General features: G+C 58.0%; 130 protein-coding genes and 3 pseudogenes. 78 read left to right on the forward strand and 55 right to left on the reverse strand.

Going from position 1 to position 166,036, the window contains the following annotated elements; genetic code table 11:
- The 8 genes and pseudogenes from KBY08_RS17105 to KBY08_RS17140 form a co-directional block, all read left to right on the forward strand.
- The coding region (locus tag KBY08_RS17105) for an RHS repeat domain-containing protein (RefSeq protein ID WP_225651221.1) at nucleotides 1-1,150 on the forward strand (1,150 nt) is incomplete at its 5' end.
- On the forward strand, nucleotides 1,135-1,680 hold the full coding sequence (locus KBY08_RS17110) for a hypothetical protein (RefSeq protein ID WP_024642120.1): 546 nt from the start codon (nucleotides 1,135-1,137) through the stop codon (nucleotides 1,678-1,680). The genes KBY08_RS17105 and KBY08_RS17110, both read left to right, overlap by 16 nt.
- Before the next feature lie 261 nt (nucleotides 1,681-1,941).
- Nucleotides 1,942-2,262: a hypothetical protein gene (locus tag KBY08_RS17115; RefSeq protein ID WP_058822149.1), complete on the forward strand. Its 321-nt coding sequence runs from the start codon at nucleotides 1,942-1,944 to the stop codon at nucleotides 2,260-2,262.
- 440 nt (nucleotides 2,263-2,702) lie between these two features.
- Complete coding sequence (locus KBY08_RS17120) at nucleotides 2,703-4,052, forward strand: RHS repeat domain-containing protein (protein ID WP_111522619.1); 1,350 nt, start codon at nucleotides 2,703-2,705, stop codon at nucleotides 4,050-4,052.
- 8 nt (nucleotides 4,053-4,060) lie between these two features.
- The gene (locus KBY08_RS17125) at nucleotides 4,061-4,864 is read left to right on the forward strand and encodes a hypothetical protein (protein ID WP_225651222.1); all 804 of its coding nucleotides are present in this window, start codon (nucleotides 4,061-4,063) and stop codon (nucleotides 4,862-4,864) included.
- 389 nt (nucleotides 4,865-5,253) lie between these two features.
- Nucleotides 5,254-5,814: pseudogene (locus tag KBY08_RS17130) on the forward strand (RHS repeat domain-containing protein); the annotation flags it as partial.
- A gap of 383 nt (nucleotides 5,815-6,197) precedes the next feature.
- A complete protein-coding gene (locus KBY08_RS17135) occupies nucleotides 6,198-6,659 on the forward strand; it encodes an Imm26 family immunity protein (RefSeq protein ID WP_111522621.1) in 462 nt (153 codons plus the stop codon).
- Between the two features lie 405 nt (nucleotides 6,660-7,064).
- Nucleotides 7,065-7,637, forward strand: a complete 573-nt coding sequence (locus KBY08_RS17140) for a DUF1349 domain-containing protein (RefSeq protein ID WP_111522622.1) — start codon at nucleotides 7,065-7,067, stop codon at nucleotides 7,635-7,637.
- 57 nt (nucleotides 7,638-7,694) lie between these two features.
- On the opposite strand, the gene KBY08_RS17145 is transcribed toward KBY08_RS17140, so the two are convergent.
- Nucleotides 7,695-8,132 carry a DUF3757 domain-containing protein gene (locus KBY08_RS17145; protein WP_024638904.1) on the reverse strand — a complete coding sequence of 146 codons (438 nt, stop codon included), beginning with the start codon at nucleotides 8,130-8,132 and terminating at the stop codon, nucleotides 7,695-7,697.
- A 1,097-nt stretch (nucleotides 8,133-9,229) separates the two neighbouring features.
- On the opposite strand from KBY08_RS17145, the gene KBY08_RS17150 reads away from it, so the two are divergent.
- From KBY08_RS17150 to KBY08_RS26520, 5 genes are all read left to right on the forward strand, one after another.
- Nucleotides 9,230-10,387 carry an ABC-three component system protein gene (locus KBY08_RS17150; protein WP_201279535.1) on the forward strand — a complete coding sequence of 386 codons (1,158 nt, stop codon included), beginning with the start codon at nucleotides 9,230-9,232 and terminating at the stop codon, nucleotides 10,385-10,387.
- Entirely contained in the window at nucleotides 10,380-10,865 is a 486-nt protein-coding gene (locus KBY08_RS26850; RefSeq protein ID WP_080289352.1) for an ABC-three component system middle component 2, read from the forward strand. Before KBY08_RS17150 ends, KBY08_RS26850 begins: the two co-directional genes overlap by 8 nt.
- Entirely contained in the window at nucleotides 10,865-12,679 is a 1,815-nt protein-coding gene (locus tag KBY08_RS17155) for a hypothetical protein (RefSeq protein WP_024638906.1), read from the forward strand. The genes KBY08_RS26850 and KBY08_RS17155 overlap by 1 nt, the downstream gene beginning before the upstream one ends.
- Before the next feature lie 274 nt (nucleotides 12,680-12,953).
- Complete coding sequence (locus KBY08_RS17160) at nucleotides 12,954-13,259, forward strand: hypothetical protein (protein ID WP_024638907.1); 306 nt, start codon at nucleotides 12,954-12,956, stop codon at nucleotides 13,257-13,259.
- A gap of 238 nt (nucleotides 13,260-13,497) precedes the next feature.
- On the forward strand, nucleotides 13,498-14,859 hold the full coding sequence (locus KBY08_RS26520; RefSeq protein WP_024638908.1) for a HEPN domain-containing protein: 1,362 nt from the start codon (nucleotides 13,498-13,500) through the stop codon (nucleotides 14,857-14,859).
- Between the two features lie 56 nt (nucleotides 14,860-14,915).
- Here KBY08_RS26520 and KBY08_RS17170 read toward each other — a convergent pair whose 3' ends face one another.
- The 5 genes from KBY08_RS17170 to KBY08_RS17185 form a co-directional block, all read right to left on the reverse strand.
- Nucleotides 14,916-15,974, reverse strand: coding sequence for a hypothetical protein (locus KBY08_RS17170; protein ID WP_111522624.1), 1,059 nt, complete (start codon nucleotides 15,972-15,974; stop codon nucleotides 14,916-14,918).
- A gap of 265 nt (nucleotides 15,975-16,239) precedes the next feature.
- The gene (locus tag KBY08_RS26525) at nucleotides 16,240-16,491 is read right to left on the reverse strand and encodes a hypothetical protein (RefSeq protein ID WP_024638910.1); all 252 of its coding nucleotides are present in this window, start codon (nucleotides 16,489-16,491) and stop codon (nucleotides 16,240-16,242) included.
- 38 nt (nucleotides 16,492-16,529) lie between these two features.
- Nucleotides 16,530-17,639, reverse strand: coding sequence for an alpha/beta hydrolase domain-containing protein (locus tag KBY08_RS26855; RefSeq protein ID WP_240875707.1), 1,110 nt, complete (start codon nucleotides 17,637-17,639; stop codon nucleotides 16,530-16,532).
- Nucleotides 17,636-18,649, reverse strand: a complete 1,014-nt coding sequence (locus tag KBY08_RS26860; RefSeq protein ID WP_225651223.1) for a hypothetical protein — start codon at nucleotides 18,647-18,649, stop codon at nucleotides 17,636-17,638. The genes KBY08_RS26855 and KBY08_RS26860 overlap by 4 nt, the downstream gene beginning before the upstream one ends.
- A gap of 276 nt (nucleotides 18,650-18,925) precedes the next feature.
- Nucleotides 18,926-19,177 carry a type II toxin-antitoxin system RelE/ParE family toxin gene (locus tag KBY08_RS17185; protein WP_225651226.1) on the reverse strand — a complete coding sequence of 84 codons (252 nt, stop codon included), beginning with the start codon at nucleotides 19,175-19,177 and terminating at the stop codon, nucleotides 18,926-18,928.
- Between the two features lie 159 nt (nucleotides 19,178-19,336).
- Between KBY08_RS17185 and KBY08_RS17190 the strand changes: the two genes are divergently transcribed.
- Nucleotides 19,337-19,720, forward strand: coding sequence for a hypothetical protein (locus KBY08_RS17190; protein ID WP_096126656.1), 384 nt, complete (start codon nucleotides 19,337-19,339; stop codon nucleotides 19,718-19,720).
- A gap of 73 nt (nucleotides 19,721-19,793) precedes the next feature.
- Here KBY08_RS17190 and KBY08_RS17195 read toward each other — a convergent pair whose 3' ends face one another.
- The 5 genes from KBY08_RS17195 to KBY08_RS17215 form a co-directional block, all read right to left on the reverse strand.
- Entirely contained in the window at nucleotides 19,794-20,825 is a 1,032-nt protein-coding gene (locus KBY08_RS17195; RefSeq protein ID WP_096126655.1) for an AAA family ATPase, read from the reverse strand.
- Entirely contained in the window at nucleotides 20,810-22,375 is a 1,566-nt protein-coding gene (locus KBY08_RS17200) for an ATP-dependent nuclease (RefSeq protein ID WP_096126654.1), read from the reverse strand. Before KBY08_RS17200 ends, KBY08_RS17195 begins: the two co-directional genes overlap by 16 nt.
- Before the next feature lie 58 nt (nucleotides 22,376-22,433).
- Nucleotides 22,434-23,834 carry a hypothetical protein gene (locus KBY08_RS17205; RefSeq protein ID WP_141251108.1) on the reverse strand — a complete coding sequence of 467 codons (1,401 nt, stop codon included), beginning with the start codon at nucleotides 23,832-23,834 and terminating at the stop codon, nucleotides 22,434-22,436.
- Between the two features lie 160 nt (nucleotides 23,835-23,994).
- Complete coding sequence (locus KBY08_RS17210) at nucleotides 23,995-25,524, reverse strand: SIR2 family protein (RefSeq protein ID WP_059404005.1); 1,530 nt, start codon at nucleotides 25,522-25,524, stop codon at nucleotides 23,995-23,997.
- Nucleotides 25,525-26,182: 658 nt separating this feature from the next.
- On the reverse strand, nucleotides 26,183-27,493 hold the full coding sequence (locus KBY08_RS17215) for a mechanosensitive ion channel family protein (RefSeq protein ID WP_111522625.1): 1,311 nt from the start codon (nucleotides 27,491-27,493) through the stop codon (nucleotides 26,183-26,185).
- Between the two features lie 159 nt (nucleotides 27,494-27,652).
- Between KBY08_RS17215 and KBY08_RS17220 the strand changes: the two genes are divergently transcribed.
- The gene (locus KBY08_RS17220; RefSeq protein WP_111522626.1) at nucleotides 27,653-28,765 is read left to right on the forward strand and encodes an XAC2610-related protein; all 1,113 of its coding nucleotides are present in this window, start codon (nucleotides 27,653-27,655) and stop codon (nucleotides 28,763-28,765) included.
- Nucleotides 28,766-28,780: 15 nt separating this feature from the next.
- Here the strand turns inward: KBY08_RS17220 and KBY08_RS17225 are convergent, their stop codons facing one another.
- On the reverse strand, nucleotides 28,781-29,674 hold the full coding sequence (locus tag KBY08_RS17225; RefSeq protein WP_003425485.1) for a LysR family transcriptional regulator: 894 nt from the start codon (nucleotides 29,672-29,674) through the stop codon (nucleotides 28,781-28,783).
- A 106-nt stretch (nucleotides 29,675-29,780) separates the two neighbouring features.
- Here KBY08_RS17225 and KBY08_RS17230 point away from each other — a divergent pair, with 106 nt between their 5' ends.
- Together KBY08_RS17230 and KBY08_RS17235 are read left to right on the forward strand one after the other, a co-directional pair.
- Nucleotides 29,781-31,028 carry an MFS transporter gene (locus KBY08_RS17230; protein WP_111522627.1) on the forward strand — a complete coding sequence of 416 codons (1,248 nt, stop codon included), beginning with the start codon at nucleotides 29,781-29,783 and terminating at the stop codon, nucleotides 31,026-31,028.
- A gap of 11 nt (nucleotides 31,029-31,039) precedes the next feature.
- Nucleotides 31,040-32,068, forward strand: a complete 1,029-nt coding sequence (locus KBY08_RS17235; protein ID WP_111522628.1) for an alpha/beta hydrolase — start codon at nucleotides 31,040-31,042, stop codon at nucleotides 32,066-32,068.
- Nucleotides 32,069-32,128: 60 nt separating this feature from the next.
- Here the strand turns inward: KBY08_RS17235 and KBY08_RS17240 are convergent, their stop codons facing one another.
- Entirely contained in the window at nucleotides 32,129-32,911 is a 783-nt protein-coding gene (locus tag KBY08_RS17240; RefSeq protein ID WP_111522629.1) for an NAD(P)H-dependent oxidoreductase, read from the reverse strand.
- 89 nt (nucleotides 32,912-33,000) lie between these two features.
- Here KBY08_RS17240 and KBY08_RS17245 point away from each other — a divergent pair, with 89 nt between their 5' ends.
- On the forward strand, nucleotides 33,001-33,900 hold the full coding sequence (locus KBY08_RS17245) for a LysR family transcriptional regulator (protein ID WP_053275722.1): 900 nt from the start codon (nucleotides 33,001-33,003) through the stop codon (nucleotides 33,898-33,900).
- Between the two features lie 19 nt (nucleotides 33,901-33,919).
- Here KBY08_RS17245 and KBY08_RS17250 read toward each other — a convergent pair whose 3' ends face one another.
- On the reverse strand, nucleotides 33,920-34,333 hold the full coding sequence (locus tag KBY08_RS17250) for a hypothetical protein (protein ID WP_003402465.1): 414 nt from the start codon (nucleotides 34,331-34,333) through the stop codon (nucleotides 33,920-33,922).
- Between the two features lie 113 nt (nucleotides 34,334-34,446).
- The gene (bamA, locus tag KBY08_RS17255; RefSeq protein ID WP_111522630.1) at nucleotides 34,447-36,819 is read right to left on the reverse strand and encodes an outer membrane protein assembly factor BamA; all 2,373 of its coding nucleotides are present in this window, start codon (nucleotides 36,817-36,819) and stop codon (nucleotides 34,447-34,449) included.
- Between the two features lie 216 nt (nucleotides 36,820-37,035).
- On the opposite strand from bamA, the gene KBY08_RS17260 reads away from it, so the two are divergent.
- The 4 genes from KBY08_RS17260 (at nucleotide 37,036) to KBY08_RS17275 (ending at nucleotide 40,947) form a co-directional block, all read left to right on the forward strand.
- Nucleotides 37,036-37,725, forward strand: coding sequence for a response regulator transcription factor (locus KBY08_RS17260; protein ID WP_024638938.1), 690 nt, complete (start codon nucleotides 37,036-37,038; stop codon nucleotides 37,723-37,725).
- Nucleotides 37,726-37,736: 11 nt separating this feature from the next.
- Nucleotides 37,737-38,972 carry an ATP-binding protein gene (locus tag KBY08_RS17265; protein WP_177410961.1) on the forward strand — a complete coding sequence of 412 codons (1,236 nt, stop codon included), beginning with the start codon at nucleotides 37,737-37,739 and terminating at the stop codon, nucleotides 38,970-38,972.
- Nucleotides 38,973-39,122: 150 nt separating this feature from the next.
- On the forward strand, nucleotides 39,123-40,460 hold the full coding sequence (locus tag KBY08_RS17270; protein ID WP_003402477.1) for a DEAD/DEAH box helicase: 1,338 nt from the start codon (nucleotides 39,123-39,125) through the stop codon (nucleotides 40,458-40,460).
- 184 nt (nucleotides 40,461-40,644) lie between these two features.
- Nucleotides 40,645-40,947, forward strand: coding sequence for a hypothetical protein (locus KBY08_RS17275; RefSeq protein ID WP_003402479.1), 303 nt, complete (start codon nucleotides 40,645-40,647; stop codon nucleotides 40,945-40,947).
- Nucleotides 40,948-41,319: 372 nt separating this feature from the next.
- Here the strand turns inward: KBY08_RS17275 and KBY08_RS17280 are convergent, their stop codons facing one another.
- The 4 genes from KBY08_RS17280 to KBY08_RS17295 all read right to left on the reverse strand — a co-directional run bounded on the left by KBY08_RS17280 (nucleotide 41,320) and on the right by KBY08_RS17295 (nucleotide 43,994).
- Complete coding sequence (locus tag KBY08_RS17280) at nucleotides 41,320-42,183, reverse strand: DUF6279 family lipoprotein (RefSeq protein ID WP_003425465.1); 864 nt, start codon at nucleotides 42,181-42,183, stop codon at nucleotides 41,320-41,322.
- A 69-nt stretch (nucleotides 42,184-42,252) separates the two neighbouring features.
- The gene (locus tag KBY08_RS17285) at nucleotides 42,253-42,981 is read right to left on the reverse strand and encodes a TorF family putative porin (protein ID WP_011268648.1); all 729 of its coding nucleotides are present in this window, start codon (nucleotides 42,979-42,981) and stop codon (nucleotides 42,253-42,255) included.
- 144 nt (nucleotides 42,982-43,125) lie between these two features.
- Nucleotides 43,126-43,638: a hypothetical protein gene (locus KBY08_RS17290; protein WP_003412760.1), complete on the reverse strand. Its 513-nt coding sequence runs from the start codon at nucleotides 43,636-43,638 to the stop codon at nucleotides 43,126-43,128.
- A gap of 167 nt (nucleotides 43,639-43,805) precedes the next feature.
- Nucleotides 43,806-43,994, reverse strand: coding sequence for a hypothetical protein (locus KBY08_RS17295; RefSeq protein ID WP_002554403.1), 189 nt, complete (start codon nucleotides 43,992-43,994; stop codon nucleotides 43,806-43,808).
- 306 nt (nucleotides 43,995-44,300) lie between these two features.
- On the opposite strand from KBY08_RS17295, the gene KBY08_RS17300 reads away from it, so the two are divergent.
- A complete protein-coding gene (locus KBY08_RS17300; RefSeq protein WP_011268646.1) occupies nucleotides 44,301-45,137 on the forward strand; it encodes a S1 RNA-binding domain-containing protein in 837 nt (278 codons plus the stop codon).
- Nucleotides 45,138-45,206: 69 nt separating this feature from the next.
- On the opposite strand, the gene KBY08_RS17305 is transcribed toward KBY08_RS17300, so the two are convergent.
- Nucleotides 45,207-45,839, reverse strand: a complete 633-nt coding sequence (locus KBY08_RS17305; RefSeq protein WP_011268645.1) for a DsbA family protein — start codon at nucleotides 45,837-45,839, stop codon at nucleotides 45,207-45,209.
- 144 nt (nucleotides 45,840-45,983) lie between these two features.
- On the opposite strand from KBY08_RS17305, the gene KBY08_RS17310 reads away from it, so the two are divergent.
- Nucleotides 45,984-46,385 carry a DUF2177 family protein gene (locus KBY08_RS17310; protein WP_011268644.1) on the forward strand — a complete coding sequence of 134 codons (402 nt, stop codon included), beginning with the start codon at nucleotides 45,984-45,986 and terminating at the stop codon, nucleotides 46,383-46,385.
- A gap of 77 nt (nucleotides 46,386-46,462) precedes the next feature.
- Here KBY08_RS17310 and KBY08_RS17315 read toward each other — a convergent pair whose 3' ends face one another.
- The gene (locus KBY08_RS17315) at nucleotides 46,463-46,843 is read right to left on the reverse strand and encodes a hypothetical protein (RefSeq protein WP_003363371.1); all 381 of its coding nucleotides are present in this window, start codon (nucleotides 46,841-46,843) and stop codon (nucleotides 46,463-46,465) included.
- Nucleotides 46,844-47,055: 212 nt separating this feature from the next.
- Between KBY08_RS17315 and KBY08_RS17320 the strand changes: the two genes are divergently transcribed.
- The 3 genes from KBY08_RS17320 to def all read left to right on the forward strand — a co-directional run bounded on the left by KBY08_RS17320 (nucleotide 47,056) and on the right by def (nucleotide 49,026).
- Nucleotides 47,056-47,247 carry a CsbD family protein gene (locus KBY08_RS17320; RefSeq protein WP_003402493.1) on the forward strand — a complete coding sequence of 64 codons (192 nt, stop codon included), beginning with the start codon at nucleotides 47,056-47,058 and terminating at the stop codon, nucleotides 47,245-47,247.
- 223 nt (nucleotides 47,248-47,470) lie between these two features.
- Complete coding sequence (locus KBY08_RS17325) at nucleotides 47,471-48,436, forward strand: YihY/virulence factor BrkB family protein (protein ID WP_011268643.1); 966 nt, start codon at nucleotides 47,471-47,473, stop codon at nucleotides 48,434-48,436.
- A gap of 50 nt (nucleotides 48,437-48,486) precedes the next feature.
- Nucleotides 48,487-49,026, forward strand: coding sequence for a peptide deformylase (def, locus tag KBY08_RS17330; RefSeq protein ID WP_060405795.1), 540 nt, complete (start codon nucleotides 48,487-48,489; stop codon nucleotides 49,024-49,026).
- 24 nt (nucleotides 49,027-49,050) lie between these two features.
- On the opposite strand, the gene KBY08_RS17335 is transcribed toward def, so the two are convergent.
- Nucleotides 49,051-49,461 carry a GNAT family N-acetyltransferase gene (locus tag KBY08_RS17335; RefSeq protein WP_024638946.1) on the reverse strand — a complete coding sequence of 137 codons (411 nt, stop codon included), beginning with the start codon at nucleotides 49,459-49,461 and terminating at the stop codon, nucleotides 49,051-49,053.
- Nucleotides 49,462-49,581: 120 nt separating this feature from the next.
- On the opposite strand from KBY08_RS17335, the gene KBY08_RS17340 reads away from it, so the two are divergent.
- From KBY08_RS17340 to KBY08_RS17375, 8 genes are all read left to right on the forward strand, one after another.
- On the forward strand, nucleotides 49,582-50,595 hold the full coding sequence (locus KBY08_RS17340) for an ABC transporter substrate-binding protein (RefSeq protein WP_111522633.1): 1,014 nt from the start codon (nucleotides 49,582-49,584) through the stop codon (nucleotides 50,593-50,595).
- A gap of 131 nt (nucleotides 50,596-50,726) precedes the next feature.
- Entirely contained in the window at nucleotides 50,727-51,227 is a 501-nt protein-coding gene (locus KBY08_RS17345) for a hypothetical protein (RefSeq protein WP_032653468.1), read from the forward strand.
- Nucleotides 51,228-51,257: 30 nt separating this feature from the next.
- Nucleotides 51,258-51,695 carry a nucleoside deaminase gene (locus tag KBY08_RS17350; RefSeq protein ID WP_024642217.1) on the forward strand — a complete coding sequence of 146 codons (438 nt, stop codon included), beginning with the start codon at nucleotides 51,258-51,260 and terminating at the stop codon, nucleotides 51,693-51,695.
- 211 nt (nucleotides 51,696-51,906) lie between these two features.
- A complete protein-coding gene (locus KBY08_RS17355; RefSeq protein ID WP_111522634.1) occupies nucleotides 51,907-52,728 on the forward strand; it encodes an alpha/beta fold hydrolase in 822 nt (273 codons plus the stop codon).
- Complete coding sequence (locus KBY08_RS17360; protein WP_032653465.1) at nucleotides 52,718-53,905, forward strand: PAS domain-containing sensor histidine kinase; 1,188 nt, start codon at nucleotides 52,718-52,720, stop codon at nucleotides 53,903-53,905. Before KBY08_RS17355 ends, KBY08_RS17360 begins: the two co-directional genes overlap by 11 nt.
- A 113-nt stretch (nucleotides 53,906-54,018) precedes the next feature.
- A complete protein-coding gene (locus tag KBY08_RS17365; RefSeq protein ID WP_054091826.1) occupies nucleotides 54,019-55,203 on the forward strand; it encodes a GAF domain-containing sensor histidine kinase in 1,185 nt (394 codons plus the stop codon).
- Between the two features lie 248 nt (nucleotides 55,204-55,451).
- Complete coding sequence (locus tag KBY08_RS17370) at nucleotides 55,452-55,772, forward strand: hypothetical protein (protein ID WP_003402512.1); 321 nt, start codon at nucleotides 55,452-55,454, stop codon at nucleotides 55,770-55,772.
- A 55-nt stretch (nucleotides 55,773-55,827) separates the two neighbouring features.
- On the forward strand, nucleotides 55,828-56,991 hold the full coding sequence (locus KBY08_RS17375; protein WP_003402514.1) for a PQQ-dependent sugar dehydrogenase: 1,164 nt from the start codon (nucleotides 55,828-55,830) through the stop codon (nucleotides 56,989-56,991).
- Nucleotides 56,992-57,084: 93 nt separating this feature from the next.
- Here KBY08_RS17375 and KBY08_RS17380 read toward each other — a convergent pair whose 3' ends face one another.
- Nucleotides 57,085-57,393 carry a PepSY domain-containing protein gene (locus KBY08_RS17380; RefSeq protein ID WP_003402515.1) on the reverse strand — a complete coding sequence of 103 codons (309 nt, stop codon included), beginning with the start codon at nucleotides 57,391-57,393 and terminating at the stop codon, nucleotides 57,085-57,087.
- 302 nt (nucleotides 57,394-57,695) lie between these two features.
- Between KBY08_RS17380 and KBY08_RS17385 the strand changes: the two genes are divergently transcribed.
- From KBY08_RS17385 to KBY08_RS17405, 5 genes are all read left to right on the forward strand, one after another.
- The gene (locus KBY08_RS17385; RefSeq protein WP_111522635.1) at nucleotides 57,696-59,870 is read left to right on the forward strand and encodes a TonB-dependent siderophore receptor; all 2,175 of its coding nucleotides are present in this window, start codon (nucleotides 57,696-57,698) and stop codon (nucleotides 59,868-59,870) included.
- Between the two features lie 605 nt (nucleotides 59,871-60,475).
- Nucleotides 60,476-61,792, forward strand: coding sequence for an MFS transporter (locus KBY08_RS17390; protein WP_003402517.1), 1,317 nt, complete (start codon nucleotides 60,476-60,478; stop codon nucleotides 61,790-61,792).
- A 458-nt stretch (nucleotides 61,793-62,250) separates the two neighbouring features.
- Nucleotides 62,251-62,520: a helix-turn-helix domain-containing protein gene (locus tag KBY08_RS17395; protein WP_003402518.1), complete on the forward strand. Its 270-nt coding sequence runs from the start codon at nucleotides 62,251-62,253 to the stop codon at nucleotides 62,518-62,520.
- Between the two features lie 182 nt (nucleotides 62,521-62,702).
- The gene (locus KBY08_RS17400) at nucleotides 62,703-63,434 is read left to right on the forward strand and encodes a hypothetical protein (RefSeq protein ID WP_003402519.1); all 732 of its coding nucleotides are present in this window, start codon (nucleotides 62,703-62,705) and stop codon (nucleotides 63,432-63,434) included.
- A gap of 692 nt (nucleotides 63,435-64,126) precedes the next feature.
- Nucleotides 64,127-64,996 carry a hypothetical protein gene (locus KBY08_RS17405; RefSeq protein WP_111522637.1) on the forward strand — a complete coding sequence of 290 codons (870 nt, stop codon included), beginning with the start codon at nucleotides 64,127-64,129 and terminating at the stop codon, nucleotides 64,994-64,996.
- 4 nt (nucleotides 64,997-65,000) lie between these two features.
- Here KBY08_RS17405 and KBY08_RS17410 read toward each other — a convergent pair whose 3' ends face one another.
- The 6 genes from KBY08_RS17410 to KBY08_RS17435 form a co-directional block, all read right to left on the reverse strand.
- A complete protein-coding gene (locus KBY08_RS17410; protein ID WP_011268632.1) occupies nucleotides 65,001-66,077 on the reverse strand; it encodes a diguanylate cyclase in 1,077 nt (358 codons plus the stop codon).
- 299 nt (nucleotides 66,078-66,376) lie between these two features.
- Nucleotides 66,377-67,579 carry an MFS transporter gene (locus tag KBY08_RS17415; RefSeq protein WP_003402522.1) on the reverse strand — a complete coding sequence of 401 codons (1,203 nt, stop codon included), beginning with the start codon at nucleotides 67,577-67,579 and terminating at the stop codon, nucleotides 66,377-66,379.
- A gap of 203 nt (nucleotides 67,580-67,782) precedes the next feature.
- The gene (locus KBY08_RS17420; protein ID WP_024659541.1) at nucleotides 67,783-68,373 is read right to left on the reverse strand and encodes a polyribonucleotide nucleotidyltransferase; all 591 of its coding nucleotides are present in this window, start codon (nucleotides 68,371-68,373) and stop codon (nucleotides 67,783-67,785) included.
- Nucleotides 68,374-68,507: 134 nt separating this feature from the next.
- Nucleotides 68,508-69,320, reverse strand: coding sequence for a VacJ family lipoprotein (locus KBY08_RS17425; RefSeq protein WP_003402525.1), 813 nt, complete (start codon nucleotides 69,318-69,320; stop codon nucleotides 68,508-68,510).
- Nucleotides 69,313-70,611, reverse strand: a complete 1,299-nt coding sequence (locus KBY08_RS17430) for a serine/threonine protein kinase (RefSeq protein ID WP_024640447.1) — start codon at nucleotides 70,609-70,611, stop codon at nucleotides 69,313-69,315. Before KBY08_RS17430 ends, KBY08_RS17425 begins: the two co-directional genes overlap by 8 nt.
- A gap of 903 nt (nucleotides 70,612-71,514) precedes the next feature.
- A complete protein-coding gene (locus KBY08_RS17435; protein WP_003402529.1) occupies nucleotides 71,515-71,751 on the reverse strand; it encodes a hypothetical protein in 237 nt (78 codons plus the stop codon).
- A 40-nt stretch (nucleotides 71,752-71,791) separates the two neighbouring features.
- Here KBY08_RS17435 and KBY08_RS17440 point away from each other — a divergent pair, with 40 nt between their 5' ends.
- The 3 genes from KBY08_RS17440 to KBY08_RS17450 all read left to right on the forward strand — a co-directional run bounded on the left by KBY08_RS17440 (nucleotide 71,792) and on the right by KBY08_RS17450 (nucleotide 74,847).
- Nucleotides 71,792-72,646: a glycine betaine ABC transporter substrate-binding protein gene (locus KBY08_RS17440; protein WP_011268630.1), complete on the forward strand. Its 855-nt coding sequence runs from the start codon at nucleotides 71,792-71,794 to the stop codon at nucleotides 72,644-72,646.
- A gap of 234 nt (nucleotides 72,647-72,880) precedes the next feature.
- A complete protein-coding gene (locus tag KBY08_RS17445) occupies nucleotides 72,881-73,192 on the forward strand; it encodes a DUF485 domain-containing protein (protein ID WP_003314526.1) in 312 nt (103 codons plus the stop codon).
- Entirely contained in the window at nucleotides 73,189-74,847 is a 1,659-nt protein-coding gene (locus KBY08_RS17450) for a cation acetate symporter (protein WP_003402531.1), read from the forward strand. The genes KBY08_RS17445 and KBY08_RS17450 overlap by 4 nt, the downstream gene beginning before the upstream one ends.
- A gap of 119 nt (nucleotides 74,848-74,966) precedes the next feature.
- On the opposite strand, the gene KBY08_RS17455 is transcribed toward KBY08_RS17450, so the two are convergent.
- Nucleotides 74,967-75,125: a DUF3309 family protein gene (locus KBY08_RS17455; RefSeq protein WP_002552554.1), complete on the reverse strand. Its 159-nt coding sequence runs from the start codon at nucleotides 75,123-75,125 to the stop codon at nucleotides 74,967-74,969.
- A 316-nt stretch (nucleotides 75,126-75,441) separates the two neighbouring features.
- On the opposite strand from KBY08_RS17455, the gene KBY08_RS17460 reads away from it, so the two are divergent.
- From KBY08_RS17460 to csrA, 4 genes are all read left to right on the forward strand, one after another.
- Nucleotides 75,442-75,819, forward strand: coding sequence for a DUF2784 domain-containing protein (locus KBY08_RS17460; protein ID WP_057458058.1), 378 nt, complete (start codon nucleotides 75,442-75,444; stop codon nucleotides 75,817-75,819).
- A 102-nt stretch (nucleotides 75,820-75,921) separates the two neighbouring features.
- Nucleotides 75,922-76,737, forward strand: coding sequence for an SDR family oxidoreductase (locus KBY08_RS17465; RefSeq protein ID WP_003402533.1), 816 nt, complete (start codon nucleotides 75,922-75,924; stop codon nucleotides 76,735-76,737).
- Between the two features lie 305 nt (nucleotides 76,738-77,042).
- The gene (locus KBY08_RS17470) at nucleotides 77,043-77,375 is read left to right on the forward strand and encodes a YnfA family protein (RefSeq protein WP_003393231.1); all 333 of its coding nucleotides are present in this window, start codon (nucleotides 77,043-77,045) and stop codon (nucleotides 77,373-77,375) included.
- 170 nt (nucleotides 77,376-77,545) lie between these two features.
- Nucleotides 77,546-77,740 carry a carbon storage regulator CsrA gene (gene csrA, locus KBY08_RS17475; protein WP_003402536.1) on the forward strand — a complete coding sequence of 65 codons (195 nt, stop codon included), beginning with the start codon at nucleotides 77,546-77,548 and terminating at the stop codon, nucleotides 77,738-77,740.
- 56 nt (nucleotides 77,741-77,796) lie between these two features.
- On the opposite strand, the gene KBY08_RS17480 is transcribed toward csrA, so the two are convergent.
- The 8 genes from KBY08_RS17480 to mnmC all read right to left on the reverse strand — a co-directional run bounded on the left by KBY08_RS17480 (nucleotide 77,797) and on the right by mnmC (nucleotide 89,884).
- Nucleotides 77,797-78,024 (reverse strand): YheU family protein, encoded by a 228-nt coding sequence (locus KBY08_RS17480; protein ID WP_003314533.1) that lies wholly within the window; start codon nucleotides 78,022-78,024, stop codon nucleotides 77,797-77,799.
- Between the two features lie 67 nt (nucleotides 78,025-78,091).
- A complete protein-coding gene (locus tag KBY08_RS17485; RefSeq protein ID WP_003402538.1) occupies nucleotides 78,092-79,288 on the reverse strand; it encodes an osmoprotectant NAGGN system M42 family peptidase in 1,197 nt (398 codons plus the stop codon).
- Between the two features lie 79 nt (nucleotides 79,289-79,367).
- Nucleotides 79,368-81,116 (reverse strand): N-acetylglutaminylglutamine synthetase, encoded by a 1,749-nt coding sequence (gene ngg / locus KBY08_RS17490; RefSeq protein WP_024639726.1) that lies wholly within the window; start codon nucleotides 81,114-81,116, stop codon nucleotides 79,368-79,370.
- Between the two features lie 3 nt (nucleotides 81,117-81,119).
- A complete protein-coding gene (locus KBY08_RS17495) occupies nucleotides 81,120-82,892 on the reverse strand; it encodes an N-acetylglutaminylglutamine amidotransferase (RefSeq protein ID WP_024641329.1) in 1,773 nt (590 codons plus the stop codon).
- 572 nt (nucleotides 82,893-83,464) lie between these two features.
- Nucleotides 83,465-84,544 carry a lipocalin-like domain-containing protein gene (locus KBY08_RS17500; RefSeq protein WP_058398909.1) on the reverse strand — a complete coding sequence of 360 codons (1,080 nt, stop codon included), beginning with the start codon at nucleotides 84,542-84,544 and terminating at the stop codon, nucleotides 83,465-83,467.
- A complete protein-coding gene (locus tag KBY08_RS17505) occupies nucleotides 84,534-87,014 on the reverse strand; it encodes an ABC transporter permease (protein WP_111522638.1) in 2,481 nt (826 codons plus the stop codon). The genes KBY08_RS17500 and KBY08_RS17505 overlap by 11 nt, the downstream gene beginning before the upstream one ends.
- Nucleotide 87,015: 1 nt before the next feature.
- Nucleotides 87,016-87,684 (reverse strand): ABC transporter ATP-binding protein, encoded by a 669-nt coding sequence (locus tag KBY08_RS17510; RefSeq protein WP_024639723.1) that lies wholly within the window; start codon nucleotides 87,682-87,684, stop codon nucleotides 87,016-87,018.
- A gap of 202 nt (nucleotides 87,685-87,886) precedes the next feature.
- On the reverse strand, nucleotides 87,887-89,884 hold the full coding sequence (gene mnmC / locus KBY08_RS17515) for a bifunctional tRNA (5-methylaminomethyl-2-thiouridine)(34)-methyltransferase MnmD/FAD-dependent 5-carboxymethylaminomethyl-2-thiouridine(34) oxidoreductase MnmC (RefSeq protein ID WP_111522639.1): 1,998 nt from the start codon (nucleotides 89,882-89,884) through the stop codon (nucleotides 87,887-87,889).
- A 148-nt stretch (nucleotides 89,885-90,032) separates the two neighbouring features.
- Between mnmC and pap the strand changes: the two genes are divergently transcribed.
- Nucleotides 90,033-91,529, forward strand: coding sequence for a polyphosphate:AMP phosphotransferase (gene pap / locus KBY08_RS17520; protein WP_111522640.1), 1,497 nt, complete (start codon nucleotides 90,033-90,035; stop codon nucleotides 91,527-91,529).
- A 38-nt stretch (nucleotides 91,530-91,567) separates the two neighbouring features.
- On the opposite strand, the gene KBY08_RS17525 is transcribed toward pap, so the two are convergent.
- Both KBY08_RS17525 and KBY08_RS17530 read right to left on the reverse strand, forming a co-directional pair.
- Nucleotides 91,568-91,981, reverse strand: a complete 414-nt coding sequence (locus KBY08_RS17525; protein WP_053275858.1) for a YbaN family protein — start codon at nucleotides 91,979-91,981, stop codon at nucleotides 91,568-91,570.
- 10 nt (nucleotides 91,982-91,991) lie between these two features.
- A complete protein-coding gene (locus KBY08_RS17530) occupies nucleotides 91,992-92,579 on the reverse strand; it encodes a YecA family protein (protein WP_003314545.1) in 588 nt (195 codons plus the stop codon).
- A 177-nt stretch (nucleotides 92,580-92,756) separates the two neighbouring features.
- On the opposite strand from KBY08_RS17530, the gene recQ reads away from it, so the two are divergent.
- The 3 genes from recQ (at nucleotide 92,757) to KBY08_RS17545 (ending at nucleotide 97,723) form a co-directional block, all read left to right on the forward strand.
- On the forward strand, nucleotides 92,757-94,886 hold the full coding sequence (gene recQ / locus KBY08_RS17535) for a DNA helicase RecQ (protein ID WP_003402551.1): 2,130 nt from the start codon (nucleotides 92,757-92,759) through the stop codon (nucleotides 94,884-94,886).
- Between the two features lie 93 nt (nucleotides 94,887-94,979).
- Nucleotides 94,980-95,414 carry a MarR family transcriptional regulator gene (locus tag KBY08_RS17540; RefSeq protein WP_024651731.1) on the forward strand — a complete coding sequence of 145 codons (435 nt, stop codon included), beginning with the start codon at nucleotides 94,980-94,982 and terminating at the stop codon, nucleotides 95,412-95,414.
- Between the two features lie 95 nt (nucleotides 95,415-95,509).
- The gene (locus tag KBY08_RS17545; RefSeq protein ID WP_058823022.1) at nucleotides 95,510-97,723 is read left to right on the forward strand and encodes a FimV/HubP family polar landmark protein; all 2,214 of its coding nucleotides are present in this window, start codon (nucleotides 95,510-95,512) and stop codon (nucleotides 97,721-97,723) included.
- A 32-nt stretch (nucleotides 97,724-97,755) separates the two neighbouring features.
- On the opposite strand, the gene KBY08_RS17550 is transcribed toward KBY08_RS17545, so the two are convergent.
- Nucleotides 97,756-98,106 carry a topoisomerase DNA-binding C4 zinc finger domain-containing protein gene (locus tag KBY08_RS17550; protein ID WP_003402554.1) on the reverse strand — a complete coding sequence of 117 codons (351 nt, stop codon included), beginning with the start codon at nucleotides 98,104-98,106 and terminating at the stop codon, nucleotides 97,756-97,758.
- A gap of 254 nt (nucleotides 98,107-98,360) precedes the next feature.
- Here KBY08_RS17550 and KBY08_RS26865 point away from each other — a divergent pair.
- The 9 genes and pseudogenes from KBY08_RS26865 to KBY08_RS17590 form a co-directional block, all read left to right on the forward strand.
- A pseudogene (locus KBY08_RS26865) lies at nucleotides 98,361-98,630 on the forward strand (PAS domain-containing protein); the annotation flags it as partial.
- Between the two features lie 249 nt (nucleotides 98,631-98,879).
- Nucleotides 98,880-99,914: a methyl-accepting chemotaxis protein gene (locus KBY08_RS17555; protein WP_373634054.1), complete on the forward strand. Its 1,035-nt coding sequence runs from the start codon at nucleotides 98,880-98,882 to the stop codon at nucleotides 99,912-99,914.
- 559 nt (nucleotides 99,915-100,473) lie between these two features.
- Nucleotides 100,474-103,479 (forward strand): autotransporter serine protease, encoded by a 3,006-nt coding sequence (locus KBY08_RS17560; protein WP_111522641.1) that lies wholly within the window; start codon nucleotides 100,474-100,476, stop codon nucleotides 103,477-103,479.
- A 96-nt stretch (nucleotides 103,480-103,575) separates the two neighbouring features.
- Complete coding sequence (locus KBY08_RS17565) at nucleotides 103,576-106,692, forward strand: autotransporter serine protease (protein WP_111522642.1); 3,117 nt, start codon at nucleotides 103,576-103,578, stop codon at nucleotides 106,690-106,692.
- A 639-nt stretch (nucleotides 106,693-107,331) separates the two neighbouring features.
- Complete coding sequence (locus KBY08_RS17570) at nucleotides 107,332-108,675, forward strand: DUF6861 domain-containing protein (protein ID WP_011268615.1); 1,344 nt, start codon at nucleotides 107,332-107,334, stop codon at nucleotides 108,673-108,675.
- Between the two features lie 15 nt (nucleotides 108,676-108,690).
- Complete coding sequence (locus KBY08_RS17575) at nucleotides 108,691-108,975, forward strand: hypothetical protein (protein ID WP_011268614.1); 285 nt, start codon at nucleotides 108,691-108,693, stop codon at nucleotides 108,973-108,975.
- Between the two features lie 36 nt (nucleotides 108,976-109,011).
- Nucleotides 109,012-109,356 (forward strand): hypothetical protein, encoded by a 345-nt coding sequence (locus KBY08_RS17580; RefSeq protein ID WP_024642229.1) that lies wholly within the window; start codon nucleotides 109,012-109,014, stop codon nucleotides 109,354-109,356.
- An 82-nt stretch (nucleotides 109,357-109,438) separates the two neighbouring features.
- Nucleotides 109,439-109,807: a hypothetical protein gene (locus tag KBY08_RS17585; RefSeq protein ID WP_011268612.1), complete on the forward strand. Its 369-nt coding sequence runs from the start codon at nucleotides 109,439-109,441 to the stop codon at nucleotides 109,805-109,807.
- 424 nt (nucleotides 109,808-110,231) lie between these two features.
- Complete coding sequence (locus KBY08_RS17590; RefSeq protein ID WP_058398917.1) at nucleotides 110,232-110,522, forward strand: hypothetical protein; 291 nt, start codon at nucleotides 110,232-110,234, stop codon at nucleotides 110,520-110,522.
- Between the two features lie 52 nt (nucleotides 110,523-110,574).
- Here KBY08_RS17590 and KBY08_RS17595 read toward each other — a convergent pair whose 3' ends face one another.
- Nucleotides 110,575-111,150: a Bro-N domain-containing protein gene (locus KBY08_RS17595; protein ID WP_058823018.1), complete on the reverse strand. Its 576-nt coding sequence runs from the start codon at nucleotides 111,148-111,150 to the stop codon at nucleotides 110,575-110,577.
- Between the two features lie 429 nt (nucleotides 111,151-111,579).
- Here KBY08_RS17595 and KBY08_RS17600 point away from each other — a divergent pair, with 429 nt between their 5' ends.
- Nucleotides 111,580-113,133, forward strand: a complete 1,554-nt coding sequence (locus tag KBY08_RS17600) for an McrB family protein (protein WP_032653439.1) — start codon at nucleotides 111,580-111,582, stop codon at nucleotides 113,131-113,133.
- A complete protein-coding gene (locus tag KBY08_RS17605) occupies nucleotides 113,130-114,386 on the forward strand; it encodes an McrC family protein (RefSeq protein WP_003402581.1) in 1,257 nt (418 codons plus the stop codon). Before KBY08_RS17600 ends, KBY08_RS17605 begins: the two co-directional genes overlap by 4 nt.
- A gap of 180 nt (nucleotides 114,387-114,566) precedes the next feature.
- Here the strand turns inward: KBY08_RS17605 and KBY08_RS17610 are convergent.
- A pseudogene (locus KBY08_RS17610) lies at nucleotides 114,567-114,841 on the reverse strand (ribonucleotide-diphosphate reductase subunit beta); the annotation flags it as partial.
- 663 nt (nucleotides 114,842-115,504) lie between these two features.
- On the opposite strand from KBY08_RS17610, the gene KBY08_RS17615 reads away from it, so the two are divergent.
- On the forward strand, nucleotides 115,505-135,508 hold the full coding sequence (locus KBY08_RS17615; protein WP_225651224.1) for a non-ribosomal peptide synthetase: 20,004 nt from the start codon (nucleotides 115,505-115,507) through the stop codon (nucleotides 135,506-135,508).
- A 260-nt stretch (nucleotides 135,509-135,768) separates the two neighbouring features.
- On the opposite strand, the gene KBY08_RS17620 is transcribed toward KBY08_RS17615, so the two are convergent.
- Nucleotides 135,769-137,016 carry a ribonucleotide-diphosphate reductase subunit beta gene (locus KBY08_RS17620; RefSeq protein WP_002554639.1) on the reverse strand — a complete coding sequence of 416 codons (1,248 nt, stop codon included), beginning with the start codon at nucleotides 137,014-137,016 and terminating at the stop codon, nucleotides 135,769-135,771.
- 265 nt (nucleotides 137,017-137,281) lie between these two features.
- A complete protein-coding gene (locus KBY08_RS17625; protein ID WP_011268604.1) occupies nucleotides 137,282-140,194 on the reverse strand; it encodes a ribonucleoside-diphosphate reductase subunit alpha in 2,913 nt (970 codons plus the stop codon).
- Nucleotides 140,195-140,902: 708 nt separating this feature from the next.
- On the opposite strand from KBY08_RS17625, the gene KBY08_RS17630 reads away from it, so the two are divergent.
- The 3 genes from KBY08_RS17630 to fhuF are packed head-to-tail and all read left to right on the forward strand — an operon-like array spanning nucleotide 140,903 to nucleotide 143,965.
- Complete coding sequence (locus KBY08_RS17630; protein WP_024650759.1) at nucleotides 140,903-141,646, forward strand: response regulator transcription factor; 744 nt, start codon at nucleotides 140,903-140,905, stop codon at nucleotides 141,644-141,646.
- A gap of 4 nt (nucleotides 141,647-141,650) precedes the next feature.
- Nucleotides 141,651-143,261 (forward strand): ATP-binding protein, encoded by a 1,611-nt coding sequence (locus KBY08_RS17635; RefSeq protein ID WP_060406632.1) that lies wholly within the window; start codon nucleotides 141,651-141,653, stop codon nucleotides 143,259-143,261.
- A complete protein-coding gene (gene fhuF, locus KBY08_RS17640) occupies nucleotides 143,219-143,965 on the forward strand; it encodes a siderophore-iron reductase FhuF (RefSeq protein WP_003407757.1) in 747 nt (248 codons plus the stop codon). Before KBY08_RS17635 ends, fhuF begins: the two co-directional genes overlap by 43 nt.
- On the opposite strand, the gene KBY08_RS17645 is transcribed toward fhuF, so the two are convergent.
- Nucleotides 143,966-144,691 carry a 4'-phosphopantetheinyl transferase family protein gene (locus KBY08_RS17645; protein WP_201770229.1) on the reverse strand — a complete coding sequence of 242 codons (726 nt, stop codon included), beginning with the start codon at nucleotides 144,689-144,691 and terminating at the stop codon, nucleotides 143,966-143,968.
- A 427-nt stretch (nucleotides 144,692-145,118) separates the two neighbouring features.
- Here KBY08_RS17645 and KBY08_RS17650 point away from each other — a divergent pair, with 427 nt between their 5' ends.
- The gene (locus KBY08_RS17650; RefSeq protein ID WP_011268600.1) at nucleotides 145,119-145,652 is read left to right on the forward strand and encodes an REP-associated tyrosine transposase; all 534 of its coding nucleotides are present in this window, start codon (nucleotides 145,119-145,121) and stop codon (nucleotides 145,650-145,652) included.
- A 454-nt stretch (nucleotides 145,653-146,106) separates the two neighbouring features.
- Here the strand turns inward: KBY08_RS17650 and KBY08_RS17655 are convergent, their stop codons facing one another.
- On the reverse strand, nucleotides 146,107-146,895 hold the full coding sequence (locus KBY08_RS17655; RefSeq protein ID WP_003407755.1) for a dienelactone hydrolase family protein: 789 nt from the start codon (nucleotides 146,893-146,895) through the stop codon (nucleotides 146,107-146,109).
- Between the two features lie 172 nt (nucleotides 146,896-147,067).
- On the opposite strand from KBY08_RS17655, the gene KBY08_RS17660 reads away from it, so the two are divergent.
- From KBY08_RS17660 to KBY08_RS17675, 4 genes are all read left to right on the forward strand, one after another.
- Nucleotides 147,068-147,418: a hypothetical protein gene (locus KBY08_RS17660; protein WP_003407754.1), complete on the forward strand. Its 351-nt coding sequence runs from the start codon at nucleotides 147,068-147,070 to the stop codon at nucleotides 147,416-147,418.
- Nucleotides 147,419-147,445: 27 nt separating this feature from the next.
- Nucleotides 147,446-148,123 (forward strand): response regulator, encoded by a 678-nt coding sequence (locus KBY08_RS17665; protein WP_003407750.1) that lies wholly within the window; start codon nucleotides 147,446-147,448, stop codon nucleotides 148,121-148,123.
- Complete coding sequence (locus tag KBY08_RS17670) at nucleotides 148,120-149,466, forward strand: ATP-binding protein (protein WP_011268599.1); 1,347 nt, start codon at nucleotides 148,120-148,122, stop codon at nucleotides 149,464-149,466. Before KBY08_RS17665 ends, KBY08_RS17670 begins: the two co-directional genes overlap by 4 nt.
- A gap of 394 nt (nucleotides 149,467-149,860) precedes the next feature.
- Nucleotides 149,861-151,213, forward strand: coding sequence for a dicarboxylate/amino acid:cation symporter (locus tag KBY08_RS17675; protein WP_003407743.1), 1,353 nt, complete (start codon nucleotides 149,861-149,863; stop codon nucleotides 151,211-151,213).
- Between the two features lie 66 nt (nucleotides 151,214-151,279).
- Here the strand turns inward: KBY08_RS17675 and KBY08_RS17680 are convergent, their stop codons facing one another.
- On the reverse strand, nucleotides 151,280-151,774 hold the full coding sequence (locus KBY08_RS17680; RefSeq protein ID WP_111522791.1) for a SprT family zinc-dependent metalloprotease: 495 nt from the start codon (nucleotides 151,772-151,774) through the stop codon (nucleotides 151,280-151,282).
- 194 nt (nucleotides 151,775-151,968) lie between these two features.
- On the opposite strand from KBY08_RS17680, the gene ttcA reads away from it, so the two are divergent.
- Nucleotides 151,969-152,793, forward strand: coding sequence for a tRNA 2-thiocytidine(32) synthetase TtcA (ttcA, locus tag KBY08_RS17685; RefSeq protein WP_011268597.1), 825 nt, complete (start codon nucleotides 151,969-151,971; stop codon nucleotides 152,791-152,793).
- Between the two features lie 6 nt (nucleotides 152,794-152,799).
- Here ttcA and KBY08_RS17690 read toward each other — a convergent pair whose 3' ends face one another.
- The 3 genes from KBY08_RS17690 to arsC form a co-directional block, all read right to left on the reverse strand.
- Nucleotides 152,800-153,471 (reverse strand): DNA-3-methyladenine glycosylase I, encoded by a 672-nt coding sequence (locus tag KBY08_RS17690; protein ID WP_024652778.1) that lies wholly within the window; start codon nucleotides 153,469-153,471, stop codon nucleotides 152,800-152,802.
- Between the two features lie 99 nt (nucleotides 153,472-153,570).
- On the reverse strand, nucleotides 153,571-154,176 hold the full coding sequence (gene wrbA / locus KBY08_RS17695; protein ID WP_003418197.1) for an NAD(P)H:quinone oxidoreductase: 606 nt from the start codon (nucleotides 154,174-154,176) through the stop codon (nucleotides 153,571-153,573).
- Complete coding sequence (arsC, locus tag KBY08_RS17700; protein WP_024659880.1) at nucleotides 154,173-154,526, reverse strand: arsenate reductase (glutaredoxin); 354 nt, start codon at nucleotides 154,524-154,526, stop codon at nucleotides 154,173-154,175. Before arsC ends, wrbA begins: the two co-directional genes overlap by 4 nt.
- A 128-nt stretch (nucleotides 154,527-154,654) precedes the next feature.
- Between arsC and KBY08_RS17705 the strand changes: the two genes are divergently transcribed.
- Entirely contained in the window at nucleotides 154,655-155,122 is a 468-nt protein-coding gene (locus KBY08_RS17705) for a TlpA disulfide reductase family protein (RefSeq protein WP_011268596.1), read from the forward strand.
- A 170-nt stretch (nucleotides 155,123-155,292) separates the two neighbouring features.
- Here KBY08_RS17705 and KBY08_RS17710 read toward each other — a convergent pair whose 3' ends face one another.
- From KBY08_RS17710 to KBY08_RS17720, 3 genes are all read right to left on the reverse strand, one after another.
- Nucleotides 155,293-155,700, reverse strand: coding sequence for an META domain-containing protein (locus KBY08_RS17710; RefSeq protein ID WP_003407731.1), 408 nt, complete (start codon nucleotides 155,698-155,700; stop codon nucleotides 155,293-155,295).
- The gene (locus tag KBY08_RS17715; protein ID WP_003407729.1) at nucleotides 155,697-156,134 is read right to left on the reverse strand and encodes a hypothetical protein; all 438 of its coding nucleotides are present in this window, start codon (nucleotides 156,132-156,134) and stop codon (nucleotides 155,697-155,699) included. The genes KBY08_RS17710 and KBY08_RS17715 overlap by 4 nt, the downstream gene beginning before the upstream one ends.
- Nucleotides 156,135-156,214: 80 nt before the next feature.
- On the reverse strand, nucleotides 156,215-158,968 hold the full coding sequence (locus KBY08_RS17720) for a response regulator (RefSeq protein ID WP_011268595.1): 2,754 nt from the start codon (nucleotides 158,966-158,968) through the stop codon (nucleotides 156,215-156,217).
- 250 nt (nucleotides 158,969-159,218) lie between these two features.
- On the opposite strand from KBY08_RS17720, the gene cysM reads away from it, so the two are divergent.
- The 5 genes from cysM to KBY08_RS17745 all read left to right on the forward strand — a co-directional run bounded on the left by cysM (nucleotide 159,219) and on the right by KBY08_RS17745 (nucleotide 165,394).
- The gene (cysM, locus tag KBY08_RS17725; protein ID WP_003407727.1) at nucleotides 159,219-160,121 is read left to right on the forward strand and encodes a cysteine synthase CysM; all 903 of its coding nucleotides are present in this window, start codon (nucleotides 159,219-159,221) and stop codon (nucleotides 160,119-160,121) included.
- Nucleotides 160,121-161,476: a 23S rRNA (uracil(1939)-C(5))-methyltransferase RlmD gene (gene rlmD, locus KBY08_RS17730; RefSeq protein ID WP_111522790.1), complete on the forward strand. Its 1,356-nt coding sequence runs from the start codon at nucleotides 160,121-160,123 to the stop codon at nucleotides 161,474-161,476. The genes cysM and rlmD overlap by 1 nt, the downstream gene beginning before the upstream one ends.
- Nucleotides 161,477-161,632: 156 nt before the next feature.
- Nucleotides 161,633-163,876, forward strand: coding sequence for a GTP diphosphokinase (relA, locus tag KBY08_RS17735; RefSeq protein ID WP_011268592.1), 2,244 nt, complete (start codon nucleotides 161,633-161,635; stop codon nucleotides 163,874-163,876).
- 114 nt (nucleotides 163,877-163,990) lie between these two features.
- The gene (mazG, locus tag KBY08_RS17740; RefSeq protein ID WP_011268591.1) at nucleotides 163,991-164,824 is read left to right on the forward strand and encodes a nucleoside triphosphate pyrophosphohydrolase; all 834 of its coding nucleotides are present in this window, start codon (nucleotides 163,991-163,993) and stop codon (nucleotides 164,822-164,824) included.
- Nucleotides 164,825-164,854: 30 nt separating this feature from the next.
- Entirely contained in the window at nucleotides 164,855-165,394 is a 540-nt protein-coding gene (locus tag KBY08_RS17745; RefSeq protein ID WP_003407712.1) for a DUF2058 domain-containing protein, read from the forward strand.
- A gap of 78 nt (nucleotides 165,395-165,472) precedes the next feature.
- Here KBY08_RS17745 and KBY08_RS17750 read toward each other — a convergent pair whose 3' ends face one another.
- Complete coding sequence (locus tag KBY08_RS17750) at nucleotides 165,473-165,652, reverse strand: hypothetical protein (protein WP_002554613.1); 180 nt, start codon at nucleotides 165,650-165,652, stop codon at nucleotides 165,473-165,475.
- Between the last annotated feature and the right edge of the window lie 384 nt (nucleotides 165,653-166,036).

The following is a 166,036-nucleotide window of genomic DNA, read 5'->3' on the forward strand; positions in this document are numbered from 1 at the left end:
GGCGCGCAACACCGGTCGCGTGGTCGATGGCGAAGAGTTCCGCTACGACGCTGCGGCCAACCGCCTCAACTTCAACACCAGCCGCTTCGACCACGTCAAAGACAACCGCCTCAGACAATGGGCGAACCACGAATACAAATACGACGCCTGGGGCAACCTGATCGAAAAAGTCGTCGGCATCGTGCGCTGGCAGACCTTCACCTACGACTGCGAAAACCGTCTGGTCAAAACCGAGACCATGGCTGACACGCAGGTGGAAAGCACCAGCAGCTACCAGTACGACAGTTTGGGCCGAAGAGTTGCCAAACAGTCCGAGATCAAAGGCCACACCGAACACAAACGCTTCCTCTGGCAAGGCTTGCGCATGCTGCGTGAGGAAAATCCAGGACAGAGCAGCCTGTATATCTACGAGCCCGGCAGCTATGCGCCGCTGGCGCGCGTGGATGAAAAAGAAGGCGAGGTAGAGAACAAGGTTTATTACTTCCACACCGACCAGATCGGCACACCGCTGGAAATGACCGACGCCGAAGGGCAGATCGTCTGGCAGGCCAAGTACCGGGCGTGGGGGGCGGTTGAAAAGCTGGTGGTGAACGAGGTTGAGCAGAACCTGCGGTTTCAGGGGCAGTATTTTGATGTCGAGACGGGACTGCATTACAACACGTTTCGGTATTACGACCCGGAGATTGGGCGGTTTATTACGCAGGATCCGATTGGGTTGGAAGGTGGGTTTAATTTATATCAGTATGCACATAATTCAACAGCTTGGATTGATCCATGGGGCTTATCTGAATTACTAGGCCTTGTGAATGAAGCTCATGCTTTGCTTGATCCTACCGCGCAAAAGTTTAAGACTACTGCTTTGGGAATGGATAGCAAAGGGGGATTATTCATTGCATCAAGCGATAAGACCGTGCCTAAAATTCAACGAGAGTGGGCTCAAGGTAAAGGGATTAACGTCGTAAATGGGCAGGGCCATGCAGAGGAAACTATAATAAAAGCAGGTAAAGGCGCGACCAATATAGATGCATCGAGAGGGGTGTGTTTGGACTGTGAACACTTAATGAAGGAGCACGGTGTTAAGACGGACACACATACAACTGGTAAAAAAAGTCGGAAACGGTTAGGAGGAAGCACATGCAGTGGAATTTGATTTTTGAGGACGCCACCGTGTTGTCCTATATCGAGAAACTTAATCATCAACAAAAATGTTTGCTGATAGCAAGCTATTTGTATAGGCAAATACGTCTTATAAAAGCTTTTGATAGTTGCTATTCAGAAAATCTTGAAGGTTTAGTTGTAGAAGCGCTAAAAACCTCGCTGTCCGAAAAGAAAGATTCTATTATAAAAATTGAGCATACTGTAAAGAAAAACATACCAGACACTGAGGAGTTTTCTGAGCAAGAAGGTAGCTATGCACAAAATCTGATGATTGCATTAGATTATTTTTTATTATTTCTTATCGACTCCGACACTTTCAAACTTCATAAATGCGTAGACATGGCTCTGCAGAATATAGACTTATTGAGCTATGAGATTGACGAACTCTATGATGAAAATAAAGTAACCTCAAATGAAATTGCCGTTGTATTAGATCTAGCCACAAAAATCTCAAATACAAAAACCTCTTTCGGCATAAGTATTAGCGATCTAGAAAAATTAGTAACCAGCCATATGCTTTGAATATGCTATAGCATTATACCCCCCAGCTAAAGCCAGCTCTTCCTCCAGATGCGGCAAAGCACATTCAACCTGGTCCTAGAGGAGGTTTCAGTGATAGAAGCCCTCCAAACCATTCTTGGCATCATAATGCTCAAAGCCCTAAAGATATTGAGTTGATGCCTAGAGCGCAACATAAGGCTCCAGGCCCCGTACAGAACAGCCTCCACCCTAACCAGTAGGGTGGATTTAAAAAGTTGCAAAACTCAGCATGTTGAGGTGAAAATGAAGACTTATAGCATTAGAGAAGTTATTTTAAACATATCAGAGATGCCAGACTCATGGTTTTATCTTCCTGACACCCCATGGGCATTGGATACCAAAGGGGCATTTTCACTAGATAGTCGCGATTTTCCGCCCGACTCCACAGACTACTTGCCTCCGCAAGTATTAGGTGAGGGTTGGAAGGAGACCCTAGAAACACCTATTATCGAAGATATAATATCAAATGTTAATGAACAATTACCTCACCCAAGCGTCGAGAACTACTTCGATGCGTTTAAGTTTTATTATGAAAATGATACATTTAAGATCTTTAAAGCCTAGAAAAACCACAAGCAACTTTAAATAAAATAATCTAGCCAGCATTTTATGTATAGCTAGTTATTAGCTCGAAAGGCACAGATACCGCAAGCGTAAAAAATGATTTATTAGTCGTAACGATGCATTTGCTACCTACTCCACATATACCAAAAGCTCTATTGCTCTTTAATAAGGTATGCCGCGGCATGACTGCCAACTTTGTCTCAGTCAGCTGCCACTTTCTCTTGAATTAGCGCTGTGCTATCGCTTACACCAAATCAAGCTGTACTACCGACAGCGACAGCAAGCTCGGCGAGGTGTTCAATGGTAACGGCGATTCAGTGCGCTTCGTCTCACCTACACCGAAGACGTGGTGACCCGCCACAGCAACATGCTACTGGGGAACCATAGTCGACCCGACGCTCAAGTCCAAATACCTGTGGCGGAACAGCCTCGCTCAGGTTGTGCGCTTTCAGGACTGCTCAGGCAGTTACGTCGAACACGCCTACAACCCGATTCACCGCCGCTACGAATACGACCCGGCCGGTGAACTGAGCCGCACCCTCGACAAACTGCGCGGCGAAACCCAGTACGAATACGAAGCCAACGGCCAGTTGCTGGCACGCAACACCGGCCGCGTGGTCGACGGCGAAGAATTCCGCTACGACGCCGCCGCCAACCGCCTGAACTTCAACACCAGCCGCTTCGACCACGTCAAAGACAACCGCCTCAAACAGTGGGCGAACCACGAATACAAATACGACGCCTGGGGCAACCTGATCGAAAAAGTTGTCGGCATCGTGCGCTGGCAAACCTTCACCTACGACTGCGAAAACCGCCTGGTCAAAACCGAGACCATGGCTGACACGCAGGTTGAAAGCACCAGCAGCTACCAATACGACAGCCTGGGCCGAAGAGTCGCCAAACAGTCCGAGATCAAAGGCCAGACCGACCACAAACGCTTCCTCTGGCAAGGCCTGCGGATGCTGCGTGAGGAAAGCCCGGGACAGAGCAGCCTGTACCTCTACGAGCCCGGCAGCTATGCGCCACTGGCCCGTGTTGATGAGAAAGAAGGCGAAGTCGAGAACAAGGTCTACTACTTCCACACCGACCAGATCGGCACGCCGCTGGAAATGACCGACGCCGAAGGGCAGATCGTCTGGCAGGCCAAGTACCGGGCGTGGGGTGCGGTTGAGAAGCTGGTGGTGAACGAAGTTGAGCAGAACCTGCGGTTTCAGGGGCAGTATTTTGATGTAGAGACGGGGCTGCATTACAACACGTTTAGGTATTATGACCCGGAGATTGGGCGGTTTACTACGCAGGATCCGATTGGGTTGGAAGGTGGGTTTAATTTATATCAGTATGCACATAATTCAACAGCTTGGATTGATCCGTTAGGGCTGGATTGGAACTATTTCCTTTCTAACGAAGATGGTGCTTATTATCATGGTCGTGCTTCAGATAAAACGTCGTTGAGCGATGTTATGCGTCGTCACGGTAAAAATGAGGGAGCAGATGGCGTACGTTTCGGGACTGGCGATAGCATTTCTCAAATAACTCCAAGAGGCACGGATTATGATGTTGTACGAGGCATTGAGAATGCCGGGGTTAGAGAAAAACCGATATTAGGTCGTGGTAGTGCTAATGTGCGGGGAAATATTATCCATGGTATGGCTGACGATAAACTTCCTACAGAAAAGGGTAGAGCAAGGGTAGCTGGCGCCGATAATTACTTGGAAGGAAAAGGTGTGAGCAAAGTCAGCTCATTGTCACCCATTGAAACGCGCACCGCAGTCGGCACAGCAACTTGCTAGGGGTTACTATGAATAAAGATTTGGAAAAGGCTATAAAAGACTTTTATCGCAGCGGCTCTGTGGAAACGCTGAGTAGTCCTCGCTCACTAGAAGTTCTGCTTGAAAATAATATGATTTTTCCAAGTGAAGAAATTGAGCACGACGAACTCATAGAAAAACTTTTCCATGAGAAAAAATCAGCTGCAAAAGAAAGCATTGTCGAATCTTTCTTGGTAGGTCTTGAAACAGGCAAGCCAGAAAAAAGAGCAGCTCTCTCAGCTTACGCTATTATGTTGAACTTTCCGAAGCATAGTTTTCAGTCTACGGAAAATATCCAATGCAATATCTGTGGTTTGTTTAAGAAAAAAACAAGAGATTTCACTTTTTGCAACCTCGCTAGGTATAGCATAGGCGTCAGCAACAGCGGAAACCCTGAACAACTGTATTTTTTCTTAAGGGAACATAATAAAGCGCCATCAGAAAAAGTTGAATCCATTGATATTTTAAAGAAGGTGCTAAAAACTGCTAGGGAATCAGGCCCTGAAGAAACGCCTGTGACATTGGAAAAAAAAGTAAGGGCTATACAGGGCTCCATGTTAAACAAAGAGTTATCCCGAGGTCTATTGGATTTGTTAGGGCAGATTGGTGTTTTGGAAAGCCCAGATCATAAAGGGTTCACTAAGGGTTATACGTATATTGGACTTGCGCCAAAAAAATCTCGTTCAACAGACTGGAGCTATCCTGTAGATTTTTGGGAAGGTATGTATGGCGTTAATGAAGAGGCTGTAGAGTTTTGGTTTGGTGATTATCTGAAAAGCTTCGATAATAACTAAAAATAATGCATAAGACTTTTTGCTTTTTAATATATTAGAATTTACGGCTCTTTAATAGTTTAAGGTTAAAACCAAAGGGGGTAGAAACTTGGCGTCAAAGCTGAAAAATCGACTTTGTCTAAGAACTGTTGGTCCACTGTGTCAAAAATACTGTGTCTTATGGACCGTTGCCCTGCGAGTACGATCTACTCAGCGAGTTGAGCACACAGTCTCTTCGCACAGGCCTGCACCTAACCATCTGTATTACACCAGTGGCTATCCGTATCAAGTCAACCTGGATCGCCGACCGATCAGCGCCATTGGACGCGACGACTTGCCGCTTACGTCTATCGCACTCAAGCATTCGGCTACGACAGCAACACCGGTCGAGTGGTCGACGGCGAAGAGTTCTGCTACGAAGCTGCACCATGGCCGACACACAGGTGGAAAGCACCAGCAGCTACCAGCACGACAGTCTGGGCAAGCGAGTCTTTAAACAGTCCGAGATCAAAGGCCAAACCGACCACAAACGCTTCCTCTGGCAAGGCCTGCGCATGCTGCGTGAGGAAAGTCCGGGACAGAGCAGCCTGTACCTCTACGAGCCCGGCAGCTATGCACCGTTGGCGCGTGTTGACGAGAAAGAAGGCGAGGTAGAGAACAAGGTTTACTACTTCCACACCGACCAGATCGGTACACCGCTGAAATGACCGACGCCGAAGGGCAGATTGTCTGGCAGGCGAAGTACCGAGCCTGGGGGGCGGTTGAGAAGCTGGTGGTGAACGAGGTTGAGCAGAACCTAAGGTTTCAAGGACAGTATTTTGATGTCGAGACGGGACTGCATTACAACACGTTTCGGTATTATGACCCGGAGATTGGGCGGTTTATAACGCAGGATCCGATTGGGTTTGTTGGGTGGGGAGAATTTGTATAAATATGCCCCAAACCCTATCCAGTGGATTGACCCGTTAGGATGGGTGCACGAGCTTGCTCCTGGGTTTAATGTATATGGATTATTCGATAAAGGGGCTGGCAAACCTTACTATGTAGGCATTACGAATGATATTGCTAGGCGCCGTACTGAACACGTAGATGCGGGTAGACTTAGCTCTGGAGCGAAGTTAAAACCTTTGGACAGAAATGTCAACTACGGGCAGGCTAGAGGATATGAGCAAGCTTATATTGAGCATTACGAGACTAAAACAGGTGTGATTGGAGAGGATATATCCCTAGGAAATAGGGGGAATAAATACAATTCATTTGATCACAATAATACGACTCGAGCAGCTTTTCGACAGAGTAATTTTGAAGGCAATTATCGAGCTAAGAAATTATCACTAGGCTCTGGAGGATGTGGATGATGGGCGTAAAATATTATAGCTGGGCGAAAAAGCCTAAAACGTTGTTGCGTAATATAAAGTCGGGCGATATTTTCTGTTTTTCTGTAAATGGAAAATATCGTATTGGTAGAATAATGACTCAAAACAGTCTTGGTCACGTAGCAGAGATATTTGATCAAGTATTAGATACTCCCGACGCGTCAAAATTAGTTTCGATGAAAAGGCTTGGGCGGCCTGTAATATTGGACTCTTATGGATTGTTTGATCGAAAAATCGAAGGTGATTGGCGAATAGTTGCTCATGATGAGGATTATATTCCTCATGATGAATTAGTACGCTTTACATCGGGCATTGCGTCTGGATGTAAAAAAATTGATATTTTTGATAATGAAGAGGCTATTGCAGAGAGTGAAGCAAAAAAATTACCCGACTACTCTCCTATGGGGGAAGATGACGTAATTGAAGAGCTTGGCCTCTAATTAGTTTATTTAAAGCTAGATTGTTTTAGTGTTTCTACGATTTATTGGTTTTGGTTTTAGTTCGGGCTGACATATTGTCAATTTTTAAGCGGTAAGGAGGCTGGAGTATAAGTTTTCGTCAAAGGGTCATTATTATCGAGCTCGCTTTAGACAGACTGACTATTGCCGTCCTTGTTCCTGGTCGAGCTCGGCGCATAAATGATCGTTGCATCGATCACCCTGCATTGGCGCAACATCGCGATCAGGCCCACCTTGGTCCTTCGGGTAATGCGGCTCAATTAGTGCGATCAGGCCTTCCAAGGTAAAACCTGATCCATTTCAATCAGGAAGCACTTTCGACGGGCCTGCCTACGTTTCCCGGCGTACCCGGTCCATCACCCTCGACAACCCCACAAAGGAGGCGACATGTTCGACAAAGGCTTCTGGCTGAACCCACCCCGGCATTGCAGTGTGACGGACGAGCGTCTGACGGTCACCACAGATCCGCAAACCGATTTCTGGCAGCAGACGCACTACGGCTTCTGCCGCGACACGGGTCATTTTCTGGGTGTTTCGGTGACCGGTGATTTCACTGCGCAAGTGCATGTGCAGGGTGACTTCAAGACGCTTTACGATCAAGCGGGCTTGATGGTCCGCATTGACGAGCGCAACTGGGTCAAAACCGGCGTTGAAGTCAGTGACGGAACCCTGATGCTGGGCAGCGTTTTAACCTGCGGACAATCCGATTGGGCAACGGGTGTATTTGATTCGTCATCCGGCCTCTGGCTGCGAGTCACCGTCGCCAAGGGCTTACTGCGTATTCAGCACTCCAGCGACGGCCTGCGCTGGCCATTGCTGCGCCTGGCACCATTTCCAGCGAGTGATGTTTATGCCGTAGGCCCGATGTGCTGCAGCCCGGAACGGGGAGGGCTGGAGGTGGTGTTCTCTCATTTCGAGGTCATGCCTGCACTGGGCAAGGATTTGCATGATCTGACGTGAGTTGCTCTTCAGCGAGTCGTCGTGGGGCTCGCTGAAGAGCGACCGGGTTATTTCGTGTTACTGAACGACAGTGAACTTGCAGTTTTCAGGTGATGTTTTTTCACACACGTTATAGACAAGACCAAAAGGCCCATCTTCTTTCTTCCAGGCACTGCTTGCAGTTTTTATAGTGAAATCCTTATTGTTTTTAGCAATGAAACGCATGTCCAGCGCCTCGCGCCCACCGATGTTGTAGGTGCAGTGTTGCAACATCTGAGGCGCGTCTGCACCCTCTTGAATAGCGATGGCCAGGTCAAACGACTGCACAGGCATTTTCTTTGTCACAACGCCTTGCAGCACGCCGGTCCACTCGCCGTCATTGCCGCTCGCCCGGTAAACGCCGGGCGAGACCTGCTCGATCTTCGAGACAGCAGGGCAGTTTTCCGCCGCTTGAGAGGTCATGGACAGTCCCAGCAGGGAAGTAGCAACTGCGACGCCGATCAATAATTTTTTCATGATATTCCTTAAAATGATTTAATTCTTGATGTGTATATAAGCGTATGTGTAGGGTTTTTACGCGGTTAGGCCGAGCGAGCTTGTTTCCCAAGTCCGCTAGTTGGTTGAATATGACTATCTAGTGTGTGGCAAGAAATGTGTTGCTTGTTATCTCGTTATTAAGCGAGGTGCGTGCTTCAGTAGTAACTTGATCGTATCCAGTGTGGATGGGTTTATCGTAGGTGTTAGTCTGTCGATTGTCTGCGCCTTCACGCCTTAATTGTGTGTAGGAAATAGCGTTGGTTTGTGTGGGGAAGGTGGGTTGGCTGATTACTCCTGAAGCCCTGTCCACATAGGCATGGCAAGGGCAGCGCGCGGGATGACGGCTCGAAAGACCGAGCCGGTGGCTTCACTAAGGCTTGGTTCGTGAAAGCCACTCCCCACAGGCGTACGCACCAATAATGCCTTTGCGGTATCCGCATATGGGAACCGAATTCTTTGGCTGGCGGGATGGCGGTTATGGTCCATTAGATCTAACGCCGAAGCGCTCAGAAATCCTGATCATTCTTGAGGCACCATTCACGTATGTGCGCCTCGACCAAGCCAGCGCCATAACTGCATTTCGGCTAACCAGAGGCCATCCGGCGTACCCAGTATTGTAGGACTTCTCTTTCGATATTCAGGGTCATGGGAAAAGATGGATTCTGATGGGTAGCAGCGACTAGGCTAGGAAGGTCTGACCTTCGAACTCTCTTTTGGCCAGGCCTGCTTTTAATGAACGCTTTGGGTCGATTGCCGCCGTTCGTGACGGACAGCAACCGGCCGATTCTGTTGAAAAAGTCGGTTTTCTCAAACTGCCAGAAAACTGCTCGGTGAAAGCGCCTCTTTTACGCACTGCTACGTGAAATCTGAGTCTGAATGCCTTTGCGGCGATTCAAGATTTCAATCTCATGCGCGTACTTTTCTGCCGTGAAAACCACATCCGACTTTTTCAACAGAATCGGCCATTAGCGGACGTCCAAGAAAGGTAGTGACTGCATGCGCATAGCAATGGACGAAAAAGTGGCATTCTGCTAGCGTCGGTCCACCCCCAGCACGGACGTTTTAGGATCCGGGGAGTGAAAACATCGGCACCTCGTGTAGTGGGGGCCACTGCTCCAACATGGCAGGCGAGCATTGTGATTTCGGACATCGATCTACAAGAAATTACCCCAAGGGAACGGACGACTTCCGCATCCGCGACGCATGTAATAAGCGGTATTCCGATACCTAAACCCCTTCGCGTTCGAAGCTTCAGCCCAGAAGAGTGGGAGGAATTCGTGGAGGAATGGGGGAGTAGCCTGACGACTGAATACCCAAAAGTCCGACGCTTCGGCGGCTCGGGGGACTTGGGTGTGGATATCGCAGGCTTCTGCTCTCCTGAAGGATTCAAAGGCACCTGGGATAATTATCAGTGCAAGCGATATGGTCATCCGCTCCGGCCTAGTGATATCTGGGTTGAGATTGGGAAGATAATTTATTATTCGTTTAAGGGGCACTATATCCCTCCACGTAAGCATTATTTTGTCGGATCTCAAGACATCGGAACCACCCTAGAGCAGCTTCTGAATAATCCTGAGGAACTGCAATTCAAGGCGGAGGAAAATTGGGACCAAAATTGTAAAAGTTGGATCACATCGACGATGGAGATTCCGCTATCGGGCGCGATTCTCGATTATTTTCAGTCATTCGATTTCTCCAGATTTTCGTCAAAATCTGTTGTCGAATTAATAGATGGTCATAGCCGGACCCAGTTCCATGCTGTTAGGTTTGGTGGTGGGCTCCCTTTCAGGCCCGACTCATTGAAACCTCCGGTAGTGCCTACTGGCCGTGAAAGTCGCTATATTCGACAAATATTTGATGCTTATGCGAATCATCTGAATAAGTCTATAACCCATGAGACTGACTTTGAGTCACATGGCACACTAAAAAGAGACTATCTCCGGCAGAGAGAGCGGTTTTATCATGCAGAGTCTCTAAGGAATTTTGCTAGAGATACCGTACCTGAAGGTACGTTCGCGGCCCTGCAAGAGGAAATATTCTATGGGGTTGTGGATGTTTGTGAGGATGACCATGCAGACGGATTGGCACGAATGAAGGCCACTATTACCCACTCTTCAACCGTTGCTGCTTCAGCAAATCCCTTAGCCTCAGCATTCAAAACCCAGGATCGTCAGGGCATATGCCATCAGTTGGCAAATGATGATCGATTAACGTGGGTGCCTGAAAATGACTGAGCCAACAGTTAATAGTCCTTTCAATGGCCCTCTGGAGACAGGAGTACGTTCTCTAGCTATCCTAACTGCGGCATTTCCGATGGCAATGGACCTACAGCGTTTAGTAGAGATGGACTATTTGGTAGTGCACTCCGAAGATGCCAGCGGGCCTCGTAGTCTACATGCACCATTGCCGTTGCGAGCAGGTGAGCTTCTTGTGCGCAGAGGATTGATAGAGTCAGGACTGAAACTGATGGTTAGGCGGGGGCTGTTAAGTCGGATCGCGTCATATGAAGGATTTAGTTACATCGCGACCGATACTGCTCAGCCTTTCATATCCTCACTAACATCAAATTATGCGCTTAAGTTACTAGACAGGGCCAGGTGGGCGTATGAGACATATGGAAATACACCCACGGATGAAGTTCGAAAGGTTACTCATCGGATTTTTAGATGGACCAGTGAGTTTCAAGCTTTTGAGCAGAGGGGCTCTAAATAATGAGTGAGTTCAGTTTCCAGTTGCGATGTGTTCAGTTCTCAGGTCCGACTGATGAGCGACATGTAGATTTTTTTGAAGGTGTGAACGTAATTTGTGGTGCATCAGATACTGGTAAATCTTATCTGGCTGAGACAATCGATTACATGCTAGGTGGTTCTGAACTCAGAGAAATTGATGAGTTGGAGGGGTATGATCGGATCACTTTGTCGTTAGAGTCCGACTCTGGCGAAGAGTGGAGTTTGGAGCGAGCGCTAAATGGTGGAGGCTTCAAACTGATCGAGGGCGGTCAGGATGAATCGACGATACTAAAGGCTACACACTCTCACGGTGCTACAGATAACCTTTCGGGGTTTTTGCTTGACAAGCTTGGGCTGCTCGGCAAGAAGGTTCTGAAAAGCAGCGCGAAATCCACTTTGCAGAGCCTGGGATTCCGGAACATAGCAAGGTTAGTTGTTGTTCAAGATGAAGAGATTTCTACTAAAGGATCGCCGTTTTGGAGTGGCCAATTCACCACTAAAACTTCTGAATTAGCAACCGTCAAATTGCTTGTGACCGGAATGGATGACTCGGCAATCAATACCCCTGTAGTGAAAGTGGTCGACAACTCAGGCAAGATTTCTTTGCTTGATGATTTGATTTTCGAGTTGACTGCTGACGTGGGGGATAGCAAGCGCGAAGAGCTTGAGTTTCAGCTTGAGAAAATCGGTATTACGTTAGAACGCTATCGAAAATCAATTGCCCTTAATGATGAATTGATTTCCAAACTTTTGGAACAGCGTAAAGATAACGTCTTTCAGCGGCGATTGGTTTCTGAGCGCATTGACGAAATCTCTGACCTTTTCACAAGGTTTGACCTCCTGCGTGACCATTATGATGTCGACCTTGCGCGCTTAGAGGCCATTGAAGAAAGCGGCTCCATGCTCGTCTATGTAGATGAAGTGGACTGCCCTATGTGTGGTGCCGCACCCTGCAATCAGCACTTTGAAGATGACGATGAAGTGGATATTCGCTCGGCCGTGTTAGCAGCCTCCGCCGAGATTGCCAAAATTGAAAAACTCAGGATCGATCTAGTTCGAACCATTGATGAACTAAAGATTGAAAGCGATGAGCTTTCAAGAGATTACTCAGGTCAGGAGAAGGAGTATGTTGAGATCGAGGCCACTTTAAAGGAGGTGCTTTCCCCTCGTAAAGATGAAGAAAAAATCGATTTTGAATCTTTGGTTGAATTCCGGCAAGATGTGTCAAAAAAAATTAATGGCTTTGAGCGCATCGAACAGTTAACTCAGCGTAAATTATCACTTGAAAAAGAGGGATCTTCAGCTGGTGGCAAGACGACAGCCGTTGTCAGTATCCCAGACACGATTGGCAATTCGTTATCAGACAAGATTTCCTCAATTCTAAATGAATGGAATTTTCCCGGCGAGTGTAAAGTTGTGTTTGACAAGGGCTCCAGTGATTTTATTATCGATGGCAAACCTAGGGGCAGCCGTGGCAGAGGGTTGCGGTCAATCACACACGCAGCGGTAAGCCTGGGATTACTTGAGTATGCTCAAGAGAACTCATTGCCCCACCCTGGTTTCCTAGTGCTCGACTCTCCGCTTCTTGCCTATTTCGCGCCTGAAGGTGATGATGATTTGCTTCTGAGAGGAAGTAATTTAAAAGAAAAATTCTATGAGTACTTGATCCGTCATCATACTAGCGGCAGCCAGGTCGTAATAATTGAGAATCAACACCCACCTCTGGAAGCTATGCGAGATGTGCATCTAACAGTTTTTACTAATAATCCACATGAGGGTAGGGCTGGGCTTTTGTAAGTTCGTTAGGAAGCTAAGATAGCCTTATTAGTAGTTTTTCGGTTGCCCCCGGATTTCGGCTAAGTTGACTTGTTGCTTCGATCAGGCTTAGGTTTTTCGCAAAATTATGGCTAATTAAACGCCGGTCATATCAGGAGATACCATCCGCTTAACAGTCCCGGCCCGTTGCGAGCGTCTAGTACGGGTCGAAAGCAATCCGTCGTGGGGTCAGCGCTGCAACTCTTCGACAGATGGTGGTACAAACTGAGCATATGACGGCATGGATAGAGGCGAAATGAATCAGCTGATTCCCGATCTGCGTGAAGACCTCCTCGAAGTGCTGGATGAGGTCTCTACACTGATGTCCGCTAAATATGCGCAGCTTGGCCCCTTGCCTGATGATCATCCACTGGCACAGTCAGGTCTTGAGAATGGGGCAGAGATCGTTCTGGACTACATCGCGCACGGCGAAGCGGGTGTCGTACTCGATCATCTGTTCTACATGATCAAAGAGCCTCCTCTCGCTATCTCTGCCAGATCTGCCGAGACGCTGACTCGGCTTGCCAAAGTGTTCGAGATGCCCTTGAGCTGGAGGGCATGAGGTCTGATCGGAGAGTAGAACAGGACGCGCCATTGTCGGAGCGGAAGACGGCTACCGGCCAATAGCTGCCTGCCGTAAGCGCCGACATTTACACGTCGGTCACAGGGCCTCTGAGGCAATCATCGTCGACGGCTCAGCGGTAAAGCCTAGAGCCAGGTAGCGTTACGATGGTGCCGATATAGTTAGCAATCACGTTGAAATAAAATTATGGGTTTAAGCTCAAAAGGAGATACTGGATGTGACAAAGCTTGAGTTGATTCAAAGCGTAAATTTTGTACTGTCAGAATGCGACAGGTTTCAGAAAATTATCAAGGAAGGTGACTTTAAAACAATTGATCGTTGGGATAGTTTCTGCTCGATCTCTCATCCTGAGAAAAGTGGAGAGATAATCTGCGGATCTGCTGCTGCTCGGAAACTGGCAGAGTTGGCCGATGAAGCGGCTCGGCGAGCAGGGTTAGTTGGAAATATCTCGCAGGAGACATTATATAAAGAAGTTAAGCTAGGATTCGGTAGACGTTTTTTAAAAGGCAAAGTCGATATTGATACTAAGCAAGTGGATAGACTGCTTAGTGATGTGGCAAGACAAGCTAAGCTACATTGCAAAACTGTTACGCACTTTATACCTTGCCATTTGATGCACTCCAAAGATCCTCATAAGATTGAATTGGGTCCGGTGACTTTTTATAGTCGATCTGAAATGCGCAAGGCGCTTATCCATCATGTCGAGCGACGAACACAAACCTCCGAACAGAAAGTTCACGAAAGAAGGCTAATGGCTGAAGCTATTCGTTATTATCGAAATTTTCGTTGGGTCGCTAAAGTCACCATCAAAGATTGCGATCAAATTACTTCGGATCGACTTGCATTTGAGGCTGTAACCGCGGGCTTAAATTGCCTCCATTTGCTGGTAGGTGTAAGTCATTCAAGACGTATGCGTGTTGGTGGACTCCATCTCCCCAATGATCACAGGGCAAAACTGCAAATAAATGAGGATGCCGTGCTCGAACCTTCTACATCGTTCGCGTATTTCGGGGAAGTGACGTTTCCAGATGGCTGGTCTCAAATGCTCGGCCCTGATAATGAATACCAGCAGCTATTGAGCATTGCCTTAGAAACTGTTGTGGATCCAAAGCTGTTGAGGCCGCTCAGTAAGAGATTTCTCGACGCCGCGCAGTGGTTTGGTGAGGCCACTAGAGATGAAAGCGATGCCACCAGGATCATAAAATACGCCACTGCAATGGAGAGGTTGATTATGACGGGGGAGCGTGATGACATAACGTCAACTCTCTCTGAACGCATTGCTGCTTTATGCATCAACGATAAAATTTCTAGGGAAGAATGGAGAGGCATTGTTCGTCGGGTTTACGGGTTTAGATCAAAGCTTGTTCACGGTGGAATATCTCCAGCAGCTACGGATCTCCATGTAGGGGTCCAAGAAGCTGTTGATTTAGCTGAAGCGACCTTGTTTTATTCGATATGCGCTTTCGGGATAGAGGGTTTGAGAGATAACGCATTCAAGGAAAAAAAATTAGTTAAATGGTTCAAAGCAGTCATTTCTTGGGCGGACCAAGTTGAGAAAAACAAAATGGCCAAAAATTAACAGCTTCTGGCCGATAGCGACTTCATCGTAGTCGCATCATCTTCCCTACTAATTTATTACTCGTACTTTAATTCACCGAATAGACTGTACATTAAGTCCCCTTTCAGGACTTCAAATGGAAGTGCGACGTAGTCATTCCGTTGACGCGGTAGAGCTTTACCATCATGAGGTGCATTTTTGGTGTGTCCCTGCACTCGCTCCCCGTTCTCTTTGATGTAAGGCAGCACAACGATTCGACCATGGTTTTTGGATAGAATCGTACCTTCATACCAGATCGCTTCTCCAGTCTCCGACTTACCAGAAGCACCTACTTGCTTCACTACCCACTGAGGAATATTGCCATTCTCGTACCAAAACACAAAGCTACCCACTATCAAAACCTGCTGCCCTCGATGCAATGCATCTGCGAGCAACAGTTTCACGCTGGCAAGGTGTAGTAGCTTGTTTGCGCGGGGAAGAAGCGCATCGCGAATTGCAGCTTTGGTTTGGCCCCAGTGGTCAGTACCACTCATCCCAAACCCTCGCGCGATTTTCTCGCGGTAAGCGTAGACGCCCACCCTCTGACTGTTAGCTCCGATGTTGCGCCAAGTGAAGTTCCCTTCACGCTCAAGAAGCGCGCCATACCGCGCCAAGAAAACTAGCTGCACATAGGGATATTGCAGTAGGCGCCTATGGAGCTCTGCTCGTAGGACGTCGTTACCATTTAAGACAGTCAGGTCTTCCAGTCGAGGTTGAGGGTCCGCTTCATGTCGCTTGATAGCCTCTATCAACATGAGCCTTTCCTCGCTCATCAACCGTTCTTCAGCTGTCAGCGCTTTTTGCACTTTCAAACGTATCGACTCGGACTGTTCAAACGGTAAGGCAAGATTGTTTACAGCATTTTTAAGCAGGAGATTTGTGGATTTGGCCTCCGTTACAGCAACATCGTAATCTTGATAGGTGATCGGGCCGTAGCCGCCATGGGCGACATCGTCGCGACGAAGATACCAATCAACATTCCCGTCCGGCTTCAGCTGTAACTCAAACATATGCCATACGGCATCATCTTTGACCCACTGCTGTGGCCAGCAACCCAAAACGGGTAGGCGGTCGCGGTGTCGTCTCAATGATTTCATTACAAGTACCTCCGTTTACCTTGACGCTTGATCATACCCAGGAGCGCTCCTACCAAGCCATCAATTCTGCTCGCTCATACCTGTAAGCATGGTTGTAAGCTGCCCTCGTCTTGGTGTCTGAGTGAGGGCACTGGTTGTAGAACAAATGACCGCTTTTGGCCGACTGCTGTCCGTCGTGACTGGCAGAAGTCGACCCAATGCGGCCGGTCGGGAGGGGTAGAATCGAGCAGTGCCCATGGTGCGGTGATAGCCAAGTTCCTGTGGGTTAAGCACATTTGTGGGTTAGAGGGGGAGGCAAAGGTGTTCCATCCTCATAGGGGCCTAATGTTTTCCGTGCACGTAACACTAGCTCCTCAACCTGCACATACGGCAAATCCTCGGTGAACAACGAGATGGTTAAAGTGTTGTTAGCATCACATCGGAACACCTCAGCACACACATGCCCATTTGCGTCGATGAGTTCAATCCCGAGACCATCCCTGATCACATCAGAAGCAATCTGAAACCGAAAATCCATGTATTACTCCTTTGTAGTGGTCGACTGTTTACCCCTGCTCAAGGCCCTACACGCACACCTTTCTCCTGCGCTTCCTTTACAAGCCGCTCACGGTCTTCAGGAAGCAGCATCCGCGCTTCAACCAGCGAGTCTGCAGCTTTACTCACTGCAGACACATACGCCTCCTTCGTGGGGTAGCGTTCCTCCAGAGAAAGGCGAGGATCTCCGGCCACGATTCGCTCTTTCTTCGTCGCGGCAAACGGGAGGAAGCTGCCTTGGAAGTTACAAAAGCCGCCATCAAAAAATTCGGGCCGGAAGGTATTCCAACCCGTGTAAGTCCCGATGGGAGCACCCAGATACACATCCCGAACGCCACCCACATCAATTCCGTCTGCATCCACTTGAGGTACCAAGAGGCCGTAACTGCCAACCCCCGATTTCGGCGGCTCGTTTGTGAGAATGCCAGAGCTGTCTTCGGGACGAAAACCAGGTCCAAAATCAAGCACTTGCAGGCTATTGACGGCACCGGTGTAGCGGAGCTCGGGGCGCGAAACGCCACCGTAATTGGTCGCGGGGATGAGCGGGAAACTGACCCTGTCCGCCGGCACCAGGGTGCCGTCCGCCACAGAAGGCTTTATCGACGCTGGCGGTGTTGTCTCATCACGAACCCAGCCAACGAGATTGATGAACGCTGCGCGCATTGTCCAGGTGTGTGGATTTGGATTTGATTGAACCTGGCAAAGCCCAAAGGGTGGGTTAACCGGGAGTGGCAAAGACGGCGGTGCGTGCTGCGTACTTGCCATAATAAAAGTGCGGACGTTTGCCGGTTCAGGTGCATCGCGCAAGCCGAGTGGATCGGTAAGGCCAAGCGACTGGCGTCCCTCCCAAAGTTCAAGGGCCGTTGCCATGTGGAATATCAGAGGGCAAGTATTGTTATCGTTGCAGCGATACAGCAAACCCTGCGAGCGTCCGGTCACAGGATCGGTTTCCCGGCCATAGGTAAATGGAAAGTCGTAAGCAGGGTAGTCATGATCGACCTGTTGGCCCCACGCCCGGCCAGGTTGAGCAAATCGGATGTTGAGCGGCATCAGGCCGCCACCGATATGCGGCATCGCACCGTCATAGACCCGACGACCTTCCTCGCTGCGGTTGAAACCCAGCGCGATCATGCTGCGGATGAATCGGCCGGATTGTGATGAGCCAGTGATAATCGACTTGACCTTGGCCCATGCACTACAGGGTTGGGCACGCCGGTATCGTCATGCTCAGCCTGCTGGAAAAACGCACCAACATCCCGTGCGATCGCAAAACCGATACCCATTACCGCCGGCTCCTTGGCCCGGTAAATCAGCTCGTAAAGCTTGCCGGGCTGAAAACCGGCGGGTAGGCATATTTGGGTTTCGTTCGGCGTAGTGCAATCGCCAAACTTCCAGTCATTCACTGGAATTTCCTGTCGGGGCGCATTTGCCCGCGAACGCACCGTCAACGTCGGACGAAAGCCATCCGCGAGCACTTTGGTATTGTCGGTTTCAACCGATTTGTAGCTGGTATGAGGCGGCGTGGAGGTGAACCAACCTGCGGACAGGTTAAGGCTGACGGTCGGTGAAAGCGTGGTCAACTCACTGCGCACCACACCTGTTACCGGCGACCCATCAGTATTTATGGCCGTCGGCAATTGCACCATCATGCGGTTGTCGCCCGGGGCAACGTCCCCCTGCCAGGCAAACGCGATCAGCGTCGTACCCTGGCGCTGTAGAAAACCGTCCCCGGCTACTTCGAAGTTGTTGAACGCTGCTGGACTACCCTGCATATCAGCGTTGAACAATAACATCGCGCGCTTAGAGCCTCGATTTGGCACGTCGAATAGAAGAATATCATTCGATTTGGCCACGTCAGCGGGACGCAGGATTGCAACATCAGTCGTGTATTCAACCATCCCACGACCGTTACGGGGCGCAAGTTCGATGTCTTGAATAATCTTGTTTCCAGACGCTCCTGGGTCTAACTCACCATGAGCGCGCGCAAAGACGCGTTCGTAAGCCCCTGTATTCCCGAAGCTTTCGCCTCCGAACGCGGGTTCGGTCCGCAGGATCTCCAACTGTGTAATACGGGCTTGGGCGGGTGCTGCAACGATCATCATGGCGCTTGCAAACGCTGCAGCATGAAATAGGCGATTCATCTTTACCCCCAATTTGTCGTTTTTTTATGGATGGCTTTTGATGCTCTGATGACAATGATTTGTACAGACTAAAGGGCTTCAAGCATAGCTCGCAGCTAGCTCGGTTATCGTAAATTCGTGAGCGTTCCGAGAGCACGCCTTGCCAATTTCAGCATGGGCTGTTTTTCTGCAAAGTCAGGTGGTGCTTAGGTATTTCTGGACCGGTAAGTTAGATATTACCGCTGGACCGATGGCCTTTTCTGATTCGACATAAGCACCAACACCTCAATCGAAGATTTACCCGGCGTCGGTAGGGTAGACCTGTCTGGCGTGAAGCACCGCTAGAACCTCGATCCGATCTGTCAATTTGTAAACAACGAGATAATTAGGGTGCACAACGATTTCCCGTGTTCCAGGCGCTAGCCCATGGCGATACAAGTAAGGATGTTGAGGTAGGGCCGAAGTGGCTACTTCTATTGCCATTCCCAGCTCGCTGGCTGCTCGTACGGTTCTGTCTGCAATATAGGAAAGTATTTGCTGCAGGTTAATTCGCGCTGCCGGCCGTCACTCAACCAGCATCTGACGGAGCCTGCTTCGACTCTAGAAACGCACGCATCTCGGCCATGACCTGATCGTGTGGATACCAGCGCGTCTGGTTGCGTGTGCAGTTCTTGATAACTCCATCCAGACCGCAATCGGAGCCCAACGATGCTGGACACATTAGATATGAACTTCCACGGAAAACGCCACACAGATTTCGACCTCAAGCGAATCATTAAAGCCCAAGAGCAAGGTTTCGACATGCCGGTCACTGCTTACCTTTGCGGAGTATCCATCAGGGCGCGCGCAGGTATCGGTGTGGTGTTTGGCCACAAGCGAAAAGACCAATATGGGCGGTTCGGCAACGGTCACCTGATTAGGACTTCTGACGTGCTGAAGGTCGAACGTGAGGGGAGGTTTTGGGTGATGACGACGGAGAACTCGCGGTACGTACTAGCGACGTTTCAGAGGGGTAATGGGCGAGCGTCCCTGCGTGACTATTTGCGGGTCTCGAAAGGGCAGCACCATTTATCTCCGCGTGTGCTGCAGTAGGGATCGCTAGCAAGGAGGGCGTTGCATTGCGTGCTTGGTGGGTAGATGCATCGAAACTCAGCTGTTGAGTGACTCAAGATTTTTTGTGTGCTGCAAATAGATGCTCGGGCGCGAAATAAACTTTACCGTAAGCACGAGTGCACGCTACATAAAGCTTATTTTTTGTTCTTGGTTTCATCTTGTGTAACTGCCCATTTTGGTATTGTTGCCACTGTGATTTGCTGAGGATGATACAAACGTCCTTGTAGTGATCTAGACCCTTGCATGCTCCCCAGTTATTTGAATGGCATTCATAGCGGTGGTGCGTGTTGTAGAATAGCTTCACGATATTATTATCACGATGGATCACGTCAGCTTGAACCTGATCCTCAATTTTGATTATCGCGGTGTGTCGTTCCTTTACCGGGAATATCTCTATCTTCAGGTTGGCTCTGATAAAGTCGCAAACCGTCGTTCCGCATCTCCAGCTGTTCTTGAGTGTTTTCTTGTCAACAAAGTATCCGGAATCGCGGAACCGCTTTTCGTATTTTTCAATATTATTGTGAAGGTTGCAGTTGATGTTGCCATCCCTGCTTGTGTCAAACGTGTGCTGGTAGAAGTCACCCACAAAGAGAATGTCTGCCTTCACCGGGGATAACGCCATCAGCAAGTTGAAATCGTTTGCTGCAAAATCTTGGACTTCATCGACAAATAATTGATCATAAAATCGCTCTAGGCGCCGTATGACTTCAGGGTGCGATTTTGTCTCATCGAGAAATTTAGCCAGTCTGTTGTAGTAGAGGCGCCCGCTGGGATGACGATAGTGAGACATCTTATCCCGAGCGCGTGTTACTTTATCGGAGGGTAGCTTGAGGTAGAGACCTTTGGTTTTCATTTTCTGCTGAAGAAGCGGGCGGTAGCAGAAACTATGTAGAAATGAAAAGTAGGTCATCACGGTAATGTGCTTGGGCATGTACCCAAACTTACCAATCACCTTGCTTCGGAGGTGATTAAAGTTGTTCTCAGTGTACGTGATTATGATCGCGCGTTTGTTTTCCGCTAGTCTTCTTATGATCTCGCTGGTTTTTCCAGAGCCAGCTACCGCGAACATTACTTTCTTATCCATGTCACGGCCTCCTGGATGTAGCCAGGTACAGAGAGATTCTCATGGTTGGCCTCTAGAAGCTCATACGCCGCTTCAGCTTTGTTCTTCAGCATGTATTCCTGCACCGTCAGAGTCTTCCTATCCTCGCCGAACAGTTCATTGCAAACCTTCTGGTTGTCCAGGTACATCCCGACTTCGAATGTATAGCGATTTGGATCTTTATCTGCAAAGATCTTGGCGCTATCGGTTATATGCTCTGAATAGTTGTCAATGCAATTTTGTTGGTGATTCTTGTCATTGTCCCTGATCGCGGCAACCTTGATGCTCAAGAGTCTAGCTAGCTCCAAGTAGCGCTTGAAGCTAGTGCCGCCAATCGAAATTATGTGTACGTGATCAGCCTGAGGGGTTGTACCTCCGGAAACTCGCTTATAAAGCTCCTCCATGAGAATGAACTCTGCATCACCTTCGACCAGGATGACCTTCTTGGATAGGGCGAACTCCAAGACGCTGTTGTCAGGAGCCTTCATAAAAAAGCCAGCAGTTTTTTCGGAGAGTGCTTTGAGCGTGCCTGTGCTTTGAGATGTCCCTAGAAGCAGCGCATGTCGGAGATCGAGCCTGGAGCAGATGTGGCTGCTATGAGTCGCTACGAAGAGCTGGGTCGATTCAGTACGTGCGAGGCGTTCAACCAGTCTCTTCGTGTTGGTGTGGCTGAGATGGTTCTCAGGTTCCTCAAGCAGGAGAACATCAAGGCCCCCTCGGGCATCGTGACGACCTAGCGCAAATTCGGTTTTAATGAAGCATTGCTCGCCCTTGCCGCGATTTTCGATTGAAATACCATCTTTGGTAATTACCAAATCTGTTTCTAGATTGGCTCGAGTGCTCGTACGAATTCCAAATTCATACGGCGGAAACTTTTTGTTTAATTCTCCTAGTTGGCTGTCGCGGAAGCCTTCTTTACCTCTTCGATATAAATTTTCAAGTCGATGCCGCTCTGGAATCTCAGCATTAAGTCCGAAGACTGTTCGGGTATATTCCCTGGCAGCATACTCGCTGTCTATGCGAGAACTGTCCAAGTGGAGGTGCCTTAGAGGGCGTCGATAGCTATTGAATCCCTCGCCTGCGAAAGTGTGGAAGGTGACGGCGTAGTATTCGAAGGGGAAATTTTGTGGATCGTGCTCCAGCATCTGCTTGATGGCCAAGTGGTAGTCATCTGGAACGGCTATCCTCATTCGTATACCGTCGTAGTTATCACCAAGTTGATTTTGTTTGCCGTGGAAGTACGGTTCATCACCATCCTCAAGGAACAGATCAGCCAGCACTTCAGGTAGGCCAGAAACTTTTTTCTCGCCGCTGAGGAAATCCATTACAGCTTGGCGGTTTATAAGTGCTTCTAGCCCGAGAGTTTCCACGCGGCTCCGGCTTGCGCTGTTCACGAGATCAATAGCGAGCAGGACGGTACTTTTGCCTGTTTCATTGTCTCCAATGAGCACATTTTTAGTTGGGTTGAAATCCATTTCCAGTTCAGGAAACTGCTTGAAGTTGCGAAGCATTAGTTTGGTGATGGCCGGCATTTTTTATCCTTATTAAACCTTGTATTTCTTCAGCGTCAGCTGTCGGCAGCGGTGCTGCTTAGACCTTCGGTTCTTGGTACTTGTAGAAATCTTGTGCGTCTGCCCAACCATCCATATGCTTAGCAATGATTTCCTCTGAGCTTATCTCTGTGAAAACTGGTATGCAACTGTCATCAAAGATGCTTGAGCGCTCTTGGACAAACCATGATAGGGACAGGAATTCTTTTGATACGCGATCAAACAGACACTCACTTACCCTGTAGGCGCCTTTCATGAGGTCGTTGGAGTCGCGACAGATTTGCATGGAGTGAGTGCCATCCATTAGCCAAACACAATGAACATCCAGATTTTTGAAAAGCTGTTTGGTTAGCTCGAGATCGATGAGTACGAAAATGCCGAAAGCTTCTTGCATGAAGAGGGTGGCATTTTGAGGGGACATTGACAGTGTGAATGGGTACGCGGGTAGCCAGGATAGCTCAGGGCCCAACGGTGTAACCCACGTAGAGGTTGTGGCCCACTTATCAATCTCTAAGTACACCAAATCGCGATTCTCTAGGATCGCGTTTTGATAGCAGACATAGCGCAGTCCCGGCTCGGGAGCTCCACTCCAGAGGCCAGTCCGAAGCGCTTGCTGAATTCCGTGGTTTAAAAACTCCCGATGATCGACCTCTTCGCTCGCCATCTCTGTGCGAATGATTCGGATAGATCCCCTAAAATTGCGGGCCTCATCCTGTTCGAAAAAGGTTGTGATTTTACCGAGCTGTTCAGCTTGTCTTGCTACGCGCCCACCTGTGACCTTGGACGATTTCAATTCCAGTGGAACTGGATCTGGGCCGGCGAGCGCGCACAAATCTCCATGACGAATGATGTTAGTGAGGTCGGACATCACCACGGGTACGCCCATTTCGATGCCCTGCTTCAGCTTGGCGTACTCGTGGCCGAAACCTTCCTTGCCATATATGGCCCCTGCGGTCTGCTTCACCTGATATCTATCGTCGTAAAGCAGATGTCTCAGGGCATGCTGGCTTTGGTAAATCGCAGCAATTCCGTCCCCAAAGCATCGCCACAGGTAGGCAAGTTGGCGGATCTCGTCCAGTCTCGCCATGATGCCTTTGCGAAGATCCTTGAGCATTGTGGAGCGTGCTTTGACAGCAGCGCCACCGCTGCGGTACTTCGGTTGGGCGAGGATACGAGGAACGCGATTTTGCGCCTTCCGCAACCGGGATATTCGAATGTCGCACGTGGCGATTTTGAGGATCAGTAGGTTCTGCAGCCCCAGTACGACGTCTAATCTGTCGGGATCTGCAGCAATGGAGTGGAGCAGGGTAGACGCGAGTCTAAAACCCACTTGCTCGCGAGGAAAGCGCTGGTAGAGCGGATGAGCCAGTTCAAGCTTTGGGAACGCTTTGGTGGCTAGCTTTTCTATGGCAGGAAATTCTATTCCGTAATGATTCTTCACTCCTACCTCCATGGCGATGAAACCGGTCACAACGAGGACTTCGAAGCAGCACAGGTTAATCCTTTCTAGGAGATTGTGAGCCAAACCTCAAGGCGGGTACTTCTGGCCTTGGAGCCTTCTTTACCCTGCGCTCGTAGGAATGCCCAATGCGGCTATTTAGTCAACTGCCACGTGCGCGGCTGATGATATGCAGAATTTTTGGAATCTCACCGTAATTTTCGTACCATATGATGTTGACACCCAGCTCCAACATTAACTCTTCATTCAGTGCGTGATGAGTGTCCAGAAACTTTTGCGCGCCCTTGGTGTTCTTTAAAATCGTGCTTTGCTCCCCGTTCGTAACTTCATAGCAAAACTCATGAAGGTCTAGCCGCTTCATAAATGCAAAATGTTTATTCTGTTCAACGCTTCTTGCAGAAATATCAAGGAGTCTTCTCAAATTTGGGTCGGTCATTGACAGGCCGATCATTAAGCAATTGTTCTCTCGCAAGCAATTGAGTTGGACGAGATTTGACCAGTGATATGCGTTTGTATAGATGTGGTGATATCCTTCCTCGGAAAAGACTAATGTAGACTTCTCAAGGGAGTTGTAGTTTTTTCTGTTTTCAGGGAGGAAACCGTGAACATGGTATACGGGTAGTTCTTCAGGGTCGTATGCCTCACTTTCGGTGTAAATGCTACGATGAGAAATGCCCGATGTTGTTAGCTGTCTCTCCAGTAGATCGTCGAAGTTATAATTTACTACGGATTTAACTTTGGCTCCTGTGCGTCTAGGCATGCACATTGTGGCGATTTCTTGGATGAGCGGTGAGCTGATGTTAAAGCTTTTATTTCTGAGTTCATAAAGGCTTTCGGTGATTGCATTTACAAAGTTGTCAGTTGCAGGGGTTTTTCCAGTAAGCCCCTTTCTAATATATCTCGCACCCATAAGTGGAGAGGATTCAGAGACTTTGTTTAGGCGATCAACCATTTCTGGGATTTCAGATATGTTTATTGTTTTGTCAGTGTCAAATTCTTGAGTTAGATAGGATATGAAGAGTGAGTTGAGCAGATTTCCCCAACCTGGCATTCCTGCACTGCTTGATACTCCGGCGCCTAAAAATAATGAAAGCTGCCCTCTGTCGAAACTGTCTTTCAGATTCTGTACAATAGTGTCTCGTTTTTTGCGCCAGTCTTGCTCTATGGGATTTACTGCGGCCTCTAATCTCAGGGTGAATAAGTTATTGCTTATTTCGTTAGCTTTTGCTGGGTGCTTTGTTACTAATTTATTTAATTCATCTGGCCCCCAAAAAACTATGCGGCAAGTGCTTTTGGAGTTGGGGATCCCAACTCGCTGGATAGAAGCCTTTACTTGATCCGGGATGCTGGTTGCAGATATTATTATTAGTGTCTTGGGGCGAGCGTCGAAGGGTATTGATTCGACTTGTGTTATAAATTTTGATAAGAATGATGATGATTTGTAAAGTAGTCCTTTAGCGTCGTATTTTACTTCAAAGCAGACTTTTCCCCGGTAGTCATCAAAACCATTGGGCGCAATGGCATCGAAAAATGTCAGGGTGTTTCCTATCTCAAGCTCTTTATTTTGAGTTGATAAGTGATATTTTAATAAGTTTAGTACAAAAGTTTCAAACGAATAGCCTCTTCTTGTGCCTTGTTCGTCAATATTCTTTAGTATACTTTCAATACGCATGTTTCATCCTTGGCGTGAACCTCAAGCGCGTATCTTAGCACAGTGGTGGCTGATGGCTATCTCGTGATAGCTGCTGTAGCCAAGCCGTGAACTATTTGATCTGTTGGCTCTGAGGGGGCACGCTGTTCATATTGCAGCCTAGGAAAGACGCTGATTATCCTTGGGCTTTCTACGGAGGTGAAAATGATGTATCTACTCACCCCCCCCCCAGCGAGCTCAAGGTTTTGAGGCGCGCATTGCATCTGGCCGATTCCTGCATTCCGGTGGAAGGCAGCTATGAGTCGAGAACGACCAGTGATAACCGACTGCTATCCGCCAAAAGCGGCCTATAGGATTAGACTACACAGAAGTTCTGTCAGAGATTATTTACATGCTGATTGAGTGCCAAGGGTGCGGCCAAGGTTACGTTCGAGCAATGCGTGTCCGCTCTGCACAAATTTTGCTGTGGGTGTGTGAAGAATGTGAAGCCACGTGGACGAGCCAGGCTGAGGTGAATGTCTGTAACTTTGAAGACTACGGAACGTTAATGGCCGGGATTGGACGCAGTGGTTTATGGTCGGAATTGGAACCACAGTGAAAAGTTTCTCATCGCTGCTGATCCAGCCCCTACGGGGTGTGAATCCATCTTGAACATTCAGTTACGCATTATCTGCGTCTCTCAGCCTGAATGTTCTGTAGCAAACGGCTCTACCAGCGGTGTAGCCCCCACCCGCGCCGGCTCCCCCCTCAACCCCACCCGCATATCCGCCCCACTAGGCTGCTGATACAAACTCAACCCGAACTCCGGCATCACCGTAATCAGGTAATCGAAAATATCCCCCTGTATCCGCTCGTACTCCACCCACACCGTCGTGCGGGTGAAGCAGTAGATTTCCAGCGGGATGCCCTGTGAGGTGGGTTCCAGCTGGCGAACCATGCAGGTCATGTTCGGATTGATGTCGACGTGGCTTTTCAGGTACGCCAGGGCGTAGGCGCGGAAGGTGCCGATGTTGGTCATGCGCCGGCGGTTGGCGGACATTTTTGCGACGTTGCCTTGTGCCTGGTTCCAGGCCAGCAGTTCGGCCTGTTTGCGGCCGATGTAGTCGGTGAGCAGGTGGATTTGCATGAGTTGCTGTTCTTCATCGTCACGCACGAAGCGCACGCCGCTGGCGTCGATGAACAGGCTGCGCTTGATGCGCCGTCCGCCGGATTGCTGCATGCCGCGCCAGTTGCGGAACGACTCTGACATCAGGCGCCAGGTCGGGATGGAGACAATGGTTTTGTCGAAGTTCTGCACCTTGACGGTGTGCAGGGTGATGTCCACCACGTCGCCGTCCGCGCCGACTTGCGGCATTTCGATCCAGTCGCCGACGCGCAGCATGTCGTTGCTGGTCAGTTGCACACTGGCGACGAACGAGAGCAGGGTGTCTTTGTAGACCAACAGGATGACCGCCGACATGGCGCCGAGGCCGGACAGCAGTAGCAGCGGCGAACGGTCGATCAGGGTGGCGACGATGATGATCCCGGCGAAGACGTACAGGATCATTTTCGACAGCTGCACGTAACCCTTGATGGAGCGCGTGCGGGCGTGTTCGGTGCGTGCGTAGATGTCCAGCAGGGCATTGAGCAGGGTGCCGATGGCCAGGGTCATGAACAGGATGGTGAACGCCATGGCGATGTTGCCGATCACGTTCCGGCCCGCAGTGCTCAGGCCCGGGACCAGCGTGAGGCCGAACTGAATGACCAGCGACGGCACCATCTGCGCCAGGCGATGGAAAACCTTGTTGTGGCGGAAGTCGTTGATCCAGTGCAGGGACGGCTGACGGCCGAGCATCCTGACGGCGTACAGCACCAGAAAGCGCGCCACGCGGCCAAGCACCAGTGCGGCGGTCAGCAACAGGATCAGGGCCAGCCCGGTGCGTACCCACGGGTGCTGATCGAGCATGTCCCAGAGTTCCTGGGTCTTGAGCCAAAGCGAGTGAATATCCATAAAAGCATCGGGCCCGTTGAGCGAAGAGGGGGGCGTGATTAGAACATTTACCGGGTCGGACGGGGCGGCCTGTGAGCACGAAGTGCACGTTGAGCAATGATTTCAAATTGTATCAATTGCTGAAGTAGACTCATCGCTCATTATCAAAGGAGTTGCGTCTTGCACCTATCCATCGTTCAACGCTGTGCGTCACGTCTCGGGTTGCAGGCCTTGTGGGTACTGCTCGGCCTGGCCTCGTCGACACTGGTCAGTGCGGCCGGTGCGTTACCGACCTACGGTGAAATGGACGCAGCAGGCTTTGCGGGCTCCCCTCGGGAGAACTACACCCTGCAGGATTTTTCCGATAAATACCGTGCGACGCTGGATATTTCAGCCAAGGACGATGTGTTTCGTCCCGGCGTCATCAACGTGTACGACAAGGCCAGCGGTGCGGCCTTGATCCGCGTGCAGTCCGATGAGCTGGTGCTTGGCACTGACCCGAAAACCGGCAAGGTCAAAACCAACGTGCACGAGTTGCCCTATGGCGAACAGAGCGTACTGATCTATCAGGATTTCAACTTCGATGGCATCAAGGATCTGGCCTTGATGGACGGGCAGAACAGCTGTTACCACGGCCCCTCGTATCAGGTCTTTCTCGGCACGGCCGATGGTTTTCGGCGCAGCGATTCGTTTACCCAACTGGCGCAAAACAACTGCGGCCTGTTCAGCGTGGATGAGAAAACCCGCAAGATCGAGACCATGACCAAGGACGGTTGCTGCTGGCACCAGACGTCTACGTATAGCATCCGTAATGGCGAGCCGGTTCTGGAAACGCAGACGGTTCTTGACCATACCGGTGGGTCGGGACTGCCGACTGAAACAGTCAGTCGCAATCAGAATGGCAAGATGACGCACACCACCAGCATCGTCTGGGAGGAAGACGAGCAGCGTGAGATTCTCCTGTCGTTCAGGCTCGCGCCGTCCGGCAAGCGCATTGTGTTGTTCCGCTCAGGGGACGCAAGCCCGGTGTTCTACGCGGCCGTGGACAGCAAGAATCAGGTCGGGCTGCTGTTTCCCCAGGCTGAAGGTGAGCAACTGAAGTACGACGCTGCCAGTCACGTATTGAGCTTCGTGCGCGGCGACACCGCTTACCGGATCGTGGGTGACGCAAAGGGTGCGCCCACCGCCATGCAAGTGGTGGTGCGTGGCAAAACCACCGAGCTGAAACTGCTTGCCGAGCCCGCTCAAGGTTCGCTGAACAAGGTCGCGGATGCGTTGAAAGCCGCGCAGTAATCAGGCGGCGGGGGGCTAGCCCCGATACCTCACCGCCTCGACAAACGCACTGAACGCCGGCGACGCCTGTCGCCGGTTCGGGTAGTACAAGTGAAAGCCTTCGAAATACGGGCTCCAGTCGACCAGCACTTCTTTCAGGCGTCCGCTGGCGATGTGCGGCTCGGCCATGGAGTCCGGCACGTAGGCCAGGCCCACGCCGTCCAGTGCGGCGTTGAGCACATGAATCATGCTGTTCGACGTGAATTGCCCATTGACCCGAATATTGAGCTTGCGGCTGCCCTTCTCGAACTCCCAGGCGTAGCAACTGCCGTTTGGCGAGTGACGGATGTTGATGCAGGTGTGCTGGGTCAGGTCCTGCGGCTGCAGCGGGACGGGGTGTCGCTCGAAGTAGGCAGGCGACCCGACCACTGACAAGCGCCAGTCAGGTCCTAGGCGTACGGCAATCATGTCCTTGCTGATGGATTCACCCAGACGGATGCCTGCATCGAAACGTTCGCTGACAATATTGGTGAAGCCGTAGTCGATGCAGATCTCGATCTGGATATCCGGGTACTGTGCGAGAAACCCTGCAAGCATCGGGCGGATGATGCCTTCTGCGGCGTCATCGGAGCAGGTAATGCGAATGGTGCCGGCGGGCTTGTCACGCAGTTCGCCCAGCACTTCGACTTCTGCGGCAATCTGATCCAGCAGCGGCCCGATCGAGCGCATCAGCCGTTCGCCGGCTTCGGTCGGGGCTACGTTGCGGGTGGTTCTCGCCAGCAGGCGCAGGCCCATGCGCTCTTCAAGGCCGCGCAGGGTGTGGCTCAGGGCTGAAGGCGTAACGCCCAGTTTGGTGGCGGCCTTGGTAAAGCTCTGATCGCGTGCTACCTGCAGGAAGGCTTGCAGATCATTGAGTTTGGGTGTGCTCATTGCTGAATCCTTCTCACAAGCGCGTATAAATTGTAGTGTCTAATCATCCTAATACCTTTGCCCTAACCTGTGCCGACTATTTTCAACATCGCCAGGTCAGTGACGCATGCAAGCATTCGATTCAACGCTAAAGGGGGCTGAGGCGACAACACATCCGCCAGCCTGGGGCGCCGTATTTTCGATGGCGCTGTGTGTGGTGGTGCTGATTGCGTCGGAGTTCATGCCGGTCAGCCTGCTGACACCCATCGCGCAGGATCTGGGCATCAGTCAGGGGCAGGCCGGGCAGGCGATTTCGATCTCCGGCTTTTTTGCCGTGCTGACCAGTCTGCTGAACACGCCGCTGACCGGGCATCTGGATCGCAAGCCTGTCCTGCTGGGCTTCAGCCTGTTGCTGCTGGTGTCTGGCGTGATCGTCACGCTGGCCTCCAACGGCTGGTTGTTCATGACAGGCCGTGCATTGCTCGGGATTGCCATTGGCGGCTTCTGGTCGATGTCGACCGCCACCGTGATGAAGCTGGTGCCCAAGCAATCGGTCGCCAAGGGCCTGGCGCTGATCAACGGCGGCAATGCGCTGGCGGCGACGGTCGCCGCACCATTGGGCAGCTTCATGGGCCAATACATCGGCTGGCGCGGCGCGTTTTTCCTGGTCATCCCGCTCGCGGCGCTGGCGTTTGCCTGGCAATGGCTGAGCCTGCCGGCCATGCGCAGCCAGCCGCACAACCGGGCACGCAATCCGTTCCGCCTGCTGCGTAACCCGCAAGTGGCCGTCGGCATGAGCTCGATCCTGTTGCTGTTCATGGGCCAGTTCGCCGTCTTCACCTACCTGCGCCCGTTTCTGGAAGAGATCACCGGCGTCAGCGTCAACACGTTGTCCCTGATGCTTTTGGCGCTGGGGGCCAGCGGGCTGGTCGGCACCTACCTGATCGGCAGGCTGCTGCACAAAGGCCTGTATGCCTGCCTGATCGCCATTCCGCTGCTGATGGCGGTGCTGGCCGTGGCGCTCACTGGTCTGGGCCATTCGCCTCAGGCCGTCGCCATTGTGCTTGCCGTCTGGGGCCTGATTGCCACGCCGGCGCCAGTCGCCTGGGGCCTGTGGTTGAGCCGCACGCTGCCCGACGATGCCGAGGCAGGCGGCGGCCTGATGGTGGCGACCATTCAATTGGCGATCACCGCCGGGGCCGGCATCGGCGGCGCGCTGTTCGACAGACTCGGTTGGTGGAGCCCGTTCGCATTCGGTGGCGTGTTACTGGCGTGTTCGGCCGCGCTGGCCTGGACGGCGCGCGACGACGCGTCCCTGCAGGAAAAAAACACCGGTCAGGGCCGGGCAGATAAACGCGGGTCAATTTCTCAATGAGGTAACACGCCATGAAAAAGATTCTTTTGATGCTTGGGCTTTTAATAAGCTCATACGCTGCGACAGGAGCAGACATGTCTCACGGTGCCGATAATTTCTACACAAGCGACAAGGTCGTTGCGCAAAAAGTGCTGTTCAACAACCAGTACAAGATGAAAGTCGCGGGCAATCTGTTTATACCCAAAGGCTCGAACCCGAACGTTAAAGCTCCGGCCATCATCGTCGGCCATCCGATGGGGGCGGTGAAGGAGCAAAGCGCCAATCTGTACGCGCAGAAACTGGCTGAACAAGGGTTTGTCACCTTGTCGCTGGACCTGTCGTTCTGGGGCGGCAGTGAAGGCCAGCCGCGTAACGCCGTTTCACCGGATCTCTACGCCGAAGACTTCAGTGCCGCAGTGGACTTTCTGGGCACTCAGACCTTCGTGGACAAAAACCGAATCGGTGTTCTGGGGATTTGCGGCAGTGGCAGCTTTGTCATCAGTGCCGCGAAGATCGACCCGCGCATGAAAGCCATTGCCACGGTGAGCATGTATGACATGGGCGCCGCCAATCGCAACGGCCTGAAACATTCGCAGACGCTGGCGCAGCGCAAGAAGATCATCGAGCAGGCGGCACTGCAGCGCGACGTGGAATACAGCGGCGGCGACACTGCGTATACCAGCGGCACGGTACACAAACTGACTGACACATCCGCCCCGATCGAACGTGAGTTCTACGACTTCTACCGCACGCCACGCGGCGAGTTCACGCCCGAAGGCCAGTCCCCCGAGTTGACCACTCACCCGACGCTGACCAGCAACATCAAGTTCATGAACTTCTATCCGTTCAACGACATCGCGACCATCTCGCCACGGCCGATGTTGTTCATCGCAGGCTCAAAGGCGCACTCTCTGGAGTTCAGCGAGGAGGCGTACAAACTGGCCGGCCAGCCCAAGCAACTGATCATTGTGCCGGAGGCCGGGCATGTGGACCTTTATGATCGGGTCGATCTTATCCCGTTCGACAAGCTGGGCGAGTTTTTCAAAAACAACCTGAAGTAGTCCGTCAAAAAGCGCTAAGCATGAGAAGGCCCTGCAACTGCAGGGCCTTTTCATTATCAGTCATTGATCGCGCAGGTGAATGCCCAGCCCTTGCCGACCCGCTGCAAGCTCAGGACGCAAGGTCAGTGCCGGGATCTCGTAGTCGCCGTCGTTCTGCCTGCGAAATGGCAAGGGCTCAAGGGTGAACAGGGTATCCAGACGGTTGCCGTAGTCGACGCAAATCCGCGCAAAGGTTGCGCTGTCCACCTTGCCTGCCCGGTACACGGGGAAGGGCGCGAGCACATCGAAGCCTGGATAGAACAGGATGCCGTGCTGGATAGGAAAGAGCACATCGTTCAGCGCCCCGTTTACGCCACGCTCGCTGTAATGGGACTCCCAGCCGCCCATGGTCACCGTCAGCATGGCGCGCTTGCCTGCCAGCGTTCCTTCACCGTATCGATCACCCCAGTGCTGGTCGCTGTGCTCGCCCACGCCGTAGGCGAAACCACAGGCGTATACCCGCTCTATCCAGCCTTTCATGATCGCGGGCATCGAAAACCACCAGAGCGGAAACTGAAATATGACGGCGTCTGCCCAGAGCAATCGGGCCTGTTCGGCCTCGATGTCCGGCGGCTGAATACCGGCGGCAAATACGCGTTGTGACTCAAGGGCAGGGTCAAAGCGGCTGCTGCTCTCGAGACCGGGTGCATCGTTGGCGTCGATGATCGGCTTCCAGCCCATCTGGTAAAGGTCGGACACCTGCACCTGATGGCCGTTGTTCTGCAGATGATCGACGGCGAAGTCTTTCAACGACCCGTTCAGCGAGCGCGGTTCGGGGTGGGCGTAGACAATAAGTACGTTCATGAGGGGTTCCGGTTTGTCGGTAATTGAGGCAACGCTACAGACTCGATCGGGTATGCTGGAAATCAATCTCCCAAACACTGGGTATTTGCATGAACAATACCTTGCGACGTATCGACCTCAATCTGCTGGTCACGCTGGATGCATTGCTCTCGGAGCAGAACGTGACCCGCGCGGCGCATCGGCTGAACCTGACCCAGCCCACGGTCAGCCTGCAATTGGGCAGGCTGAGGCAGGTGCTGGAGGATCCATTGTTGCTGCCGGGACCGCGGGGCATGACCCCGACTGCGCGGGCTGAAGAACTGCGCGAACCACTCAGGCAGGCGCTTGCAGCGCTGGAGTCTGCGTTACTCCCCGGCCGGGATTTTGATCCGGCAACGGCCGATCACACCTGGCGCGTGGCAGCCAGCGATTACGCGACCATCGCGTTGATATGGCCGTCGCTCGGCAGGTTGCGCAACAGTGCTCCGGGCACGCGCCTGGCCATGCTGAACAAGCACCCGGTCAGCCTGGCCGCGGATCTTGAAAGCGGTCGACTGGATCTGGCGTTGCACACCCGCGACGAGGCGCCGCCCAAGCTGCGCCAGCGGTCGTTGATCCATGAGCGTTATGTGCTTGCTGCCCGCCATGATCATCCGGACCTTGTGCAACCGGTGTCGCTGACACGTTTCTGTGAGCTGGAGCATGCGGTCATGTCTCCCAACGGCGGCGGCTTTGCCGGCAGCACCGATCAGGCCCTGGCGGCGCTGGGGTTAAGCCGGCGGGTGGTGTTATCGGCACCGCATTTCGGCTCGCTGGTGTCTGCACTGACCAGCAGCGACCTGGTTGCTGTGGTGCCCGAACGGCTGGTGCGCAATCAGCCGACGCTCGTGGTTCAGGAACCGCCGCTTTCGATTCCCGGGTTTGAAATGCTCATGCTGTGGCCAGAGCGTTTGCACCGCGATCCGGCTCACAGGTGGCTGCGAGAACTGATGGTCGCGGCCATCGATTAAGCCGTGCGGCGCCCGTGACTCAAGCCCGCAGCCTGCGCTCGCGCAACGCACTCAGACACTCGCGCCCCGCAGCCTCGGCGGTTTGCACGACTGTCTGGCTGTTGTCCTCGGTGATCCAGGTCAGCAGCCGCACCTGACCCGTCGCCTGGCTGCCGCCGTGCATGCGAGACAGGGTTTCGCGTTGCTTGAGCATGGCTTTCATGCGGGTGGCGAGCATGAAGATGTCGTCGATGAAGCCGTCTTCGACGTGGTCGTGATGCTCGATGCCCAGCCCCGTGGCGTCGTGGTCGATGCGCAGGTGGTAGTGCATGGCCCCGGTTGCATCTTCGCTGCCGAACAGCGCGATGACGAAGCCTTTGCCCAGCAGCGAGCGCAAGGCGTGCTGGATGATTTCCTGCACATCGGGGGTGATCTGTCTGACTTCGCGGCTCATGTAACAACTCCTGACCTGATGAGTAGTGCAGGCAGTATTCAACGACGGGACGTAAAGCGCGGTCCGGGCCAGGTAATGCTGGGTAAAGACCGTCTGATTCACGGTTAAAAAGGTCAGAAGGTCTGGCCGAGCGAGAACTGAAACACTTGGGTCTCGGCGTCTTCAGGTTTTTTGATTGGCACGGCAAGGTCGAAGCTCAGGGGGCCGAGCGGCGAGTACCAGGTCACGCCGACGCCGACCGAGCTGGCCATCTGGTCGATATTGATGTTGCCGCAGTTCTGCGTGGTGGTCAGGTAGCACTTGTCGGCGTAAACCGTGCCGAAGTCCCAGAACAGCGAGGTGCGCAGGGATTTCTGGTCTTTGACGAAGGGCATCGGGAACAGGTATTCCATGCCGCCGGTGATCAGGATGTTGCCGCCCAGGGCTTCGGTGTCGCGGTCCGAATAGTAGATCTGCCCCTGACTGGCGTAGGCGCCGGTGGCCGGGGTATTGCGTGGCCCCAGCGTGCCGTCCTTGAAGCCGCGCACCGTGGCCTGGCCGCCCGCCGTATAGTTTTCGTAGAAGGGCAGGCCGTCGGTATCGCCGTAGCCGTTGCCGTAGCCCAGTTTGGTATGCAGGCGCAGCGAGGTGGTGTCGCTGAGCGGCAGGAAGGTCTGGCCGTTGTAGTCGAGTTTGTAGAACTGCAGGTCACTGCCCGGCACGGTGCTGGTCAGGGTCAGGCTTTGCGAGTGACCGCGGGTGGCCAGCACGCCCTTGTTGAGGGTCGATTCCGACCAGCCGACGCTGGCCTTGAGGTTGGTGAACGCATCACCCTCGCGCTCGATGAAGTCGTAGATCTCGTCAGCGCTGTAGCTGCCGGGGTCAAGGGTGTCACGCTGGATCGACAGCCCGTAGGTCAGGCGCGATGTTTCGCTGATCGGATAGCCGAGGTTGACCCCGGCGCCCACGCTGTTGAGCGAGTAGTAGGAGACCTCGTCGTCGTCATCGTAGTACTTGCTGTAGTCGGTCGCGTTGTAGAAAACGTTGTAGCCCAGGCTCACCCCGTCAGGCGTGAAGTACGGGTTGGTGAACGCGAAGTTGTACTTGGTCTGGTACTCGGAGCGGGTCATGCCGAGGCTGGCGAAGTTGCCGGTGCCGAGAATGTTGTTCTGCGAGATGGAGCCGCCGAGTATCAGCCCGGCGCTTTGCGAAAAGCCGACGCTGGCGGTGATGTTGCCCGAGGCCTGTTCTTCGACGGCGTAGTTGATGTCCACCTGATCGTCGGTGCCGGGGACCGCTAGCGTTTCGACGTTCACTTCCTTGAAGAAACCGAGACGCTCCAGGCGCACCTTCGACTGGTCGATCAGGTAGGTCGAGGCCCAGCCGCCTTCCATCTGGCGCATTTCACGGCGCAGCACTTCGTCGGCGGTCTTGGTGTTGCCGCGAAAGTTGATGCGGTTGGCGTAGGCACGCTTGCCGGGGTCGACCACGAAACTGATATCAACGGTGTGATCGGCATCGTTGGCTTTCGGCAAGCCGTTGACGTTGGCGAATGTGTAGCCATCGTTGCCTAGACGGCGGGTGATCAGGTTGCTGCTGTCAGTCATGACCTTGCGTGAAAACACCTGGCCCGGTTTGACCAGAATCAGTTGTTCGAGCTGGTCCTTCGGCACTTTCAGGTCGCCGCCCAGCTTGACGCTGCCCACGGTATAGCGGTCGCCTTCGGTGATATTGACGGTAATGAACACGCCTTTCTTGTCAGGCGTCAGCGACACCTGCGTCGAATTGATATCCATGTTGATGTAGCCACGGTCCAGGTACCAGGAACGCAGTCGCTCCAGGTCGCCGGAGAGTTTTTCGCGGGCGTACTTGTCATCGTTCTTGAAAAACGACAGCCAGTTACTGGTCTTGAGCTGAAACTGATCAGCCAGTTGTTCATCGGAGAACACGGTGTTGCCGACCACATTGATGTGCTGGATCGACGCCACCGTGCCTTCGTCGATGGTGATTTTCAGGGCGATGCGGTTACGTGGCGCAGGCAGCGCCTGGGTATCGACCGAGGCACTGTAGCGGCCTTGGGAGACGTATTGGCGTTGCAGTTCATTGCGCACGCCCTCCAGCGTGGCGCGCTGGAATATCTCGCCTTCACTGAGCCCCGACTGCTTGAGCCCCTTCACCAGGTCTTCGGTGCTGATGACCTTGTTGCCGACAATCTCGATACTGGCGATAGAGGGACGTTCGACTACATTGATCACCAGCACATTGCCATCGCGTGCAACGTTGATGTCCTGAAAGAAACCGGTCTTGAACAGTGAGCGCGACGCGTCGGCCAGGCGCTGCTCATCGGCCTGATCGCCGACATTGAGCGGCAGCGCAGCGAATACGCTGCCGGCTGATACGCGTTGCAGGCCGTTGACGCGGATGTCCGAGATGGAAAAAGTGTCGGCGTGTGCCAGCGGGACGCTGAATAACAGGCAGAACGATAGAAGCAGACGCGAAGAAATCATCAAACCCTTTCCAGAAAGCTGCGACAAAGGCATTTGAGCGCTGCCGATGACACGCCAGAAAGGGCCGGTCCGGCGGGCGCTGTTGGCTGCGCAGCATAGGGCGAGGGCATGTTGGGGACGGTTAACGCCGTGTAAGGTTAGGTAAAGATCATCGAGCCCGGCTGACACGCCGCAGCAGCGTCGGGATAATCGGCAACCACCAATCAAGGGCCTGCCATGACTTCCGTATTGCTTGTCGACGATGACCGGGAACTGACGGAAATGCTCAGCCAGTACCTGACCCGTGAAAGCTTCGACGTGACCTGCACCAACAGCGCTGAAGAGGGCGAGATTGAAGCCTTGTCCGGGCGTCACGACATCGTCGTGCTGGACATCATGATGCCGCGCATCTCCGGGATCGAAGTGCTGCGGCGGATCCGTGCGCAAAGCCAGGTGCCGGTTATTCTGCTGACCGCCCGCGGCGACAATATCGACCGTATTTCCGGGCTGGAACTGGGCGCCGACGATTACGTGCCCAAGCCCAGCTCGCCGGGTGAACTGGTAGCGCGTCTGCGGGCGATCATGCGCCGGGTGCGTGCGGTGTCGGTAGTCGATGCGGTCCGGGATGTGATTCAGGCCGGAGAGCTGATGCTCTGGCCAGGCAAGCGTGAAGCGCGCTGGCAGGGCGCGACGCTTGAACTGACCGGCAACGAGTTCTGCCTGCTCGAAGAGCTGGCGCGGCATGCCGGGCAACTGGTCAGCAAGCAGAACCTGTCGATGAACGCGCTGGGACGGCCGCTGGCTCGCTACGATCGCAGTATCGATGTGCACATCAGCAGCATTCGCCACAAGCTCGGTCCGCGCAACGATAACCAGAGCTGGATACAGAGCGTGCGCAATCTGGGCTACATGTTGATCACGCCATGAGGCCGAACCGGTTGTTCTGGAAGCTGTTCCTGGCATTCTGGCTGGCGACCAGCCTGACCTTCATGGTCGGTGCCGGCCTGTTCATGTTCACCCAGTCAGGGCGGGGCGATCCTTCGTTCAGCACGGTGCTCGATAACGAAGTGCGCATTTTGCAGCGCTCGGGCATTGCCGCAGGGCGGGCGTTGCTCGATGCCTGGCAGCCGGATGGGCAAGGCAGGGTCGGGCTATACGACAACCAGGGTCTGCTGCTGGCGGGCGAGGCGCTGGAGAATCCTCGCTTCGAACTGGCTGTGCACACACGCGAAGGTGCACTCGTGCACATCCGCTCTACCCAGCGCCCCAACCATGACGATCAACCCTCTCACCTCAATCCGCTGATCACCGGCACGGTCATGAGTGCGCTGTTCAGCTGGTTTCTCAGCAGCTATCTGGTGGCGCCGCTGATGAAATTGCGAGAGGCGATGGGCAAGGTCGCCAGAGGCCGTTTCGACACACGGGTAAAACCCGACATGGGCCGGCGGCGCGATGAAATCGTCGACCTTGCCGAGGATTGCGACCGCATGGCCAATCAGCTCAAGGTCATGGCCGACTCTCAGCAACAACTGTTGCATGACATTTCCCATGAACTGCGTTCGCCGCTGACGCGCATGAGCGCCGCCATCGGCCTGTTGCGCCAGGAGCCGAGCCAACTGGACATGCTCGAACGCATCGAGCGCGAATCGGAGCGCATGGACTCACTGATCGAAGAATTGCTGACCCTGGCGCGCATGCAGAGCGATGTCGAAAGCCTGACGCGGGAAAAGGTCGATGTCATCAGCCTGCTGGCGGCCATCGTCGAAGATGCCGAATTCGAGGCCGGACTGAAGCAGTGTCGGGTCAGGCTGCAGGCTCCCGGGTCTTTCGTCGCGCAGGTCGACAGCGAACTGCTCTACCGGGCCTTCGAAAACGTGATCCGCAATGCCGTTCGCCACACGGCGGTCGGCAGTGATGTGGTGGTGGTCGCCAACGTTCAGGCCCAGCCGCTGTGCCTGATGGTCAATGTCATCGATCAGGGGCCGGGTGTGGACGAGGCGTGCCTGCAACGGATTTTCCAGCCCTTCGAGCGCGGTCCGGAGAATGCCGCGCAGGGCTTTGGTCTGGGCCTGGCCATTGCCCTGCGGGCTATCGAAATGCACGGCGGGCAGATCGCCGCACGCAATCGGCCGGGCGGCGGTCTGGTGGTCGATGTGCTGCTGCCGGTGTCGTGACGGCGCTCAATGGTTTTGCAGCGTTTCGAATGGCCGTTATCCGCCCGTTGGTAAACAAAATCGGCCTTTGGTGGTAAAGAAACTCGGCCCCGGCGCTCGAAACCGTTACGCTATGCAGCTGTATTTTTGTTTTTCGTCGAGGTAGCACCCGTGTTTTCCGAATTCGCCCTGCACGAACGCCTGCTCAAAGCTGTGGCCGAGCTTAAATTTGTCGAGCCTACGCCCGTGCAGGCGGCCGCCATTCCGCTCGCACTGCAAGGGCGCGACCTGCGGGTGACTGCGCAAACCGGTAGCGGCAAGACCGCCGCATTTGTGCTGCCGATCCTCAACCGTCTGATCGGCCCGGCCAAGGTCCGTGTCGACATTCGCGCGGTGATCCTGCTGCCGACCCGTGAGCTGGCTCAGCAGACGCTCAAGGAAGTCGAGCGCTTCTCGCAGTTCACCTTCGTCAAGGCCGGTTTGATCACCGGTGGCGAGGACTTCAAGGTTCAGGCCGCGATGCTGCGAAAGGTGCCGGACATTCTGATCGGCACGCCGGGTCGTCTGCTGGAGCAGTTGAACGCAGGCAATCTGGACCTTAAGCACGTTGAAGTGCTGGTACTGGACGAAGCCGACCGCATGCTGGACATGGGCTTCTCCGAAGACGTCGAGCGTCTGGCCGGCGAATGTGCCGGTCGCGAGCAGACCATGCTGTTCTCGGCGACCACCGGCGGCGCTGGCCTGCGGGAAATGATCGGCAAGGTGCTCAAGGATCCGCAGCACCTGCAAGTGAACAGCGTCAGCGAGCTGGCTTCCGGCACACGCCACCAGATCATCACCGCCGACCACAACGTGCACAAAGAGCAGGTTCTCAATTGGCTGCTGGCTAACGAGACCTACCAGAAAGCCATTATCTTCACCAACACCAAGGCCATGGCTGACCGTCTGTATGGCCGCCTGGTAGCGCTGGAATACAAGGCGTTCGTGCTGCACGGCGACAAGGACCAGAAGGACCGCAAGGCGGCCATCGACCGTCTCAAGCAGGGCGGCGCGAAAATCATGGTCGCCACCGATGTGGCGGCTCGCGGCCTTGATGTTGAAGGTCTGGACATGGTGATCAACTTCGACATGCCACGCAGCGGCGACGACTACGTCCACCGCGTCGGGCGTACCGGCCGCGCGGGCAGCGACGGTCTGGCGATCTCGCTGATCTGTCATGGCGACTGGAACCTGATGTCGAGCGTGGAGCGCTATCTCAAGCAGAGCTTCGAGCGTCGCGTCATCAAGGAAGTCAAAGGCACCTACGGCGGGCCGAAGAAGGTCAAGGCCTCCGGCAAGGCAGTCGGCGTCAAGAAGAAAAAGACCGACGCCAAGGGCGACAAGAAGAAGGTCGCGGCCAAAGGGCCGACCAAACGCAAGACGGTCAACCGTCCCAAGTCTGACCTGGTCAGCCAGGACGGCATGGCCCCGCTGAAAAAACGCAGCACCCCGGCCCCGGCTGCCGAGTGATTGCCGTGATCGCTCCCGAGCATTCGGGAGCGATCAATCTCTTTACAGTACTGATAACGCCTCGTTACACCGTCCGCCAGCTTCTCTGAACCGTCATTCACCTCGCAGGTCACACCCTTTGAGTCGCATGCCCGTGGCTGGAGGTCATGGGTGATCATTCCATGCTGGACGGAGGTGTATAGACATGACTTACAAATGGGACCTTATCGAGCGTTTGCTGCACGATGTGCAGAACAACCGCAGCCCATCGACATCCACGGAATTCGAGACGCTGCTCAATCGCAGCTACATCGAACCGCGTCCTCGCGAGGAAGGCGGAGATGGCTCGACCTACATGCTGACAAAGCGCGGCGCGAGCCTGCTGGCTTTGATCGATAGCAGCATTCCGGGGGATGATCACCCACGTCAGGTCCTCAATGAGCAGGCCGGCGACCCGCTTGACCCCGCGCTCTTCGACATCATCGCCAAAAAGCCCCAGATCGCATAGAACGGCATACCCATGCGGAGCGCGGGCACGATAGTCATAGTTGTGCTGAGATGACCATCGTTCCTCACGCTCCAGCGTGGGAATGCCTTGGGTGACGCTCCGCGTCACGACTCTGCGCCGCGCCGCGCACTCAAGGCAGGACGCAGAGCGTCCGGATCGGCATACCCACGCAGAGCATGGGTACGATAGCGGAAAGGCTTGGGCACGGTAGATACCGATCGTTCCTCACGCTCCAGCGTGGGAATGCCTTGGGTGACGCTCCGCGTCACGACTCTGCGCCGCGCCCGCGTACGCAAGGCAGGAAGCAGAGCATCCTGAACGGCATGCCCAGGCGGAGCAGGGCACGATAGTTGTGGTGAGAGGGCTATCGAACTACTTCTGCGACTTCAGGCAGTCCAGGTCGGTGAAGTCCTTGCGCATGTCGGCGATGCGGCTCAGCAGTTTGGCGCGTTGTTCCGGGGTGCTCAGGGCGGTGATGTCGACGATCAGCGATATCGCGGCCTTCTCGGTCTGGTCGTAGGCCTTGCGGTATTCAGGGGTCCAGAACGTCTCGCGGTCCTGCAGCAACGCGGCGATGCGTTGCGGGAAGTCGCTGGCCTGACGCTGCTGGACCGTGGCCAGAAACAGGTTCTGCCACCGCGTACGGTTCTCGATCCACGCCTTGTTCTGTTCGCCGAGCGATGCAGACCAGGCCTGAATGCGGTCTTTCTGCGCCTGATTGAGCTTGCCGACCCACGGCGTCACACGTTTCTGCATACGGTCGGCGCGCTCTGCGATCTGACGTTCCAGTGGCTGGTCGAGGTATTTGTTCTCGCGCTTGCGCTGATCCTTGGCGAACGACTCCTGCATCTCCTGCACCTGCTTGTCGTCAAAGCGCGACAGCAACTCTACCGCAGAGGGCGTGATTTCCTTCGAGATCTTGGCGATTGCTTCTTTGGCTTCGCTGGTACGAGCCTGCAGCCCTTCGTAGGTCACCTGATCGGTCTTGACCATGTCCTCGAGCTTGTCCAGCCAGGTCAGGTACTCCGGCAGCTGGGTGCTGCAGTGCCAGCTCAAGTGTTGCTTGAGGCGCACGTCCAGCCAGCCTTTCTGTTCCGAATTCATGTCCAGGTAGTCGCTGAGCGTCCACGGAATGATCACGTCGAGGTTGCGGTACGCCAGTCCTACCTGATTGCATCCTGCGAGCAGTGCAACGGTCATCAACAGTGTGACGAATGCTTTGAATAAAGACTGCATGACATCTCCTTGGCGTACTGACGTGCAGTAGAGGAGTGTAGCGTCTGGCAGTTCAACCGGTTTGGGCCTTTAAAAGAATGAACGCACCGCTTTAAGGGTGAACGTCCCGTCACAGCGTGCGTTGTGGCCGCTGTAGACGCTGCAATCGCCGCCGCTCAGGCTTGAGCCGCTATAGATGAGGTTCATGTCGATGCCCAGCCAGGGGCGTGACAGGTTCAGCGACCAGTCGTTGAAGCCGTTGATCAACCCGCCGTCGGCGGCGGACTGCGGGGTATCGAACTGGTGATTGGCGTACTGCATGCGCACGCCGACGCCGAGTTGCTCGATGGCGCCCAGATCGACGAATACCGTGCTGTCGCGGGTGCCGACATCGTTGCTGAAGGCCGCGCCGATCCGGCTGTCGCGCATGCGCAGGCCGGCATAGAACTCGTGGCTGTCGATCTGGCTGGTGTCGGGGTAACTGTAACGAATCATCCCCAGCTCGTAGCCAAGGGTGTTATCGAAGGGCTTCTTGAAGCCCATGTAGGAGTCGAGCTCCATCCCGGTATCGGAGGCCAGGCCCATGTTGGGCGCCCACTGCCCGAAGTAGAAACCGCTTTCGTGGGTCAGGTCCATGCCGCCATGAAAGGACCCGGAACCGCCGGTGGGCGTCACCAGACCCTGGGCCATGCTGCGCGTAGGCGTGGTGGCGAGTTTCAGGTCGAAGTCGCCCAGATCCCGCTCCAGAACCTGGGCAGAGACGGACTGACAAACAAGCATGGCGCTGAAAGACAGCACGTGTAAGCGATGGCTGAGCATGGCTCACTCCTTGATCTGCGAGGAGTGTGGTCAGGGATGGCGTATCGAAAATGGCTCAGGAGCCGACACAAGCCGCGAGCTAGAGCCTCGCAAGCATACCGTTGAAATGAGCTCGGGGCGGACCGTTCGTCGATCCGTCGTGTGTCAGTTGGCCGCAGTGGTGCGCGCAGACGGGATGATCAGCCCTCGAATCACCACCAGCGCCTGCTCAAACGACGGGTAGCCACTCTTGGCGACGTCCAGTTGGGCGTATTCAGACTGATAACGTTCGGCAAGCTTTGGATCGCTGACACTCAGTTGCTGGGAGAGCAGGGCGATGGCCAGTGGATGCTTGTGTTTCGCGGCGGTTTGCAGCAAATCGATGATCTGCTTTTGGTCGGCCTGCTGGCGAATCAGCAATACAGCCTGATAGAACTCGGCTTCGCCCGACGCGTCGTCAAGTGCGGCACGGCGCAGCATGGCTTCGGCCAGCTCATAGTTTTCGCGGTTGTCTTCGCTGATCAGCAGTTTGGCCTGCAGCATGTCGTTCTGATAGAGCAGATGCTCCGCCCGGCAAGGGCTGTCGGTGAGCTGACTGTCGTTGGGGCCGTTTTCGCAGTGGTGCGACGCGCAGCCGCCAAGGTAGACAAGTGCACCGAAAAGCATCCAGTTCTTCATTCGAGCATTCCACAAAGAAGATAACGTCCAGAGCGTGATCCAGCTCGTGGTCATAGTGATATCAGAGGAGAGAGTAGCAGCGTGACCGGAAGAATATCCAGCGAAGGATGGTCAATCTAGCGCCTTGAGCGTCAAGGCGCGTAGAGATCGACAGGCAGGACGCGGTTTTACTTTTTACCGAGATTGATCTGCTTGGAAGGTGCGAAGGTCTGGCCACTCACGCCTTTGGCAATTTGCTGGATTTCACCGCCGGACTTCAGGAAAGCTGCAATCTGCGCGTTGATCGAGTCGCTCGTTTCAACGGCTGGGGCGGGTTTGGCTTTCGAGTGGGATGCTTTGATACGCATGGCTGCCATTTACCTTCATAAACGTAATACGGCCAGCCAGAGTACAGGAAACGCTTGATTATTGCTTGGTGAATATGGCATTCGCCCGAGCCGAACCTGCACTCGGTGGCTTGGCGAATTTATTCCGGAAGCCGCTAAGCGCCTGTTTTCAGATACAAAATTTCGACGTGGCGCTGCGCCGCAGTGCAGCAAGGTCGATCGACGGGGATCGGGGAAACTGACGAGTGGAGGCTGTATCGACACCTTCGGCCACGCAACGCGAACCCGGACTCAAAGTCGGGTAGAATGCCGCCCACGTAATGAGGGTATCTGGAAATGGCTTTAATCGGGCGTTACAACAGCTTGCAAATCGTCAAGCACACGAACTTCGGTCTGTATCTGGACGGTGCGCAGGATGGTGAAATCCTGCTGCCCAATCGGTACATCCCCAAGGACGTTCCTACGGAAGATGAGGACTGGCTCAATGTGTTCATCTATCTGGACAGCGAAGACAAGCTGCTCGCCACCACTGAAAAACCCAAGGTGCAGGTCGGTGAGTTCGCCAGCCTGAAGGTGGTTGAAGTCAACAGCATCGGTGTATTCCTTGACTGGGGCCTGCCCAAGGACCTGTTGCTGCCGTACTCCGAAGAGAAGCGCACCTTGCAGGCCGGTGATTACTGCGTGGTTCACGTCTACCTCGACAAACACACACGGCGCATTACCGCGACTGCGCGTCTGGATCGCTACCTGGACAAGACTCCCGCCAACTACAGCGTGGGCCAGGAAGTCGATCTGCTGGTGGCTGAAGCGACCGACATGGGCTTCAAGGCGATCATCAACAACAAGCACTGGGGCCTGATTCACAAGAACGAAGTGTTCAAGTTCATGCGCGCCGGCAAGCAGGAAAAGGGTTACATCAAGGAAATTCGCAGCGACGGCAATATCAGCCTGAGCCTGCAACCCGTCGGTGCAGAGGCCGCGAGCAGCCTGAACTCGAAGATTCTCACCAAGCTGCGCGAGAACAACGGCACGCTGCCGGTCAGCGATAAAAGTGATCCGCAGGTCATCAGCGGCCTGTTTGGCGTCAGCAAGGGCAACTTCAAAAAGGCCATTGGTGCGTTGTACAAGCAGGGCCAGATCGTGATTCACGCCGACCGTATCGAGCTGGTCTGACAACACGTCGCAGCCTGGGTGCCTGAGCGGCAATTGATGTGAGCTGCAGTCAATGCAGCTCGCGATGCCTCAGGCCCAAGTGGCGAGCGCGTCTATTTCCTGGCTCAGGCGCTCGAACGGCAAGGTGCCATTGAATACCCGCGCGTCTTCCAGCGCCTCGTCGCTGCGTCGCAGCAGCACGACCGGCACCGCTCTCAACCCAAGCTTCTGTGCCAGTTGCCGGTCGTCCAACACGGCCTTTTCAAAATGACCGGCATTGAGTGCCTGCTCCATCGCTTGCCGATCCAGTCCGGTGGTGGTGGCCAGCTCGAGCAGCGTGTGCGTCTCGCTGATATCCAGCCCCTTTTCGAAGAACGCCCGGTAAGCCTCTTTGTGAAACGCTTCAAAACCTCCTGCATTCCTGGCAAAGACTGCGGCTTCCAGAACCTTGCGGCTGCGCGGCTGAACGCTGGGCATCTTCATCATCACCTGACGCCTGTCGGCCATCGGCAGTACAGATCGTGACCAGGTTTCACGCAGATAATCAGCACTCGGGTCGAGCAGTGCCAATGGGTCAGGGCGCAGTTCAAAGGCATGCCAGTTAAATTCGAGCCGCTCACCGTAGGTTTGCTGAAGCTGTTCCAGGACGGCCAGTTGCAGGTAGCAGAACGGGCAGACGTAGTCGCTCCAGACATCTATTTTCAGGGGACCCACAGTGTTCATGTGCTTGAAACTCCATAACGCTCGTTAACACTGACTCCCTTCACCTTTTAAAAGTCCTGAAGTTGGATGGATCAATGTCTACCTTTGGTCGGTCATACCCTCAAGCGGGCTTTCCCGGCCCTGAAACTTGATCAAGGACGCGCCATGAAAAGAATACTGATCGCTTACTTCGGCACATTGCTGGCGTTTCTGATCCTCGACGGACTGTGGCTGGGCGTGTTGATGGGGCCGACCTACCGTGAATGGCTCGGACCGCTGATGCTCGATACGCCCGTATTAGGACCTGCCATCGCGTTTTATCTGCTGTATGGGGCGGGGGTGGTGTTTTTCGGCGTCATGCCTGCGCTCAGAGTGCAACGACTGAGCCATGCGACATTGTGCAGCGGTCTGCTGGGGCTGATTGCCTATGGCACCTATGACCTGACCAACTGGGCCACCTTGCAGGGCTGGCCGGCGCAGCTGGCGCTGGTGGATCATGCGTGGGGCACGGTGGTGTCGGCGCTGGCCGGTACGGCGGGCTATCTGGCGGTACGTCGATTTGCCTGAAGCGGTGTGCCGGGTGAGGGTTGGCTGCTCGCAACGCTCACCCGGCGCAGTGCGCGAATCTGGTGGCGGGTTTACCGCTACTTCTGCAGGAAGCCGGCAAAACTCAGGTTGCTGCCCTTGGGGCGCATGTCCTTGAGGAAAGAGTCCTTGTCGGCGCTCAGCTCCAGGCTGACGGTCGGTTTGCGCTTGTCGGCATTGCGCACTTCAAGGCCTTCCATGTGATCGCGCATGAATACCGTGGTCACTTTCAAATGCAGTAACTGGTCGGTTTCAGGCGTGTGCAGCAGCAGGTGCAGCCACTCGTACTGGCCTACTTGCAGGCGCGGGACAGGCAGGTCGAACCACCAGATGTTTCTTTTGTGGTCCAGCACGGCGAAATGCGTGTTGTTGACGCCCAGCACTGCGCCACCCAGATCCTGGTTTCTGCGTGCAATGGCCAGCTTTTTATCGAGTTTCATAACGTTCCTGTGAATCGGTGTGTTCAGCGTGTCGGCCCTGCCGGACAACGGTGGCGCGCATTCTCGCACAAACTCTGCCGCAAACCTGCCCAAATGCTCGGCAGACGAGTGGCCTGGAAAATAGTTGAAACTCTTGGCCACCGGCACAGGTCAATCTTCTGTCGAGTACGACGTCCGATTCCAGCGCGGTCTTCAGACCCAGGAGATTTTCGATGAGCAGCACCAGCGATAAAGCCAAAGGTATGGCCAACGAAGCAGTTGGTAACGTCAAGCAGGCTGTTGGCAAGGCTACCGACAATGACAAACTTCAGGCTGAAGGCAAGGTACAAGAGCTGAAAGGCGAAGGCCAGCAGACCGTAGGCAAGGTCAAGGACGCGATCAAGAAGGGCGTGGACAAGGCTTGAGTCGATTGTTCCCGGCGCCCTGGCGCCGGGGCAGGTTTACCGATAACGGTCATCCACGGATGGCCGTTATGCTTTCTGCTCTGCGGGACTGAAACCTTTCATGGCCTGTCCAGTCAATGTGCCATCGGTATTCGCGTATCGGTTCGTCAACGCGACACGTCATCTATGACATGCCGGTTTTCAGGATGTAAGGTTTTCCAGTAAGGGAGCGAGAGGAAGCGCCATGATTTTCCCCCATTTGCGTAAATTGAAAGTCGGCAAAGTGCTGGTGAGAACCGTCAACGAGTTCCTTGATGACGAGATGTCCACCTATGCCTCGGCGCTGGCTTACCAGATGTTGTTTTCCCTGTTCCCGTTCCTGCTGTTTCTGATCGCGCTGATCGGCTTTCTGCATCTGCCGGACTTTTTTTCCTGGTTGCGACTGCAGTCGGAGTTTCTCTTGCCGCCGCAGGCGCTCGAGCAGGTCAACCCGGTCATCGACCAGTTGCAGCAGTCCAAGGGCGGCTTGCTGTCGATCGGTATCGTCATCGCCTTATGGACCGCGTCAGCGGGTGTGCGCCTGATGATGAGCGCCATGAACGCAGCGTATGACGTCGTCGAAGGGCGTCCTATCTGGAAACGCCTGCCGCTGTCGATTCTCTACACCGTAGGCATTGCCGGCATGTTGCTGGCGGCAGCCGCCTTCATGGTGCTGGGGCCGCAGGTCATGAACTGGATTGCCGCGCAGATCGGCATGGAAGACTTCATCGTCACGCTGTGGACCATCCTGCGCTGGCCCGCGATCATTATCCTGCTGATGGTCGCCGTAGCGCTGATCTATTACGTGATGCCTGACGTCAAACAGGAGTTTCGCTTTATCACCCCAGGCTCGGTGCTGGCCGTGGTGGTGTGGATCGTCGCTTCCCTGGCCTTCGGTTTTTACGTCAAGACCTTTGCCGACTACAACGCCATGTACGGCAGCATCGGCGCGATCATCGTGCTGTTACTGTATTTCTATATTTCCGCGGCGGTGCTGTTGCTGGGTGCGGAAATGAATGCGGTGATCGAGCACATGTCCGCCGAAGGCAAGGACGCAGGCGAGAAGGAAGCCGGTGACGGCGGCGAAGAGAGCAGCGAGACAGTCAAGCAGCATGTCTCCGGTCTGGGCCGCGACCATTCGGTGCCGTTGCAGAAGGCGGACGAAGCCTGATCGTATTGTGTGGCAAGATCGCTTTTTAAGTCGGCAAGAGACACGCAGTCATGATCCACAAAATCCTGAAGATGGGCGATGAGCGCTTGTTGCGCATCGCCCCTCCGGTACCCGCAGAGATGTTCGGCAGCAGCGAGCTCGATACGCTGATTGCCGACATGTTCGAAACCATGCACAGCGTCGGCGGTGTTGGCCTGGCGGCGCCGCAGATCGGCGTCGATCTGCAACTGGTGATTTTTGGTTTCGAGCGCAACGAGCGCTATCCCGAGGCCGAGGCGGTCCCGCAGACGATCCTGATCAACCCGCTGATTACCCCGCTGAGCCCGACGCTGGAAGAGGGCTGGGAAGGGTGTCTGTCAGTGCCCGGATTGCGCGGCATGGTGGACCGTTATCAGAGCATTCGTTACGAAGGCTTCGATCCTCAGGGCCAGCCCATCGAGCGTGTTGCCCACGGTTTTCACGCGCGTGTCGTTCAGCATGAATGCGACCACCTGATCGGTCGGCTTTACCCGTCGCGCATCACCGATTTCAGCAAATTCGGCTTCATGGACGTGATGTTTCCGGACATGGACCCCAACGCCGACGAGTGATCGTCGTGTTGTGCTGCGACGCCATCAGGTTTCGCGGCACAGTGCGATCAGCGGCTTGCTGCGGCTGTAACGCATGAACCGTTCACCCAGGGCCTGTGGCAGACGCCGGGCCGTCGCGAACCCTGAACGTTGATAAAAGCCCAGCAGGTCCGGATGGCAGAACAGCCACACCGGCCCGTTCAGCGGTTGCAATGCCGCTTCGATCAGGCCCTGCGCCACTGCTTGCCCGCGAGCCGCCGGCGCGACGAACAGCCCGGTCAGCCAATGCCCCTCTGCGACAGGCGTCAGGCACAACGCACCGATGATTTCTGCCCGTTTTGCAACCCAGGCCTGGCCCTTGCTGGCAGCGCGCATTGGCGACTGGTGCTCGCGGTAGAACTTGCCCAGCAACGGGCGACATTCATCAGGCAGCGGGTAGAACTGGATTTCGGACATCGCGGCTGCGCTTGAAATAGGAGCCTTGCATCATACAGAGGCTCAAGCCGTGACAACTAATCGGCGCAGGCTGGTGTCGATACTTTCAGACCCGTTTCTTCCGCGCCATTTGAGGTGAGCATGAAATCAATAACACGACTACTGGGCTGTTCACTTCTGGCGCTGGGCCTGCTCGGGCAGACCGCGACAGCGGCTGAAAAAACCAAGCCTATCCAGTTTGGCGCGCTGACCTGGGAAAGCGGCAGCCTGATCACTGAAGTCCTGCGTACCATTGTCGAGAAGGGCTATGGCTACCCGACCGATACCCTGCCAGGCAGTACGGTCAGCCTGGAAACCGCGCTGGCGAAAAATGATATCCAGGTGATCGCCGAAGAGTGGACCGGACGCAGCCCGGTGTGGGTCAAGGCTGAAGAGGAGGGCAAGGTGCTCGGGCTGGGCAACATCGTCAAGGGCGCCACCGAAGGCTGGTGGGTGCCGGAGTACGTAATCAAGGGCGACGCCGCCAAAGGCATCAAGCCGCTGGCGCCTGACCTGAAATCTGTCGCGGATCTGGCGCGTTACAAGGACGTTTTCAAAGACCCTGAATCGCCCGACAAAGGCCGGTTCCTGAACAGCCCGAGCGGCTGGACCTCGGAAATCGTCAACACGCAGAAACTCAAGGCTTATGGCCTGGCCGACAGTTTCGTCAACTTCCGTACCGGCTCGGGCGCAGCGCTGGACGCCGAGGTCGCCTCCGCTATCCGGCGTGGCAAGCCTGTATTGTTTTACTACTGGTCGCCTACGCCCCTGCTGGGCAAGTACAAGCTGATCAAACTGGACGAGCCCGCCTTTGATGCCGAGGCCTGGAAAACCCTGACTGACGCCAGCAACCCCAACCCACGCGGCACGTCTTCGCTGGCGGCGACGCTGTCGATTGGCGTATCGGCAGAATTCAGCAAGCAGTACCCCGAACTGGTGAGTGTCTTCAAAGGCGTGGATTTCCCGATTGATCTGCTGAACAAGACCTTGGGCGAAATGAGTGACAAGCATGAGGATGCCAAGGTCGTGGCTGCCCGCTTTCTCAAGCAGCATCCCGAGGTCTGGAAAGCCTGGTTACCTGCCGATGTTGCCACCCGGGTCAGCGGCAGTCTTTAACTATGACTCTGCTGCATGACGCGAGGCGCATAGCTGATAACGGCATCAATGAACGGTATGCGACGCGCCGAGTGGTAAAGCCCCGCCGAGCTGATAAGTTCAGGTCTGGGTCATTCGATGCGGGAGGCGTCATGACTGATCATGTTCGGGGCTCGCGCGGCACGTGGCATACCTGCCTGGCATTGCTGGCCTGTCTGTGCCTGGAGGCGATGCATCCGGCCTGTGCCGAAGAGGCCGACGACATGGCGCTGGCGCTGGTGGAGCAACGAAATCTGGGCGAGGGCCTTGCCTGGCTGGGGTATCAGGTCGCCTCGCGCACGGCGACGTTTGCCGGTATCGTGCAGGCAGTCGGCAAGACTGAAGCGCAGGAACTGGTACAGAAGGAATTACAGCGCCTCAAACCGGAATATCAGGCGCAGTGGGACCGCAATCTGGCAGCCGCTTATGCTCATTCATTTACCGCCGAGGAATTGCGTTCGCTCAATCAGGGCGGGGATTCGCCTTCATTGGGGAACAGCTTCAGGGCCAGAAACACCCAGGTCAGCGCCGATATGAAAGCCCGATCATCGGAGCTGCTGGGACAATTTGTCAGTCGTGCGCTGGGCAATGCCGAGGCAGCACTGCAACACTGACAGCTATTTTGACGAGACGAGGCAAAAAACATGGACGCATTCATGCAGGCAGCATTCGATGAGGCGCAACTCGGGCTGAAGGAAGGCGGAATCCCCATCGGCTCGGTCATCGTCCACGGCGGCGAGATCATCGGTCGAGGCCATAACCGTCGTGTACAAGAGGGCAGTGCGACGAAGCATGGCGAGATGGATGCGCTGGAAAATGCCGGTCGCCAGCCTGCCAGTGTCTACCGTGACTCGGTGCTCTACACCACGCTGTCGCCTTGTGCGATGTGCAGCGGTGCGATCCTGCTCTACGGGATTCGCAAAGTGATCATCGGTGAGAATGAGTCCTTCATGGGCGAGGAAGAACTGCTGCGCTCGCGTGGCGTGCAGATCGACGTGCTGGATAACCCTGAGTGCACACACATGATGAAAGACTTTATCGCCAGCAAGCCCGAACTGTGGAACGAAGACATCGGCGAGTGAATCCCGCGTCTTGTCAGCCCCACGCTCCGCGCTCATCGTAAATCTGACTGCTCATCGTGCCAATGCTCCGCATTGGCATGCAGTTCGTGACGCTCCTGCCTTAAAGTGCGGTTTGTGCCACTAATGTGCCTTTAACGGTGATAACCTCCTCTCATCTTTATCACGGTATGCACATACCCAGCCGTTTACCTGGCCATTTTCGGAGCCCGATATGTCGGTCCAGCAGCGCAACAACGTCAACATTATGGGCGACGGACCGATCACTCTGATTTTCGCTCATGGATTTGGTTGCGATCAGAACATGTGGCGTTTTATAGCGCCGCACTTCGCAGAGCGCTTCAAAGTCGTGCTGTTCGACCTGGTGGGCAACGGCAATTCGGACGTATCGGCCTGGTATCCGCACAAGTATTCGTCGCTCAAGGGCTACGCAACCGACTTGCTGGAGGTGGTCAACGAGTTCGCCGCAGAGGGGCCGGTGGTGCACGTCGGTCATTCGGTCAGTTGCATGATTGCCGTGCTGGCCGAGCTTCAGTCTCCCGGTCGGTTCGACAGTCACATCATGATTGGTCCGTCCCCGCGTTACCTCAACGAAGAAGGTTACCTGGGTGGATTCACTCGCGCCGATGTCGATTCGTTGCTTGAGACGCTGGAAAGCAATTATCTTGGCTGGTCCAACACCATCGCACCGACACTCATGGGTGCCTCGGATCGACCTGAGCTGAGCGAAGAACTCGCCAACAGTTTCTGTCGCACCAATGCGGAGATTGCCAGACAGTTTGCCCACGTGACGTTTTTATCCGACCATCGTGCCGATGTCGCGCAACTCAAGAGCAGAACACTCATTCTGCAAAGCAGCGACGATATGGTGGTGCCGGTCGAGGTGGGTGAGTACTTGCACCGCGTCATTACCGACAGCACCCTGCACATGATCGACAACGTAGGGCACTACCCGCACATGAGCGCAGCACAGGAATGCATTACTGCGATGAATCAGTTTCTGGCCTCTTGCGAGAGTGCCGCCCATGACCGTTGAACAGGTGAGCCTGCCCATCACCGAAGACCTCTACGAGCATGCGCCCTGTGGTCTGTTGATCACGTTGCCCAATGGCACCATCGAGCGCGCCAATCTGACGTTTTGCCGATGGCTGGGTCTGGAGCGCGACGCTGTTGTGGGCCGCCGCTTTCAGGATTTGCTGAGCCTGGCAGGCAAGGCCTTTCTGCAGACTCACTGGGCGCCCACGCTGCAGTCGCAAGGGTCAATTGCCGAGGTCAAGGTCGAGCTGATTCATGCCGATGGCCGCCCCATCCCGATGATGCTCAACGCCGTACGCCGCGAGTACCCGTCGGGGTATCTGCATGAAGTGGCCGTGTTCCTGGCCGAAGAGCGTAACAAGTACGAGCGCGAACTGCTGGCTGCCCGCAAGATTGCCGAAGAGCTCCTGCAACAGCAGATGACCGTGCAGAGCGAGCTGACCTCGGCGCGCAATCGCTTGCGTCTGGCGCATGCCGAGGCGGAGATCCGGGCTATTTTTGCCGAGCAGATGATTGGCATCGTCAGCCACGACCTGCGCAACCCGCTGGCCGCGATCAAGATGGCCGCCGGACTGCTGGAGCGCACCCCACTGGAGTCGCGGCAGGAGCGGATTCTGGGACACATCAATCATTCCACCGACCGTGCCGATCGCATGATTGTCGACCTGCTGGATTTCACTCACGCCCGGGTGGGCAGTGGCATTACCGTCGTTCCTCAGCCTATCGATTTTCACGCAGTCGTTGCCCGGGGCGTCGAAGAGCTGCGCCAGGTTTTCCCGGATCGGGTGCTGACCCATCGCAGCGAAGGACAGGGCGCCTGTTCGGCGGATCCTGACCGCCTGCTGCAGATGCTCGGCAATCTGGTCAGCAATGCCATCAATTACGGCGCCGACGACGGTGAGGTTTTGATTACGTCGTCGTTCGACACCTGGATGATCAAGCTGTCGGTGCACAACCTCGGTGAACCGATACCGATGGAGAAGGTAGACGACCTGTACGAGCCCGTCGTACGCGTGGTCAGCGACAGTGACGAGACCCGCACCGTCGGGCTCGGCCTGTTTATCGTGCGCGAGATCGTTCGAGCCCATCTGGGCGATGTGACGGTTCGCTCTTCGGCTGAAGAGGGCACGACGTTCACGGTGGCGTTTCCGCGTCCCCCGGCGAAATCCGAGGTTTGATCAGGTTTCGTACAGGTTGACGAGCAACCCGTGTTATTCACGGGTGCAGAAAAATCGTTACAGTCCTAAACTAACGTGCTGCGTCATCACCTCAAGGCTCATACAGGTTCTACATGCGGCGATCCATTTCAAATGATGTGGCCACGATCAACCGGATCAGCGCAGTGCCGGCCATCCTGCAGGTCATTGCCGAATCCACCGGGCTGGGTTTCGCCGCCGTGGCGCGTGTAACCGAAACCAGCTGGACGGCCTGTGCGGTCCTGGACAAGCTCGACTTCGGTTTGAAGCCCGGCGGTGAGCTGGAGCTGAGCAGCACCATCTGCCACGAGATTCGCAGCTCCCACAAGCCTGTGGTGATTGACCATGTCGCCGAGGACCCGTTGTTCTGTGCGCATGACACACCACGTCTGTACAGCTTCCAGAGCTATATCTCGGTGCCGATCTTTCTTTCCGACGGCTCCTTTTTCGGCACTATCTGCGCGCTGGATCCCAAGCCTGCAAAGCTGATCGGGACGCCCATCGAGGCCATGATGGTGTCGTTCGCACGTCTTCTGGCGCTGCAGATCGAGGCCGAGGAAAACCTGCAACAGGCGCGTGAAGACCTGCTCGCCGAACGTGAGGTGGCTGAGCTGCGCGAGCAGTTTATCGCGGTGCTGGGGCACGACCTGCGCAACCCGTTGTTTGCCATCAATGCCAGTGCCGAATTGCTGCTGCGTCGTCCGCTGGATGAAAAGGCCCAGCAGATCGTGCAACACATCCTGACCTCTGGCCAGCGCGCCTCGCAGCTGGTCGATGACGTGCTCGATTTTGCCCGTGGTCGTATGGGGCATGGCATTCCTCTGAGTATCCATGAGGCACACGGTCTGGATAAAACCCTGGAGCATGTGATTTCAGAGGTGCAACGCGTTCACCCGTCGCGGCCGATTCACTCGAACATAGGCGCGCTGGAGCGTATCCGCTGCGATCATGAGCGGATCGCGCAGTTGCTCTCCAACCTGGTGTCCAACGCAATCAGCCATGGTGATGCCGAGAGCCCGGTCGAAGTGACGGCAGGCGTGCATGGCGATGTGTTTGTGCTCAGCGTTACCAATCAGGGAGAGCCGATACCTGAATCGGTTCGTGCGCAACTGTTCCTGCCGTACTCCAGACCCATCACCGACGAGCCGCAAGCCGGGCTCGGGCTGGGGCTGTACATCGCCAGCGAGATCGCCATTGCTCATGGAGGTACGCTCGAGGTGTGCTCGACGCGAGAGCTGGGCACGGTCTTTACCTTCAGTATGCCTTTGAAGTCTGCATAGGCATCCTGCGTCAGCCTGTGTCCTGTGATCACACAGACTGCCCGCCAAGCGCTTTTTTGTGCTCCGCAAACCTCGGGTGCAGGCCGTCGCGTCGTTCGGCTGCGACAGCCTTGACCATCCTTGTTACAAACTCTCCTACCGCTTTGCTTGCTCATCGGCAGTGCCGGGTCGAACCTGAGGCCCGGGTTGCCATCAAAGGCCTGAGTCTTCACGGTTACTCCGAAGTTTCACCTTGCCCAGAGGTAGTGATGAACAGTTTTGTGCGTAATCTTGTCGGCGGCGTGCTTGTTGCGTCATGCTGCATCGGTGCGGTCCAGGCGCAGACGCTGCCAAACAGCACCCTCAACAACGGTGCCAGCAGCAACCCGTATAACAGCCCGATCCACCGTGCCAACCCCAATAGCCGTCAGGGCACCGAGTCCAGCGTGCCACCGTCCCGTGGCCCCAACATCGCGCCGCCGGTGCGCAAGCCCACTCTGGAAAACGGTGGCATTGGTAACGGCTACCCTACGCGCCAGAACACGCCACGTCCTTCTACACCGATAACCGACCCCAAACGCGGCAACTGAATTTTCAACCCGGCGAACCCGTGTGGACGTCGACTCAATGCATAAGGAAACGCTCATGCTTAGAAAAAACCTGATCGCGACATTGTGTACTGCAGCCATTCTGAGCCTGCCACTGACGGCCAGCGCCGCTACGGAAACCTACAAAAGCGAACTGGGCACCGTCACGGTCACCCCTGTTGTCGAAGGTCTGGATCATCCGTGGGCGCTGGCCTTTCTGCCTGACAGGCAAGGCATGCTGGTGACAGAGCGTTCGGGCAACCTGCGCGTGGTATCGGCGGATGGCAAATTGTCCGCACCGCTTTCCGGTGTCCCGCAAGTCTGGGCGCAGAAGCAGGGCGGTCTGCTTGATGTGGTGCTGTCACCGGACTTCGCCAAGGACCGCATGGTGTATCTGACCTACTCCGAGGGCAGCGGCAAGACCGCCGCCGAAGGTGATACCGCCGGCACTGCCGCAGGGCGTGGTCGTCTGTCCAAGGACATGACTCGTCTGGAAGACTTCGAAGTCATCTTCCGCCAGGAACCGAAACTGTCGGTGGGCAACCACTTCGGCGCGCGGATGGTCTTCGATCGCGACGGTTACCTGTTCATCGCCCTGGGCGAAAACAATCAGCGCCCCACGGCGCAGGATCTGGACAAGCTGCAGGGCAAGATCGTGCGCATCTATCCGGACGGCAGCGTACCGAAAGACAATCCGTTCGTGGGCCAGAAGGGCGTTCGCCCCGAGATATGGTCCTATGGCCATCGCAATCAGCAGGGCGCCGCGCTCGACCCCTGGACCGGGACGTTGTGGACCAACGAGCATGGCCCCAAGGGCGGTGATGAGCTGAATATCATCGAGCGTGGCGCGAATTACGGCTGGCCGATCGCGACCCACGGTATCGACTACTCGGGTCAGCCGATTTCGGAGTCGAAGGGCAAGGTTGTCGAAGGAACCAAAATTCCGTTCCAGGTCTGGGAAGTGTCACCGGGCCTCAGTGGCATGGCGTTCTATGATCACAGCCTTTTCAAGGCATGGGATCACAGTGTATTCATCGGTGCCCTGGCCACTGAAGAGTTGATCAGACTGCAGTTCGAAAACGACAAGATCGTTCATGAAGAACGTCTGTTGAAAGACATGAAACAGCGCATACGGGATGTGCGTCAGGGACCGGACGGTTACTTGTATCTGTTGACCGACGACGATAAGGGAAGTCTGCTGAAAGTCGGCTTGGCCCAGTAATAAACTGTTAATCGCTTGAAAAAGAAAATTCCCACAATATTGTGGGAATTTTCTTATGAGTTGCTTGCGGTGGTAGCCGGTAAAGCAGTCGGATCAATTATCCTTTGCGTCACGTACCACTTCGCCCGTCTTGGCATCAACGTCGTAATTCCACTCCACACCCTTGGCGTCTTTCAGTTCGATCTGATAGATCAGGCGGCCGGTGCGGTCCTTGTCCAGTTCTGTATCGTGGACCGTGAAGCCTGTGTGCTTGGCAACGGCCTGCTTGTTGAACTGTTCAAAGTCACCCAACGCCTGAGACTTGTACAGGCGGATCACTTCATCGGGACCAACGTCAGCCTGGGCGGCACCTGCAACAGCAGTGAGGGCAACAGCGGCGAAAACGGCAGGCATAAGTTTCATGGGGTATTCCTTTTTGATTGATCTGTCTTGATTGATTCATCACACGCTGATGGGTTCAGCGGTTTTGTTGAACTCAGATTATCCGCGCTTACTTAATTCACGCTTAATTATTCAAGTGTGCGAAGCGTTTTGAAGCCGGTCTCGCTCTGCCGACTCGTAAGTAAAGTTTTCCCCTGCACTTCGTTTACAGGCAAAGCATCACGTAAAGGTTGAAAAAAACCGGCAGTGAACGTAAAAGGTTGGCCCCCTGCCGGAAGGTGCGTCGCGTCTGTCCAGGCAGCTGTCCTTGCGGAGTCTGATCGATGAGAACGCCTTACCGACCTGCCATGCGCCACGCCTGGCGATTGTTGCCGTTGGGCATGGTCGTTGCCTCGCCGTTGCTGGCCGCAGAGGTGCTCAGCCTGGATGCGGTCAATGTCACTGGGTTCAGCGAGCCGGAAAGCACCGGCGACTATAAAGCCGAGCGGGCGTCGATGTTCGGATTCGATCAGGCTTCACTGCTGGATACGCCCGCCTCGGTGTCGGTGTTCAACGCTGCGTTGATCAAGGACCGGCAGGCAAAGTTGCTGAGTGAAGTGCTGCGCAACGACGCGTCGGTCGGCGACGGCTATGCCCCGGTGGGCTATTACGAAAACTTTGTGATGCGCGGGTTTTCGTTGAACGCCGCCAACAGTTATCGCATCAACGGTCGCAGCATTGCCGGCGAGCAGAACGTCGCGCTGGAAAACAAGCAGCAGGTCGAGTTGCTCAAGGGGCTTTCCGGCCTGCAGAGCGGCGTGGCCGAGCCCGGTGGCGTTATCAACTATCAGACCAAGCGGGCGCAGGACGTCCGGTCGGTCACAGTCTCTACCAACGAACACGGCGAGCGCTACATCGCGACCGACGTCGGTGGCTGGTTCGGCAGTGAACAGCAATTCGGCCTGCGCGCCAACCTTGCCCATGAAGACATTCGTTCGTATGTCGAACACGCCGATGGCCAGCGCGATTTTGCCTCGCTGGCGTTCGACTGGAACATCAGTGAGCGCGCCCTGTTGCAACTCGATGTCGAGTACCAGAGCAAAGAGCAGCGCTCGGTGCCCGGTTATCAGCTTCTGGGCGGCACCACGCTGCCTCACGATGCCTCGCCGGGCAAATTGCTGGGTTACCAGAACTGGTCCAATCCGGTCGGTATCGACTCGCTGAACATCAACGGACGTTTCGAATACCGCTTCAATGACAACTGGAAGGGCAGCCTCAGTGCGTCGCGCAGTCGCGTGGTCATTGATGACTACAGTGCCTTTGCGTGGGGTTGCTACGGTTCGGCCAGCTGCGCAGGGCAGGCGGTGCCCAACCACTTCAGTGCCGAAGGGGGTTATGACATCTATGATTTCCGCAGCCCGGACGACACGCGTCGCAATGACGAAGTCGAAGCGGCCATGTCCGGCACCTTCACTACCGGATCGCTTGGGCACGAGCTGACCTTCGGCAGCAGTGCCTACCGCCGTACGGTTGATACGCGCGGGACCTTCAACGAATTCGTCGGCTCGGGCACTATCCATGAGGCGCCTGAGCAGGTGGCCCCCTCGACCCTGGCGCTGCCACATACCGAGCGCCGCCTGGACAGCCGCCAGTACGGGCTGTTTGCCACTGACCGGATCAGCTTCAACGAGCACTGGCAAACCGTGCTGGGCGGACGCGGGGTGCGGCTCGACGAGCAGGCGTTCAACGAGGACGGCAGCGATGCGCGACACACCGAGCGCTATGTGTTTCTGCCCCAGGCGGCGCTGATCTACAAGCCGGTGGACAATGTTTCGCTCTACACCAGCTACAGCAAGGGCCTGTCGCTGGGCGGGACGGCAGCGTGGTTCACCACCAATGCCAGTGAAATTCTGGCGCCGACCGTCTCCCGACAGCTCGAAGCAGGCATCAAGTATGACTGGCAGCGCATGAGCCTGACCGCCGCGGTGTTTCAGGCCCGCCAGGCGTACCAGTACTCCAGGCCCAACGATGACGGTACGTTTACCTATGTGCAGCAAGGCGAGCAGAAAAACACCGGTCTTGAACTGGGGGCGAGTGGCTGGGTGACTGACCGCCTGCAGATATCCGCCAGTGCGGCGGCCATCCGGGCGCGCGTTGAAGACAGCGGCACCGAGGCCTACGATGATCATCAGGCCCTCAATGTGCCCAGATACCGTGGCACCTTGCAAGCCGACTACAGCCTGCCGGTGCCCGGGCTCGCGTTGCTCGGAGGCGTGCAGTACAGCGCCAGCAAGTACGCTGACCGTGAAGGCACCGTGCAGGTCAATGACTACGCACTGTTCAATATCGGCAGCCGTTACAGCACCCGAATCAGCGGTTACGACACGGTACTGCGCCTGACCGTCGACAACCTGTTCGACAAACGCTACTGGCGTGATGCCGGGGAGTATCTGGGTGACGACTACCTGTTCATGGGCGCGCCCAGAACGGCGAGATTGTCGGCCACTGTCAACTTTTAGCGGAAGGGCTTTAGTGCGCGGAGTATTGGCACGACAGTCGAGATCATCGTTCCGCCCGCTCCAGCGGGGGAATGCAGGTCTCGACGCTCCGCGTCGTCAAGAGGACGCGGAGCGTCCAGAACGGCATGCGACGCAGAGCGTCGCACGATAGTTAAACTGATCGCTCCAGCGGGGGAATGCAGGTCTCGATGCTCTGCGTCGTCAAGAGGACGCGGAGCGTCCAGAACGGCATGCGACGCAGAGCGTCGCACGATAGTTAAACTGATCGCTCCAGCGGGGGAATGCAGGTCTCGATGCTCTGCGTCGTCAAGAGGACGCGGAGCGTCCGGAAAGGCATGCGACGCAGAGCGTCGCACGATAGTTGAGATGATCGTTCCGCACGCTCCAGCGTGGGAATGCAGTTCTCGACGCTCCGCGTCGTCAAGAGGACGCGGAGCGTCTGATCTGGTCAACCGGAACGGCATGCGACGCAGAGCGTGGCACGATAGTTGAGATGATCGTTCCCGTTGCAGGCGTCAGCTCGGTATCAGTGCGCCCGCAAGCTTTGCTATTCTTCGCGCCCTGTGAGCGCCAGGCGCTCTTTCAAGCCATGTTTCGGATGCCTCATGACGGACATCGTACGTTCCCACTCCCAGCCCTTCAGCAAAGCCGACTACAAGACCCTGAGCCTTGCGGCGCTGGGTGGGGCACTGGAAATCTACGACTTCATCATTTTCGTGTTCTTTGCGCTGACCCTCAGCCAGTTGTTCTTTCCCCCGGACATGCCTGAATGGCTGCGTCTGCTGCAAAGTTTCGGGATCTTCGTGACCGGCTATCTGGCACGCCCGCTGGGCGGGATACTCATGGCGCACTTCGCCGACCGGCTGGGCCGCAAGCGGGTGTTCAGCCTGAGCATTCTGATGATGGCGCTGCCTTGTCTGCTGATCGGCGTGATGCCCACCTACGCACAGATCGGTTACTGGGCGCCGCTGGTGCTGCTGGCGCTGCGCATCCTGCAAGGAGCCGCCGTGGGCGGTGAAGTGCCAAGTGCCTGGGTATTCGTGGCAGAACACGCGCCCAAGGGGCATCGCGGCTATGCACTGGGCGTACTGCAAGCCGGCCTGACGTTCGGATACCTGCTTGGCGCACTGACCGCGACATGGCTGGCGCGAGTCTTCAGCCCTGACCAGATCCTTGAGTGGGCATGGCGTATTCCGTTCCTGCTCGGTGGCGTATTCGGCGTGGTGGGGGTCTGGCTACGCCGCTGGCTGAACGAAACCCCTGTGTTCATCGCCATGCATGCCCAGCGTGAACATCTGCCGGCGCTGCCACTTGGCCAGGTTCTGCGTGATCACCGCCAATCCTTGCTGCCTGCTGCGTTGCTGACCTTTGTGCTGACCTCCGCCGTGGTGGTACTGGTGGTGATTACCCCGACGGTCATGCAGCAGCGCTTTGGTATCAGCGCCAGCGACACCTTTGCCCTGAGCGCCGTCGGCATCGTGTTTCTCAATATAGGTTGTGTGCTGGCAGGCATGCTGGTCGACCGCATCGGCGCCTGGCGCGGCATCATGTTCTACAGCCTGCTGATGCCGATAGGCATCGGCGTGCTTTACACCAGCCTCATCGAGCAATGGATGCCACTGGGCATCGCCTATGCGATTGCCGGGCTGGCGTGCGGGATTGTCGGTGTGGTGCCATCGGTGATGGTCGGCCTGTTCCCGGCGAACATCCGAGTGTCAGGCATCTCGTTCACTTACAACATCGCCTACGCCTTCTGGGCCAGCACCACGCCATTGATGCTGATTACCCTGATGCCCTGGAATATCTGGGTGTGCGTGTTCTATAGCCTGATCATGGGCGCCACGGGCCTGGTTACCGCAGCGGTATTCGGCCTGCGCCGGGGCGTGGTGGTGGATGACCTGGCAAGCGGTAACGCCGGATAACTCCGGGCCGTGTGGCGCAACGCCCGCTGCTCACCTCTGTTGTGGGGTGAGTGGCAGCTCGAACATGGCCGGAAAGTTCCTGCTGGCAGACGCGTTCATTTGTAACAAGTGATTGTAATTCCGTTTCCTCAAGTCTATCTTTCGCCTCTCCATATTGTTTACGTTGTTTATCTAATGTGCTCTTGGCTCGTGCCTGCGCGAAATGTTTCGTCAGGTGAATCCCTTATGACGTCTGTAAATAGATAGGTGTAACTATTCCGAGTTTGTTGTAGGAGTTTTCCTCGATATTTAATTATCGGCGATTCTTCTTACAGTCTTCGGTTTTGTTGCGAGACTTTGAGGGGTGTGTCGTTTTAATGCAAAACAAGATTAAATAAAATGATTTCTGTGCCGACTTACTGTTTGGGTCATGGAAGACGAATGTAAGAAACATCCTACAAATTTGCCTGTTTGGCAAAATGCTGGCAAGGGGAAGTATCATGTGGGTGACAATGAGAGAGCAGGAGGTTCTTGGCCTGTTGTTGCAGGGATGTACGAACAAGGAAATTGCCAGGCAACTCAGTATCAGTGACTACACAGTTCGCGATCACGTCTCTTCGCTGCTGAGAAAGAACCAGGTAAGGACGCGTGCCGAGCTCATGGCCAGGTGCGTATCTCTATTGCTTCCGGGAAACATTACCCGACCCCCTACATCTGTCGGGTTGCGCAGCGAGCCAGCACATACATAATGTGTCTTGTCGCAACCTGTAACTTGTTAATGCAATGAGCACTGCTGACGTTTGGCAGTGCCATCAATAATACCGTGCTGCGCTGTGACGCCCATCAGGCACTGCTTCCTGGCTGGCTGCAGAAAGGAATATCCGAAGCCTGCTCGCACGACGAACTGTAAACAATAAAAAAGGAGCCACTCATGACTGTTTGTTTTGTTCGGGGCGAGTCAGGTGCCGACGTGTCGTTGCGGCTGGATCCGCAGCGGCCCGGTTTTAATATGACAACAAACTTCCATCATCTGGCAACCCGGCAGTCCGCGCTTTCGGTGGCGCAACTGGCCGAGCAACAGGCAAAGCTGTCCGGCCCCGTTGGCCTGTTTGCCAAACTCTGTCGGCAGCTTCGTTCGCATGGGCGTCAGTCACCCTTGCTCGAAGACATTGCCCGGCTTGAGGGCCGCAAGCGTCAATGGCTGGCCGAGCGCGCCGTACAATTCGCACTGGGCCTGCACGGCCGTCGGCCAGAAGTCGAGAACCCGTTCAAAGGCCTGGTGCGCGAAGACCTGTGCTGCATCGTGTTCGATGACCCCTCAACGCACACGCTGGTCGAGCGTTATACCGCCAGCGAAGCGCTGCGGGCTCAGGACAGTGAGTACTTCGTCAAACTCATTGCCACCACGCGCAACACCGTCGAGCGGCGAATCGTCTTCCATGGTCTGCTCGAACACTTCGACCGATTACTGCCCATTGAGAAGAGCATCTATCCGCTCAACTATCGCGCTGTCCAGCAAGCGCACCTCGATAATGAGGAAGCCCTCTATGGAGCACTGATGATGGAGCAGCCCATCGGTACATTGCTTGAGATGCATACGCCTGAGTGGCTGTTGAATAACCTGTCCTCGTTTGAACTTTCCATTGATCAAGCGTGTGGCTAAGCAGGTGTTGGAAGCGGGTGTTGATCCTCTCGGCTGATAGGGTTTTACAAGCGGTTCAGGTTTTTTCTAACAAAACACGTTCAAGCTCAGTGCGCGTCAGCGCGTCCGGCGAATGATACGAAATAGCAGCTCGTGCAGACGTTTCAAGCCTGGGGCTTTTGCACGGCCGATGAATTTTATTTATAAATATTGGAGTAACGCCTATGAAAAAAATAACACCTTTGGTTTTCTTGTTAGTGTCGGCTGCCAGCCAGGCGGCCGACTATTCGGTGACGACTACCAGAACCCCGACGTTTATCAATGGGCCTGGTCACAGTGCGTTTTCCCGACACCAGTTGAGATTGGCTGATTACCCCCGCGGCGCGGCTAACAACTCTCGGTTGCAAAAGATTTCCTGGACCGCGACTACCTTTCCGGAAAGCGTGAACGAACGCGCAAATCTTTGTTTCAGGAGAGGCGGTGTACATGATTCTGATTGTATCTCTATAACGCCAGGCGTGCCTGGCAGTACTGAGAGATTCAACAGTCTTGGTTTTAGCTATGCCTCCGACGTCATGATCAGGCACAGCGCTGAAAGTGGACCTTGGCAAAGCAAGCCTGCCGGGCCAGAAACAGTCACCTTTCATTTAACGTACTGATTGTTAATCCCTGGCGATAACCGTCAGGGGTCTTTCGGGGCAGGAGCCAACGTCATGCGAGTCATAAGTTCCGGAGCAGATGCACTGATAGCCGCGCAACAACTTGATGATAAAAGAGCAGCAAAGACCATGTCCTCAATTGCCAATCCCCCCCTTCGATCAACCTCTCCAGACTCTGCGGTGACCATCAGCGGCCAGGCCCTCCTGAAACATAGGGTATTTGGGGTCGCGGACTCTGGTCGTTCTGCGCCCATGCTCGGGAAAGCCGAATGTGGAATGTCCATGCCCGAGGCGTTTTTTTTAACCCGGGATGATCGCAGGCTGCTGGGTGATGTTTATGAATGGGCAAGCGCTCAGGGAGCTGATCTGGGCTATGTTGATGATCTGGCTTTTGGACTGGCCTCATATAGAGAGAAAGATGATGGAAGAATATGGGGCCGCCAGAACCAGGGCAAAACATATGACCTCGAAGGCCACAAGGTTTTCTACAGTTTTACCGAGCCGCACGCGGCCACCGCCAAGCGTATTACCGAGAGCGATGGGTTAAAAACAACACGGCTGGACCAGGGGTTTGTTCGCTTCATCACTGACAAGGACTACGGCTCCATAGGGCACAATAATTTTGAGTTCATGGAAAAAGTCATCAACCGGTTTTCAACGGCGGGGGAAAGAGACGAGCAACTGGGGGCAGATTTCACTACCTATAAAAGCCAGAAGAGTGACTACATAAGGACGCTGTCCAAGGAAACGTACACTCCCGGCGAAGGAGACTCTCGAGAAACGCCATCCGTAAAAAAAGCCACCAAACCCAAGGAAATAACCCTGGAAAGCCTGCGTAACGACATGCGCGAGACGTTCCTGAAAGCGATGGGGGTCAAGAGTCTCTCATCCCTGTTCGACATGCTGTTCAAGGACAGGCGTTGACAGGTCAGGCCTGTGCGCCAAGCGACTGGAGTTCTGGCGGCGCATCCTGAGGGCTGGCGACGCGGTTGCGGCCTGTGCTTTTGGCCAGATACAGCGCCTTGTCTGCTTCATGCAGCCACGACGAGGCATCCGGCATTTCAGGAGAATAGGCGGCAATACCGATACTGAGACTGACCTTGAGATCGCAATGCAGGGTATAGGTCATTTCGTCTATCGCCAGACGCAGGCGCTCGAGGATTTCCTTTGCCTGAAGCAAGCTGGTGTCGGGCAGAATGACGCAGAACTCATCGCCGCCACAACGCCCGATCAGGTCGGAATCACGCAGGTTTTCGATCAGTGCTTCGCTGATACTCTGCAGCACCGTGTCGCCCATCAGGTGGCCATAAGTGTCGTTGATGACCTTGAAGTGATCGATATCGATCAGCGCGATGACGCACTCCTGATACGCGTTCTGGCTACTGGCGTACTCCAGATCAAGCAGGTCCTTCCACGCACCATGATTGAGCAGGCCGGTGAGGCTGTCGGTGCGGCTGACCTTGCGCAGGATGTTGCGGTGTTCCCATAGCTTGAGTGTGACCTGATGGCTCAGCCAGCCAATGAAGATAGGGTAGGTCACCAGTACCGGAAGGCAGGCGTAGATCTGCGCCATGTTGCCATGCAGATTGACGACAGGGTCGAGCGCGGCCAGCGAAATCAGCACGCCCAGTGCCTGCATGCACAGGCCTTGCAGCATCAGCCGTGGCCCGGCGGCGGCCATGTTATGCATGGCCATCATGGCGAGGACCGTGACCCCGGGAACGGCGCTGAAACCCATCGCGCCAATCCAGAAACCGCCCATCATCGAATCGAACAGCAGATTGCGCCATTCAGCCTGGTAGGGCTCGCGTGACGTTCTTGCGAGCTGATAAGCAACATGTGGCCATACCAGACTGTAGAGCAGTGCCAACAACCACGCCCAGTGTGCTGTGTTCACGTAATACAAAGAAACAGCGACCGTCACAAAGCCAACGCTGACACCGAAGCATCTCGGGGCGTAGATCCGCTTGGCGAATGCCATCCCTCGGCGGTGATAGGTGCTCATAGATTCTTACCGGACATTACTTTCGAATCGGTCGGAAATCGACGCCGCTTGACCGAAAGGCTGGAGTTTGAGCGTTCACTAGTGGCAAGGGAAGAGTATTTTGCCGAGGGGTGTCAAATAACCACATATTAATGAAGAGGCACTGTTTAGAAGTCAATTAAATGACATAAGCAGTGCTAAAACCCGTTCAAAAATATGACGAAACTTACAATCTAATACACCGTGAATAACCGGGGCAGGGTGTCTGGTTGTTGGCAGACACACTGCCCGGCGAATTCAGTAAAGCGACGGTCAGGCGGTTACAACGGTGCCCTGTTTTTCTGCATGCTGGTCATCCATGCAACGCCGATGGACAGCAGCGCAACAACAGCGGCGACATACCCTACGGCACCCAGGCCCAGGTGCTCGATGGTAAGGCCTCCGATGATCGATCCCAGACCGATGCCGGCATTGGCTGCCGAGACATTCAGGGTCCCGGCCAGTGCCTGGGCCTGAGGCGCTGCTTTCATCACTCTGATCTGGCAGATCGGAAACAACGCCGTGTGCGCAATGCCCCAAATCACCAGTACCACGGCAAGCAGCGGCATGGAGCCTGCGGCGGGTACGCTTGCGGTCATGCCCAGTGCGAGCAGCAGCGCAAACGCCATGGTCGAGCCGAGCGGGCTGCGGTCCACATAACGTCCACCCAGGGCATTGCCGATCAGGCCTACCGCGCCGAAGCCCATCAACCACCAACCCACTTGAGCCGATTCGATGCCCGCGATGCGTTCCAGCGTATCAGCCAGATAGGTATAGGCGCCGAACATGGCCGTGAACAGCAGGATGGACAGCAGCAGGTTGGCGAGGAAAAACGGATCCCGAAGAATTTTTGCCTGCTCCGCGAGGCCGACCTTTGCGGTAGGTTCGATACGCGGCATCGACAGTGCCAGCAACAAAGCCATCAACGCTGACAGCAACGTCAGAGCCCAGAATGCCCCGCGCCAACCCACGGCATCGGCGAATACCGTACCCAGCGGGATACCGAACAGCATGGCAGCCGAGATACCGAGGTAGACCTGCGCAACGGCCTTGCCAGCGCGCTTCGGTCCGGCCAGCAGGCTTGCCGTTTCACTGGCGGTGCCCCAGAACACTGGCAAGGCCAGTGCCGGAATGAACCGTGCCAGCGCCAGCACCCAGATATTGCTCGATACCGCCGCCAGTGCGTTGGAGGCGGCAAAGATCAGCAGAATGACGATGAACGTGCGCTTGCGGTCCAGGTGCGAAAGCATGGCCGTCAGCGGTGGGCCAAAGAGCATCACCGTGAAGGCGAACAGCGTCACCAGCAAACCGGCAGTAGAGATGGAGATTCCCAGATCACGGGCCATCGAAGGCAACAGACCGATGATGAGAAATTCAGTGGTGACGATCACGAAGCCGGCCAGGGCCAGAATCGCGATGGACAAGCCGGCGCCGGTCGAGCTTGCGCTGCGAGCGCCGGAGGCAGTGGTTTCCAGAGAAGGCATAGTGCAGACCCATTAAAAATAAGTCCGCCAGCTTATTGCAGAAATGAGCTTGTATCTTTGCCAAGTTTTCCCTTTATTGTGGACTGGAATTCACTAATTGGAATTTCGTCTGTGTCCTGTCCAGGGGCCGGCCTTGGGCGAGCGAATGTTCGGCGTGTTGCGGGCGGATTGAGTCGCATCGGACCGGCTGACCGGTCCGCAGATCATTGGCCGATAACGGTCTTCACCAGCGCGGCGTGCTCTTTCGGATTCTTTGCATTGGAGACCACGTTCAGCACGGCTGCGCGAGTACCCGATGCCGCGATGATCGACGTGCTCAGCACCTGGGCGTCGCTCATGGTCGCCGAGGTGTCCAGCTGGCGCACACCAAGACCGTTCTTCTTGACGATCTTCTTGTCACCCAGCTTTTTGAAATCCTTGTAGCCGGTACTCTGCTGGGCAAGGATGCCGGTGACCAGCCCATCAAGTACTGCGCCATCGTTATCGCTGGCCTGCACGCCCATTGGCATCGGCGTTTCGGTAACGATCAACACGCGCTTTTCAGCCGCATTGGTGTAAAGCGACCCCGTCACACCCTGAGCCTTGGCCTTTGCGTCAATCTCGGGCATCTCGCCTTGTACGTAGCCCGCAGGAATGGTGAAGGCCAGTTTGCCGCCCAGCAGTGAAGCGTTTTGCACCGCAGCAGCGGCGGGCGCGGCGGCCTGCGGCTTGGTGGCAGCCTGAACGCTGACCATGCTCTGGCACGCTGCCAGTGCGATACACACAACGATTGTCTTGAAACCGAAAGAGCGCATGGAAATTCCTTTTTGTCTGTTAATGACGCAGGCGTTTGCGCCTGAGGCATGTGATTAACCAGGCAGGTAAAAGTGCCCATAAAAAAACGACCAGCCCGATCACTCCGGCTGGCCGTCGTTTTACTGCGTTACGCTTATTCGGCGATCTGCAGCTTGCGCGACTCGGTGTAGACGTAGCGCACTTTTTCATACTCGAACGGCGAGTTGAGCTGGCCGTAACGGAAGCTGGTGACGTAACGGCGGTCAATGGCACGCAACACGGTGATTTCCGGATGGTCGCTGCTGACTTCGGCCACGTTGAGGAAGTTGATCTGGTTTTCAGCCGTGTAATCGAACAGCATGCCGCCGGTGTCACGCAGGTTCGATGGACCGAACAATGGCAACACCAGATAAGGCCCGGACGGCACACCGTAGAAGCCCAGGGTCTGGCCGAAGTCTTCGCTCTGGCGCGGCAGGCCCATCATGGTCGCCGGGTCCCACAGACCGGCGATGCCGATGGTGGTGTTGAGCAGCAGGCGGCCAGTGGTGTCCAGCGAGCGCTCGCCCTTGAACTGCAGCAGGCTGTTCAGCAGGTTGGAGACGTCACCCAGGTTGCTGAAAAAGTTGCTCACACCGCTGCGCACGAAGCCAGGGGTTATGTAGCGGTAGCCGTCCACGACCGGCAGGAATACCCATTCATCGAAACGGTAGTTGAAGTGGTAGACCCGGCGGTTCCAGGATTCCAGCGGATCATAGACTTCCAGTGCGTTGATGGAGGCGCGCTCGAACTCACGCTGATCCAGCCCCGGGTTGAATTGCAGCGACTTCAGCGGCTGGGTAAAGCCATCAGCATCGGTCTGACGGGCCACCGTGGCCGGATGCTGGGCCTTGTTGCTGGTATCCGCGTCAGCGGCCTGGACTGTGCCGGCACAGAGCAGAGCGGCAAGAAGTAAAAGACGTTTAGCCACGGAAAAACTCCAGCATTGCGTCGGTGTTGACGCGGTAATTAACGTTGCCGCAATGCCCGCCGTACGGGTAAACGGTCAGGCGATCGCCAAAGGTCTTGCGCAGGAAGCCGAGGTCACCCGAGCCCAGAATCACGTCGTCAGCGTTGTGCATGACGGCAATCTTGGTGTTGCTGTGCAGGTAGTCCTTGAGTGCATAGAGGCTGACCTGGTCGACCAGTTGCAGAAGGCTACCGCCGTCGGTGCGCGCGCGCCACATAGGGATGACCTGTTCGGTCAGGTAGCAATCGAAGTCGCACTGCAGGGCACGCTTGAGGAACGGCGTCAGGCTGGTGCCTTCGGTGATCGGGAATTTCGGTGGCGTGATCAGACCGCGACGGTTGATCAGGTCGGAGGTGAACGCGATGTCAGCCGACGAGAAGCGGAACGTGGTACCGATCAGCATCGCCATCTGTTCATTGGTCAGGTGCTGCTTGGACTGCTGGAAGTCGAACAGCAGTGCATCGTTGAGGTCGATGTAGCCCTTTTGGCGGAAGTAGCGGGTCAGCTTGGCCAGCACCAGTTCATAGAACGTGGTGGTGTTGTTGATGCCCTTGACGTTGGTCTGTACCAGTTTGTCGAGGTTGCTGATCGAGGTGTAGAGATTGACCGGCGGGTTGAGCAGCAGGACTTTCTTGAAGTTGAAGCTGCGGCGGGTTTCATCCAGTTTGCTGACAAACGCAGCATTCAGTGCCCCAAGGCTGTAACCGGTCAGGTAATAGTCGGTTACCGGCAGTTGCGCCTGCTGAGCCCGAATGGCCTGCATGACGCGATAAATGTCTTCTGCGTCGTCGGTGGAGACGCCAGGAGTCGCAAAGCGCGAGGCCGAGGTCATGAAGTCATAGCTGGTGGGCGAAGACAGCTGTACGACGTGGTAGCCCGCGCCGTAATAGAGCTTTTTCAGGAATTCATTGATCGTGCTGTTATACGGCGCGCCGGTGCCGGCGATCAGGAAGATCAGCGGGGCAGCGTGGTCCTGCTTGGCCAGGCGATAGTGCAACTTCTTCACCGCCCAGAAGTTGTCGGGCAGGGTGAACTCGCGCTCGGGATGCAGGTTCAGGGTGTAGACATCCTGATCGATATCTTCATCGTCAGGCAGGTCGGGGCGCAGAGCGGGCGGTGTGGTCGCAATGGTCGCTTCGAACGGATTAGTCAGCGGGTAGCCATAGGTGGCGGAGTCGACGTTGGTTGCCAGAGCGGACGCACTTAAACACAAGCCACCTATAACAGTGGCGAGGCGCAGAAAACGGAGCATGACTAAATCCCTTGGGAAAGAAGTGCTGATGAAATACGCAGGCTATGACCAAGGTGTAGTGCCAAAGTGCCCCATCCACTGGTTAATCCTGTAAATATGACGGAACAATACACGTTCTTTGGATTTTGCAATGCAGATATGCGGTTTATTTTTGCGTGACTAGCGTATTTGCTGCCCCGGCGCGACGTTTGCACTGCTGGTAAAGGTTGGCAGACCATGGCCTGGAGGCGGATTTTCCAGCTCGCGGAAAGCACAAAGGAGAGCCGTAGCTCTCCTCCAATGTGGTTCACGTGCTCTTTTTATTGTTATAGGGCGGCCTGTTATTGTTGTTGGCGACCAGTCCCTTTACAGCGTTGTTGTGCGACCCCTATCCGGGGTCAAGAGCAAACGTATTTTTTTGAGCGCTGATTCGCTTTAATCACCTGCCTGCACAACAGCGTGATCCCACCGGTTCTGGAGCTACCTGACGGTAGTTTTATTGTTCTCGGTCCGGTCGCGAGGCCTTTCATTGAAAGGGCCCTGTAAAGCTGATCCACTCCAAAAAAATCTGTTAGCTGCGCCTCTGTCCGTTTTGTTCTTGTTGTGTCAGAGCCGTTACGTCTTGTTTTTATTGGTTTGCCGCATCATTTGTTGTTTTTGTTGTACCAGAGATATAGCAGGACCCGTGCCAGTTTTTTAAAAACCTTTAAAATCAGTAATTTGCGGATTCTGATGATTGTTGGCTGGTCATGGAGCCGGAAAAAATGTTTCCGTGTTACCCGTTCGCGTCGGTGATCGTGAAGCTGCGGTAACACATCGTGTTTCCTTCGAAACATGAGCCAGAGTGGTGCGCTGCAGTTCTCTACCGTCTATACGACGTTGGTATGGGGAAGGGGGCTCGCCCATAGGCATGAAGCAGCGTCCTCAGCTGTTGATGGCCGGATCAAGGCGTTTTTCGGGGCGCGTTGTCGTTGATGGCTCGTTGTTGTCGTTTCCCATTGCCCCAGTGTCGCAGACAGAGCATGCCTGCCTGTTCCGCAGGTCGATGATCAGGGTGGCGTTGCGGTGCGTTTGACTGCGCGTGGCAGCGATAAAAACGTGCAAGGCGCCGCGTGCCCCAAGGTCGGGCGCGAGGGCGGTCTGGAGAACAACGTTAACCATGTTCCGACAACCGTCGGTGCAGACTTCCGGGGAAGCGACAATGATGATGCGAAAAATACTGGGGGCGGGTGCCGCTCTGGTACTTGCGGTCAGCTCCACGCTGGCGATTGCCGAAACCAAGACCCTGACCATTGGCTATGTGGAAGGCTGGTCCGACAGTGTCGCCACCACCTTCGTGGCTTCCGAGGTGATCAAGCAAAAGCTTGGCTATGACGTCAAGTTGCAGTCTGTCGCTGCAGGGATCATGTGGCAGGCGGTGGCAACCGACAAGCTGGACCTGATGCTGTCTGCGTGGCTTCCGGGCACGCATGGCGAGTACTACGCCAAGTACAAGGATCAGGTCGTCAACTACGGCCCCAACTTCAAGGACGCCAAGATTGGCTTGATCGTGCCTGAGTACGTCAAGGCCAAAACCATCGAAGACCTGAAGACTGATGCCTCCTTCAACAAGAAGATCACCGGGATCGATGCGGGCTCGGGCGTGATGCTCAAGACCGATCAGGCCATCAAGGACTACGGTCTGGACGGCTATAAGCTGCAGGCGAGCTCCGGCGCAGGCATGATCGCCGAGCTGACCCGCGCAGAGAAGGCGAAGAAATCCATCGTGGTTACCGGCTGGGTGCCGCACTGGATGTTCGCCAAGTGGAAACTGCGTTTCCTGGACGACCCGAAAGGTGTCTATGGCGAGGCTGAAACCGTCGACAACGTTGCCAGCCTGGGGCTGGAGAAAAAAGCGCCTGAGGTCGTGGCCTTCCTGAAAAAATTCCAGTGGGCATCCAAGGACGAAATCGGTGAAGTGATGCTGGCGATTCAGGACGGTGCCAAACCTGAAGCGGCAGCAAAGGACTGGGTCGCCAAGCACCCGGATCGCGTTGCTGCATGGACTGCCAAATAGTCGCAAAGTGTCTGAACAGCCCTTCTCAAGGCCGTCTGGTGTTGTCGCCAGACGGCCTTTTGTTTTTCCGCTCCGAAGTATTTTCCGTGCGACCGACTGCCGGCGGGTCCAGGCCGTGCGAGAAGAGGTATCTACAGCTAATGTCGTTCTAATACTAAGGTCGTCTGGAGTGCGCGCCGGACCCGACTAAAGTGCGTTACGTGACATCTCATCTGTGCTGCGAGGACAAAAACAATGAACGACAGCATTTACCTCTCGATTCAAAACAGCCCCCGTTTCAAGGAGCTGGTCTCCAAAAGAGAGCGTTTCGCCTGGATTCTCTCGGCGATCATGCTTGGCCTGTATGCGGCCTTTATTCTTTTGATCGCTTACGGACCCCATATTCTGGGGGCCAAACTAAGTCCCACTTCGACCATTACCTGGGGAATGCCGATAGGCGTTGGGCTGATCCTTTCCGCGTTCATATTGACGGCCATCTATGTTCGCCGTGCCAACGGTGAATTCGATGACCTGAACAACGCGATCCTCAAGGAGGCTCAGCAATGATCCGGCGCCTATCAGCAGCACTTGGCCTGGCCGCCTTCGCGCCGACCCTCTGGGCGGCAGACGCGTTGACGGGTGCAGTGCAGAAACAACCCCTGAACGTCGCCGCGATCGTCATGTTCGTGGTCTTCGTCGCTTTCACGCTGTACATCACCTACTGGGCATCGAAAAAGAACAAGACAGCGTCGGACTATTACTCGGCAGGTGGCAAGATCACCGGCTTCCAGAACGGTCTGGCGATCGCCGGTGACTACATGTCGGCAGCGTCCTTTCTGGGTATTTCCGCGCTGGTCTACACCTCCGGCTACGATGGCCTGATCTACTCGATCGGCTTCCTGGTAGGCTGGCCGATCATCCTGTTCCTGATCGCCGAACGCCTGCGCAACCTGGGTAAATACACCTTTGCCGATGTGGCGTCGTACCGCCTCAAGCAAAAGGAAATTCGCACCCTGTCTGCCTGCGGCTCACTGGTCGTGGTGGCGTTTTACCTGATTGCGCAGATGGTCGGTGCCGGCAAGCTGATCCAGTTGCTGTTCGGTCTGGACTACGCCGTTGCGGTGGTGCTGGTCGGTATCCTGATGTGCCTCTATGTGCTGTTCGGCGGCATGCTCGCTACTACCTGGGTGCAGATCATCAAGGCGGTGATGTTGCTGTCCGGTGCGTCGTTCATGGCATTGATGGTCATGAAGCACGTCAACTTCGACTTCAACATGCTGTTCTCCGAAGCGATCAAGGTTCACCCCAAAGGTGAAGCGATCATGAGCCCTGGCGGGCTGGTGAAAGACCCGATCTCGGCGTTCTCGCTGGGTCTGGCCCTGATGTTCGGTACTGCGGGCCTGCCACACATCCTGATGCGCTTCTTCACCGTGAGCGATGCCAAGGAAGCGCGCAAGTCGGTGCTCTACGCAACCGGCTTTATCGGTTACTTCTACATCCTGACCTTCATCATCGGTTTCGGCGCGATCCTGCTGGTCAGCACCAATCCGGCGTTCAAGGATGCAGCAGGCGCCTTGTTGGGCGGTAACAACATGGCTGCGGTTCACCTGGCCGATGCGGTCGGTGGCAGTCTGTTCCTGGGCTTCATCTCGGCAGTCGCTTTCGCCACCATTCTGGCAGTGGTTGCCGGTCTGACCCTGGCGGGTGCTTCGGCGGTTTCCCACGACTTGTATGCCAGCGTCATCAAGGCAGGCAAAGCCAACGAGAAGGACGAGATCCGTATCTCGAAAATCACCACCATTGCCCTGGCGGTCGTGGCGATCTTTCTGGGTATTGCCTTTGAAAGCCAGAACATCGCCTTCATGGTGGGCCTGGCGTTCTCGGTCGCGGCAAGCTGCAACTTCCCGATTCTGCTGCTTTCCATGTATTGGAAAAACCTGACCACCCGTGGCGCCATGATCGGCGGCTGGATGGGCCTGATCAGTGCAGTGGTGCTGATGGTGCTCGGTCCGACCATCTGGGTGCAGATCCTGCACCACGAGAAAGCCATTTTCCCTTACGAATACCCGGCGCTGTTTTCCATCGCCATCGCCTTCGTAGGTATCTGGTTCTTCTCCATCACCGACAAGTCGAAAGCGGCGGAGGGCGAGCGCGCTCTGTTCTATCCGCAATTCGTCCGCTCGCAGACGGGGCTGGGTGCCAGTGGTGCGGTTTCGCACTAAGGTACCGGTGTTGTGAACGAAGCAGCCTTCGGGCTGCTTTTTCATGAGCGATAAAAAAACCCCGCTTGAAAAAGCGGGGTTTTTTATTGGCTATATGCGCTGCTGCGTGGAGCAGCAGGTCATATCTTGCCGAGCAACACCAGAATCAGCAGGATCACCAGGATCGTACCGATGATGCCCGACGGACCGTAGCCCCAGCTGCGCGAGTGCGGGAATACTGGCAAACCGCCAACTAGCAGCAGAATCAGAACGATGATAAGAATAGTGCCGATACCCATGGTGAGTTCCCTCTTTACATTAGTGTTAATTAACAGATGCCGTTAAAACGTCACGCCAGACGGTATGAAGTTTGCCTGCTTGACTCATCGGACTCTGGGGGTTGGAGAAAGGTTCGATCTATTTTAAATAATTTCTTACATTTCTAAAAAACATTGAAAATCAGCATCTTGTCGTACTTTTGTCTGACAATAACTTGGCCCGTTTTAACCTGGTGGGTTTGAATCGGTCTTAAAAACAATTGAACTAAAGGCCCTGAAAAGTTTCCGTTCGCTTCGAACTTTCCACCTGAGGGATGGGCCACAAGAGGACGCAATGATGGTTTATCGAGTGGCGGCGGATGCCGTGGTCGTGTTTCATCTACTGTTCATTGTGTTCGTCCTGTTCGGCGGACTGCTGGTATTGAGAAGGCCCTGGCTGGCACTGCTGCACGTTCCAGCTGCGGCCTGGGGGACTGCGGTCGAGTTTCTGCATCTGTATTGCCCGCTGACACCGCTGGAAAACACCCTGCGCAGCAACGCTGGAGGGCAGGGTTATACCGGGGGCTTCGTTGAGCATTATCTGATCCCGCTGATTTACCCGGCCGGGCTTACGCCGGGCATACAGCTCTGGCTGGGCGGCATCGTCGTGCTGCTCAATGTGTCGGTGTATGGCCTGTTGTTGCTCCGTTATGTGGCCCGGTCCAGGCGTCCATAGGGCTGCGGTTTGTTCCAGGCATTCAGCGTCTTGATGGTGGGTTTGTGGTGCTTCCACTGTGATTACACTCAGGCAACTCCTGCACATCACAAGGCACTCGCTATGCAAAACCGCATCATGATTACTGGCGCCGGCTCAGGTCTGGGTCGTGAAATTGCACTGCGCTGGGCGCGCGAAGGGTGGCGGCTGGCACTCTCGGACATCAACGATGCCGGCTTGCAGGAGACCCTTGCGCAAGTACGCAAGGCGGGTGGTGACGGTTTCGTGCAGCGTTGCGACGTTCGCGATTACAGCCAGCTCACCGCGTTTGCCCAGGCGTGCGAACAGCGCTTTGGCGGCATCGACATCATCGTCAACAATGCGGGTGTGGCCTCGGGGGGCTTTTTCAACGAATTGTCGCTGGAGGACTGGGACTGGCAGATCGCGATCAACCTGATGGGGGTGGTCAAGGGCTGCAAGGCGTTCCTGCCTATGCTGCTGGCCAGCAAGGGCAGGATCATCAACATCGCCTCGATGGCAGCGCTGATGCAGGCCCCGGCGATGAGCAATTACAACGTCGCCAAGGCCGGGGTCGTCGCGCTTTCCGAGAGCCTGCTGGTCGAACTGCATGATCAGGGGGTTGGTGTTCATGTGGTCTGCCCGTCGTTCTTTCAGACCAACCTGCTGGATTCCTTCCGCGGCCCCACGCCCGCGATGAAGGCGCAGATCGGCAGGTTGCTGGAGAAGTCGCCGATCACCGCGGGGGATATCGCCGACTGCATCTTCAGGCAGGTTGGCGAAGGCGAGTTCATGATCCTGCCTCATGAAGAAGGCCGCATGGCCTGGGAAATGAAGCGCAAGCAACCGCAGGCGATGTACGACGAAATGACCGTCATGTGCGCGAAGATGCGCGCCAAGGCGCAGAAGGGGCATGCCTGACTAACCCGGAAGCGCTGCGTCCTCTTGCGACGCAGAGCGTCGTGACCTGCATTCCCACGCTGGAGCGTGAGGAACGATAATCGCGACTATCGTGCGACGCTCCGCGTCGTCATGCCGTTCCGGACGCTCCGCGTCCTCTTGCGACGCAGAGCGTCGTGACCTGCATTCCCACGCTGGAGCGTGAGGAACGATAACCTCAACTATCGTGCGACGCTCTGCGTCCTCTTGGGTGGTATCAAGGTCATGACCACACTGTTTTCTGATAGGGTTGCGCGCATCTTGCAGCCCTGACCTGAGAACCTTTCATGCTCAATTACCTGTGGTTTTTCCTCGCTGCTCTGTTCGAGATATTCGGCTGCTATGCCTTCTGGCTGTGGTTACGTCAGGGCAAGAGCGCGCTGTGGGTGATTCCTGCGCTTGTAAGCCTGACGGTGTTTGCACTGTTGCTGACACGTGTGGAGGCGGCTTATGCGGGCCGAGCCTATGCGGCGTATGGCGGGATCTACATTGTTGCGTCGATTGCCTGGCTGGGGCTGGTCGAGCGGGTCAGGCCGCTGGGCACGGACTGGCTGGGTCTGGCGTTCTGCGTCATCGGTGCGACCATCATTCTGCTGGGGCCGCGTTGGTCCGCCGCTTGATTAACCACTGCCGCGAACGATATTTCCCACGGATTTGGCTGGAAAGTAAGACGTTTCCTTCAGTCTTTTCCGGTGCTGTTGCAGGACGTTACTGATTTGCCATCAGCGCATTGAAGCGCCTTGTTTCGCCATGCACCCTGCCTCTTTTGCGCAACGCAAGGGTGGGAAAAATGCTGGTACTGACGCGGGAAATTGGCGAAACGTTTTCCATTGGTGATGACATCACCGTGCAGATTCTGGGCATCAACGGCAATCAGGTCAGGCTCGGGATCAATGCCCCGAAAGACGTCAAGGTTCACCGCGCCGAAGTCTACAAGCGAATCGCCAGGACGCTTGCGCAACAGGCAACAACGCCGCTTCGGTGAGCGGCGTGGTCAGCAGGCGACGTTGTGAGCAAATGACCTGACTCGGCCTTTGGAGGCTATTCGAAAAACTCCTTCGGCACGTCGTGCTTGAGCATCAGCTGACACTGCTGGCTCTCAAGGTCGAAAAAGATCACCGCCTGGCCCTTGGTCAACGCATGACGCACGCGCAGTACACGGGTTTGCAGCGGTGTTTCGTCGCCATTATCGGTGCCCTCACGGGTGACGAAATCCTCGATCAGGCGAGTGAGGGTGTCAGGTTCCAGTTGGTCGTAGGGGATCAGCATGGCGGTTCTCGTGTCGATGAGCGGCGATGATAGAACTGCGGCGCCACGCACCGCAATTCACAGGGCCTCAACTCTCTTCGCGATTCTGCCCGATCAGGCTGTCGACCGGTGGTACGCGGGTATCGGATTCCATCTGCGCATCGTGTTCGATCTGATGGCTGAAGCGCTCCAGCGAGCTCTGCGCCGGTTTGGCATCGCTGGCGAATACCGGTGGGCTGAGTATGTAGGCACCCAGCAACTTGCTCAGCGCCGCCAGACTGTCGATATGCGTGCGCTCGTAGCCATGCGTCGCGTCACAGCCGAAGGCCAGCAGGGCGGTGCGGATGTCATGCCCCGAAGTCACGGCCGAGTGCGCATCACTGTAGTAATAGCGGAACAGGTCACGACGCACCGGCAACTCGTTTTCCACACCCAGCCGCAGTAGATGGCGGGACAGGTGGTAGTCGTAAGGACCGCCCGAGTCCTGCATCGCCACGCTGACGGCGTGTTCGCTGGAATGCTGACCTGGCGCAACCGGCGCGATGTCGATGCCGACGAACTCGCTCACGTCCCAGGGCAGCACGCCAGCCGCGCCCGTACCGGTTTCTTCGGTGATGGTGAACAGCGGGTGACAGTCGATCAACGGCTCGGCACCGCTGTCGACAATGGATTTCAGGGCGGCGAGCAGTGCCGCGACACCAGCCTTGTCATCCAGGTGGCGGGCACTGATGTGTCCGCTCTCGGTGAACTCCGGCAGCGGGTCGAAGGCGACGAAGTCACCGATGCCGATACCCAGCGATTCGCAGTCGGCGCGGGTGGTGCAATAGGCATCCAGGCGCAACTCGACGTGGTCCCAACTGATCGGCATTTCATCCACGGCGGTGTTGAACGCGTGACCGGAAGCCATCAGCGGCAAAACGCTGCCACGGATCACGCCGGTGTCGGTGAACACGCTGACCCGGCTGCCTTCGGCAAAGCGGCTCGACCAGCAGCCGACCGCAGCCAGTGACAGGCGGCCGTTTTCTTTAACTTCCCGAACGCTGGCACCGATGGTGTCCAGGTGCGCCGATACGGCGCGGTCGGGGCTGTTCTGCTTGCCCTTCAGCGTGGCGCGGATCGTGCCGCGGCGGGTCAGTTCGAACGGAATGCCCAGCTCTTCGAGACGCTCGGCCACGTAACGCACAATAGTGTCGGTGAAGCCGGTAGGGCTTGGGATCGCGAGCATTTCCAACAGAACTTTCTGCAGGTATTTCAGATCCGGATCGGGGATATTTGCAGGGGTCATGGATGCTCCTTATGGAACAGTTGCAAGCCACGGGCTGCAAAGGCTGATACGCCATTTGCAGCCGTGCCCGCAGCTGCGATCAGATATGCACAGGCAGGCTGTGCGGAAACAACAGATCGACGAAACGTTCGGCGGTGGGTTGTGGTTCGTGATTGGCAAGGCCTACGCGTTCATTGGCTTCGATGAACACGTAGTCAGGCTGGTCGGCAGCCGGCACCATCAGGTCCAGACCGACCACCGGGATGTCCAGCGCCCGCGCGGCACGCACCGCTGCGTCGTGGAGCACCGGGTGCAGAATGGCCGTGACATCTTCCAGGCAGCCGCCAGTATGCAGATTGGCAGCACGACGTACGGCCAGGCGCTGATCCATCGGCAGAATATCGGCGTAGTCAAAGCCGGCCTCGCGCACCGTGCGCTCGGTTTCCTGATCCATCGGAATACGGCTTTCGCCATCCGTTGCAGCGGCGCGGCGTCGGCTCTGCGCTTCGATCAACTGTTTGATGGTGTGGCGACCATCACCAATGATTTCAGCCGGGCGACGTATCGCCGCCGCCACGACCTGAAAGCCGATCACCACGATGCGCAGGTCCAGACCTTCGTGAAAGCTTTCCAGAATCACGCGAGTGTCGAACTGGCGGGCCTGTTCGATGGCGCTCTGCACGTCTTCAATGGTGCGCAGATCAACCGCGACGCCCTGACCTTGCTCACCGTCCAGCGGCTTGACCACGATTTGCCCGTGCTCTTCGAGAAACGCCAGATTATCGTCTGCGTTGCCCGCCCTTTGCTGTGCGGGCAGGCGCAGGCCGGCGGCCTTCAGGGCACGATGGGTCAGGCTCTTGTCCTGACACAGGGTCATGCTCACCGCGCTGGTCAGATCGCTCAACGACTCGCGGCAGCGGATGCGACGACCGCCATAGCTGAGGGTGAACAGCCCGGCATCGGCATCATCCACCTGCACGTCAATGCCGCGTCGATGGGCTTCCTCGACAATGATCCGCGCATACGGATTGAAGTCTGCCTGCGGGCCTGGGCCGAGAAACAATGACTCGTTGATGCCGTTCTTGCGCTTGATGGCGAAGGTCGGCAGGTTGCGAAAATTCAATTTGGCGTACAGCGCCTTGGCCTGATCGTTGTCATGCAGCACCGACAGGTCGAGGTAGCTCAGGCCGCGACTCATGAAATGCTCGATCAGGTGCCGGACCAGCACTTCGCCGACACCCGGCCGCGTGCATTGCGGGTCAACCGCCAGGCACCAGAGGCTGCTGCCTTTTTCCGGATCATTGAAGGCCTTCTGGTGGTTGAGGCCCATGACGCTGCCGATGATCGTCTTGCTGCCCTCGTCCTCGGCCACCCAATACACCGGGCCACCTTCGTGGCGCGGGGTCAGCAGCTCGGGGTCGATGGGCAACATGCCGCGCGCCAGATACAGGTTGTTGATGGCCTGCCAGTCGTTCTCATTATGCGCACGGCGGATACGGTAGCCGCGAAACACACGGTGCGCCGGGCGGTAATCGCTGAACCACAGACGCAGCGTGTCCGACGGGTCGAGAAACAACTGCTGCGGCGATTGCGCCAGCACCTGTTGCGGGGCTGCCACATACAGGGCGATATCGCGCTCGCCGGGTTTTTCGTTGAGCAGGTCCTGAGCCAGTGCGGCCGGATCAGGGTAGGTGTGACCGATCAGCAAGCGTCCCCAGCCACAATGCAGCGCCAGAGGGTCTGCATCTATCTGGCTGCCGTCTTCAGCGAGTCGCGCCTGCAGACGTTCGTACGAGGGCGACTGGCCGCGCAACAGGCGCTGGCTATAAGTCGTCGCGTTCTGTTTCATCGATCACAGTCCCTGTTCGCTGAGCCACAGGTTCAGCGCTGCCAGTTGCCACAGCTTGGAGCCGCGCAATGGCGTGAGCTGGCCCTCGGGGTTGGTCAGCAACTTGTCGACCATGGCAGGGTTGAACAGGCCGCGGTCCTGACTGGAGTCGGTCAGCAGTTCGCGCACCCAGTCAAGCGTGTCGCCCTGCAAGTGTTTGAGGCCAGGCACCGGGAAGTAGCCTTTTTTGCGGTCGATCACCTCCGAAGGAATGACCATGCGCGCGGCTTCTTTCAGCACCTGTTTGCCACCGTCGGGCAGCTTGAATTTACCCGGAATGCGAGCCGACAGTTCGACCAGACGATAGTCCAGGAACGGCGTACGCGCTTCCAGGCCCCAAGCCATGGTCATGTTGTCGACACGCTTGACCGGGTCATCGACCAGCATCACCGTGCTGTCCAGACGCAATGCCTTGTCGACAGCAGCGCTGGCGCCTGGCTGGGCAAAGTGATCGCGAACGAAATCACCGGCTGCGTCGTTGGCAGTGCGCCACTTCGGCTGCACGGTCTCGGCGTATTCCGCGTAGCTGCGGTCGACGAATGCATCACGGTAGGCGGCAACCGGATCGCTCGCGCCGTCGACTTGCGGGTACCAGTGGTAACCGGCGAACAGTTCGTCAGCGCCCTGGCCGCTCTGTACCACCTTGCAGTGCTTCGATACTTCACGCGACAGCAGGTAGAAGGCGATGCAGTCGTGGCTGACCATCGGTTCGCTCATGGCGCGGAACGCCGCAGGCAATTGCTCGATGATCTCGCGTTCCTGAATACGCAACTGGTGATGGCGCGTGCCGTAATGCTTGGCGATCAGGTCGGAATACTGAAATTCGTCACCGCGCTCGCCGCCGGCATCCTGAAAACCGATAGAAAAGGTCGACAGATCCTCGACGCCCACTTCGCGCAACAGACCGACCAGCATGCTCGAGTCGACGCCGCCGGACAGCAGCACACCGACGTCCACTGCAGCACGCTGGCGGATCGCTACCGCTTCACGCGTGCTATCCAGTACGCGGTCACGCCAGTCTTCGAGGGTGAGGTTTTTCTCGTCTTCGTGCGGGCCGTAGGGCAGAGTCCACCAGACTTTCTGTTCGACCTTGCCGCTGGCGTCGATACGCATCCAGCTGGCTGGCGGAAGTTTTTCGACGCCGGCCAGCAGGGTGCGCGGCGCAGGCACTACCGCATGGAAGTTGAGGTAATGGTTAAGCGCCACCGGATCAAGCATCCCGCTGATGTCACCGCCCTTAAGCAAGGCAGGCAGCGAGGACGCGAAGCGCAGGCGCTTGTCGGTTTTCGACAGGTACAACGGCTTGACGCCGAGGCGGTCACGGGCGATGAACAGCTGCTTGCTGTCACGTTCCCAGATGGCAAAGGCGAACATGCCATTAAGCTTGGGCAGCATGTCTGCGCCCCAGGCGTGATAGCCCTTGAGCAACACTTCGGTGTCACCGCCGGAATGGAACTGATAGCCAAGGCTTTCCAACTCGGCACGCAGTTCCGGGAAGTTGTAGATCGCACCGTTGAAGGCCAGGGACAGGCCCAGATTGCTGTCGATCATCGGCTGCGCCGAGCCGTCCGACAGGTCCATGATTTTCAGGCGACGATGACCAAGGGCAACCGGCCCCTGGCTATGAAACCCCCACGCATCCGGGCCGCGAGGCGCCAGCTCATGGGTAATGCGTTCAACAGCGGCTAAGTCCGCTGGTTGATGGTCGAAACGTAATTCACCTGCTAATCCGCACATAAGTCCTTACCGGGTTTCCGTTGGGGAGGTGACTGAGAAAGTGCAGTCACCCAGAAACTGACCCAGTGAGGGCATGGTAGTTTTAGATCAAAAAGTTATAAGCGTTTGTTTTCAGCTGGTTGGGTGCTTGCTTCTGGAATTGATGCTTTCACTGGGTTGGGGTTACTGTCGTGCTTACCGCACCCGCTTTAGGGCGGATTTTTCTGACATGTAAAGCGGATTCGGCTCATTGACGGTGATGTTTGCAGCACGCTAGTTTGGGGCACATGAAAGCACGTTAACTCACTCGGCATACATAAAGGGGTATCGATATGAACAAGCACGTCGCACAGGCTTGCGAAGAGTACGAAGGCTTTTAAACTTGTTCAGGAATTTCAAATGGAGCCCCGATCGGTCTCCATTTTTTTATGAGAAAAATCATATGGATATGTGTCTGGCTCTGGCCGAGCTGTTGGCAAATGAAAAACCTGAGCACATGGCCCTATTTCAAAAAGTCAGCCTGAGGTGCGTCGGAGGTTGTCCCCGCGCCAACAGGTGTTTCGAATTGAAGGCGCAACTGCCAGCAGACCCGCTCAATACCCGGTCATCTCCAGATACCCCACGCCTTCCTGACTCCCGCTGAACCTCACCGGCCCCTCCCAGTAGGGGATACTCACGCCCATCCAGGCAGCAGGGTTCAGCGCTTCGCTGGTGATGTCCAGATTCCGGTCGGGGACCCTGACTCTCCAGCGGGTGGGCACTTTATGCTCGCCGATCGAGGTTTCTTTCAGTGGCTCAAGGCTGATCTCGTTGGCGTGCAGCATCCGGGTGGTGCCGTCGGCGCTGATCCAGTTACCGGTCAGGTAGGGGGCAGTGCTCTTGTGGCGGATGCGATAGAGCATCAGGCGATCACCGTCTGCCAGTTGCAGCGAAAACCAGTCCCAGCCGCTCTGGTTGGCGGTCAGTGGCTGACTGCTCCATTCGCGGTCCAGCCACGCTTTACCGGTGACCTGATGTGTTTTGCCCTCAATGACCACGCTGCCTTTGGCGTCGAAGAACGGCTGGCTGTAGTAGTACGACGCCTGGCCCGCCTCCGATTTCTGGCTGTAGCCCTGTTCGCCCTGCAGCACCAGCGGTTTGCTGGATGTCAGGTTCAGGTTGTAGCGAAAGTCCTTGCCGCTGGCCTTCAGCTGCATGGCCGCCAGCGGATCACCGCTGCGGACATGGCTGGTAAAGGCCCAGTCATCGATCCACGCCGAAAAGGGTGCCAGCGTCACGTCGGCCTGACCGATGCCGCCGCGCGCGTAACGCTCCGCCACATAATGACCGCTGCTTGAAGTCGCCGCTGCATGGCCCAGCCAGATCGTGCCGTCATTCCAGCCGCTGCCGGTCTGTTGGCCGGGGCGTAGGGCATTGCGAAACAGGGTCCATTGCACGCCGAACTGCTGGCCCGCGTCATCCTTGAGGGTGGCGGTGATGTACCACCACTCGATCCGAAAGCCGGGGTGCTGGCCGTGGTCCTGCGGGAATGAAAAGACCTTGCCGGGTGTCACCTGCGCATAGCTGTCGGCCGTATTGCCCAGACCGGCGAAACCGCTTTCAGGTTGTGGTTTGTCGTCGCAGGCGGAGAGCAACACGACGATGACCAGCGGCATCAGCCATTTACGGTTCATTGGCGAATGTCCTGAGTAGGTCCGCTGGACGGCTGCGGTACAGTTTCAGCAGTGGCCAGGCCGAGGCCAGCAAAGTCGCCAGCATCGCCAGCGCCATCAATTGCAGCAGTTGCAGCGGGAACACCTGCAGCGGCAGGCGCCAGCCAAAGGCTCGAACGTTGATCACCGCATCCAGGCACCAGGCCAGCAGCAGCCCGAGTGGCAGCGCGAGCACCAGTGTCAGGACCGCCAGCAGCCAGGTCTGTCCCAGGTTGAGCAGCATCAATTGCCGTCGAGTGACCCCCAGCGCCCACAACGGGGCGAGCTGCCCGAGGCGGCTCTGGCTTTGAGTCAGCAGGCTGATGAACAGCGCCACGCCAGCCACGCCCAATGTCAGGCTGTTGAGTGCGGCCGTGGCGGCAAACGTACGTTCAAAGACCTGGCTCGACCAACCCTTGAGCTGGCTCTGATCGATGATGTGATTATCGTCCAGCTTGAAACGCGCTTGCAGCCGGGTGACCAGCGACGGGATTGCCGCCTGATCGACCCTCAGGTTGAAACGCACCGGCATCGATTGCGGCCAGTGTGCGAGCAGGTGTTTTTCATTGACCAGCAGATGGCCCTTCGGATTGCCATAGTCGGCATAGATCCCGACGATGCGCGGGGTCCACTTGCCATTGGGCACCGGGATGCTCAGCGTATCTTGCAACCCCAGTTGGAGGCGGCGTGCCAATTGTTCGCTGAGCATGACCGTGTCTTCGTCGCGCAAAACATTCCACGGATCACCGGCGACGGATTCCAGAAGCGCCCAGTGCTGGCGATAGATGCTGTGATCGATCACGCCAAACAGGTCCGCAGGCCAGCCCTGGACTTGCACCGGCACCTGCCAGTTGGGCAGCACGGCGCCGACATCCGGTTGCTGGCTCAGCCAGGTGTTCAGCGGCTCGGCCTGCTCGGGGGTCTGCGGGCTGACATACAATTCGGCCGTCAGGCGTTGCTCCAGCCAACTGTTGAACGTCTGGCGAAAACCCGAGGTCATGCTGCCTGCGCCGATGTTCGCGGCCATCGCCAGCAACAGGGCCATCAGCGCCAGACTCAGGGCGGGCAACTGTTGACGGCAATCCGCGACAAACCATTGCCCGAGCACCGAGCGGCTGCGCTTCAACAGACCGCCAAGCATGGCGTCCAGCAAAACCGGCAGGGCCAGCGCGGCACTGAGCAGCAGGGCGGACATCATCACAAACCCCAGCATCAGGCTGGTGCCGAACACCAGCGCACTCACGCCAACCACCGCGCCCAGCACCGCCACCCACGCCTGGCGCTGCAACCATCGCGCGTGGGCTTGCTGCCATGCCTGGGCATCGGCCAGCGCCAGCAACGGCAGGCGCGCAGCTCGCAACAGGCTGTTGGCACCGGCCAGCAACGCGCCAAGCAGACTCAGGCCGATACCGCTCAGCCACCACCACAGACTGAGGTTCAACTGGCCGGCGACTTCCGCGCCATACAAGCCGCGCAGGCTGGCCGCGACATCCGGTAATAACAGGCTGGCCAGCAGATAGCCGCTGACCACACCAAAAACACCGCCCAACAGCGCCAGTGCCCCAAGTTCTACGCCCAGCGCAGCTATCAACAGACGTGCGCTGACGCCACAGGCACGCAGGTTGCGCAGCAGGCCGCGACGCTGTTCAAGGGCCAGGCCAATGGCGGCGTGGACAATGAACAGACCGACGATGAAGGACAGCACCCCGAGTGCGTTCAGGTTCAGGTGGAAGCTCTCGGTGAGGCGCTCCAGATTGTTTTCCTCGCCGCTTTTCTTGATCACCAGCAGGTCATTCAGGGCTGCCGGCAGCGCAGGGTTCTGCCGGGCAAAATCCTTGGCCAGCAGCATTCCGGACAACTGCCCCGACTGGCCCAGCAACGGTTGCGCAAAGCCTATGTCAGTCAGCAAAACGCCAGGCGCCATGTCGGGTTTGGCGCGCAAGGGGGGCAGCGCGACGCCGGTTTCGGTCAGCGGCTGCTGGCCTTCCTCAAGCCCCAGCGCTTGCAGGGTCTGCGGTGCAATCCAGGTCATACCCGGCGGTGTGAGGAAGTCCACGACCTGTTCGGCGTTCAACGTCTGCCCGGCCAGCGCCGAGCCGGTCGGCAAGGTCACCGGCTCGATACCCATCAGTTGCAGGCGACGGTCTTCGCGCCCTTGAAGCACGATGCGGCCTTGCAGCATGGGCGACACGGGCCAGCCTTCACGGCGCAGCTCGATAAATAACGCCTGCGGGAACAGCCCGCCGCTGCTGGCGGTGATACGGGTCTGCGGCTCGCCGCCAATCAGCTGGCTGGCACGCTGGTAGCTTTCCCGCGCCTGGCTATTGAGCGCCTGCACACCGGTGAGCAGCGCGGTAGCCAGCCACAAACCGGTCAATACGCTGAAAAACTGCACCGGATGACGGCGCCAATGGCTCAGCAGGGCGCGCAGCGTCCAGTAGAAAACCCGCATCTCAGCGCTCGCCTTCGTCAGCCAGACGGCCCAGATGCAGCACCACTTTACGCGACAGCCGCTGCGCGACGCGCGGGCTGTGGGTGACCATCAGCAGGCTGGTAGGGCTGTCGGCGAGGATATCCAGCAGCAGTTGCAGCACCTCGTCGCTGGTGGCTTCGTCGAGATTGCCGGTGGGTTCGTCAGCCAGCAGCAGGCCGGGTCGGGAGGCGAGGGCGCGGCCTATCGCTACACGTTGCTGCTGTCCGCCGGAGAGCTGTTCGGGGTAGCGATCCAGCAGTGCGGCCAGGCCAAGGCGCTCGATCAAATGCGCCTGCCAATCCGCATCAACACGCCCGGCCAAGCGTGCCTGAAACGCCAGGTTGTCGGCTATTTTCAGGCTGCCGATCAGGTTGAACTGCTGAAACACCAGACCGATTTCGGTACGCCGCCAGTTGGCCAGCTGGCTTTCGTTCATCAGGTCCAGACGCTGGCCTGCGACCTCGATGCTGCCATCGTCGACCTGATCCAGGCCTGCCACCAGATGCAGCAAGGTGCTCTTGCCACTGCCCGATTCACCCATCAACGCCAGGCTTTCGCCCTGTGCCAGATGCAGATCGACACCACGCAAGACATCCAGCGGTCCCTGTGCCGTGGTGTAGCGCTTGAATACGTTTCGCACTTGCAGCATGAGCGGCCCAATTGTTCTGACAGACGCTCAAGAGTAGCGCCTGAGCGTGCTCGTAGGAAATATCGTGCGACGCTCCGCGTCGGCATGCCGTTCAGGACGCTCTGCGTCCTCTTTTCGACGCAGAGCGTCGAGAGCTGCATTCCACTGGAGCGTAGGGAACGCTAATCTCAACTGTCGTGCAAGCGAGGATGATCTGCGGGTTTCAGTGCCCGACAGTCTGTTTCCCCTTGCCGCGAATCAGCCCGCGCAGGGCAAAGCGGTTGGGGTGGCAGGCCTCGGCCACGCTGCGTGGCAGGGGCAGTGGTTCGTTGTCGAGCCAGGCGGCGATCAGTTCGCCACACAGCGGCGCGGTGATCAGGCCGCGCGAACCGTGGCCGCTGTTGACGTACAGGCCGTCCAGCCACGGGCAGACGCTGTCCGGCACCTGACGTGCATCCTTGCCCAGTGCGGCATAGGCCTGCATGAACGCCTTGCGGTCGGCCAGCGGACCGACGATGGGCAGATAATCCGGGCTGGTACAGCGAAACGCCGCGCGCCCCTGCAATTGTTCGGGCGACAAAGCGGCGGCCTCAAGGCGTGAAGTGAGGTCTTCCGAAATCTCCCGCAACAGCCCCAGATTGTCCAGATGATCGGCCAGGTTCGGCGTCAGATCAGTGCTGTTGAAATCGAAACTGGCGCCCAGCGTATGTTCGCCCAGGCGCGCCGGAGCCACATAACCCTCGGCGCACACCACGCTGCGCAATGCCGTGCTGGCTTGAGTCTGCGGCAAACGGGTGATCTGCCCGCGGATGCGTTTGAGCGGCAAGTCGGCGCTCTGTGAAAACTGCTGAATATCAGCTGCACCGGCCAGCACCACGACCGGAGCGCTGTCGACCAACTGTTCCTCACTCCAGACCTGCCACTGATCGTCGACACGTCTCAGCTCCAGTGCCTGTTGATGAGTGATCAGGCTGATATTGGCGTGCGCAGCCTGTGCGTGACACAACGCAGGCGGATGAACCCAGCCGCCTTCGGGGAAAAACAGCCCGCCACTGTTCAGCGCAACGCCGCTCTGCGCTTCGGCCGCAGGCTGCTCCAGCAGGTGCAGGAGTGATTCGGGGAAGGCATCGGCCAGCTGTTTCTGGCGCAGCGCTTCCTTGTCGTCGAAGGTCAGTTGCAGCACCCCGCAAGCGTCCCAGTCGACCCCGCGCTGCAAGCGCTCAAGCAGCCTTCGTGTATGACCGAAACCGCTGAGGATCAACTGTGACAGCGCCGTACCGTGCGCCGACAGTTTCAGGTACAGCACGCCCTGCGGGTTGCCGGATGCTTCCTGTGCCGGTGCGGCGTGGCGCTCCAGCAGGCTGACCTGCCAACCGCGTTGCGCCAGACTCTGTGCCGTGGCGCAGCCGGCCAGCCCCGCGCCAATCACCAGCGCTTTACGCTCGCCGCCAATCGGCGCGGGGCGGGCGAACCAAGGCTTGGCAGCAGCGGGGAGCGCTACGTCCTCTGGCCAAGCGATAAAAGCGCCACGCAGGACTTCCCATTTGTGGCCGATGCCCGGTACGCGCTTCATCTTGAACCCTGCCGCATTCAGCGAGCGGCGCACCCAGCCGGTACTGGTGAAGGTGCCAATCGTGGTGCTCGATGTGGACAGGCGCGCCAGTTCGGCGAACAGCTCCGGGGTCCACATTTCCGGGTTTTTCGCCGGCGCAAAACCGTCGAGAAACCAGGCGTCCATCTGCCCGTCCAGTTGCGGCAGCATCTGCAGTGCATCGCCGATCAGCAGCGTCAGGGTCACGCGGCCGCCCGCGAACACCAGACGCTGAAAGCCTTCATGCACAGCCACATACTGATCGAGCAATTGACCCGCAAACGGCGACAGCTCGGGCCACAACGCCAGGGCACGCTGCAGGTCGGCGTGGCTCAACGGGTATTTCTCGACGCTGACGAACTGCAGGCGCGCATTGGCGGGCGCGCACTCGTCGAACAACTGCCAGGCACAAAGGAAATTCAGCCCGGTGCCGAAGCCGGTTTCACCAATGATCAACCGGCCTTCATCCGGCAATTCAGTGAAGCGCCGGCGCAGGTCGTTCTGCACCAGAAACACATGGCGCGTTTCGTCCAGACCGGACTCGGTGGAAAAGTACACGTCGGAAAAATCGCGGGAATGCGGGTTGCCGTGTTCGTCCCAGTCGATCTGGGCGTGGCGGGTAATGGTCATGTCGGGCTCAGCGAAGGCAGTGGCGGCATTTTAGCCGTCTGCGCAGAGAAAAGTGCTATCAAGGATGTGCGGATTGACCGATGCCGGTCATCAATGGTCACAATCTGCATCAGGCGTTCTCTGAGCCAACATCAATCAGGAGCTGTGCATGTTTGAATCCGCTGAAATCGGTCATGCCATTGACGATGAGACTTACGAGGCTGCGTTGCCGCAACTGCGCGAAGCGTTGCTCGAAGCGCAGATAGACCTGCACGAGCAGGCCGGTCGCCAGATCATCGTGCTGATCAACGGCATAGAAGGCGCAGGCAAGGGCGAGACCGTCAAGCTGCTCAGCGAGTGGATGGACCCGCGTCTGATCGAGGTACGCACCTTCGATCAGCAGACCGACGAGGAGCTCGCTCATCCGCCCGTCTGGCGCTACTGGCGGCAATTGCCGGCCAAGGGCCGCATGGGTATTTTCTTTGGCAACTGGTACAGCCAGATGCTCCAGGACAGGGTTCACGGGCGCTTCAAGGACGCCGTTCTCGACCAAGCCATCAGCGGCGCCGAACGTCTGGAAAAGATGCTTTGCGATGAAGGCGCGCTGATCTTCAAATTCTGGTTTCACCTGTCCAAAAAACAGATGAAGCTGCGCCTCAAGACCCTCAAGGACGATCCGCTGCACAGCTGGCGCATCAGCCCGCTGGACTGGCAGCAGTCCAAGACTTACGACAAGTTCGTGCGCTTCGGCGAACGGGTCCTGCGCCGTACCAGCCGCGAGTATGCGCCCTGGCATGTGATCGAGGGTGTGGACGCCAACTACCGCAGCCTGACCGTCGGCCGCCTGTTGCTGGAAGGCATGCAGGCCGCGCTGAACAAGGCCGAACCCGAGACCGCGGCGCTGACGGTCGGGCCGCTGGCGATTCACAGTAACGAGCTGACCCTGCTCGACAGCCTCGACCTGAGCCTGAACCTGAGCAAGGACGACTATCAGCAACAGTTGATCACCGAGCAGGCGCGGCTGTCCGGCAACATGCGCGACAAGCGCATGAAAAGCCACGCGCTGCTGGCAGTGTTCGAAGGTAACGATGCGGCAGGCAAGGGCGGTGCGATCCGACGTGTGGCGGCGGCACTGGACCCGCGGCAATACGCCATCGTGCCGATCGCCGCGCCCACCCAGGACGAGCGCGCACAACCGTATCTGTGGCGTTTCTGGCGGCAGATACCGGCGCGCGGCAAATTCACCATCTTCGATCGCTCGTGGTACGGCCGCGTGCTGGTCGAGCGGGTCGAGGGTTTTTGCAGTGAGTCGGACTGGAAGCGCGCGTATTCGGAAATCAATGACTTCGAAGAGCAGCTCACCGACGCAGGCGTTGTGGTGGTCAAGTTCTGGCTGGCCATCGATCAGCAGACCCAACTGGAGCGTTTCAAGGAGCGCGAAAAGATCCCGTTCAAGCGCTACAAGATCACCGAGGACGACTGGCGCAACCGCAAGAAATGGCCTGACTACCGCCAGGCAGTCGGCGACATGGTGGATCGCACCAGCACCGAAATCGCGCCGTGGACATTGATCGAGGCCAACGACAAACGCTGGGCCAGGGTCAAGGTGTTGCGCACCCTCAACGAAGCGCTGGAAGCGGCGTTCGCCAAGGACAAAAAGAAGTGACGGTCTGAGTGTTGCGGTGGCGTCCGCCTGGGGCGGAGCTACCTCGTACGATCGCCCGGCGCTCGCGTCTTCTGCCTGAGAATATAGAGCGTCACCAGCACTGCGCTGGTCAGCATGAAGACGCGTGCCCAGGGGGAGGGCACCAGGTAGCAGGACAGGCTGATGCTGAGCCACATCAGGCCGATGGCGTAGACCTTGCCCTTGAGCGGGATGCCGTTGCCTTCGAGGTAATCACGAACCCACGGACCGAGCTGCGGGTGGTTGACCAGCCAGTCGTAGAAGCGCGGAGAGCTGCGCGCGAAACAGGCAGCGGCCAGCAGCAGAAAAGGCGTGGTGGGCAGCACCGGCAGGAAGATGCCGATGACACCCAGCACCACGCTCAGCCAGCCGACCGCTACAAGCAGATAGCGCACCGACTTATGACGGCTGGTGCGCGGTGAGCCTTGCGCCATAGGCGCCGACTCAGTGGTGGCGGGGCTTGAGGATCGCCGGCTTTTCGTCCGGTGCCTGGCAGAGCAGGTACAGGGCGGTCAGCGCTTCGGGGATCTGCACGATCATGTCGTCCATCAGGTTGGCGTCCTGGGCGATGTCGGCGAACTCCGGCTGCTCGTCGAACAGGCCCGAACCGACCATGATCGGCAGGAGCATTTCGCTGACTTCTTCCTCGGCACTTTCGAACCAGGCGTTTTCACGCAGGAACACGCCTTCCATGAAGCCGATGCACCAGCCGCGCAGGTCGGAATCATCCGGGTCGTCGCCCAGGTCCAGATCGCAGGGCAGCTCGAACTCTTCGTCCGAAGCCAGCTGGCGGGCAATGTGTGCCTTGAGGGCGATCAGCGTCGCTTCGACTTCTGTCTGTTGCGCTTCGCTGGAGTACTGCGGCGGCTCGGAGAACAGCGCGTCGATCCACTCGCGTTCCGGCACCTCTTCAGCGCAGATGGACAGGGCGGTCAGGTAGCCATGCGCGGCCACGTAGTCCAGTGCTTCTTCGTGCAGTTCATCTGCATCGAGGAAGACTTGCAGGCGGGTTAATTGCTCAGCGAAGGACATGGAAGCGCTACCTTGAAAATAAACGATGCTGGATTCTAGGCCCTGAGCGTCCGTGGCGCCAGCGCGCAGGCCAATTGCAGTTAATTTCGACCGCTCATGTCCCAGTCATCCATTGCTCCCGAGTGCTCGGGTATACTCCCCCGTTTTGCAGTGCAGCAGGATATTCCGGGGTTTTTTATGCTTGAGCAGGCACAACGCGTACTTAAAGACATCTTCGGTTACGACAGCTTTCGTGGTCGCCAGGGTGCCATTATTGAGCGTGTAGCCAGCGGTGGTGATGCGCTGGTGCTGATGCCCACCGGTGGCGGCAAGTCCCTGTGTTTTCAGGTGCCGGGGCTGTTGCGTGACGGGCTGTGCGTGGTCGTGTCGCCACTCATCGCGCTGATGGACGACCAGGTTGCCACACTGGATGAGCTGGGCGTGTCGGCCGCTGCACTCAACTCGACCCTCAGCGCCGAGCAGCAGCGCGACCTGGCGAACCGCATTCGTCTGGGCGAAGTCAAAATGCTCTACCTCGCCCCGGAGCGCCTGGTCCAGCCGCGCATGCTGTCATTCCTGCAAAACCTCAAGATCGCCCTGTTTGCCATCGACGAAGCGCACTGCGTGTCGCAATGGGGTCATGACTTCCGCCCTGAATACCTGCAACTGGGGCAACTCGCCGAGCTGTTTCCAGAGGTGCCGCGCATCGCGCTGACCGCCACCGCCGACAAGCGCACCCGTGAAGAAATCGTCACGCGTCTGCACCTGCAGAACGCCGAGCGCTTTCTGTCGAGCTTCGACCGGCCCAACATCTTCTATCGCATCGTGCCCAAGGAACAGCCGCGCAAGCAACTGCTGGCGTTTCTTTCCGAGCGCCGCAGCGACGCCGGTATCGTTTACTGCCTGTCGCGCAAGAAGGTCGATGAGGTCGCCGTATTCCTGAGTGACAACGGCTATCCCGCGCTGCCTTATCACGCCGGTCTGCCGTCCGAAACCCGGGCGGCCAACCAGAAGCGCTTTCTCAACGAGGAAGGGCTGATCATGGTTGCCACCATCGCGTTCGGCATGGGCATCGACAAGCCCAACGTGCGTTTTGTCGCGCACATGGACCTGCCCAAATCGCTTGAGGCTTATTATCAGGAAACCGGCCGGGCAGGGCGTGATGGCCTGCCCGCCGATGCCTGGATGGCCTACGGTCTGCAAGACGTGCTGATGCTCAAGCAGATGCTGCAGAATTCCGAAGGCGACGAGCGCCACAAACGGCTGGAGCAGCACAAGCTCGATGCCATGCTGGCCCTGTGCGAAGAAACCCGTTGCCGTCGGCAGACCCTGCTGGCCTATTTCGACGAAGACATGCCCAACCCGTGCGGCCACTGCGACAATTGTGTCGATGGCGTGCAAACCTGGGATGCCACCGAACCTGCGCGTCAGGCGCTGTCGGCCATCTACCGTACCGGCCAGCGTTATGGCGTCGGTCATCTGGTCGACGTGTTGCTCGGCAAGTCCAACGACAAAGTAGAGAGCTTCGGTCATCAGCACCTGTCGGTGTTCGGGGTCGGCAAGGCGCGCACCGAGTCCGAGTGGCGCTCGCTGTTCCGCCAGCTGGTTGCGCGGGGTCTGGCGGACATCGACCTTGAAGGCTATGGCGGCCTGCGCCTCAGCGAGACGTGCCGCCCTTTGCTGCGGGGCGAAGTTTCTCTGGAACTGCGCCAGGACCTCAAGCCACAAACCACGTCGAGAAGCAGTTCCGGCAGCCCGGCCAGTCAACTGGTGCGTGGCGAAGAGCGCGAGCAGTGGGAAGCCCTGCGCGCGCTGCGCCGCAAGCTGGCTGAAGAGCACGGCGTGCCGCCTTACGTTATTTTCCCGGACTCGACCCTGCTGGAGATGCTGCGCAGCAAACCCGGATCGATGGCCGAGATGGCCAAGGTCAGTGGCGTCGGTGCGCGCAAGCTGGAGCGTTATGGCGAAGCCTTTCTCGAAGTGCTCAGCGGCAAGGCCGAGGCACCACGTGTGGTCGCCGATGTGCGTCACGAACTGATCAGCCTGGCGCGCGCGGGTATGACCCCGACGCAGATCGCCGGTCAGTTGCAGTGCTCGGAAAAGAATGTCTACACCCTGCTGGCCGAAGCCATCGGCAAGCAGCAGTTATCCATCGAGCAGGCTCTGGACTTGCCGGAGGACCTGCTGGGTGAGGTGCAGGACGCCTTTCTCGACGGCGAAGGCGAACTGCCGCCGGTGTCGGCGATTGCCGAGCAGTTTGCCGGGCGGGTGCCTGAGGGTGTTTTGTATTGCGTGCGTGCAGCGCTGCAATCGGAGTTTGAGGTATAACGGCGTGCGACGAAACGTCACCGCCTCACGCTTGCCTGATCATAAGGACCATGCTTAGCTCGCTAATAATTAGTTTGAATCACGAGTTACCTTATGCCATTGACTGACGAACATCGTTTCGGGATGCAACTCGGACACCTCACCCGGGGCTGGCGCGCCGAGCTGGATCGTCGGCTGGCCGATCTTGGCCTGTCCCAGGCCCGCTGGCTGGTTTTGCTGCACCTCGCGCGCTTTACCGAACCGCCCACCCAGCGCGAGCTGGCTCAAAGCGTTGGCGTAGAAGGCCCCACCCTGGCGCGTTTGCTCGACAGTCTTGAAAAACAGGGCCTGGTGCAGCGTCAGGCAGTGCTCGAAGATCGCCGTGCGAAAAAGATCCTGCTCAGTGACACGGCATTGCCCCTGATCGAAAAAATTGAAAACATCGCCAATGTATTGCGTATCGAGTTGTTCGAGGGCGTGAGCGAGGAGGATTTGCGCGTCAGCATGCGCGTGCATTCGCAGATTCTGGCCAATCTGGAAAGATCCTGAGACGAAGCTGCGCATTCTCAACCATAATCGTTAAACGGATACTGACGTCCATCTGATTACGTGAGAAGCCTGCCGTGGTTTCCATAAGGGTTCGCATGCTGAAGAGTTCACTGGCTGCTGTCGAAGGTGCAGGTCGCAAGGCGCGCGAGGCATTTGGCAAGGGCGTGTTGGCGGTTTCGTTGCTGACCTGCTCCACGCTGGCGTCGGCGTTGGGCCTGGGTGAAATCACCTTGCATTCGGCGCTCAACCAGCCGTTGGATGCCGAGATTCAGCTGCTGGAAACCGGCGGTCTGAGCAATGAAGACGTGGTCGCCCGGCTCGCTTCGCCCGAAGCGTTCGCCAAAGCAGGCATGGAACGCGTGTTCTTTCTCAATGATCTGCGCTTCACGCCGGTACTGCGTGGTGACCGCGGCGTGATCCGGGTGGTGTCCAGCAAGCCGGTCACCGAACCCTACCTGAGTTTTCTCGTTCAGCTGGCGCGGCCGAATGGCGATTTGCTGCACGAATACACCTTGCTGCTCGATCCTGCCACCTCGGCGCAAGGCCTGGCCGCCACGCGCAGCCGCAACCAGCAGCGCTCGGCCAGCTCCGCCTCGGAAAGCCGCATGCCGGTCGCTCCACCGGCGGCCGTGCAGGGCAAACACTATACGGTTGCCAGTGGCGACACGCTGAATGGTATCGCCAGCCGCTTGCAGGGCAACAAGGTGTCGGCCAGCCAACTGGCGGACGGCATTCGTTCGCTCAACCCGCAGGTCTTCGCCGCAGGCGCCGGCTCTGCGCTCAAAGTCGGCCAGGACCTGTTGCTGCCGGACGCCGCAGTGCTGCCAACCGCCGCAGCGCCTGCCGCAAGCGCTGCGGCGCCGTCGCCAAAGCCTGCCGAACTGCAGCGTACCGCCGAGCAGTTGTCGGCTGCTGCCATCGAAAACCAGCAATTGACTCAGTCGCTGGAGGCGCTCAAGGCCCAGACTCAGGAACTGCAAGAGCAGATGAGCGGCAAGGACAAACAGATCATTGCTTTGCGCAGCGATCTGGCCACGGCGCAATCCGCCGCCACGCCAGCTGTACCTGCACCTGCAACAACCACACCTGCACCCGCCACGCCGGTAGCTGCGCCTGCCGCTCCTGCGCAACCTGTTGCTGCGTCGGGCAGCGATTCCTTCCTGAGCCTGCCGATACTGCTCGCTGCCGTATTGATCGTACTGCTGCTGGTGGCGTTTGCTTATTCGAAGCGACGTCAGCAGCGCAAGGAATCAGCGGCACCCGGAGTCACTCCGGATGACCCGCTGATCAAGCCCGCTCAGGCCGCCATGCTGCCGGTGTTCGAAGTGCCTGCCGTGGCGCCGCAACCCGTGGTGCAGAGCCCGACGACACCGGCACCGGCCAAACCTTCGCCAGCACAACGTTCCGCTGGCTCTGCCCCGGATGCGCTGGACGGCGTGAGTATTTACATCGCCTACGGACGCTTCACCGAGGCGATGGGTATTCTGCGCAGCGCCCTGGAAACCCAGCCTGAGCGTGATGACATTCGCATCCGCCTGCTGGAGTTGCTCGCTGAGCAGGGCGACGGCAGCGGCTTCGTTCGCGAAGAACAGGCCGCGCTGGAGCATGGCGTCGATCCGCAGACCATTCAGGACATCCGCGATCGCTTCCCGCAACTCAAGGCCGCCGAGGTCGCTCCCGTGGCGGCAATCGTCCCGGCTGCCGCGCTGGCAGCCAGCACACTGTCGTTCGAGAAATCCGAGCCCGAGCCTTCGCGCTACCTGCAGCCCGAGCCTGAGCCAGAACCCGCCGCGCAGCTGGATGAAAGCGCCGCTGCGGCGCTGAATCCGCAGCCCGCCGACGAGTTTCAGTTGAACCTGGATGACCTGTCGATGGACGCCGATTGGGACCTGGTCGACCCGTTCGACAGCCCACCGCCGCGTGCCAAGCCTGCCGCTACGCAAGCCCCCGTTGAAGTCGATCCCGGTTTTTCTTCGGACCTGACCCAACTGCCGGAAGTCTTCGAACTCTCGGACGAACAGTTCCTCAGTGATTTCTCCGAGCCCGAGGTCGTTGAGCCTGTTGAGGTAATCGTGCCATCCGCCGCCGACGGCCTGAGTGACGATTTCCTCGACAGTTTCATGAACGATGACGCCGATTTCGACCTGCTGGACCTGGAAGAGCCGCCGCTCAGCCAGATCAATCAGGCGCAGGTGCTGATCGAGGACGGCGATCTCGAATCGGCCCGTGAAATCCTCCAGCAGATCATTGACGAGTCCGACGAAGAGCATCAGCGCATGGCGCGGGAGCTGCTGGCCAGCATCAGCTGAGCGCAGCTCTTGAGGGGCGACCGGTCTGGCGTTTAGCGAAAGATCGGTCGGATCCCCCGGCATTTCGGATAGGCCACACAACCCCAGAACTCCCCGGCGTTCTTGCCGGTGCGCGCCACCTTGATCACCATGGTTTTCCGGCAGTGCGGACATGCAGGTGCCGCAGGCTCCGTCGCGGGTGTTGGCGGCGCAGCTTGACGGGGCTTCTTGTCGGGTTTGGCGCGGCGGGTTCTGACCGGCGCTTGTGGCTCAGGCGACTGCACTGCAGGCGTAGCGGGCTCCGGGGGCTGTCGCTGGCTCGGTGTGCCTCGTGCAACCCGGCTCCATAAGCCGCGCAGTGCCTTGATCAGTGATTTCAGCGCAGAGGCCGTGTTGCGTGCCATGGGATTGCCTTGGGTCGGGTCGCGATCAGGGCAGCATGGTGCATGCATCCTCGTCGTGGCGCAAATACCTGACTCGGCCCTCATGCCTGCCGTTTATTGAGCGGCGTAACCCCCGAGCGCTTTTTAAACCCTGAGTCCTGTGGGGAATAACAGTGCATCATGGCTATCGGCTGTTTTTGAAATGCTGTGCTACACCTTCAACAGCTGCCCTGAGTATCAGCATTATCACGGAGCGATTCTTAATGCGCGTCAACATGCCTATCACGCAGACTGAGCGGACTTTTCCGGCCTCTGAACGTCTGATCTCTACCACCGACCTCAACAGCCACATCACTTACTGCAACGACGCTTTCGTCACCCTGAGCGGCTTTACTCGCGAAGAGCTGGTCGGGCAGCCGCATAACCTGGTGCGCCACCCGGACATGCCAGCCTCGGTGTTCGCGCATATGTGGGAAACCATCAAACAGGGCAAACCGTGGATGGGCGTGGTCAAGAATCGCTCCAAGCAGGGCGATTACTACTGGGTCAGCGCTTATGTAACCGCGGTGTACGAAAACGGCCGTATCGTCGGGTACGAGTCGGTGCGCTCGCTGCCGACCCGCGATCAGGTGCGGCGTGCCGAAGCACTCTATGCGCGGTTGCGGGCTGGCAAGGCGGCGGTGTCCGCCAGCAGCTCGGCGGCCTATCACCTGATTCGTCAGTTACCGATGATTCTCTGCGCGCTTGCGCTGGCTGTGGGTGTTTACCTGCTCGACGATTTGCCGTCGATCATCATGATCCCGATTGTGATGGTCGTGTTGGGCGTTTTTCTTGAAGTACGTCAGCGCAGCAGCATCCGCAAAACCCTTGAGGAACACCCCAAGGCCTTCACCAGTGCACTGATTGCGCTGACCTACAGCGACAGTCGCGGCCCGCAGGCGCAGCTCGACCTGGCCATGCTCAGCGAAGAGGCGCGCCTGCAAACGGCCCTGACGCGACTGGCGGATACCGGCGAAAGCGTGCGCCAGCATGCCGGTCGGTCAGCACAATTGTCCCTGCGCCAGGCCGAGTCGCTGGATCAGCAGCGCAGCGAGGCCGATCAGTCAGCCACGGCTATCAACCAGATGGCGGCGACCATTCAGGAAGTCACCCACAACGTGCAGAACACTGCCCATGCTGCCGAAGAGGCCGACAAGCTGGCGCAACAGGGGCGTGGCCTGGCCGATGAAAGCCTGTTGGCGATTCGGCACATGGCCACCTCGGTTACCGACATTGGCAACGCCGTGGGGGAACTGGCTGATGCGACTCAATCGATCGGCAGTGTGGTCGATGTGATCACCTCGATCGCTCAGCAAACCAATTTGCTGGCGCTCAACGCAGCCATCGAAGCGGCGCGTGCCGGTGAACAGGGACGTGGTTTTGCGGTGGTGGCCGACGAGGTACGCTCGCTGGCGTCTCGCACGCAGTCGTCGACCGAGCAGATCCAGCAAATCATCACCTCGCTGCGCGATGGCGCCGACCGGGCGGTAAAGACCGCCAGCAAGGGCGAGCAGATCTCTCAGGAGAGTGTCGCCAGCGTTGAAGCCGTGCAGAAGGCGCTGGATGGCATCAGCCAGTCGGTGACCCGCATCACCGGCATGAGCCAGCAGATGGCGTCGGCGTCTGAAGAACAGAGCCACGTCGCGGAAACCATCAGCCAGCAAATCACCCGCATCGCGCAACTCTGCGACGAGAGCGCCAGCCAGGCGCAGCAAGGCTCGCAGATCAGCAGCGAGCTGGAAGAAATGGCGCAGTACCTGCACAGTCTGGCGGAACGGTTCAGCCGCTAGGCAGGCCACTCCCTGGATAGGACGCGGAGCGTCCTGAACGGCATTACCACGCGGAGCGTGGGAACGATATCGACCGCCACTTATTGTGCCCATCGCTTCGCGTCCTGGTGCCGTGCTGCGGGGGCTTGATGGTGTTCACGCAAGCCCCAGCCCACCTCTATCGTGCCCATCGCTCCGCGTGGGCATGCCATTCATGACGCTCTGCGTCAGCTTTTTCCGGGAATCTCCGAATGGACATTTGTTATTACCGGACAAGTCTCGGTGCTTTCAGACAAGTAACGCCGTTGGCAACTATTACTGGAAACAGTGGGTAGAGCGCAGGAAAAACAAGTTGCGTGCAATTAAATGGCCACTACTCAATAATTCAACGGCACAATAAAATCCAAAATAATCTCAATAGATTCAAGCGCCTATCAACGATATATATGTTCTGCGATGCGTTTTCCTTATGTCTTAACCTTTGTATCAGAATTGAAATAAAACTGTTGCCAAGTTTTAAACTGCGGACTATGTTCTGGAATCGCTCAATCAAGAGCCAACCAGTATCAGGTGTGCAGGGATGCAAAAGTCGAAGTGCGTGGGTGTTGTCCGTCATTCGTTCAAGCCTGTAGGAACAGGCGCGCTGTGTGCGCTGTCTTTTACGTTTGGCTGCTCGGCTTATGCTGACTATGTCGAGCAGGGCAAGCCGGGTGACGCGGCCAGCTGGCGGTCGGCAGAATTCCAGAGCGACTGGGGTCTGGGCCGTATCCAGGCTGATCAGGCCTACGCCGCCGGCATCACCGGGGCAGGCGTCAAGATCGGTGCGCTGGACTCGGGTTTCGACCCGTCCCACCCGGAAGCCACGCCGTCCCGCTACCACGCAGTCACCGCCACCGGCACCTACGTTGACGGCTCACCGTTCAGCATCACTGGCGCCATCAACCCGAACAACGACACCCACGGCACGCACGTCACCGGCACCATGGGCGCGGCGCGTGATGGCGTCGGCATGCACGGCGTGGCCTACAACGCCCAGGTATACGTCGGCAACACCAACCAGAATGACAGCTTCCTGTTCGGCCCCAACCCTGACCCGCAGTATTTCAAGGCGGTGTACGGCGCCCTGGCGGATGCGGGCGTGCGCGCCGTCAACAACAGCTGGGGCAGCCAGCCGGCCGACGTGACCTACGCCACCGAAGCGGGCGTGCGCGCTGCCTACGCTCAGCACTACAACCGCGGCACCTGGCTGGACGAAGCGGCGAATGTCTCGCGCAAGGGCGTGATCAACGTCTTCAGCGCAGGCAACACCGGTTACGCCAACGCCAGCGTGCGCGCTTCGCTGCCTTTTTTCGAGCCGGATCTTGAAGGTCACTGGCTGGCCGTGTCGGGCCTCGACAGCAGCAACGGTCAACGCTACAACCAGTGCGGCCTGTCCAAATACTGGTGCATCACCATGCCCGGTCGGCTGGTCAACAGCACCGTGCCGGGCGGCGGCTATGGCGTCAAATCCGGCACCTCGATGTCCGCGCCGCATGCCACCGGCGCACTGGCGCTGGTGATGGAGCGCTTCCCGTACATGACCAACGAGCAGGCGCTGCAAGTGCTGCTGACCACCGCCACCCAGCTCGACGGTTCGATTACTCAGGCACCGACCAACAGCGTCGGCTGGGGTGTGGCGAACCTGGAGCGGGCGATGCGTGGTCCGGGCCAATTGCTCGGCACCTTCGATGCCAATCTGGGTGCAGGGTTGACTGATGTGTGGAGCAATAATATTTCCGATCAGGCGCTGCTCCAGCGTCAGGCCGAGGACAGCGCCGAGCAGGCCACCTGGCAGCAGACGCTGATCAGCAAAGGCTGGCAGAACGGTGTTGCCAGCACCGCCAGCCAACAGGATCAAACCGATTACGCCACCGGCACCGCTCGCGCCGCCGCTGCTGCACAGCGCCAGTATCAGGGCAGCCTGATCAAATCCGGCGCAGGCCGCCTGATTCTCGACGGTGCCAACACCTATCGCGGTGACACCTTGGTCAACGGCGGCGTGCTGTCGGTCAATGGGTCGCTGGTGTCAGCCGTGCAGGTCAACGCGGGCGGTACGCTGGGCGGCAACGGCCAGATCGGCGGGCTGACAGCACGCAACGGCGGTATTGTCGCGCCGGGTAATTCCATCGGTACATTGCAGGTCAATGGCGATGTAACCCTCGAGCCGGGTTCAACCTACGCCGTGGAGCTTTCACCAACCGCCAGTGACCGCATCGTCGCCACCGGCAGCGCCACTGTGTCAGGCGCGAACATGACACTGGCGCTGGAGAATGCGACGCCAGTGGCCTTGAGTGCTGCACCCGTCCAAAGCGTGGTCGGTCGCCAGTACAACGTGCTGCAAGCCGCCAATGGCATCAACGGTCAGTTTGGCAGCGTGTCCTCCAACTACGCCTTCCTCGGTGGTCGACTCGACTACGCAGCCAACGCGGTCGCACTGAACGTCGAGCAAACCGCCGCTTTCAACAGCGTGGCGCAAACCCCCAACCAGGCTGCGGTGGCGACTGCCGCCGAACAACTCGGCGCCGGTAACGCGGTGTACGAAAACCTGCTGCTTACCCAGAGCGCTGCCTCTGCACGCGACAGCTTCCAGCAATTGTCCGGCGAAATTTACCCGGCCATCGGCAGCGTGTTGATCAACGACAGCCGTCAGGTTCGCGATGCCGTGGGTGAGCGCCTGGGTGCCAGCGTGTTCGGCACTGATGGCAACACTGCCGCACAAGACAACGTCTGGCTCAAGGCGCTGGGTGCCTGGGGCAAGACCGACTCGCGTGACGACACAGCGGGTTACACCTCTTCGATTGGCGGGCTGCTGGCCGGTGTCGATGGCAACCTTGCCGATGACACGCGTCTGGGCGTCGTCGCAGGCTACAGCGACAGCTCGTTGAACATGGGCTCCGGCACGCATTCGCGGGCGTCGGTGGACAGCTACCATTTGGGTGCGTACCTGGGCCATGAAATCGGTGCACTGCGCCTGACCCTCGGCGCCGCACACAGCTGGCATCGCATCGATGCGCAACGCGACGTGCAGGTCGGCGGTGCAGCGGGCAAGGAGAAAACCAAACACGATGCGCAGAGCACCCAAGTGTTCACCGAGGCGGCGTATCGCATTCACCTGCAACCCGCCACGCTTGAGCCGTTTGCCAATCTGGCCTATGTCCACCTGAACACCGATGGCTTCACCGAGAAGGGCGACGCTGCCGCGCTGTCTGCCGGTAGCGACAACCGTGATGCGGTACTCAGCACTCTGGGCCTGCGTGCCCTGAAGACCATCGCGATCAGCGACCGGCAGAAGGTCGACCTGTCCGGCAGCCTCGGCTGGCAGCACAACCTGAGCAACACCGATTCCGAACAGCACCTGGCATTCGCTTCCAGCGGCAACAGCTTCGGCATCGAAAGCTCGCCGCTGGTGCGTGACGCCGCGCTGGTCGGTGCTCACGCCAGTCTGGCGTTGAGCAAGGATGCCAGAGTCAGCCTTGATTACAGCGGCCAACTGGCCAGTCGTGAGAAAAGTCACGGTGTCGGCCTGAGTCTGAACTGGCAGTTCTAATCTAAGCAGTAGACAACCCTAAACCCAAAAGAACGACGCGCATGCAGATGCATGCGCGCGGAGATTCGTGCGCGTTAACTAAGGACGGTAATTTTCATGAAAGATGCATTCAGTACCCGACACACCTCTGTCAAATCCCTAAGACAAGCCATTCGAGCGGTCAATCGCGCCTCTTGCGGCGCGCTCGCCTGCTACCTGGCGACACTGGGCGTGGCTCATGCCGCACCTTATGTAGAAGCAGGGCAGGCAGGCAACGCCGCCAGCTGGCGCAGCGCCGAGTTCAATGCCGACTGGGGCCTGGGCGCGATCAACGCTGATCAAGCCTATGCCGCAGGTTACAGCGGTAAGGGCATCAAACTGGGCATCTTCGACCAGCCGGTCTACGCCCCGCATCCGGAATTCGACAGCCCCGACAAGGTGGTCAATCTGGTCACCAGCGGCATCCGCGAATACACCGACCCGTACATCCCGGTGAAGGCGGGCGACGCTTTCCGTTACGACGGCGCACCGAGCCTGGACTCCGGCGGCAAACTCGGTAACCACGGCACCCACGTCGGTGGCATTGCCGGTGGCAATCGTGACGGCGGGCCGATGCACGGCGTGGCCTACAACGCGCAAATCATCAGCGCCGACAACGGCGACCCGGGCCCGGAAGACGGCATCGTGCTGGGCAACGACGGCGCGGTGTATCAGGCAGGCTGGAACGCGTTGGTCAACAGTGGCGCACGGGTCATCAACAACAGCTGGGGCATCGGCATCACCGACCGTTTCGACAAAGGCGGGCGCGATCCGGCGTTCCCGCACTTCACCGTGCAGGACGCACAAGTGCAGTTCGACCAGATTCGCCAGATCCTCGGCACGCGTCCGGGTGGCGCGTATCAGGGCGCGATCGACGCAGCACGCAGCGGCGTGGTAACCATCTTCGCCGCTGGTAACGACTACAACCTCAACAACCCCGACGCGATGGCAGGGCTCGGCTACTTCGTACCGGAGATCGCGCCCAACTGGCTGACCGTCGCCGCCCTGCAACAAAACCCGGATGCCGCAGCGGCCGCTACCACGCCCTACACGTTGAGCACCTTCTCGTCGCGCTGCGGCTACACCGCCAGCTTCTGCGTCTCGGCACCGGGCACGCGCATCTACAGCTCGGTGCTCAACGGCACCAGCCTGGCAGACCTGACCGTCGGCTGGGCCAACAAGAACGGCACCTCGATGGCTGCGCCTCATGTCGCAGGCAGCATGGCCGTGCTGATGGAACGCTTCCCGTACATGACCGGCGCGCAGGTCGCCGACGTCCTGAAAACCACCGCCACCGACCTTGGCGCGCCGGGCGTCGACGCGCTGTACGGCTGGGGCATGATCAACCTCGGCAAGGCTATCAACGGCCCGAGCCTGTTCGTTACCGAAGCGGACATTCCTGCCGAGTTTCGTATCGACGGCGCCTACGGCGACAGCCAGTTCGTGGCCGACCTGCCCGGTGTTGGTGCGATTGTCGATGCCGGCAAACCGACCCAACGTACCTGCAGCGGGCCGCAATGCGGGCTGGACGTGTGGAGCAACAACATCTCCGGCCACGGCGGCCTGACCAAACAAGGCATCGGCACCCTGGTGTTGACCGGGGCCAACAGCTACAGCGGGCCGACGCTGGTCAATCAAGGACGCCTGGCCATCAACGGCTCGCTGGCCTCGGCCGTCACCGTCAACAACGGCGGCATTCTGGGTGGTAATGGCAGCGTCGCGTCGCTCAACGCCAACCAGGGCGGCACCGTTGCGCCGGGCAATTCCATCGGCACCCTGCAAGTGGCGGGCGACCTCAACCTGGCACCGGGCTCGACCTACGCGGTCGAGTTCTCGCCCACCGCCAGCGACCGCATCGTGGTCGGCGGCACCGCGACCGTGAGCGGCGCCAACATGGCCCTGTCTCTGGAAAACGACAACCCCGCACTGCTCAGTAGCAACCAGACCCGCAGCGTTCTGGGTCAGCAGTTCAACGTGCTGCAGGCGGCTGGCGGCGTTCAGGGTCAGTTCGGTTCTGTGACCGATAACTACGCATTCCTGGACGGCAACCTGGCCTATACCGGCACCGGCGTGACCCTGGCCCTTGCACGCAATGGCGACAGCTTCGCCAGCGCCGCACAAACCGACAACCAGCGCAGCGTGGCCCAGGCCATCGAGCAACTGAGTGCGGGCAACTCGGTTTACGAGAGCATCATCCTCAGCCAGGACACGGCCAGCGCACGCCGGGCGTTCACCCAACTGTCGGGCGAAGTGCACCCGGCCATTGCTACACAGCTGATCAACGACAGCCGCCAACTGCGCGACGCCGTGGGTGACCGTCTGCGCGTGGAAGGCTTGTACGACCAGCCAGCACCGGGCAGTGAAGACAACTCGGTGTGGGTCAAAGCGCTGGGTGCCTGGGGCAAAAACAGCGGCAGCAGCGACAGCGCCAGCTCGACCTCATCGCTGGGCGGCCTGCTTGCCGGTGTGGACGGCCTGATCAGCGAGCACACCCGCTTGGGCGCGATGGCAGGATACAGCGACACCTCGCTGAGCCTGGGCGACGACACCCACTCGCGGGCCTCGGCAGACAGCTACCACCTGGGCGCCTACATCGGCCACGAACAGGGCGCACTGCGCCTCACCGCAGGCGCATCGCACAGCTGGCACCGCATCGACGTGAAACGCGACCTGCAATTCGGCGCGTTCTCCGACCGCCAGAAAGTCAAACGCGACGCCCAGTCGAGCCAGGTGTTCACCGAAGCCGCCTACCGCCTGAACCTGCAACCGCTGGCACTGGAGCCATTCGCCAACCTGGCTTACGTCCACTTCGACAGCGACAGCTTCACCGAAAAAGGCGGCGCCACGGCCCTCAAAGGCAGCGACGACACCCGCGACACCGTGCTCTCAACCCTGGGCATGCGCGCCGGTAACCGCTTCAACCTCAACGACACACAAAAACTCGACGTCTCCGCCACCCTCGGCTGGCAGCACAACCTGAGCGACACCTCGTCTGAACAACACCTGGCCTTCGCCAGCGCTGGCAACAGCTTCAACGTACAAAGCGTCTCCATGGACCGCGACGCCGCCGTCGTCGGCGCCCGCGCCAGCCTGGCACTGGGCAGGGATGCGCGCATCAACCTGGACTACAACGGTTTGCTGGGTGCGCGGGATAAAACCCACGGCGTGGGTCTGTCGCTGGACTGGCAGTTCTGATGGGGGATGCCTGCGGGGTGAAGTAGCCCCGCAGGCTCTAGACACCTAGCTTGCCCATCGCTCCGTATGACTATCGTGCCAATGCTCCGCGTTGGCACGCATTTCGTGACGCTCTGCGTCATATCCAAGCCATCAGGCAAATGCCTGATCACTCACAACTCCGGCTTCTGGCCGTAGGCCGTGGGGCGCACCGGTCGACGTTTCGCTGACCCGCTTCTGCCCGTAGGGCGTAGGAGCGAACTTGTTCGCGATCTGCCGGGAACCGGCAGCAAAACCTGTGCACCCGGTATATCAGGTTCAAACGAGGTCACCAGTTTCAGGGCCGCTTCGCAGCCCATCGTAGCCGTCTTCACCTACTGAAGCGCCTACGCCTTCCGTGTAGAAGCTCGTTCTCCGAATCGGTCACAGGGCTGGTATATAGATTTCATTCCTCCGCTCGGAGACGATATCCAAATTCAGCTTCACATCTTCCCCACACGCCCGAATAGGACTCAGGCAAAGGCTGTTTTTGAACAACCAACGCTGATGTACGAATTTTCCGAATTTTTGCAGGTGCCATGCGGCTCTTGGAATTTTTTGCACTTCTTCTGTTAAGTTGCTCAGGCAGAGCTGTATCAAGAATTGTCAGGGAGACACCGAATGTTCTTTTTTCACATGCTGCCTTCATGGGATGACATACGGCGAAAGCTTGACCGTGACATCGAGCCCTACAGAGGGGGCCATTTTCGCACCCATCGAAATGAACCCCTCCCGTCGCCCGCGCTGATCATTCGCCGCTTCAATTGTGTCAGGTCCGCGTTCGACCGTGCCGAATGGGAAGCTTGCCGCATACTGGGACAGCGGTTCGTTGACCTCGACATCTCTAGCATCATCAAGGACTTGATCGACGTAGTCACCCAGATGGCCATGATCGTCGTCGGCAGTGCTTTTGTCGGAGGGGTCGCCGGTGCAAGCGCGGGTGCACTTTTTTTCGGGGTGGGTGCTGCTCCCGGTGGTTTAATGGGCGCTGCATTAGGGGCGCAGGCCAGTACTTTCATACTGGGGATTCTTGGTCTGGAGTCCATCGCTGAATCCGTCATCGACGGCTTTCCGCGCATCATTCATTACTACACACGCGGTATCAGCACAGCATGGCAAGGCCCCCGCGAACAAGGGTGGAGCTCCTTCATGGGAGACGACCCGGTCGCACAGAACAGTGCGGTTCAGGAAATCGCACAAGGGCACGTTGAGGTTGTGATTCTGCTATTGGGCGCGATGGTTCAGTACATCACACGCGGCCGCGGTAACGCTCGTGCGTTGGCAAATGAAATGCGGGCCAGCGCCAAAGGCGAGCGACTGGGCCAGTGGATGCTTGAGCATGAAGATGACCTGAAGAAGCGACCTGATTTGCAGAGGCCGGAGCCGGGTAGGGGGGCGCTGGAAGCTCAAGAGGCTTTGTCAACAAATCGCTCAAAGACCGCAGACGCAGCTAAACCAGATGCATTGGATCAAAAAACTGTTTCAAGCAAGATAGATCCAAAACAATTAGATCTTGTAACGGGCCACCCCAACGCACACTCCCTAAGTGTTCACGGTGGCAAAGTCTCTGATGGAGACCTAATGCTCCGGGCAAAATCAGCCATTAAGCCGAACGGAGACGTCGGCCCGTCAGTCCCACCTTTATCATCGGCTTTCCACAGCGATGAATTATTGATTTTTGCTGACCAAACCATTAGAAATGGTGGAGCTTTGGAAAGGGCTATAGCGCGCCAACCAGGCCAAGATGTCATAAGGGTTACGGCTCAAGAGGCAGGCGATATCGGCGTTGATCTTGGAAGAGGTTTCAAGCGGGTATTACCCACTGGTAACATCCTTAAAAACCTTGAGACAAATGGCGCTCCAGAAAAGCTTGAAAATTTGCGAAGTGTAGAAGGCTTGTATCAGTATAATCCCAGCAAGAAAATTTGGGAGACAATTACTATTTTTCCAGCACCTGCTCCCTAAAAAGGTAAGGCATTTATGAAATATGAGAATGTTCGGCACATGCTAAAGACTGTTTTTTGTTCGGATTTTAATCTGGCAGAAGACGTTGCTATAGGTATATATGTTAATAGCCTTAATTCTAGTGGCAAAACAGATGAGATGAGGTATGAGTTAGCTGAATGTCTTCGTGATCAAAATGTTTCTTGGCGAGACATGTTAGTAAATGATGAGTACGAGGTCTTGGATTTTGAAACTGAGCAGGAAGCTAAGGATTATATTAAAAGGATTCTGTGGCAGCCATTGGATGAAAAAACCAATTGAAATTTACGAGGCGCTCGTAGGAACTTGAGTGGTCGCATGAAGAGAAGTTATCAGGCAGTTTTCATAGTTCCTACAGGCGCATCTAAGGTTCTAGGCGATTATGGGTGGGAGTTTAATAGTCTTGAAAGGCTTCCTGAAAGTATCGGAGAGTATTTGGTTGGGTGTTTGGGTCTTAAGTTTGAAGAGGAATACGCAGGCATCAAGAAATATACCAACGGTCAGATAAATATGTCGATTTTTCTTGACGACAATAATGAGGTTGAGAGTATCTATTTTCAAGCTTTCGAAAGTTTCTTGGCGGAAATTTATAAGGCATGCCAAAATGAAGCGGTTTTTTCGGGGGCGGAAATATTTATTTCCGAGGAACTAAAAAGCCTTTAGTGCTAAAGGGGTATGTGTCTCACTGAAGTTGTGCAATGGTGAAATCGATAGCTCAGCAAAAAGCCAAGGCTCAGGATTTTAAATGTTTGTTAAACAGTGTGAATGGATCTCGAAAGATGCTCTAGAGGCAATGCTGACAATCGGTGATGCCGAGACTCAGTGCGTAGCCTTTTGTCATCCATGTCATATGAATGTCGGGGACATGCTGCTTGAGCCTGTCCTTGCGATATCAATAAAAAATGTAGCCAAGATGGCGGCAGGCTCTCAGCCATACGTACTACGTATTGACGATGGATTCGTTCATGAAATTCTGGCTGAGGTGGCTAGTGTTGAAAAATCGCTGGTGGTTGCGGGTGAAATCACTATTGAATTGGATGATGTACTACCCGGAGACATCAACGTCGGAGATATGATCAGTTTCTCCTGTGGACGTCTTGATGTGATTTCCTGACTTTTAAAAGTGGTATTGCCAAGATGACGATGTGTATCACGAGTCTTCGTTGCACTGCACACTCTGAATTGGACACAGAGCCTCCCAAGCATCATCACCACTTAGAGCGCTCGTTGTTATACATAAGTCTGTTTTCGATTCTGGCAGAAGGTTTAGTTCACCCCACTGGGGTTACATCTAGTCTGCGACGTCGTTTTTTAGCCCTTTTTCCGAACTCACTCGGATTTTTGTATAGCGACAAGCGCATTCACGTGCGCCCCATATAGCGGACCCTGTGCGCTATGACAAAAACCTCACACGTCTCAAAACTCCCTCCCGCGACGTGACAAGACCCGGACAAGGACCTCACTAAAAATTGATGGCCTAGTGATGCCATGGTAAAACCTTGCAACAGACACTCGTCTGCACTCGCTAAGGAATAGCCATGAAAAAGACAGGGACAGGCCTCTTCGCCATACTCGCGTTGCTCTGCGCCTTCACCGTACAGGCCAGAGAAACCCAGGTAACAGACGCCTCAATCGTCAAAGCCATCATCCAGGAATCCATCGACAGCTACCCCGGCAACTGCCCATGCCCCTACAACTCCGCCCGCAATGGCAGTCAATGTGGCAAACGCAGCGCGTACAGCCGCAAAGGCGGCTACGCACCCATCTGCTACAAGGAAGACGTTACTAAAGAAATGATCAACGACTACCGACGCCGCCTGAAAGACTGACCCGACGAGACGCAATGGCCGTCACCTACACGGCACGGCCATCACCACGCATTCAACCCAACCGAGAAGCAGGCAACACCGCCCGCCACCAAGGCCTGCCTAAACTACGTGGCCGCGCTTCAACCTGCATCTGCGGATGCGCCAACAGCATCGGCATATCCCGCAACCGTATCCACGGCTCGCTGTGCCAGTGCAACATACTTACCGACAACCCCGGCCACTGCAGCATGCTCAGGTTCGGCGTGCAGTCATCGAACGGCACCTGCCCATCCCGCAACGCAGGCACCACCTCATGGGTAATCCACTGCCGTAACCCACGATTCTCTGCGTGATAGTGATGTACCATCATCGCGTACGCCCCCGACTCACTGACCATCAGCTCTGACTGTGTTTCGCCGTGCAGGTCGAGCGTGATCATCCGGTGCTGGTCAGCGTCCAGCTTGCGCAGCGTTCGCTCGTTCAATGGCCAGCCGATCATGCGACCCAGATCGCGGGCACTGAACCAGGGTTGGTTTTCGAGGAGGAGGGCGAGGAGTTGGCGGTTGTGGCGGTGGAAGGGGGTTGGGGTGAAACCGGCACACACCTTGCGCGCCTGACAAGCGCTTGCCCGAAATAAATTGCTTAACATGCTGACCTCTACGTATGAGCTGAAATGACGTTAAAGACCAACGTAGAGCGGGCGTAAGAAAACCCAACTGAGCGGATCAGCAAGGCCGAGATTCCCGTTTGATTAGAACGATTGGAATCTGGGGCTATGGTGAACTCACTGCATCTACGTTGGGTGTTTCTTAGGCACCGGCGCATACGATACGGGCGCTGGCAACGTGTCGATATCGGACTGGGGAGTGAGAGGATGTCAGGGGTTTCCGATCTTCAGGCGAGGTATCGGGCTAAGCAACCCATATCGTTCCAACGCTCCGCGTAGGAATGCAGTTCGCGACGCTCTGCGTCGCATGCTCAGGGCTGCTACATAAACACGACACCACCGACGCTTCGCTTTACCCATGCTGGCAATCTAGATACTGTTGTCGGACTTTTCCTACAGGGACGTTCGGCAATGCCTTCGCTCAATCAGATTTTCTTCGGTCCGCCCGGTACGGGGAAAACCTACGCCACAGTCGAAGCTACGTTGCAGATCCTTGGTCAGCCTTTTCTTGCTAAAAACCTTGATAATCGGTCAGCGCTGAAAGCTCGATTTGACGAGCTGCTTGCAGCAGGCGACGTGCGCTTTGTGACCTTTCATCAGAGCTTCAGCTACGAAGACTTTGTTGAAGGGCTTCGCGCTACGACTGATGAGCAAGGCCAGATCCGTTACGAAGTGGTCTCAGGCGTTTTCAAAAGCCTCTGCGAGTCAATTGCGAGTGAACTGAGCGGAAAGTACCGAGCATTCAAGGTTGGTGAGCGCTACGGCACAGGCTATAAGGTAATTCGAGCAAATGACGATATTCTTGAGTTAGAAAAGCCAAAAGGTAAAAATTTTGGCCTTGCTATGAGTCTACTTAATGCTCTGGCTGATGACGTTTCTCAAGGTGTACTGAGTGTTAATGATTTGAGCACAGGTAATTGGGAGGAAAAACTACCGAACTCTACTTATGATCCTTACTTGGTCAAAGGTTATCGCAATATTGTTCCCGTATTGATTGAACACATGCTCAGCAAGCGAAATGAAGATTTCCGGACGGCAGAGGTCGCTCAGAGTGAACGGCCAAAAGTGCTGATCATTGATGAGATCAACCGAGGCAACGTCTCGCGCATCTTCGGCGAGCTGATTACCCTCATCGAACCTTCCAAGCGTGCGGGCGCATCAGAGGCACTCGAGGTTACGCTGCCCTACTCGAAAGAGCGCTTCAGCATCCCCGGCAACATTCACTTGATCGGCACCATGAACACATCTGACCGATCATTGGCCGCACTTGATATTGCCCTGCGTCGTCGCTTCACGTTCATCGAGGTGCCGCCTAACCCTGAGCTGCTTGAAGATATAGAGGTTGATGGCATCGCTATCGACGAATTGCTCAGTGTGATGAACCAGCGTATAGCAGTCCTGCTTGATCAAGATCATTGCCTGGGGCACGCGTACTTCATGCCTCTTGAGAACGATCCGACCTTGGAGCGGCTGGCAGGTATTTTTCAAGAGCAAATCCTGCCGCTACTTCAGGAGTATTTCTTCGAAGATTGGCAGCGTATCCAGTGGGTCCTCAACGACCAACGCAAAGCTCCAGAAAATAGGTTCTTGATCCAGCCGAGCCAAGACTTCAGCGTGCTGTTTGGAGATGCTGTCACAGTGGGGCAGAACAACGAACGTTGGGAATTGAATCTGCCTGCATTCGACAATATCGAGTCATATCTGGGCGTGATCGATCACAACCTGAGCGTCAGCGCGCCGCTGGAAGCGAAGAGCGTCAGAACGGAAGGCGTAGACATACGACAAGCCGCCAATGGCAGTATTGAGGTCTATCGTGGAGGCCAGCAGGTCAAACCTGCCAAGCCACATTTGCGAGAGATTGCCAGCAAACATGGCCTACCTATTACATCAGCGTCGGGCATCAAGCTGAACACGCGGAGCCTCGGGCGTAAGATCATCAAGTTCCTTAGCGAACAGCAAAGGTGAAAACCACCGTAACGGTCCGAGAATATGCTCGGCTGACAACCAGCAATGTTCTTAGCCCGACGCTCGACGTAGCCCAGGTATCGCCCTCGGCTTTCGACTGGCTCTGCGAAACCAGTTCCCGCTTTAGCAAAGCGGGTGCCGCACTGGTTCAAGTTGAAGGCCGCCGCTGGCTTAAGCTCGATAACTACGTTGGCGCGCTGGAAACACCCTGCGGTACGCGTATCGAAATCCTGCCTAAGCATTTTGAACAAGGCGACTGCATCCAGCAAAGCCGCGCGTTGCTCAGGCGCATGATTCAGAGGTCATTAGACCTACCAACCCGTAAGGTCGGCGCAACCGCGTTACAGCGCTTCGATGCGCCGTTGACCGAATGGGTAATGAGCAGCTTTCTGGAAGCGCTCGACCACCTCATCAAACGCGGCCTTCGCTTCGACTACCTACGAGTCGAAGAGGAACAGCGATATTTGCGCGGCCAACTCAACACCGCCCGCCAAATGCGCCAACCTCCTGGCCGACAACACCACTTCCAAATTCGTCACGACGTATTCCTGCCCGACCGGGCCGAGAACCGTCTTCTCAAAACAGCGTTAGGTATCGTCTGTAAAACCACTCAAGACCCCAGTAACTGGCGCCTCGCCCACGAACTGCGCTCACTGTTGCTAGAAATTCCAAGCAGCCGAGACACCGCTCAAGATTTCAAACAGTGGCGCCACGATCGGCTCATGGCTCATTACCAACCTGTGAAGCCGTGGTGCGAACTCATCATCCAACAGCAAACGCCACTGGCGATTGCGGGCGAATGGCAGGGCATGAGCTTACTGTTCCCGATGGAGAAACTGTTCGAACGCTACGTGGCTGCGTGCCTGAGGGATTCGCTGCCGCCAGACGCTACGCTACACACGCAGCGCAGCAGTGAGTATCTGTGTACTCATGAGGGCAAAAAGGTCTTTCAGCTAAGGCCCGATCTCATGATTACTCAGGGGGAGAAGAGCTGGGTTCTGGATACCAAGTGGAAGCGGCTGGACAGCGAGCTTGGTAGCAAAAATTATGGTCTAAGCCAGGCGGATTTTTACCAGCTGTTTGCGTATGGGCAGAAGTATCTAGGCGGACAGGGGGATCTGGTGCTGATTTATCCGAAGCGGGCATCGTTTCAGGAGGCGTTGCCAGTTTTTGAGTTTTCGGAGGGGCTGCAATTGTGGGTGGTGCCGTTTGATCTTGATACGGGATATTTGATGTGGGCGATGCAGCATTAATAACTGAAATGTGTCATCTATCAATCAATGGTTCTGTGGTTTCTAAATATCCTGTTTAGATTTCCCCGTTCCGTCTAAGAGAAAACAAAAAGGCTGCCAATTGGCAACCCTTTTCGCATAAACCATTTCATGCAGGATGAAATGGCTTCAGGTCTTAACACGGTTCTACAAGCGAGATCATCAATCCCAGCTCAACGCCCCACCTGTCTGATACTCAATAACCCGAGTGCTCAAAGAAATTCCTCTCTTTCTTCAAGGCGATGATCTCGCTCATCCAAGGGAACGGGTTGGTCGTCTCTGGACACTTTTCCTTCAAGCCAATCTGGCTCAGGCGGCGGTTAGCGATGAAATTCAGATAGTCCTCCATCATTGCATGCGTTCATGCCGAATACGCCGCGGGGCATAGTGTCGCGGGCGTATTCGATTTCCAGCTGGGTGCCTTGCTGGATCATCTGCGCGCACGTTGCGCACGGGGGACTCTATGGTCTGATGATTGCGATGCCGCTAACGGGCTACTTGGGCACGGGGGCGCCTACTGACTTCGGACTGTTCAGCGTGACAGGCTTCAATGAAACCAAGCGGCTGGCCAGCCAATCGAGCAGCGCCTTGAGCAAAGTTCAAACCCCGAGCCCACCGATCAATCCAGCGCCTCCAGGTAAGGTTATATGCCCGCTTTTTGCTGTGACAAATGAAGCGAAAACGGTTTATTGAATGCGGGATGGTTGCACTGGTAATGCGGGACAAGCACTTTATTTGTGTTTTTCTCTTTGTAAGTGTCAACGCTATTATTGCAGGTCTAGCAGCTTATCCGGGGTCAGCGTCTTTTTTTCGTCGGTTCGGGCCGCTCACGACTTAGGGGAAAATAGAAATTCGCAGGCTGGAAGTATCAAGGTGCTACTAGCCGGTACTGTCGGCACATCGATGACATTCTCCCAGGCCCCTATGGTAGTCATGCAGACAGGGCAAGCCAGGTTCTGACATCCGGTTTATCTGCGACAAACTTGTGCTGTAACTACCGAGTTCTGTAGGGAACCTGGTCAGCACTACAGGAATTCGGCAGGGCCGCGAACATCGTCACTCGGCTCCCGAAAGGATATTAAAATCAGGGATGTTTACGCATGACGTCGTCACATCAACACGTATCGAACAACTCCAATGTCTCGTATGAACTATCCTCAGTACAGCAGGGTATCTGGCTCGGTCAGATAGCGAATTCGGACATACCGCTGTACAACATCGGCATGACGTTAGAGATCAAAGGTGATCTCGATATTCCGATGTTCGAGAAGGCTATCAAGCTCGTTGCCAAGCATAACGATGCGCTACGGCTTGCCTTGTTCCAAGAGGGTGATATAGCCCGGCAGAGGGTGCTGCCATCTGTCGATATCACACTCGCGCTCGTCGATTTTTCAGACTACGGTGACGGTGTCGAGCGAGCGCAGGAATACCTTCAACACGCATTTTCCCGACCGTTCAATCCATTGGAAGGCATTCTTTGGGAGGCGCAGCTCGTACGGTGCAGTGCATCCCGTCACTACTGGCTGGGCCGCTACCATCATTTGGTCATGGACGGCGCAGGGGTGACGCTGTTTTGCCATGCAGTCGAAAAGGCCTACAACAATTTACTGGTGGGCATCGACGCGTTCGAGGAAGGCCCTTCCTACAGCGACTTCCTGGCCAAAGACCAGGCCTATCTGAATTCACCGCGTCTGGAGCGTGACCGGTCGTTTTGGCGCGAACGTTACGCACACATACCGCCATCCCTGCTGCAGTGGTCCGGCGACCATGCCGTGGGTTCGATGTGCAAGAGCGGTCATATTCGCTCGACGATCAAGCGTGACCTGTTCAATGCTGTGGCCGCGGTTGCCACCGAGCATGGCCTTTCTCCTGTCACGGTATTCTTTGCAGTCGTCAGTGCCTATTTTTCACGCGTCGGTGGTGCAGAAGAAGTCATCATCGGCATGCCCCTGCATAACCGCACGACGGCCCGCCAGAAGCAGACGATCGGGATGTTTTCTTCTGTCATCCCGGTCGGCGTACGGGTTGACCCCAATCGTTCCCTGCTCGAATTGATGGGCGATGTGGCCGCCGAATTGCGACGCTGCTACCGCCACGAGCACTTCCCGATTGCCGAACTGAATCGCGCTCTGAATATTGGCCATTCCAGGCGCAAGCAGATCTTCGATATAACGCTTTCATTCGAAAAATTTGACGCAGACTTTGTCTTTGGCGGCGCCCCTTCGAAGGCGATCAGGATGTACAGCGGCTTCGATCAGACGCCGCTCTCAATCGCTATCTGTGATTACTATTCGGATGAAGACGTAGTCGTTGACTTCAACTTCAATCTGGCCTGCTTTCGCCCGGACGAAGTTGAGCGGATTCGGGACCGCATTACGCTGCTCCTGGAGTCGGTTGCCGCCCATGAATCGACGCCGATTGGCCAGCTTGCGCTTATGGGGGAAGCGGAACGCCGGCAAGTGCTTGTCGAGTTCAACGCGACACATCAGGCCTTGCAACAGGATCTATTGGTCCATCAGCTTTTCGAACAGCAAGCGCAGCAGCAGCCCCAAGCGCTTGCACTGGTCTGCGCCGACGAGCGTGTGACCTACGCTGAACTCAGCGAACGCAGCAATCAGGTGGCTGATGTCTTGCTGTCGCTGGGCATTGCTCCGGACGACCGCGTGGCGATCTGTGTGGAACGCAGTGTGGAGATGGTGGCGGGCTTGCTGGGGATCCTGAAGGCGGGCTGTGCCTACGTGCCGCTGGACCCTGGGTATCCGCCGGAGCGGTTGCGCTACATGCTGGAGGACAGCGCGCCGGTGGCGGTGCTGGTGCAGCGTACGACCCGGGAATTGCTGGGTGCGTTGGCGATGCCGGTACTGGATCTGCAAAGCGTGAACCGGGCGGCTGAAGCCGAGCATGACTGCGTGTTGCCGACGGTCGCGCCACAGCACCTGGCTTATGTGATCTATACCTCGGGTTCGACCGGCCAGCCCAAGGGCGTGATGATCGAGCATCGCAATCTCGTGAACCTGGTGGCCTGGCATTGCGAGGCGTTCAATCTGACCCGTCGCAAGCGGGTTTCGAGCGTGGCGGGCGTCGGTTTCGATGCTTGCGTCTGGGAACTATGGCCAGCGCTGTGCGTGGGAGCCAGCCTGTCGCTGTTGCCTGGACAAGCGCTTGGCAATGATGTCGATGTGCTGCTGGGATGGTGGCGTCGGCAAGAACTGGATGTGAGCTTCTTGCCTACGCCGATTGCCGAGATTGCGTTCGCCCAAGGGATTGAGCCGGCGTCGCTGCAAACGTTGCTGATCGGTGGAGACCGGTTGCGTCAGTTTCCCAATCCGGATAGCCGGGTTGCGCTGATCAACAACTATGGTCCGACCGAGACCACGGTTGTGGCCACATCCGGTCTGATCGATGCAACGCAGTCGGTATTGCACATAGGCCGTCCGATAGCCAATACGCAGGTTTACCTGTTGGATGCGCACGGCCAGCCGGTGCCTATCGGGGTGAGCGGCGAGATTTATATCGGCGGCGCAGGGGTTGCCCGGGGTTATCTGAACAGGCCGGAACTGACGGCAGAGCGTTTTCTGGATGACCCGTTCAGTGCCGAACCGGCGGCGCGGATGTACAGGAGTGGCGATCTGGGGCGCTGGTTGGCGGACGGCAACATCGAGTACCTGGGGCGCAATGACGATCAGGTCAAGCTCCGGGGAGTTCGTATCGAGCTGGGCGAGATTGAGGCGCAACTGAGACAGATCGCGGACATCAGGGACGCGGTGGTGATTGCCCAGGAGGATACGCCGGGTGAAAAGCGTCTGACGGCGTATTACACGATTCAGGAAGCTGCACAGGCGATTACGGCACAGACGTTACGTGCTGCCTTGCAGGCTAGGCTGCCGGAATACATGGTGCCGGCGGCGTATGTGAAATTGTCCGAATGGCCGCTGACACCGAACGGCAAGCTCGATCGGCGGGCATTGCCGGCGCCGGGGGACGACGCTTATGCCAGTCGTGACTACGAGGCGCCGGCAGGCGAAGTCGAGCGTGCGCTGGCGGATATCTGGCAGGAGCTGCTCGGTGTTGATCGGGTGGGGCGCAATGATCACTTCTTCGAGCTGGGTGGGCATTCGCTGCTGGCGATGAGGCTTATCTCCCTGGTCCGGCAGCGTTTGAACGTGGAGTTGGAACTGGCCGCGTTATTCGCCCATCCGCAGCTCGAGGCGCTTGCCTGCGTGGTGGCGCAGGCACAAAACAATACGCTGCCGCAGATTGTGCAAACGTCACGAGAGGCGCGACTGCCGCTGTCGTTTGCTCAGCAACGGTTGTGGTTTCTGGCGCAAATGGAAGGTGCCAGCGCTGCCTACCACATACCGGCGGGGCTGCGCATCGTCGGCGCGCTGGATGAGGCGGCCTTGCAACGTGCGTTGAACCGCATTGTGGCGCGTCACGAAGTACTGCGCACAACGTTTGTCCAGACCGGGGATCAGGCCGTAGAGCTGTGCATCCATCCCGAGGAAACAGGCTGCCCGTTGCGCAAGTACGATCTCACGACGCATGCCGATAGCTCGAGTGAGTTGGCACGACTGATGAACGAAGAAGCCATTGGGCGCTTCGATCTTCAGCAGGGACCGCTGATTCGAGGGAGTCTGGTTCGGCTGAGCGATGAAGACCATGTGTTGCTGTTGACGATGCACCACATCGTATCGGATGGCTGGTCGATGGGCGTGTTGACGCGCGAGTTGGGAGCACTCTACGCGAGCGGTTGCCAAGCTGAGGCAGACCCGTTGCCGCAGTTGTCGATCCAGTACGCGGACTATGCGGTGTGGCAACGAGGCTGGTTGAGCGGCGCGGTATTGCACAAGCAAAGTACCTACTGGCAGACCGCTCTACTCGATGCGCCGGCATTGCTGATGTTGCCCTCTGATCGTGTCCGTCCGGCGCAGCAGGACTATACGGGCGATGCGGTGCCCGTGGTGCTGGATGCGACGCTGAGCCACGAGCTCAAGGCGCTGAGTCGGCGGCACGGCACGACCCTGTTCATGACATTGCTGGCGGGCTGGGCGACGGTATTGAGTCGTTTGTCGGGGCAGGATGAGGTGGTGATCGGTTCGCCGGTGGCGAACCGGATGAGCGCTGAGGTCGGGGGCCTGATCGGGTTTTTTGTCAATACCCTGGCATTGCGCGTGAATGTGTCGAACGATCCGACGGTCGAGACATTGCTGAGTCGCGTCAAGGCCTGCACGCTGGCGGCGTATGAACACCAGGATCTGCCGTTCGAGCAGGTGGTGGAGTTGCTCAAGCCGGTGCGCAGCTTGTCCCATAGCCCGCTGTTCCAGGCGATGCTGTCGTGGCAGAACACGCCGCCGGCAGAACTGGCGTTGGCGGGGCTGGAGCTAACGCTGCTGGATTCGGTAGCACGCACCACCAAGTACGATGTGTCCCTCGACTTGGCGGAGGTGGAGGGACGGATCGTCGGTTCGCTGGAATATGCGACGGCGCTGTTCGACCGCGAGACGGCCCAACGCTACGTGGCGTATCTGGAACGGGTGCTGCGTGCGATGGTCGAGAACGAGCGCCAGGTTGTGGGCGCGATCGAGCTTTTGGGCGAAACCGAACGTCGGCAAGTGCTTGTCGAGTTCAACGCGACACATCATGCCTGGCAACAGGATCTATTGGTCCATCAACTTTTCGAACAGCAAGCGCAGCAGCAGCCTCAAGCGCTTGCACTGGTGTGCGGCAACGAGCGTGTGACATACGCGGACCTCAACGAACGCAGCAATCAGGTGGCTGATGTCTTGCTGTCACTGGGCATTGCTCCGGACGACCGCGTGGCGATCTGTGTGGAACGCAGTGTGGAGATGGTGGTGGGCTTGCTGGGGATCCTGAAGGCGGGCGGTGCCTACGTGCCGCTGGACCCTGGGTATCCGCCGGAGCGGTTGCGCTACATGCTGGAGGACAGCGCGCCGGTGGCGGTGCTGGTGCAGCGTACGACCCGGGACTTGCTGGGGGCGCTGGCAATGCCGGTGCTGGATCTGCAAAGCGTGAACCGGGCGGCTGAAGCCAGGCATGATCGTGTGTTGCCGACGGTCACGCCACAGCACCTGGCTTATGTGATCTATACCTCGGGTTCGACCGGTCAGCCCAAGGGCGTGATGATCGAGCATCGCGCCATTGTGAACCGCCTGTTGTGGGCACAGGACCAATATCGGCTGAGTCGCGAAGACCGCGTCTTGCAAAAGACACCGTTCGGTTTTGACGTGTCGGTCTGGGAATTTTTTCTACCCTTGCTCGCGGGTGCGCAATTGGTGATCGCGCGTCCGGGAGGTCATCAGGACCCCGAGTATCTGGCCGGGTTGATCGCAGACTCGGGTGTCACGATATTGCATTTCGTACCGTCCATGTTGCAGAGCTTCCTCAATCAGGCTGGCCCGCTGGCCTGTAGCACATTGCGGCAGGTGTTCTGTAGCGGCGAGGCGTTGCCCTATAGTTTGCAAAAGCACTTCGAGCAACGCTTTGCACATGCGCAATTGCATAACCTGTATGGCCCCACTGAAGCCGCTGTCGACGTCACCTACTGGCACTGTGTGCCCGACCTGCATGCGGGGATCGTGCCGATCGGCCGGCCGGTCGCCAATACCCTGATGTATCTGCTGGACCCGCACATGCAACCGGTCCCGGTTGGCGTCTGCGGCGAGATTTATATCGCGGGTATACAGCTCGCGCGCGGCTATTTGAATCGTGATGCGCTGACCGCAGAGCGGTTCGTGAAAGACCGTTTCAGCAACGACCCGACGGCGCGGATGTACAGGAGCGGCGATTTGGGTCGTTGGCTGGCGGACGGCAATATCGAATACCTGGGACGCAACGACGATCAGGTCAAGCTCCGTGGCTTCCGTATCGAACTGGGCGAGATTGAGGCGCAGCTGGCTGGGTGCCCTGGTGTCGGAGAGGCGGTGGTGATTGCCCGGGAAGACACGCCGGGTGATAAACGTCTGATCGCGTATTACACGACGCGAGAAGCGAAAGAGACTATTGCGGTGCAGACGCTACGGGCGGCCTTGCAGGCGAGTCTTCCGGAGTACATGGTGCCGGCCGCGTATGTGAAATTGCCGGGGTGGCCGCTGACACCTAACGGCAAGCTGAATCGCCGGGCGTTGCCTGTGCCGGAGGCTGACGCTTATGTGAGCCGCGGCTACGAAGCGCCGTGCGGGACGGTCGAGAGGGCGCTTGCCGAAATCTGGCAAGAGCTGCTTGGTGTCGAACGGGTGGGTCGCCACGATCACTTCTTCGAGCTGGGTGGGCATTCGCTACTGGCCGTCAGTCTGATGGGCCGGATGCGTCAAGCGGGACTGTCGGCGGATGTGCGGATGCTGTTTGCCCAGCCAACCCTTTCGGCGTTTGCCGAGGTATTGGGTAACGGTCATCAGGTGGAAGTACCCGCCAACGGAATCGTGGTCGGGTGCACACGAATTACACCGTCGATGTTACCGCTCGCGGACCTGAGCGAGGACGCCATCGAGCGGATTGTGCGTGCTGTGCCAGGCGGGACGGCGAACGTCCAGGATATCTATGCACTGGCGCCACTGCAGGAAGGGGTGTTGTTCCACCACCTTGCGTCGGTCGAGGGTGATCCCTATTTGCTAAATACGCGTTTTGCGCTGCCAAGCGAAGATCACTTGAAGGCGTTTGTGCGGGCACTTCAGGGCGTGATTGCCAGGCATGACATCTTGAGAACAGCGGTGCTGTGGGAGGGGCTGGACGAGCCGGTTCAGACAGTCTGGCGCGAAGCACCATTGGCCGTGGAGGCGTTGGCGCTGAAGGCGGCCGACGGAGACATAGAACAGCAACTCCAGGAGCGCTTCGACCCCAGGCATTTCCGGCTGGATTTGACGAAAGCGCCCTTGATGAAGATGGCTTACGCCTACGACGAAGCGAATAGTCGCTGGGTGGCGATTCTGCTGTTTCACCACATGGTGCTGGACCATATGGCGCTGGAAGTGGTGCAACATGAGGTGCAGGCGGATCTGCTGGGGCAGGCAGCCGGCCTGCCGGATTCGGTACCCTATCGCAATCATGTGGCGCAGGCGCGATTGGGCGTAAGCCAAGCGGCGCATGAAGCGTTCTTCCAGGAAATGCTCGGTCAGGTGACAGAACCGACGCTGCCATTCGGTTTGCACGATGTGCAGGGCGACGGTCGGGACATCAAGCAAGCCAGGCAGGCGGTTTCCGCAGATCTGGCGGGCAGGATCCGTCGGCAAGCCAGGAGCCTGGGCGTTAGTGCTGCCAGCCTGCATCATCTGGCCTGGGCGCAGGTGCTGGGGCGCACGTCGGGCCGGGAAGACGTGGTGTTCGGTACGGTGTTGCTGGGACGCATGCAGGGTGGCGACGGCGCCGACCGCTCGTTAGGGATGTTCATCAACACCTTGCCGTTGTGCCTGAACGTCGGTGAGCAAGGCGTGCGTGAGGGGGTGAAAGCCACGCATGCCCGCCTGACCGCGCTGCTCGGTCACGAACATGCGTCGTTGGCGCTGGCGCAACGCTGCAGCGCCATTGCTCCGCCGTTGCCGCTGTTCAGCGCGCTGCTGAATTACCGCCACAGCGCCGAGCCGCAAGTCTCGGACCAGGGAGACCGCGCCTGGGGCGGAATCGAGGTCCTGGGCTGGAATGAGCGAACCAACTATCCGCTGACACTGGCTGTGGACGATCTGGGCGAGGGCTTTGCACTGACCGTTCAAGCCACGGCGGGGATCGATCCGCAGCGGGTATGTGCTTACATGGAGACGGCGCTGGAGAGTCTGGTCGACGCGCTGGAACACTCACCTGAGTCGTTGCTGCGCAGTCTGGAGATGCTGCCGCGATCCGAGCGTCAGTTGCTGCAGGAGTGGAATGCGACGGCCGTGGATTATCCGCAAGGCGCCTGCGTCCATCAGTTATTCGAAGCGCAAGTAGAAAAGACGCCAGCAGCGATTGCGCTGGTATTTGAGGCGCGCACATTCACTTATGCGCAACTGAATGCGCGCGCCAACCAGTTGGCGCATCATCTGATCGGCCTGGGCATCGGGCCGGATGACCGGGTGGCGATCTGCGTAGAGCGCAGCCCGGAAATGGTGGTGGGCTTGCTGGGGATCCTGAAGGCGGGCGCTGCCTACGTGCCGCTGGACCCGGCGTATCCGGAGCAGCGGTTGCGCTACATGCTGGAAGACAGCGCGCCGGCGGCGGTGCTGGTGCAGAGTGCGACCCGGGCGTTGCCGGGCGAGTTGGCGGTGCCGCTGCTGGACCTGGAAGGCGGGTGCTGGGAAGCTGAGGCTGACCATGATCCAGTGGCGCGAGCCGTCAAGCCGGATCATCTGGCCTATGTGATCTATACCTCAGGCTCGAGCGGCCAACCCAAGGGCGTGTTGATCGAGCAAAGGGGCTTTCTAAACCTGATGCACTGGTATCTGGCCGAGCTGAAACTGGCTTCCGATGATGCCGTGCTGCTTGTTTCCTCCTATAGCTTCGATCTGACGCAAAAAAATATCCTGGGGCCGTTATTGGTCGGTGGAACACTGCACCTGGCCAGAGAGGCTTTCATTCCCGAAGTGCTGCTGGAGCAGATTCAACGCGAGTGTATTACCCACATCAATCTTTCACCCAGTGCGTTCAACACACTCATCGATGCAAACGATTCAAGACAGCTCGACAGCATTCGCCGGGTGGTACTGGGCGGAGAGCCTATTCAAGTCGCCAGGCTGGAAATGCTTCCCGAGCCGAGGCCCGAATTCATTAACAGTTACGGGCCCACGGAGTGTAGCGACGTGGTGGCCTGGCACAGACTGATTGACGATATCGACTGTTATCGGTCTTCGGTATTTCCAATCGGCCGTCCGATATCGAACACACGGATTTACCTGTTGGATGCGCACGGCCAGCCGGTACCGATCGGGGTCAGCGGCGAGATCCATATCGGCGGTGCGGGGGTTGCCCGTGGCTATCTGAATCTGCCGGAACTGACGGCGGAGCGTTTCCTGGATGACCCGTTCAGTGCCGAGCCGACAGCGCGGATGTACAGGAGCGGCGATCTGGGGCGCTGGCTGGCGGACGGCAATATCGAGTATCTGGGGCGTAACGACGATCAGGTCAAGATTCGGGGTTTCCGTATCGAGCTGGGCGAGATCGAGTCACAGCTGGCGGCTTGCTCCGGAGTCAGGGAGGCGGTGGTGCTGGTACGCGAGCACCGTCCCGGTGACAAACGCCTGGTGGCGTACCTGACGGCGCAGGAAGGTGTCGAGTTGTCGGCGGCGCAGTTGCGTGAGCAACTGTCGCAAGGGCTGGCGGAGTACATGATTCCGAGTGCCTTCGTAACGCTGGCGCGTTTCCCGCTAACGCCAAACGGCAAGCTGGATCGACGGGCATTGCCGGCGCCGGAGGACGACGCTTATGCCAGTCGTGATTACGAGGCGCCGGCAGGTGACGTCGAGCATGCGCTGGCGCAGATCTGGCAGACGTTGCTGGGGCTGGAGCGGGTAGGGCGTCATGACCACTTCTTCGAACTGGGCGGCCATTCGTTGCTGGCGGTGCAGCTGGTTTCGCGCCTGCGTCAGCGCTTCGAAGTCGAAGTGGCACTGCGGGATGTGTTCGCCGAGCCGACGCTGCAAGGTCTGGCACGTCAGGTGGCGAACGCCCGGCTCTCGGCGCAGACGCCGTTGACGCCGGTGGATCGCAATCTGCCATTGCCGCTGTCGTGGGCGCAACAACGCTTGTGGTTCCTTGATCAACTGGATCGGGCGGCGGGAGCCGCCTATCACATCCCGGCGGGGCTGCGCTTGCGCGGCCGTTTGGACAGCGACGCCTTGCAGGCCACGCTGGACCGGATCGTGGCGCGTCACGAAACCCTGCGCACCCATTTTGCCTTGCACGAGGGCCAGGCGATCCAGGTGATCGCGCCGGAGACCCAGGGTTTCGCCCTGGCGAGCCATGACCTGCGCGCTTTGGACAGCGCGGCGCAACACGAGGCCGTAGAGCGGCTCGCTCGCGAGGAGGCGCTGGCGCCGTTCGACTTGTCGAGCGGCCCGCTGATTCGCGGACGACTTGTGCAACTGTCGCAGACGGAGCACATCCTGCTGGTGACACAGCACCATATCGTTTCGGACGGTTGGTCGACGGGCGTTCTGCTGCAGGAAATCGGCATGTTGTACCGCGCCTTCAGCCAGGGGCTGGCCGACCCTCTGCCGGCACTGGCCTTCCAGTATGTCGACTACGCCGCGTGGCAGCGGCAGTGGTTGCAGGGCGAAACCCTGCAAACGCAGGTCGATTTCTGGCGGCAGCACCTGAGCGGCGCACCGGCCTTGCTGGAGCTGCCAACCGACCACCGTCGCCCACCGTTGCGCAGTTACGCCGGCGGACGGGTGAGCCTGGCCCTGAGCCCGGCATTGACGGCAGGGTTGCGACAGTTGGGTCAGCGTCACGGTGCGACGCTGTTCATGACCTTGCTGGCGGGCTGGTCGAGTCTGTTGAGCCGCTTCAGCGGGCAGGACGATGTGGTGATCGGCACGCCGGTGGCGAATCGTCCGCGCAGCGAACTGGAGTCGCTGATCGGCTTCTTCGTCAACACACTGGCGCTGCGCATCCGGCCGCAAGGGCACCTGAGCGTGGCGGCGTTGCTGGAGCAGGTCAAGGCGGTCATGCTGGCGGCGCATGCGCATCAGGACCTGCCGTTCGAGCAGGTGGTGGAGGCGCTGCAGCCCCCGCGCAGCCTGGGCCATAGCCCGATCTTCCAGGTCATGCTGGCGCTGAACAACACCCCGGGCGGCGGCGAACTCAGCCTGCCGGAGCTGAGCCTGGAGCCGCTGCAAGCGCCGCACACGACGGCCCAGTTCGACCTGTCGCTTGCGCTGGTCGAGGCGGATGGCGGGTTGATCGGCTCTCTGGAATACGCGAGTGATCTGTTCGAGCGTGCGACGATCGAGCGGATGGCGGGGCACCTGCAAGTGCTCTTGGAAGGCATGGTGGCGGATGACCAGCAAGCGATCGGAGAACTACCGCTGCTGTCCTGCGAGCAACGTCGGCAGGTACTGGAGTCGTTCAACGATACGGTAGCGGCCTACCCGGCGGAAAAATTGCTCCATCAACTGTTCGAGGAACAGGTGGCACAACAACCGGATGCCCCCGCGGTGGTCGATGAAACCGCAAGTCTGACCTATGGCGAACTCAATGCCCGGGCGAATCGACTGGCACATTATCTGATCGGCCTGGGTATCCAGCCGGATGATCGGGTCGCGATCTGTGCGCAGCGCAGCCTGGAAATGGTGGTGGGCTTGCTGGGTATTCTGAAGGCGGGCGGTGCGTACGTGCCGCTGGACCCTGGGTATCCGCCTGAGCGATTGCGCTACATGCTGGAAGACAGCGCGCCGGTAGCAGTGCTGGTGCAAGAGGCTCTGCAGGAATGCCTGCCGGCGGTGAATGTGCCGCAGGTCGTGTTGGACAGCGTGGACCTGTCCTCAGGGACCGGTGGGCTGCCGTGTGGCAATCCGGATCTTGATGCCCTGGGGCTGACGTCGAGAATGCCGGCTTATGTGATGTATACATCCGGCTCCTCGGGAGTGCCGAAGGGCGTGCTGATTGAGCACCGCAGTGTGCTGCGTCTGGTTATCAATAATCCTTATGCCAGGATCACCACAGAGGATTGCGTTGCGCATGGCGCCAATACGGCCTTCGACGCTTCGACCTGGGAAATCTGGAGTGCGCTGCTCAATGGGGCGAAACTGTTGGTTGTGTCTCAGGCGACGCTGCTCAATCCCGCGCGCTTGAACCATGTATTGATTGAAGGTGGCGTGACCGCTTTATGGTTGACTGCTGGATTGTTCAATGAATATGTCGATGTACTCGCCGTTGCCTTCTCAAAGCTGCGATATCTCCTGGTCGGTGGGGATGTGCTCGATCCAGTGAGCGTTGCGAAGGTTTTGTCCCGCGCCCATCGCCCGAGGCATCTGATCAATGGCTATGGACCAACGGAAACAACGACCTTTGCCAGCACCTATGAGATCCATGCGCTGTCCGACAATTCGCGCTCGATTCCTATTGGCCGCCCCATCGGCAACACACGCATTTACCTATTGGATGCACACGGCCAGCCGGTGCCCATCGGGGTCAGCGGCGAGATTCATATCGGCGGTGCGGGGGTTGCCCGGGGTTATCTGAATCTGCCGGAATTGACGGCGGAGCGTTTCCTGGACGACCCGTTCAGTGCCGAGCCGGCGGCGCGGATGTACAGAAGCGGCGATCTGGGACGCTGGCTGGCGGACGGCAATATCGAGTACCTGGGGCGCAACGACGATCAGGTCAAGCTCCGCGGCTTCCGTATCGAGCTGGGCGAGATCGAGTCACAGCTGGCGGCTTGCCCCGGTGTCAGGGAGGCGGTGGTGCTGGTACGCGAGCACCGTCCCGGCGACAAACGCCTGGTGGCGTACCTGACGGCGCAGGAAGGTGCCCTGTTGTCGGCGGCACAGCTGCGTGAGCAACTGTCGCAAGGGCTGGCGGAGTACATGATCCCGAGTGCCTTTGTAACGCTGGCGCGTTTCCCGCTAACGCCGAACGGCAAGCTGGATCGACGCGCATTGCCGGCGCCGGAGGACGACGCTTATGCCAGCCGTGGCTACGAGGTGCCTGCTGGTGAAATCGAGCATGCGCTGGCAGAGATCTGGCAGGCGTTGCTGGGGCTGGAGCGGGTAGGGCGTCATGACCACTTCTTCGAACTGGGCGGCCATTCGTTGCTGGCGGTGCAGCTGGTTTCGCGTCTGCGTCAGCGCTTCGAAGTCGAAGTGGCACTGCGGGATGTGTTTGCCGAGCCGACGCTGCAAGGTCTGGCACGTCAGGTGGCGAACGCCCGGCTATCGGCGCAGACGCCGCTGACGTCGTTGACGCCGGTGGATCGCGATCTGCCATTGCCGCTGTCGTGGGCGCAGCAGCGCTTGTGGTTCCTCGATCAACTGGACCGGGCGGCGGGAGCCGCTTATCACATCCCGGCGGGGCTGCGCTTGCGCGGCCGATTGGACAGCGAGGCCTTGCAGGCCACGCTGGAGCGGATCGTGGCGCGCCACGAAGCACTGCGCACCCATTTTGCCTTGCACGAGGGCCAGGCGATTCAGGTGATCGCGCCGGCAACTCAAGGGTTCGCCCTGGTCACTCATGACCTGCGCGCTCTGGACAGCGCAGCGCAACACGAGGCGGTGGAGCGGCTCGCTCGCGAGGAGGCGCTGGCGCCGTTCGACTTGTCGAGCGGCCCGCTGATTCGCGGACGACTTGTGCAACTGTCGCAGACGGAGCACATCCTGCTGGTGACACAGCACCATATCGTTTCGGACGGTTGGTCAACGGGCGTTCTGCTGCACGAAATCGGCATGTTGTACCGCGCCTTCAGCCAGGGGCTGGCCGACCCTCTGCCGGCACTGGCCTTCCAGTATGTCGACTACGCGGCGTGGCAGCGGCAATGGTTGCAGGGCGAAACCCTGCAAACGCAGGTCGATTTCTGGCGGCAGCACCTGAGCGGCGCACCGGCCTTGCTGGAGCTGCCAACCGACCATCGCCGCCCACCGTTGCGCAGTTACGCAGGTGGAAGGGTGAGCCTGGCCCTGAGCCCGGCATTGACGGCGGGGTTGCGACAGTTGGGCCAGCGTCACGGTGCGACGCTGTTCATGACCTTGCTGGTGGGCTGGTCGAGTCTGTTGAGCCGCTTCAGCGGGCAGGATGATGTGGTGATCGGCACGCCGGTGGCGAATCGTCCGCGCAGCGAACTGGAGTCGCTGATCGGCTTCTTTGTCAACACACTGGCGCTGCGCATCAGGCCGGAAGGGCGCCTGAGCGTGGCGGCGTTGCTGGAGCAGGTCAAGGCGGTCATGCTGGCGGCGCATGCGCATCAGGACCTGCCGTTCGAGCAGGTGGTCGAGGCGCTGCAACCCCCGCGCAGCCTGGGCCATAGCCCGATCTTCCAGGTCATGCTGGCGCTGAACAACACCCCGGGCGGCGGCGAACTCAGCCTGCCGGAGCTGAGCCTGGAGCCGCTGCAAGCGCCGCACACGACGGCCCAGTTCGACCTGTCGCTTGCGCTGGTCGAGGCGGATGGCGGTTTGATCGGCTCTCTGGAATACGCGAGCGATCTGTTCGAGCGTGCGACGATCGAGCGGATCGCGGGGCACCTGCAGGTACTTCTGGAAGGCATGGTGGCGGATGACCAGCAATCGGTCGGAGAACTGCCGCTGCTGTCCTGCGAGCAACGTCGGCAGGTACTGGAGTCGTTCAACGATACGGCAGCGGCCTACCCGGCGGACACGTTGATCCATCAACTGTTCGAGGAACAGGTGGCACAACAACCGGATGCCCTCGCGGTGGTCGATGACGCCGGAAGCCTGACCTATGGCGAACTCAACGCGCGGGCGAATCGACTGGCACATTATCTGATCGGCCTGGGTATCCAGCCGGATGATCGGGTCGCGATCTGTGCGCAACGCAGCCTGGAAATGGTGGTGGGCTTGCTGGGTATTTTTAAGGCAGGTGGTGCATATGTGCCGCTTGACCCTGCGTATCCGGAGCAGCGGTTGCGCTACATGCTTGAGGACAGCGCACCGGTGGCGGTGCTGGTGCAGGCCGAGACCCGGAGGTTACTGGGCGAGTTGGCGGTGCGGACGCTCGATCTGCAAGAGGGCGACTGGGAGGTTGAACCTGAACACAATCCCGTGGTGCCGGCCATCACGCCGCAGCACCTGGCCTATGTGATTTATACCTCGGGTTCCTCCGGTAAACCCAAAGGCGTGGGCGGTCCACATCAGGCCATGGTTAACCGTCTTTACTGGATGCATAACACTTTCGGTGGTCAGCGACTCGAAAAGCATGCACAAAAAACGTCGATCAGTTTTCTTGATTCGGTGACTGAAACGCTGATGCCCTTACTGTTTGGCGCGCAACTGCATATCGTGTCGCCGCTGGCCTCCAGGGATCCGCTACAGCTATGGCAGGCGGTTACAGAGCATCAGTTGACCCGTCTGGTTCTTGTCCCTTCACTGCTGGAAGAACTGTCGAGAATAGAGAACCGACAAGTTTCGCCAGAAAAGCGGCTGATCGTTTGCAGTGGCGAGGTGTTTTCGTCCTCCCTGCTTGCTCGCACTCGCGCCTGGTTACCTTCGGCCACGATACTGAATTTCTACGGTTCGTCGGAAGCGGCGGGTGACTCTACTTTTTACCTGTGCGACAGCGCTGTTCAAGCGGGTCATTCACTTCCGATAGGCCGTCCGATCGCGAATACACGGATTTACCTGCTGGATGCACATGGCCAGCCGGTACCGATCGGGGTCATTGGCGAGATCCATATCGGCGGTGCGGGGGTTGCCCGTGGCTATCTGAATATGCCGGAACTGACGGCGGAGCGGTTCCTGGACGACCCATTCAGTGCCGAGCCGACAGCGCGGATGTACAGGAGCGGCGATCTGGGGCGCTGGCTGGCGGACGGCAATATCGAGTACCTGGGGCGCAACGACGATCAGGTCAAGCTCCGGGGTTTCCGTATCGAGCTGGGCGAGATTGAGTCGCAGCTGGCGGCTTGCCCCGGGGTCAGGGAGGCGGTGGTAGTGGCGCGCGAGCACCGTCCCGGCGACAAACGCCTGGTGGCGTACCTGACGGCGCAGGAAGGCGCCGTGTTGTCGGCGGCGCAGTTGCGCGAGCAGCTGTCGCAAGGGCTGGCGGAATACATGATTCCGAGTGCCTTCGTAACGCTGGCGCGTTTCCCGCAAACGCCGAGCGGCAAGCTGGATCGTCGGGCATTGCCGGCGCCGGAGGACGACGCTTATGCCAGCCGTGATTACGAGGCGCCGGCAGGTGAAGTCGAGCATGCGCTGGCGGAGATCTGGCAGGCGTTGCTGGGGCTGGAGCGGGTAGGTCGTCATGACCACTTCTTCGAACTGGGTGGCCATTCTTTACTGGCGGTGCAACTGGTTTCGCGTCTGCGTCAGCGCTTCGAAGTCGAGGTAGCACTGCGGGATGTGTTCGCCGAGCCGACGCTGCAAGGTCTGGCACGTCAGGTGGCGAACGCCCGGCTCTCGGCGCAGACGCCGTTGACGCTGGTCGACCGCGATCTGCCATTGCCGCTGTCGTGGGCGCAGCAGCGCTTGTGGTTCCTTGATCAACTGGATCGGGCGGCGGGAGCCGCCTATCACATCCCGGCGGGGCTGCGCTTGCGCGGCCGATTGGACAGCGAGGCCTTGCAGGCCACGCTGGACCGGATCGTGGCGCGCCACGAAACCCTGCGCACCCATTTTGCCTTGCACGAGGGTCAGGCGATCCAGGTGATCGCGCCGGAGACCCAGGGTTTCGCCCTGGTCACTCATGACCTGCGCGCTCTGGACAGCGCAGCGCAACACGAGGCGGTGCAGCAGCTCGCTGGCGAGGAGGCGCTGGCGCCGTTCGACTTGTCGAGGGGGCCGCTGATTCGCGGACGGCTTGTGCAACTGTCGGAGACGGAGCACATCCTGCTGGTGACGCAGCACCATATCGTTTCGGACGGTTGGTCGACGGGCGTTCTGCTGCACGAAATCGGTACGTTGTACCGGGCCTTCAGCCAGGGGCTGGCCGACCCTCTGCCGGCACTGGCCTTCCAGTATGTCGACTACGCCGCGTGGCAGCGGCAGTGTTTGCAGGGCGAGACGCTGCAAACGCAGGTCGACTTCTGGCGGCAGCACCTGAGCGGCGCACCGGCCTTGCTGGAGCTGCCAACCGACCACCGCCGCCCACCGTTGCGCAGTTACGCAGGCGGAAGGGTGAGCCTGGCCCTGAGCCCTGCATTGACGGCAGGGTTGCGACAGTTGGGCCAGCGTCACGGTGCGACGCTGTTCATGACCTTGCTGGTGGGCTGGTCGAGTCTGTTGAGCCGTTTCAGCGGACAGGACGATGTGGTGATCGGCACGCCGGTGGCGAATCGTCCGCGCAGCGAACTGGAGTCGCTGATCGGCTTCTTCGTCAACACACTGGCGCTGCGAATCAGGCCGCAAGGGCACCTGAGCGTGGCGGCGTTGCTGGAGCAGGTCAAGGCGGTCATGCTGGCGGCGCATGCACATCAGGACCTGCCGTTCGAGCAGGTGGTCGAGGCGCTGCAACCACCGCGCAGCCTGGGCCATAGCCCGATCTTCCAGGTCATGCTGGCGCTGAACAACACCCCGGGCGGCGGCGAACTCAGTCTGCCAGAGCTGAGCCTGGAGCCGCTGCAAGCGCCGCACACGACGGCCCAGTTCGACCTGTCGCTTGCGCTGGTCGAGGCGGATGGCGGGTTGATCGGCTCTCTGGAATACGCGAGCGATCTGTTCGAGCGTGCGACGATCGAGCGGATGGCGGGGCACCTGCAAGTGCTCCTGGAAGGCATGGTGGCGGATGATCAACAGTCGGTCGGAGAACTGCCGCTGCTGTCCTGCGAGCAACGTCGGCAGGTACTGGAGTCGTTCAACGATACGGTAGCGGCCTACCCGGCGGACAGGTTGCTCCATCAACTGTTCGAGGAACAGGTGGCACAACAACCGGATGCCCTCGCGGTGGTCGATGAAACCGCAAGCCTGACCTATGGCGAACTCAACGCGCGGGCGAATCGACTGGCACATTATCTGATCGGCCTGGGTGTCCAGCCGGATGATCGGGTAGCGATTTGTGCGCAGCGCAGCCTGGAAATGGTGGTGGGCTTGCTGGGTATTCTGAAGGCGGGCGGTGCGTATGTGCCGCTTGATCCTGGGTATCCGTCGGAGCGGTTGCGCTACATGCTGGAGGACAGCGCGCCGGTGGCGGTGCTGGTGCAGGGCGAGACCCGGACGTTGCTGGGCGAGTTGGCAGTGCCGACGTTCGATCTGCAAGATGCCGACTGGGAGGTTGAGGCTGACCACAATCCCGTGGTACCGGCCATCACGCCGCAGCACCTGGCCTATGTGATCTATACCTCGGGTTCCACTGGTAAACCCAAAGGCGTGGCCAACCAGCATGACGGCGTCGTCAACCGGTTGTGGTGGGCGCAGAGCGAATACCGGATTGGAGCCGACGATCGTGTCTTGCAGAAGACGCCCTTCGGCTTCGATGTATCGGTCTGGGAGATCTTCCTGCCTCTGCTGGCCGGGGCACAACTGGTCATGGCCCGCCCCGGCGGGCATCAAGACCCTCACTACCTGATGGAGGTGATCGAGCGCCGAAGCATCAGCATGCTGCACTTTGTTCCTTCCATGCTGCAGGCCTTCGTCAATCAGACGCCAGCAGGCCGGTGTTCGACGCTCAAGCGAGTACTTTGCAGTGGTGAAGCGCTGCCGCATGCTTTGCTATTGCAAGGCCAGGCACATTTCCCGAAAAGCGAGTTGCACAATCTTTACGGCCCCACCGAAGCAGCCATTGACGTTACTGCATGGCATTACGTGGCAGAGCAGGATATCGGTATCGTTCCGATCGGCCGTCCGATAGCAAATACACAGATTTACCTGTTGGATGCGCACGGCCAGCCGGTACCCATCGGGGTCAGCGGCGAGATCCATATCGGCGGTATTGGGGTTGCCCGTGGTTATCTGAATCGGCCGGAATTGACGGCGGAGCGTTTCCTGGAGGATCCGTTCAGTGCCCAGCCGGCGGCGCGGATGTACAGGAGCGGCGATCTGGGGCGCTGGCTGGCAGACGGCAATATTGAGTACCTGGGGCGTAACGACGATCAGGTCAAGCTCCGGGGCTACCGTATCGAACTGGGCGAGATCGAGTCGCAGCTTGCGGGTTGCCCCGGGGTCAGGGAGGCGGTAGTGCTGGCGCGCGAGCACAGTCCCGGAGACAAACGCCTGGTGGCGTATTTGACGGCGCAGGAAGGCGCCGTATTGTCGGCGACGCAGTTGCGCGAGCAACTGTCGCAAGGGCTGGCGGAGTACATGATCCCGAGTGCCTTTGTAACGCTGGCGCGTTTCCCGCTAACGCCGAACGGCAAGCTGGATCGACGGGCATTGCCAGCACCGGAGGATGACGCTTATGCCAGTCGTGGTTACGAGGCGCCGGTAGGTGAAATCGAACATGCGCTGGCGGAGATCTGGCAGGCATTGCTGGGGCTGGAGCGGGTGGGTCGCCATGACCACTTCTTCGAACTGGGCGGGCATTCGCTGCTGGCAGTGCAACTGGTTTCGTGCCTGCGTCAGCGCTTCGAGGTCGAAGTGGCGTTAGGCGATCTGTTCATGCACCCGACAATCTGTGAACTTGCCGCGTCTTGCCATAGCGGTTTGAACAAGGCTCTGCATCCGAATCTGACCACCCTTCGCAAAGAGGGGGCTCAACATCCTTTGTTCCTCATTCATGAAGGCTCAGGGGATATCGGCTATGCCCAACAGTTGGCAAAGCAAATTCCCTCTGACATTCCGGTGTATGGATTTTCGGCGAGCGGACTGCAAAGTGGAGAGGAACACCTCACCACTATCGAGGCAATGGCCTCACGCTACATTGAGGGTATCCGCCATATACAGCCACAGGGGCCGTATCGCGTGGCCGGCTGGTCTGCCGGGGGAACGATCGCCTATGAAATTGCCCATCAACTGACAGGGGCCGGTGCTACGGTAGAATTCCTCGGGCTTGTCGACACCACCAGCGACTATCGGCATTTGTTTGATGCGCAGGAGGGTGGGTACGCTCATCTCGATGAGAGGCCGGATTTCGACGAGATCGAGGCCTTGTTGAGACTTCTGCCGCCGGATGTACGTCAGGGGCCTGTCAGACACTTGGCTGCTGCTCGGGATTTCGAGGCCTTGTTGGCTTATACGCAAGTTCAAGGTCTGCTTCCTGAAGGTATAGAGAGTGATCTTGCAAAAAGATACCTGGCACTGATCCGCAGTATCGGTCTGGCGCTCTACCGTTACAGGCCGCCCGCGCTACCGGTGCGTGTCACTTTATTCTCAGCAATGGGAGAAAACCGTAGTGATATCAGCATGGGTTGGGAGGCGCTGATGCCCAAGGAGCAGTTGCAAGTCATCTCCATCATGGGGACTCATCACTCCATTGTGAAAGAGCCGGACATTCGCGAGCTGGGGCGGGCGATCCTTGAGGCAGTTACCAATAAGGGGAGGGCCAGCCAAACCAGATTGTCTTTGGAAACCGTTTAGTTTCGTTTGACCTTCCCTTTGCCATCACCCGTCGTCCTGGTCTTTGCCGTCTGGGATGATGGCCGAGAGGAAGGTCAGGCAAGGCAAAAACAGGCGAGGCTCGGCCGGAGTCGCGTTCGACCGGAATTAACCGAGTCAAACCTCACGTTTCTGCCGAAACAAAAATAAAAAAGGCTGCCAGTTGGCAGCCCTTTTCTCAGAACCCGTTTCATTTTTGATGAGATGGGTTCAGCTTTTATTGCAATTCCGCGGGATGCAAATCAATCCCAGCTCAACGCCCCGCCCGTCTGATACTCAATAACCCGAGTCTCAAAGAAATTCTTCTCTTTCTTCAAGTCCATGATCTCGCTCATCCACGGGAACGGGTTGGTCGTCCCTGGATACTCTTCCTTCAAGCCAATCTGGCTCAAGCGGCGGTTAGCGATGAATTTCAGGTAGTCTTCCATCATCGCAGCGTTCATGCCGAGTACGCCGCGGGGCATGGTGTCGCGGGCGTATTCGATTTCCAGCTGGGTGCCTTGCAGGATCATCTGCGTGGCTTCTTCTTTCATCTCGGCATCCCACAGGTGCGGGTTTTCGATTTTGATCTGGTTGATCACGTCGATGCCGAAGTTCAGGTGCATGGACTCGTCGCGCAGGATGTACTGGAACTGCTCGGCAACGCCGGTCATCTTGTTGCGGCGGCCCATGGAGAGGATCTGGGTGAAGCCGCAGTAGAAGAAGATGCCTTCCAGTACGCAGTAGTAGGCGATCAGGTTGCGCAGCAGCTCTTTATCGGTTTCGACGGTGCCGGTTTCGAACTTCGGATCGGAGATCGAACGGGTGTACTTCAGGCCCCAGGCTGCTTTTTTAGCGACCGACGGGATCTCGTGGTACATGTTGAAGATCTCGCCTTCATCCATGGCCAGCGATTCGATGCAGTACTGGTAGGCGTGGGTGTGGATCGCCTCTTCGAAGGCCTGGCGCAGGATGTACTGGCGGCACTCCGGGTTGGTGATCAGGCGGTACACGGCCAATACCAGGTTGTTGGCAACCAGCGAGTCGGCAGTGGAGAAGAAGCCCAGGTTGCGCATGACGATGCGGCGCTCGTCGTCGGTCAGGCCTTCCGGGTTTTTCCAGAGGGCGATGTCGGCGGTCATGTTGACTTCTTGCGGCATCCAGTGGTTTGCGCAACCGTCCAGGTACTTCTGCCAGGCCCAGTCGTACTTGAAAGGCACGAGCTGGTTGAGGTCGGCGCGGCAGTTGATCATCATTTTTTCGTCAACGGCGACGCGGGCGCTGGCGCCTTCGAGCTCGGCCAGGCCTTCAGCGACGTCCAGTGCGTCCAGCGCTTTCTTGGCGCGGATCAGGGCAGCGGAGTCGGCGGCGGTCACGGCGCGGGCTTCCTGGGCAGCCAGGCCGCCGGCGCTGTCGAGGCGGTCCATGTTGGCTTCGTTGGCATGACCGGCGTTGGTCGCTTTGGCGACTACTTCGCCGTCTTCCTTATCGAATTCGTCCCAGCTCAGCATGGTGTACTTCTCCTGCTTGAGGGTCAGTCGGGTGGACTGGCCTGTTGGATCTAGAGGGTGTGTTGCTTGCTTTTCAGGTGTGGCGCGCAAGGAACATGAATTTTTGGCTTTCGGGGCCTTTGGGTGAGAAGGAGGGTGGCAAGGGGATGTGTATCCTTGCCGGCCTCTTCGCGGACAAGTCCGCTCCTACAGGTACAGCGTCAGGCTTGTTGGCCTCTCGCTCCCACAGGGTTGTGTTTCTCCTGTGGGGGCGAGGCGGGTTGCCTTACTGGCAAGCCTCACAATCCGGCTCGTCAATCGCGCAAGCCTTTGGCACTGGGGCCGGGCCGGCAGGTGCTGCTTCGGTTGGGCGCGGGGCGGTGATCGCCGAGTCGTCCGGGCCGTGGCCGCCGCTCGATACTGCGTTGAGCTTGCCGGTGTTGACGGTGGACTTCTCGGTGCTGGTCGCGGCCAGGGCACGGAGGTAGTAAGTGGTTTTCAGACCACGGTACCAGGCCATGCGGTAGGTCACGTCCAGCTTCTTGCCCGAAGCGCCAGCGATGTACAGGTTCAGCGACTGAGCCTGGTCGATCCACTTCTGACGACGGCTTGCCGCGTCGACGATCCACTTGGTGTCCACTTCGAAAGCAGTCGCGTAAAGCTCCTTGAGCTCCTGCGGGATGCGCTCGATCTGCTGTACCGAACCGTCGTAGTACTTCAGGTCGTTGATCATGACCGAGTCCCACAGGTCGCGGGCCTTGAGGTCGCGAACCAGGTACGGGTTGATCACGGTGAATTCGCCGGACAGGTTCGATTTCACATACAGGTTCTGATAGGTCGGTTCGATCGACTGCGACACGCCAGTGATGTTGGCGATGGTGGCGGTCGGTGCGATGGCCATGATGTTCGAGTTACGGATACCTTTCTGCACACGGGCACGTACCGGCGCCCAGTCCAGGGTTTCCTTCAGGTCGACGCTGATGTACTTCTCGCCACGCTGTTCGATCAGGATCTGTTGCGAATCCAGCGGCAGGATGCCCTTGGACCACAGCGAACCCTGGAACGTCTCGTAGGCACCGCGCTCGTCGGCCAGGTCGCAGGACGCCTGGATCGCGTAGTAGCTGACCGCTTCCATGGAGGTGTCGGCGAACTGCACGGCAGCATCGGAACCGTACGGGATATGTTGCAGGTACAGCGCGTCCTGGAAGCCCATGATGCCCAGGCCGACCGGACGGTGGCGCAGGTTGGAGTTCTTGGCCTGGGGTACCGAGTAGTAGTTGATGTCGATCACGTTATCGAGCATGCGCACGGCTACATCGACGGTGCGCTTGAGCTTGTCGGTATCCAGCTTGCCGTCGACGATGTGGTTCGGCAGGTTGATCGAGCCCAGGTTGCAGACCGCGATCTCGTCCTTGTTGGTGTTCAGGGTGATCTCGGTGCACAGGTTCGAGCTGTGAACCACGCCCACGTGCTGCTGCGGGCTGCGCAGGTTGCACGGGTCCTTGAAGGTCAGCCAGGGGTGGCCGGTTTCGAACAGCATCGAGAGCATCTTGCGCCACAGATCCTTGGCCTGGATGGTCTTGAACAGTTTGATCTTGCCTGGGTATTCGGTCAGCGCTTCGTAGTGCTCGTAACGCTCCTGGAAGGCCTTGCCGGTCAGGTCGTGCAGGTCCGGTACTTCGGAGGGCGAGAACAGGGTCCACGGGCCGTCATCGAAGACACGCTTCATGAACAGGTCAGGGATCCAGTTGGCGGTGTTCATGTCGTGGGTACGACGACGGTCATCACCGGTGTTCTTGCGCAGCTCGATGAACTCTTCGATGTCCATGTGCCAGGTTTCCAGGTAGGCACAGACCGCGCCTTTGCGCTTGCCGCCCTGGTTGACCGCAACGGCGGTGTCGTTGACCACTTTCAGGAACGGTACGACGCCTTGCGACTTGCCGTTGGTGCCCTTGATGTACGAGCCCAGCGCACGAACCGGTGTCCAGTCGTTGCCCAGGCCGCCGGCGAATTTGGACAGCATGGCGTTATCGTGGATCGCGTGGTAGATGCCCGACAGGTCATCCGGCACGGTGGTCAGGTAACAGCTGGACAGCTGTGGACGCAGGGTACCGGCGTTGAACAGTGTCGGGGTCGACGACATATAGTCGAACGACGACAGCAGGTTGTAGAACTCGATGGCGCGGTCTTCACGGGCTTTCTCTTCGATTGCCAGGCCCATGGCCACGCGCATGAAGAAGATCTGCGGCAGCTCGAAACGCACGCCATCCTTGTGGATGAAGTAACGGTCGTACAGGGTTTGCAGGCCCAGGTAAGTGAACTGCTGATCGCGCTCGTGGTTGATCGCCTTGCCGAGTTTTTCGAGGTCGAATTCGGCCAGCACAGGGTTGAGCAGTTCGAACTTGATACCGGCGGTGACGTAGGCAGGCAGCGCCTTGGCGTACAGGTCGGCCATTTCGTGGTGGGTGGCGCTGTCGGCGACACCGAGGAAACCCAGGCCTTCGGCGCGCAGGGTGTCCATCAGCAGGCGGGCGGTGACGAACGAGTAGTTCGGCTCGCGCTCGACCAGGGTACGGGCGGTCATCACCAGTGCGGTGTTGACGTCTTTCAGCGCCACGCCGTCGTACAGGTTTTTCAGGGTTTCGGTCTGGATCAGGTCGGCGTCGACTTCAGCCAGGCCTTCGCACGCTTCGGTAACGATGGTGTTCAGACGACCCATGTCCAGCGGCGCAAAGCTGCCGTCGGCGCGGGTGATGCGGATCGACGGGTGAGCCTGGACCTGCTCCTCGGGTGTACGAACGGCACGCTCTTTGGCGCGCGAGTCACGGTAGATGACGTAGTCGCGAGCTACTTTCTGCTCGCCGGCACGCATCAGCGCCAGTTCGACCTGATCCTGGATTTCTTCGATGTGGATGGTGCCGCCCGAAGGCATGCGACGCTTGAACGTGGCGCTAACCTGTTCGGTCAGGCGCGCAACGGTGTCATGGATGCGCGACGAGGCAGCAGCATTGCCGCCTTCAACTGCAAGAAACGCCTTGGTGATGGCAACGGTGATCTTGTCGTCGGTGTAAGGAACGACAGTACCGTTACGCTTGATCACGCGCAGTTGACCGGGGGCAGTGGCAGACAGATCCTGCTGGGTCTGGCTTGGCTGCGGCGCGCCGGTCGGCGAGTTCTCGCGAGTTGTGTCTGTTTGCATGTGTGACTCCACGTTCTTTAAGTTTGTTCGGGCATTGCTGCCCACCATTTCGTTTAGAGCAGTCAGTCGCAAAAGGCGACCAAAGGGCTCCAAAACGAAGGTGAAAGCGGGGTCTGTCGCCGCTTCCAGGTTTTGAAGCCAAAAAGGACCGGGCTATGCCCGATCCTTCGAAAATCTGATCAAGAGTGCGTGTTCGATGTTGCAAAACGTGTACGGGATAGCTCTGGCTCACACACGAGGGTCTTGGTGCCTAAACTGGCTTGAAGTTCAACCCCTCAGACGCAACAAAAATGCTTGAATTTCCCATTTGAGTTGTGCTGGCGTTTTTATTCAAAACCCCACATGTAGGGTGTGTCTGGTCGCCGGGCTACAAGATAATGCGTTTTGGACATGAATTGCAACGCACCGCTTGTGGATAAAGTGTGTGTAGTTTGTGTATGAATCGCACACCATGCGTGTAGGCCGCATAACTACTGGATCGTGACCGTTTGTCACCGATTTCTGTAGGCACCGGCGATGCACTGCTGATTTTTGAGGGCGCGAACCCTATCACAAAAAAACGCAGCTGCAAGGCCGTTCTGGCATGTCATGTGCTATGCCGCCTGCGGTGTCGTGTGATCCGCGCAAGGGTTGCTACACTCGCCTGCGACGCGATGCCGCAACCCCTGCGTTGCAAAAACAAAAAGCGGTCGATAACGACAAGGAAAGATGGCTGTGGAACCACACACCTGGCACGTATTGATCGTCGAGGATGACCAGCGACTGGCCGAACTGACCAGCGACTACCTGCAGAACCACGGCCTGCGCGTCAGCATCGAAGGCGACGGCGCGCTGGCGGCGGTGCGGATCATCGCCGAGCAGCCGGATCTGGTGATTCTCGACCTGATGCTGCCCGGCGAGGACGGTTTCAGCATCTGCCGCAGCGTGCGTGACCGCTACGACGGGCCGATTCTGATGCTCACCGCGCGCACTGACGACACCGACCATATAGAAGGACTCGACACCGGCGCCGACGATTTCGTCTGCAAACCGGTGCATCCGCGCGTGCTGCTGGCGCGTATCAAAGCCCTGCTGCGCCGCAGTGAAGCGCCGCAGGTGCCGGCTGCCGAGCTGCGCCGTCTGGTGTTCGGGCCGTTGGTGGTGGACAACGCACTGCGTGAGGCCTGGCTTCGCGAGCAGAGCATCGAGCTGACCGGTGCCGAGTTCGACCTGCTGTGGCTGCTGGTGGCCAACGCCGGGCGCACGCTGTCCCGCGAAGAGATTTTCACCGCGCTGCGCGGTGTGGGGTACGACGGGCAGGATCGCTCCATCGATGTGCGTATCTCGCGTATCCGCCCGAAAATCGGCGACGATCCCATTCATCCGCGTCTGATCAAGACCGTGCGCAGCAAGGGCTATCTGTTTGTGCCCGAAGCGGCGCAGGACATGAGCGGCCACGTGTTCAGCGGCTGACCTGATGAATTCGATCTTTCTGCGCATCTACGGTGGCGTACTGTGCGTATTGGTGCTGGTCGCGCTGCTCGGCGTGCTGGCCCTGCATGTGCTCAACCAGTCGCGCGGCGAGCAGTACCGCGAGCGCCTGGCCCATGGCACCTTTACGATCATGGCCGACAATCTGCTGCCCCTCGATGGCATCGAACGGCGCCGCGCCCTGGCAGTCTGGGAGCGACTGCTGGGCATTCCCCTGAGTCTGCAAACCCTTGAACAGGCTCACCTCGACAGCAGCGCACTGGGGCAACTGGCGCGCGGCAAGGTAGTGGTCGAACAGATCGGGCCGCACGCTGCCAGGGTTTATCGTCAGTTGAGCGACAAGGAGCCACTGTTGCTGACCGGCGAAGTGCAGCAGATCACCGAACAACTGGCGAGAGCCACTATTTACCTGCTGATCGATGAACTGGTGCGCTTTCCGGTCGACGAGCAACCGGCGCGCCTGCAGGCCCTGCGCAGCGACAAGGGGTTCGGTTTCGACCTGCACCTGCTGGCGCTGGATCAGGCTGATCTGGACGATGACCAGCGCCGCCGCGTCTATGAGGGCGATACGGTCATGGCGCTGGGCAAGGGCGGCGATTCGATCCGCGTGCTGGCCGGGATCGTCGACACCAACTGGGTGCTGGAAATCGGCCCGCTGTACCAGATGAACCCCTATCCACTGCATTGGCTGCTGCTGATCGCCTTGATGGGCCTGTGTCTGATCGGTCTGGTGGTGTACTTGCTGGTGCGGCGTCTGGAGCGACGGGTGCTGGAGCTGGAAGCGGCGGCCACGCAGATTGCCCAAGGCAGCCTGCACAGCCGCGTGCCGACCGAAGGCTCCGACTCGGTGGGGCGTGTGGCGGCGGCGTTCAACAGCATGGCCGAACACCTGCAGCGCTCATTGATGATCCAGCGTGAACTGGTGCGCGCGGTGTCTCACGAACTGCGCACGCCGGTGGCGCGTCTGCGTTTCGGTCTGGAGATGGTCAGCGACGCCGCCACCCCCGAGGCGCGGCGCAAATACATGCGTGGCATGGACAGCGATATTCAGGACCTCGACAAACTGGTCGATGAGATGCTCACCTACGCGCGCCTTGAGCAGGGCGCGCCGACCCTGAATTTCCAGCGTGTCGATCTGGATGCGCTGATCGATCAGGTGATCGCCGAACTGGCGCCATTGCGTGCCGATGTGCGGGTTTCGCGGGGCGAATGCCTGAGGGCCGAAGAGGGCGAGGCTGCCTGGGTCGAGGGTGAGCCACGCTACCTGCATCGCGCCGTGCAGAACCTGGTGAGCAACGCGCTGCGCCATGCCGACAACGAGGTGCGTATCAGCTATCGGCTGGAAGCGCAGCAGTGCCGTATCGACGTGGACGACGATGGTCCTGGCGTGCCGGAGCAGGCTTGGGAACAGATTTTCACGCCGTTCATGCGCATCGATGACAGCCGCACCCGTGCCTCGGGCGGGCATGGGCTGGGTCTGTCGATCGTGCGGCGGATCATCCATTGGCATGAAGGCCGCGCGCTGATCGGACACAGCGTCAGCCTGGGCGGAGCATGCTTCAGCCTGTCCTGGCCGCGCACGCAGGTGCCGCGTTGAGCTTGCCTTTGTTTGCCGGGCCATTTGCGCGGTTCGGGCGGACCTTGCTGACGGCGGATGATCCGCGTCCGGTGATGACGTTGCCTGATCTGCTGCGCCCCGAGCGTCTTGATCAGATACTGCTGACTGTTTACGGGCCGCAACTGATGCCCGATCAATTGCCGGTGCTGGTGTCGCAGTGGGCCAAGTTTTACTTCATGCAACTGATTCCGCCGGTGCTGGTGGCCAGCCTGGTGCATGACTGGCATTGGCCGTTACAGCTGGAGCAAGTGGCGTTGGCGCTGGATGAGCGTGGGGTGCCGAGCGGCATCAGGCTGGCAGGGGAGGGAAGCGTCTGGCGGGGTATTGCGGTTGATCCGTTTCAGCGCTTTGCCGGATTGCTCGATGACAATCTGCAGCCCTTCATTACTTCTCTGAGCGCTTATGGCGGACTGTCGGCTGCTGTGTTGTGGAGCAGCGCCGGGGATTATCTGGAAGGCTGCCTTGCGCAGCTGGCCACCTGCAGTGATGCGTCGCTGGCTGCGGGGCTGGCGCTGTTAAGCGAGAAGAAAAGGCCGGACGGGCGCACCAATCCTCTGTTTCAGACCGTGCGTTATGTGCCGCAGGCGCGAGGTGGTGAACCACGCAGGCAACGGCGTGTGTGCTGTTTGAGTCATCGGGTCGAGTGGGTTGGGCGTTGCGAGCATTGTCCGCTGCCCGGCTGATCAGCCTTCGACGGCGACCAGGCTCAACAGGTGATCGTCCTGCACACTGAATTGACCGTCCAGCTCCTTGCCCGCATGCCACTCGCTGGACAGGTCGATCAGCAGTTGTAGCCGGGCGTGGCCATCGGCGGACCATTCCAGCAGTTGTGCGTCTTCGAAATAGAAACGCTTGTGCACGATGGGGTAGAGCGCCTTGAACAGCGCTTCCTTGATCGAAAAGGTCAGGGTCACGCGCAGTGCGATCTGATCTTCCGGACCCGCCGCCATCTCTGCCAGCTCGGCCGCCGTCAGAATTTCCCCGGCCAGCCGCGAGGCGCGGTCATGGCTCAGCAGGTTTTCCGTGTCCAGCCCCAACCCGCGCCACTGCTCCTTATGCGCAACCACGGCAGCGGCCCAGCCGGTGCTGTGAGTGATCGAACCGCAGACATCCGAGGGCCACACCGGCGCGCGGTCTTCGCCCACTGCAGGAACGTGCAGACGACCATCCAGCTGAAGCATGGCTTCGCGTGCGCAGAGACGACCGGCGAGAAATTCAGTCTGACGCTTGGCCACCGAGCGCTGAATGCTCGCCGGCATCTGCAGCGCACAACGCTGAAAGTCGCCGTCTGCCAGCTTGAGCGGATCAAAATGTCCACTCACCAGTACTGCTCCCGGCAAGGCTTGAGGCAGCGGCCAATGCCGGAGCAGTTCCGGGCAGCAGGCGGGGAGGTGGGATAGTTCAGTCATGGGCGGCATTTTGCCGGGGGAACGGGTTGGAGGGAAGGGCACTAGCAGTAACTATCGTGCGGCGCTCCGCGTCGCAGGACTTTCTGGACGCTGCGCGTCCTCTTTTGCGACGCAGAGCGTCGAGAACTGCATTCCCACGCTGGAGCGTGCGGAACGATCATCTCAACTATCGTGCGGCGCTCCGCGTCGCAGGCCTTTCCGCACGCTACGCGTCTTGACGACGCAGAGCGTCGAGACCTGCATTCCCACGCTGGAGCGTGAGGAACGATCATCTCAACTATCGTGCGTCGCTCCGCGTCGCATGCCTTTCCGGACGCTCTGCGTCCTCTTGGCGATTCAAAGCAAAAAAACTGGTCACACTTTCATTATTTCCACGTACTCGGTCGGAAGGTACCTTTCGCGCCTCTGATGATTCAAGGATGAACACATGGGTCGAAGCAGATACACCATCACCGAACCTGAAAAGCCTCACTTCCTGACCTGCACGGTGGTGGAGTGGTTACCGCTTTTTACCCGGCCTGTTCTGGTAGACATTCTGTTCAATGCCTGGCGCTATCAACAGGCTCATCAGGGACTGCAGCTATTCGGGTATGTCGTACTGGAAAACCATTTGCACTTCGTGGCCCAAGCGCCCGCTCTGGACAAGTGTGTGAGTAGTTTCAAGTCTTTTACGGCTCGACAGATAATCGCAGCACTTGAGAACGCCAATGCCGACAGCACATTGGAGCGTCTGCGGTTCGTCAAGCGCCTGCACAAGAGTGACAGGGTTTATCAGGTCTGGCAGGAAGGAGCCCATGCCGAGCTTGTGTGGAATGAAAAGGTGATGCGGCAGAAGCTCGATTACATTCACCATAACCCGGTAAAGAGAGGTTATGTGGATGTCGGTGAGCACTGGAGATACTCCAGCGCCCGCGATTATGAGGGGCAGCGCGGTTTGATCGATATTCAGCGCTGGTATTAACGCATTGTTGCGACGCAGAGCGTCGAGACCTGCATTCCCAGGCTGGAGCGTGAGGAACGATGATCGTAACTATCGTGCGGCGCTCTGCGTCGCATGCCTTTCTGGACGCTCTGCGTCCTCTTTTGCGACGCAGAGCGTCGAGACCTGCATTCCCACGCTGGAGCGTGAGGAACGATGATCGTAACTATCGTGCGGCGCTCCGCGTCGCAGGCCTTTCTGGACGCTCTGCGTCCTCTTTTGCGACGCAGAGCGTCGAGACCTGCATTCCCACGCTGGAGCGTGCGGAACGATGATCGCAACTATCGTGCGGCGCTCCGCGTCGCATGCCTTTCTGGACGCTCTGCGTCCTCTTTTGCGACGCAGAGCGTCGAGCACTGCATTCCCACGCTGGAGCGTGAGAAACGATGATCCCGACTATCGTGCCGACGCTCCGTGTAGAAGGAACATCTGACAGTCAACCAAATATCTTCTTGAAGAACTCTTTCATGTCCGCCCAGGAGCTCTCATCGGCGGATTTGCTGTAGCCGATGTCCGGGCCGCCGTGTTCGCCGTGGCTCAGGCGGTCGGCGTCGGGGTTGGTGAAGCCGTGTTTGGCGCCGTCGATGCTGACGAACTTGTAGTCGGCCTTGGCGTCGTCCATTTCCTTCTTGAATGCGGTGACGTTTTCAGGGGTGACCATGCTGTCCTTGGCGCCGTGTTCGACCAGCATTGGCACCTTGATGCCCGGTTTAGCCGGAGTGTTGGTGACCAGTGCGCCGTGGAAGCTCACCACGCCCAGCAGCGGTTCACCGCGGCGTGCCGCATCGAGCACGATCTTGCCGCCGAAGCAGTAACCGATCGCTGCGATCTTCTTCGGATCGGTCTGTGGCTGCTTCTTCAATTGCTCCAGCCCGGCGTCAAAGCGCTTGTCGGCGGCATCGCTGTCCTTCAGCGCGGCCTGCATGAAGGCCATCGCGTCTTTCGGGTGCTCGGTGTTTTTGCCTTCGCCGTACATGTCGATGGCCATTGCGCTGTAACCCAGTGCAGCCAGATCGCGGGCGCGGCGCTTGGCGTAGTCATTCAGGCCCCACCACTCGTGGACCACCAGGACGCCAGGGCGCGGGCCTTTTACCGCGTCGTCGTACGCGTAATAGCCCACCAGCTTGGTGCCGTCGGCACTTTTGTAATCGATCTGCTCGGTCTTGATCGCCGCCTGGGCGAGGCCGGTCAGGCCCATCATGATCATTGCAATCCACACACGCATGGTCAGCTCCTTGTTGATGTTTGAGTTGGCAAATAACCATAGCCGATTCTGCTGCACAGGGTGTGGATGACTGTTCAGCGCCGGTTCATGCAGTGTTCAGTCGGGGTTCAGCCCGGCGCGATTACTGTTGGCCCATACCTTGACAGCGTCCCCGAGCGCAAAAGGAGTCGATATGTTGAATCTCAACAAGTTTTTCCTGGCCCTGGCTTTTCTGGGTGGCAGTGCTGCGGTGCAGGCGGGTGATGGTCGGCTTGACGTGGCCCGTATCGAGTTCAGCAAGACCAGCGAAAGGCTTGACGATACCAACAGCTGGGGGCACGCGCTCGGGGAGCAGGCGCATTCCAACGTCTCGGTGGGGACGCTTTATTCGCCACCGGTTTACGGCAGTCTGACGGGCACTCACAATGGTGCGCCTGTCAGCCGCGAAATCCTGCTGGGCAGCTATGATGTGACACAACACGTGCCCGTCAGCGCCCGCCTGTTGAGTACTGATGCGACGATGTCGTTTCATTCTTTGTCTTGAGGCTGCGATTGTGCCTGGGAGAGCTGCATGAAGTTGTTGGTAGTTGAGGATGAAGCGCTGCTGCGCCACCACCTGCGAACCCGTCTGACCGAAGCCGGGCATGTGGTGGAAGCGGTGGCCAACGCTGAAGAAGCGTTGTATCAGGTCGCGCAATTCAATCACGACCTGGCGGTGATCGACCTGGGCTTGCCAGGCATCGGCGGCCTGGACCTGATTCGCCAGTTGCGCACACTGGGCAAGGCGTTTCCGATCCTGATCCTGACCGCGCGTGGCAACTGGCAGGACAAGGTAGAAGGCCTGGCGGCCGGGGCTGACGATTACGTAGTCAAGCCCTTCCAGTTCGAAGAGCTGGAAGCACGGCTGAATGCCTTGTTACGGCGTTCCAGCGGCTTCATTCAGTCAACCATCACGGCTGGCCCGCTGTTGCTGGACCTCAATCGCAAGCACGCGGCACTGGCCGAACAGCCGTTGGCGCTGACGGCCTACGAATACCGCATTCTTGAGTACCTGATGCTCCATCATCAGCAAGTGGTGCCCAAGGAGCGCCTGATGGAGCAGCTGTACCCTGATGACGACGAGCGCGACCCGAACGTGATCGAAGTGCTGGTCGGTCGTCTGCGTCGCAAACTGGACAGCAGCGTGGCCTTCAAACCTATCGAAACCGTGCGCGGCATGGGCTATCTGTTCAATGAGCGCTGTACGTGATTCGTTCGCTTCGCCTGCGCCTGATGCTGGGCGCCGCCACGCTGGCGGTGATCTTCATGCTGCTGATGCTGCCTGCTTTGCAGGGGGCGTTCAGCCTGGCGCTGCGCGGAGCGATCGAGCAACGCCTGGCTTCCGATGTCACCACCATGATTTCGGCCGCGCGCGTCGAAGATGGTCATCTGTTGATGCCGTCTGTACTGCCGGGCGAACAATTCAATCTGCCCGGTAGCCGTCTGCTGGGTTACATCTATAACCGCCAGGGGCAGATGGTCTGGCGCTCGTTGTCGACCGAAGGCGAGAACATCGACTACCGCCCGCAATACGACGGGCAGGGCAGCGAGTTCACCAAGATCAAGGAAATCAATGGCGATGAGTATTTCGTCTATGACGTCGAGATCCGGCTGCTCGGCGGGCGCAATGCCGCATTCAGTATCGTTGCCGTGCAGCCGTTGCGCGGCTATCAGGAAACCATCGACGGCCTGCGCCGCAAGCTTTATCTGGGCTTTGGCGCAGCACTGGCGGTGCTGCTCGGGTTGCTGTGGATGGGCCTGACCTGGGGGCTGCGGGCCTTGCGCGGCTTGAGCCAGGAACTGGATCAGGTGGAAGCCGGCGTGCGCGACAGCCTCAGCGAAGAACACCCCAGCGAACTGCTGCGCCTGACCGACTCGCTCAACCGCCTGTTGCGCAGCGAGCGCGAGCAGCGGATTCGTTACCGCGACTCTCTGGACGACCTGGCGCATAGCCTGAAAACCCCGCTGGCGGTCTTGCAGGGCGTAAGCGAGAACATCGCCAAGCGCCCCGAGGATGTCGAGCAGGCGTGGGTGCTGCAATCGCAGATCGAACGCATGAGCCAGCAGATCGGCTATCAACTGCAGCGGGCCAGCCTGCGCAAAAGCGGTCTGGTAAGGCATCACGTGATGTTGCGGCCCGTGGTCGAAAGCCTGTGCAACACGCTGGACAAGGTGTATCGCGATAAACAGGTCAAGGCCACGCTGGACCTGCCCGAGCACTGCCAGGTGCATATGGAAGAGGGCGCGTTGCTGGAAATGCTCGGCAACCTGCTGGAAAACGCTTATCGGCTGTGTCTGAGCGAAGTGCGCGTCAGCTTCACGCGTTCAACGACCGGCGATGAACTGTGCGTCGAAGACGATGGCCCCGGCGTCCCGCAGAGCCAGCGTGCCCGCATTCTCGAACGCGGCGAACGGCTGGACCGCCAGAACCCCGGGCAAGGCATCGGCCTGGCGGTGGTCAAGGACATCATCGAGAGCTACGGCGCGCAACTGACGCTGGGCGATTCCCCACTGGGCGGCGCGGCGTTCAGGATTCATTTTCTGGCGCAGTGACGATCGTGTTCACCCGGACACCTATCCTTCCTCACGCTCCAGCGTGGGAATGCCGTTCGTGACGCTCTGCGTCACACCTCTGCGCGTCACCGAGCGCTCCCGTCACTGCCGAAAGAAGGCGGATACCCGCCACTGTGTGCTCATTTTTCCCACCATACGGCGGAAAACCGCCACCTCTCCTGTTGAATCCCGACTACCGTTACCAGTGTGCGCCTTGTAATGCGGGGGTTTGATATCAAAATGACTCCATGGCACGCGTATTGCTATCTACATGGCAGAGACCTGCCTTGCGCAGCTCGACAAAACAAATCCCTCCAGTGCAGGAGGGTTAGCGCTTTATAGGCTCGCGTGCATCAGGTGAAGATGCTCGACGACGCCCTTGAGGAAAACTGCAATGACGACTCGTCAGCCCATCTACAAATCCCTCTATTTTCAGGTAATCGTTGCGATTGTCATCGGTATCCTGATCGGTCATTTCTACCCGGACACCGGCAAGGCGTTAAAACCGCTGGGTGACGGGTTCATCAAACTGATCAAGATGGTTATTGCCCCGATCATCTTCTGTACCGTCGTCAGTGGTATCGCTGGCATGCAGAGCATGAAGTCGGTCGGCAAGACCGGCGGTTATGCGCTGCTGTATTTCGAGATCGTTTCGACCATCGCCCTGCTGATCGGTCTGATCGTGGTCAACGTGGTTCAGCCGGGTGCCGGCATGAATATCGACGTCAGCACGCTCGACGCTTCGAAGATCGCTGCCTACGTCACTGCCGGTCAGGACCAGAGCATCGTCGGCTTCATCCTCAACGTGATTCCGAACACCATCGTCGGCGCGTTTGCCAACGGCGATATCCTGCAAGTCCTGATGTTCTCGGTGATCTTCGGCTTCGCGCTGCATCGCCTGGGTGCCTACGGCAAGCCGGTTCTGGACTTCATCGATCGCTTCGCCCACGTGATGTTCAACATCATCAACATGATCATGAAACTGGCCCCGCTGGGTGCGTTCGGTGCCATGGCCTTCACCATCGGTGCCTACGGCGTGAGCTCGCTGGTGCAACTGGGTCAGTTGATGATCTGCTTCTACATCACTTGCGCACTGTTCGTCGTGTTTGTACTGGGCGCGATCGCCCGCGCTCACGGCTTCAGCATCTTCAAGCTGATTCGCTACATCCGTGAAGAGCTGCTGATCGTACTGGGTACTTCTTCTTCGGAATCGGCCCTGCCGCGCATGCTGATCAAGATGGAGCGCCTGGGTGCCAAGAAGTCTGTGGTCGGTCTGGTTATCCCGACGGGCTACTCGTTCAACCTGGACGGTACGTCGATCTACCTGACCATGGCCGCCGTGTTCATCGCTCAGGCGACCAACACGCACATGGACATCACGCATCAGATCACCCTGCTGCTGGTACTGCTGCTGTCGTCCAAAGGTGCTGCCGGCGTAACCGGTAGCGGCTTTATCGTACTGGCTGCGACCCTGTCGGCCGTAGGCCATCTGCCGGTAGCCGGTCTGGCGCTGATTCTGGGTATCGACCGCTTCATGTCCGAAGCCCGCGCCCTGACCAACCTGGTCGGTAACGCTGTTGCCACCGTTGTGGTTGCCAAGTGGGTCGGCGAGCTGGACACCGACAAGCTGCAGTCTGAGCTGGCTTCCGGTGGCTCTGCCATTCTGGAAACCCGCCCTGAAGACGACCTCGGCGTTGCCGAAGGCCCGACTCCAGGCGCTGCAGTGAACACCACCAAAACCGTCTGATACCCTTCAGGCCATAAAAAACCCATCTTCGGATGGGTTTTTTTATGCCTGCTGTTTATCGGAGGACTATTCCGTGCGCGTCTCGCCGCTGAACACCAGCGTCTCGCGGCAGCGGCGGCACAGGTAGCGCCGTCCTTTGCGAACCATGCCATGACGCTGCGCGGTGAACGGGAAGTCGCTGTCGGGGCACGGGCAGCGGTAGATGTAACGGATCACACTGCGCCGCTTGACCGCGTAGGTGTGGCAGCGATTGGGCGGCAGTTCATAGACGCCGCGCATGATCAATTGCCATTCTTCGCCATGTGGCTGGATGCTGCCACCCAACAGCTGATGGGCGATCAGGTGCGCGACTTCGTGGGGCACGGTCTGGCGCAGGAAGTCTTCGGCGTTTTCCTTGTAAAGCTGCGGGTTGAAGCGCAGGAGATTTTCATGCAGGTGAGCGACACCGGCCTTCTGACCGCGCAACTGGAAACTGACCACCGGGCGTTTGAAGGTGCGCTTGAAGAAGGCTTCGGCTTGTTGGTAACAGGTTTCGACGCGTGAATTGAGTTGGTCGGGCATGCTTTAGGGTTCTCCAGTGCGCCAAGTATGCCGCAATGTGGCTAAGCTCTGAACACGCCAGCCGCCCGGTGGTCATTTTTGCTCCAGTCTGTTCGCCTGTCTGAACAGCACGATCGCAGCATATTTAACGAATGGTCGGTTACGGGTAAAATGCCCGGCTTTTCTCAAGCTATCGTCAGCGGATATTTCCATACATGGGCACCCTTTCAGTCAATCAGAACAAACTGCAGAAACGTCTGCGTCGGCTGGCCGGCGAAGCGGTTGCCGACTTCAATATGATCGAAGAGGGTGACAAGGTCATGGTTTGCCTGTCCGGCGGCAAGGACAGTTACACCATGCTCGACGTGCTGATGCACCTGCAGAAGGTCGCGCCGATCAAGTTCGACATCGTGGCGGTCAACATGGACCAGAAGCAGCCCGGCTTCCCTGAACACGTGCTGCCTGCCTATCTGAAAGAACTGGGTATCGAGTACCACATCGTCGAGAAAGACACGTATTCAGTGGTCAAGGAATTGATCCCGGAAGGCAAGACCACCTGCTCCCTGTGTTCACGGCTGCGTCGCGGCACGCTGTACACCTTCGCTGACGAGATCGGCGCCACCAAGATGGCGCTCGGGCACCACCGTGACGACATCGTCGAGACATTCTTTCTCAACATGTTCTTCAATGGCTCGCTCAAGGCCATGCCGCCCAAGCTGCGTGCCGATGACGGCCGCAACGTGGTGATTCGTCCGTTGGCGTACTGCCACGAGAAGGACATCCAGGCCTACTCGGACCTCAAGCAGTTTCCGATCATCCCGTGCAACCTCTGCGGCTCGCAGGAAAACCTTCAGCGTCAGGTGGTCAAGGAGATGCTGCAGGACTGGGAGCGCAAGACACCGGGCCGCACGGAGAGCATCTTCCGCGCCCTGCAGAACGTGCAGCCCTCGCAGCTGGCCGATCGCAACCTGTTCGACTTCACCAATCTGCGCATCGACGAAACCGCAGCATCACGGTTCGTCAATGTGGTGAATATCTGACAATGCTCAGTGGTTGACGGTGAACGCCAGCATGGCTGACAGCTGGCACATCGGCCGACCGCTTTCTGCGTGCCACTGGTTGAAGACGTCCTGCACGATCGCCTGATCGCGTTTGCTGCTCGGCACACGGTCGACGATATCCTGCGCGTTCAGGGCGGCAACCACATCCCAGGTCGGAATGAAGGTGTCCTTGCCGATCATGCGCAGAAAGCGCGGCGCTGACAGGCCGCCCATCTGGTTGCCGTGTTTGGCGATGTACTGCCACAGGCCGGTGATGTTATCGACCGGCCATTCGGCGATGAACGTGCCGAAACTGCCATGCTCCTGCTCGATGTCCAGAATCAGCTGCGCGTTGCGCGGCACGCTCTTGAGCTTGCCCAGGTGACGAATGATGCGCGCGTCCTGCATCAGTCGCTCCAGATGATCGGCGCCCATCAGCACGACTTTCTCCGGGTCGAAGCGAAAGAACACTTCCTCGAACGCTGGCCATTTGGCGTCTACCAGGCTGTGTTTCAGGCCTGCGCGGAAAACCCGCAGGGCCATGGTCGACAGGTAGCGGTCGGCGCTGATGGCTTGCAGTTGTCTGGGTGTCTTGGGGGAGGGCAGATGAGCTTCCAGAGCTTTGGCGGAGCCGAATCGATTCAGGCAATACTCGTTCAGCCATTTGTAGTCGTGCATCGGTTCTCCAAAGAAATTCAACAGGCAGGACAAGGGGTCAGACCGACCCTTGCCCTGCAAGTTTACGATTTAACTGAAAGCCCCCGGCGTTCTGCCGGTTCAACTGCGCGGCGCGTCCAGTTGCACCGCGGTCCTGGCCAGACGCTGGCCCAGTGCGCGGCACAGGTCGGTTTCATGACGGTCCAGCGCGCGCTTGCCGTCGGCACCTGCGTGATGGCTGGGACCGTAGGGCGTGCCACCCCCGGTGGTTTCCAGCAGCGCCGATTCGCTATAGGGCAGGCCCATGATCAGCATGCCGTGGTGGAGCAGGGGCAGCAGCATCGACATCAGCGTGGTTTCCTGACCGCCGTGCAGGCTGGCAGTGGAGGTAAAGACGCCAGCCGGTTTGCCGACCAGTGCGCCGGTCAGCCACAGGTTGCTGGTGCCGTCGAGGAAGTATTTCAGCGGCGCGGCCATGTTGCCGAAGCGCGTCGGGCTGCCCAGTGCCAGGCCGGAGCAGTTTTTCAGGTCGTCGAGGGTCGCGTACAGCGCGCCGCTTTCCGGAATCTCGGGGGCGGTCGCTTCGCAGTCGGCGGAAACGGCGGGCACGGTGCGCAACCGCGCTTCCATGCCGCCCAGTTCGATGCCGCGGGCAACCTGCCGGGCCATTTCGCTGGTGGAGCCGTTGCGGCTGTAATAAAGGACCAGAATGTAGGGTGTGCTCACGGCAGCAGCTCCAGAATGTTCTCGGGTGGGCGGCCAATGACAGCCTTGTCGCCAGCGACCAGAATCGGTCGTTCGATGAGTTTGGGGTGAGCGGCCATGGCGGCGATCAGCTGCTCGTCGCTCAGGCTCGGGTCGGCCAGATTGAGTTGCTTGTAATCGTCCTCGCCGGTACGCAGCAGTTGCCGGGCACCGATGCCCAGCTTGCCGAGCAGGTCGCGCACACTGTCGGCGTCGGGCGGGGTTTCCAGGTACAGGACGATGTCCGGCGTCAGGCCGCGGGCCTGAAGCAGTTCCAGCGCGCCGCGGGACTTGCTGCAGCGCGGGTTGTGATACAGCGTCAGATCGGTCATTTGCTCGTCGCATCTTGTGTGGGTGGCGTATTCTAACCAGCGATGGCACTGTCCGACATATCGAATGGTCAATAGTCGTGGCGTGGGTATAAGTAATTGCAGGTTGAACGGGGCGAGGAAACAAGCAAATGGCAAGGCGATTAACAGCAGCGGTGATACTTTTCGGCAGCTTGCTGCTCAGCGGATGTGGCGTGGACCTGGGCAATGATCAGAATGGCCAGAAGGTCGCCAGCGAACGCATCAAGGGGCACTGGCTGGTGGTCAACTACTGGGCCGAATGGTGTGGCCCCTGCCGTACAGAGGTTCCGGAGTTCAATGCATTGTCCGAACAGCTCAAGGACCAGAAAGTCACCGTGCTGGGGGTCAACTTCGACAACCTGCAGGGCGACGAACTGAAAAACGCTGCCAATGCACTGGGCATCAAATTCACCGTGCTCGCTCAGGACCCAGCCGAGCAATACAGCCTGCCGCCCTCCGAGGCGCTGCCGGTGACCTACATCATCGACGACAAGGGCAAAATGCGCGAACAACTGCTCGGCGAACAATCAGCCGCGACCGTGATCCAGAAGCTCAAGACACTGCGCGGCGAGGGCTGATCGGATCGATTTTCGACGCTTGGCGTAGCAACGAGGACGCGGAGCGTCCAGAACGGCATGCGACGCGGAGCGTCGCACGATAGTGATCGTTCCCTGCGCTCCAGCGTGGGAATGCAGTTCTAGACGCTCTGCGTCGCAAGTTACGCTGAGCTTCGGCACGATAGTTACAATCAGCTATCTTCCAGCCAGAAACGCAACGGCTTGCCCTGCGTTGGCCACAGACGCAACTGCTCGATGGGCGAGATATCCCAGCGCTGCACACTGCTCATCGCCTTGATAAAACGCTGCTCCTGCTCCATCAACGCCGGCGCACACATCTTGCGCGTCCTGCCCAGCGGGCCGAAACTGATGCTGTGATCGTTCAGCGTATAGGGCGCGAACCAATGGTTGCAGCCCGCATTGCCATACGCCCGGCCATCGGCACCCAGCGTCATGGTCAAGCGACTGTTATCGATCAGCGGACGTTCGCCGATCCACTCGGTTACATAGCTGTGATCCTGCTGGATCGGCAGCGGGTCAGCAGTACAACCAACCAGCAGCGCGCCGCCGATCAGGCTCAGGAGCGCAAACTGTTTCATGCCGCTTTCTCCTGGCACTTCTTGCAGAAGTGCTTCTCGCCATCGGTTTTCCAGCCCAGCTCCGCGATGCGCGCGGTAGCGGCCGGTTTCTGCGCCTTGACGCCCAGCTTGCTCTCTACCATGAACTCGAAGTTCAGTTCGGCGGCGCAGCTGTCGCAATGCACTTTCCACTGATGGATCGCCAACTCGTCGAATACCGGGCCTTTAGCCACCGCAATCCACTGGCCGGGCGGGTTGATCAGGTGCCGGACTTTCTCGACGGTGAGGCGCATGTGCAGGCTTTTGCTGCCTTTGATGGTCACCAGCAACTGGTCGTTGTCGTGAATCGAGCCGCCGTTGCCGGTGACCTGGTAGCGACCGGGCGCCAGCGTGCGGCATTCGGTCAGTGTGTGCTGGGGGTTGAGCATGCTGTAGCGAAAATCGTGTTCGACCATGGGTCCTCCAAAATTGCGCGCATCCTAACATGCTCCGCCCACGCTGGAGCGTCAGGCACGAAAGGTGTCGCGCCGCACGCTCAAGCCATGACCCGCGCCTCGGCTTCCAGGCGAATGATGGCCTTGTCCAGATCGTTAAGGGCCTCTTCGGTGTGCGGGGCGTTCTGCTTGAGCAGGGTTTCGGCGCGTTGGCAGGCACTGCGCAGCTGGGGAACGCCGCAATAACGCGTTGCGCCGTGCAGACGGTGGATGCGTTCGATCAAGGCGTGTACATCCTGGTTGGCACGCGCCACACGAATGGCTTCGCGGTCAGCGTCCAGGGAGGCCAGCAGCATGGCCAGCATGTCGGCGGCGAGATCCGCCTTGCCCGCAGCCAGGCGCAACCCTTCTTCATGATCCAGCACCAGCGGCCCGACGTGCACCTCGAGCGCTTCATTCTGGCGTTCCGGCGCAGGGTTGCGCAGCGCCAGCCCGGTCCACTTGAGCACCACCTGCGCCAGCTGCCGTTCGCTGATCGGCTTGGTCAGGTAGTCGTCCATACCGCTTTGCAGCAGTGAGCGTTTTTCATTGGCCATCGCATGCGCGGTGAGGGCCACGATCGGCAGCGAGCTCTGGTTGCGTTCGGCCTCCCAGGCGCGGATCGCCTCGGTAGCCTGCCGACCGTCCATGCCGGGCATCTGCACGTCCATCAACACCAGGTCGAACGCTTCCTGTTGCACGGCATTGACCGCTGCGTAGCCGCCCTCGACAGCGACCACTTCAGCGCCCATGTCTTCGAGCAGGGTCTGCACCAGCAGCAGGTTGGCCGGGTTGTCGTCCACACACAGCACTCGCGGTGCACGGCTCGACAATGGCGGGCCGATGTCGGCACGCACCGCTCGCGGCGCGATCAGCTCGGACAGGGCTTTTTGCAGTTTGCGCGTGCAGGCGGGCTTGGCCTGCAGTTGCGTGTAGACATCGTGGACGGCCAACTGGAACAGCGCGTGCTCGGTGGTCGGGCACAGCACCATGACCTTGCAATTGAGGTTTTCCAGGTCCCAGATGTGCTGGCGCAACCGTTCCGGAGAGATTTCCAGCGCCGTCACGCCAAGTACCGCCAGATCGATGGCCGCTGGCGTCTCGTGCGCTGCAGTCACGCCGTTGAGCAGGTTTTCCAGGTTATTGAACACGATGGTCTGCAGGCCGCAGTCTTCCAGTTGATGCTCCAGCGCCTGACGCGCCAGGTCATGATGTTCAAGCACTGCGGCGCGCAGGCCGCCGAGCGGAATATTGAGTGATTCTTCCTTGTCTTCGCGGGCCTTGGGCAGTTTCAGGCTGATCCAGAATTCCGAACCTTCGCCCGGTGTGCTGTCGACACCGATTTCACCGCCCATCTGTTCGATCAGGCGCTTGGAGATCACCAGACCCAGTCCGGTACCGCCCGGTTGGCGCGAGAGCGAGTTGTCGGCCTGGCTGAAGGCCTGGAACAGCGCTCGCACATCCTGACTGGACAGGCCGATCCCGGTGTCCTGCACACTGATGCGCAGTTGCGCGTGCTCTTCGGTTTCATCTTCGAGCATGGCGCGCGCGACGATCGTGCCTTCGCGGGTGAACTTGATCGCGTTGCTGACCAGATTGGTCAGGATCTGCCGCAGACGCAGCGGGTCGCCGGACAGCGCCAGTGGCGTATCGCGGTACACCAGACTGACCAGTTCCAGCTGCTTGGCGTGCGCCGCCGGGGCGAGGATGGTCAGGGTGTCCTGCAACAGGTCGCGCAGGTTGAACGGGATATTGTCGAGCACCAGCTTGCCGGCCTCGATCTTCGAGAAGTCGAGAATCTCGTTGATGATGCTCAACAGGTTGTCGGCGGACTTCTCGATGGTGCCCAGGTAGTCGAACTGGCGCGGCGTCAGTTCGCTTTTCTGCAGCAAATGGGTGAAGCCCAGAATGCCATTGAGCGGCGTGCGGATTTCATGGCTCATGTTGGCCAGGAACTCCGACTTGATCCGGCTTGCTTCAAGCGCTTCCTTACGGGCCAGGTCCAGTTCGATGTTCTGGATTTCGATGGTCTCCAGATTCTGCCGGACATCCTCGGTCGCCTGATCGATGCTCAGTTGCAGTTCTTCCTGTGCGTTCTGCAGCGTCGCCGCCATGCGGTTGATGCCCGACGCCAGCTCGTCCAGCTCGCGGCTGCCCAGCGGTGGCAGACGGGTTTCCAGATTGCCGTCCTTGAGTTGCGACACGGCCTGTTTGATCTGGCTCATCGGCCCGTTGATGGTGCGGCTCATGCGTACCGCGAGGGTTGCGGTGAACGCCAGCCCGGTGAGGATCAGCAGCAGGCTGGCAAACAGGCTTCGGTAGCCGCGCAGCAGCGTGCCATTATGGGATATTTCAAGCTCGACCCAGCCCAGCAGGGTGTCGGCTTCGGCAGGAATGATCGGGCTGGTCAGGTGGCGTTGACTGCCGAATACCGGCAGCAGGTAGCGCGTGGCGTCGGTGCCGGTCGAGCTGAGCAACTGCGACCCGCTGCCAATCGGCGACGGGCTGATCATGGTCGGCCCGGCGTGGGCCAGTACCGTGCGATCGGTGTCGAGAAACGACACGGCGCGCACGTCGGTCTGCTCCAGCGTCTGGGTGGCGATGCGACTGAGCAGCACTTTGTCCTTGCGCCCCAGTGCATTGGCGGCAAGGGGCGCCAGATCCTGGGCGATCATTTCGCCGCGTTGCAGCAGCTGGCTTTGCAGTTCGCTCAACTGCATCCAGGTGAAATAGCCACCGAGCATCGCCGCCATCAGGCTGGCAGGCAAAATAGTCAGTAGCAGCACACGGCCTTTTATACCCAGCTTGGTCAGCACGCTCTTCCTCCGGCAACACGTATCAGTCCGTCGATATCAGGCATCGGCTGCCTTGCTGTATCGGCACAAGGGGATGAGTTTAGCCATTTACCGTCGGCATGGGCACCTAACTCTCTATGCAGGGCGGGGTGGCAGCGGAAAAATCGGTGGTTATTCTTTTTGGGAATAAGCAGCGCACTTTGCGTGATATGGGCTTTGGCCGTTTGCCGTTATGATAGGCACCCCCCGCAGTCTGGATTGCGAAGACGCCATGACCCTGCAGTATCAAACCATTGCCGATTGCGTCGGCAACACCCCGCTGGTGCGTCTGCAACGCATGGCGGGTAATACCAGCAATACCCTCCTGTTGAAACTCGAAGGTAACAACCCCGCTGGTTCGGTAAAAGACCGCCCGGCCTTGTCGATGATCACCCGCGCCGAGTTGCGCGGCCAGATCCATCCGGGTGACACGCTGATCGAAGCCACCTCCGGCAATACCGGAATCGCGCTGGCCATGGCTGCGGCGATCAAGGGCTACCGTATGATTCTGATCATGCCGGACAACTCCAGTGCCGAACGCAAGGCCGCGATGACCGCCTATGGCGCCGAGCTGATTTCGGTCAGCAAGGATGACGGCATGGAAGGTGCCCGTGATCTGGCCGAGCGCATGCAGGCCGAAGGCCGTGGCAAGGTGCTCGATCAGTTTGCCAATGGCGACAACCCCGAGGCGCATTACACGTCCACCGGTCCGGAAATCTGGCGGCAGACGGGCGGTACCGTGACCCATTTCGTCAGTTCGATGGGCACCACCGGCACCATCATGGGCACCTCGCGCTACCTCAAGGAGCAGAACCCCGACGTGCAGATCGTCGGTCTGCAACCGATGGAGGGCGCTTCGATCCCCGGTATTCGCCGCTGGCCGCAGGAATACCTGCCGAAAATCTATCAGTCGGACCGTGTCGACCGCATCATCGACATGGGCCAGAGCGAAGCCGAAGACACCATGCGCCGCCTCGCTCGCGAAGAAGGCATCTTCTGTGGCGTGTCGTCCGGTGGCTCGGTCGCCGGGGCATTGCGTATTTCCCGTGAAGTCGAAAACGCCGTGATTGTGGCGATCATCTGTGACCGAGGCGACCGTTACCTGTCGACCGGCGTCTATGATTCGCCCAACTGATGGCCAAGCATGAAAGAGGTTTGCGCTTTCAGCCTGCGGGCGGCGTTAAAACCGTACAGATTCCTGCCGGTAAAAAGCAGCGGCTGACCATTGAGCGGCTGTCCGACGACGGTCGCGGTATCGCCTTTCTCGAGGGTAAAACCTGGTTTGTCGCCGGCAGTCTGGCGGGCGAAGAGGTCGAGGCGCGCGTACTTAATGCGCGCGGCAAGGTCGTCGAGGCGCGCACCGAGCGGGTGTTCACTGCCAGCGCCATGCGTCGCGCTCCGGCCTGTGAGTATTTCGGTCGCTGCGGCGGCTGCAGTGTTCAGCATGTGCCCCATGAGGAACAGCTTGCCCTGAAACAGCGCATGCTCGCCGAGCAGTTGATGCGCGTGGCGAACGTGGTGCCGGATGAATGGGCGGCACCTTTGAGTGGTGCCGAGCTGGCCTATCGCCGACGCGCGCGGGTCGCGGTTCGCTGGGATGCCAAGGCCAAAAGGCTGGATGTGGGGTTCCGCGCAGCCGCCAGCCAGGACATCGTCAGCATCGAACACTGTCCAGTGCTGGTACAAGCCTTGCAACCGATCATGAATGAGTTGCCTGGCATGCTGAAAAGTTTCAGCAAGCCGCAGGTGCTGGGTCACGTCGAGCTGTTCAGTGGGGTTGCGACTGCCGTGTTGTTGCGCCACACCGCGTCGCTTGCCGAGGCCGACCTGGCGCTGTTGCAGGCGTTTTGCTCCAGGCACGACGCGCAGCTGTGGCTACACGGCGAAGGCGAGCCGCAACCGGCCAGCCCCGGCGATACGCTGGGCTACCGGCTGGAGCCGTGGAACCTGCAACTGGCCTGGCGACCGGGAGATTTCATTCAGGTCAACGCGGCGGTCAATACCGCGATGATCGAGCAGGCCCTGCAATGGCTGGCGCCTGCAAAAGATGAGCGTGTCATGGATCTGTTCTGTGGTCTGGGCAATTTCGCCTTGCCACTGGCGGGGCTGGCCAGGGACGTGGTGGCGGTCGAAGGCGTTGCGACCATGGTCGAGCGTGCAGCCGTCAACGCAATGAGTAATGATCTGCACAATGTGCGGTTTTTTCAGGCGGATCTTTCCCAGCCGCTGACACAGGCCGACTGGGCGGCAGAGGGGTTTTCTGCGGTACTCTTGGACCCACCGCGTGACGGAGCCTTTGAAGTGGTCCGCCAGATCAGAAAGACGGGGGCCCGGCGACTGCTTTATGTTTCATGCAACCCGGCAACTTTGGCTCGTGACGCGGTCGAACTGATCCGTCAGGGCTACCGATTAAAACGTGCCGGAATCCTCGATATGTTTCCTCAGACGGCGCATGTCGAGGCGATGGCTTTATTTGAAATGAGTAAGTGAGCGGCGTTCACTGGAACGAGTTCGTTGCTGACAAGGAATCTCATTTAATCCGACTGGCCCGCGAATGCCGGTCCTTGCTTGCCCGGCAAGTGGCATTCGCTCAGAAGGCTGGCGACTGATGGCGCTATTCATCGCGCCGTAGGGAAGGTAAGCAGCATGGTACAGGTGAGAGCGAACCAGCCGATAAACACAGACGGCAGTATCAATCTCGACGCGTGGCTCGATCATATTGTCAGCGTCGACCTGGTCCTGGACCGGGAAGTCATGAAAAAGGCCTGTGAATTTGCCCGGGAAGCCGAGCAGACCGACAAGGCTCACAAGAATCATTGGGCAGAGGGCACCTCCAGTTTCCAGACCGGTCTGGAAATCGCGGAGATCCTGGCTGACCTCAAGCTGGATCAGGACTCGCTGGTCGCTGCGGTCATTTACCGTGGCGTGCGTGAAGGTCTCATTGCGCTGCCGGACGTCGAGCAGCGCTTTGGCGCAACGGTCGCCAAACTCATCGACGGCGTGCTGCGCATGGCCGCGATCAGCGCCAGCCTCAGCCCTCGTCAGTCATTGGTGCTCGGCAGTCAGGCGCAGGTGGAAAACCTGCGCAAGATGCTGGTGGCGATGGTCGACGACGTTCGCGTTGCGCTGATCAAGCTGGCCGAACGTACCTGCGCGATTCGTGCGGTGAAGAATGCCGACGACGAAAAACGCAACCGTGTGGCTCGCGAAGTCTTCGACATCTATGCGCCACTGGCCCACCGCCTGGGTATCGGGCATATCAAGTGGGAGCTGGAGGACCTGTCCTTCCGCTACCTGGAGCCCGATCAATACAAGCAGATCGCCAAGCTGCTGCATGAACGCAGGCTGGACCGCGAGCGCTTCATTAGCGACGTCATGTCTCAACTCGATAACGAGCTGCAGGCCACCGGCGTGACCGCTGACATCAGCGGTCGTGCCAAGCATATCTACTCCATCTGGCGCAAAATGCAGCGCAAGGGCCTGGCGTTCAGCCAGATCTATGACGTGCGTGCGTTGCGTGTGCTGGTCCCGGAAATGCGCGACTGCTACACCGCGCTGGGTATCGTCCACACCTTGTGGCGGCATATTCCCAAAGAGTTCGACGATTACATCGCCAACCCCAAGGAAAACGGCTATCGCTCGCTGCACACCGCCGTGATCGGGCCGGAAGGCAAGGTGCTGGAAGTGCAGATCCGCACCCACGCCATGCATGAAGAGGCCGAGCTGGGCGTTTGTGCGCACTGGCGCTATAAAGGCACCGACGTCAAATCCGGCTCCAATCATTACGAAGAGAAGATTTCCTGGCTGCGTCAGGTGCTCGAATGGCATGAGGAGCTGGGCGACATCGGCGGTCTGGCCGATCAGTTGCGGGTTGATATCGAGCCCGACCGCGTCTACGTCTTCACCCCGGACGGCCACGCCATCGACCTGCCCAAGGGCGCGACACCGCTGGACTTCGCCTATCGGGTGCACACCGAAATCGGCCATAACTGCCGGGGTGCGAAGATCAATGGCCGCATCGTACCGCTCAACTACAGCCTGCAGACCGGCGAGCAGGTCGAGATCATCACCAGCAAGCACGGTACGCCGAGCCGCGACTGGCTGAACTCGAACCTGGGCTACATCACCACCTCGCGCGCGCGGGCCAAGATCGTTCACTGGTTCAAGTTGCAGGCTCGCGACCAGAACGTTGCCGCCGGCAGAACCCTGATCGAACGCGAACTGGCGCGCCTGGCGTTGCCGCAGGTCGATTTCGACAAGCTGGCGGACAAGGCCAATCACAAGACCGCCGACGACATGTTTGCGGCATTGGGCGCGGGCGATCTGCGTCTGGCGCAACTGGTCAACCTGGCTCAGCAGCAGGTTGAGCCTGATCGCGTCAATGAACAGCTGGAGCTGATCCCGCGCAAGGCCACCGGCTACAAGCCCGGCAAGCGTGGCGATATTCAGATTCAGGGCGTCGGCAACCTGATGACGCAGATGGCCGGCTGCTGCCAGCCACTGCCGGGCGATGCGATCGTCGGTTATATCACTCAGGGGCGTGGCGTCAGCATTCACCGTCAGGATTGCGCTTCGGTGCTGCAATTGGGCGGTCGCGAGCCCGAGCGGATCATTCAGGTCAGCTGGGGGCCGGTGCCGGTGCTCACCTATCCGGTGGACATCATCATCCGTGCCTACGACCGTTCCGGCTTGCTCCGGGACGTCACCCAGGTGCTGCTTAACGAGCGGATCAACGTGCTGGCGGTCAATACCCGTTCGAACAAGGAAGACAACACAGCGCTCATGTCCCTGACCATCGAGATTCCGGGTCTGGACGCGCTGGGGCGGTTGCTGGGGCGCATTTCCCAGCTGCCGAACATCATTGAAACGCGCAGGAACAGGACGCCCTAGGGGCGGCTATAAGCTATAAGCTGCAAGCTGCAAGCTGCAAGCTAAAGCTAAAGCGGATTGCGGTGGCTTGCAGCTTGAAGCTTGAAGCTAAACCGCTGCGACCGAAGGAAGCCTATGTATACAGTTCAAGACCTGCTGCACCTCATGGCCCGGCTGCGTGATCCGCAGTTCGGCTGCCCGTGGGACCTGAAGCAGACCTACGCCAGCATCGTGCCGCACACGCTGGAAGAAGCCTATGAAGTGGCTGATGCCATCGAACAGGGCGACCTCGACCATCTGAAGGGTGAACTGGGAGACCTGCTGTTTCAGGTGGTCTTCTATGCACAGTTGGCCAAAGAGGAAGGCCGGTTTGAATTCGACGATGTGATCGACGGTATTACCCGCAAGTTGCTGCGTCGCCATCCGCACGTGTTTCCGACCGGCGAGCTGTACGCGCCGGCAGAAACGCCGCGCCTGACCGACGAGCAGGTCAATCGTCGTTGGGACGAAATCAAGGCCGAGGAGCGTGCCGAAAAGGCCGGTGTGCCCGAGCAGTTGTCGCTGCTCGACGACGTGCCCCGGGCCTTGCCCGCGTTGAGTCGTGCGGCCAAACTGCAGAAGCGTGCAGCGCAAGTGGGTTTCGATTGGCCTGCGGCCTTGCCGGTGGTCGACAAGGTGCGTGAAGAACTCGATGAAATTCTCGAGGCCATGGTCGACAATGACGCCGAGGGCATCGCCGAGGAAGTCGGCGACCTGCTGTTCAGCGTCGTCAACCTGGCCCGACACCTCAAGGTCGACCCGGAAACTGCGCTACGCTCGGCCAATAGCAAATTCGACAGACGCTTCCGATTCATTGAACAGGCTTTGCGTCACCTGCAGCGTCCTATCGAAGCGTGCTCGCTCGAAGAAATGGACGCGTTGTGGGGCGAAGCCAAACGTCAGGAAAAGAGCACACCCGGCTGCGGCTGAGTGTGCGGTAACGGTATAAGTGAGTAGACAATGAGCCTTTCCCTTCGCGATCAGTTGCTCAAGGCAGGTCTGGTCAACCAAAAGCAGGCCAAGCAGGTCGGCAAAGAAAAGCAGAAAGAGCAGCGTCTGGTGCACAAGGGTCAGGCTCAGGCCGATGACTCGCAAAAGCGTGCGGCCCAGGAGGCTATGGCCGAGAAGGCCAGGCGTGACCAGGAGCTGAACCGTCAGCAGCAGGAGAAGGTCGAGCAGAAAGCCCGTACCGCTCAGGTCAAGCAACTGATCGAAGTGTCGCGCCTGCCCAAGCTGATCACCGAGGATTACTACAACTTCGTTGACGACAAGAAGGTCAAGCGCATCCCGGTCAACGCCATGGTGCGCAACAAGCTCAGCAGCGGTTCACTGGCCATCGTTCACCACGGCGGCGGTTACGAGATCATTCCGCGTGAGGCTGCGCTGAAGATCCAGGAGCGTGACCCGCGTCGTATCGTGCTGCTCAACACCCCGACCGAAGCGCCGGATGCAGACGACCCGTACGCGGCGTATCAGGTGCCTGACGATCTGATGTGGTAAGCCCACGGCGCGGTCATTGCGTTGTCAAAACAAAACCCGCATTCAGCGGGTTTTGTCTTTTCCTGTTCTGAGAATTGTTCAGTGGTTGCCCTGGCTTTCCAGCGCTTCCAGCTCTTCCTTGTAGCGAAGGGCATCGGACTCAACGTGGAACATGCCTACCAGTTGGTCCTGTTGGTGCACATCCCAGATCTGGATGCCGTCGGCAACGGCTTCGTGAGAGAGGTGGGCGTCGTCGCGTTCAGTAACTCTGACAGTCATAGTAGTAAGCTCCTGACTTTGATGGCCTTGATGGTCAGGCCTCTGGATACTGCGGCGATGTGTCGCAGGACTCTTTTATAGGATTTGTTAGCTGCCTAAGTAAATAGCCTGTTCAGGTTCCCCAGTGGTCAGAAACTGATCGATCTTCTGCAGCCCTTGCATGGCGAGGCTTACAGCGCGGTGGAGGCAAAATGAAGGATGTTTCATGTGCTTCGAGGCTGTCCGAACGCACGTGAAAACGCCGTTCCAGACGCTCCGCGTCCTCATTGACGACGCAGAGCGTCGAGACCTGCATTCCCACGCTGGAGTGGTGTGACCCCCGAAGGTTGGACAATTATCCACCTACGCTGCCTTGGCGGCCTGCATTCTGTATTCCACAGGACT

Origin of the sequence: Pseudomonas sp. P135 (genome assembly GCF_020312125.1) — a bacterium.
Classification (GTDB): domain Bacteria; phylum Pseudomonadota; class Gammaproteobacteria; order Pseudomonadales; family Pseudomonadaceae; genus Aquipseudomonas; species Aquipseudomonas fragariae.

Coding starts and splice junctions, on each gene's coding strand:
- KBY08_RS17110 (WP_024642120.1), top strand. CDS start 1,135: ATGCAGTGGAATTTGATTTTTGAGGACGCCACCGTGTTGTCCTATATC.
- KBY08_RS17115 (WP_058822149.1), top strand. CDS start 1,942: ATGAAGACTTATAGCATTAGAGAAGTTATTTTAAACATATCAGAGATG.
- KBY08_RS17125 (WP_225651222.1), top strand. CDS start 4,061: ATGAATAAAGATTTGGAAAAGGCTATAAAAGACTTTTATCGCAGCGGC.
- KBY08_RS17135 (WP_111522621.1), top strand. CDS start 6,198: ATGATGGGCGTAAAATATTATAGCTGGGCGAAAAAGCCTAAAACGTTG.
- KBY08_RS17140 (WP_111522622.1), top strand. CDS start 7,065: ATGTTCGACAAAGGCTTCTGGCTGAACCCACCCCGGCATTGCAGTGTG.
- KBY08_RS17145 (WP_024638904.1), bottom strand. CDS start 8,132: ATGAAAAAATTATTGATCGGCGTCGCAGTTGCTACTTCCCTGCTGGGA.
- KBY08_RS26850 (WP_080289352.1), top strand. CDS start 10,380: ATGACTGAGCCAACAGTTAATAGTCCTTTCAATGGCCCTCTGGAGACA.
- KBY08_RS17155 (WP_024638906.1), top strand. CDS start 10,865: ATGAGTGAGTTCAGTTTCCAGTTGCGATGTGTTCAGTTCTCAGGTCCG.
- KBY08_RS17160 (WP_024638907.1), top strand. CDS start 12,954: ATGAATCAGCTGATTCCCGATCTGCGTGAAGACCTCCTCGAAGTGCTG.
- KBY08_RS17170 (WP_111522624.1), bottom strand. CDS start 15,974: ATGAAATCATTGAGACGACACCGCGACCGCCTACCCGTTTTGGGTTGC.
- KBY08_RS26525 (WP_024638910.1), bottom strand. CDS start 16,491: ATGGATTTTCGGTTTCAGATTGCTTCTGATGTGATCAGGGATGGTCTC.
- KBY08_RS26855 (WP_240875707.1), bottom strand. CDS start 17,639: ATGATCGCGCTGGGTTTCAACCGCAGCGAGGAAGGTCGTCGGGTCTAT.
- KBY08_RS26860 (WP_225651223.1), bottom strand. CDS start 18,649: ATGAATCGCCTATTTCATGCTGCAGCGTTTGCAAGCGCCATGATGATC.
- KBY08_RS17190 (WP_096126656.1), top strand. CDS start 19,337: ATGCTGGACACATTAGATATGAACTTCCACGGAAAACGCCACACAGAT.
- KBY08_RS17195 (WP_096126655.1), bottom strand. CDS start 20,825: ATGGATAAGAAAGTAATGTTCGCGGTAGCTGGCTCTGGAAAAACCAGC.
- KBY08_RS17200 (WP_096126654.1), bottom strand. CDS start 22,375: ATGCCGGCCATCACCAAACTAATGCTTCGCAACTTCAAGCAGTTTCCT.
- KBY08_RS17210 (WP_059404005.1), bottom strand. CDS start 25,524: ATGCGTATTGAAAGTATACTAAAGAATATTGACGAACAAGGCACAAGA.
- KBY08_RS17215 (WP_111522625.1), bottom strand. CDS start 27,493: ATGGATATTCACTCGCTTTGGCTCAAGACCCAGGAACTCTGGGACATG.
- KBY08_RS17225 (WP_003425485.1), bottom strand. CDS start 29,674: ATGAGCACACCCAAACTCAATGATCTGCAAGCCTTCCTGCAGGTAGCA.
- KBY08_RS17230 (WP_111522627.1), top strand. CDS start 29,781: ATGCAAGCATTCGATTCAACGCTAAAGGGGGCTGAGGCGACAACACAT.
- KBY08_RS17235 (WP_111522628.1), top strand. CDS start 31,040: ATGAAAAAGATTCTTTTGATGCTTGGGCTTTTAATAAGCTCATACGCT.
- KBY08_RS17240 (WP_111522629.1), bottom strand. CDS start 32,911: ATGAACGTACTTATTGTCTACGCCCACCCCGAACCGCGCTCGCTGAAC.
- KBY08_RS17245 (WP_053275722.1), top strand. CDS start 33,001: ATGAACAATACCTTGCGACGTATCGACCTCAATCTGCTGGTCACGCTG.
- KBY08_RS17250 (WP_003402465.1), bottom strand. CDS start 34,333: ATGAGCCGCGAAGTCAGACAGATCACCCCCGATGTGCAGGAAATCATC.
- bamA (WP_111522630.1), bottom strand. CDS start 36,819: ATGATTTCTTCGCGTCTGCTTCTATCGTTCTGCCTGTTATTCAGCGTC.
- KBY08_RS17260 (WP_024638938.1), top strand. CDS start 37,036: ATGACTTCCGTATTGCTTGTCGACGATGACCGGGAACTGACGGAAATG.
- KBY08_RS17275 (WP_003402479.1), top strand. CDS start 40,645: ATGACTTACAAATGGGACCTTATCGAGCGTTTGCTGCACGATGTGCAG.
- KBY08_RS17280 (WP_003425465.1), bottom strand. CDS start 42,183: ATGCAGTCTTTATTCAAAGCATTCGTCACACTGTTGATGACCGTTGCA.
- KBY08_RS17285 (WP_011268648.1), bottom strand. CDS start 42,981: ATGCTCAGCCATCGCTTACACGTGCTGTCTTTCAGCGCCATGCTTGTT.
- KBY08_RS17290 (WP_003412760.1), bottom strand. CDS start 43,638: ATGAAGAACTGGATGCTTTTCGGTGCACTTGTCTACCTTGGCGGCTGC.
- KBY08_RS17295 (WP_002554403.1), bottom strand. CDS start 43,994: ATGGCAGCCATGCGTATCAAAGCATCCCACTCGAAAGCCAAACCCGCC.
- KBY08_RS17300 (WP_011268646.1), top strand. CDS start 44,301: ATGGCTTTAATCGGGCGTTACAACAGCTTGCAAATCGTCAAGCACACG.
- KBY08_RS17305 (WP_011268645.1), bottom strand. CDS start 45,839: ATGAACACTGTGGGTCCCCTGAAAATAGATGTCTGGAGCGACTACGTC.
- KBY08_RS17310 (WP_011268644.1), top strand. CDS start 45,984: ATGAAAAGAATACTGATCGCTTACTTCGGCACATTGCTGGCGTTTCTG.
- KBY08_RS17315 (WP_003363371.1), bottom strand. CDS start 46,843: ATGAAACTCGATAAAAAGCTGGCCATTGCACGCAGAAACCAGGATCTG.
- KBY08_RS17320 (WP_003402493.1), top strand. CDS start 47,056: ATGAGCAGCACCAGCGATAAAGCCAAAGGTATGGCCAACGAAGCAGTT.
- KBY08_RS17325 (WP_011268643.1), top strand. CDS start 47,471: ATGATTTTCCCCCATTTGCGTAAATTGAAAGTCGGCAAAGTGCTGGTG.
- def (WP_060405795.1), top strand. CDS start 48,487: ATGATCCACAAAATCCTGAAGATGGGCGATGAGCGCTTGTTGCGCATC.
- KBY08_RS17335 (WP_024638946.1), bottom strand. CDS start 49,461: ATGTCCGAAATCCAGTTCTACCCGCTGCCTGATGAATGTCGCCCGTTG.
- KBY08_RS17340 (WP_111522633.1), top strand. CDS start 49,582: ATGAAATCAATAACACGACTACTGGGCTGTTCACTTCTGGCGCTGGGC.
- KBY08_RS17345 (WP_032653468.1), top strand. CDS start 50,727: ATGACTGATCATGTTCGGGGCTCGCGCGGCACGTGGCATACCTGCCTG.
- KBY08_RS17350 (WP_024642217.1), top strand. CDS start 51,258: ATGGACGCATTCATGCAGGCAGCATTCGATGAGGCGCAACTCGGGCTG.
- KBY08_RS17355 (WP_111522634.1), top strand. CDS start 51,907: ATGTCGGTCCAGCAGCGCAACAACGTCAACATTATGGGCGACGGACCG.
- KBY08_RS17360 (WP_032653465.1), top strand. CDS start 52,718: ATGACCGTTGAACAGGTGAGCCTGCCCATCACCGAAGACCTCTACGAG.
- KBY08_RS17365 (WP_054091826.1), top strand. CDS start 54,019: ATGCGGCGATCCATTTCAAATGATGTGGCCACGATCAACCGGATCAGC.
- KBY08_RS17370 (WP_003402512.1), top strand. CDS start 55,452: ATGAACAGTTTTGTGCGTAATCTTGTCGGCGGCGTGCTTGTTGCGTCA.
- KBY08_RS17375 (WP_003402514.1), top strand. CDS start 55,828: ATGCTTAGAAAAAACCTGATCGCGACATTGTGTACTGCAGCCATTCTG.
- KBY08_RS17380 (WP_003402515.1), bottom strand. CDS start 57,393: ATGAAACTTATGCCTGCCGTTTTCGCCGCTGTTGCCCTCACTGCTGTT.
- KBY08_RS17385 (WP_111522635.1), top strand. CDS start 57,696: ATGAGAACGCCTTACCGACCTGCCATGCGCCACGCCTGGCGATTGTTG.
- KBY08_RS17390 (WP_003402517.1), top strand. CDS start 60,476: ATGACGGACATCGTACGTTCCCACTCCCAGCCCTTCAGCAAAGCCGAC.
- KBY08_RS17395 (WP_003402518.1), top strand. CDS start 62,251: ATGCTGGCAAGGGGAAGTATCATGTGGGTGACAATGAGAGAGCAGGAG.
- KBY08_RS17400 (WP_003402519.1), top strand. CDS start 62,703: ATGACTGTTTGTTTTGTTCGGGGCGAGTCAGGTGCCGACGTGTCGTTG.
- KBY08_RS17405 (WP_111522637.1), top strand. CDS start 64,127: ATGCGAGTCATAAGTTCCGGAGCAGATGCACTGATAGCCGCGCAACAA.
- KBY08_RS17410 (WP_011268632.1), bottom strand. CDS start 66,077: ATGAGCACCTATCACCGCCGAGGGATGGCATTCGCCAAGCGGATCTAC.
- KBY08_RS17415 (WP_003402522.1), bottom strand. CDS start 67,579: ATGCCTTCTCTGGAAACCACTGCCTCCGGCGCTCGCAGCGCAAGCTCG.
- KBY08_RS17420 (WP_024659541.1), bottom strand. CDS start 68,373: ATGCGCTCTTTCGGTTTCAAGACAATCGTTGTGTGTATCGCACTGGCA.
- KBY08_RS17430 (WP_024640447.1), bottom strand. CDS start 70,611: ATGCTCCGTTTTCTGCGCCTCGCCACTGTTATAGGTGGCTTGTGTTTA.
- KBY08_RS17435 (WP_003402529.1), bottom strand. CDS start 71,751: ATGGTTAACGTTGTTCTCCAGACCGCCCTCGCGCCCGACCTTGGGGCA.
- KBY08_RS17440 (WP_011268630.1), top strand. CDS start 71,792: ATGATGATGCGAAAAATACTGGGGGCGGGTGCCGCTCTGGTACTTGCG.
- KBY08_RS17445 (WP_003314526.1), top strand. CDS start 72,881: ATGAACGACAGCATTTACCTCTCGATTCAAAACAGCCCCCGTTTCAAG.
- KBY08_RS17450 (WP_003402531.1), top strand. CDS start 73,189: ATGATCCGGCGCCTATCAGCAGCACTTGGCCTGGCCGCCTTCGCGCCG.
- KBY08_RS17455 (WP_002552554.1), bottom strand. CDS start 75,125: ATGGGTATCGGCACTATTCTTATCATCGTTCTGATTCTGCTGCTAGTT.
- KBY08_RS17460 (WP_057458058.1), top strand. CDS start 75,442: ATGGTTTATCGAGTGGCGGCGGATGCCGTGGTCGTGTTTCATCTACTG.
- KBY08_RS17465 (WP_003402533.1), top strand. CDS start 75,922: ATGCAAAACCGCATCATGATTACTGGCGCCGGCTCAGGTCTGGGTCGT.
- KBY08_RS17470 (WP_003393231.1), top strand. CDS start 77,043: ATGCTCAATTACCTGTGGTTTTTCCTCGCTGCTCTGTTCGAGATATTC.
- csrA (WP_003402536.1), top strand. CDS start 77,546: ATGCTGGTACTGACGCGGGAAATTGGCGAAACGTTTTCCATTGGTGAT.
- KBY08_RS17480 (WP_003314533.1), bottom strand. CDS start 78,024: ATGCTGATCCCCTACGACCAACTGGAACCTGACACCCTCACTCGCCTG.
- KBY08_RS17485 (WP_003402538.1), bottom strand. CDS start 79,288: ATGACCCCTGCAAATATCCCCGATCCGGATCTGAAATACCTGCAGAAA.
- ngg (WP_024639726.1), bottom strand. CDS start 81,116: ATGAAACAGAACGCGACGACTTATAGCCAGCGCCTGTTGCGCGGCCAG.
- KBY08_RS17495 (WP_024641329.1), bottom strand. CDS start 82,892: ATGTGCGGATTAGCAGGTGAATTACGTTTCGACCATCAACCAGCGGAC.
- KBY08_RS17500 (WP_058398909.1), bottom strand. CDS start 84,544: ATGAACCGTAAATGGCTGATGCCGCTGGTCATCGTCGTGTTGCTCTCC.
- KBY08_RS17505 (WP_111522638.1), bottom strand. CDS start 87,014: ATGCGGGTTTTCTACTGGACGCTGCGCGCCCTGCTGAGCCATTGGCGC.
- KBY08_RS17510 (WP_024639723.1), bottom strand. CDS start 87,684: ATGCTGCAAGTGCGAAACGTATTCAAGCGCTACACCACGGCACAGGGA.
- mnmC (WP_111522639.1), bottom strand. CDS start 89,884: ATGACCATTACCCGCCACGCCCAGATCGACTGGGACGAACACGGCAAC.
- pap (WP_111522640.1), top strand. CDS start 90,033: ATGTTTGAATCCGCTGAAATCGGTCATGCCATTGACGATGAGACTTAC.
- KBY08_RS17525 (WP_053275858.1), bottom strand. CDS start 91,981: ATGGCGCAAGGCTCACCGCGCACCAGCCGTCATAAGTCGGTGCGCTAT.
- KBY08_RS17530 (WP_003314545.1), bottom strand. CDS start 92,579: ATGTCCTTCGCTGAGCAATTAACCCGCCTGCAAGTCTTCCTCGATGCA.
- recQ (WP_003402551.1), top strand. CDS start 92,757: ATGCTTGAGCAGGCACAACGCGTACTTAAAGACATCTTCGGTTACGAC.
- KBY08_RS17540 (WP_024651731.1), top strand. CDS start 94,980: ATGCCATTGACTGACGAACATCGTTTCGGGATGCAACTCGGACACCTC.
- KBY08_RS17545 (WP_058823022.1), top strand. CDS start 95,510: ATGCTGAAGAGTTCACTGGCTGCTGTCGAAGGTGCAGGTCGCAAGGCG.
- KBY08_RS17550 (WP_003402554.1), bottom strand. CDS start 98,106: ATGGCACGCAACACGGCCTCTGCGCTGAAATCACTGATCAAGGCACTG.
- KBY08_RS17555 (WP_373634054.1), top strand. CDS start 98,880: ATGATCCCGATTGTGATGGTCGTGTTGGGCGTTTTTCTTGAAGTACGT.
- KBY08_RS17560 (WP_111522641.1), top strand. CDS start 100,474: ATGCAAAAGTCGAAGTGCGTGGGTGTTGTCCGTCATTCGTTCAAGCCT.
- KBY08_RS17565 (WP_111522642.1), top strand. CDS start 103,576: ATGAAAGATGCATTCAGTACCCGACACACCTCTGTCAAATCCCTAAGA.
- KBY08_RS17570 (WP_011268615.1), top strand. CDS start 107,332: ATGTTCTTTTTTCACATGCTGCCTTCATGGGATGACATACGGCGAAAG.
- KBY08_RS17575 (WP_011268614.1), top strand. CDS start 108,691: ATGAAATATGAGAATGTTCGGCACATGCTAAAGACTGTTTTTTGTTCG.
- KBY08_RS17580 (WP_024642229.1), top strand. CDS start 109,012: ATGAAGAGAAGTTATCAGGCAGTTTTCATAGTTCCTACAGGCGCATCT.
- KBY08_RS17585 (WP_011268612.1), top strand. CDS start 109,439: ATGTTTGTTAAACAGTGTGAATGGATCTCGAAAGATGCTCTAGAGGCA.
- KBY08_RS17590 (WP_058398917.1), top strand. CDS start 110,232: ATGAAAAAGACAGGGACAGGCCTCTTCGCCATACTCGCGTTGCTCTGC.
- KBY08_RS17595 (WP_058823018.1), bottom strand. CDS start 111,150: ATGTTAAGCAATTTATTTCGGGCAAGCGCTTGTCAGGCGCGCAAGGTG.
- KBY08_RS17600 (WP_032653439.1), top strand. CDS start 111,580: ATGCCTTCGCTCAATCAGATTTTCTTCGGTCCGCCCGGTACGGGGAAA.
- KBY08_RS17615 (WP_225651224.1), top strand. CDS start 115,505: ATGACGTCGTCACATCAACACGTATCGAACAACTCCAATGTCTCGTAT.
- KBY08_RS17620 (WP_002554639.1), bottom strand. CDS start 137,016: ATGCTGAGCTGGGACGAATTCGATAAGGAAGACGGCGAAGTAGTCGCC.
- KBY08_RS17625 (WP_011268604.1), bottom strand. CDS start 140,194: ATGCAAACAGACACAACTCGCGAGAACTCGCCGACCGGCGCGCCGCAG.
- KBY08_RS17630 (WP_024650759.1), top strand. CDS start 140,903: ATGGCTGTGGAACCACACACCTGGCACGTATTGATCGTCGAGGATGAC.
- KBY08_RS17635 (WP_060406632.1), top strand. CDS start 141,651: ATGAATTCGATCTTTCTGCGCATCTACGGTGGCGTACTGTGCGTATTG.
- fhuF (WP_003407757.1), top strand. CDS start 143,219: ATGCTTCAGCCTGTCCTGGCCGCGCACGCAGGTGCCGCGTTGAGCTTG.
- KBY08_RS17645 (WP_201770229.1), bottom strand. CDS start 144,691: ATGACTGAACTATCCCACCTCCCCGCCTGCTGCCCGGAACTGCTCCGG.
- KBY08_RS17650 (WP_011268600.1), top strand. CDS start 145,119: ATGGGTCGAAGCAGATACACCATCACCGAACCTGAAAAGCCTCACTTC.
- KBY08_RS17655 (WP_003407755.1), bottom strand. CDS start 146,895: ATGCGTGTGTGGATTGCAATGATCATGATGGGCCTGACCGGCCTCGCC.
- KBY08_RS17660 (WP_003407754.1), top strand. CDS start 147,068: ATGTTGAATCTCAACAAGTTTTTCCTGGCCCTGGCTTTTCTGGGTGGC.
- KBY08_RS17665 (WP_003407750.1), top strand. CDS start 147,446: ATGAAGTTGTTGGTAGTTGAGGATGAAGCGCTGCTGCGCCACCACCTG.
- KBY08_RS17675 (WP_003407743.1), top strand. CDS start 149,861: ATGACGACTCGTCAGCCCATCTACAAATCCCTCTATTTTCAGGTAATC.
- KBY08_RS17680 (WP_111522791.1), bottom strand. CDS start 151,774: ATGCCCGACCAACTCAATTCACGCGTCGAAACCTGTTACCAACAAGCC.
- ttcA (WP_011268597.1), top strand. CDS start 151,969: ATGGGCACCCTTTCAGTCAATCAGAACAAACTGCAGAAACGTCTGCGT.
- KBY08_RS17690 (WP_024652778.1), bottom strand. CDS start 153,471: ATGCACGACTACAAATGGCTGAACGAGTATTGCCTGAATCGATTCGGC.
- arsC (WP_024659880.1), bottom strand. CDS start 154,526: ATGACCGATCTGACGCTGTATCACAACCCGCGCTGCAGCAAGTCCCGC.
- KBY08_RS17705 (WP_011268596.1), top strand. CDS start 154,655: ATGGCAAGGCGATTAACAGCAGCGGTGATACTTTTCGGCAGCTTGCTG.
- KBY08_RS17710 (WP_003407731.1), bottom strand. CDS start 155,700: ATGAAACAGTTTGCGCTCCTGAGCCTGATCGGCGGCGCGCTGCTGGTT.
- KBY08_RS17715 (WP_003407729.1), bottom strand. CDS start 156,134: ATGGTCGAACACGATTTTCGCTACAGCATGCTCAACCCCCAGCACACA.
- cysM (WP_003407727.1), top strand. CDS start 159,219: ATGACCCTGCAGTATCAAACCATTGCCGATTGCGTCGGCAACACCCCG.
- rlmD (WP_111522790.1), top strand. CDS start 160,121: ATGGCCAAGCATGAAAGAGGTTTGCGCTTTCAGCCTGCGGGCGGCGTT.
- relA (WP_011268592.1), top strand. CDS start 161,633: ATGGTACAGGTGAGAGCGAACCAGCCGATAAACACAGACGGCAGTATC.
- mazG (WP_011268591.1), top strand. CDS start 163,991: ATGTATACAGTTCAAGACCTGCTGCACCTCATGGCCCGGCTGCGTGAT.
- KBY08_RS17745 (WP_003407712.1), top strand. CDS start 164,855: ATGAGCCTTTCCCTTCGCGATCAGTTGCTCAAGGCAGGTCTGGTCAAC.
- KBY08_RS17750 (WP_002554613.1), bottom strand. CDS start 165,652: ATGACTGTCAGAGTTACTGAACGCGACGACGCCCACCTCTCTCACGAA.